Annotated in this window: 79 protein-coding genes, 1 tRNA gene and 1 pseudogene (1 of these 81 running past the window's edge); 36 read left to right on the top strand and 45 right to left on the bottom strand. The window is 72.7% G+C overall.

Annotated elements, in window-relative coordinates; translation table 11 throughout:
* Window positions 1-87 precede the first annotated feature (87 nt).
* On the top strand, window positions 88-492 hold the full coding sequence (locus J8403_RS27890; RefSeq protein ID WP_211125577.1) for a globin: 405 nt from the start codon (window positions 88-90) through the stop codon (window positions 490-492).
* Window positions 493-559: 67 nt separating this feature from the next.
* Here the strand turns inward: J8403_RS27890 and J8403_RS27885 are convergent, their stop codons facing one another.
* From J8403_RS27885 to J8403_RS27855, 7 genes are all read right to left on the bottom strand, one after another.
* Window positions 560-1,411, bottom strand: a complete 852-nt coding sequence (locus tag J8403_RS27885) for a DUF8185 domain-containing protein (RefSeq protein ID WP_211125576.1) — start codon at window positions 1,409-1,411, stop codon at window positions 560-562.
* Window positions 1,408-1,896, bottom strand: a complete 489-nt coding sequence (locus tag J8403_RS27880; RefSeq protein ID WP_211125575.1) for an acyl-CoA thioesterase — start codon at window positions 1,894-1,896, stop codon at window positions 1,408-1,410. Before J8403_RS27880 ends, J8403_RS27885 begins: the two co-directional genes overlap by 4 nt.
* A 4-nt stretch (window positions 1,897-1,900) precedes the next feature.
* Window positions 1,901-3,565 (bottom strand): energy-dependent translational throttle protein EttA, encoded by a 1,665-nt coding sequence (ettA, locus tag J8403_RS27875; protein ID WP_211125574.1) that lies wholly within the window; start codon window positions 3,563-3,565, stop codon window positions 1,901-1,903.
* 326 nt (window positions 3,566-3,891) lie between these two features.
* Entirely contained in the window at window positions 3,892-5,289 is a 1,398-nt protein-coding gene (locus J8403_RS27870) for a Cys-Gln thioester bond-forming surface protein (protein ID WP_211125573.1), read from the bottom strand.
* A 215-nt stretch (window positions 5,290-5,504) separates the two neighbouring features.
* On the bottom strand, window positions 5,505-6,011 hold the full coding sequence (locus J8403_RS27865; RefSeq protein WP_211125572.1) for a single-stranded DNA-binding protein: 507 nt from the start codon (window positions 6,009-6,011) through the stop codon (window positions 5,505-5,507).
* Window positions 6,012-6,148: 137 nt separating this feature from the next.
* Window positions 6,149-8,041 carry a GTPase gene (locus tag J8403_RS27860; RefSeq protein ID WP_211125571.1) on the bottom strand — a complete coding sequence of 631 codons (1,893 nt, stop codon included), beginning with the start codon at window positions 8,039-8,041 and terminating at the stop codon, window positions 6,149-6,151.
* A gap of 6 nt (window positions 8,042-8,047) precedes the next feature.
* The gene (locus J8403_RS27855; RefSeq protein WP_211128453.1) at window positions 8,048-9,658 is read right to left on the bottom strand and encodes a dynamin family protein; all 1,611 of its coding nucleotides are present in this window, start codon (window positions 9,656-9,658) and stop codon (window positions 8,048-8,050) included.
* 382 nt (window positions 9,659-10,040) lie between these two features.
* On the opposite strand from J8403_RS27855, the gene J8403_RS27850 reads away from it, so the two are divergent.
* Window positions 10,041-10,113, top strand: a tRNA-Arg gene (locus J8403_RS27850).
* Between the two features lie 126 nt (window positions 10,114-10,239).
* Here the strand turns inward: J8403_RS27850 and J8403_RS27845 are convergent.
* Both J8403_RS27845 and ctaD read right to left on the bottom strand, forming a co-directional pair.
* A complete protein-coding gene (locus J8403_RS27845) occupies window positions 10,240-10,929 on the bottom strand; it encodes a siderophore-interacting protein (protein ID WP_211125570.1) in 690 nt (229 codons plus the stop codon).
* 177 nt (window positions 10,930-11,106) lie between these two features.
* Window positions 11,107-12,843 carry an aa3-type cytochrome oxidase subunit I gene (ctaD, locus tag J8403_RS27840; RefSeq protein WP_211125569.1) on the bottom strand — a complete coding sequence of 579 codons (1,737 nt, stop codon included), beginning with the start codon at window positions 12,841-12,843 and terminating at the stop codon, window positions 11,107-11,109.
* A gap of 918 nt (window positions 12,844-13,761) precedes the next feature.
* Here ctaD and J8403_RS27835 point away from each other — a divergent pair.
* On the top strand, window positions 13,762-14,874 hold the full coding sequence (locus J8403_RS27835) for a sporulation protein (RefSeq protein WP_211125568.1): 1,113 nt from the start codon (window positions 13,762-13,764) through the stop codon (window positions 14,872-14,874).
* 58 nt (window positions 14,875-14,932) lie between these two features.
* On the opposite strand, the gene J8403_RS27830 is transcribed toward J8403_RS27835, so the two are convergent.
* A complete protein-coding gene (locus J8403_RS27830; RefSeq protein WP_211125567.1) occupies window positions 14,933-16,231 on the bottom strand; it encodes a cation:proton antiporter in 1,299 nt (432 codons plus the stop codon).
* A 4-nt stretch (window positions 16,232-16,235) separates the two neighbouring features.
* Complete coding sequence (locus J8403_RS27825; RefSeq protein ID WP_211125566.1) at window positions 16,236-16,706, bottom strand: cation:proton antiporter regulatory subunit; 471 nt, start codon at window positions 16,704-16,706, stop codon at window positions 16,236-16,238.
* A 179-nt stretch (window positions 16,707-16,885) separates the two neighbouring features.
* Here J8403_RS27825 and J8403_RS27820 point away from each other — a divergent pair, with 179 nt between their 5' ends.
* On the top strand, window positions 16,886-17,308 hold the full coding sequence (locus tag J8403_RS27820; RefSeq protein ID WP_211125565.1) for a hypothetical protein: 423 nt from the start codon (window positions 16,886-16,888) through the stop codon (window positions 17,306-17,308).
* A 235-nt stretch (window positions 17,309-17,543) separates the two neighbouring features.
* On the top strand, window positions 17,544-17,954 hold the full coding sequence (locus J8403_RS27815; RefSeq protein ID WP_211125564.1) for a VOC family protein: 411 nt from the start codon (window positions 17,544-17,546) through the stop codon (window positions 17,952-17,954).
* A 366-nt stretch (window positions 17,955-18,320) separates the two neighbouring features.
* Here the strand turns inward: J8403_RS27815 and J8403_RS27810 are convergent, their stop codons facing one another.
* Together J8403_RS27810 and J8403_RS27805 are read right to left on the bottom strand one after the other, a co-directional pair.
* Window positions 18,321-19,310, bottom strand: a complete 990-nt coding sequence (locus J8403_RS27810) for a zinc-dependent alcohol dehydrogenase family protein (RefSeq protein ID WP_211128452.1) — start codon at window positions 19,308-19,310, stop codon at window positions 18,321-18,323.
* Window positions 19,311-19,459: 149 nt separating this feature from the next.
* Window positions 19,460-19,678, bottom strand: coding sequence for an MbtH family protein (locus J8403_RS27805; protein ID WP_211125563.1), 219 nt, complete (start codon window positions 19,676-19,678; stop codon window positions 19,460-19,462).
* Window positions 19,679-19,846: 168 nt separating this feature from the next.
* Here J8403_RS27805 and J8403_RS27800 point away from each other — a divergent pair, with 168 nt between their 5' ends.
* The 4 genes from J8403_RS27800 (at window position 19,847) to crcB (J8403_RS27785) (ending at window position 22,192) form a co-directional block, all read left to right on the top strand.
* Entirely contained in the window at window positions 19,847-20,878 is a 1,032-nt protein-coding gene (locus J8403_RS27800; RefSeq protein WP_211125562.1) for a polyprenyl synthetase family protein, read from the top strand.
* 80 nt (window positions 20,879-20,958) lie between these two features.
* Window positions 20,959-21,465, top strand: coding sequence for a fluoride efflux transporter CrcB (gene crcB, locus J8403_RS27795; protein ID WP_211125561.1), 507 nt, complete (start codon window positions 20,959-20,961; stop codon window positions 21,463-21,465).
* Window positions 21,466-21,485: 20 nt separating this feature from the next.
* Window positions 21,486-21,821 carry a DUF190 domain-containing protein gene (locus J8403_RS27790; protein ID WP_211128451.1) on the top strand — a complete coding sequence of 112 codons (336 nt, stop codon included), beginning with the start codon at window positions 21,486-21,488 and terminating at the stop codon, window positions 21,819-21,821.
* Window positions 21,818-22,192 carry a fluoride efflux transporter CrcB gene (gene crcB / locus J8403_RS27785; RefSeq protein ID WP_211125560.1) on the top strand — a complete coding sequence of 125 codons (375 nt, stop codon included), beginning with the start codon at window positions 21,818-21,820 and terminating at the stop codon, window positions 22,190-22,192. Before J8403_RS27790 ends, crcB (J8403_RS27785) begins: the two co-directional genes overlap by 4 nt.
* 196 nt (window positions 22,193-22,388) lie before the next feature.
* On the opposite strand, the gene J8403_RS27780 is transcribed toward crcB (J8403_RS27785), so the two are convergent.
* The gene (locus tag J8403_RS27780) at window positions 22,389-23,324 is read right to left on the bottom strand and encodes a LysR family transcriptional regulator (RefSeq protein ID WP_211125559.1); all 936 of its coding nucleotides are present in this window, start codon (window positions 23,322-23,324) and stop codon (window positions 22,389-22,391) included.
* A 173-nt stretch (window positions 23,325-23,497) separates the two neighbouring features.
* Window positions 23,498-24,598 carry a sulfotransferase gene (locus J8403_RS27775; protein WP_246586013.1) on the bottom strand — a complete coding sequence of 367 codons (1,101 nt, stop codon included), beginning with the start codon at window positions 24,596-24,598 and terminating at the stop codon, window positions 23,498-23,500.
* Between the two features lie 581 nt (window positions 24,599-25,179).
* Here J8403_RS27775 and J8403_RS27770 point away from each other — a divergent pair.
* Complete coding sequence (locus J8403_RS27770; RefSeq protein WP_211125557.1) at window positions 25,180-27,990, top strand: helix-turn-helix transcriptional regulator; 2,811 nt, start codon at window positions 25,180-25,182, stop codon at window positions 27,988-27,990.
* Between the two features lie 39 nt (window positions 27,991-28,029).
* Window positions 28,030-29,688, top strand: coding sequence for a flavin monoamine oxidase family protein (locus tag J8403_RS27765; RefSeq protein WP_211125556.1), 1,659 nt, complete (start codon window positions 28,030-28,032; stop codon window positions 29,686-29,688).
* A gap of 69 nt (window positions 29,689-29,757) precedes the next feature.
* Here J8403_RS27765 and J8403_RS27760 read toward each other — a convergent pair whose 3' ends face one another.
* Both J8403_RS27760 and J8403_RS27755 read right to left on the bottom strand, forming a co-directional pair.
* Complete coding sequence (locus J8403_RS27760; protein ID WP_211125555.1) at window positions 29,758-31,167, bottom strand: class I adenylate-forming enzyme family protein; 1,410 nt, start codon at window positions 31,165-31,167, stop codon at window positions 29,758-29,760.
* 70 nt (window positions 31,168-31,237) lie between these two features.
* Window positions 31,238-31,894, bottom strand: coding sequence for a thioesterase II family protein (locus J8403_RS27755; protein WP_059145638.1), 657 nt, complete (start codon window positions 31,892-31,894; stop codon window positions 31,238-31,240).
* 334 nt (window positions 31,895-32,228) lie between these two features.
* Between J8403_RS27755 and J8403_RS27750 the strand changes: the two genes are divergently transcribed.
* From J8403_RS27750 to J8403_RS27740, 3 genes are read left to right on the top strand one after another with little or no spacing between them, the layout of a single operon-like run.
* Window positions 32,229-33,251: an ABC transporter ATP-binding protein gene (locus J8403_RS27750; protein WP_211125554.1), complete on the top strand. Its 1,023-nt coding sequence runs from the start codon at window positions 32,229-32,231 to the stop codon at window positions 33,249-33,251.
* Window positions 33,248-34,678: an ABC transporter permease gene (locus tag J8403_RS43835; RefSeq protein ID WP_246586012.1), complete on the top strand. Its 1,431-nt coding sequence runs from the start codon at window positions 33,248-33,250 to the stop codon at window positions 34,676-34,678. Before J8403_RS27750 ends, J8403_RS43835 begins: the two co-directional genes overlap by 4 nt.
* Before the next feature lie 33 nt (window positions 34,679-34,711).
* A complete protein-coding gene (locus J8403_RS27740; protein ID WP_211125553.1) occupies window positions 34,712-35,650 on the top strand; it encodes an ACP S-malonyltransferase in 939 nt (312 codons plus the stop codon).
* 132 nt (window positions 35,651-35,782) lie between these two features.
* Here the strand turns inward: J8403_RS27740 and J8403_RS27735 are convergent, their stop codons facing one another.
* From J8403_RS27735 to J8403_RS27680, 12 genes and pseudogenes are all read right to left on the bottom strand, one after another.
* Window positions 35,783-47,599: a type I polyketide synthase gene (locus J8403_RS27735; RefSeq protein WP_211125552.1), complete on the bottom strand. Its 11,817-nt coding sequence runs from the start codon at window positions 47,597-47,599 to the stop codon at window positions 35,783-35,785.
* A 62-nt stretch (window positions 47,600-47,661) separates the two neighbouring features.
* Window positions 47,662-64,968 carry a type I polyketide synthase gene (locus J8403_RS27730; RefSeq protein ID WP_211125551.1) on the bottom strand — a complete coding sequence of 5,769 codons (17,307 nt, stop codon included), beginning with the start codon at window positions 64,966-64,968 and terminating at the stop codon, window positions 47,662-47,664.
* 56 nt (window positions 64,969-65,024) lie between these two features.
* Window positions 65,025-74,639: a type I polyketide synthase gene (locus J8403_RS27725; RefSeq protein WP_425519905.1), complete on the bottom strand. Its 9,615-nt coding sequence runs from the start codon at window positions 74,637-74,639 to the stop codon at window positions 65,025-65,027.
* Between the two features lie 59 nt (window positions 74,640-74,698).
* A complete protein-coding gene (locus J8403_RS27720) occupies window positions 74,699-96,307 on the bottom strand; it encodes a type I polyketide synthase (protein WP_211125549.1) in 21,609 nt (7,202 codons plus the stop codon).
* Between the two features lie 51 nt (window positions 96,308-96,358).
* The gene (locus J8403_RS27715; protein ID WP_425519904.1) at window positions 96,359-112,000 is read right to left on the bottom strand and encodes a type I polyketide synthase; all 15,642 of its coding nucleotides are present in this window, start codon (window positions 111,998-112,000) and stop codon (window positions 96,359-96,361) included.
* Window positions 112,001-112,297: 297 nt separating this feature from the next.
* A pseudogene (locus tag J8403_RS27710) lies at window positions 112,298-117,229 on the bottom strand (type I polyketide synthase); the annotation flags it as partial.
* Between the two features lie 109 nt (window positions 117,230-117,338).
* Window positions 117,339-143,138, bottom strand: a complete 25,800-nt coding sequence (locus tag J8403_RS27705) for a type I polyketide synthase (protein WP_211125546.1) — start codon at window positions 143,136-143,138, stop codon at window positions 117,339-117,341.
* A 25-nt stretch (window positions 143,139-143,163) separates the two neighbouring features.
* Window positions 143,164-153,675: a type I polyketide synthase gene (locus J8403_RS27700; protein WP_211125545.1), complete on the bottom strand. Its 10,512-nt coding sequence runs from the start codon at window positions 153,673-153,675 to the stop codon at window positions 143,164-143,166.
* Between the two features lie 47 nt (window positions 153,676-153,722).
* Complete coding sequence (locus J8403_RS27695; RefSeq protein WP_246586011.1) at window positions 153,723-178,382, bottom strand: type I polyketide synthase; 24,660 nt, start codon at window positions 178,380-178,382, stop codon at window positions 153,723-153,725.
* 350 nt (window positions 178,383-178,732) lie between these two features.
* Entirely contained in the window at window positions 178,733-180,280 is a 1,548-nt protein-coding gene (locus J8403_RS27690; RefSeq protein WP_211125543.1) for a PH domain-containing protein, read from the bottom strand.
* The gene (locus J8403_RS27685; protein WP_059142150.1) at window positions 180,277-180,777 is read right to left on the bottom strand and encodes a PH domain-containing protein; all 501 of its coding nucleotides are present in this window, start codon (window positions 180,775-180,777) and stop codon (window positions 180,277-180,279) included. Before J8403_RS27685 ends, J8403_RS27690 begins: the two co-directional genes overlap by 4 nt.
* Window positions 180,778-180,853: 76 nt before the next feature.
* Window positions 180,854-181,399, bottom strand: coding sequence for a hypothetical protein (locus J8403_RS27680; protein ID WP_237515578.1), 546 nt, complete (start codon window positions 181,397-181,399; stop codon window positions 180,854-180,856).
* 191 nt (window positions 181,400-181,590) lie between these two features.
* Between J8403_RS27680 and J8403_RS27675 the strand changes: the two genes are divergently transcribed.
* On the top strand, window positions 181,591-182,835 hold the full coding sequence (locus tag J8403_RS27675) for a sensor histidine kinase (protein ID WP_211125541.1): 1,245 nt from the start codon (window positions 181,591-181,593) through the stop codon (window positions 182,833-182,835).
* A gap of 28 nt (window positions 182,836-182,863) precedes the next feature.
* A complete protein-coding gene (locus J8403_RS27670; protein ID WP_281427996.1) occupies window positions 182,864-183,478 on the top strand; it encodes a response regulator transcription factor in 615 nt (204 codons plus the stop codon).
* Window positions 183,479-183,546: 68 nt separating this feature from the next.
* Here J8403_RS27670 and J8403_RS27665 read toward each other — a convergent pair whose 3' ends face one another.
* From J8403_RS27665 to J8403_RS27655, 3 genes are all read right to left on the bottom strand, one after another.
* The gene (locus J8403_RS27665; protein WP_211125539.1) at window positions 183,547-186,357 is read right to left on the bottom strand and encodes a helix-turn-helix transcriptional regulator; all 2,811 of its coding nucleotides are present in this window, start codon (window positions 186,355-186,357) and stop codon (window positions 183,547-183,549) included.
* A gap of 103 nt (window positions 186,358-186,460) precedes the next feature.
* A complete protein-coding gene (locus tag J8403_RS27660) occupies window positions 186,461-187,222 on the bottom strand; it encodes a thioesterase II family protein (RefSeq protein ID WP_211125538.1) in 762 nt (253 codons plus the stop codon).
* Window positions 187,223-187,361: 139 nt separating this feature from the next.
* Window positions 187,362-189,476 carry an FUSC family protein gene (locus tag J8403_RS27655; protein WP_211125537.1) on the bottom strand — a complete coding sequence of 705 codons (2,115 nt, stop codon included), beginning with the start codon at window positions 189,474-189,476 and terminating at the stop codon, window positions 187,362-187,364.
* Window positions 189,477-189,841: 365 nt separating this feature from the next.
* Here J8403_RS27655 and J8403_RS27650 point away from each other — a divergent pair, with 365 nt between their 5' ends.
* The 3 genes from J8403_RS27650 to J8403_RS27640 all read left to right on the top strand — a co-directional run bounded on the left by J8403_RS27650 (window position 189,842) and on the right by J8403_RS27640 (window position 192,775).
* Window positions 189,842-190,273: a hypothetical protein gene (locus tag J8403_RS27650; protein WP_211125536.1), complete on the top strand. Its 432-nt coding sequence runs from the start codon at window positions 189,842-189,844 to the stop codon at window positions 190,271-190,273.
* Between the two features lie 8 nt (window positions 190,274-190,281).
* Window positions 190,282-192,102, top strand: coding sequence for an alpha/beta hydrolase (locus J8403_RS27645; RefSeq protein WP_211125535.1), 1,821 nt, complete (start codon window positions 190,282-190,284; stop codon window positions 192,100-192,102).
* A gap of 166 nt (window positions 192,103-192,268) precedes the next feature.
* Complete coding sequence (locus tag J8403_RS27640; RefSeq protein WP_211125534.1) at window positions 192,269-192,775, top strand: hypothetical protein; 507 nt, start codon at window positions 192,269-192,271, stop codon at window positions 192,773-192,775.
* 35 nt (window positions 192,776-192,810) lie between these two features.
* On the opposite strand, the gene J8403_RS27635 is transcribed toward J8403_RS27640, so the two are convergent.
* The 6 genes from J8403_RS27635 to iolC all read right to left on the bottom strand — a co-directional run bounded on the left by J8403_RS27635 (window position 192,811) and on the right by iolC (window position 202,130).
* The gene (locus J8403_RS27635) at window positions 192,811-195,564 is read right to left on the bottom strand and encodes a type 1 periplasmic-binding domain-containing protein (protein WP_211125533.1); all 2,754 of its coding nucleotides are present in this window, start codon (window positions 195,562-195,564) and stop codon (window positions 192,811-192,813) included.
* Between the two features lie 238 nt (window positions 195,565-195,802).
* A complete protein-coding gene (locus J8403_RS27630; RefSeq protein WP_211125532.1) occupies window positions 195,803-197,299 on the bottom strand; it encodes a CoA-acylating methylmalonate-semialdehyde dehydrogenase in 1,497 nt (498 codons plus the stop codon).
* A gap of 37 nt (window positions 197,300-197,336) precedes the next feature.
* The gene (gene iolD / locus J8403_RS27625) at window positions 197,337-199,223 is read right to left on the bottom strand and encodes a 3D-(3,5/4)-trihydroxycyclohexane-1,2-dione acylhydrolase (decyclizing) (protein WP_211125531.1); all 1,887 of its coding nucleotides are present in this window, start codon (window positions 199,221-199,223) and stop codon (window positions 197,337-197,339) included.
* Entirely contained in the window at window positions 199,220-200,176 is a 957-nt protein-coding gene (gene iolB / locus J8403_RS27620) for a 5-deoxy-glucuronate isomerase (protein ID WP_211125530.1), read from the bottom strand. The genes iolD and iolB overlap by 4 nt, the downstream gene beginning before the upstream one ends.
* A gap of 29 nt (window positions 200,177-200,205) precedes the next feature.
* Entirely contained in the window at window positions 200,206-201,093 is an 888-nt protein-coding gene (locus tag J8403_RS27615) for a Cgl0159 family (beta/alpha)8-fold protein (protein WP_211125529.1), read from the bottom strand.
* An 89-nt stretch (window positions 201,094-201,182) separates the two neighbouring features.
* Complete coding sequence (gene iolC, locus J8403_RS27610; protein WP_211125528.1) at window positions 201,183-202,130, bottom strand: 5-dehydro-2-deoxygluconokinase; 948 nt, start codon at window positions 202,128-202,130, stop codon at window positions 201,183-201,185.
* A 283-nt stretch (window positions 202,131-202,413) separates the two neighbouring features.
* Here iolC and J8403_RS27605 point away from each other — a divergent pair, with 283 nt between their 5' ends.
* From J8403_RS27605 to J8403_RS27580, 6 genes are all read left to right on the top strand, one after another.
* Window positions 202,414-203,424 carry a sugar ABC transporter substrate-binding protein gene (locus tag J8403_RS27605; protein WP_211125527.1) on the top strand — a complete coding sequence of 337 codons (1,011 nt, stop codon included), beginning with the start codon at window positions 202,414-202,416 and terminating at the stop codon, window positions 203,422-203,424.
* Between the two features lie 7 nt (window positions 203,425-203,431).
* Window positions 203,432-204,502 (top strand): ABC transporter permease, encoded by a 1,071-nt coding sequence (locus tag J8403_RS27600; RefSeq protein ID WP_211125526.1) that lies wholly within the window; start codon window positions 203,432-203,434, stop codon window positions 204,500-204,502.
* Between the two features lie 5 nt (window positions 204,503-204,507).
* Window positions 204,508-205,380, top strand: a complete 873-nt coding sequence (locus tag J8403_RS27595) for an ATP-binding cassette domain-containing protein (RefSeq protein ID WP_211125525.1) — start codon at window positions 204,508-204,510, stop codon at window positions 205,378-205,380.
* A 162-nt stretch (window positions 205,381-205,542) separates the two neighbouring features.
* On the top strand, window positions 205,543-206,463 hold the full coding sequence (locus tag J8403_RS27590; protein WP_211125524.1) for a sugar phosphate isomerase/epimerase family protein: 921 nt from the start codon (window positions 205,543-205,545) through the stop codon (window positions 206,461-206,463).
* Window positions 206,464-206,546: 83 nt separating this feature from the next.
* A complete protein-coding gene (locus tag J8403_RS27585; RefSeq protein ID WP_211125523.1) occupies window positions 206,547-207,566 on the top strand; it encodes a Gfo/Idh/MocA family protein in 1,020 nt (339 codons plus the stop codon).
* 273 nt (window positions 207,567-207,839) lie between these two features.
* Window positions 207,840-208,049 (top strand): helix-turn-helix transcriptional regulator, encoded by a 210-nt coding sequence (locus J8403_RS27580; protein ID WP_014060813.1) that lies wholly within the window; start codon window positions 207,840-207,842, stop codon window positions 208,047-208,049.
* Between the two features lie 31 nt (window positions 208,050-208,080).
* On the opposite strand, the gene J8403_RS27575 is transcribed toward J8403_RS27580, so the two are convergent.
* Window positions 208,081-210,438 (bottom strand): MMPL family transporter, encoded by a 2,358-nt coding sequence (locus J8403_RS27575; protein WP_211125522.1) that lies wholly within the window; start codon window positions 210,436-210,438, stop codon window positions 208,081-208,083.
* A 168-nt stretch (window positions 210,439-210,606) separates the two neighbouring features.
* Here J8403_RS27575 and J8403_RS27570 point away from each other — a divergent pair, with 168 nt between their 5' ends.
* The 3 genes from J8403_RS27570 (at window position 210,607) to J8403_RS27560 (ending at window position 214,120) form a co-directional block, all read left to right on the top strand.
* The gene (locus J8403_RS27570; RefSeq protein ID WP_211125521.1) at window positions 210,607-211,266 is read left to right on the top strand and encodes a TetR/AcrR family transcriptional regulator; all 660 of its coding nucleotides are present in this window, start codon (window positions 210,607-210,609) and stop codon (window positions 211,264-211,266) included.
* A 229-nt stretch (window positions 211,267-211,495) separates the two neighbouring features.
* The gene (locus tag J8403_RS27565; RefSeq protein WP_211125520.1) at window positions 211,496-211,723 is read left to right on the top strand and encodes a heavy-metal-associated domain-containing protein; all 228 of its coding nucleotides are present in this window, start codon (window positions 211,496-211,498) and stop codon (window positions 211,721-211,723) included.
* A gap of 87 nt (window positions 211,724-211,810) precedes the next feature.
* Window positions 211,811-214,120 carry a heavy metal translocating P-type ATPase gene (locus J8403_RS27560; RefSeq protein WP_211125519.1) on the top strand — a complete coding sequence of 770 codons (2,310 nt, stop codon included), beginning with the start codon at window positions 211,811-211,813 and terminating at the stop codon, window positions 214,118-214,120.
* 697 nt (window positions 214,121-214,817) lie between these two features.
* Here the strand turns inward: J8403_RS27560 and J8403_RS27555 are convergent.
* Both J8403_RS27555 and recD2 read right to left on the bottom strand, forming a co-directional pair.
* On the bottom strand, window positions 214,818-216,107 hold the full coding sequence (locus J8403_RS27555) for a citrate synthase (protein WP_059142131.1): 1,290 nt from the start codon (window positions 216,105-216,107) through the stop codon (window positions 214,818-214,820).
* A gap of 151 nt (window positions 216,108-216,258) precedes the next feature.
* A complete protein-coding gene (gene recD2, locus J8403_RS27550; RefSeq protein ID WP_211125518.1) occupies window positions 216,259-218,502 on the bottom strand; it encodes an SF1B family DNA helicase RecD2 in 2,244 nt (747 codons plus the stop codon).
* A gap of 230 nt (window positions 218,503-218,732) precedes the next feature.
* Between recD2 and J8403_RS27545 the strand changes: the two genes are divergently transcribed.
* From J8403_RS27545 to J8403_RS27510, 8 genes are all read left to right on the top strand, one after another.
* Window positions 218,733-219,749, top strand: coding sequence for a LacI family DNA-binding transcriptional regulator (locus J8403_RS27545; protein WP_211125517.1), 1,017 nt, complete (start codon window positions 218,733-218,735; stop codon window positions 219,747-219,749).
* A gap of 221 nt (window positions 219,750-219,970) precedes the next feature.
* Window positions 219,971-221,488 carry a sugar ABC transporter ATP-binding protein gene (locus J8403_RS27540; RefSeq protein ID WP_211128450.1) on the top strand — a complete coding sequence of 506 codons (1,518 nt, stop codon included), beginning with the start codon at window positions 219,971-219,973 and terminating at the stop codon, window positions 221,486-221,488.
* Complete coding sequence (locus J8403_RS27535; RefSeq protein ID WP_211125516.1) at window positions 221,478-223,421, top strand: ABC transporter permease/substrate-binding protein; 1,944 nt, start codon at window positions 221,478-221,480, stop codon at window positions 223,419-223,421. Before J8403_RS27540 ends, J8403_RS27535 begins: the two co-directional genes overlap by 11 nt.
* Before the next feature lie 19 nt (window positions 223,422-223,440).
* Complete coding sequence (gene rbsK / locus J8403_RS27530) at window positions 223,441-224,367, top strand: ribokinase (protein ID WP_211125515.1); 927 nt, start codon at window positions 223,441-223,443, stop codon at window positions 224,365-224,367.
* Window positions 224,364-224,759, top strand: a complete 396-nt coding sequence (gene rbsD / locus J8403_RS27525) for a D-ribose pyranase (protein ID WP_137965848.1) — start codon at window positions 224,364-224,366, stop codon at window positions 224,757-224,759. Before rbsK ends, rbsD begins: the two co-directional genes overlap by 4 nt.
* Before the next feature lie 369 nt (window positions 224,760-225,128).
* Window positions 225,129-225,557 (top strand): hypothetical protein, encoded by a 429-nt coding sequence (locus tag J8403_RS27520; protein WP_211125514.1) that lies wholly within the window; start codon window positions 225,129-225,131, stop codon window positions 225,555-225,557.
* A gap of 70 nt (window positions 225,558-225,627) precedes the next feature.
* The gene (locus J8403_RS27515; RefSeq protein WP_211125513.1) at window positions 225,628-226,260 is read left to right on the top strand and encodes a SigE family RNA polymerase sigma factor; all 633 of its coding nucleotides are present in this window, start codon (window positions 225,628-225,630) and stop codon (window positions 226,258-226,260) included.
* Complete coding sequence (locus J8403_RS27510) at window positions 226,257-226,616, top strand: hypothetical protein (RefSeq protein WP_211125512.1); 360 nt, start codon at window positions 226,257-226,259, stop codon at window positions 226,614-226,616. The genes J8403_RS27515 and J8403_RS27510 overlap by 4 nt, the downstream gene beginning before the upstream one ends.
* A gap of 19 nt (window positions 226,617-226,635) precedes the next feature.
* On the opposite strand, the gene J8403_RS27505 is transcribed toward J8403_RS27510, so the two are convergent.
* The 4 genes from J8403_RS27505 to J8403_RS27490 form a co-directional block, all read right to left on the bottom strand.
* Window positions 226,636-227,466, bottom strand: coding sequence for a sugar phosphate isomerase/epimerase family protein (locus J8403_RS27505; protein ID WP_211125511.1), 831 nt, complete (start codon window positions 227,464-227,466; stop codon window positions 226,636-226,638).
* Window positions 227,463-228,632, bottom strand: a complete 1,170-nt coding sequence (locus tag J8403_RS27500) for a dihydrodipicolinate synthase family protein (RefSeq protein ID WP_211125510.1) — start codon at window positions 228,630-228,632, stop codon at window positions 227,463-227,465. Before J8403_RS27500 ends, J8403_RS27505 begins: the two co-directional genes overlap by 4 nt.
* A complete protein-coding gene (locus J8403_RS27495; RefSeq protein WP_211125509.1) occupies window positions 228,629-229,789 on the bottom strand; it encodes a Gfo/Idh/MocA family protein in 1,161 nt (386 codons plus the stop codon). Before J8403_RS27495 ends, J8403_RS27500 begins: the two co-directional genes overlap by 4 nt.
* Window positions 229,790-229,905: 116 nt before the next feature.
* On the bottom strand, window positions 229,906-230,686 hold the 3' portion of the coding sequence (locus tag J8403_RS27490; protein ID WP_211125508.1) for a hypothetical protein. The gene runs 1,034 nt beyond the window's last position; only the last 781 of its 1,815 coding nucleotides appear in the window; its start codon lies beyond the right edge, outside the window; the stop codon is at window positions 229,906-229,908.

The following is a 230,686-nucleotide window of genomic DNA, read 5'->3' as shown; positions in this document are numbered from 1 at the left end:
TGCCCATGACTCCACTCTCCTGCGCCCGCCCTTCGGCCGCGACCCACGCCCCCTTTTCCAGCCGGGGGTGTCTGAGACCATGGAGGCGTGAAAGAGATTCCGCGAGGCACACTTCAGGAGCAGACCTTCTACGAGCAGGTCGGCGGCGAGCAGACCTTCCGGCGTCTGGTCCACCGCTTCTACCAGGGGGTCGCCGAAGACCCGCTGCTCCGGCCGATGTACCCCGAGGACGACCTGGGACCGGCCGAGGAACGGCTCGTACTCTTCTTGATGCAGTACTGGGGCGGCCCCCGCACCTACAGCGACAACCGCGGCCACCCGCGGCTGCGCATGCGCCACGCCCCCTTCACCGTGAACCGCGCCGCCCATGACGCCTGGCTGCGCCATATGCGCGACGCGGTCGACGAGCTGGAGCTGGCCCCGGAGCTCGAGGGCCAGCTGTGGCACTATCTCACCTACGCCGCCGCCTCCATGATCAACACGGAGGGCTGACCCCGTAAAAGGCCCCGAGGGCCGGCCCGGCGGGCCCAGAGGGCTGATCCGGCGGGCCCAGGCGGCCTCAGGCGGGTGTGACGGACAGGCCGGAGAGGCCCGACGTACGCACCGCGATCGAGCCGTACGGAGTGCGCAGCCGCAGCCAGCCGCCCGCGGCGAGCAGCGCCAGCGGCTCGGCCGCGGTGTCGGGCGCGACCGTGGCCACACCGCCCCCGACACCGGCACCGGCACCGGTGGCGGAGGCGGCCGGCGCCGCCGCCCGGACCGGGCGCAGGAAGCCCAGCGACTGGGCGGCATGCACGGCGCGCAGCGGGAGCCCGGTGTCGCCTAGCGTGCGGGACCAGATCTCATGGCCGATGCGGTCGCGCTCGGCGCGCGTACGGCGCTCCTCGGGGAGTTCCGCGTCGCGGGCCCGGAACTCGGCGACGGCGGCGGCGACCGCCCCACGCACCTCGTCCACGCCCGGCAGGCCGTTCACCCGGCGCCAGCCGCCGCGCGGCGGCAGCAGCCCGGCCCACGGCGGACCGGTGACGGCCTGCGGCACGGTGACCACCAGGCCCCGGTCGCGGTCCTCGGTCCCGTCGGCGGTCCGCCCGGCCCGCGCCGTGTCCAGCGCGTCCCCGAGCTCGCCCGCCGAGACCGTCGTATCCAGCACGCCGGGCCCGCTCGCTCCGGCCTCCCCGGTCCCCCCGGCCGCCTCGGCCGCCTCGGTGCCGATGATCGCCTCGAGCCGCGCCGTACGGATCGCGAGGACCTCGAAGGACGGCGGCCGGCCGAAGACGGCGAGCACACCGCCGCCCGCCTGCAGCCGTACCGCCGCCGCCCGGTCGTAGTGGATCAGCCGGGCCAGGAAGGCGGCGAGATCGGCCGCCTCCCCGGCGTCGGCGAAGTGGAGCTCCTGGCCGGCGGCCGTCATACGGCGACGGCCCCCTCCGACCGCTCGGCCCCACCGGCGGGCTTCGCGGACGCCTTGCCGGAGCCCTTCTTCACCGGGTCCGGCTCCAGGTACTCGGTGAGGAACTTCTCCTCTTCCGGGGAGACCCGGCGCGGACGGCCCTGGTCGAGGTCGTAGGGCACGATGCGGGTGGCGGCACGCACATACAGTGCGTCCTCGTCCTTGATCTCGTAGCGCAGGGTGAGATACGCGGCCTTGATCTCCGTCACCCAGGTCTCGATCGTCACCGGGCTGTGCCGGTGGACGAGGGGCTTCAGATAGTCGATCTCATGCCGGGCCACGACCACGCCGCCGGTGAACGCGTCACTCCCGTTCCCCGGCGCCAGCCGCCACATGAAGTCGACCCGGGCCTCCTCCAGGTAGCGGAGGAAGGTCACGTTGTTGACGTGGCCGAACGCGTCCATGTCGGACCAGCGCAGGGGACAGGGGTAGATATGGCGTGCCATCCACTCAGCCCCGGGTGAGCTTCTTGTAGGTGGCGCGGTGCGGACGGGCCGCGTCCGGGCCGAGCCGCTCGACCTTGTTCTTCTCGTACGACTCGAAGTTGCCCTCGAACCAGAACCACTTGGACTCGCCCTCGTACGCCAGGATGTGCGTGGCGACGCGGTCGAGGAACCAGCGGTCGTGGGAGACGACCACGGCGCAGCCCGGGAAGTCGAGCAGCGCGTTCTCCAGCGAGGACAGGGTCTCGACGTCGAGATCGTTGGTGGGCTCGTCGAGGAGCAGCAGGTTGCCGCCCTGCTTGAGGGTGAGCGCGAGGTTGAGGCGGTTGCGCTCACCGCCCGAGAGCACCCCGGCCGGCTTCTGCTGGTCCGGGCCCTTGAAGCCGAACGCCGAGACATAGGCGCGGGACGGCATCTCGACCTGGCCGACGTTGATGTAGTCGAGCTCGTCGGAGACGACCGCCCACAGCGTCTTCTTGGGGTCGATGTTGGCGCGGCTCTGGTCGACGTAGGAGATCTTGACGGTCTCGCCGACCTTGATGCGGCCCGCGTCGGCGGTCTCCAGGCCCTGGATCATCTTGAAGAGCGTGGTCTTACCGGCGCCGTTGGGGCCGATGACGCCGACGATGCCGTTACGCGGGAGGGTGAAGGAGAGGTCGTCGATGAGGACCTTCTCGCCGAACGCCTTGGAGAGGTTCTCCACCTCGACCACGACGCTGCCCAGGCGCGGGCCCGGCGGGATCTGGATCTCCTCGAAGTCCAGCTTCCGGGTCTTCTCGGCCTCGGCGGCCATCTCCTCGTAACGGGTCAGCCGGGCCCGGGACTTGGCCTGGCGGCCCTTGGCGTTGGAGCGGACCCAGTCCAGCTCCTCCTTGAGGCGCTTGGCGCGCTTGGCGTCCTTCTGGCCCTCGACCTTCAGCCGGGCCTGCTTCTTCTCCAGGTAGGTGGAGTAGTTGCCCTCGTAACCGATGGCGCGGCCGCGGTCGAGCTCCAGGATCCACTCCGCCACGTTGTCCAGGAAGTACCGGTCGTGGGTGATGGCCACGACGGTGCCCGCGTACTTGGCGAGGTGCTGCTCCAGCCAGTTGACGGACTCGGCGTCCAGGTGGTTGGTGGGCTCGTCCAGCAGCAGCAGGTCGGGGGCCTCGAGCAGCAGCTTGCAGAGCGCGACCCGGCGCTTCTCACCACCGGAGAGGGTGGTGACCGGCCAGTCGCCGGGCGGGCAGCCGAGGGCGTCCATGGCCTGCTCGAGCTGGGCGTCCAGGTCCCAGGCGTTGGCGTGGTCCAGGTCCTCCTGGAGCTTGCCCATCTCCTCGAGCAGCTCGTCGCTGTAGTCGGTCGCCATCTGCTCGGCGATCTCGTTGAAGCGGTCCAGCTTGCCCTTGGTCACCGCCACGCCGTCCTGGACGTTCTCCAGCACGGTCTTGGACTCATCCAGCGGGGGCTCCTGGAGCAGGATGCCGACGCTGTAGCCAGGGGAGAGGAAGGCGTCACCATTGGACGGCTGCTCCAGGCCCGCCATGATCTTCAGCACCGTCGACTTACCGGCGCCGTTGGGGCCCACGACACCGATCTTCGCGCCGGGCAGAAAGCTCAGCGTGACGTCGTCGAGGATCACCTTGTCGCCGTGCGCCTTGCGCGTCTTGCGCATGGTGTAGATGAACTCAGCCAAGAGAAACCGTCCGGCAATCTGGTAGGTATCGAGGTGCGGCTCCGCCGCGGGGTCCGTATCCGTGGCAGCTCCACCGCATGAGGGTAGATACAGCCATCTTGCCGTACGCCAAGCCCGAGGCGGAAACCCGTTTGGTCCGGCGTGCGGGGTGAGTCCGGCATCCGCGGCTCCCGCGTACCCCGGCATCCGCCGCCACCGCGACACGAAGGGCCGGAACCTCCGCGAGGCTCCGGCCCTCCATCACCGCGTTTTCGACGGTCACCACACTCGGTGACCTTCGCTTCACTCAGCGATCACAGCTGCCCTGGCGTCGCCGCCCGGGCGTTTCACTGACCCGCGGGCGCCTTCTTCTTGCGGACGAAGAACACCGCGCCACCACCGACGACGACCAGCGCCACGGCGATGCCCGCGATCATCGGGGTGTTGCTGCTGCTACCGGTCTCGGCCAGGTCGCCGCCGGAGGTGTCACCGCCGGTGCTGCCACCGGCCGACGCGGCGCTCGGCTGCGAGGAGGGGGTGTCGCTGCCGCCGCCGCTGCTGGCGGTCTTGCAGTCGAGAACGCCGGAGAAGGTCTTCTCGAAGCCGTTCGGACCGGTGATGCTGAACTTGTAGCTCTGGTCCTCCTTCACCGGGGCGGTGACGGTCTTCGACTGACCCGCCTCGACGGTGTACTTCTGGCCCAGCAGCTCGAAGGTGAACGCCTCGTCGCCCTTGTTGCTGGCGGTGATGTCCACGCCGCCCTTGGCGCAGTCCTTCTCGGCGGAGACCGCCGGGACCGCGCCCTTCTTCGCCCAGTTCGCGGTGGCGGTGGCGGAGACGGTGCTCTCGCTGGACCCGGCCAGGATCTGGGTCTGGCTCTTGGTGGCGCTGGCGAACGCGCGGCCCACCGGAACCTTGGTGGCGGCCTGGGCGGTCAGCGTGGCGGAGCCGTCCGCCGCGCCCTCCGGGACGTCGAAGTACACCTCGCCGCCGTCGGCGGCGCTGGTGATGGTCTTGCCGCTCTTGTCGACGAGCTTGACGCCACTGCCACCGGCCTCGGTGCCCGGGGTCAGGGTGACGCTGTCGGCGTTGGTGTGGACCTTGACCGGGCCGAGACGCTCACCGGCCTTGCCGGAGACGGCCGGCGGGTCCAGGCTCAGCGACGCCTTGGGCTCCTCGAGGTTCTGGGCGCTCTTCTCGAGGTAGTCGGCCAGCTTCTCGGCCTGCGGGTCGACCGCGTCGACCTTCGCATTGTCGGAGAAGCGCCAGATGGCGACCTGCGTACCCGCGGCGGCGGTCTTCTCGGTGAGGGCACCGGTGCCGGCCGTCTTCGCCAGCGCGCCGAGGTCGTTCACCTGCGGGTAGGAGTTCTGCAGAACCCAATTGATCTTGCCCGCGTTGGGGTTGTTCGCCAGCGACGTCTCGGCCCAGGACTTCTCCTCGTACTTGGCCTTGCTCTGCGTCGGGTTGTGCAGATCAATGCAGTACGTCTGGATGGAGCCGCCGTTGTCGACCGACATCTCGAAAAGGCCGGCGCCGACCTGCTGGTCCTTGCCGTTCTCGTGGATGACGGCCTTGTCGAACGTCTTGAGACCGCCCAGCGTGGCGGTGGCGCCGCCCTGGCTCGGGGGCGCGTCATCGGCGGCGGCGGTACCGGCGGTGAACAGCGCACCCGCCGCGACCAGACCGGACGCCAGCACGGCGGCCGCAAGGCGGGCAGCGCCCCGCCTCCTAACAGAAATCATGATTTCCCTCCGGGCGAGCACCAGTCAGTTGGTGCGCCTCGCCAGCGAACTCAAAACTCAGGAACCCCCGTTGGGCACGCACGGATCCTAGGGAGAAAAGCGGGGCCTGTTCCCCGCCAATACCTAGACCCAACCGATCCGAATCGGAATCGTTATCAATCTTCAGATCCCATATGAGCTGGGTTTATCGACAAGTCTCCCGTGCTCGCGGCCGCTCACGGGGAGGTTGTCCCGGTCAGTGTGTTTAGAAGCGGTTTAGCCTGTGAAACCCGGCGAAAAGCGGATGTACCCCGCGTGAGGTCATGGCCGACGGCCATCGCGTCGATCTCCGCGGTGACCCAGCGCCTGGACTGATTCGCGCCGCCGCCGGAATCCGCCCCCGGGGCCGCGGGCGCGGCCGTGCCTCCCCCTTCTCCCTGAACCGGCCGGCCCCTCTCCCGCTCTCGCTCCCGGTCCCATTCGCGCTCCCGCACCCTCAACGTCCCATGGACAACGAGGGGTTCACCGAGCGATACCGACCCGGCGACATTCGCGGCGAGCGTGCGCCACGTCCAGACCGTATAGAAACTCGTGTACGCGTCCGCCCACGCTTCCCGCCCCCGGTCCCACCGGCGCACCGTCACCGCCAGCCGGAACCGGGCCACCGCGACACCCGCCGCCGTCTCCCAGAAGTCCGGCCGCGTCGCGGCATTGCCCACCACGGTCACCCAGCTCTCGTTCACCGGCTGCTCCCCCATCGATTCCCGGCTCTGTCGTGCTGTTCGTGGACCATGCTGCCCGGGATCGCGAGGCCGCGCCGGGCCCTGTGCACGACCCCGCGGTTGTGGACAACTCGGTCACCCGCCCGGGTGACCGCCCGTCACGCGTCGCCCGCCGCGATGACGTACTGCGCCCGTACCTCCCCGTACCGCGCCAGCTCCGCCTCCACCGGCTCCAGCACCCGCCTGGCCCCGCACTCGGCCGCCGCCTCCCGCAGCCGGCCCTCCACCGACCGGCCATGGCGCCGGGCGGGCCCTCGCGCCGCCACCCGGGAGCCCCACGCCAGCGCCGGGCCGACCGCCGCACCGCCCACCAGCAGCGCCGGCATCCACCACTGCGGCCCGCCGAACACCCCGGCGGTGGCTCCCAGCAGCCACAGCACCCCCACCACTTGCAGCACCAGCAAGGTCACCTGAGCCGCCGCCACCATCGACCACCACACGGGCCGGACCGGCTGCCGGTCCACCGCCGCGGCCGCCACCGCCTCGTCGACCGCCTCCGCCAGCCCCCTGCCGCCCCACCCCGCCGCCTCCCGCACGGCCTGCGCCCATGGGCCGGGCAGCCCGGCCGTCGCCTGGTCCCCGAGCGTCCGTACCGCCTCTTCCACCGCGGGGCGCGCCGTGACCGCCTCCGCCGCCACCGTGCGCGCCCGCGCGCCCGGGATCTCCATCCGCTCTCCGGCTCCGGGGGTTCGCGAGGTCCGGGAGCCGCCCGAAGCGCGGGCCTTCCTCGCCCGCATCCGACCCCATGGCGTTCCGCACCGCCACTCCGCGTCCCTCAGCCAGGCGCGCTCCGCCGCCTGTCCGGCCGCGGCCGCGCCCGCCGCCTCGGCCAGCCGGTCCTCGAACTCCGCCCGCGCCCGCTCGGTGAGCCCGACCGGCCCGTTGTCCGCCACATACTGCGGCCGCAGCCGCGTCATCGTGCCGTCCACATCGGCCGACAGCCGGCGCTCGGCCGCCCCGCACTCGGCCGTGAGCCGCCCGAGCGTCTCCCGCAGCTCCCCGACGCCCTCGCCGGTCAGCGCGGACAGCGCCAGCACGGCCGCCCCCGGCTCCCCGTGCTCCCCGAGGGCGAGCCCGTCCTCGTCCAGCAGCCGCCGCAGATCGTCCAGCACCTGGTCGGCGGCCTCGCCCGGGAGCCGGTCCACCTGGTTGAGCACGACGAAGGTCACCTCCGCATAACCGGCGAGCGGCCGCAGATAGCGCTCATGGAGGACCGCGTCCGCGTACTTCTCGGGGTCCACCACCCACACCACCGCGTCGACGAGCCCCAGCAGCCGGTCCACCCGCTCCCGGTGGCCCGGGGCGGCCGAGTCGTGGTCGGGCAGGTCGAGGAGGACGAGACCGCGCAGCGCGGGGTCATACGGATAGCCCGGATTGCGCCGGTCCACCGCCGGGATGCCGAGCCGGTCCAGCAGGCCGTCGGCGTGGTCGGTCCAGGCACAGGCGAGGGGCGTGGCGGTGGTCGGACGGCGGATTCCGGCCTCGGAGAGGGGGGCTCCGGCGAGGGCGTTGAACAGTGTCGACTTACCGCTTCCGGTGGCCCCGGCGACGGCGACCACGGTGTGCCCGTAAGGATGCCGTCCCCGCGCGTCCGCCTCGTCCAGCACCCGCGCGGCCCCGGCGAGCGTGCGCCCCTCGAGCCGGGACCGGGACAGCCCGACCAGCTGGCGCAGGGCCTCGAGACGGGGCCGCAGGGTGCCCGTGGCGAAGCTGCGGACACCCGCCTGGTACACGGCGTAGGGAGGGCCGCCGAAGGACCGCCGGGCGGTCTCCTCCCCCGGGAAGTAGCCCGCCGTGGCGTGGGGAACGCCCGCCGCGGCCTCCTCCGGCCTCCCCTCGTCCACCGCGCGGACTGGGCGGGCCCCGGTGCGGCCTCCGGTCCAGCGGTGCGCGCGCCGGGCGATCAGGCCGTCGTCCCAGGTGTGGCGGCCCCCCGCCGCCCGGTCTCCCCCGCCGCCCTCGTTGCCGCCGTTGCCCTCCGTGGCCGTCACCGTCGGTCACCTCTCCTTCTGCAGTACGGACAGCGCGGCGATCAGCTCGACCTGGTGCTCCGGGGACATGTCCAGGGCGTCCAGCGGAGCCAGCCTGCCGTCGCGCTCCGCCCGCATGGCGCGTGTGACACAGCTGTCGAGCAGCCGTCCGCCGCGGTCGCCCAGGCGCAGCGCCGCATGCGCGCCCAGGGTCTCGGCGAGCTTCTCGCCCGCCTTACGGGCGCGGCGTCCACCCAGCAGGGACGCGGCGAGCAGGGCGGCGATCTCCTCCGGCGCACAGCTGCCCCCGTATTCGGCGATCCGGGCCCGGGCCTCCTCCTCGGCCAGTTCCTCGGCACAGCGCCGCCAGTGCCGTACGGCCACGCCGATCCGCTCGGCGGCGCCGGGCGTGTCGCACGGAGCGAGCCCGGCCTGGGCGACCGGGTCCTGCCTGCCGGCCTCCGCGACCCGCTCGTCCGCGGTGGCGGCCGCACCGCGCAGCAGGGTGGCCAGGGAGTCGGTGAGAGCCGTAAGGAGCTCATCGGGGGTGCTGTCATGCGGCAGGCCGTGCCAGTGGGTCAGCGCACCGCCCGCGAGCGCCGCGCCCTGCGCGATCTCGCGCCGCACCCGCTCCACGGCCTCCCCGTACGCGCCCTCGACCCGCTGGACCAGCCGCACCGCGGCCGCGTGCTGTGCCGCCGCGGCCCCCGCCAGCGCGGGCATCCGGGAGCTCAGCGAGGCGAGCGTCCCGGCGGCCGTGCGGGCGGCGGCGACGGTACGGGCGTACGGATCCTGTGCGTGCTGGGTGAGCCAGGACCGCAGGGCGGCGACGGCGGTGGCCGGCAGCAGGCCACTGCCGCCGCCCGCGGACTCGGGGAGCTCGGGGATGGTGAAGCGCGGGATATCGCCGAGCCCGGCCGCCGTAAGGAGCGCGGCGTACTGCCGGGAGACCTCGGCGGCCACCTGGTGCGGCACCCGGTCCAGGACGGTGACGAGGGTGACGTCATACTCCTTCGCGGTCCGCAGCAGATGCCAGGGGACGGCATCGCCGTAGCGGGTGGCCGTGGTGACGAGCACCCAGATATCCGCGGCGCAGATCAATTCCGCGGCCAGATCGCGATTTCGCGCGACCAGCGAGTCGATGTCGGGCGCGTCGAGCAGTGCGAGCCCCCGCGCCAGCCCCGGGTCGGTCTCCACCCGCAGCGCCGCCGGCCCCTCCTGCGCCCGCCCCTCCTCGTCGTACGCGCTCTCCGCCCGCTCCCCCTGCGCCGGCACCCACACCCGGGTGAGCCGCGGCAGCACCCGCTGCCCGGCGAACCAGGGGTGGTCGTCGGGGTGGCACACCAGCACCGGCGTACGCGTCGTGGGCCGCAACACACCGGCCTCGGTGACCCGTCGGCCGACCAGCGAATTGACGAGGGTCGACTTGCCCGCCCCCGTCGATCCCCCGATTACCGCCAGCAGGGGCGCTTCGGGGGCGCGCAACCGGGGCACGAGGTAGTCGTCCAGTTGAGCGAGCAGCTCGGCTCGGCTGCGGCGAGCGCGGTCGGCGCCGGGAAGGGGGAGCGGAAACCGAGCGGCGTCGACACGGTCGCGCAGTGAGGTCAGCGCGTCGAGCAGCCGGGGCCGTACGTCCAAGATCGCCACGTGGTGAAGAATGCACGCTTTTGGTGCCTTTTTGAAGCGTATGGTCACTCGTGCGCGTCAAAGAGACCCACCCGGATCACCCTAAAAGGGGCATGAGGCGGACGTGACGACAGGGGCGCGGGCATAACGAGTACACAACACCCGTTCCCTGGGGCGTGAAAAACGATGCAAGTTTCGGACCTGCCTGCGATTATCAGACCGCTTCACCGAACCTCCACAACGTGCCACGGAGGTGAAGCAACCGGGGCGAGGCGCAAGGAGCCCTATCCTTGTCCCGGCAAGGTCACGGTCCGTCGAGCCCGGCCACCCGCACCACGGCCGCCCCGGCGGCCCCGCAGGCACCGGGGGCTCAGCAGCTCCGCGACCACCACCGGCCCCCGTAGCTCAGTGGATAGAGCAGGCGCCTTCTAAGCGCTTGGCCGCAGGTTCGAGTCCTGCCGGGGGCGCACTGGACCCTCTTCTCTACGCACGTAGCGAAGGGGGTCTTCTCGCCGTTCGGAGCGGTTTCAACGGCCGGGGCGCCGCCCCGGGCGTGCGCCCCGGCGGCCAGGGGCGGGCGGGGGCCGGCTGTCCTATTCCATGCCTCGCTTGCCCGGCGCCCAGAAGGGCTTGGTGAGGACCGCGCGGCGGTCCCAGCCCGCCTCTCGGACGAGCACCTGGCGCACTCGCTGCACGGTGCGGGCCTCACCGGCGACGTAGGCGATCCCGCCCGGTGCGGGGGCGAGGTGTCGTACCGCGTCCGGGAGTGAAGCCTCTCCTCTGGTCAGCCAGTTGAGGCGGTCCGAGTGGGGCAGCGGGAGGCGGTCCGCGGTCGTTTCGGTCTCCACGCAGCCGGAGACCCGCGCCTCGGGCGGCAGTGCGGCGAGCATCGCGCCGAAGGGGACGGACGCCGTCTCCTCCCCGACGAAGACGTGGTGGGCGGCCTCGGGACGGAGCGTGAAGGATCCCTCGGGTTTGCCCAGCCGCACCCGCTCGCCGACCCGGACGCTCCTGCCCCAGCGCGCCCCCGGCCCCGCTTCGGCGTGGTCCAGCACGCACAACTCGACGGCGCCGGAGGGGTCGTAGCGCCACACGGAGTACGTACGGCGGGTCAGCCCGGAGCCGACCAGGACGCGCACCTGCTGTCCGGGGCGGACGTCGAGCCCGGCGAGGGTGTCGCCCTCGATGCGCAGCCGGCGCATACGGGCGGCTATCGGCTCGGCCTCGGTGACGGTGCCGCGGAGCATCAGCAGGTCAAGGACCGGATCCAGCAGCGTGGGCATGGGGGTGCTCCTCGGGGAACTCAGGTGCGTGCGGGGGAAGTTGCGCAGCCACCGGCGGCCGGACGCGATAGTACGTGTTTCCGGCTGGATGCGATAGTGCGCGACTTTGCCCCGGCCCGGCAATCGAGATGCCCGGGCCGGCAACCGAGATCCTCCGGACCCGGTCCCGAGAGGGGGTCAGTCCTTGTGGGGTCCGGTGCCCGTTTCGGGGCCGGGCTCGCCCTCGCTGCGCCCCGCCCCGGACAGGGGCGGCCTGCTGGACGTGGTCACCTCGTGGGCGATGACCTCGGGGTGGTGGAGGTCGAAGGCCGGGGATTCGGAGCGGATCTTCGGCAGGGTGAGGAAGTTGTGCCGGGGCGGCGGGCATGAGGTGGCCCATTCCAGGGAGCGACCCCATCCCCAGGGGTCGTCGACCCCGACCTGCTTTCCGTACTTCCCGGTTTTCCACACGTTGTAGAGGAACGGCAGGGTGGACAGGCCCAGGAGGAAGGAGCCGATGGTGGAGACCGTGTTCAGCGTGGTGAAGCCGTCGGCGGCCAGATAGTCGGCATAGCGGCGCGGCATGCCGGTGGCGCCCAGCCAGTGGTGCACCAGAAAGGTCGTGTGGAAGCCGATGAACAGGGTCCAGAAGTGGATCTTGCCGAGGCGCTCATCGAGCATCGTGCCGGTGAACTTGGGCCACCAGAAATAGAATCCGGCGAACATCGCGAAGACCACCGTGCCGAAGACCACGTAGTGGAAGTGGGCGACGACGAAGTAGCTGTCGTGGACCTCGAAATCCATCGGGGGCGAGGCGAGGATCACCCCGGTCAGGCCGCCGAAGAGGAAGGTGACCAGGAAGCCGATGGACCACAGCATCGGTGTCTCGAAGGAGAGGGAGCCACGCCACATGGTTCCGATCCAGTTGAAGAACTTCACCCCGGTGGGCACCGCGATGAGGAACGTCATAAAGGAGAAGAACGGCAGCAGCACCGCTCCGGTGGCGAACATATGGTGGGCCCACACCGTCGCGGAGAGGCCGGTGATGGCGATGGTGGCGCCCACCAGACCGATATAGCCGAAGACCACCTTGCGGGAGAACACCGGAATGATTTCGGTGATGATGCCGAAGAACGGCAGTGCGATGATGTAGACCTCGGGGTGGCCGAAGAACCAGAAGAGGTGCTGCCAGAGGATCGGTCCGCCGTTGGCCCCCTCGAAGACGACCGCGCCGAATTTACGGTCCGCCTCCAGCACCAGCAGGGCAGCCGCCAGGACGGGGAAGGCGAGCAGCACCAGGATCGAGGTGAAGAGGATGTTCCAGGTGAAGATGGGCAGGCGGAACATCGTCATTCCCGGGGCGCGCATGCACACGATGGTCGTGATGAAGTTGACGGCGCCCAGGATCGTCCCGAAGCCGGAGAGGGCGAGGCCCATCACCCACATGTCACCGCCCACGCCGGGTGTGCGCGTCTTGCTGCTGAGCGGCGTATAGGCCGTCCAGCCGAAGTCGGCCGCGCCGCTGGGGGTGAGCAGACTACCGATCACGATCAGCCCGCCGAAGGCGAAGAGCCAGTACGAGAACATGTTCAGCCGGGGGAAGGCGACATCCGGGGCGCCGATCTGCAGCGGCATGACCTCGTTGGCGAATCCGGCGAAGACCGGTGTGGCGAAGAACAGCAGCATCAGCGTGCCGTGCAGGGTGAAAGCCTGGTTGTACTGCTCCGGACTGACCAGTTGCAGTCCGGGCCGGGCGAGTTCGGCCCGCATGACCATCGCCAGAAGGCCGCCGATGAGAAAGAAACCGAACGCGGTCACCAAGTACAGGTGTCCGATTTTCTTATGGTCCGTGGTGGTGAGCCAGTCGACCACGATGCTGCCGAGTTTGGTGGTTTCGGGGGGAGCTTCAAATTCGGGCTTGGTTGTCGTCGCCATGTCCGTGTCCGCTCCTCGGCAGGATGCATATGTGGGCAGCCGGCGGCACCGGCCAACGCATACGTTGTATGGATTCGCCCACCATTACCCGAAGCGGGACGGCGATTCGGACCCGACTCGCCGTAGAGGATTTATCTGTGCCGCCCTGATGGCTGTGGCTTTGTCCATGCCGTCTTTCCCGCCTCCAGCCGGGACTTCGCCTCGCGCAGCGCGGTCCCCGTAGCGCTCCAGCGGCTCCGGCAGCGCTTCGGCCCATACGTCCGTGGGCGGCCGGTTGACGGTGACCGTCTGCTATCGGCCGCCGTTCCGGGCCTCGGCCAGCCGGGCCATCCGCGACGGCCTGTGCCGCCATCGCCGGATCCCCGCGCTCACGACGATCGCCGCGGCGCTGAGCAGCGCCGATCTCACCCGACGCACACGTGACATCGGTTCCTCCTGTCTTCCGGCATTGAGGATGAACAGGCGCCCCAGGCGGCCTACACAGCGCCCCACGCAGGCGGCCCCACATCGGGGCACATGCCTCTGCGGACATACTCCGCCCTCCGCACGGCACCCGCCCGTCGTGGGCCCAGGATCGACCCCCGGTTACCCGTGGCCGGAGGCCCCAATCAGATGGCTCTGCGCGGGCGGGCGTTGGTGGAAGCGGACCGTTTTTCCCGCCCGATCCGGGTCACCCGGAAGGGTGGCACCGGGTCCGGCCGAACGGATTCCGAAAAACGTTCGACCGGACGAGAGGCCCGCCGAAGGGCATCTGAGCTGGGCCGTCGCGAACGGCGGCGGTCGGGGCCGCACCATCCCCGGCCGGTTTTGCCAGCCCAGAAGCCATACATGGGAATCCCTTTACCATCCCATTCGTTCCACGCATGCCCCCACGGAACAGAGAACGAACCCAGTGACAGTGAAGGAGTGGACGCCGCGATGGTGTTCAAACGAGTGCTCGGCTCGCTCGGGGTCGGCGGACCCGTCGTGGACACGGTCCTGGACCGGGAGCCGGTGCGCCCCGGTGGGGTGGTGCGGGGGCAAGTGCGCCTCCGGGGCGGCGGCCGGGCCCGCGATATCGAGCACCTCGCACTGGAGCTGGTCGCCTGGGTCGAGGCCGGGCACGGCGGCGAGGAGCGCGCGGGCGGCGTGGTCTTCGACCGCCTCCGGCTCAGCGGGGGGTTCCGGCTCGACACGAGAGAGCACAGAGACGTTCCGTTCACCCTGCACATACCGTGGGAAACCCCGCTCACCGAGCTCTCCGGGCAGCCGCTGGGCATCGTCCTGGGCATCCGGATCGAGCTCGCGTCGGCGGGCGCTACGGACCACGGCGATCCGGAACCGCTGATCGTGCGCCCGCTGCCGGTCCAGGAAGCCGTGCTGGGGGCGCTGGGGCGGCTCGGCTTCGGCCTCATCGCCGCCGATCTGCGGCTCGGCCATATCACCGGCACCGGGCAGACGCTCCCCTTCCACCAGGAGATCGAGCTCACCCCCGGCCCGCGGTACCTCGACGACATGAACGAGCTCGCGCTGACCCTTCTCACCGGCCCCGACGGCATGGGGGTCGTCCTGGAGGCCGGCAAGCGCGGCCGGCCCTTCTCCGGCGCGCCCTCCCCTGGCGAGCCCTCCCCCGCCCGGTCTTCCTCCGGCGAGTCCTCCCCCGCCGGGCCCTTCTCCGGCGGGTCCCTCGCCGGACCGTCCTCCCCCGGCAAGCGCCTCCCCGGTGACCCTGCCGCCCTCGGCCGCCACACCGTGAGCCATGAGGACCTCGATCATCGCGACTGGACCGCCGAGGTCGACTCCTGGATCCAGGCGCTCATCGAGGCGCGCACCGCCCACACGCCCCGCGCCGGGGCGGTCCCCTCGGGCATCACGGCCGGTACGGCGGCCGGGGGCGCGGGCGGCATGGTCGCGGCCGGGCTCGGCGACGCGTTAGGGAACTTAGAGGGCTTAGAGGGCTTAGGGGATTTAGCAGACTTAGACGACTTAGCGGACTTGAGGGACCTCAAAGACGTGAGGGACCCGGGGCGCGGGGAAGCGGACCAGGGCTGAGACGCGCGGAAGGGCCGCGGATCCCCCACGGCCCTTCCGGTGCACCACCCGTAAACGGCTAGGAACGGCGCCCCACGGCATCGGGGTCGTCCACCGTCTCCCGCGGCTCCTCCGCCACGCGATCGCCCCCGTTCTCGGCCCCGGCCACACCCCCACCCTCAGCCGTCGCCGGCGCCGGAGCGGACTCGCGGCGCGCCGCCAGCCGGGCCGTGACCCGCCGGGCGACGGGCTCCGTCCAGCGGGCGGTGAGCGGGCCGAGGACGACCAGGATCAGCACGTACGCCGTGGCCAGCGGTCCCAGCGAGGGTTCGATACCGGCGGTGACGGCGAGTCCCGCGATGACGATCGAGAACTCGCCCCGGGCCACCAGCGTGCCGCCGGCCCGCCAGCGGCCCCGTTCGGAGATGCCGGCCCGCCGCGCCGCCCAGTAGCCGGTGGCGATCTTCGTACTGGCGGTGAGGACGGCCAGCGTCATGGCGGGCAGCAGCACCGGGGGGATGCTGGCCGGATCCGTGTGCAAGCCGAAGAAGACGAAGAAGACGGCGGCGAAGAGATCTCGCAGCGGGCTGAGCAGGTGATGGGTGCCCTCGGCGACCTCCCCGGACAGGGCGATGCCCACCAGGAACGCACCGACGGCCGCCGACACCTGGAGCTGCTGGGCGATCCCCGCCACCAGCAGCGTCAGCCCGAGCACCACCAGCAGCAGCTTCTCGGGGTCGTCACTGGAGACGAAACGGGAGATGTGGCGGCCGTAGCGGACGGCCAGGAACAGCACCAGACCGGCCACACCGAGGGCGATGGCCAGGGTGACGCTGCCCGCCGCCAGGCCCGCACCGGCCAGCAGGGCGGTGACGATCGGCAGATAGACGGCCATCGCCAGGTCCTCGAGGACCAGGATGCTCAGGATCACCGGGGTCTCGCGGTTGCCGAGCCGGCCCAGATCGCCGAGGACCTTGGCGATGACGCCGGAGGAGGAGATCCAGGTGACGCCGGCCAGCACCACGGCGGCCACCAGCCCCCATCCCAGCAGCAGGGCCATGACGGCGCCCGGCAGCGCGTTGAGCACCGCGTCGACGAGCCCGGCCCGGTACTGGGTCTTGAGATTGCTGACCAGATCGCTGGCGGTGTACTCCAGGCCGAGCATCAGCAGCAGGAGGATGACGCCGATCTCGGCGCCGGTCGCGACGAACTCCTCGCTGGTCCCCAGCGGCAGCAGCCCGCCCTCGCCGAAGGCCAGTCCGGCCAGCAGATACAGCGGGATCGGGGAGAACTGAAGCCGTCCGGCCAGCCGCCCCAGCAGCCCCAGGCCCAGGATGACCGCGCCGAACTCGATCAGAAAGACGGCAGACGAATGCATGGGCCTACACCCGCCCGAGTATCGCCGCGGCCGACTCCACGCCCTCGCGGGTACCGATCACGATCAGCTCGTCCCCACCGGCCAGCCGGAAGTCGGGGGTCGGGGAGGGGATCGCCTCTGCCCTGCGCAGCACGGCCACGATCGAGACGCCGGTCTCGGTCCGCATCCGCGTCTCGCCCAGCACCCGCCCGTTCCAGTACGACGTGGACGCGAGCTCGATCCGCTCGGCCACCAGCCCCAGCTCGGTGGTGGAAAGCAGGTTCGGGCTGTGATGGCTTGGCATCAGGACCCCGACCAGCGCTTCCGCTTCCCCCGCGGTCAGCCTGGTGGACAGGGCACACTCATCGGGATCCTCCTTCCGGTACGCACTCAGCGTCCGGTCTCCGTCGCGGTGCGCGATAACCGACAGCAGCCGGTTTTCTCGTGTCGTCAGGTCGTAGCGAACCCCGATGCCGGGCAATGGCGTACTGCTCATCCGCGGAGCGCCCACAATCATCCCTCTCGTCGCTCGAGTCTCGTGCCACCCTAACGAATGGCAAAGAATTGGTAATGAGGGCCGGTGGGTGAGGGTGTGATGGGACGATGCCGACCGCATGAGGGTGGGGCGGCCATCGACAGGCGAGGAGGATGGTTGCCCGGAGGAGGATGGTGCCCATGATTGAGTGGAGGCGGCTCAGCACAGGCATCAGACCGGTTCCCGATCCGGTCGCCACTCCCGTCATCTGGGGCGGGGCCTTCCTCGGTGCGCTGGTGCTGGTCGCAACCCTGAACTTCCTCGGCGGCCACGGCCGCCCGGTGTTCGCCCTGATCGGGCTCTCGCTGCTGGCCGCCCTGCTGGGGCTGTGCGCACGTTTTGTCGCGGCGCCCGGTACGGCGGCGCTGTGCTGGCTGTTCCTCAACGGCTTCGCCATTCCGCCCGCGGGCCATCTCTCCTGGGCGGTCGATCGCGACGCCCGCTGGCTCGCCTGCCTCCTGGCGGCGGCCGTCGCGGGCACCGCGCTCGCCCGAATCGTCAACGCCCGGGCGGGGTACCGCCGCATCTCCCCGCTCGGCCGCCGGCCGGGGCCGCCGGATTGAGCGAGGGCCGGTCCGACTGCCGGCCCGAACGGCCGGCCCGACGTCCGGTCCGACGTCCGGTCCGATGTCCGGCCCGACGGCCGGTCCGACGTCCGGCTCATGGTCGTAGGTCCCACGGCCGTGGGACAGCCCGGCGAAAGGCCGATGCTCCGGGGGCGGGCCCGTCCCTACGCTGTGGGGCGCTGCCCGGCGGTCACGGTGCCGTCGATGTGTTCCTCACGACGTAGGAGACCCCATGCCCGCCGACGGTCAGAGCCACATTCGTATCGCCCGCCCCTCGCGCGACCTCGCGGCGGCGGAGCGCTTCTGGTGCGGTGGGCTGGGGTTGAGCGTGGTGTACCGGATCGAGGGCGGCGACCGGGCCGGGGAACACGACCTGCTGATGGTGGGCTGGCCGGACGCCTCCTGGCACCTGGAGCTCGTCCACGAGGCGGCCCACCCGGTCGAACCCCGGCCGACCGAGGAGGATCTCCTGGTGATCTACCTCGACGAACCGGTCCCGGAGGACCTGGTGGCCCGCCTCACCGAGTACGGCGGCACCCGCGTGCTCTCCCCCAACCCGTACTGGAACGAATGGGGCGTCACCATCGAGGATCCCGACGGCTACCGCCTGGTGCTCTGTCGGCGGGGCTGGTCGAATTCCTGACGACGCCGGGGCCGCTCACCGAGGTGCGGGGGCCACGCGCCCAGGTGCCGGGGCCACTAGCCCAGGTACTCGCCGAGCTGCCGGGTACGCGCCAAGCTGCCGGGTACGCGCAAGCTGCCGGGGCTACCCGCCGAGCCGCCGGGGGGCCGCTTCGCCAGGCGTCAGCGCCATGTCGCGGCGCGCCGGGCCCCTCGCGCTGAGCGGCCTCGATGAAGTCCGGTGCGGTTCGGGTGCGCCGCGAAGGGGCGCGGGGCTGTGCTGATATGCGGCTCCGCCGCGGCTGGTTCGACTGCGGCTCCGCCGCGTGCCGGCCACGACACAGCCGCGGATGCACGACCGCACCTCGCGGCACTTCCCGCGGAGCGCTCAGCGCGGCATCGTCAGGACCGCCACCCCGTTGACGCGGTCGGCGGCGAGGTCGTCGAGGGCGGCGTCCGCCCGGTCGAAGGGGTACGGGGTGATCGTGGCGCTGATGCGGTCCTCGGCGGCCGCGGCGAGGAATTCGCGCCCGTCCTCGCGGGTGTTGGCGGTGACGCTGCGCATGGTGCGTTCGCGGAAGAGGTGGCGGTCGTAGTCAAGGGACGGGATGTCCGAGAGGTAGATCCCGGCGATGCTCAGCGTGCCGCCGGCGTCCAGGGCCTCCAGGGCGACCGGGACCAGTTGGCCCACCGGGGCGAAGAGGATGGCGGCGTCCAGGGGCTCGGGCGGGCGGTCGTACGAGTCCTTCGCGGAGGCGGCGCCGAGCTCCAGGGCGAGGGTCTGGGCGGCGGGTGAGCGGGTCAGGACGTGGACGACGGCGCCCTGGGCGATGGCGACCTGGGCGGTGAGGTGGGCGGAGCCGCCGAAGCCGTAGATGCCGAGCCGGCCGCCCGGTGGGAGGTCGGCGCGGCGCAGGGCGCGGTAGCCGATGATGCCGGCGCACAGCAGCGGGGCGAGCTCCTCGTCGGTGTAGCCGGAGGGCAGCTCATAGGCATAGGCCGCCGGTACGGTGACGTACTCGGCATAGCCGCCGTCCGCGTCCCAGCCGGTGTACTCCGAGGACGGGCACAGGTTCTCCTGGCCCCGGAGGCAGTAGCGGCAGCGGCCGCAGGTGCGCCGCAGCCAGGGGACGCCGAGCCGGGTTCCGGGGCCGGGGCCGTGCGCCCGCGAGCCCGCCGCGACGACCTCGCCGACGGCCTCGTGGCCGGGGACGACGGGGCTGCGGTGCGGGGGCAGGTCGCCGTCGCGGACATGCAGATCGGTGCGGCACACTCCGCAGGCCCGGACCCGGATCAGCAGTTCGTCCTCCGCCGGCCGTGGCACCGGCAGCTCCACCTGCTCGATCCGGCCCGGGGCGGGGACCACCCATGCCCGCATGGTCGCCGGGAGGTCGGCGTTCGCGTCCGTCGTCACACCGTCAACGTAACGCCGTGGGGCCCGCGGCGACCGTAAGGCACGCGTTCAGGCCATGCGGCGCCAAAAGGGAAGAGATATGGCCGGAAACTGCCAACCGCGTGCGGATGCGGTCAGGCCGAGGTGTCGTCCATCGCGGTGATCAGGCTCTTGGGCCGCATATCGGTCCAGTGCTCGTTGACGTAGTCCAGGCACGCCTGGCGGTCGGCCTCGCCGTGGGCGACCGTCCAGCCCGCGGGGACCTCGGCGAAGGCCGGCCACAGGGAGTGCTGCCCCTCCTCGTTGACGAGCACGAAATAGCGGCCGTCGGGGTTCTCGAAGGGGTTGCTCATCGCTGTTCTCCTCGCTCGCGGTCGGCATCGACAGGCTTGACGGTACCGGCCGGAGCGGGCACCCGCCGAGGGGTCCCCGGGGGCCTGGGAAAAAGCCTGGGACAAGGAAATGGCACCTTCCTGACGGAATTCTGTGTTCCGGTATGTCCCTCGCCTACGGTCCACCCCATGGTCGCGTCCGCCACAACCGAGCCCAAGGGCTCCATGGCCATGGAACTCACCACCGGCGACCCCGCGCTCACGGCCCGTCTGGAACGCGGGATGGATTCCTCGGAGGAGCAGCTGCGCGCTCTCGCCACCGAGGCCCGGGACCCTTGTGTCGCGGAAGTCGCCGGACATCTCTTCGGCCCCGGCGGAAAACGGCTGCGCCCGCTTCTGGCGCTGGTCGGCGCGGAGTTCGGGGAGCGCGACCCTTCCGCCGCCGTGCAGGCCGCCACCCTGGCCGAGCTGGTGCACGTCGCCTCGCTCTACCACGACGACGTCATGGACCAGGCCCGCACCCGGCGCGGAGTGCCCAGCGTCAACGCCCGCTGGGGCAACACCACCGCCGTGCTCGCGGGCAATTGGCTGCTGTCGAAGGCGGCCCAGCTCGCCGCGGAACTCGGCCCGGAAGCCATTCGACTGCAGTCCAAGGTCACCAATCGGCTGATCATGGGCCAGATACGGGAACTCGTCGGCCCCTCGGACGACGACGATCCGCTCTCCCACTACTTCACCGTGGTGGCGGGGAAGTCGGCCTCGCTCATCGCCATGGCGCTGCAGCTCGGGGCGGTCCGGACGGGCGCCCCGGAGCCTGTCGTCCAGGCGCTCGCCGAATACGGGGAACATCTGGGAATCGCCTTCCAGATATCCGACGACATCCTCGACATCACCTCCACCTCCGAGGTCTCCGGGAAGGAACAGGGCAAGGATCTGACGATCGGCGTCGCCAGCCTCCCGGTGCTGCTGGCGCTGGCCGACGAGCGGCCGGAGGCGGGCGAGTTGCGCACCCTGCTGACCGCCGCCACCGCGGGCCCGGAGGGCACCGGGCTGCCCAGGGCCGTCGCGCTGCTGCACCGCTGCGGGGCGCTGGCGGAGGCGCGGACGGTGATGCACGCCCGGCTGCTGCGCGCCCGGACCGCGGTGAACGGGCTGCCGGACGGGCCGGCGACGCGGGTTCTGCACGCGCTGTGCGACTTCGTGGCACGCCGGGATCACTGACCGGCTCGCGTGGGCTCCCGTACATCCTCGCCGTCCTCCCAGGTCGGCCGGTGGCGGCGTCACGACGTAGCCTGATCCCTATGGGCAGCTCACGGTCGGATGTGGTGGACGAGCCCATCGACCCCGACACCGGCCCGACGCCGCCCGCCCGGCACCACCCCTGGCGGGGGCAGGGCCCCGTGGTGGGCGTGGTGGCGGTGGGCGGCGCGCTCGGGGCGACGGCACGCTACGGGGCGTCGCTGCTGTGGCCGACCCCGTCCAGCGCCTTCCCCTGGACGATCCTGCTGGTCAACGCCGTGGGCTGCGCGGTCATCGGCGTCTTCCTGGTGCTGATCACCGAGATGTGGACGGCCCATCGGCTGGTGCGGCCCTTCTTCGGCACCGGTGTGCTCGGCGGCTTCACCACCTTCTCGACGTATGCCGTGGACTTCACCCGGCTGGTCCAGGACGACCGTTTCGCGATCGCGTTCGCCTATCTGGCGGGGACGCTCGTGCTGGCGATGGCGGCCGTATGGGCGGCCGTGGCGGCGACCCGGCACGTCCTGGGCTCGTACGGCGGCGGACCCGGCGGGAGGGCGGTCCGGTGACCGGCGAGCCCGCGGGTCCGGTGACCGGCGAGCCCGCGCTGCGGCTGACCGTCTTCATCGGCGAGAACGACACCTGGCATCGCAGGCCGCTGTCCGCCGAGATCGTGCACCGCGCCCATCGCGCGGGGCTCGCGGGTGCGAGCGTGTTCCGCGGCGTCGAGGGGTACGGCTCCTCGTCCCTGATCCACACCTCGCGGCTGCTGTCGCTCGGCGAGGATCTGCCCATGGCCATCGTGGTGATCGATACGGAGGAGCGGGTGCGGTCCTTCCTGCCCGAGCTGGAGGAGATCGTGGGGGACGGCCTCGTGGTCGTCGACCCGGTCGAGATCGTGCACCCCCGGGGCAGGGCCCGGTGAACTGGCTGCTGGTGATCGCGGGCGGGATGGTCGGTGCCCCGCTGCGCTATCTGACCGACCGCGCGGTCCAGGCACGGCACGACTCGGTGTTCCCCTGGGGCACGTTCCTGGTCAATGTGGTGGGCTGTCTGGTGCTGGGCCTGCTGACCGGCGCGGCGGCGGAGGGGGCGGCCTCCCAGCGGGTGCAACTGCTGCTGGGCACGGGGCTGTGCGGGGCGCTGACGACGTACTCGACGTTCTCGTACGAGACGCTGCGGCTGACCGAGGAGGGCGCCCGGCTCTTGGCCGTGGCGAATGTGGTGCTGAGTGTGGTGGCCGGGGTGGGCGCCGCCTTCGCGGGTGCGGCGCTGGCCCACGCGATCTGGGGCTGACGGCACGGCCCTCGCGGCGGCCTTACGGTCGTCCCGCCCCCTCCCGGCACACACCTCGCGGCGGCCTTACGGTGCGCACCACTCCCGGCACACACCTCGCGACGGCCTTACGGTTCGCACCGCACCAGGCACACGCCTCGCGGCGGCCTTACGGTGCGCACCGGCCCTACCGTCCACAAGCCCCGCACCCTCACAGCTACGGCAGCAGTCGCGTCGCGCTCGGCGGCAGACCGAACTCCCCCGCGGCCGCCGTCCGCAGATGCTCCAGCATCACCCGGCGCAGCTCACGCGCGGCCCGGGGCGGCGCGACGTCCTTACGGTGGGCGACGGCGATGGTGCGCTGCATATCGTGGCCGGCGAACGGCGTGATCCGCAGCCCGGACCGGGCCGCCACCATCCCCGGCAGTACGGCGATGCCGAGCCCGGCCCGTACGAAGCCCAGCACCGCGTCCATCTCGCCGCCCTCCACCGTGAAGGACGGCTCGAACCCGGCCGCCCGGCAGACCGCCGTGGTGAACTCGCGCAGGTCGTAGCCGCGCCGGAACATCACCATCGGCCGGTCCCGCAGATCCTCGACCAGGATCCGCCGACGCCGGGTGGGCGGCGGGGCCGCGGGCGAGGAGGCCACCACCAGCTCCTCCCGCAGCAGCTCGGTGGCGGCGAGGGCGGAGGCCTGGCCGGGCAGCGGGGTGATGATCAGCGCGAGGTCCAGCTCGCCCGCGGAGAGCGTGCGGACCAGGTCCTGGGAGCCGCCCTCGTCCACGATCAGCTCGATGCCCGGGAACTCGTCATGGAAGCGGCGCAGCACATCGGGGACGAAGCTGGCGCACAGGCTAGGCGTGGCCCCCAGCCGCACCCGGCCGCGCCGCAGCTGGGCGACCTCCTGGACCTCGCGGTGCGCGGTCTCGGCGTCGGCGAGGATCTGGCGGGCCAGCGGGAGCAGGGCCTCTCCCGCGTCGGTGAGGGCGATATTGCCGCGCGCCCGGTGGAAGAGATCGGCTCCCAGCTCCCGCTCCAGGGTGCGGATCTGCTGGGACAGCGAGGGCTGGGCGACATGCAGGAGCTCCGCGGCGCGGGTGAAGTGCCGGGTCTCCGCGACGGTGGCGAAATAACGCAGCTGATGCAACTGCACACCACGATGATAGGCACCGACTATGGACGGGCTGCGGACACCTGGTCACAGCGGGCCCACGACATAGGGGCCAGGCCGGGTAGCCGTCCCCGGGGAACCAGGACACGGCGGCAGGGCGCCACCCGGCGATCGGCCTCGGGGTGGGCGGCCGTCGCCGGGTGACGACGCGCGCCCTACTGGTGGGCGGCCAGCGCCCGCGTGCCCGGGCTACAGGATTCGAGCAGCGGGGTGAGCTCCGCCTCGGGCAGCTTCCGCGCCGCGCCGGGCCGGCCGCCGTCGAGGTGGGCGATGGACGCGTCCAGCCAGGTGCGGTGCGGTTCCACCCCGATGAACTCGGCGAGCCGGATCAGCTCCTTCTCCGGCTCCTCCAGCAGCGTCTCGTACGACAGCGCGGCGCGCTGCTCCGCCGGGACGTCGTCCAGCTTCCGCAGACCGTCGACGATCGTCTCGGACCACAGGGTGCCGAACGCGCTGAGCGGGATGGGACGCTCCATCACCAGCGCCGGGTCGTAGCGGTCGCTCAGCAGCGGCGCCAGGTCGGGCGGGAGCTGGGCCGCGTGCTCCGGCGTCAGGTGCTGCGGGGTCTCCAGACCGAGGTGCACGGCCATCTCCCACAGCATCGGGATCATCCGGAAGCTGAAGTGGCGGCTCATGGAGACGGCGCAGTCGGGGCCCTCGCGGTAGAGGTGCACAAAGCGCGCCTCGGGGAAGGCGCGGTGCATCTCCGGCACGCGGCCGATGGACAGGCCGGTCCGCTCGACGACGGCATCGGGGTTGCCGAACCGTGCGCCGAGGAAGGCGAAAAGGGCCGTCCAGTGATCTGCCGGACGGCGGGTGGGCCAGGAGGTGACCTCGGACTCCAACTCGTCGAAGAGCGCGTCGGGATCGTCGGTCAGATGGGGCAGCACCATGACGCTGATGGCCGGAATACCGGTGGTCTCCGCGTCGAACCGCCGCTTGGGCAGCTTGTGGTAGAGGAACTCGGGCGGGGTGGCGCCATTTTTGATCATGCTATTGGTGATCGCATTGGGCCGGGACAGATATCCCCAGAACTCCGGACCGCTCAGCGGGGCCTCGTCCAGCATCTCCGCATCGGGAATGCTGGCGAACAATTCATTGATGCTGAGAACATCCGGATGAATATTGATGACCTGAGACAGAGCCGTCGAACCGCACCGGCCGGTGCCGACGACAAATGTCAACTTCTGGTTGACCACGCGCACTTCCTCCCGTTTTCTCGGACAACTAGTTGTTTCCCTAGTAGCCGTTCCCATAGTGGTCCATGACACACCGCAGCCCATTCGGCGGCCGCGGCGATGCTAATGGATGCCCTGGGCGACGATGGCTACGACCATGGAACAGGGGAAACACACACAACGGGATGCGAGGGGACGAACTCAAGGTTCAGTAGTTTCCGACACTTTTGCGCAACTTTCACATCCGACAGGGGTGTTACCTCCGGCAACCCCACAGCCACCAGCGTCGAAGCGCGATCTGAGAGTCGACGCCCAGCTTCACAACTCGGTTACGGGGCCGAAACCATAATCGAACAGTTTCTCCCGTGACGAGACGGTCATCTTTTCCTACCAACAGCACTGCTAGAGTGCGCATCCGCCCCATACCCCCGAACCAGGGCTGGCATGCCCAACCCGGCCGGGAGGGGCGGAAGAAGACGCGACATGACACAGAGCAGCCATGCCGCCGCACAGGGTGTCAGCTACGGAAGGGATCTGAGGGCACAACAGCGGCGCAGTAATTTCGACTCGGGGGACGATGCATTACCAGGTGCGCCATGCACGGTGATTCGCTTTCAAGACCCCTGCGCATACGTTAAATCGGGGAAGGTGTTTCGTACGTGTTGGTGGAGCGCGATCAGGAGATAGCCCGGCTCAATCGGCTCCTCTTCGAGGGCGCCCGCGAGGGAAGCCGGCTCGCCGTGATCAGCGGCGCCGTTACGTCGGGAAAGACCGCACTACTGCACACCGTGGCGGACACGGCGGGTGGACGCGGCGTCCGGGTACTGCCCGCGGTCGCCTCCGCCTCGGAGCAGAAGTTCCCCTATGCCGTGCTCGAGCAGCTCTACCAGGGCATGCCGGGCCATCTGCAGCACTCCGGGCCGCGGCCCGGCCTCGAGGCGCTCCGCGACCCGCACGGCCCGGTCGAGGCCGAACTCCCGCTGCTCCAGGACTTCCACCGCATGCTCGACGAGCTGACCGGTGACGCCCCCCTGCTGATCGCCATCGACGACGTCCAGTTCGCCGACCTCCCGTCGCTGCGCTGCCTGGCGTACGGCATCCGCCGCTGCCGCTCGGAGGCGCTGTCCGTCGTGGTCAGCCGCGGGTCGCTGACCGGCCCCGCCGCCACCGCCCTGGACGAGCTGCTGCACGAGCCGAAGGTGTGCCATGTGCGGCTCGCCCCGCTCACCGTCGCGGGCGTCTCCACGCTGCTGACCCAGGAGTTGGGCACCGAGGAGGCCGGGCGCCACGCCGCCGCGTACCACGAGATGACCGGCGGCAATTTGCTGCTGCTGCGCGGCCTGCTGGACGACCGGTTCTCCCGCCTCACCCGCGGCCCCCTCGACCCCGCGCCCGGCACGGACGCCCCGGTGGCCGGGGAGCTGTTCCGGCAGGCGGCACTGTCCTGCGTGTACCGCGGCGGCCCGGCCCACCGCCGGGTGGCCCACGGGGTCGCGCTGCTGGGTGACGCCACGTCCGTTCCCCTGCTGAGCCAGCTGATCGAGGTCGAGGAGCGGCTGGTCCGGCAGTCCGTCGGGCTGCTCACCGAGGTGGGCATCCTGCACGGCGGGCGGTTCCGCAGCGACGCGGTGCGCACCGTGCTGCAGGACGATCTGGAGCTGCACGAGCTCGGCCCGCTGCATCTGCGGGCCGCCCGGCTGCTGTACGAGGAGGGCGCCGACCCGATCGACGTGGCCCGCCATCTGCTCAGCCACGAGGCGCCGGGGCCGGTCGAGGAGTGGATCTCGCAGGCGCTGTGCGACGCGGCGGTGCACGCCATCGCCGCGGACCGCAGGGAACTCGCCATGAACTGCCTGCAGATGGCCGACCGGTACAGCACCGACGAGCGCGAGGCGCTGCAGCTCCAGGCGACGATGGTGCAGGCCATGTGGCCGTTCAACCCGCTGTCCCAGATGCGGCGGCTGCAGGCGCTGGCCGGTCCGGCCGGCAGCGGGCTGCTGCCCGCGCCGCAGACCATCCCGGTCGTCATCGGGCTGCTGGGGCTGGGCCGGATGGGCGAGGCGGCCACCGCGCTGGAGCAGGTCAGCCGGGCCGCCGACGAGCACCCGGGCACCGATCTGGACATCGCGCTGCGCGCCATCCGGCTCGCGCTGTCGTCCACCTACCCCGACCACCCCGAACTACGGCCCTTCCTGGACCTGGAGGAGTGCGACGGCCCGTGGGACATCGGGCCGCTGTCGCCCGGCCAGTCCCCGGAGTCGCCCCAGCTGACCGCGTTCCGGGCGCTGCGGACGGTGCTGAGCCGCGGTGTCGACGAGCGCGCGGTGCGCGCCGCGGAGCGGGTGCTGGAGACCGTCCGGCTCTCCGACCGGACGATGCTGACGGTGCACGCCGCGCTGCAGACGCTGGTGTACGCGGACCGCCACGCCACCGCCACCAGCTGGTGCGACCGGCTGATCGAGGAGACCTCTGAGCGCGGCGCCAAGGCGCTGCTGGCCTACTTCTGTGTGCTGCGGGCCCAGATCGCGCTGCGCGTCGGGCGGCTGCGGGACACGGTCCGGTACGCGGAGCGGGCGCTGGAGGAGCTTCCGGCGCGCGGCTGGGGGGTCACCGTCGGCATGCCGCTCGGGATGCTCATCAACGCGCACACCGCGATGGGCAACCACGACGCGGCGGCCGAACTGCTCGCCCGCCCGGTGCCGGAGGAGATGTACCGGAACCGCTTCGGGCTGCACTACCTCTACGCACGGGCCCGGCACCAGCTGGCCACCGGCCGGCAGCACGCGGCCCTGACCGACTTCCGCGCCTGTGGCGAGAAGATGGCCGCCTGGGGCCTGGACTCGCCCGCCACCCTGACCTGGAGGCTCGGCGCCGCCGAGACCTGGCTGACGCTGGGCGGCCAGGAGCGGGCGGCGCGGCTGGCGGAGGAGCAGCTGGAGCTGGCCGGGGAGTCCTCGTCCCGCACCCGGGGCGCCGCGCTGCGGGTGCTGGCCGCCACCCGGCCGCTGAACGAGCGGATCGCGCTGCTGCAGCAGGCGGTGGGGGTGCTCCAGGCGAGCGGCGGCTGGTACGAGATGGCGCGGGCGCTGGCGGATCTCGCGGAGGCGCACAAGCAGCTCGGCGATCTGGACACCAGCCGGCTGATGACCCGCCGGGCGCTGCGGCTCGCGGACAGCTGCGGCGCGGAGGAGCTGTCGCGTTCGCTGCAGCGCACTCCGGCCCGTTCGGCCCTGTCGGAAGCGACCCGTACCGGCGAGGATACGGCCGCCTTTTCCGAACTCTCCGACGCCGAGAGCCGGGTCGCAGCACTAGCAGCTTCCGGCTACACCAACCGGGAAATCGCCGCTAAGCTCTACATCACGATCTCCACGGTGGAACAACACTTGACCCGTGTCTACCGGAAGATCAACATCAGCCAGCGCCGAGAACTGCCCGCGAGCCTGGATTTCGATGTCGCTTACACCGCCTGATATCCCCGCGATGCCACTCGGCCCCAAGAGGTTGATGCCATGACGTGCGCTACCGCGTCCGCCACGACCATGCTCGTGCCGGATTTCCCCTATTCCTATGACAGGTGGCTGTCCCATCCGGCCGGTCTGGGCGCCCTGCCCGCCGCGGTGCACGGGACCGAAGTCGCCGTCATCGGCGGCGGGATGTCCGGATTGACGGCGGCCTATGAGCTTCTACGACTAGGGCTTTCCCCAGTTCTTTATGAAGCGGAGCAACTGGGCGGCCGGATGCGGTCCACGCCGTTCCCTGGGAATCCGGAATACAAGGCGGAGATGGGCGCCATGCGCTTTCCCGTCTCCGCCCGTTCGCTGTTCCATTACATCGATCTGCTGGGCCTGTCCACTCGTCCTTTCCCTAATCCTTTGGCACCGGCCACCGCGAGCACGCTGATCGACCTGAACGGCGGTCAGGACCGGGCGCGCACCGCCGGTGAGCTCCCGGACGTCTACCAGGAGGTCGCCGACGCCTGGGACAAGGCGCTCCAGGAGCGGGCCGACCTGGCCACGCTGCGGGACGCCATCCAGCGGCGGGACGTCGGCACGCTGAAGACCGTATGGAACTCGCTGGTCAAGGAGTTCGACGACCAGTCCTTCTACGGCTTCCTCGCCACCTCTTCCGCCTTCCAGTCGTTCCGCCACCGGGAGATCTTCGGCCAGGTGGGCTTCGGTACCGGCGGCTGGGACACCGACTTCCCCAACTCGGTGCTGGAGATCCTGCGGGTCGTGGTCACCGAGGCCGACGACAACCAGGTGGGCATAGTCGACGGCTCCTCCCAGGTGCCGAACGGGCTGTGGGAGCACCAGCCGGAGACGCTCGCCCACTGGCCGCGGGGCACGTCGCTCGCGTCGCTGCACGGCGGCCGGCCCCGCCCCGCGGTCACCCGGCTGCGGCGGACCGCCGACGGCGTCCGGGTGACGGACGAGAGCGGCGAGGAGCGCGAATTCCCCGCGGTGGTCTACAGCCCGCATGTGTGGACCCTGCTGAACCGGGTCGACTGCGATCCGTCGCTGCTGTCCACTCCGCTGTGGACGGCGGTGGAGCGCACCCACTACATGGGCGCGTCCAAGCTGTTCGTCCTGGTCGACCGGCCGTTCTGGCGGGACGCCGACCCGGCGACCGGCCACGACATGATGAGCATGACGCTCACCGACCGGATGCCGCGCGGGGTCTATCTCTTCGACGACGGGCCCGACCGGCCCGGGGTCATGTGCCTGTCGTACACCTGGAACGACGACTCGCTGAAGGTCGCCACGCTCTCGGCCGAGGAGCGGCTGGAGACGCTGCTGACCAAGCTGGCCGCGATCTACCCGGATGTGGACATCCGGTCGCACATCATCGCGGGGCCGCTCACCGTCACCTGGGAGACCGAGCCCCGCTTCATGGGGGCCTTCAAGAACAACCTGCCCGGCCACTACCGCTATCAGCGGCGGCTGTTCACCCAGTTCATGCAGGACGGGATGGATCCGGCGCAGCAGGGCTTCTTCCTGTGCGGGGACGATGTCTCCTGGACGGCCGGGTTCGCGGAGGGTGCGGTGACCACGGCGCTGAACGCGGTGTGGGGAGTCCTCCACCACCTCGGCGGCACCACGCATCCGGACAACCCCGGCCCCGGTGATCTCTTCGACACCTTCGCGCCGCTGGAGCTTCCGTACGACTGACGGCCACTGCCGTACCCATCCAGCACCCAGGGGGAGCCGACGCGCGTCGTCGGCTCCCCCTGTCGGGTCTCAGCCCTGGGCCATCTGCTCGAGCCGGCGCTTGTCCGGCTTGCCGTTGCGGTTGAGCGGGAAGCTCTCCAGCACCTCGACCCGGTTGGGCTGTTCGTAGACCGGGAGCACCTGGCACAGCCGCTCGCGCCAGTGCTTGGCGTCCCGCAGCTCGTGGTCCTCCACGAAGAAGACCAGCTGGGTGTCGCCGGCCCGGCGCTCGTCGGGGAGCGGCACGATCCGGGTGGAGATCTCGGCCAGGGCGGCCTTCCGCTCGATCAGCTCGGGGTGGAGCGTGTAGCCGGAGCGGTGCACCGCGAACTTCCGGCCCAGGACGAAGAGGTTGTCGTCTCCGTCGAGGTAGCCGAGGTCGCCGGTGGTCTGCCAGCCGGTGGGCACGGCGTCGATGGTGCCGTCCTCGGCGAGATGGCCCTCGAGCGCGTCCGGGGTGTCGACCTCGATCTCACCGGCCTGGCCGGGGGCGGCCGGGTGGCCGTCCTCGTCGACGACGCGCAGCTTGATGCCCTCCATGGCCCGGCCGCAGGAGACCGGGTTCTCCAGGGTGGCGAAGGCGATGTTGCCCAGCTCGGTGCTGCCGTAGCTGTCCAGCAGCGGCAGGCCGAACTCGGCCACATAGCGCTCGGAGAGCGCGCCGTCGAGCGGCGCGGCGCCCGAGCAGAACATCCGGACGCCGTCCAACTGCGCCCGCAGCGAGGGCTTGCGGCCGACCAGGTTGAGCATGGTGCGGTAGCTCGACGGGGTGGCGTCGATCACCGTGGCGCCGGTCCGGCCGGCCATCTGCACGGCCCGGTCCAGGCGCTTGTACGGGGCGATCACCAGCGAGCAGCGGGTGAGCCAGGCGATGAGCACCATGGACAGCCCGTACTGGTGGGCGAAGGGCAGCAGCGGCAGCAGCACGTCGTCCGGCCGGTGCCCGACCTGGGCGGCGTTGCGCTCCAGGTTGGTGAGGAATTTACGGCCGGACTTGACGGCGCCCTTGGGCTCGCCGGTGGAGCCGGAGGTCCACATGATCAGGCCGTCGCGGCGGTCGGCCCAGGCGTCGAAGGACAGCTCCCGGGTGTTGAGCGGGCGTCCGGCGGCCGGGGCGATCAGTTCGTAGAGGTTCACCGCATGGATGTCGGCGTGGATCGGGGCGTCGTCGTCCACGAAGGCGATCGCGGCGCCGGTGCGCTGGGCGATCCGCCGGGTCTCGTCCGGGTGCTCCTGCTGGTCGATCAGCACGATGGAGGCTCCCACGTGCATCAGCGCGAACAGCACACTCACATAGGCGGCGGAGTTGCCCGCCTTGAAGATGACGCGGTCGCCGTGGGTCACCCCGTGCTCGCGGATCACATCGGCGACGCGCAGCGCGTCCAGCTCGAAGTCGGTCAGGGTCTGCACCGAGTCGAGCGCGTAGATCTTCGCGGTCATCGAAACGTACTCTTTTCCTATTCGCTCAGGGGTTCGCTCAGGAGATACAGGCAGCCCTGGGCGAGTCCCCCTAGGCTCCCTGGTCTTCGAAGCCGGTCTCCCACTCGGCATCGACGGGGACGTGCGAGAGCAACTGGTCGTGCACCAGGTTGACGACCTCTCTCCGGCTCGAGTCGAGGTAGTAACGGGCGCCGGGAAACACCTCGAGGTCGAATCGTCCGCTCGTACGCCGCCGCCAGGCCCGTACGCCGCGCAGCGGGGTCTTGGGATCGCCCTCACCGGCGAGGGCGACGATCCGGCAGCCGAGCTCCGGGGGCCCCAGGGACATGCCCCAGTGCGCGGTGCGGCCGGATACGAACAGGGTCAGCAGCGCCGTCCCGGTCTCCCGTTCCAGGCGCTCGGCGACGCGGTAGGCGAGGTCGGCGCCGGCCCGGTGGCCGAAGAAGGCGAGCGGGCGGTCCATCCACTCCCCCAGCGCACCGAAGATCCGGTCCGCGAGGTCGGCCGAATCGGTCAGCCGCTCGTCGTCGTCGATGCCCACGTACAGGGGGTACTGGATCGCCAACACCTCGACGGTGGGCAGCAGCAGCTCGGACAGCGAGAGGTAGTACGCGGTGGAGTGGGCGGATTCCGGGAAACAGATCAGCCGGAAACTACTCGGAGTTTCCGTTTGCAATATCCGAATAAGGCCCACATCATCGGGCTTGATCTGGCTCAAGGAGTACATCCCCGCGATTGCACTGAGGGGCCGGGCACGAGTGCGATGGTGGGGCGCGTCGACCACGCTCGTCCGAGATGCTGACTCCGTGAGGCTATGAGCCCTTCTCCCGGCCCACAACCCCTAGTAACCGCTATTCGAGGTACGCGCTATATGCGGGTACCGCGCCATCCCGGCGTGGCCCGGGACACAGCGGGACACAGCAGGCGCCCCCTAAGGCCCCCTCACCCGTGCCACCACCCCCTAATCTGCAGGCAGTTAGGGGTCAGGAGTCAAGCGGCCGTGTTAAACAAGGGGAAAGTAATGTTCTCCTCAAGCCAATTAAATCGGTGCGACGACAGCGATGAACACAACACGCCCTATTGACTTCGCCGTCGTTGTCGACGGCTTGATCAAGAAGTATCCCGGCCGGCCCGTTCCGGCTGTCGACAATCTCAGCTTCACCGTCCGGCACGGTGAGGTCTTCGGCTTCCTCGGACCCAACGGAGCGGGCAAGACCACCACCATCGGCATCCTGACCACCCGGGTCGCGCCCAGTGGCGGGCGCGCCTTCGTGCAGGGTGTCGATGTGGTGCGCAGGCCGGCGGTGGCGCGGCAGTCGTTCGCCATCGTGCCGCAGCGCAACAACCTGGACCGGTCACTGACGATCCGCCAGAACCTCACCTTCCACGCCGGCTACCACGGTCTCCCCCGCTCGGAGCGCAACCGCCTGGCGGACGAGAGCCTGGAGTGGGTCGGCCTCGGCGACCACGCCAAGGCCCGGGCGGACCAGGTCTCCGGTGGTCAGGCACAGCGCGTGATGATCGCGCGGGCGCTGATGCACCGCCCCCGGGTGCTGTTCCTGGACGAGCCGGCCACCGGCCTCGACCCGCAGTCACAGATCTTCGTACGCGACCGGGTCGCCGAACTGAAGACCCGTGGCGTCACGGTGGTGATCACCACCCACGACATGGAGGAAGCCTCCAAGCTGTGTGACCGGATCGGCATCGTCGACCACGGCAAGCTGCTCGCCCTGGACACCCCCGAGGCACTGACCAGCCGGATGAGCAACACCGCGCTGACCGTCTCGGTGCGCCCGCCGCACAGCGGGATGAACGGTGTGGTCCACATGGTGCAGGGTCTCGGGGTCGCCGAGCGGGTCGAGGTGCTCAGCGCCGAGGACGAGATGGCCGCAGCCATGGGCGGGGCCGGGGCCGGCGACGGCACCTTCCGGATGAAGGTCTACAGCAACGCGTCGTCCTCCGTACTTCTGCCCACGGTCATCAAGGCCCTGACCGACACCGGCTGCGAAATCAAGGACCTGAATGTGAGCAAGGCGAGCCTGGAAGACGTCTTTGTCGACCTGACGGGGAAGGAGATGCGATGAGCTCCTCCTCTCGACCCACGTCATCGACGGACGGGACCACGGGTGGCAAGGCCGCGGAGGAGAAGCCCGCGGCCGGCGCCGGGGCACCCGCGTCGCACCAGGGTGGCGCCGCCAGGGGCGGTGAGCACCGGCCCGCCGACCCCAGGACCCCCGCCGCCCGGCCGGACGCGAAGGGCACCACCGACCCGCGGGCCGCGGAGCCCAAGTCCCCCGAGGACGACGGCTTCGAGGACACCCGGACCGTGCTCGTCCGGTCCAAGCCGTCGGCCCCGCGTCCGGGCGCCGAGGTGCAGAAGGCCACTCCGAACGCACCGGTCAAGCACGAGGGCAAGGCGCCGGACGTCCGGCAGCCCGACCCCCGGCAGCAGCAGAGCCGGCCGCAGGAGCACCGGCACCACGAGGCCAGGGGCATGGGCGCCCCGCACGGCGGCGGCGACATCGGGGACACCCTGACGCTCGTCATCAAGCCGATACCGGCCCCGTCGGCGACCCAGGCCGCACAGGACGCGAAGGCCGCGCTGAACGCCATCATCGCGGCGGCGGACGCCCGTTCGCCGCTCGTGGAGCCCGAGCCCCAGCCGCAGCCCGAACTCGAACTCGAACTGCCCGACGCCAAGCGCCGCGCCGGGCGCCACCGGCGCCGCGCCAACCGGTGGCGGACGTTCTTCTTCATCCTGTGGCGCGACATCTTCGTCACCGGCCGCGAGATGGGCCCGTTCCTGGGCCAGGTCATCGTGGAACCGTTCTTCATGCTGTTCGTCTTCGGCAAGGTGCTGGGTGAGATCGGCTTCACCCAGCCCGGCTTCCAGCAGGTGCTGCTGCCCGGTGTGGTGGCGCTCAACAGCTTCCTGGTCGCCCTGCAGAACACCGCGCTGCCGCTGGCCATCGACTTCTCCTGGACCAAGGAGATCGAGGACCGATTGCTCGCCCCCATCCCGGTCTCCCTGGTGGCCGTGGAGAAGGCGATCTTCGGCGCGATGCGCGGTCTGATCGGCTCGCTGGTCATGATCCCGATCGGTCTGGCGCTGCTGGACGACGTCTCCTGGCCGCTGGAGAAGATGCCGGTCACGCTGGGCATCCTGAGCCTGGGCGGACTGGTCGGCGGCTGCGTCGGCCTCACCCTGGGCACCCTGGCGCCCGCGCGCCACATCTCCATCGTCTTCGCCATGACGCTCACCCCGATCATGTTCACCGGGGCCACGCAGTTCCCGTGGCGGAGCCTGGAGACCGTCCGCTGGTTCCAGATCCTCTGCAGCTTCAACCCGTTGACCTACGTCACCGAGGCGATGCGCGGACTGCTGCTGGAACCCGGGCCCAAGGTGCCGGAATCGATCCCGCTGTGGATCTGCTTCTCCGCCATCGGAGCGGCGATCCTGCTCTTCGGGACCATCGGCATCCGCGGCTTCAACCGCCGGGCGCAGGACTGAGCGACGGCAGGATCGAGAGTAAGGCACCACACCATGACGGCATCCGAGCAGACGAAGACAGCCATCGTCTTCCCCGGTATGGGGCCCTCCGGCTTCTCCGAGGTGGGCAGGTTCCTCACGCTCGACCCGTTCGCCCGCAAGCGGCTCGCCGAGGCCGACGAGGCGCTGGGCTACTCGGTCTTCGACCGGCTCCGCGACTCCGAGGACGACTACTCCGAGGCCACCCAGATCGCCTTCCTGGTGAACTCGATGGCCTCGGCGGACCGCGCGGAGCAGGAGCACGGACTGGTCCCGGACCTGTGCGTGGGCCCCAGCTTCGGGCAGAAGGCGGCGGCGGCGTACGTCAGTTCGCTGCCGTTCCCCGAGGTGGTACGGCTCACCGCGGAGCTGGCCCGCTGTGAGCACGCGTACTTCGCCGAGGAGCACCAGGACGCGGTCACCCACACCTTCGTCCGCACTCCGCAGGAGAAGCTGACGGAGATCCTCACCGAGCTCGGCGAGCGCGGCGAGTGGTACGACTACTCCGGCTATCTCGACGACGGCTTCTTCATGGTCTCGCTGCGCGAGAAGGAGCTGGAAGGCTTCAAGAAGGCGATCAGCCAGGCCGGCGGCTACTCCATGTACACCATGGTCCCGGCGGTGCACGCGCCCGCGTTCGCGGAGCTGCGGCGCCGGGCCGCCGAGGAGATCCTGCCGAAGTACGACATCCTCGACCCCAAGCTGCCCGTGGTCACCGACCAGGACGGCACCATCGTGACCTCGGCCGACGCGCTGCGCACGATGCTTCTGGACACCTTCGACCTGCCGATCCACTGGCCGAAGGTGGTGGACACGCTCAAGGGTGAGGGGGTGTCGAAGATGTACATCACCGGGCCGGACAACCTCTTCCACCGGCTGGACCGCACCAAGTCCAACTTCGAGGTGGTGACGGTGGGTCCGGGCAAGCGCTCGCGCCCCGCCCGTAAGCGCTGATCCCCCACCACGCATCACGCACCACGCACCACGCACCACGCCAAAGGGCCGGGCCCCGCTCCCCTCCTCGGATGGGGCGGGGCCCGGCCCTTTGGCGGTTCGGGCCCGTGTGGGGGTGCGGGCCCGAACCCGTCAGTCCGCCAGCCAGTCGGCCACGGCCCGCGCCGTCGTCCCGGCGTGCTCCTCCATCATGGTGAAGTGGTTCCCCGGCACATCGAGCGCGGTGTGCGGCAGCTGCCAGTACGACCGCCAGTCGCCGTCGCGGGACCAGTCGAAGAGCCGCTCCCCGGCCCGGACCAGCAGCGTCGGCGTCTTGACCTCCTTGGGCCGCCACTGGCCGAACAGCCGGAAGTAGGCGCCCATGGCCAGCAGCCGGGTGTCGTCCACCGGCACCTGGCCGGCGCTGCGCTCGTCCATCCCGGCGCTCAGCCCGGGCTGGAGGGCCACGGCCGCGTCCCGGTCGTGCGAGTAGATGTCGAGCAGGACGACCGCGTCCGGGAAGACCCCGGTGCTCTCCAGCCGCGCGGCCACCTCATGGGCGAGCAACCCGCCCGAGGAGTGGCCCAGCAGCACGAACGGCGCCCCGTCGGTCTCCCGCAGCACCGCCTCGGCCTGCGCCTCGATCACCGCCTCCGGGTTGGCCGGGAGCCGCTCCCCGGCGACGAAGCCGGGGTTGCCCAGCGCGAGGACGTCCCGGTGGCCGCGGAATCCGGCGGCGAACCGGGCGTACTGGTGCGGGCCGCCGATCGACAGGATCGAGGAGAAGCACACCAGCGCGGGCCCGGTCTCCCCGCGCGACAGCCGCACCAGCGCGGGCGCCTTGTCCAGCTCGGCGGCGCTCGCGAACGAGGGCCGGAACCGCGAGACGTCCATCAGCAGCCGGGTGAACTCCTCCTGCTCGCCCAGCTGTCCGGCCTCCCGCATCATCGCGCCGAACACGGCCGACGGCTCCGCGCCCGCCGCCTCCGCACGCGCCGCGTCCGAGACCGCGCCGCCCTCGGCGGCCACCGAACCGGCCAGCTGCGCGAGCAGCTGCCGGGCGACCAGCTCGGGCGTCGGGTGGTCGAACAGCAGCGTCGGGGCCAGCCGCAGCCCGCTCGCGGCGTTCAGCCGGTTGCGCAGCTCGACGGCGGTCAGCGAGTCGAAGCCCTGCTCCAGGAAGCCACGCGTGGCCCCCACCGCCTCCGCGTCCGGGAAACCGAGGACCGCGGCGGCCTGGCCGCGGACCAGGTCCAGCACGGCCTTCTCGCGCTCCGCCTCGGCCAGCCCGGCCAGCTTCCGCGCCAGCGAGGGGCCGCCCGCGTCGGCCGCCCCGGCGGCGACGGTACGCCGCCGGGCCGGAGCCCGGACCAGCCCGCGGAACACGGCGGGCAGCCCGCCCTCGGCGGCCTGCTCGCGCAGCGGCGCGATGTCCAGGCGCAGCGGTACGAGCACCGCCTCACCGCCGACCGCGCACGCCGTGTCGAACAGCTCCAGACCGTCCCGCGAGGACAGCGGCGCCATCCCGGAGCGCTCCATACGGGCCACATCCGCGTCCGCCATACCGCCGGTCATCGCGCTGCGCTGCTCCCACAGACCCCATGCCAGCGAGAGCGCGGGCAGTCCGGCGGAGCGGCGCTGCGCGGCCAGGGCGTCCAGGAAGGTGTTGGCCGCCGCGTAGTTGGCCTGGCCCGGCGCGCCGAAGGTACCGGCGGCGGACGAGAACAGCACGAAGGCGGACAGGTCCAGATCGCGGGTCAGCTCGTGCAGGTTGTGCGCCGCGGCCACCTTCGGCCGGAAGACCGTGTCGATCCGGTCCGGGGTGAGCGTGGGCAGCAGCCCGTCGTCCAGCACACCGGCGGTGTGCACGACGGCGGTGAGCGGATGCTCCGCATCCACCTCGGCCAGCAGCATCGACAGCGCCTCGCGGTCGGCCACATCGCAGGCCGCGACGCTCACCCGGGCGCCCAGCGCGGTCAGTTCGTCGACCAGCTCGGACATCCCCGGGGCGCGCTGTCCGCGGCGGCTGTTGAGCAGCAGATGCCGCACGCCGCGCTCGGCCACCAGATGGCGGGCGAGCTGTCCGCCGAGAACGCCGGTGGCGCCGGTGATCAGGACCGTGCCGTCGGGGTCGAACTCCGGGAGCTTCTGCGGCGCGACGTCCTGGTTCTGCTCCTGGGTGGCGACCCGGGCCAGCCGGGGCGCGTGGAGGGCGCCCGCGCGGACGGCGAGCTGCGGCTCCCCGCCGGTCACGGCCGCCGTGAGCAGCTCGGCCGAGGTCTCGTCACCGTCCAGGTCGAGCAACAGGAAACGGTCCGGGTTCTCGGTCTGGGCGGTGCGGATCAAACCCCATACGGCCGACCGCGGCAGGTCCTGCACTTCGGCGTCCGGGGACGTGGCGACGGCGCGCCGGGTGACGAACGCGAGCCGCGCCCCGGCCAGGCCCTCCTCCCCGAGCCACGACTGCGCGCTGTCCAGCGCGGCATGAGTGGCCAGCCTGGCCCCCTCCGCCACATCGCCGCCCCCGGCGGGGCCGGTGTACGGGAGGAGGACGACGTCCGGGCGGGGGCTGCCCGAGGCCACCACGGCCGCGAGCTCGGCCAGGTCGGCGAAGACGGCGCAGTCGGCACCGGCGGACTCCAGCGCGGCGACGAGCCCGAAGGCGTCCGTGCCGCCCGTGCCGTGCGTGGCGTCCTGGCCGGCGCCGTTCGCAGTGTCCTGACCGGTGCTGTTCGCAGTGTCCTGACCGGCGCTGTTCGCCGCGTCCTGGCCGATCAGGGCCCAGCGGAGGGTCCCGGGGGCCGCCGAGGGCGCCGGCACCGGCGCCCACTCCAGCCGGAACAGCGAGTCGTGGTAGGTCACCTGGGCCGCGCGCAGCTGCTCCGGGGCGATGCGCCGCAGCACCAGGGAGTCCACCGACGCGACCGCGCCGCCGTTCTCGTCCGCGACGGTGAGGGCCACCGTGTCCGGCCCGGCCGGGGCGATCCGTACGCGCAGCGCCGTGGCGCCCGCCGCGTGGAGCGTGACCCCGGTCCAGGAGAACGGCAGCCGGATCCCGTCGGCCTCGCCGCCCAGGAAGTCGCCGAGCGCGACCCCGTGCAGCGCGGCGTCCAGCAGTGCCGGGTGCAGTCCGAACAGCGCGGCGTCGGCGTGCTGCCGCTGCTCCAGGCGCAGTTCGGCGAAGACCTCCTCGCCGCGCCGCCAGGCGGCGCCCAGCCCCTGGAACGCCGGGCCGTAGCCGAAGCCGCCCGCCGCGAACCGCTCGTAGAGGTCGGCCACGTCGAGGGCGACGGCCTCGGCGGGCGGCCATACGGACAGGTCGGCGCCGCCGTCCGTGGCCTCACCGGAGGCCAGGACACCGCTGGCGTGACGGACCCACGGCTGGTCCGAGGCGTCGCCCCGGTCCGCGTCCGGCTCCGGGCGGGAGTAGACCTCCAGCGCCCGGCGGCCGCTCGCGTCGGGCGCGCCGACCGTCAGCCGCAGCTGGATCCCGCCCCGGCCGGGCAGGATCAGCGGCGCCTCGAGGGTCAGCTCCTCCAGCAGATCGCAGCCGACCTGGTCACCGGCACGGATCGCCAGCTCCACGAAGGCCGTCCCCGGCAGCAGCGCGGTGCCGGACACGGCGTGGTCGGCGAGCCAGGGGTGGGTCTGGAGGGAGAGCCGCCCGGTGAGCAGGAAGCCGTCGGAGTCGGGCAGTTCGACGGCGGCGCCCAGCAGCGGATGCCCGGCGGCGCCGAGCCCGGCGGAGGCGACATCGCCCACCGCGAGCGGGACCTCGATCCAGTAGCGCTCGTGCTGGAAGGCGTACGTGGGCAGCTCGACGCGCTCGGCGCCCGTCCCCTCGTACACCGCGTCCCAGTCCACGCTCACGCCACGGGTCCATGCTTCGCCGAGCGAGACCCAGAAGCGGTCCAGACCGCCCTCGTCACGGCGCAGCGACCCGATCGCGGCGGCCTCACGGCCCGCGCTCTCGGCGGTCTCCTGCACACCCATCGTCAGGACGGGGTGGGCGCTGGACTCGATGAAGGCGCCAAAGCCCTCGTCCAGCAGACGGCGCACCGCACCCTCCAGTTCGACGGTGCGACGCAGGTTGGTGAACCAGTACTCGGCGTCCAGCTCCGGACCCTCGACCCACTCCCCCGTCACCGTGGACAGGAACGGCACCTGGGCGTTCCTCGGCTGTACGGGGGCGAGCAGTTCGAGAAGTTCCTCGCGGAGCAGTTCGACCTGCGCGGAGTGCGAGGCGTAGTCCACCGGCACCCGGCGCGCCCGCACCTCATCGGCCTCGCAGGACGCCAGCAGCTCGTCCAGCGCCTCGGGCTCACCCGAAACCACGGCCGACGAGGGGCCGTTGACGGCGGCGACGGAGATCCGCTCCTCGCCCCACGCCGCGATCCGCTCCCGGACCTCCGCCACCGGCAGCGCCACGGACACCATGCCGCCCTTGCCCGCCAGCACCCGGCCGATCGCCTGACTCCGCAGCGCCACCACGCGGGCAGCGTCCTGAAGCGTCAGGATTCCGGCCACGCAGGCGGCCGCGATCTCGCCCTGGGAGTGGCCGACCACGGCGGACGGCCGGACGCCCAGCGAACGCCACAGTTCGGCGAGAGACACCATCACGGCGAACAGCACCGGCTGGACCACGTCCACGCGCTCCAGCGACGGTGCGCCCTCGGCGCCGCGCAGCACCTCGACCAACGACCAGTCGGTGAACTCCGCCAACGCCGCGGCGCATTCGTGGATACGGGCCGCGAAGACGGGCGAGGCGTCCATCAGCCCCACCGCCATACCGGCCCACTGCGACCCCTGCCCCGGGAACACGAACGCCGTCTTGCCGGCCGTCCCGGTGCCCTGGACCAGCTGGGCCTCCGCCTCGCCCCGGGCGAGCGCCGTCAGGGCGCGGACGAAGTCGTCGCGGTCCGTGCCGACCAGCACCGCGCGCTGGTCGTGGACGGCGCGGGTGGTGACCAGGGAGTAGCCGACGTCGGCCGGGCGCAGGCCCGGGGCCGTGTCGAGGTGTGCCAGCAGCCGCTCCGCCTGGGCGCCCAGCGCCGCCTCGCTCCGGCCGGACAGGATCCAGGGCAGCACACCGGGCTCGGGCGCGTCGGCGTCGGCCGTGGGCCGCTCCGCCGGGGCCTGTTCGATGATGGTGTGCGCGTTGGTGCCGCTGATGCCGAACGAGGACACGGCGGCGCGGCGCGGGCGGCCGGTCTCCGGCCACTCCAGCTGCTCGGTGAGCAGCGACACCGCGCCCGCCGTCCAGTCCACGTGCGGCGACGGCTCGTCCACATGCAGGGTCCGGGGCAGGACGCCGTGCTCGATGGCCTTGACCATCTTGATGATTCCGGCGACACCGGCCGCCGCCTGGGTGTGGCCGAAGTTGGACTTCACCGAGCCCAGCCAGAGCGGCTCGTCCTCGGTCCGCTCCTGGCCGTAGGTGGCGAGCAGCGCCTGCGCCTCGATCGGGTCGCCCAGCGTCGTACCGGTGCCGTGTGCCTCGACGACGTCCACCTCGGCGGCGGACAGCCGGGCGTTGGCGAGGGCCTGCCGGATGACGCGCTGCTGGGACGGGCCGTTGGGCGCGGTGAGGCCGTTGGAGGCGCCGTCCTGGTTGATGGCGGAGCCGCGGACGATGGCGAGCACCGGGTGGCCGTTCTTGCGCGCGTCCGACAGCCGCTCGACCAGCAGCATGCCCACGCCCTCGCCCCACGCCGTGCCGTCGGCGGCGGCGGCGAAGGGCTTGCAGCGGCCGTCGGTCGCGAGGCCGCGCTGCTTGCTGAAGGCCACGAAGGTGCCGGGGGTGGCCATCACGGTCACGCCGCCCGCGAGCGCGAGCGAGCATTCGCCGCTGCGCAGCGCCTGAACGGCCATATGCAGGGTGACCAGCGACGACGAGCACGCCGTGTCGACGGTGACCGCCGGGCCCTCCAGACCGAAGGTGTACGACACCCGGCCCGAGGCGACACTGCCGGAGCTGGCCGTGCCCATGTAACCCTCGAGGCCGTCGGGGGCGCGGTGCAGCAGGGTGCCGTAGTCGTTGTACATGACGCCGGTGTAGACACCGGTCCGGCTGCCGCGCACCGCCGCCGGGTCGATCCCGGCCCGCTCGAACGCCTCCCACGTGGTCTCCAGCAGCAGCCGCTGCTGCGGGTCCATGGCGAGCGCCTCACGCGGCGAGATCCCGAAGAAGACGGGGTCGAAGTGGTGGGCGTCGTGCAGGAATCCACCGTTGCGGGCGTAGCTGGTGCCCTGCTGGTCGGGGTCGTCGTCGTAGAGCGACTCGATGTCCCAGCCACGGTCGGTGGGCATGTCGGTGATGGCGTCCGCGCCCTCGACGACCAGCTTCCACAGGTCCTCGGGCGAGGTCACCCCGCCGGGGAAACGGCAGCTCATCGCCACGATGGCGATCGGCTCGTCGTCGCCCGCGGTCGCGGTGGCCACGGGTGCGGCGGCGTCCTCCTGGCTGCCCTGGGCCTCGGCCCGCAGATACGCGGCGAGGGCGGCGGGGGTCGGGTAGTCGAAGATCAGCGTGGCGGGGAGCCGGACGCCGCTCACCGCGGTCAGGCGGTTGCGCAGTTCGACGGCGGTGAGCGAGTCGAAGCCGACCTCGCTGAACGCGCGCTGCGGCTCGACCGCTTCGGACCCGGCGTAGCCGAGCACGGCCGCCACCTGCGTACGGACCACGCCGAGGACGACCGCCTCGGCCTCGGCGTCGGACGCCCCGGCGAGCTGCTGGGCGAGCGCGCCGGACCGCGCCGCGGCGGCGGCCTGGGCCGCGCGGCGGGGCGGGACGCGGACCAGACCGCGGAAGAGCGGCGGCAGCATTCCGGCGCTCGCCTGCGTCCGGAGCGCGGCCAGGTCGAGGGGCATCGGCACGAGGAGGGCCTCGTCGGCGGTGTCCGCGAGGTCGAACAGCTCCAGGCCCTGGGCGGCGGTGATGGCGGCGACGCCACCGCGCCGCAGCCGGTCCAGCTCCGCCTCGTCCAGCTCTCCGGCCATGCCGCCGGACTCGGCCCACAGGCCCCAGGCGAGGGAGGTGGCGGGCAGGCCGCTGGCGCGGCGGTGCTGGGCGAGGGCGTCCAGGAAGGCGTTGGCCGCCGCGTAGTTGCCCTGGCCCGCACCGCCGAAGACACCGGCGGCGGAGGAGAACAGGACGAATGCGGAGAGGTTGCTGTTGCGGGTCAGGTCGTGGAGGTTCCACGCCGCGTCCACCTTCGGGCGCAGTACGTGGGCCATGCGGTCGGGGGTGAGGGAGGCGATGACGCCGTCGTCCAGGACACCTGCCGTGTGGATGACGGCGGTGAGGGGGTGGGCGGTGGGGATCGCCGTCAGTGCGTCGGCGAGGGCTTCTCGGTCCGCTACGTCGCAGGCGGCCCAGTGGGCTTCCGCGCCCAGCGCGGTGAGCTCCGCGGTGAGTTCGGCGGCGCCCGGGGCTTCCGCGCCTCGGCGGCTGAGCAGGAGGAGGTGGCGGGCGCCGCGCTCGGTCACCGCGTGGCGGGCGAAGAGCATGCCCAGTGTGCCGCTGGCACCGGTGATCAGCACCGTGCCGTTCGGGTTCCACGCGCGAGTTTGGTTCTCCGCCGCCACGGTGGCGCGGGCCAGGCGGGGGGTCTTGACCGTGCCTTCGCGTACGGCGAGTTCCTGTTCGCCGGATGCGAGGGCGGTGGGCAGGGCTTCGAGGGAGCCCGGGTGGGTGTCGGTGTCCACCAGGATGATGCGGCCCGGGTTCTCCGACTGGGCGGAGCGGATGAGGCCGTGGGCGGCGGCGTTCGCCAGATCGGTGACCGGTTCGTCCGTGGTGGTGCTCACGGCGCCCGACGTCAGCAGGACGAGACGGGAGTCCGCGAAGCGGTCGTCGGCCAGCCACTGCTGCAGCAGCCCCAGCACCTGAGTGGTGGCCTGGTGCGCCGCCGTGGCGGGCGAGGAGGAGTCCCCCACCCCGCCCCTTCCCGTAACCATGGGCTCCGCCCCTGGACCCCGGTCCTCAAACGCCGGACGGGCTCGAAGTGCCGCATCGGCCGAAGGCTCCGCCTCAAGGCCCCGGTCCTCAAACGCCGGACGGGCTTGATGTGCCGCACCTGGGCCTTCAGGTGCCGCGCTGTCCCCTGTCAGGGAAACCACGACGTGCTCCGGCAGCGCCGTTCCGGCTGCGACCGCTTCGGCGAGCGCACCCAGATCCGCGTACGCCGCGATCTCACCGCCGAGCGTTCCGAGACCGGGAACCTCGGCGCCCACCACCGCCCATCGGTCGGGGGACACCGGCTCGGACAGGGATGGGGCCGGGGTCCAATCGACGCGGAACAGGGCGTCGGAGGCGGTGCCCGGGGCGGTCAGCTGGTCCGGGGAGACCGTGCGCAGGGCGAGGCGTTCCACCTCGGCCACCGGGGCGCCGGTGACGTCGGCGAGTTGCAGGGACACCGTGCCGTTTCCGGCCGACGACAGCCGGACCCGTACGCTGTCCGCGCCCACCGAGTGGACCCGGACGCCGGTCCAGGAGAAGGGCAGTCCGCCCTGGCCCGGGTTCTCGGTCAGGTCGCTGAGGCCGATGGTGTGCAGGACGGCGTCCAGCAGGGCCGGGTGCAGTCCGAAGAAGGCGGCGCCGGGTTCGGCGTCCTCGGGGAGGGCGACCTCGGCGTAGACCTCGCCGTCGCCCCGCCAGGCGGCCCGCAGCCCCTGGAAGACGGGGCCGTAGCCGAAGCCCGCTTCGGCCAGGCCGTCGTAGAGGCCGTCGGTGTCGATGCGCTCGGTGCCCGCGGGCGGCCAGGCGCTCAGGTCGAACGACGGGGTCGCGGGCGTGTTCTGCGCGAGCACACCGGTGGCGTGGCGCAGCCACGGCTCGTCGTCTCCGGCCTCGTCGGGGCGGGAGTGGAGGGCGAGGGTGCGGCGGCCGGTGTCGTCCTGGGCGCCCACGGCGATCTGGAGTCGGACCCCGCCCCGCTCGGGCAGGATCAGCGGGGCCTCCAGGGTGAGTTCCTCGACCAGGTCGCAGCCGGCCTGCTCACCGGCGCGCACCGCCAGTTCCACGAACGCGGTGCCGGGCAGCAGCACCGCGCCCATGACGGCGTGGTCGGCCAGCCACGGGTGGGTGTCCAGCGCGAGCCGCCCGGTGAACAGGAAGCCGTCCGCGTCGGCCAGGGACACGGCCGTGCCGAGCAGCGGATGGTCGGCGGTGCCGAGGCCGAACGAGGTCACGTCGCCGTAGGCGGTGCCCGCGTCCAGCCAGTAGTGCTCGCGCTGGAAGGCGTAGGTGGGCAGTTCGACGCGCTCGGCGCCGGTCCCCGCGTAGTACGCCGCCCAGTCGGGGGCGGTGCCCCGGGTGTGCAGGGTGGCCAGGGCGGTGGTCAGGGTCTCGGCCTCGGGACGGCCGGACCGCAGTGCGGCGGCGAACGCCACGTGCTCGGACTCGCCCGCCAGGCACTCCTGGCCGAGCGCGGACAGCACCCCGTCCGGGCCGAGTTCGAGATAGGTGGTGACGCCCTGCGCCTCCATGGCGCGCATGCCGTCGAGGAAGCGGACGGCCTCGCGGACGTGGCGGACCCAGAAGTCGGCGGTGGCGATCTCGGCGGCGGGCGCGATGCCGCCGGTCAGGTTGGAGACCACCGGGATCTTCGGGGCCTCGTACGTCAGGCTCTCGGCGACCTTGCGGAACGCCTCCAGCATCGGGTCCATCCGCGGCGAGTGGAAGGCGTGGCTGACGGTGAGCCGCTTGGTCTTGCGGCCCTGGGCCTCGAAGCCCTCCGCGATGGCGACGGCGGCGTCCTCGTCACCGGCGATGACGACCGACGTCGGGCCGTTGAGCGCGGCGATCGAGACGCGCTCGGTCAGCAGCGGCGCCACCTCGTCCTCGGACGCCTGGACGGCGATCATCGCGCCGCCGCCCGGCAGCCGCTGCATCAGCCGGCCCCGGGCCGCCACCAGCAGTGCGGCCGCGTCCAGCGAGAACACCCCCGCCACATGCGCGGCGGCGATCTCGCCGATGGAGTGGCCGGAGACCACGTCCGGCTTCAGGCCCCACGACTCCACGAGGCGGAACAGCGCCACCTCGATGGCGAACAGCGCGGGCTGGGTGAAACCGGTCCGGTCCAGCGCGGCGGCGTCGTCGCCGAACAGCACGTCCTTCAGCGGCCGCTCCAGCCGCGGGTCGAGCGCGGCGCACACCGCGTCGAACGCCTCGGCGAACGCCGGGTAGGTCGCGTACAGCTCGCGCCCCATGCCGAGGCGCTGGCTGCCCTGGCCGGTGAAGAGGAACGCCAGCTTGCCCCGGGTCTCCACGCCCTCGACCACCCCGGCGGCGGGCTCACCGGCGGCGAGCGCGGCGAGGCGGTCGAGGAAGGTCGCGCGGTCACCGGCGATGACGGCGGCCCGGTTCTCCAGGGCGGCGCGGGTGGTGGCCAGGGAGTGGCCGAGGGACACCGGGTCCAGCTCGGGGTGTTCGGTCACATAGCTGTGGAGCCGGGCGGCCTGGGCGCGCAGGGCGTCCTCGCCCTTGGCGGAGACCAGCCACGGCAGCAGCGGGAGGGTGCGGGGCTCAGCCGATTCCTCGACGGGGGTCTCCTCGGCCTCCTCGCCGTCGGTCGCCTCCTCCGCCACCGGCGCCTGCTCGATGATCAGGTGGGCGTTGGTGCCGCTGATGCCGAACGAGGACACGGCGGCGCGGCGCGGACGGTCGGTCTCCGGCCACGGCCGGCCCTCGGTCAGCAGCGAGACGGCCCCGGCCGACCAGTCGATATGCGGCGACGGCTCGTCGATGTGCAGGGACTTCGGCACATAGCCGTGTTCGATGGCCTTGACCATCTTGATGATCCCGGCGACACCGGCGGCGGCCTGGGTGTGGCCGACGTTGGACTTGATGGAGCCCAGCAGCAGCGGCCGCTCCGGGCTCTTCTCCTTGCCGTAGGTGGCCAGCAGCGCCTGCGCCTCGATCGGGTCGCCCAGTGTCGTACCGGTGCCGTGTGCCTCGACCACGTCGATCTGGTCGGCGGTCAGCCGGGCGCTGGCCAGCGCCTGGCGGATGACGCGCTGCTGGGACGGGCCGTTGGGCGCGGTCAGTCCGTTGGACGCACCGTCCTGGTTGATCGCCGAGCCCCGCACGACGGCGAGCACCCGGTGGCCGTGTCTGCGGGCGTCCGACAGCCGCTCCACCAGCAGCATGCCCGCGCCCTCGGACCAGCCGGTGCCGTCCGCCGACGCCGCGAAGGACTTGCAGCGTCCGTCGAAGGACAGCCCGCGCTGGCGGCTGAACTCGGTGAAGGTGCCGGGCGTCGACATCACGGTGACACCGCCCGCCAGCGCCAGCGAGCATTCGCCGTTGCGCAGCGCCTGCATGGCCAGGTGCAGGGTCACCAGCGACGAGGAGCACGCGGTGTCGACGGTGAGCGCGGGGCCCTCCAGGCCGAAGGTGTACGCCACCCGGCCCGACGCGATGCTGCTGGAGCCGCCGGTGCCGAGGTAGCCCTCGACACCGGGCGGCACGGCGCGCAGCCGCGAGGCGTAGTCGTGGTACATGACGCCCGCGAAGACACCGGTACGGGTGCCGCGCACGGAGGTGGCGTCGATGCCCGCCCGCTCGAACACCTCCCAGGTGGTCTCCAGCAGCAGCCGCTGCTGGGGGTCCATCGCGAGGGCCTCGCGCGGATTGATGCCGAAGAACGCCGGGTCGAAGTAGTTGGCGTCGTGGAGGAAACCGCCCTCCCGGACATAGCTCGTACCCGCGCCGTCCGGGTTGTCGTCGAAGAGCCGCCCGATGTCCCAGCCGCGGTCGGTGGGGAACTCGGAAATGCCGTCCCCGCCCTCGGACACCAGCCGCCACAGGTCCTCGGGCGACTCGACGCCGCCCGGGTAGCGGCAGCTCATGCCGACGATCGCGATGGGCTCCTGGTCCTCCGACTCCACCTCCTGCAGGCGGCGCCGGGTCTCATGCAGGTCGGCGGTCACCCGCTTGAGAAAGTAGCGGAGCTTTTCCTCATTCATACGTGCGTTTCCCTCTCGAGGAATCCGGAAGACCTTGTCACTTCACGCCGGCCACGGTCATTTCAGGAGATCCCGAATTCCTTGCCGATGAAGTCGAAGAGGTCGTCGTCCGTGGCGGACTCCAGCTCCTCGGCGACTCCGGCGCCGTCTTCCGGTCCTCGGTCGTCATTCCATTGCGCGAGCAGCGCCTGCAGTCGCGCGGTGATCCTGCTCCGGCCCTCGTCGTCCGGGGTGGCCCCGGACAGGGACTTCTCCAGCCCGTCGAGCTCCGCGAGCAGCGAGGTGACCGCCGTCGCGTCGTCCGGCAGGATCTCACCGCGCAGGTACTCGACCAGTGCGTTCGGTGTGGGGTAGTCGAAGACCAGCGTCGCCGGGAGCCGGACTCCGGTGGTCGCGTTCAGGCGGTTGCGCAGCTCCACGGCGGTCAGCGAGTCGAAGCCGACCTCGCTGAACGAGCGGGCCGGGTCGACCGTCTCCGGGCCCGGGTAGCCGAGCACGGCCGCCACCTGGGTGCACACCAGCTCCAGCACCACTTCTTCCCGCTCGGGCTCGGAGAGCCCGCCGAGCCGCTCCCGCAGCGCCTCGGCACCGGCCGCGGCGGCCGCCGCGGACTCGGCGGCGCGGCGGGCGGGGGCCCGGACGAGACCGCGGAAGAGCGCGGGCAGCATGCCGCTTCCGGCCTGTGCCCTGAGGGCGGCCATCTCCAGCGGCAGCGGTACGAGGAGGGCCTCGTCCGAGCCCCGCGCGGCGTCGAACAGCTCCAGGCCGGTCTCGGCCGTGAGCACGCCGACGCCTCCGCGGCGGATGCGGGCGATCTCGGTCTCGTCCAGCTCACCGCCCATGCCGCCGCCGGCCACGGACCACAGGCCCCAGGCGAGGGAGGTGGCGGGCAGGCCGCTGGCGCGGCGGTGCTGGGCGAGGGCGTCCAGGAAGGCGTTGGCCGCCGCGTAGTTGCCCTGGCCAGGGCCGCCGAAGACGCCTGCGGCAGAGCTGAACAGGACGAATGCGGACAGGCCCGCGTCCTGGGTCAGCTCGTGGAGGTTCCACGCCGCGTCGGCCTTCGGGCGCAGTACGTGCGCCATGCGGTCGGGGGTCAGCGAGGCGATCACGCCGTCGTCCAGGACACCTGCCGTGTGGATGACGGCGGTGAGGGGGTGGGCGGTGGGGATCGCCGTCAGTGCGTCGGCGAGGGCTTCTCGGTCGGCCGCGTCGCAGGCGGCCCAGTGGGCTTCCGCGCCCAGCTCGGTGAGTTCCGCGGTGAGTTCGGCCGCGCCGGGGGCTTCCGCGCCACGGCGGCTGAGCAGGAGGAGGTGGCGTACGCCGTGGTGGGTTGCCAGGTGCTTGGCGAACAGGGTGCCCAGGGTGCCGGAGGCACCCGTGATCAGGACCGTGCCGTCCGGGTTCCAGGCGGGGGCCTGGTGCTCCGGTGCCACGGTGGCCCGGGCCAGCCTTGGCGCCCGGATGACGCCGTCGCGGATGACGGTTTGCGGTTCGCCTGTGGCCAGGGCGGCGGCCAGGGTCTTCTGGGTCGCCTCGCCTTGACCGTCGGTGTCCACCAGGACGATGCGGTCCGGGTTTTCCGCTTGTGCGGAGCGGACGAGGCCCCAGGCGGCGGCTTGGGCCGGGTCGGGGGCGGACTCGTCCGTGGCGGTGGTTACGGCTCCCGTGGTCAGCAGGACCAGACGCGAGTCCGCGAAGCGGTCTTCGGTCAGCCACTTCTGGAGGAGGGCCAGGGTGTGGGTGGTGACCTGGTGTGCCGCCCCGGCGGGCGAGGAGCTTTCCCCGACCCCGCCCCTTCCCGCAGCATCGATATGCGGCTCCGCCGCGTGGTGGGGCTCCGCCCCAAGGCCCCGGTCCTCAAGCGCCGGACGGGCTTCAAGTGTCCCGGCCGGTGCCCCGGCACGCCCTTCGGGCGTGTCCTCAATCGCCGGACGGGCTTGATGTGCCGCATCCGGGCCTTCAAGTGCCGCGTCTACATGGGCTTCGTGTGCCAGCGACACCACGATGTACTCCGGGAGCGCCTTGCCCCCTTCCAGCGCCTCTGCCAGCGCCGCCAGGTCCTCGTAGGCCGTCAGGCCCAACGTGTCGGCGCCCACTGCCGCCCAGCGGTCGGGGGCTACCTCGGCGGACGGTGAGGCCGTCACCGGCGCCCAGTCCAGGCGGAACAGGGAGTCGGACGCGCCGCCCGGGCGGGCCGCACCCAGCTGGTCCGGGGAGACCGTGCGCAGGGCCAGGCCCTCGACCGATGCCACCGGGGCGCCCGTTGTGTCGGCCAGTTCCAGGGTCACCGTGCCGGTGGCCGTACCGGCGAGGCGTACGCGTAGCGCCGAGGCGCCCACCGCGTGGAGGGAGACGCCGGTCCAGGAGAAGGGCAGGCGGCCCTGGCCGGTGCCCTCCTCGGTCGTCTGGAGGCCCAGCGCGTGCAGGGCGGCGTCCAGCAGCGCCGGGTGCAGGCCGAACGCGGCGGCGTCGGACTTGCGGTCCTCCGGCAGCCGTACCTCGGCGAACACCTCGTCGTCGCGGCGCCAGGCGGCCGTCAGGCCCTGGAAGACCGGGCCGTAGTCGAAGCCCGATCCGGCCAGGCCCTCGTAGAGGCCCGCCACCTCGATCTTCTCGGCGTCGGCGGGGGGCCAGGCCGTCAGGTCGAACGACGGGGCCGTGGTGTCCGACTCCACCAGCGCGCCCGTGGCGTGGCGCAGCCACGGCTCGTCGGCCGGGGCGCCCTCGGTGCGGGAGTGCAGGGTGAGCGCGCGGCGGCCGGTGTCGTCGGGCGCGGCGAGCGCGAGCCGCAGCTGGACGGCGCCCTGGTCGGGCACGATCAGCGGGGCTTCCAGGGTGAGTTCGTCCAGGCGGTCGCAGCCCGCGTGGTCCCCGGCGCGCAGCGCCAGCTCCACGAACGCGGTGCCGGGCAGCAGCACCGTGCCCATCACGGCGTGGTCGGCCAGCCAGGGCTGGGTCTGCGGGGAGAGCCGTCCGGTGAAGGCGATGCCGTCCGAGTCGGGCAGCTCCACGGCGGCGCCCAGCAGCGGGTGACCGGCCGCGTGCAGGCCGATCGCGGTGGCGTCGCCGCCGACCGGCCCGGCGTTCAGCCAGAACGAGCGGCGCTGGAAGGCGTACGTCGGCAGGTCGACCTGGTGCGGGCCGTGCGGCGCGTACAGCGCGGTGAAGTCCACGGCGGCGCCCCGGACCTGGGCGGTGCCGACCGCCGTGAGCAGCGTCTCGGTCTCCGGCCGGCCGCCCCGCAGGGCGGTGGCGAAGGAGCCGCCGTCCTCGGTGACGCAGTCCTGCGCCATCGCGGTCAGCACCCCGTCGGGGCCGAGTTCGAGGTAGGTGGTGACGCCCTGGGCCTCCAGGGTGCGGACGCCGTCCAGGAAGCGGACCGCTTCGCGGACGTGACGCACCCAGAAGTCGGCCGTCATGATCTCCTCGGCGGGGACCACGGCACCGGTCAGGTTGGACACGATCGGGATGCGCGGGGCCTGGTACGTCAGCTCGTGCGCCACCTCGCGGAAGGCGTCCAGCATGCCGTCCATGTGGGGCGAGTGGAACGCGTGGCTGACGGTGAGCCGCTTGGTCTTGCGGCCCTCCGCCTCGAAGGCCGCCGCGATCTCCAGTGCCGCGTCCTCGTCGCCCGCGACCACGACCGAGGTCGGGCCGTTGACGGCCGCGATGCTCACCCGCTTGCCGAGCTGCGGGGTCACCTCGTCCTCGGACGCCTGAATGGCGATCATCGCGCCACCGGCCGGGAGCCGCTGCATCAACCGCCCACGAGCGGCCACCAGCTTCGCCGCGTCGGCGAGCGAGAGCACACCGGACACATGCGCGGCGGCCAGTTCTCCGATCGAGTGGCCGGACAAATAGTCCGGCTTCACGCCCCAGGTCTCGACCAGGCGGAACAGCGCCACCTCGATGGCGAAGAGTGCGGGCTGGGTGAAGCCGGTCTGGTCCAGCACCTCGGCGTCGTCCCCGAACAGCACGTCACGGAGGGGCCGTTCGAGATGGGCGTCCAGCGCGTCGCAGACCGCGTCCAGCGCCTCGGCGAACGCCGGATAGGCGTCGTAGAGCTCGCGGCCCATGCCGAGCCGCTGGCTGCCCTGGCCGGTGAACAGGACGGCCAGCTTGCCGCCCTCGGCCACCGCGCCCTCGACGAGACCGGTCGCGGTGCGGCCCTCGGCGAGGGCGTCGAGACCGGCCAGGAAGCCGTCCCGGCCCGCGGCGACGAGCGTCGCCCGGTGCTCGAAGGACACCCGGGAGGTGGCCAGCGAGTGGCCGATGTCGGCGAGGGACAGCTCGGGGTGGTCGGCCACATGGGCCCGGAGCCGGGCTCCCTGGGCGCGCAGCGCCTCGGGGGTCTTGGCGGACATCGCCCACGGCAGCGCGGACGGCTCCACGGACGGCTCGCCGGCCGGAAGCGCGGGCACCTCCGCCGGTTCGGGCTCCGGCACCTGCTCGATGATGGCGTGCGCGTTGGTGCCGCTCATGCCGAAGGAGGAGATACCGGCCCGGCGCGGACGCCCGGTCTCCGGCCACTCCCGCGCCTCGCTCAGCAGCGAGACCGCACCCGACTCCCAGTCCACGTGCGGCGACGGCTCATCGATGTGCAGCGACTTCGGCAGGACGCCATGCCGCATCGCCAGCACCATCTTGATGATGCCCGCGACACCCGCGGCCGCCTGCGTGTGACCGAAGTTGGACTTGATCGAGCCCAGCCACAGCGGCTGGTCCTCGGTCTTCTCCTTGCCGTAGGTGGCCAGCAGCGCCTGCGCCTCGATCGGGTCACCCAGCGTCGTCCCCGTGCCGTGCGCCTCGACCGCGTCCACCTCACGAGCCGACAGACCGGCGTTGGCCAGCGCCTGGCGGATCACCCGCTGCTGGGACGGGCCGTTGGGCGCCGTCAGACCGTTGGACGCACCGTCCTGGTTGACCGCCGTGCCCCGCACCACCGCCAGCACCTTGTGGCCGTTCTTCTTCGCGTCCGACAGCCGCTCCACCAGCAGCATGCCCACGCCCTCACCCCAGGCCGTGCCGTCGGCGGCGGCGGCGAACGGCTTGCAGCGGCCGTTCCTGGCCAGTCCGCGCTGACGGCTGAACTCGGTGAACACATCGGGGGTGGTGATGATGGTGACACCGCCCGCGAGCGCCATGGTGCACTCGCCGTTGCGCAGCGCCTGCGCCGCGAGGTGCAGCGCCACCAGCGACGACGAGCACGCCGTGTCGACGGTGACGGCCGGGCCCTCGAAGCCGAAGGTGTACGACACCCGGCCGGACGCGATGCTGCTGGAGCCGCCGGTGCCGAGGTAGCCCTCGACGCCCTCCGGGACGGTGTGCAACCGCGACACATAGTCGTTGTGCATCTGGCCGACGAACACGCCGACCTGCTTGCCGCGCACGGCGCCCGGGTCCAGGCCCGCCCGCTCGAAGGACTCCCAGGAGGTCTCCAGCAGCAGCCGCTGCTGGGGGTCCATGGCGAGCGCCTCGCGCGGGTTGATGCCGAAGAAGGCCGGGTCGAAGTGGTGGGCGTCGTAGTAGAAGCCGCCCTCGCGGGCGTACGAGGTGCCGGGCCGGTCCGGGTCCGGGTCGTAGAACGCGTCGAGGTCCCAGCCGCGGTCCTCCGGCAGCCGGGCGATGCCGTCCCGGCCCTCGGCCAGCAGCTCCCACAGCTCCTCGGGGGTGCGCACATCCCCGGGGAAGCGGCAGCTCATCGCGATGATCGCGATCGGGTCGTCCTCGTCGGCCACGCCACCCGCCGGGCCTTCCGCCCGGGCGGGGACGGCCGCGGCCGCCTCGGAGCCCAGCAGCTCCTCCAGAAGATATCCGGCGAGCGCGGTCGGCGTCGGGTAGTCGAAGACCAGTGTGGCGGGCAGCCGCAGCCCGGCGGCGCCACCGAGGCGGTTGCGGAACTCCACCGCGGTCAGCGAGTCGAAGCCGAGGTCCTTGAAGGCCCGGCTCGCCTCGACCGCGTCGGGCGAGTCGTGGCCGAGCACCACGGCGACCTGGGCGCGCACCAGGTCGAGCAGGGTCTGCTCGCGTTCGGCCGCGTCCAGCCGGACCAGCCGCTCCACCAGCGAGGAGCCGTCCTGGGCCGCGCCCGATTCGGCGGTGCGGCGGGTCGTACCGCCGCGCACCAGACCGCGCAGCAGCGGCGGCACCATCTCGATGGGGGCGCCGGTGAGCGGCGCCAGGTCGAGCTGCATGGGCACCAGGAAGGCGTCGCCCACCTGCTGGGCGGCGTCGAACAGCGCCAGGCCCTCGTCGGAGGAGAGGCCGAGCACACCGGAGCGGGTCATCCGGGATTTGTCGGTGGCCTCCAGCTCACCGGTCATCCCGCTGGCCTCGGCCCACAGGCCCCAGGCCAGCGAGGTGGCGGCGAGGCCCTGGGCCTGGCGGTGGCGGGCCAGGGCGTCCAGGAAGGAGTTGGCCGCCGCGTAGTTGGCCTGCCCGGGGCCGCCGAACGTACCGGCGGCGGAGGAGAACAGGACGAACGCGGCGAGGTCCTGGTCGCGGGTCAGCTCGTGCAGGTTCACGGCCGCGTCCACCTTGGGGCGCAGCACCTTCTCCAGCCGCTCCGGTGTCAGCGAGTCGATCACGCTGTCGTCCAGCACACCGGCGGTGTGCACGACGGCGGTCAGCGGATGCCCGGCGGGGATGTCGGCCAGGACGGCGGCGAGCGCGTCCCGGTCGGCGGCGTCGCAGGCGGCGATGGTGACCTCGGCACCCAACTCACGTAGCTCAGCGGCGAGTTCGGCCGCGCCCGCGGCCTGCTCACCGCGCCGGCTGGTGAGCACCAGACGGCGGGCGCCGCGCTCGGTCACCGCGTGCCGGGCGACCAGGCCGCCCAGGGTGCCGGTGCCACCGGTGATCAGCACCGTGCCGTCCGGGTTCCACGGGGCGGGCACGGTGAGCACGACCTTGCCGATGTGGCGGGCCTGGCTGAGGTAGCGGAACGCGTCCGGGGCCTGCCGCAGATCCCATGCGGTGATCGGCAGCGCCCGCAGCGCGCCCCGCCGGAACAGCTCCAGCAGCTCGCACAGCATCTCCTGGATGCGGTCCAGGCCCGCCTCGGTGAGGTCGAACGCCTGGTAGGAGACGCCGGGGTAGGCGGCGGCGACCTCTTCCGGCGCCCGGACGTCGGTCTTGCCCATCTCGACGAACCGGCCGCCGCGCGGCAGCAGCCGCAGCGAGGCGTCCACGAACTCCCGGGCCAGCGAGTCCAGCACCACATCGACGCCGCGACCGCCGCTGGCCTCGCGGAACGTGTCCTCGAAGGCCAGGTCGCGGGAGGAGGCGATGCGGTCGTCGGCCAGCCCCAGCGAGCGCAGGGTGTCCCACTTGCCCTGGCTGGCGGTGGCGTAGACGTCCACGCCCCAGTGGCGGGCCAGCTGCACGGCGGCCATGCCGACACCACCGGCGGCGGCGTGCACCAGCAGCGACTCGCCGCCCTGGAGGTCGGCCAGGTCGCGCAGCGCGTAGTAGGCCGTCATGAAGACGATCGGCACGGACGCGGCCTGGGCGAACGACCAGCCCTCGGGCATCGGCGCGATCATGCGGCGGTCCACGACCACCAGCGGGCCGAAGCCACCGGGCAGCATGCCCATCACCCGGTCGCCGGGCGCCAGATCGGTGACGCCCGGTCCGGTCTCGAGGACGACACCGGCGCCCTCGCTGCCCATCAGGCCCGCGTCGCCGGGGTACATGCCGAGCGCGTTGAGCACATCGCGGAAGTTCACACCGGCGGCCCGGACCGCGACCCGCACCTGGCCCGTCTCCAGCGGCGCGGCGGCCTCCGGGCTGGGCAGCAGGGTGAGGTTCTCCAGGGTGCCCTTGTCCTGGATGTCCAGGCGCCAGGCCGGCTCGCCGGGCGGCGGCACCATGGGCCCACTGGCGGCGGTGCGCGCCAGCCGGGGGGCGTGTACGGCGCCCCGGCGCAGCACGAACTGCGGCTCGCCGGAGGCGATCGCGGTGCCCAGCGCCTCGTAGGAGGCGTCGGTGCCGTCGAGGTCCACCAGCACCAGCCGGTCGGGGTTCTCCGACTGCGCCGAGCGCACCAGGCCCCACGCGGGGGCGTGGGCCAGGTCGTGGGTACCGGCGTCGCCCGCGGTGGCCACCGCGCCCCGGGTGACCAGCACCAGCTGGGACGCCGCGAACCGGTCGTCGGCCAGCCACGCCCGTACGAGCGCCAGCGTCCGCTGGGTGGCGGTGTGGACGGCGGCGGTCACCTCGTCATCGGTGGCGCCGCGCGGGTCGAGGTAGGTCAGGACGTACGCGGGCGCCTCCCCGGCCGCGGCCAGCGCGTCCAGATCGGCGTGGACCGCGGCACCCGAGGTCAGCGCGTCGGGCGCGCCCTCGCCGAGGACCGCCCACGCCGCGGTGGCCGCGCCTTCGGTGGCCATCGGCACGGTGGCCCAGTCCAGCCGGTACAGCGACTCGTGGTACGCGGCGGACCGGCCGTCCGCGAGCTGTCCGGCCGAGACGGGGCGCAGCGCGAGCTGCTCGACCGAGGCGACCGGGGCACCGGTGCCGTCGGCCAGCTCCAGCGCCACCCCGTCGGCCCCGGCCGGGGTCAGCCGGACCCGGAGCGCGTCGGCGCCGACCGCGTGCAGTGACACCCCGCTCCAGGAGAACGGCAGCCGCCCCTGCTCATCGCCGCCCGCGCGGGCGAACGTGCCGTGCAGCGCGGCGTCCAGCAGCGCCGGGTGCAGCCCGAACGCGGTGGCCTCGGACTTCCGGTCCTCCGGCAGCCGCACCTCGGCGAACACCTCGTCGCCGCGCAGCCAGGCCGCGCTCAGCCCCTGGAACATCGGCCCGTACGCGAAGCCACCCTGCGCCAGGTGCTCGTAGAGCCCCTCGATCTCGGCGGGTTCGGCGCCCGGCGGCGGCCATGCCGTCAGGTCGAACGAGGGCCGCGGGGCACCGGCCACCAGCACACCGCTGGCGTGGCGGATCCACGGCAGCTCGGCGGGCGCGTCCTGCGCCCGCGAGTACAGCTCCAGCGTGCGGTGCCCGGCCTGCTGCGGGGCGCCCACGACGATCTGCAGCTGGACCGCGCCACGCTCGGGCAGGACCAGCGGCGCCTCGATGGTCAGCTCGTCCAGCCGGTCGCAGCCCACCTGGTCACCGGCGCGGATGGCCAGCTCGACGAAGGCGGTGCCGGGCAGCAGCACGGTGCCCATGACGGCGTGGTCGGCCAGCCACGGGTGGCTTTCGAGGGAGAGCCGGCCGGTGAACAGGAAGCCGTCGGAGTCCGCCAGCGGCACCGCGGCGCCCAGCAGCGGATGGTCGGCCCGGTCCAGGCCCGCCGACTCCACGTCGCCCACGAAGCCCGCGGGGGAGGTCAGCCAGAAGCGGCGGTGCTGGAAGGCGTAGGTCGGCAGGTCGACGCGGTGGGCGCCGGTCCCGGCGAAGTACGCGGACCAGTCCGGCGTCACCCCGCGGACCTGGAGGGCGGCGAGGGCGGTGGCGACGGTCTCGGCCTCGGGGCGGCCGCCGCGCAGCGCGGCGGCGAAACCGGCCGCTTCGGCGTCGTCGAGGCAGTCCTGGCCCATGGCGGACAGCACACCGTCGGGGCCCAGTTCGAGATAGGTGGTGACGCCCTGGGCCTCCAGTGTCCGTACGCCGTCGAGGAAGCGCACGGCCTCCCGGACGTGGCGCACCCAGAAGTCCGGGCTGGTGATCTCCTCGGCGGAGACGACGGTCCCGGTGAGGTTGGAGACGATCGGGATGCGCGGGGCCTCGTAGGTGAGCCCCTCGGCCACCTCGCGGAACGCCTCCAGCATCTCGTCCATGCGCGGCGAGTGGAACGCGTGGCTGACGGTGAGCCGCTTGGTCTTGCGGCCCCGCTCCTCGAAGGCCGCCGCGATCTCCAGTGCCGCGTCCTCGTCGCCCGCGACCACGACCGAGGCCGGGCCGTTGAGGGCGGCGATGCTCACACGGTCGGTGAGCAGCGGCAGCACCTCGTCCTCGGACGCCTGGACGGCGATCATCGCGCCACCGGCGGGCAGCGCCTGCATCAGGCGGCCACGTGCGGCCACCAGCTTCGCCGCGTCGGCGAGCGAGAGCACACCGGCCACATGCGCGGCGGCCAGCTCGCCGATGGAGTGGCCGGAGAGGAAGTCGGGCCGCAGGCCCCACGCCTCGGCCAGGTGGAACAGCGCGACCTCGATGGCGAACAGCGCGGGCTGGGTGAACCCGGTCTGGTCCAGCTCCTCCGCGTCGTTCCCGAACATCACCGTCTTCAGCGGCCGTTCGAGGTACCGGTCCAGCTCGTCGCAGACCGCGTCCAGCGCCTCCGCGAACGCCGGGTAGGCGTCGTACAGCTCACGGCCCATGCCGAGCCGCTGGCTCCCCTGCCCGGTGAACAGGAACGCCGCCTTGCCGTCCGCCACCGAGCCCTGCACCAGCCCCGGCGCCGACTCGCCACGCGCCAGCGCCTCCAGGCCCGAGACCAGCGCGGCGCGGTCCTGGCCGACCACGACGGCACGGTGGTCCAGCGCGGCACGGGTGGTGGCGAGCGAATACGCCAGATCGGTCGGCGACAGCTCCGGCCGCCGCCGAAGGTCGGCGAGCAACCGCTCGGCCTGCGCCCGCAGCGCCTCCGCGCTCTTGCCGGACACCGGCCAGGGCAGCACGGACGGGCGGGCGGCCGGAAGCGCGGACACCTCGGCCGGTACCGGCTCCGGCGCCTGCTCGATGATGGCGTGCGCGTTGGTGCCGCTGACGCCGAAGGAGGAGATACCGGCCCGGCGCGGACGCCCGGTCTCCGGCCACTCCCGCGCCTCGGTCAGCAGCGAGACCGCGCCCGACTCCCAGTCCACATGCGGCGACGGCTCGTTGATGTGCAGCGACTGGGGCAGCACGCCGTGGTCCATCGCCTGCACCATCTTGATGATGCCCGCGACACCGGCGGCCGCCTGGGTGTGGCCGAAGTTGGACTTGATGGAGCCCAGCCACAGCGGCTGGTCCTCGGTCTTCTCCTTGCCGTAGGTGGCCAGCAGCGCCTGCGCCTCGATCGGGTCACCCAGCGTCGTCCCCGTGCCGTGCGCCTCGACCGCGTCGACCTCGGCGGGGGTCAGTCGGGCGTTGGCGAGCGCCTGACGGATCACCCGCTGCTGCGAGGGACCGTTCGGCGCCGTCAGACCGTTGGACGCACCGTCCTGATTGACCGCCGTGCCCCGCACCACCGCCAGCACCTTGTGGCCGTTCTTCTTCGCGTCCGACAGCCGCTCCACCAGCAGCATGCCGACACCCTCGGCCCAGCCGGTGCCGTCCGCGTCGCCCGAGAAGGCCTTGCAGCGGCCGCTGGTCGACAGCCCGCCCTGGCGGCTGAAGTCGATGAAGGTGTCCGGGGTGGACATGACGGTGACACCGCCCGCGAGGGCCATGGTGCACTCGCCGCTGCGCAGCGCCTGCGCGGCCAGGTGCAGCGCCACCAGCGACGACGAGCACGCCGTGTCGATGGTGACCGCGGGGCCTTCGAGACCGAAGGTGTACGCCACCCGGCCGGAGGCGACACTGCCCGCCGTACCGGTGCCGAGGTAGCCCTCCAGGCCCTCCGGCAGGGCGGTCAGCCGGGAGAGGTAGTCGTGGTACATGACGCCCGCGAAGACACCGGTCTTGCTGCCGCGTACGGTCGCCGGGTCGATCCCGGCCCGCTCGAACGCCTCCCAGGAGCTCTCCAGCAGCAGCCGCTGGTGCGGGTCCATGGCCAGGGCCTCGCGCGGGTTGATCCCGAAGAAGTCGGGGTCGAACTCGCCCGCGTCGTAGAGGAATCCGCCCTCGATGGTGGCGCTGGTGCCGGTCTGCTCGGGGTCCTCGCCCAGCAGTCCGTCCAGCTGCCAGCCGCGGTCGGTCGGGAAGCCGGAGATGGCGTCCACCGAGCCGGTGACCAGCTGCCACAGCTCCTCGGGGCTGGAGACCCCGCCCGGGTAGCGGCAGCTCATGCCGACGATGGCGATGGGCTCGTCGTCGCCGACGGCCACGGTGGCGGCCGGGGCCGCGGCCGCCTCGTCGGCCTGGTCGCCGAGGATCTCGGTGCGCAGGAAACCGGCGAGCGAGGTGGGCGTCGGGTAGTCGAAGACAAGGGTGGCCGGGAGCCGTACGCCGGTGACGGCGCCGAGGCGGTTGCGCAGCTCGACGGCGGTGAGCGAGTCGAAGCCCAGCTCCTTGAAGGCGCGCCCGGCGCCGACGGCCTCGGGGCCCGCGTAGCCGAGGACGGCGGCCACCTGACCGCAGACGATCTCCAGCAGCAGCCGGTCCCGCTCGGGGACGGACAGCCCGAGCAGCCGCTCCGCGAGCCCGCCGGGGGCCGCGCCGCCGCCCGACTCCACCACGCGGCGGCCGGGGGCCCGCACCAGGCCGCGCAGCAGCGCGGGCACCATGGTGGCGTCGGCGTGCCGCAGCGGCGCCAGGTCCAGGTGCATGGGGACGAGCGTGGGGTCGCCCACCGCGAGGGCGGTGTCCAGGAGGGCCAGGCCCTCCTCGGAGGAGAGGGCGGCCACTCCGGCGCGGGTGATGCGCTGGATGTCGGTGTCGTCCAGGTCGCCGGTCATGCCGCTGCGCTCGGCCCACAGGCCCCAGGCGAGGGCGGTGGCGGGCAGTCCCTGGGCGCGGCGCCGGTGGGCGAGGCCGTCCAGGAAGGCGTTGGCGGCCGCGTAGTTGGCCTGGCCGGGGCCGCCGAGGGTGCCGGCGGCGGCGGAGAACAGCACGAACGCCGATAGATCCGGGTTGTCGCGGGTCAGCTCGTGCAGATTCCACGCGGCGTCGACCTTGGGCGGCAGGACGCGGTCGACGCGCTCGGCGGTCAGCGAGCCGATCACACCGTCGTCCAGCACACCGGCGGTGTGCACCACGGCGGTCAGCGGATGCTCGGCCGGGATGGCGGCCAGCGTCGCGGCGAGGGCGTCGCGGTCGGCCACGTCGCAGGCGGTGAGAGTGACGTCGGCGCCCGACGCGCGCAGTTCGGCGACGAGTTCGGCGGCGCCGTGGGCGTCGGCCCCGCGCCTGCTGAGCAGCAGGAGGTGGCGTACGCCGTGCTCGCTGACCAGATGGCGGGCGACGAGCCCGCCCAGGGTGCCGGTGGCGCCGGTGACCAGGGCGGTGCCCTCGGGGTCGAGCGCGGGGACGGTCTGCTCGGGGTCGGAGGCGACCTTGGCCAGCCGCGGGACCACCACGGTCCCGGCGCGGACCGCGAGCTGCGATTCGCCGGTGGCCAGGGCGGAGGCGAAGCCACGGTAGGACTCGTCCGTCCCGACAGCGCTATCGAAGTCCATCAGCACGAAACGGTCCGGGTTCTCCGACTGCGCGGAGCGCAGCAGACCCCACAGCGGGGCGTGGACCAGGTCCTCGGTGTCCGCGTCGACGGAGGTGGCGACCGCGCCACGGGTGGCGATGACCAGCCGGGAGCCCTCGAAGCGGGCGTCGGCGAGCCAGCTTTGGACCAGCTCCAGCGCGCGGTGCAGCGCCTCGCGTACGGCTTCCTCGACGGGACGGTCCGCCTCGTCCGCGAAGAACGGGGCGACGACGGCCTGCGGCAGCGGGGTCCCGGCGTCCACGGCCTCGCCGAGCGCGGCCAGGTCGGCGTAGCCGGCGGCGGTGGGCAGGGCGGCGGCGAGCTCGGGGTCCTCGGCGCCGAGGACCGCCCACTGCCCGGCCACGACGGTGGTGGCGGCGGGCACCGGGGCGGGGGTCCACTCGACGCGGAACAGCGCCTCGTGGAAGGCGGCGCGCGCGGCGTGCACCTGGTCGGGCGAGACGGGGCGCAGCAGCAGCGAGTCGACGGAGGCGACGGGCGCGCCGCTCTCGTCCGTGACCAGCACGGCCACGGCGTCCTGCCCGGCGGGCGAGAGCCGGACGCGCAGCGTGGCGGCGCCGACGGCGTGGAGCCGGACACCGCTCCAGGAGAAGGGGAGGCGGCCGTGTTCGGTGTCCTCCAGGAGGGAGCCGATGCCGACCGCGTGCAGGGCCGCGTCCAGCAGCGCGGGGTGCAGTCCGAACAGCTCGGCCTCGGCGCGGGCGCTCTCGGGCAGCCGCACCTCGGCGTACACCTGGTCCTCGTGCTGCCAGGCGCCCTGGAGGCCCTGGAAGACGGGGCCGTAGGCGAATCCGGTCTCGGCGAGCCAGTCGTAGAGGCCGTCGACGGGGACCTCGGTGGCGCGGGCCGGCGGCCAGGCGGCGAGGTTGTCCTCCGGGGTGGTGGCGCCGGTGCCGAGCACACCGGTGGCGTGGCGGGTCCACTCGCCCTCGCCCCAGGTGCCGTCGGCGGCGTCCTCCAGGCGCGAGTGCAGGGTCAGCGAGCGGCGGCCGGTCTCGTCCGGCGCGCCCACGGACACCTGGAGCTGGACGCCGCCCTGCGGAGGCAGGACCAGCGGGGCTTCGAGGGTCAGCTCCTCCAGGACGTCCGCGCCGACGTGGTCACCGGCGCGGATGGCCAGCTCCACGAAGGCGGTGCCGGGCAGCAGCACGGTGTCCATGACGGCGTGATCGGCCAGCCAGGGGTGGGTCTGGAGGGACAGCCGGCCGGTGAAGAGGAATCCGGCGGCGTCGGCGAGCGACACGGCGGCGCCGAGCAGCGGATGGTCGGCGGAGCCGAGTCCGGCGGCGGTGACGTCGCCGGTCCAGGGGCCGGGCGGCTCGGGCCAGTACAGCTCGCGCTGGAAGGCGTAGGTGGGCAGTTCGACGCGGCGGGCGCCGGAGCCCTCGAAGACCGCGGCCCAGTCGACGGCCACGCCGTGGACGTGGGCGCGGGCGAGCGCACCGGCCAGGGCGGTGGCCTCGGGGCGGTCGCCGCGCAGCACGGGGACGAACACGGCGCCGTCGGAGGTGACGCAGTCCTGCGCCATGGCGGAGAGCACCCCGTCGGGGCCCAGCTCCACGTAGGCGCCGACGTCGTATTCCTCCAGCCGGCGGATGCCGTCGGTGAAGCGGACCGCCTCGCGGACGTGCCGGACCCAGTAGTCGGGCGAGCAGATCTCGTCGGCGGAGACCGAGCCGCCGGTCAGGTTGGAGATGATGGGGATGACCGGCGGGGCGTAGGTCACCTGCCGGGCGACCTCGCGGAAGGGCTCCAGCATCCCGTCCATGCGGGGCGAGTGGAACGCGTGGCTGACGGTGAGCCGCTTGGTCTTGCGGCCCTGCGCCTGGAACGACTCCGCGATGGCGACGGCCGTGTCCTCGTCACCGGCGATGACCACCGAGGTGGGCCCGTTGATGGCGGCGATCGAGACCCGCTCGGTGAGCAGCGGCGCCACCTCGTCCTCGGACGCCTGGATCGCGATCATCGCGCCACCGGCGGGCAGTTCCTCCATCAGCCGGCCGCGGGCGGCCACCAGCTTCGCCGCGTCCGCGAGCGAGAGCACACCGGCCACATGCGCGGCGGCCAGTTCGCCGATGGAGTGGCCGACGAGGAAGTCGGGCTTGACGCCCCAGGTTTCCAGCAGCCGGAACAGCGCCACTTCGAGGGCGAACAGCGCGGGCTGGGTGTAGCCGGTGCGGTCCAGCAGTCCGCTGTCGTCGCCGAACATCACCTCGCGCAGCGGCCGCTGGAGGTGCTGGTCGAGCTCGGCGCACACCTCATCCAGGGCGCGCGCGAAGGCCGGCACGGCCGCGTACAGCTCACGGCCCATTCCGGTGCGCTGGCTGCCCTGGCCGGTGAAGAGGAACGCGACCTTGCCCTCGCCGACCTCGCCGCGCACCGCACCACCGGCGGGGGCGTCCTCGGCGAGCTCGGCCAGTCCGCGCAGCAGGTCCTCGCGGCCGCCCTCGCCCGCGAGGACCACGGCCCGGTGGTCCAGCGCGGCGCGGGTGGTGGCCAGCGAGTGGGCCAGGTCGACCAGGCCGAGGCCCGGCTCGTCCTGTACATGGGCGGTGAGCCGCTCGGCCTGGGCGCGCAGGGCCGCCGCGCTCTGCGCGGACACCAGCACCGGCACCAGACCGCCGACACCGGTCCACTCCGAGGGCGTGGCGTCGTCGCCGGGGGTCTCGCGGTCCTCGGCGGGCGCCTGCTCGATGACGGTGTGCGCGTTCGTGCCGCTCACACCGAAGGAGGAGATGCCCGCGCGGCGCGGCTGGCCGGTCTCCGGCCACGGGGTGTTCTCGGTGAGCAGGGAGACGGCGCCGGCCGTCCAGTCCACGTCCCGGGAGGGCGCGTCGACGTGCAGGGTCCTGGGCAGCACGCCGTGCTCGATGGCCTTGACCATCTTGATGATGCCCGCGACACCGGCGGCGGCCTGGGTGTGGCCGAAGTTGGACTTGATCGAGCCGAGCCACAGCGGACGGCCCTCGGCCCGGTTCTGCCCGTACGTGGCGAGCAGCGCCTGTGCCTCGATGGGGTCGCCGAGGCTGGTGCCGGTGCCGTGTGCCTCGACGGCGTCCACCTGGGCGGGGGTGAGCCGGGCGTCGGTGAGCGCCTGGCGGATGACGCGCTGCTGGGACGGGCCGTTGGGCGCCGTCAGACCGTTGGACGCGCCGTCCTGGTTGATGGCGCTTCCGCGGACGATGGCCAGCACCGGGTGGCCGTTCTTGCGGGCGTCCGACAGCCGCTCGACGAGCAGCATGCCGACGCCCTCGCCCCAGCCGGTGCCGTCCGCGCCGTCGGCGAACGCCTTGCAGCGGCCGTCGGGCGCCAGGCCCCGCTGGCGGCTGAAGTTGATGAACGCCCGCGGGCTGTTCATCACCGTGACACCACCGGTGAGCGCCATCGAGCACTCGCCGTTACGCAGCGCCTGGATGGCCAGGTGCAGCGCCACCAGCGACGCCGAGCAGGCGGTGTCGACGGTGAGCGCCGGGCCCTCCAGACCGAAGGTGTAGGAGATCCGGCCGGAGATGACGCTGGCCGCGTTGCCGGTGAGCAGATACTGCTCCACGCCCTGCGGCAGCGTGTGCATCAGCTCGGGGTAGTCCTGGCCGTTGGTGCCGACGAAGACACCGGCCTTGCTGCCGCGGAGCGTGGCCGGGTCGATCCCGGCCCGCTCGAACGCCTCCCAGGACGTCTCCAGCAGCAGCCGCTGCTGCGGGTCCATGCCGAGGGTCTCGCGCGGGCTGATCCCGAAGAACGCGGCGTCGAACTCGCCCGCGCCCTCCAGGAATCCGCCCTTGTCGGTGTAGCTGGTCCCCTGCTGGTCGGGATCGTCGGCGAAGAGCGCGTCGGTGTCCCAGCCACGGTCCGTGGGGAAGTCCGCGATGGCGTCGCCGCCCGCGGCCACGAGCTCCCACAGCTGCTCCGGAGACGTGACGCCTCCGGGGAACCGGCAGCTCATGCCGACGATCGCGATCGGCTCAGGCTCCTGCGACTCGACCTCGCGAAGACGCTGCCGCGTCTGGTGCAGATCGGCAGTTACCCGCTTGAGGTAGTCGAGGATCTTGTCCTGATCCGCCATTGGAGTCTCACCCATGCTTCTCGTCACAAACCTTGCGCCCGGGGACCTTCAGATCCTCAGATTCCGAGTTCTTTGTCGATGAAGGCGAAGACCTCGTCGGGCGTCGCCTCCTGCAACTTCTCCGTCACGGTCCCGCCCTCGCCGTCGGCCTCCTCGGCCTCGGCCGTACGGGGCTCCGCCCACTTCGCCGCGAGGTCCCGCAGCCGGGCCGCGATGTCGTCCCGTGCCGCGCTGTCGGGGTCGAGGACGGACAGCGCGGACTCCAGCGCGTCGAGCTCCGCCAGCCCGGGGGCGGCGGCCGTACCGCCGTCGCCCACGATCCGGCCGCACAGGAACTCGGCGAGGACCGCCGGGGTCGGGTAGTCGAAGACCAGCGTGGCGGGCAGCTTCTGCCCGGTGGCGGCGGTCAGCCGGTTGCGCAGCTCCAGCGCGATGAGCGAGTCGAAGCCGAGCTCCTTGAACGCCCGCCCGGCGCCGACCTCGTCGGTCGAGGGGTGGCCGAGCGCGGCGGCCGCGTTGGTGCGCACGACCTCCAGGACGACCACGGACTGCTCGGCCCGGGAGATCCCGGCCAGCCGCTTGCGCAGCGCCTCCGCCGGGGATCCGTCCGCGGCCGTACCGGGCTCACCGGCCGCGGCGCCGGGCTCCCGCAGCCGCCGGACCTCGGGCAGTTCGCCGATGAGGGGGCTGGGGCGGACCGCCGTGTAGCCGTAGGCGAAGCGGTCCCACTGGATGTCGGCCACGGCCACGACCGTGTCGGCGTGGTCCAGGGCCCGCTGCAGCGCGGTGATGGCCGCGTGCGGAGCCATCGCCGGGACACCGCCCCGGTCCAGCCGCTCGCCGATGGCGCCGTCGGCGGCCAGACCCGTCTCGCCCCAGCGGCCCCAGGCCACCGAGGTGGCGGGCAGGCCCTGGGCGCGGCGCTGTTCGGCCAGCGCGTCGAGATAGGCGTTGGCCGCCGCGTAGTTGCCCTGTCCGGCGTCGCCGAGGGTGCCCGCGATACCGGAGAACAGCACGAACGCGGACAGGTCGAGGTCGCGGGTCAGCTCGTGCAGATGGCGCGCCGCGTCGGCCTTGGGGCCGAGGACGGTCGCGAACCGCTCCGGAGTGAGCGCGTCCAGGACACCGTCGTCCAGGACGCCCGCGGCGTGCATGACCGCCGTGAGCGGCTGGTCGGCCGGGATGGCGGCCAGCAGCGTCTCGACGGCCTTGCGGTCGGCCACATCGCACGCGGCGACGGTCACCTTGGTGCCCAGTTCGGTCAGCTCGTCCCGCAGCTCGGCCGCGCCCGGCGCCTCCAGGCCACGGCGGCTGGTGAGCACCAGATGCTCGGCCCCGTTGGTGGCGAGCCAGCGCGCCACATGGGCGCCCAGGGCGCCCGTACCGCCGGTGACCAGCGTCGTACCGGCCGGCTTCCACGTCCGTGCGGCGGGGGCACCGGCCAGCGGGGCGTGCGCGAGCCTGCGGGCGAACACCCCGGCCGCGCGCACCGCGAGCTGGTCCTCGCCGTCGGTCCCGGCGAGCACCCCGGCGAGCCGGGCCAGCGCCCGCTCGTCGGGCGATCCGGGCAGGTCGACCAGTCCGCCCCAGCGCTCCGGGTACTCCAGCGCCGCGGTCCGGCCCAGGCCCCAGACGAGCGCCTGCTCGGGCGAGTCCACGGTGTCCGTCTGGCCGACGGCGACCGCGCCCCGGGTGGCGCACCACAGCGGCGCGTCCACCCCGGCGTCGCCCAGCGCCTGGATCAGTACGGCGGTGCCGGTCAGCCCGGCGTTGACACCGTCGGTGCCGGGCGCGGTGCCCTGGTCGAAGGCGAGCAGGGACAGCACACCCGAGACGGTCGCGGTGTCGGCCAGCTCCTCGCGTACCAGGCGGGTCAGCGACGCCCGGTCCGACTCCACGGCGGTCGGGGTGATCTGCCGTACCTCGGCGCCGCGTTCGGTGAGCATCCGGACCGCGCCGAGCGTCCAGTCGTCGATGGCGGCCGACTCGGGCACGGCCAGCAGCCAGGTCCCGGACAGCCGCGGGGCCTGCGCCTCGGTCAGCGAGGTCCAGGTCACGCGGTAGCGCCAGCCGTCCACCGTGGACCGCTCACGGGCCTGCTTGCGCCAGGTGGCCAGGGCGGGCAGGACGGCGCCGAGCGAGGACCGCTCGTCGCCGTCCGCGAACGCGAGGGTGTCGGCCAGCGACGCCAGGTCCTCGCGCTCGACGGCCTCCCAGAAGCGGGCGTCGACGGCGTGGGACGGCGCGCCCGACTCGTCGGCCGGGGTGTCGGCCGGCTGCGGCCAGTAGCTCTGGTGCTGGAAGGCGTACGTGGGCAGCTCGACGCGCTCCGCGCCGGTCCCCTCGTACACGGCGTCCCAGTCCACGCTCACGCCCCGGGTCCACGCCTCACCGACGGAGATCCAGAAGCGGTCCAGACCGCCCTCGTCACGGCGCAGCGACCCGATCGCGGCGGCCTCACGGCCCGCGTCCTCGGCGGTCTCCTGCACACCCATCGTCAGCACGGGGTGCGCGCTGGACTCGATGAACACACCGAAGCCCTCGTCCAGCAGACGGCGCACGGCACCCTCCAACTCGACGGTGCGGCGCAGGTTGGTGAACCAGTACTCGGCGTCCAGCTCCGGACCCTCGACCCACTCCCCCGTCACGGTCGACAGGAACGGCACCTCGGCCGCCTTGGGCTCCACGGGGGCCAGCAGCTCCAGCAGCTCCTCGCGGAGCAGTTCGACCTGCGCGGAGTGCGAGGCGTAGTCCACCGGCACCCGGCGGGCCCGCACCTCATCGGCCTCACACGCGGCGACCAGCTCATCGAGGGCGGTCGGCTCACCGGAGACGACCACCGAGGACGGCCCGTTGACGGCCGCCACCGAGATGCGCTCCTCGCCCCACGGCGCGATCCGCTCCCGTACGTCCGCCACCGGCAGCGCCACGGACACCATGCCGCCCTTGCCCGCCAGCACCCGGCCGATCGCCTGGCTGCGCAGCGCCACCACACGCGCCGCGTCCTTCAGTGACAGGGCTCCGGCCACACACGCGGCGGCGATCTCACCCTGCGAGTGGCCGACCACGGCCGAGGGCCGAACGCCCAGCGAACGCCACAGCTCCGCGAGCGAAACCATCACGGAGAACAACACCGGCTGAACAACGTCCACCCGCTCCAGTGACGGTGCGCCCTCCGCCTCGCGCAGCACATCCACCAACGACCAGTCGGTGAACTCTGCGAGCGCGGCGGCACACTCATCAATACGGGCAGCGAACACCGGTGAAGCATCCAACAGCTCCACGGCCATGCCTACCCATTGTGACCCCTGTCCTGGGAACACGAATGCGGCCTTGCCCCCGATTGAGGCCCCCTGCACCAGGTTGGGCAGGACCTGCCCCCTAGCGAGGGCGTCCAAACCACCGGCGAATTCGTCCCGGTCCGTGCCCACCAGCACCGCGCGCTGCTCGAAGGCGGCACGGGTGGTGGCCAGCGAGTGGCCGATGTCCAGCGGGCGCAGGGCCGGGTCGGCGTCGAGGTGGGCCAGCAGCTTGGCGGCCTGGGCGCGCAGCGCGGCCTCGCTCTTGCCGGACACCGTCCACGGCAGCGCGCCCGGCCGCCGGGTCGCCGGCTCGGTCTCGTCCGGCTCCTCGGCCGGGGCCTGCTCGATGATGGCGTGCGCGTTGGTGCCGCTGAAGCCGAACGAGGACACCGCGGCCCGGCGCGGGCGGCCGGTCTCCGGCCACGCGCGCGCCTCGGTCAGCAACTCGACCTCGCCCGCCGACCAGTCCACGTGCGGGGTGGGCTCGACGATGTGCAGCGACTCCGGCAGCACGCCGTGGCGCAGCGCGAGCACGAGCTTCATCACACCCGCGACACCGGCGGCCGCCTGGGCGTGGCCGATGTTGGACTTGATGGAGCCGAGCAGCAGCGGCTGCCCCTCGGGCCGCTCCTGGCCGTAGGTGGCCAGCAGCGCCTGCGCCTCGATCGGGTCACCGAGCGTCGTACCGGTGCCGTGCGCCTCGACCACGTCCACCTCGGCGGGCGAGAGCCGGGCGTTGGCGAGCGCCTGCCGGATCACGCGCTGCTGGGACGGCCCGTTGGGCGCCGTCAGACCGTTGGACGCGCCGTCCTGGTTGATGGCCGAGCCCCGCACCACCGCCAGCACCGGGTGGCCGTTCTTGCGCGCGTCCGACAGCCGCTCGACCAGCAGCATGCCCACGCCCTCGGCCGGGCTGAAGCCGTCCGCGTCCGAGGAGAACGCCTTGCTGCGGCCGTCGGAGGACAGCCCGCGCTGGCGGCTGAACTCGATGAAGGTGCCCGGGGTGGCCATCACGGTCACCCCGCCCGCGAGCGCGATCGTGCACTCGCCCTGGCGCAGCGACTGGACGGCCAGGTGCAGCGCCACCAGCGACGCCGAGCACGCGGTGTCGACGGTGACCGCCGGGCCCTCCAGACCGAAGGTGTACGAGAGGCGGCCGGAGACGACGCTCGCGGCGCTGCCGGTGGCCAGGTGGCCCTCGTAGCCCTCGGTGTTGTTGCGCATGACGATGGAGTAGTCGGAGCCGTTGGTGCCGACGAAGACACCGGACGGGGTGCCGTGCAGCGTGGCCGGGTCGATGCCCGCCCGCTCGAACGCCTCCCAGGACGTCTCCAGCAGCAGCCGCTGCTGCGGGTCCATCGCCATGGCCTCACGGGGCGAGATCCCGAAGAAGGTGGGGTCGAAGTCGGCGGCCCCGGTGAGGAATCCGCCCTCGCGGGTGTAGCTGGTGCCCTGGGCGTCCGGGTCCGGGTTGTACAGCGACTCGATGTCCCAGCCGCGGTCGCCCGGGAACTCCGACAGCGCGTCGCCACCGGAGGTGAGCAGCTGCCACAGCTCCTCGGGGGTGCGCACACCGCCCGGGAAGCGGCAGCTCATGGAGACGATGGCGATGGGCTCGTCGTCGGCGAGCGCCGCCGCGGTCGGCAGCGCGGCCACGGCCGCCCGCTGCCCGCCCGCGATCTCGGTGCGCAGATGGCGCGCGAGCACCGTGGGGGTGGGGTAGTCGAAGATCAGGGTCGGCGGCAGCTTCAGCCCGCTGGCGGCGCTGAGCCGGTTGCGCAGTTCGACGGCGGTGAGCGAGTCGAAGCCCAGCTCCTTGAAGGCCCGGCCCGCCTCGACGTCGTCCGCGCCCGCGTAGCCGAGGACGGCCGCGACGGCGGTGCGGACCAGCTCCAGCACCAGCCGCTCCCGCTCGGCCTCCGGCACCCCGGCCAGCTGCTGCGCCAGCGCGACCGCGCCCGCGCCGTCCGCCTCGGCGTCCCCGGCCATGTCCTGGATGACGTCCCGCGCCTCGGGCAGGTCGTGCAGCAGCGGACGGGAGCGGCCGGAGGTGAAGGCGAGAACGAAGCGCTTCCACTCCATGTCGACCACGGTCAGCACCGACTCGTCGCGGTCCAGCGCGTGCTGGAGCGCGGTGACGGCCGACCGCGGCGCCATCTCGATGACGCCGTGGCGGCGCATCCGGTCGCCGACGCCGCCCTCGGCCATCCCGCCCTCGCCCCACGGGCCCCAGGCCAGCGAGGTGGCGGGCAGCCCCTGGGCGCGCCGGTGCTCGGCGAAGGCGTCCAGGAAGGCGTTGCCCGGCGCGTAGTTGCCCTGGCCGGGCGCGCCGAAGGTGGCCGCGAAGGACGAGAACAGCACGAACGCGGAGAGGTCCAGCTCCCGGGTCAGCTCGTGCAGATGGCGGGTGGCGTCGACCTTGACCTTCAGCACCCGGTCCACCTGGTCCGGGGTCAGGCCCTCGATCACCCCGTCGTCCAGCACGGCGGCCGTGTGGACGACGGCCGTCAGCGGGTGCTCGGCGGGGATGTCGGCGAGCAGCGCCTCGACCTGGGCGCGGTCGGCCACATCGCATGCGGCGATGGTCACCTTCGCGCCGAGCTCGGTCAGTTCGGACCGCAGATCCGCCGCGCCCGGGGCCTCCAGACCACGGCGGCTGGTGAGCACCAGATGCTCGGCCCCGCCCGCGGCCAGCCAGCGCGCCACATGGGCGCCCAGCGCGCCCGTACCGCCGGTGACCAGCGTCGTACCGGCCGGCTCCCAGGACCGTACGGCGGGCGTGGCGGCCAGCGGGGCGCGCACCAGACGGCGGACGAGCAGCCCGGTGGCGCGGATCGCGACCTGGTCCTCCTCCTCGGCCCCGGCGAGCACGGTCACCAGCCGGGCCAGCGCCTTCTCGTCGGGCGCCCCGGGCAGGTCGACCAGACCGCCCCAGCGCTCGCCGTGCTCCAGCGCGGCCACCCGGCCGAGCCCCCAGACCAGCGCCTGCTCGGGGGATTCGAGGGTGTCCGTACGGCCCACGGAGACCGCCCCACGGGTGGCGGACCACAGCGGCGCGCCGATCTCGGCGTCGCCCAGGGCCTGGACGAGCGCGAGCTGCGCCGCCACTCCGGCGGGGACGGAGGGGTGGTGGGGGTGCGGGTGGCCGTCGAGGGCCAGCAGCGACAGCACTCCGGCGAACGGGATGCCGTCGGTTTCGGTGAGCGCGGCCCGCAGCCGCTCGATCAGCTCGTCGCGGCCGTCGGCGTCGGTGTCCACGGCGATCCGCCGTACGTCGGCGCCGCGTTCGGCGAGCACACCGGCCGCCGCGTCGGTCCAGGTGTCCTCGGTGGCCGGGGCGACGACGAGCCAGGCGCCGGACAGCCGCGCGGGCTGCCCGTCGGCGAGCGGCTTCCAGGTGACGCGGTAGCGCCAGCCGTCCACCGTGGACTGCTCACGGCTCTGCTTGCGCCAGGTGGCCAGGGCGGGCAGCAGCGCGCTGACCCGCTCGTCGCCGTCGACGTCCAGCTCGGCGGCGAGCGCCTGCCAGTCCTCGCGCTCCACGGCCTCCCAGAAGCGGGCCTCCACGGGGTCGGCGGCGGTGGCGGCAGCGGCGGGGGTGCCCGCCTCCAGCCAGTAGTGCTGGTGCTGGAAGGCGTACGTGGGCAGCCCGACGCGCTCGGCGCCCGTACCGTCGAACACCGCCTCCCAGTCGACGCTGACACCGCGCGTCCATGCCTCGCCGACGGAGGCCCAGAAGCGGTCCAGGCCGCCCTCGTCACGGCGCAGCGACCCGATCGCGGCGGCCTCACGGCCCGCGTCCTCGGCGGTCTCCTGCACACCCATCGTCAGGACGGGGTGGGCGCTGGACTCGATGAAGGCGCCGAAGCCCTCGTCCAGCAGGCGACGGACCGCGCCCTCCAGCTCCACCGTGCGGCGGAGGTTGGTGAACCAGTACTCGGCGTCCAGCTCCGGACCCTCGACCCACTCCCCCGTCACGGTGGACAGGAAGGGCACCTCGGCCGCCTTGGGCTCTACGGGCGCGAGCAATTCCAGCAGCTCGTCACGGAGCAGTTCGACCTGCGCGGAGTGCGAGGCGTAGTCCACCGGCACCCGGCGGGCCCGCACCTCATCGGCCTCACACGCGGCGATGAGCTCGTCCAGCGCCTCGGGCTCACCCGAAACCACCGCCGACGAGGGGCCGTTGACGGCGGCGACGGAGATCCGCTCCTCGCCCCACGCCGCGATGCGTTCCCGAACCTCCGCCACCGGCAGCGCCACGGACACCATGCCGCCCTTGCCCGCCAGCACCCGGCCGATCGCCTGGCTCCGCAGCGCCACCACACGCGCCGCGTCCTTGAGAGAAAGAATCCCCGCCACGCACGCCGCGGCGATCTCACCCTGCGAGTGGCCGACCACGGCCGCCGGGACGACACCCAGCGAACGCCACAGCTCCGCCAAGGACACCATGACCGCGAACAGCACCGGCTGAACGACGTCCACCCGGTCCAGCGACGGCGCGCCCTCCGCCCCGCGCAGCACCTCCACCAACGACCAGTCGGTGAACTCCGCCAGCGCCGCGGCACACTCCTCGATCCGCGCGGCGAACACCGGCGAGGCGTCCATCAGCCCGACCGCCATACCGGCCCACTGCGACCCCTGCCCGGGGAACACGAACGCCGTCCGGCCGCCGACGACCGAGCCCTGTGCGACGCCCGCCGCCATACCGCCCTCGGCCAGGGCGGTGAGCCCGGCCAGCAGCTCGGCGCGGTCGTGGCCGCGCACCACGGCGCGGTGGTCGAGCTGGGCCCGGGTGGTGGTCAGCGAGAGGCCCACGTCGGCCGGGCTCAGCCCGGGGTCGGCCTCGATGTGGGCCAGCAGCCGCTGTGCCTGGGCGCGCAGCGCCGCCGCGCTCTTGCCGGACACCGCCCACGGCACCACATCCAGCCGCTTGGCCGACGGGGCCGGTCGCTCGGTGGCTTCCTCGGCCTCCTCGATCTCCTCGGCGGGGGCCTGCTCCAGGATGGTGTGCGCGTTGGTGCCGCTGAAGCCGAAGGAGGAGACGGCGGCCCGGCGCGGGTGGTCGGTCTCCGGCCACGGGGTGGTCTCGGCGAGCAGCGACACCGCGCCCGCCGACCAGTCGACATGCGGGGTCGGCTCGTCGATGTGCAGGGTCCTGGGCAGGACGCCGTGGCGGATGGCCATGACCATCTTGATGATGCCGGCGACACCGGCCGCCGCCTGGGTGTGCCCGATGTTGGACTTGATGGAGCCGAGCAGCAGCGGCCGGTCCTCGGTGTGCTCCTGGCCGTAGGTGGCCAGCAGCGCCTGCGCCTCGATCGGGTCGCCCAGCGTGGTACCGGTGCCGTGTGCCTCCACGGCGTCGACGTCGGCCGCGGAGAGGCGGCCGTTGGTGAGCGCCTGGTGGATGACGCGCTGCTGGGACGGCCCGTTGGGCGCGGTGAGCCCGTTGGAGGCGCCGTCCTGGTTGATGGCGCTTCCGCGGACGATCGCCAGCACCGGGTGGCCGTTCTTCCGCGCGTCCGACAGCCGCTCGACCAGCAGCATGCCCACGCCCTCGCCCCAGCCGGTGCCGTCCGCGGCGGCGGCGAAGGGCTTGCAGCGGCCGTCGGCGGCGAGTCCGCGCTGCCGGCTGAACTCGGTGAACGTCGAGGGGGTGGCCATCACCGTGACACCGCCCGCGAGCGCGAGCGAGCATTCGCCGTTGCGCAGCGCCTGGACCGCCATGTGCAGGGTGACCAGCGACGACGAGCACGCGGTGTCGACGGTGACCGCCGGGCCCTCCAGACCGAAGGTGTACGACACCCGGCCGGAGGCGATGGAGCCGGAGCTGCCGGTGCCGAGGAAGCCCTCGACGCCCTCGGGCACGGAGTCGAGCCGCGAGGTGTAGTCGTGGTACATCACGCCCGCGAAGACGCCGGTCCGGCTGCCGCGCAGCCCGGTCGGGTCGACCCCGGCCCGCTCGAACGCCTCCCAGGACGTCTCCAGCAGCAGCCGCTGCTGCGGGTCCATCGCCATGGCCTCGCGCGGCGAGATCCCGAAGAGCGTGGGGTCGAAGCCGCCCGCGTCGTAGAGGAAGCCGCCCTCGTTCACATAGCTGGCGCCCGCCTGGTCGGGGTCGGCGTCATAGAGCGACTCGATGTCCCAGCCACGGTCCGTGGGGAAGCCGGAGATGGCGTCCTCGCCGCCCAGGACGAGCTGCCACAGCTCCTCGGGGGTGCGCACACCGCCCGGGTAGCGGCAGCTCATCGCGACGATCGCGATCGGCTCCTGGTGCCGCTCCTCGACCTCGCGCAGCTGTCGGCGGGCCTGACGCAGGTCGGCGGTGGCCCGCTTGAGGTAATCCCGGAGCTTGTCCTCGTTATTCACCATTGCGTCGGCTCCTTGCGAAGAGGGAGGGGGTGCTCATGTGTTCAGAACGCTCCCGTTCAGGAGGAGCCGAGTTCGTCGTCGAGCAGGTCGAAGAGCTCATCGTCGGTCGCGGATTCGAGGTCGTGGTCGTCGGTGTCGCCGTCTCCGGTCGCTTCCTGGGCGTCGTTCCACTTCGCCAGGAGCGCCTGGAGGCGCATGGTGATCCTGGAGCGGGTCACGCTGTCGTCGGCGGCCACCGCCAGGGCGGCTTCCAGGCGGTCGAGTTCGCCGAACACCGACGGGCCGCCGCCGTCCCCGTGCGGGAGTTCCGCGCGCAGATGGTCGGTGAGGGCGTCGGGGGTCGGGTAGTCGAAGATCAGCGTGGCGGGCAGCCGGAGCCCGGTGGCCGCGCCGAGCCGGTTGCGGAGTTCGACGGCGGTGAGCGAGTCGAAGCCCAGCTCCTTGAAGGCCGCGCCGGGTTCGATCGCGGCCGCGCTGCCGTAGCCGAGCACGGTGGCCACCTGGCCGCAGACCAGGTTGAGCAGGAAGCGGTCCCGCTCGGCCGCGGACATGCCCGCGAGCCGCTCGGCGAGGCCCGCCGCCTCGTCCGCCCCGCCGCCACCGGCCGCGGCCCGCCGTACGGGGGTACGGATCAGCCCGCGCAGCAGCGGGGCGACCCCGCCCGTGGACTGGGCGCGCAGGGCGGCTATGTCCAGGGCGGCGGGGATCAGCACCGCGTGTCCGGCGAGGGCGGACACGTCGAACAGCGCCAGGCCCTCGGCGGTGCTCAGCGCGCCCATGCTGCCGCGGCTCATCCGCTGCCGGTCGGCGTCGGCGAGGGTCGCGGCCATGCCGCCGTCGTCCTCCCACAGGCCGAAGGCCAGGGAGGTGGCGGGCAGGCCCTGGGCGCGGCGGTGCTGGGCGAGGGCGTCCAGGAAGGTGTTGGCCGCCGCGTAGTTGCCCTGTCCCGGGTTGCCGAAGACACCGGCCGCCGAGGAGAACAGCACGAAGGCGGAGAGGTCGCTGTCGCGGGTCAGCTCGTGGAGGTTCCACGCCGCGTCCACCTTGGGCCGCAGCACCCGCTCGACCCGCTCCGGGGTGAGGGATTCGATGATCCCGTCGTCCAGCACGCCCGCCGCGTGGATCACGGCGGTGAGCGGGTGGTCGGCGGGGATGTCCGCCAGGAGGCCGGCGAGCGCGTCCCGGTCGGCCGCGTCGCACGCCGCCCAGGTGGCCTCGGCGCCCAACGCGCCCAGCTCGGCGGCCAGTTCGGCGGCGCCCGTCGCCTCCGCGCCACGGCGGCTGGTCAGCAGCAGGTGGCGGGCGCCGCGCTCGGTCACCAGATGGCGGGCGAGCTGCCCGCCCAGGGTGCCGGACGCGCCGGTGATCAGCACGGTGCCGTTCGGGTCGAGACCGGGCACGGCCGTCTCGTCCAGGGCCGCCACCCGCGCGAGGCGCGGTGCGTGGACGGTCCCGGCACGGACGGCGAGCTGCGGCTCGTCCGTGCGCAGCCCTGTGACCAGGGCGGGGAGCCAGCCGTTGGCGGTGCCGTCGGCCGGGTCACCGTGGACATCCACCAGGACGAAGCGGCCCGGGTGCTCGGCCTGCGCCGACCGCACCAGACCCCAGGCGGCGGCGTGGGTCAGGTCGTCCACACCTTCGGCCCCTTCGGCCCCTGTCTCGTCGGAGGTGGTCACGGCCACCGCGCCACGGGTGAGGAGCACCAGCCGGGAGTCGGCGAACCGCTCGTCCGCGATCCACTCCTGGACCAGCGCCAGCGTCCGCCGGACGACGGTGTGCGCGGCGCCCGCGGTGTCCCCGGGCGTGCCCAGGTCGGGCAGGCACGGCACGAGGACCACGTCGGGCGCGATCCCCTCGGTCTCGACCGCCTCGGCGAGCGCGGAGAGCCCCGCGTAGGTCTCGGCCTCGATACCGGTGTCCGCGTCCGTCAGCGCGGCCGTGATCTTCAGATCGCCGCCGGTGCCGTCCAGGACGGCCCACAGGGCGGTGTCCTCCGACCGCTGCGGCTCGGCGGGCGCGGGCAGCGCGGCCCAGTCGAGCCGGAACAGCGCCTCGTGGTGTGCGGTACGGGCGGCCGCGAACTGCTCGGCGTCCAGCGGCCGCAGCGCCAGGGAGCCGACCGACACGACCGGGTTACCGGCCTCGTCAGTGATCTCCAGCGCCACCGCGCCCTGCCCGGACGGGGAGACCCGCACCCGCAGCGCGGTCGCGCCGACCGCGTGCAGCCGTACGGCGTCCCACGAGAACGGCAGCCGGGCCCGGCCCGCCTCCTCGGCCGGGAAGAACCCGCCGAGCGCCACCGTGTGCAGCGCGGCGTCCAGCAGCGCCGGGTGCAGCCCGTACGCACGGGCCTCGCCCTGCCGGTCCTCGTCGAGCGCCACCTCGGCGAACACCTCGTCGCCGCGCCGCCAGGCGGCCCGCAGCCCCTGGAACACCGGCCCGTAGGCGAGGCCGAGCGCGGCGAAGCCGTCGTACAGCCCGTCCACGTCGAGCGGTTCGAGGTCGGTGGCCGTGGTGGCGGCCGGGGGCCATTCCGCGGTGGCGGTGTTCACGGTGGCGGAGCCGGAGACCGTGAGCACACCGGAGGCGTGCCGGATCCACGGCTCGTCGGCGGCGTCCTCCAGCCGCGAGTAGACGGTCAGCGCGCGCCGCCCCTCGGGGCCGTCGGGCTCGTCCACGGCGACCCGCAGCTGCACCCCGCCACGCTCCGGAAGGATCAGCGGCGCTTCGAGGGTCAGCTCGTCCAGCAGATCGCAGCCGACCTGGTCACCGGCGCGCACCGCCAGCTCGACCAGGGCCGTACCGGGCAGCATCACGGTGTCCATGACGGCGTGGTCCGCCAGCCACGGGTGCGTACGGAGCGAGAGCCGGCCCGTGAAGAGGAAGCCCTCGGAGTCGGGCAGATCCACCGCCGCGCCCAGCAGCGGGTGATCGGCCGAGCCGAGACCGGCCGAGACCACGTCGCCCACGGCTCCGGCGGGAGCCTCCAGCCAGTAGCGCTCGCGCTGGAAGGGGTACGTCGGCAGCTCGGTGCGCCGGGCGCCGGTCCCCCCGAAGAACGCCTCCCAGTCGACTGCCACACCACGGACGTGCGCCCGGGCGATGGCGGCCGTCAGCGTCTCGGCCTCGGTGCGGTCCTTGCGCAGCGCGGCGGCGAAGGCGGCGTCGGCCTCGGCGTCGGTGACGCACTCCTGGGCCATGGCGGTGAGGACACCGTCGGGGCCGAGTTCGAGGTAGGTGGTGACGCCCTGGGCTTCGAGGGTGCGGACACCGTCGAGGAAGCGGACGGCTTCGCGGACGTGGCGCACCCAGAAGTCGGGCGTCGTGATCTCCTCGGCGGAGACCACGGTCCCGGTGAGGTTGGAGACGATCGGGATGCGCGGGGCTTCGTACGTCAGGCCCTGCGCGACCTCGCGGAACGCGTCCAGCATCCCGTCCATGCGCGGGGAGTGGAACGCATGGCTGACCGTGAGCCGCTTGGTCTTCCGACCCTGCGTCTCGAAGCCCGCCGCGATCCGCTCGGCAGCGTCCTCGTCGCCCGCGATGACGACGGATGTGGGCCCGTTGAGGGCGGCGACGCTCACACGGTCGGTGAGCAGTGGCAGCACCTCGTCCTCGGACGCCTGGATGGCGATCATCGCGCCACCGGCGGGCAGTTCCTGCATCAGGCGGCCACGTGCGGCCACCAGCTTCGCCGCGTCCGCGAGAGAGAGGACACCCGCCACATGGGCGGCGGCCAGCTCGCCGATGGAGTGGCCGGACAGGAAGTCGGCCTTCAGACCCCAGGTCGCGACCAGCCGGAACAGCGCCACCTCGATGGCGAACAGTGCGGGCTGGGTGAACCCGGTCTGGTCCAGCGCCTCGGCGTCATCCCCGAACAGCACCGTCTTCAGGGGCCGTTCGAGGTGGGTGTCCAGCTCGTCGCAGACCGCGTCGAACGCCTCGGCGAACGCCGGGTAGGCGTCGTACAGCTCACGGCCCATATCGAGCCGCTGGCTCCCCTGCCCGGTGAACAGGAACGCCACCTTGCCGTCCGCCACCGCGCCTTCGGTGAGCCCGGCCGCCGACTCGCCATGTGCCAGTGCCTCCAGGCCCGAGACCAGCCCGGCCCGGTCCCCGCCGACGACCACCGCACGGTGGTCCAGCGCGGCGCGCGTGGTCGCGAGCGAGTACGCCAGGTCGGTCAGCGACAGCTCCGGCCGCCGCTCGACATCGGCCAGCAACCGCCCGGCCTGGGCGCGCAGCGCGTCGGTGTTCTTGCCGGAGAGCATCCACGGCAGCACGGACGGCTGGACGACCGGGGCGGTGGGAGCCTCCGCCGGTTCGGGCTCAGGGGCCTGCTCGATGATCGTGTGCGCGTTGGTGCCACTGAAGCCGAACGAGGAGACAGCCGCCCGCCGGGGACGACCCGACTCCGGCCACTCCACCGACTCCTGCAACAACGACACCGCACCCGCCGACCAGTCAATATGCGGCGACGGCTCCTGGGCATGCAGCGTCCGCGGCAACACACCATGCCGCATCGCCATCACGATCTTGATGATCCCCGCAACACCGGCAGCAGCCTGCGTATGACCCATGTTCGACTTGATCGAACCGAGCAGGAGCGGCTTGTCCGCCTCCCGCTCCTGGCCATACGTGGCCATCAGCGCCTGCGCCTCGATCGGGTCACCCAGCGACGTGCCCGTGCCATGCGCCTCGACCGCATCCACATCACCAGTCGACAGACCCGCATTCGCCAACGCCTGACGAATCACCCGCTGCTGCGACGGACCATTCGGCGCCGTCAGACCATTCGACGCACCGTCCTGGTTGATCGCGGAACCCCGCACGACCGCCAGCACCGGATGCCCGTTCTTCCGCGCGTCCGACAGCCGCTCCACCAGCAGCATGCCCGCACCCTCGGACCAGCCCGTGCCATCCGCATCAGCAGAGAACGCCTTGCACCGGCCATCCCCCGCAAGCCCACGCTGACGACTGAACTCCACAAACGGCGCCGGAGTCGCCATCACCGTCACACCACCCGCGAGCGCCAGCGAACACTCACCGTTCCGCAGCGCCTGAACCGCCAGATGCAACGCCACCAACGACGACGAACACGCCGTATCCACCGTAATCGTCGGCCCCTCAAGACCAAACGTGTACGCCAACCGCCCCGAAATCACACTTCCCGCGTTGCCCGTACCGACGAATCCCTCCACGCCTTCCGGAAGCGCCGGCACCGAGGAGGCGTAGTCGTGGTACATCACACCGGCGAAGACACCCGTCCGGCTGCCGCGCAGCGCACCCGGGGCGATTCCGGCCCGCTCGAACGCCTCCCAGGAGGTCTCCAGCAGCAACCGCTGCTGCGGGTCCATCGCAAGGGCCTCACGCGGCGAGATACCGAAGAACGCCGGATCGAAGTGGCCCGCCCGGTCGACGAAGCCGCCCTCGCGGGAGTACGAGGTGCCCGGGTGGTCGGGGTCCGGGTGGTAGAGCCCATCCAGATCCCAGCCGCGGTCGGTGGGGAACTCGGAGATCGCGTCGCGGCCCTCCATGACCAGCCGCCACAGATCCTCCGGGGTCTCCACCCCGCCCGGATAACGGCAACCCAGCCCCACGATCGCGATCGGCTCATCGTCCGCGGCAGCCACCACAACCGGCCCGGACACCGCGGCAGCCGCACCCACCACCTCGGCGCGCAGGAACTCCGCCAACACCATCGGCGTCGGGTAGTCGAAGACCAGCGTCGCGGGCAGCCGCAGCTCACTCACCGCACCCAGCGCGTTCCGCAGCTCCACCGCCGTGAGCGAGTCAAAGCCCAGCTCACGGAAGGAGCGATGCGGTTCGACGGTGTCCAGCGAGTCATGGCCGAGTACGCCGGCGACCTGCGTACGGACCAGCTCCAGCAGCGCGTCGAGCTGCTCGGCCTCGCTCAGCCCGGCGAGCCGCCCCGCCAGCGCACCCGACGCCGCCGCACCTTCCGCCGCACGGCGCGCCGGAACCCGCACCAGCCCCCGCAGCAGCGGCGCGACCACACCGGCCGACGCCGCCTCGGCGCGCAGCACGGCCAGGTCCAGCCGGACGGGCACGAGCAGCGCCTCGTCCGTGCGGTACGCGGCGTCGAACAGCTCCAGGCCCTCGGTGGCGGTCAGCGCGGCGACGCCGCCCCGGCTCATCCGGGACACATCGGCCTCGTCCAACTCACCGGTCATCGCGCTGGAGTCGGCCCACAGGCCCCAGGCCAGCGAGGTGCCGGCCAGACCGTGCGCCCGGCGGTGCTGGGCGAGGGCGTCCAGGTAGGCGTTGGCGGCGGCGTAGTTGCCCTGCCCCGCATTGCCGAAGACACCAGCGGCGGAGGAGAAGAGCACGAACGCGGAGAGGTCGAGGTCGCGGGTCAGCTCATGCAGATTCCAGGCCGCGTCCACCTTCGGACGCAGCACCCGCTCCAACCGCTCCGGCGTCAGCGAACCGACCACCCCGTCATCCAGTACACCGGCCGTGTGCACGACCGCCGTCAGCGGATGCTCGGCGGGGACGTCCGCGAGGGTCGCGGCCAGCGCGTCCCGGTCCGCCACATCGCACGCCGCCCAGCGCACGCTCGCGCCCAACTCGGAGAGCTCAGAGCTGAGTTCGGCCGCGCCCGGCGCCTGATCGCCACGACGGCTCACCAGCAGCAGCTGCCGTACGCCACGCTCCACCACCAGGTGGCGGGCCAGCAGACCACCCAGCGTGCCACTCGCACCGGTGACCAGCACCGTGCCCTCGGCATCGACCTCGATCGGCTGTTCGGTGTCCACGGCGGCCCGCGCCAGACGCGGCGCCCGCAGCACCCCGTCCCGTACCGCCACCTGCGGTTCACCGGACCCCAGTGCGCCCGCGACCGCCGACAGCGAACCGGCCGCGCCGTCGACATCGACCAGGACGAACCGGCCCGGGTTCTCCGACTCGGCCGAGCGCACCAGGCCCCAGACGGCGGCATGGACCAGATCGGCCACCGGCTCGTCGGTACCGGCCGCCACGGCACCCGAGGTCAGCAGGACCAGCCGCGAGTTCGTGAAACGGTCGTCATTCAGCCACCGTTGCAGCAGGCTCAGCGCCTGGACGGTGGCGCGGTGCACCGCGTCGGCGGCAACCTGGGGCTCCGCCCCAGGACCCCGGTCCTCAATCGCCGGACGGGCTGAAATTGCCGAACCGTTCGAGGGCAGGGCGACCACCACGTCATCCGGCAGCGTCACACCGGACTCGACCGCCGCAGCCAGCGCGTCCAGGTCGGCATAGGTGTCGAACCGCTGCCCGGCCGACGCCAGATCGAGCACATCCGACCCCAGCAACGCCCAACGCCCCGCCAAACCCTGAGCCGACACCTCGACCCAGTCAAGCCGGAACAACGACTCCTGACGGCCACCCCGCGCACCCTGGATCTGCTCGACGGACACCGGCCGCAACACCAGCGAATCCACCGACAACACCGCACGCCCAGCACCATCAGCCACCGCCAACGACACCGCATCCGCACCCGCCGACGACAACCGCACCCGCAGCACCGAAGCACCCACCGCATGCAACGACACACCAGCCCACGCAAACGGCAACCGCGCCCCGTCCGCACCCTCGACCAGACCGCCAAGCCCGACCGCGTGCAGCGCGGAGTCCAGCAGCGCGGGATGCAGCCCGAACAGCCCCGCGTCGGACTGTCCGTCCTCCGGCAGCTCCAGCTCGGCGTAGACCTCGCCGTCGAGCCGCCACGCGGACGTCAGCCCCTGGAACACCGGGCCATAGGCGAGACCGAGACCCGCCATGCCCTCATACAGACCATCGAGCTCGACCGGCGTCGCACCGGCCGGCGGCCATGCGCTCAGGTCGAACGACGGCGTCGGGGCGCCCGCCACGAGCGCACCGGAGGCGTGGCGCAGCCACGGCTCATCGGCGGCCGCGTCCTCGAACCGCGAGTACACCTCGAACGCACGGCGGCCAGAATCGTCCGGCGCACCCACCGACAGCTGAAGCTGAACGCCGCCCACCTCCGGAAGCACCAGCGGCGCCTCCAGCGTCAACTCCTCCACCTGGTCACAACCCACCTGGTCACCGGCACGAACCGCCAGCTCCACAAAGGCCGTTCCCGGCAGCAACACCGAACCCATCACCGCGTGGTCGAGCAGCCACGGATGCGTCTGCACCGAGATCCGCCCGGTCAGCAGCAGCCCATCGCCACCCGCGAGCGGTACGACGGCACCCACGAGCGGGTGGTCGGCGGCGGCGAGGCCGAGTCCCGCCGTACCGCCGACGCCGTACGCCGACGCCTGCGGCCAGTACCGGCGGCGCTGGAAGGCGTACGTCGGCAGGTCGGTCAGCTCGACCCGAGCCGCACCCGTACCGGCGAAGAACGCCTCCCAGTCGACTGCCACACCACGGACGTGCGCCCGGGCGATGGCGGCGTGGACCGACCGCGCCTCGGGTCGCCCGGCCCGCAATACGGCGGCGAAGGCGGCGTCGGCCTCGGCGTCGGTGACGCACTCCTGGGCCATGGCGGTGAGGACACCGTCGGGGCCGAGTTCGAGGTAGGTGGTGACGCCCTGGGCTTCCATCGTCCGGACACCGTCGAGGAAGCGCACGGCTTCGCGGACGTGGCGCACCCAGAAGTCGGGGGTCGTGATCTCCTCGGCGGAGACCACGGTCCCGGTCAGGTTGGAGACGATCGGGATGCGCGGGGCTTCGTACGTCAGGCCCTGCGCGACCTCGCGGAACGCGTCCAGCATCCCGTCCATGCGCGGGGAGTGGAACGCGTGGCTGACCGTGAGCCGCTTGGTCTTCCGGCCCTGCGCCTCGAACGACGCCGCGATCTCCTGAGCCACGTCCTCATCACCGGCGATGACCACGGAGGTCGGGCCGTTGAGCGCGGCAATGCTGACCCGCTCGGTCAGCAGCGGCAGTACCTCGTCTTCCGACGCCTGGATGGCGATCATCGCGCCACCGGCCGGAAGCTCCTGCATCAGCCGCCCACGCGCGGCCACCAGCTTCGCCGCGTCCGCCAGGGAGAGGACACCCGCCACATGGGCGGCGGCCAGCTCGCCGATGGAGTGGCCGGAGAGGAAGTCGGCCTTCAGACCCCAGGTCGCGACCAGCCGGAACAGCGCCACCTCGATGGCGAACAGTGCGGGCTGGGTGAACCCGGTCTGGTCCAGCGCCTCGGCGTCATCCCCGAACAGCACTGTCTTCAGCGGCTGCTCAAGATGCGCGTCCAGCGCATCGCAGACCGCGTCGAACACCTCGGCGAACACCGGGTAGGCGTCGTACAGCTCACGGCCCATGCCGAGCCGCTGGCTCCCCTGCCCCGTGAACAGGAACGCCACCTTGCCACCGGCGGCCGATCCCTGGATCACCTCCGCACCGGACTCGCCGCGCGCCAAGGCGTCCAGACCGCGCAGGAAACCCTCGCGGTCGTCGGCCACCAGCACCGCGCGGTGGTCCAGCGCGGCGCGCGTGGTCGCGAGTGAGTAGCCGAGGTCGGCCGGTGCGATCTCCGGCCGCTCGTCCAGATAGGAACGGAGCCGCACGGCCTGCGCACGCAGCGCGTCGGCGGTCTTCGCCGACAGCGGCCACGACGTCACGCCAGGTGCGGTCGCCACCTCACCCGAGGCCTCGTCCTCGATGGCTGCCGGGGCCTGCTCGATGATCGTGTGCGCGTTGGTGCCACTGAAGCCGAACGAGGAGACAGCCGCCCGCCGGGGACGACCCGACTCCGGCCACTCCACCGACTCCTGCAACAACGACACCGCACCCGCCGACCAGTCAATATGCGGCGACGGCTCCTGAGCATGCAGCGTCCGCGGCAACACACCATGCCGCATCGCCATCACCATCTTGATGATCCCCGCAACACCGGCAGCAGCCTGCGTATGACCCATGTTCGACTTGATCGAACCGAGCAGGAGCGGCTTGTCCGCCTCCCGCTCCTGGCCATACGTGGCCATCAGCGCCTGCGCCTCGATCGGGTCACCCAGCGACGTGCCCGTGCCATGCGCCTCGACCGCATCCACATCACCAGTCGACAGACCCGCATTCGCCAACGCCTGACGAATCACCCGCTGCTGCGACGGACCATTCGGCGCCGTCAGACCATTCGACGCACCGTCCTGGTTGATCGCGGAACCCCGCACGACCGCCAGCACCGGATGCCCGTTCTTCCGCGCGTCCGACAGCCGCTCCACCAGCAGCATGCCCGCACCCTCGGACCAGCCCGTGCCATCCGCATCAGCAGAGAACGCCTTGCACCGGCCATCCCCCGCAAGCCCACGCTGACGACTGAACTCCACAAACGGCGCCGGAGTCGCCATCACCGTCACACCACCGGCCAACGCCAGCGAACACTCACCGTTCCGCAGCGCCTGAACCGCCAGATGCAACGCCACCAACGACGACGAACACGCCGTATCCACCGTAATCGTCGGCCCCTCAAGACCAAACGTGTACGCCAACCGCCCCGAAATCACACTCGCCGCATTGCCCGTACCGAGGAAGCCTTCGACTCCCTCCGGCACCCGCTCCAGCAGCGAGGCGTAGTCGTGGTACATGACGCCCGCGAACACACCGGTACGGCTGCCGCGCAGCACACCCGGATCAATCCCGGCGCGCTCGAACGCCTCCCACGACGTCTCCAGCAGCAACCGCTGCTGCGGATCCATCGCGAGGGCCTCACGCGGCGAGATACCGAAGAACGCCGGGTCGAAGTGGCCGGCCTCCTCCACGAAGCCGCCCTCGCGGGCGTAGCTCGTACCGCTGTGGTCCGGGTCCTCGTGGTAGAGCGCCCCGAGGTCCCAGCCGCGGTCGGTCGGGAATTCCGAGATGGCGTCCCGGCCCTCCATGACCAGCCGCCACAGATCCTCCGGGGTCTCCACCCCGCCCGGATAACGGCAACCCAGCCCCACGATCGCGATCGGCTCATCATCCGCGGCAGCCACCACAACCGGGCCCGCCACGGCAGCCGCCGCACCGACCACCTCGGCGCGCAGGAACTCCGCCAACACCATCGGCGTCGGGTAGTCGAAGACCAGCGTCGCGGGCAGCCGCAGCTCACTCACCGCACCCAGCGCATTCCGCAGCTCCACCGCCGTGAGCGAGTCAAAGCCCAGCTCACGGAAGGAGCGGTCGGGGTCAACCGTCTCCGGTCCGGCATATCCGAGCACCGTCGCGACGTTCGTCCGCACCAGGTCCAGCAGCACATCGAGCTGCTCGGCCGCGTCCAGCCCGGCGAGCCGCCCCGCCAGCGCACCCGACGCCGCCGCACCCTCTGCCGCACGCCGCGCCGGAACCCGCACCAGCCCACGGAACAGCGGCGCCAGCGCACCGCCGGCCGCCTGCGCCCGGAGCGCGGCCATGTCCAGCGCCATCGGCACCAGCAGCGCCTCGCCGAGGCGGCCCGCGGCGTCGAACAGCTCCAGACCCTCGGTCGCGGACAGCGCGAGGACACCGCCCCGGCTCATCCGGGACACATCCGCGTCGTCCAACTCACCGGTCATCGCGCTGGAGTCGGCCCACAGACCCCAGGCCAGCGAGGTGCCGGGCAGGCCACGCGCCGCACGATGCTGAGCCAGCGCGTCCAGGAAGGCGTTGGCGGCGGCGTAGTTGCCCTGCCCCGCATTGCCGAAGACACCGGCGGCGGAGGAGAAGAGCACGAACGCGGAGAGGTCGAGGTCGCGGGTCAGCTCATGCAGATTCCAGGCCGCGTCCACCTTCGGACGCAGCACCCGCTCCAACCGCTCCGACGTCAGCGAACCGAACACGCCGTCATCCAGCACACCGGCCGTATGCACCACGGCCGTCAGCGGATGCTCCGCCGGAATCGCCCTGAGCACCTCTGCCAACTGGTCACGATCGGCGACATCACACGCCGCCCATCGCACCGCAGCGCCCAGCTCAGTCAGTTCAGCGCTGAGTTCGGCCGCGCCCGGAGCCTCGCCACCACGGCGGCTCACCAGCAGCAGCCGCCGTACGCCACGCTCCACCACCAAGTGGCGGGCCAGCAGACCGCCCAGTGTGCCACTCGCACCGGTCACCAGGACCGTGCCGTCGGCGTCGAACTCCGGCGCGTCCTCCCCGGAACCCGAGCCCGCGGCGGCGGCCCGCGCCAGGCGCGGTGCCCGCAGCACCCCGTCCCGTACGGCCACCTGCGGCTCGCCCGACGCCAACGCGTCCGGCACCGCCCTCAGCGAATCGGCCGCGCCGTCGACGTCGACCAGGACGAACCGGCCCGGGTTCTCCGACTCGGCGGAGCGGGCCAGGCCCCAGACGGCGGCATGGACCAGATCGGCCACCGGCTCGTCCGCACCGGCCGCCACGGCACCCGAGGTCAGCAGGACCAGCCGCGAGTTCGTGAAACGGTCGTCATTCAGCCACCGTTGCAGCAGGTCAAGCGCCTGGGCGGTGGCGTGGTGCACGGCGTCGGCGGCAACCTGGGGCTCCGCCCCAGGACCCCGGTCCTCAATCGCCGGACGGGCTGGAATTGCCGCACCGTTCGAGGGCAGGGCGACCACCACGTCGTCCGGCAGCGCAGCACCGGACTCGACCGCCGCAGCCAGCGCGTCCAGGTCGGCATAGGTGTCGAACCGCTGCCCGGCCGACGCCAGATCGAGCACATCCGACCCCAGCAACGCCCAACGCCCCGCCGGACCCTGAGCCGACACCTCGACCCAGTCAAGCCGGAACAACGACTCCTGACGGCCACCCCGCGCACCCTGGATCTGCTCGACGGACACCGGCCGCAACACCAGCGAATCCACCGACAACACCGCACGCCCAGCACCATCAGCCACCGCCAACGACACCGCATCCGCACCCGCCGACGACAACCGCACCCGCAGCACCGAAGCACCCACCGCATGCAACGACACACCAGCCCACGCAAACGGCAACCGCGCCCCGTCCGCACCCTCGACCAGACCGCCAAGCCCGACCGCGTGCAGCGCGGAGTCCAGCAGCGCCGGATGCAGACCGAACGCGCCCGCCTCGGACCGCGCGTCCTCCGGCAGCTCCAGCTCCGCGAAGACCTCGTCACCCAGCCGCCACGCGGACGTCAGCCCCTGGAACACCGGGCCGTAAGCGAGCCCCAGACCCGCCATGCCCTCATACAGACCATCGAGCTCGACCGGCGTCGCACCCGCCGGAGGCCATGCGCTCAGGTCGAACGACGGCGCCGAAGCGCCCTCCACCAGCGCACCGGAGGCATGGCGCAGCCACGGCTCATCGGCGGCCGCGTCCTCGAACCGCGAGTACACCTCGAACGCACGACGACCGGAATCGTCAGCCGCGCCCACCGACAGCTGAAGCTGAACGCCGCCCACCTCCGGAAGCACCAGCGGCGCCTCCAGCGTCAACTCCTCCACCTGGTCACAACCCACCTGGTCACCGGCACGAACCGCCAGCTCCACAAAGGCCGTTCCCGGCAGCAACACCGAACCCATCACCGCGTGGTCGAGCAGCCACGGATGCGTGTCGACGCCCAGTCGGCCCGTGAGCAGCAACCCCTCGCCACCGGCCAGCGGCACGGCGGCCCCGACCAGCGGATGGTCGACGGTCGCCAGCCCCAGCCCGGCCGTACCGCCCAGGGCAGCGGCCGGGAGCTCGGGCCAGTAGCGCGCGTACTGGAAGGCGTACGTGGGCAGGTCGACCCGAGCCGCACCCGTACCGGCGAAGACGGCGTCCCAGTCGACCGCCACACCACGGACATGCGCCCGGGCGATGGCGGTGGTCAGCGTCCTGGCCTCGGGACGGCCCTTGCGCAGCACGGCGGCGAACGCGGCGTCCTCGCCGGTCACACACTGCTGGGCCATGGCGGTGAGCACACCGTCCGGACCCAGCTCGACGAACGTGGAGACGCCCTGCGTCTCAAGGGTCCGCACCCCATCGAGGAAGCGCACGGCCTCGCGCACGTGGCGCACCCAGAAGTCCGGGCTGGTGATCTCCTCGGCGGACACCACGCCACCGGTCAGATTCGACACGATCGGGATGCGCGGAGCCTCGTACGTCAGCCCCTCGGCCACCGCACGGAAGGCGTCCAGCATCCCGTCCATACGCGGCGAGTGGAACGCGTGGCTGACCGTCAGCCGCTTGGTCTTCCGACCCTGTGCCTCAAAGCCCGCCGCGATCTCAAGCGCCGCGTCCTCATCACCGGCGATCACGACCGACGTCGGCCCGTTCAGCGCGGCAATGCTGACCCGCTCGGTCAGCAGCGGCGCCACCTCGGCCTCCGACGCCTGCACCGCGATCATCGCGCCACCGGTCGGAAGCTCCTGCATCAAACGGCCACGCGCCGCCACCAACTTCGCCGCATCCGCCAGCGACAGCACACCCGCCACATGCGCGGCGGCCAACTCACCAATCGAGTGGCCCGACAGGAAGTCCGCACGCAGACCCCACGCCTCCACCAGCCGGAACAACGCCACCTCAACCGCGAACAACGCAGGCTGAGTGACCCCCGTCTGATCCAGCGCCTCGGCATCATCCCCGAACAGGACGCCCTTCAGTGGCCGTTCAAGGTGCGCGTCCAACTCACCGCACACCGCGTCCAGCGCCTCGGCGAACACCGGATAGGCGTCATACAGCTCACGCCCCATCCCCAGCCGCTGACTCCCCTGCCCCGTGAACAGGAACGCCACCTTGCCGCCGGCCACCGAACCCTGGACGAGCGCCGCGGCGCGACGTCCCTCGGCCAGCGCCCCCAGAGCCTTCAGCAGCCCGTCCCGGTCCTCGGCCACCACCACCGCACGGTGGTCGAAGGCCGATCGGCCGGTGGCCAGCGAGTAGCCCAGGTCGACCGCGTCCAGCTCAGGCCGGTCCGTCGCATGGGCGACCAGCCGCTCGGCCTGGGCCCGCAGCGCGGCCTCACTGCGCCCCGACAGCACCCACGGCACCACGGCGGGCGGGGCGGCGGGGGCCGCCGGAGGCTCCTCCGCCGCCGCCTCCGGCGCCTGCTCGATGATGGTGTGCACATTGGTACCGCTGATGCCGAACGACGACACGCCCGCGCGGCGCGGGCGACCGGTCTCCGGCCATGCCACCTGATCCGTCAGCAGCGCGACCGCGCCCGCCGACCAGTCGACATGCGGCGACGGCTCGTCCGCGTGCAGGGTCTTCGGAAGCACCCCGTGCCGCATGGCGAGGATCATCTTCATCACACCCGCGACACCAGCTGCGGCCTGGGTGTGGCCCATGTTGGACTTGATGGAGCCGAGCAGCAACGGCCGCTCCGCGTCCCGCTCCTGGCCGTACGTGGCGAGCAGGGCCTGGGCCTCGATCGGGTCGCCCAGCGTGGTGCCCGTACCGTGGGCCTCCACCACGTCCACATCGCCGACCGACAGCCCGGCGGCGGCCAGCGCCTGCCGGATGACGCGCTGCTGCGACGGGCCGTTCGGCGCCGTCAGACCGTTGGACGCACCGTCCTGGTTCACCGCGCTGCCACGCACCACGGCCAGCACCGGGTGACCGTTCTTGCGCGCGTCCGACAGCCGCTCGACCAGCAGCATGCCCGCGCCCTCGGCCCAGCCCGTGCCGTCCGCGTCCGCCGAGAACGCCTTGCAGCGGCCGTCGGCGGACAGGCCGCCCTGGCGGCTGAAGCCGACGAACGTGCCGGGGGTCGCCATCACCGTGACACCACCGGCCAGCGCCATCGTGCACTCGCCCGAGCGCAGCGCCTGCATCGCCCAGTGCAGCGCCACCAGCGACGACGAGCACGCCGTGTCGACGGTGACCGCCGGGCCTTCCAGGCCGAGGGCGTAGGCGACGCGGCCGGAGGCGATGGAGCCCGTGCTGCCGGAGCCGATCGCGCCCTCGCCGCCGCCGTCCGGGGCCTGCTCCACGAGCGTGGCGTAGTCGTGATACATGACGCCCGCGAAGACACCGGTACGGCTGCCGCGCAGCGTGGCCGGGTCGATGCCCGCGCGCTCGAACGCCTCCCAGGACGTCTCCAGCAGCAGCCGCTGCTGCGGGTCCGTCGCCAGCGCCTCACGGGGCGAGATGCCGAAGAAGGTGGGGTCGAAGTCGGCGGCGTCGTGGAGGAAACCGCCCTCGCGGGTGTACGAGGTGCCGGGGTGCTCCGGGTCCGGGTGGTAGAGCGCGTCCAGGTCCCAGCCACGGTCGACGGGGAAGCCGGAGATCGCGTCCTGGCCTGCGGACAGCAGCCGCCACAGGTCCTCGGGGGTGCGCACCCCGCCCGGGAAGCGGCAGCTCATCGCCACGATGGCGATCGGCTCGTCGTCGATCGCGCCCACGGCCTGGACGGGCAGGCCCGACCGGGCGCCGGTGCCCGCCAGTTCGTCCCGGAGGTGTTCGGCCAGGACGAGGGAGGTCGGGTAGTCGAAGACCAGGGTGGCGGGGAGCCGCATCCCGCTGACCGCGTTCAGGCGGTTGCGCAGTTCGACGGCGGTCAGCGAGTCGAAGCCCAGGTCGCGGAAGGCGCGGTCGGGGTCGACGGAGTCGGCGGTGCCATAGCCCAGGACGGCGGCGACCTGGGTACGGACCAGCTCCAGCAGCGTCTCCAGTTGCTCGGTCCCGTTCAGGCGGGCCAGCCGCTGCGCCAGGGCGCCCGTTCCGGCGGAGCCCTCCGCCGTACGCCGCGCCGGCACCCGCACCAGCCCGGACATCAGCGGGGCCACCACCCCGGTGGACGCCGCCTCGGCCCGTGCCGCCGCCAGGTCCAGCCGGACCGGGACGAGCAGGGCCTCGCCGGCCCGTCCGGCCGCGTCGAACAGCTCCTTGCCCTCGTCGGTGGCGAGCGCGGCGACGCCGCCCCGGCTCATCCGGGACACATCGGTCTGGTCCAGCTCACCGGCCATACCACCGGATTCGGCGGCCCACAGGCCCCAGGCCAGGGACGTTCCGGGCAGACCGAGCGCCGTACGGTGCTGGGCGAGCGCGTCCAGGTAGGCGTTGGCGGCGGCGTAGTTGCCCTGTCCGGCGGCGCCGAAGACACCGGCGGCGGAGGAGAAGAGCACGAACGCGGAGAGGTCGAGGTCGCGGGTCAGCTCGTGCAGGTTCCAGGCCGCGTCCACCTTCGGACGCAGCACCCGCTCCAACCGCTCCGGCGTCAGCGAACCGATCACCCCGTCATCCAGCACACCGGCCGTGTGCACCACGGCCGTCAGCGGATGCTCGGCGGGGACGTCCGCGAGGGTCGCGGCCAGCGCGTCCCGGTCCGCCACATCGCACGCCGCCCAGCGCACGCTCGCGCCCAACTCGGAGAGCTCAGAGCTGAGTTCGGCCGCGCCCGGCGCCTGATCGCCACGACGGCTCACCAGCAGCAACTGCCGTACGCCACGCTCCACCACCAGGTGGCGGGCGAACAGAGCGCCCAGCGTGCCACTCGCACCGGTGACCAGCACCGTGCCGTCGGCGTCGAACTCCGGCGCGTCCTCCCCGGAACCCGAGCCCGCGGCGGCAGCCCGCGCCAGGCGCGGTGCCCGCAGCACCCCGTCCCGTACGGCCACCTGCGGTTCGCCCGACGCCAGCGCGTCCGGCACCGCCCTCAGCGAATCGGCCGCGCCGTCGACATCGACCAGGACGAACCGGCCCGGGTTCTCCGACTCGGCGGAGCGCACCAAGCCCCAGACCGCGGCATGGGTCAGATCGGCCACCGGCTCGTCGGTACCGGCCGCCACGGCACCCGAGGTCAACAGGACCAGCCGCGAGTTCGTGAAGCGGTCGTCATTCAGCCACCGTTGCAGCAGGTCAAGCGCCTGGGCGGTGGCGTGGTGCACGGCGTCGGCGGCAACCTGGGGCTCCGCCCCAGGACCCCGGTCCTCAATCGCCGGACGGGCTGGAATTGCCGCACCGTTCGAGGGCAGGGCGACCACCACGTCGTCCGGCAGCGCAGCACCGGACTCGACCGCCGCAGCCAGCGCGTCCAGGTCGGCATAGGTGTCGAACCGCTGCCCGGTCGACGCCAGGTCGAGCGGGTCGGACCCCAGCAGCACCCAGCGTCCCGCCGGGCCCTGGGCGGACACCTCGGGCCAGTCGAGCCGGAACAGCGACTCCTGACGGCCACCCCGCGCACCCTGGATCTGCTCGACGGACACCGGCCGCAGCACCAGCGAATCCACCGACAGCACGGCACGCCCGGCGCCATCGGCCACCGCCAGCGACACCGCGTCCGCACCAGCCGCCGACAACCGCACCCGCAGCACCGAAGCACCCACCGCGTGCAGCGACACACCAGCCCACGCGAACGGCAGCCGGGCGCCCTCGCCCTCGACCAGACCACCCAGACCCACCGCATGCAGCGCCGAATCCAGCAGCGCCGGATGCAAACCGAACGCGCCCGCCTCGGACCGCGCGTCCTCCGGCAGCTCCAGCTCCGCGTAGACCTCGTCACCCAGCCGCCAGGCGGACGTCAGCCCCTGGAACACCGGGCCGTACGTCAGCCCCGCCTCGGCCAGGCCCTCGTACAGGTCCTCGACGGGCAGCGCCGACGCCCCCGCCGGAGGCCACGCCGCCAGGTCGAACGACGCCGCGGGCGCGCCCGTACCCAGCACACCCGAGGCATGCCGCGTCCACGGTTCGTCGACCGCCGCGTCCTCGTGCCGCGAGTACACCGTCAGCGCGCGGCGTCCCGAAGCGTCGGGCGCGCCCACCGACAGCTGGAGCTGGACGCCGCCCACCTCGGGAAGCACCAGCGGCGCCTCCAGCGTCAGCTCCTCCAGCAGCTCGCAACCGACCTGGTCACCGGCGCGGATCGCCAGCTCCACGAAGGCCGTGCCGGGGAGCAGCACCGAGCCCGCCACCGCGTGATCGGCCAACCACGGATGGGTGTCCAGGGCGAGACGGCCGGTGTAGAGGAAACCGTCGGAGTCGGCGAGCGCCACCGCGGCACCCAGCAGCGGGTGGTCGGCCGCGCCGAGCCCGGCGGACACCATGTCGCCCGCCCAGTAGCCGGTGTCGAGCCAGTAGGTGTCGCGCTGGAAGGGGTAGAGCGGAAGGTCCGTACGGGCCGTGTCCGTCCCGGCGAACACCGCGGCCCAGTCCGGGGAGACACCGTGGACATGCGCCCCGGCGACGGCTGCGGCCAGGCTCTGGAGCTCCGGACGGCCGGAGCGCAGCGCGGCCACAAGGGTGGCGTCGTCGCGGGTCAGGCAGTCCTGGGCCATGGCGGTGAGCACACCGTCCGGGCCCAGTTCCACGAACTTCGTGACGTTGCGCTCCTCCAGCGTCCGTACGCCGTCGAGGAAGCGGACGGCCTCGCGGACGTGGCGCACCCAGAAGTCAGCGGTCGTGATCTCGTCGGCGGACACCACGCCACCGGTCAGATTCGACACGATCGGGATCTTCGGCGCCTCGTACGACAGCCCCTGCGCCACCCGCCGGAACGCCTCCAGCATCCCGTCCATACGCGGCGAGTGGAACGCGTGGCTCACCGTGAGCCGCTTCGTCTTCCGGCCCTGCGCCTGGAACGACGCCGCGATCTCAAGCGCCGCGTCCTCATCGCCGGCGATCACGACCGACGTCGGCCCGTTCAGCGCGGCAATGCTGACCCGCTCGGTCAGCAGCGGCGCCACCTCGTCCTCCGACGCCTGCACCGCGATCATCGCGCCGCCCGCCGGAAGCTCCTGCATCAACCGGCCCCGCGCCGCCACCAACTTCGACGCGTCCGCCAGCGACAGCACACCCGCCACATGCGCGGCGGCCAGCTCACCAATGGAATGCCCGGAGAGGAAGTCGGGCCGCAGCCCCCACGCCTCCACCAGCCGGAACAACGCCACCTCAACCGCGAACAACGCAGGCTGGGTGAAACCGGTCCGGTCCAGCGCCTCCGCGTCGTCCCCGAACAGGACGTCCTTCACAGGCCGTTCAAGGTGCGGGTCCAGCTCCGCACACACCGCGTCCAGCGCCTCGGCGAACACCGGATAGGCGTCATACAGCTCACGCCCCATCCCCAGCCGCTGGCTGCCCTGCCCGGTGAACAGGAAGGCCACCTTGCCGCCGGTGACCTTGCCCTCGACCAGCCCGGTCGCGGGCTCCTCGCGGGAGAGTGCGTCGAGGGCGCGTATCAGGCCCTCGCGGTCGTCGGCGACGATCGCCGCCCGGTGGTCGAAGGCGGCCCGGCCGATGGCCAGCGAGAAGCCGACGTCGGTGAGGCGCAGTTCGGGGTGGGCCTCGAGGTGGGCGCGCAGGTTCGCGGCCTGGGCGCGCAGCGCGGGGCGGCTCTTGGCCGCCACGGTCCACAGCGGCAGCGCGGTGGCGGTGCGGGTCTCGGCGGGGGCGCCGTCGTCGGCCGTCTTCGCGGTCCGCGGCTCCTCGGCGTCCGGCTCGGGCGCCTGCTCCAGGATGGTGTGCGCGTTGGTGCCGCTGATGCCGAACGAGGACACCGCGGCCCGGCGCGGCTGGTCGGTGTCGGGCCAGGCGCGCCCCTCGGTCAGCAGCGAGACGGCGCCGGCCGACCAGTCGACGTTGGGGGTGGGCTGGTCGACGTGCAGGGTCGCCGGAAGCGTCCCGTGGCGCATCGCCATGACCATCTTGATGATGCCCGCGACACCGGCGGCGGCCTGGGTGTGGCCGATGTTGGACTTGATGGAGCCCAGCCACAGCGGCTGGTCCTCGGTGTGGTTGCGCCCGTACGTGGCGAGCAGGGCCTGCGCCTCGATGGGGTCGCCGAGGGTGGTGCCCGTGCCGTGGGCCTCGACCACGTCGATCTGCCCGGCGGAGAGCCGGGCGGAGGCCAGGGCCTGGCGGATGACGCGCTGCTGCGAGGGGCCGTTCGGGGCGGTCAGGCCGCTGCTGGCGCCGTCCTGGTTGATGGCGCTGCCGCGGACGAGGGCGAGCACCTGGTGGCCGTTGGCGCGGGCGTCGGAGAGCCGCTCCAGCAGCAGCATGCCGGCGCCTTCGCCCCAGCCGGTGCCGTCCGCGGCCGCCGCGAAGGACTTGCAGCGGCCGTCGGCGGCGAGGCCGCGCTGGCGGCTGAACTCGGTGAAGGTGCCGGGGGTGGACATCACCGTGACACCGCCGGCCAGGGCCAGCGAGCACTCCCGGCGGCGCAGCGCCTGGGCGGCGAAGTGCAGGGCGACCAGGGAGGAGGAGCAGGCCGTGTCGATGGTGACGGCCGGCCCCTCCAGGCCGAAGGTGTAGGCGACGCGGCCGGAGGCGATGGAGCCGGAGCTGCCGTTGCCGAGGAAGCCCTCGACGTCCTCGGGCGCGGAGAACAGCCGGGAGGCGTAGTCGTGGTACATCACGCCCGCGAACACACCGGTCTGGCTGCCCTGGAGCGAGGTCGGGTCGATGCCCGCGCGCTCGAACGCCTCCCAGGAGGTTTCCAGCAGCAGCCGCTGCTGCGGGTCCATGGCGAGGGCCTCGCGCGGCGAGATGCCGAAGAACGCGGGGTCGAAGTCGGCCGCGTCGTGCAGGAAGCCGCCCTCGTGGACGTACGGCTCCTGGCCGCTGTCCGGGTCCGGCTCGAAGAGGACGTCGGTGGCCCAGCCGCGGTTGGTGGGGTACGGCGTGGCCGCGTCACCGCCGCGGGCGACGAGCTCCCACAGCTCCTCGGGGGTGGTGACCCCGCCGGGGTAGCGGCAGCTCATCGCCACGATGGCGATCGGCTCCTGCTCACGCTCCTCGACCTCGCGCAGCCGCCGCCGCGCCTCGCGCAGGTCGGTGGTGGCCCGCTTGAGGTAGTCGAGGTACTTCTCTTCGTTCGCCGTCGCCATTACGCCGTCCCCGCGGTGCTGAGATGAGTCGATGAGCTCTTGTGGAGCAGGTCAGGAGAGCCCGAGCTCGTCGTCGAGGAGATCGAAGATCTCGTCTGCCGTAGCGGACTGGATTTCACGGTCTTCTGCGGTGCTGTCCGTAGCACTTTGCGTTTCATTCCACTTCGACAGGAGGTCGCGCAGGCGGGTGGTGATGCCGGGGCGCTCGATGTCGTCCGGGGCGATCGTGGCGAGGATCGCCTCGAGCTTGTCGAGCTCCGCGTGTACGGGCGGGTGTCCGGCCGCACCGGCGGCGCCGGTCGCGCCATGCAAGCCCAACTCCTCGCGCAGATATCCGGCGAGCGCGGTGGGCGTCGGGTAGTCGAAGATCAGCGTGACCGGCAGGCGCAGCCCGGCGGCGGCGCCCAGTCGGTTGCGCAGATCCACGGCGGTGAGCGAGTCGAAGCCGAGGTCGAGGAAGCCGCGGCCGGCGTCCACGTCATCCGGGGTGGCGTAGCCGAGAACGGCGGCCACATGGCTCCGGACGACCTCCAGCAGCTCCCGGTCGCGTTCGGTCTCCGAGAGCCCGGAGAGCCGTTCGGCGAGCGAGCCCGCGCCCGAGTCGGCCAGGGTCCCGGCACCGGTGGCCCCGGTGTCGGCGGAGCGCCGTACGGGGGTGCGGACCAGGCCGCGCAGCAGCGGCGGCAGCAGCCCGGCGGCGGCCTGGCCGCGCAGCGCGCCGGTGTCGATGCGGATCGGGACGAGCACGGCCTCGGGCAGGGTGCCCGACAGGTCGAACAGGGCCAGGCCCTCGTCCTGCGGGAGCGCCGCGAAGCCACCGCGCGAGATGCGGGTCACGTCGGAGGCGTCGAGGCTTCCGGCCATGCCGTCGGCCGCCGCCCACAGGCCCCAGGCCAGCGAGCTCGCGGGCAGGCCCTGGGCGTGGCGGTGCTGGGCGAGCGCGTCCAGGAAGGTGTTGGCCGCGGCGTAGTTGCCCTGTCCCGAGCTGCCGAAGGCACCGGCGGCCGAGGAGAAGAGCACGAAGGCGGCCAGGTCCAGCTCGCGGGTCAGCTCGTGGAGGTTCCACGCCGCGTCCACCTTGGGGCGCAGCACGGTGTCGATCCGTTCACCGGTCAGTGAGCTGATCACGCCGTCGTCCAGGACGCCCGCGGTGTGCACCACGGCGGTCAGCGGATGCTCCGCCGGGATCGCCGAGAGGGTGGCGGCCAGGGCGTCCCGGTCGGCGGTGTCACAGGCCGCCCAGGTGGCCTCGGCGCCCATCTCGCCCAGTTCGGCGGCGAGTTCGGCCGCGCCCGGTGCCTCGCCGCCACGGCGGCTCACCAGCAGCAGACGCCGCACTCCGCGCTCGGCCACCAGGTGGCGGGCGAAGAGTCCGCCGAGCGCGCCGGTGGCGCCGCTGAGCAGCACGGTGCCCTCCGGGTCGCCCAGTGTGGTCGGCTCGGGGGTGTCCGGCCGGACCGGGACGCGGGCGAGCCGGTAGGCGTGCCCGGTGCCGGAGCGCAGGGCGAGCTGCGGTTCGTCGGTGGCGAGGACCGACGGCAGGGCCCGCTGGGAGGCGTCGGTGCCGTCGAGGTCGACCAGGACGAAGCGGCCGGGGTTCTCCGACTGCGCGGACTTCACCAGGCCCCAGGCGGTGGTGTGGGCCAGGTCGGCGATGTCCTCGCCGGGGGCCGCCGCGACCGCGCCACGGGTGACGAGGACGAGGCGGGTGTCGGCGAACCGCTGGTCGCCCAGCCAGTTCTGGACCAGGTCCAGGGTGTTCCGGGCGACGGCCCGCGCGGTGTCGGGCAGGGCCGCCGCGCCGCCGGTGACGGCGAGGGGTGCCACGACCACGTCGGGGGCGGAGGCGCCACCGTCGAGCGCGGTGGCGAGCGCCGCGAGGTCCGCGTAGTCGTCCAGCCGCTCGCCCGCGACGGTGAAGCCGGTGGCCGGGAAGCCGGTGGCCGTGGAGCCGGTGGCCGGGAAGCCGGTGGCGGCGCCGAGGGTCACCCAGCGCTCGCCGAGCGGGATGTCGGTGGCGGACGTGGTGAGGGCGGTCAGCGCTGTCCAGTCAGGACGGAACAGCGACTCGTGGTGTGCGGAGCGCGAGGCGTCGAGCTGCTCGGTCGAGAGCGGCCGCAGCACCAGGCCGTCGATGGTGGCGACGGCGGCGCCGGTGCCGTCGGCGAGGTGCAGCGACACCCCGTCGGCGCCCGGCCGCAGCCGTACCCGCAGCGATGCGGCGCCCCCGGCGTACAGCCGTACGCCGGTCCAGGCGAACGGGAGTCGCGCCCCTTCGTTCTCCTCGCCCTCCGGGTCGAGGCCGAGGGTGTGCAGGGCGGCGTCCAGCAGCGCCGGATGCACCCCGTACGCGGCGGCCTCGGGCTCGGAGCCCTGGGGCAGCCGGATCTCGGCGAACAGTTCGTCGCCGCGCCGCCAGGCGGTGTGCAGCCCCTGGAAGACCGGGCCGTAGCCGAGTCCGGCGGCGGCCGCGCCCTCGTAGAACTCCTCGGTGGCCAGGGCCGTGGCGTCGGCCGGGGGCCATACGCCCAGGTCCACCCGCTCGGCGTCGGCCGCCTGCTCGCCCGGGGCGAGGAAGCCGGTGGCGTGGCGGATCCACGGCTCGTCGGCGGGCACGTCCTCCCGGCGGGAGTGCAGGGTGAGCGAACGGCGCCCGGTCTCGTCGGCCGCCGCGAGCTCCAGCCGCAGCTGGACGGCGCCCTGTTCGGGCAGGACCAGCGGCGCCTGGAGGGTCAGCTCCTCGACCGTGTCGCAGCCCGCCTCATGGCCGGCCCGCAGCGCGAGTTCCACGAAGGCGGTGCCGGGCAGCAGCACGGTGTCCATGACGGCGTGGTCGGCCAGCCACGGGTGGGTCAGCAGCGACAGCCGCCCGGTGAACACGAAGCCACCGGTGTCGGGGAGTTCCACCGCCGCGCCCAGCAGCGGGTGGTCGGCCGTGTCGAGGCCCGCGGAGATCACGTCCTCGACGGAGATGCCCACATCGAGCCAGTAGCGCTGACGCTGGAAGGCGTAGGTGGGCAGCTCCACGCGGCGGGCGCCGCGCCCGGCGTAGACCGCGGCCCAGTCCGGGGCCGCGCCGCGGACATGGGCGTGGGCGAGGGCGGTGGCGAGGGCCTGGGCCTCGGGGCGGCCGCCGCGCAGGGTGGGGACGAACACCGCGTCGGTGCCGGCCTCCCCTTCGGCCCCGGCCCCAGTCGCGGTCCCGGCCCCGGTCTCGGTCTCGGCGAGGCAGTCCTCGCCCATCGCGGAGAGCACCCCGTCCGGGCCGAGCTCCACGAAGGTGGTCACGCCCTGCTCGCGCAGGGTGCGGACGCCGTCGGCGAAGCGCACGGACTCCCGGACATGGCGCACCCAGAACTCCGGCAGGCGGATCTCGTCGGCGGAGACCACGGTGCCGGTGAGGCAGGACACCAGCGGGATCTTCGGGGCGTTGTAGGTCAGGCACGCGGCCAGCTTGCGGAAGTCCGCGAGCATCGGGTCCATGTGGGGCGAGTGGAAGGCGTGGCTGACGGTGAGCCGCTTGGTCTTGCGACCCCGCGCCTCGAAGTCCGCCGCGATCCGCGTCGCCACGTCCTCGTCACCCGCGATGACCACGGAGTTCGGGCCGTTGAGGGCGGCGATGCTCACGCGGTCGGTGAGCAGCGGCGTCACCTCGTCCTCGGACGCCTGGAGAGCGATCATCGCGCCACCGGCGGGCAGCTCCTGCATGAGCCGGCCGCGGGCCGCGACCAGCACGGAGGCGTCGGCGAGCGAGAACACACCGGCCACATGCGCGGCGGCCAGCTCACCGATGGAGTGGCCGGACACGTAGTCGGCCTTCAGACCCCACGCCTCGACCAGCCGGAACAGCGCCACCTCGATGGCGAACAGCGCGGGCTGGGTGAAGCCGGTCCGGTCGAGAGCCTCGGCGTCGTCCCCGAACAGCACGTCCTTCAGCGGGCGTTCGAGATGCCCGTCCAGATGCGCGCACACCTCGTCCAGCGCCTGTGCGAAGCGCGGGAACGTCCGGTACAGCTCACGGCCCATGCCGAGCCGCTGGCTGCCCTGGCCGGTGAACAGGAACGCCACCTTGCCCTCGGTGGCCACACCGCGCAGCGCCTGCGCCGGGTGGTCACCGCGGGCCAGCGCGTCCAGCGCGCCCAGGGCGTCGTCGTGGCCCTCGGCGACCAGGGCGACGCGGTGTTCGAGCGCGGCGCGGGTGGTCGCGAGCGAGAAGCCCAGGTCGGTGAGGGCGGCCCGGGGTTCGGCGGCGATCCGCGACCGCAGCCGCCGCGCCTGCGCCCGCACACCGTCCTCGGTGCGGGCCGACAGCAGCACGGGCACATAGGGCAGGGCTTCGGGCTCCGCCGCGGGCTCGCTCGCCTCGACGGCGGGCGGCTGCTCGATAATGGCGTGGGCGTTGGTGCCGCTGATGCCGAACGAGGACACCGCGGCGCGGCGCGGACGGCCGGTCTCCGGCCATGCCATTTGCTCGGTGAGCAGCGACACCGCGCCCGCCGACCAGTCCACGTGCGGCGACGGCTCGTCCACGTGCAGGGTCCGCGGCAGCACACCGTGCCGCATCGAAAGCACCATCTTGATGATGCCGGCGACACCGGAGGCCGCCTGGGTGTGGCCCAGGTTGGACTTGACGGAGCCCAGCCACAGCGGCCGGTCCGCGTCCCGCTCCTGGCCGTACGTCGCCAGCAGCGCCTGCGCCTCGATCGGGTCGCCCAGCGTCGTGCCCGTGCCGTGCGCCTCGACCACGTCCACCTCACCGGTGGTCAGACGGGCGTTGGCCAGGGCCTGGCGGATGACGCGCTGCTGGGACGGGCCGTTGGGCGCGGTCAGACCGTTGGACGCGCCGTCCTGGTTGACGGCCGAGCCGCGCACGATCGCCAGCACCTCATGGCCGTTGCGGCGGGCGTCCGAGAGCCGCTCCAGCAGCAGCATGCCCGCGCCCTCGCCCCAGCCGGTGCCGTCGGCGGCCGCCGCGAAGGACTTGCAGCGGCCGTCCCTGGCCAGTCCGCGCTGGCGGCTGAAGTCGATGAACGTACCCGGGGTGAACATCACCGTGACACCGCCGGCCAGCGCCAGGGAGCATTCGCCCTGCCGCAGCGCCTGCGCCGCGAGGTGCAGCGCGACCAGCGACGACGAGCAGGCCGTGTCGACCGTGACGGCCGGGCCCTCCAGACCGAAGGTGTACGCCACCCGGCCGGACACCACACTGCTGGAGCTGCCGGTGCCGAGATAGCCCTCGACCTCGTTCGGGACGGCGTGCAGCCGGGACCCGTAGTCGTGGTACATGACGCCCGCGAACACACCGGTCCTGCTGCCGCGCACGGACAGCGGGTCGATACCGGCGCGCTCGAACGCCTCCCAGGACGTCTCCAGCAGCAGCCGCTGCTGCGGGTCCATCGCCAGGGCCTCGCGCGGCGAGATCCCGAAGAACGCCGGGTCGAACTCGGCGGCGTCGTGCAGGAATCCGCCCTCGCGGGCGTAGGAGGTGCCCTGGGTCTCCGGGTCCGGGTCGTAGAGCGCCTCGAGGTCCCAGCCGCGGTTGTCGGGGAAGCGGGAGATGCCGTCCTCGCCCGCCGCGAGCAGCTGCCACAGCTCCTCGGGGGTGGTGGCCCCGCCGGGGTAGCGGCAGCTCATCGCCACGATGGCGATCGGCTCGTCGTCGGTGGCGGCCACGACCGGCACCGGGGTGTGCACCGCCGGGGTCCGCGTGCCGACGAGCTCGGTGCGCAGATGGCGGGCCAGGACCTGCGGGTCCGGGTAGTCGAAGATGAGCGTGGCGGGCAGCCGCAGCCCGGTGACCGTGTTGAGCTGGTTGCGCAGCTCGACGGCGGTCAGCGAGTCGAAGCCCAGCTCCTTGAACGCCCGGCCCGATCCGATGGTCTCCGCACCGGCGTAGCCGAGCACGGTGGCCACCTGGCCACGGACCAGGTCCAGCAGCAGCCGTTCCTGCTCGGGTTCGGACAGCCCGGCGAGCCGCCCGGCAAGACCGGTCTCACCGGCCGCCGCGACCGCGTCCACCGCGCGCCGCGCCGGGATCCGCACCAGACCGCGGAACAGGGGCGAGACGGCGCCACTCGTGGCCAGGGTGCTCAGGGCCGCGATGTCCACCCGCATCGGCACCAGCGACGCCTCGCGGACGGTCAGCGCGGTGTCGAGCAGCGCGAGGCCCTCCGCCACCGGCAGCGGCGGCAGTCCGGCCCGCCGCATCCGGGCGATGTCGGCCTCGTCCAGGGTGCTGCCCATACCGGCCCCGGACCACAGACCCCACGCCAGCGCGGTGGCCGGCAGGCCCTGGGCTGCGCGGTGCTGGGCGAGGGCGTCCAGGAAGACGTTGGAAGCGGCGTAGTTGCCCTGGCCCGGGCCGCCGAAAACACCGGAGGAAGACGAGAAGAGCACGAAGGCCGTCAGGTCCAGGTCGCGGGTCAGCTCGTGGAGGTTCCAGGCCGCGTCCACCTTCGGGCGCATGACGTGGTCGACGCGCTCGGGGGTGAGGGAGCCGATGACACCGTCGTCCAGCACACCGGCGGTGTGCACCACGGCGGTCAGCGGATGCTCTGCGGGGACGTCGGCGAGGGCCGCGGCGAGCGCGTCCCGGTCCGCCACATCGCAGGCGGCCCAGCGCACGCTCGCGCCCAACTCGACTAGCTGTTCGGCGAGTTCGGCCGCACCTGGCGCCTGGTCGCCACGACGGCTCACCAGCAGCAGCTGCCGTACGCCACGCTCCGCCACCAGATGCCGGGCCACCAGACCGCCCAGCGAACCGGAGGCGCCGGTGACCAGCACCGTGCCCTCGGGGTCGAGACCCCGGGCGTCCTCGGCTTCCGGCTCCACGGCCACCCGCGCCAGCCGCGGCACGGACACCGCGCCCGCGCGGATCGCCAGCTGCGGCTCGTCCGAGGCCAGGGCGGCGGGCAGGGCCCGCAGCGACTCGTCGCGGCCGTCGGTGTCCACCAGCACGAACCGGCCCGGGTTCTCCGACTGCGCCGAGCGCAGCAGACCCCACACGGCCGCACCGGCCAGATCCGCCACCGGCTCGTCGGCCTCGACGGCCACCGCGCCACGGGTCACCACGACCAGCGGGGCGTCCCCGAACCGCTCCTCCTCCAGCCACCGCTGGACGACATCGAGCGCCACGGCGGCGGCGCGGTGCGCCGCACGGGCCACCCGCTCACCGGTCTCGGCGGACGGCGACACGACGACGTACTCGGGCGCGGGCGCCGCGCCCGCGGCGACCGCGTCGGCCAGCGTCGTGAGATCCCCGTACGCCGTGGCCCCGAGCCCGAGCGGATCGGCGCCCAGCACCGCCCACCGGCCGTCGGCCGGCACCTCGGCCCCGGCCGCGTCGGCGAGCCCGGTCGGCGACGTCCACTCCAGGTGGAACAGCGACTCGTGGTAGGACGTGCGCGCGCTCCGCAGCTGCTCGGCCGAGACCGGGCGCAGCCCGAGCGTCTCGACGGCCGCGACCGGCGCACCGGTGGTGTCGGCGATCTCCAGCCGGACGCCCTCGGCGCCCGCGGGGGCCAGCCGCACGCGCAGCGCCGAGGCGCCGCTCGCGTAGAGCGACACGCCAGTCCAGGCGAACGGCAGCCGCCCTTCCCCGCCCGTGTTGCCAAGACCGGCCAGGCCGATGGCGTGCAGGGCGGAGTCCAGCAGCGCCGGGTGCAGCCCGAACGCGGCGGCCTCCTCGGCCGTGTCCTCGTCCAGCGCCACCTCGGCGAACACCTCGCCACCGCGCTGCCACGCCCTGCGCAGCCCCTGGAACGCGGGGCCGTACGCGAAACCGATGTCCAGCAGGCCCTCGTAGCGGCCGTCCAGCTCCACCTCGGCCGCGTCCGCCGGGGGCCATGCGCTCAGCTCGAACGACGCCTCCGGACGGCCGCCGGACGCCAGCACACCGGCGGCGTGCCGGGTCCACGGCTCCTCGGCGGGCAGGCTCTCCAGCCGGGAGTGCAGCGACAGCGGACGGCGGCCCGTCTCGTCGGCCGCGCCGACCGACAGCCGCAGCTGGACACCGCCCTGCGCGGGCAGCACCAGCGGCGCTTCGAGGGTCAGCTCTTCGAGGTAGTCGCAGCCGACCTGGTCACCGGCGCGGATCGCCAGTTCCACGAAAGCGGTGCCGGGCAGCAGCACGGTGTCCAGGATGGTGTGGCCCGCGAGCCACGGATGGGTCGAGAGCGCCAGCCGCCCGGTGAACAGCATCCCGTCGGCGTCCGGCAGTTCGGCGCTGGCGCCGAGCAGCGGATGCCCGGCCTCGCCCAGCCCGACCGCGGCCACGTCACCCAGGAACAGCGAGGAGACCTTCGGCCAGTAGCGCTGCCGCTGGAAGGCATAGGTGGGCAGCTCGACCTGTGCGGCGCCGGTTCGGGCGTAATACGCCGCCCAGTCCACCGCCACCCCACGCACATGCGCCCGCGCGACGGCCGACAGCAGCGCCTCGGCCTCGGAACGGTCCTTGCGCAGCACGGCGGCGAAGGCGGCGTTCTCGTCGGTGACGCACTCCTGGGCCATGGCGGTGAGGACACCGTCGGGGCCGAGTTCGAGGTAGGTGGTGACGCCCTGGGCCTCCAACGTGCGGACGCCGTCGAGGAAGCGGACGGCTTCGCGGACGTGGCGCACCCAGAAGTCGGGGCTGGTGATCTCCTCGGTGGAGACGACGTTCCCGGTGAGGTTGGAGACGATCGGGATGCGCGGGGCCTCGTACGTCAGCCCCTGCGCGACCTCGCGGAACGCGTCCAACATGCCGTCCATGCGCGGCGAGTGGAACGCGTGGCTGACCGTGAGCCGCTTGGTCTTACGGCCCCGCGCCTCGAAACCATCGGCAATCGCGACGGCCTCGTCCTCGTCACCCGCGATGACGACCGACGTCGGCCCGTTGAGCGCGGCGATCGAGACGCGCTCGGTGAGCAGCGGCGTGACCTCGTCCTCCGACGCCTGCACCGCGATCATCGCGCCACCGGCCGGAAGCTCCTGCATCAGGCGGCCACGGGCGGCCACCAGCGTGCACGCGTCCGCGAGCGAGAACACACCCGCCACATGCGCGGCGGCCAGCTCACCGATCGAGTGCCCGGAGAGGAGGTCCGCCTTCAGACCCCAGGCCTCGACCAGCCGGAACAGCGCCACCTCGATGGCGAACAGCGCGGGCTGGGTGAAACCGGTCCGGTCCAGTGCCTCGGCGTCCTCGCCGAACAGCACCTCCCGCAGCGGCCGCTCCAGCTGCGTGTCCAGGTGGGCGCACACCTCGTCCAGCGCGTCCGCGAACGTCGGGAAGGTGTCGTACAGCTCACGGCCCATGCCGATCCGCTGGCTGCCCTGTCCGGTGAAGAGGAAGGCCAGCTTGCCGCCGACCACCGCGTCCTGAACGAGCCCGGCGGCCGTACGTCCCTCGGCGAGCGCCGCCAGGCCGGACAGCAGCCCGTCCCGGTCCTCGGCGACGAGCGCCGCGCGCTCCTCGAAGGCGGTACGGCGCGTGGCGAGGGTGAACGCCACGTCGGTGAGGTCCAGTTCGGGGCGCTCGTCCAGGTGGGCGCGCAGCCGTACGGCCTGGTCGCGCAGGCCCTCGGGGGACTTGGCGGAGAGCACCCAGGCGGCCGGGACGCCGGACCGGGGCGCGGCGGCGGGCGCCGGGGCCTCGGTCTCGTCCGCGTACGCGGGGGCCTGCTCGATGATGGTGTGCGCGTTGGTGCCGCTGATGCCGAACGAGGACACGGCGGCCCGGCGCGGACGGCCGGTCTCGGGCCACTCCCGCGCCTCGGTCAGCAGCGACACCGCACCGGTCGACCAGTCCACATGCGGGGTGGGCTCATCGACGTTGAGGGTCTGCGGCAGCATGCCGTGCTGGATGGCCAGCACCATCTTCATCACACCGGCGACACCGGCCGCGGCCTGGGTGTGGCCGAAGTTGGACTTGATGGAGCCGAGCCACAGCGGCTGGTCGGCGTCGCGCTCCTGGCCGTAGGTGGCCAGCAGGGCCTGCGCCTCGATCGGGTCGCCCAGCTTGGTGCCGGTGCCGTGCGCCTCGACCGCGTCCACCTCGGACGCGGACAGACCCGCACCCGCCAGCGCCTGCCGGATCACCCGCTGCTGCGAGGGACCGTTCGGCGCCGTCAGACCGTTGGACGCACCGTCCTGGTTGATCGCGCTGCCACGGACGACCGCCAGCACCGGGTGGCCGTTCTTCCGGGCCTCGGACAGCCGCTCGACGAGCAGCATGCCGACACCTTCGCCCCAGCCGGTGCCATCCGCACCAGCGGCGAACGCCTTGATCCGGCCGTCCTCCGCCAGCCCACGCTGACGACTGAAGTCCACGAACGAACCCGGCGTCGACATCACCGTCACACCACCGGCCAGCGCCAACGAGCACTCACCCGCCCGCAACGCCTGAATCGCCCAGTGCAACGCCACCAACGACGACGAACAGGCCGTGTCCACCGTCACCGCGGGGCCTTCGAGCCCCAGCGCGTAGGACACCCGGCCCGACATCACACTGGCCGCGTTGCCCGTCCCCATGAAGCCTTCGGAGCCATCGGGGGCGGAGAGGATGACGGGCAGATAGTCCTGGCCGTTGGTACCGGCGAAGACGCCGACCTGCTGGCCGCGCAGCGTGGTCGGGTCGATCCCGGCCCGCTCGAACGCCTCCCACGAGGTCTCCAGCAGCAACCGCTGCTGCGGGTCCATGGCAAGCGCCTCACGCGGCGAGATGCCGAAGAAGACGGGGTCGAACTCGGCGGCGTCGGCGAGGAAGCCGCCCTCGCGGACGTAGCTGGTGTGCTCGCCCGTGCCCTCCGGGTCGTACAGCCTCTCCAGGTCCCAGCCGCGGTCGGCGGGGAAGTCGACCACCGCGTCCTGCCCGGACGCCAGCAGCCGCCACAGCTCCTCGGGCGAGCGCACACCACCGGGGAAGCGGCAGCTCATGCCGACGATCGCGATGGGGTCGTCGTCCAGGGCCACGCCCATCGACGACGCGCCGGTCACCGCCGGGCGCGAGCCGATGAGTTCGGCCTGCAGATGGTCGGCGAGGGCGATCGGGGTGGGGTAGTCGAAGATGATGGTGGCGGGCAGCTTCAGCCCGGTGAGGGTGGAGAGCAGGTTGCGGATCTCGACGGCGGTCAGCGAGTCGAAGCCGAGGTCGCGGAAGGCGCGGCTGGGCTCCACCGAGTCCGGTCCGGGGTGGCCGAGGACGACGGCCACCTGGGTGCGGACGAAGTCCAGGGCGATCTGGTCGCGTTCCTCGTCGGTCCCGGCGTCGGTCAGCCGCTGGGCCAGCGAGGTGGGCTGGCCGGGGATGGCGGGGCCGCCGGTGGCGGTGCGCGCCGCCTCGATCGCGCGGCGCGCCTCGGAGAGCTCGGCGAGCAGCGGGTTCGGGCGGTGGCCGGAGAGTCCGGGCGCGAAGCGGTCCCATTCGATGTCGACGACGAGGGAGAACGTCTCGCCGAGGTCGAGCGCGGCGCCCAGGGCGGCGGTGGCCGGTTCGGGGGCGAGGGCGGGCAGCCCGGACTGCCGGAGCCGCTCGGCCACCAGCTCGTCGGTGGCCATGCCGCCGTCGGCCCAGGCGCCCCAGGCCATGGAGGTGGCGGGCAGGCCCTCGGCGCGGCGCTGTTCGGCGAGCGCATCGAGGTAGGCGTTGGCGGCCACGTAGTTGGCCTGGCCCGCGGCGCCGAAGGTGGCGCCCATGGAGGAGAAGAGCACGAAGGCGGACAGATCGAGGCCGCGGGTGAGCTCGTGCAGATGGCGGGCGGCGTCGGCCTTGGCGCGCAGCACATCGGCCATCCGCCGCGGGGTCTGGGCGTCGAGGACCCCGTCGTCCAGCACTCCGGCGGCGTGCACGACCGTGGTCAGCGGAAGGTCCGCGGGGATGGTCGCCAGCAGCCCGGCGAGGGCGTCGCGGTCGGCGACGTCGCAGGCGGCGATGGTCACCTGGGCGCCGAGGGCGGTGAGTTCGTCGCGCAGTTCGGCGGCGCCGGGGGCGTCGGGGCCGCGGCGGCTGGTGAGCAGGATGTGCTGGGCGCCGTGGGCGACGAGCCAGCGGCCGACGTGGCCGCCGAGGGCGCCGGTGCCGCCGGTGATCAGCGCGGTGCCGTGGGTGCTCCAGCCGTCGCCGGTGGTCTCGTGGTGCGGTGCGCGGGCCAGCCGGCGGACGTGGATGCCCTGCGGGCGGATCGCGAGGTGGTCCTCGCCGCTGATGCCCTCGGGGCCGGCGAGGATGTCGGCGAGCCGCCCGAGGGCGCGGTCGTCGGCGGTCCCGGGCAGGTCGATCAGACCGCCCCAGCGCTCGGGGTGTTCGAGTGCCGCGGTGCGGCCCAGGCCCCAGATCTGGGCCTGGTCGGGGCTGCTGAGGTGGTCGGAGCGGCCGACGGAGACGGCGCCGCGGGTGGCGGCCCACAGCGGGGCGTCGACCTCGGCGTCACCGAGGGCCTGGACGAGGGTGAGGGTCCCCGCGAGCCCGGCGGTGAGGGAGGGGTGCCGGTCGTGCGGGCGCTCGTCCAGGCCGAGCAGGGAGAGCACACCGTCGGCGTGCGGGGCCCCGCCGGTCTCCCGCGCCGGGTCCGGGGTCAGGGCCGTGCGGATGCGCTCGGCGAGGGCGGTGCGGTCGGCGGTGGTGCCGTCGACCGCGATCTCGTGGACCGTGACGCCGCGTTCGGCCAGCAGCCGCAGCGACGCGGCCACCCAGGGGTCCTCCGTGCGGCCCTCGGGGGTGACCACGAGCCAGGCGCCGGTGAGCGGCTTGGCCTGGGTCTGCGGCAGCGGTGTCCAGGTGATGCGGTAGCGCCAGCCGTCGACGGTGGTGTCGACGTGGCTGCGCCTGCGCCACGCGGACAGGACGGGCAGCACCTCGCTGAGGGGCTGGTCGCCGTCGAGACCGAGGGTGTCGACCAGGGCGGCCAGGTCCTCGCTGTGCACGACCTCCCAGAACCGGGCGTCGGCCACGGCCGGGGCGGCGGCTTCGGCTTCGGCGGGGTCGGGGCCGTACGAGAAGGGGTTGGCGGGCCAGTAGCGCTGCCGCTGGAAGGCGTAGGTGGGCAGTTCGACGCGGCGGGCGCCGGTGCCCGCGTAGTACGTGGCCCAGTCCACGGGCACGCCGCGGACCTGGGCCTGGGCGAGCGCGTGGCCGAGGGTGCGGGCCTCGGGGCGGCCGGAGCGCAGGGCGGGCAGGAACGCGAACGTGCGGTTCCGGCCGCCGGTCACGCACTCCTGGGCCATCGCGGAGAGCACCCCGTCGGGGCCCAGTTCGACGAAGGTGGTCACGCCGTGGTCCTCGAGGCGGCGGACGCCGTCGAGGAAGCGGACGGCCTCGCGGACGTGGCGCACCCAGAAGTCGGGCGTGGTGATCTCGTCGGCGGAGACGATGGCACCGGTGAGGTTGGAGACGATCGGGATTCTCGGAGCCTCGTAGGTCAGCCGCTCGGCGACCTGACGGAAGTTCTCCAGCATCCCGTCCATGTGCGGGGAGTGGAAGGCGTGGCTGACGGTGAGCCGCTTGGTCTTCCGACCCCGCTCCTCGAACGACGCGGCGATCGCGAGCGCCGCGTCCTCGTCACCCGCGATGACGACCGAGGTGGGCCCGTTGAGGGCGGCGATGGAGACCCGCTCGGTGAGCAGCGGCGTCACCTCGTCCTCCGACGCCTGCACCGCGATCATCGCGCCACCGGCGGGGAGTTGCTGCATCAGCTGGCTGCGCGCGGCCACCAGGGCACAGGCGTGGGTGAGCGAGAGCACCCCGGCGACATGGGCGGCGGTGAGCTCGCCGATGGAGTGACCGGCCAGGAAGTCGGGGCGCAGTCCCCAGGATTCGACGAGGCGGAAGAGGGCCACCTCGACCGCGAACAGCGCGGGCTGGGTGAAGCCGGTCCGGTCGAGCGTGGCGGCGTCGTCGCCGAACAGCACGTCCTTCAGCGGCCGGTCGAGGAAGCGGTCGAGCTGGACGCAGACCGCGTCCAGCGCCTCCGCGAACACCGGGTAGGTCTCGTACAGCTCACGGCCCATGCCGAGCCGCTGGCTGCCCTGGCCGGTGAAGAGGAACGCGACCTTGCCCTCGGCCGCCAGCCCCTCGGCCAGCTCGGGGTGGTGGCGGCCTTCGGCGAGCGCGTCGAGGCCCGCGAGGAGTTCGTCGTGATCGGCCGCGAGGACCACGGCGCGGCGGTCGAGGGCGGCGCGGGTGACGGCCTGGGAGTAGCCGAGGTCGGCGAGGCGGTGGCCGGGGTTGGCGGTCAGATGGGTCCGCAGCCGGAGGGCCTGGGCGCGCAGCGCCTGCTCGTCCTTGCCGGAGAGCACGACCGGGACGAGGGGCACCTCGGCCCGCTCCGGCTCGGCCTCGCCGCTCTCGGCGGGGGCGGCGAGGGCAGGGGGCTCCTCGAGGATGGTGTGCACATTGGTGCCGCTCATGCCGAACGACGAGACGCCCGCGCGGCGCGGGGTCGCGCCCTCGGGGTCCCGGGGCCACTCGGTGGTGGCGGTGAGCAGTTCGACGTCCCCGGCCGTCCAGTCGACGTGCGGGGTGGGCTCGGTGAGGTGGAGGGTCTTGGGCAGCACCCCGTGCCGCATCGCCATGACCATCTTGATGACGCCGCCGACACCGGCGCCCGCCTGGGCGTGGCCGATGTTGGACTTGATGGAGCCGATGAGCAGCGGTTTGCCCTCGGGCCGGTCCTGGCCGTAGGTGGCGAGCAGCGCCTGGGCCTCGATGGGGTCGCCGAGGGCGGTGCCGGTGCCGTGGGCCTCGACGGCGTCGACCTGGTCGGGGCTGAGGCGGGCGTTGGCCAGCGCCTGGAGGATGACGCGCTGCTGCGAGGGGCCGTTGGGCGAGGTGAGGCCGTTGGACGCGCCGTCCTGGTTGACGGCGGAGCCGCGGACCACGGCGAGGACCGGGTGGCCCTTGCGCTGGGCGTCCGACAGCCGCTCGACGAGCAGCATGCCGACGCCCTCGCCCAGGCAGAAGCCGTCGGCTTCCGGGGCGAAGGGCTTGGAGCGGCCGTCGAGGGCCAGTCCGCGCATCTTGCTGTAGTCGACGAAGACGCCGGGCGCGCACATGAGGGTGGCGCCGCCGGCGAGCGCGAGCGAGCATTCGCCGTTGCGCAGCGCCTGGACGGCGAGGTGGAGGGCCACCAGCGAGGAGGAGCAGGCGGTGTCGACGGTGACGGCCGGGCCCTCGAAACCGAAGGTGTAGGAAAGGCGGCCGGAGGCGACGCTCGCGGCGTTACCGGTCCCGAAATAGCCCTCGAAGTTCTCGTTGGAACTGAGGATCGCGCCCAGGTAATCGTGATTGCTGGTGCCGACGAAGACGCCGATCTGCCGGCCGCGCACCGCGACCGGGTCGATTCCGGCCCGCTCGAACGCCTCCCAGGACGTCTCCAGCAGCATCCGCTGCTGCGGGTCCATGCCGAGCGCTTCTCGCGGGCTGATGCCGAACAGCGACGGGTCGAAATCGGCTATGCCGTCGACGAATCCGCCCTCGTGCACATAGCTGGTGCCGGGGTGGTCCGGGTCCGGGTGGTACATCGTGTCGACATTCCACCCGCGGTCCAGCGGGAACTCGCTGACCGCGTCGACGCCCTCGCTGACGATGCGCCACAGGTCCTCGGGCGACGAGACGCCCCCGGGGTAACGGCAGCCGATCCCCACGATCGCGATGGGGTCGTGGTTCTTCGCCTCGGCCTCTTGCAGGCGGAGGCGAGTCTGGTGCAGATCCGCCGTTACCAGCTTGAGGTAGTCCCGCAGCGTCTCTTCATTCGCCATTTACGCAATCCAATTACGGCAGACGGCATCGGAAATGCTCCACAGATCCTCGACAGGGGAGCCGGTAACCAACAACCAAATCAGTCGACTTCTCGCTGAGAGGCTATGCGCGAACTAACCCTCACAACAACCCCTAGATGCCCCCTATGACCCCCTGGAGACCCAGGGAGCGATAGGGGGCAACCGGTATTCAGCAACTCTATTGAAGGGTATGGAAAATCCTGGCCGACATCGGATACGACGTCAATAGCAGAATTCCTGTTACGCCCTTCCGAGACCCTTGTTGATGAATGCGAAGAGCTCTTCGTCGCTGGCCGACTGGAGCTGCTCGGCGTCGACCGTGTCCTTCGCCGGGCGCTCCGGCGCCGCCGTGGTGGCGGGTTCGGCGGTGACCGCCGTGCCGTCCGACTCGTTCCACTTCGCCATCAGCGACTGCAGGCGCATGGTGATCCGGGCCCGGGTGATGTTGTCGGGCGCGGTGCCGGTGAGCGCGGTCTCCAGCTTGTCGAGCTCTTCGAGCACCGCGGTGCCGTCGGCCGCCTCGTCGGGCGCGATCCCGGCCCGCAGATAGGCGGCCACGGCGGCCGGAGTCGGGTGGTCGAAGATCAGGCTCGGGGGCAGCTTCAGCCCGCTCGCGGCGCCGAGCCGGTTGCGGAGCTCGACGGCGGTCAGCGAGTCGAAGCCCAGCTCCTTGAAGGCCCGGCCCGCCTCGATCGCCTGGGCGCCGGAGTGGCCCAGCACGGCGGCCACCGCGCTGCGCACCAGATCCAGCAGCACCCGCTCCCGCTCGGTCTCCGGCAGCGCCGCGAGCTGTCCGGCCAGGGCCGCCCCGGCGGCCGCGCCGCCGCCGTCGGCCTCGGCGGTGGCCATCTCCTCCACGACCTCGCGGGCCTCGGGCAGGTCGTGCAGCAGCGGACGCGACCGGTCGGCGGTGAAGGCGAGGGTGAAGCGCCGCCAGTCCATGTCGATGACGGTCAGCGCGGTCTCGTCCCGGTCCAGCGCGTGCTGGAGGGTGGTGGTGGCCGGTTCCGGCGCCATCTCGTTGATGCCGTGGCGGCGCATCCGGTCGCCGACCGCGCCGTCCACCGTGCCGCCGTCGCCCCACGGGCCGAAGGTCAGCGTGGTGGCGGGCAGCCCGTCCGCGCGGCGCTGTTCGGCGAAGGAGTGCAGGAAGGCGTTGCCGGGCGCCTGGTTGCCCTGGCCGGGCGCGCCGAAGGTGGCGGAGAAGTGCGAGCACAGCACGAACGCGGTCAGGTCCAGGTCCCGGGTGAGCTCGTGCAGATGGAACGTGGCGTCCACCTTGAGCCGCAGCACCCGCTCGACCTGATCCGGGGTCAGCCCCTCGATCACCCCGTCCTCGATGACCGCGGCGGTGTGCACGACGGCGGTCAGCGGCTGGTCGGCCGGGATGGCCGCGAGGGTTTCGGCGAGCGCGGCGCGGTCGGTCACATCGCAGGCGGCGAGGGTGACCTTGGCGCCGAGTTCGGTGAGCTCGGCCTCCAGCTCGACGGCCCCGGGGGCGTCCGGGCCCCGGAGGCTCGCCAGCACCAGGTGGTCGGCGCCGTTACGGGCCAGCCACCGGGCGACCTGCCCGCCGAGCCGTCCCGTACCGCCGGTGACCAGCGTGGTGCCGGTCGGCTTCCAGGACCGTACGGCGGAGGTCTCGGCCAGCGGGGCGCGCACCAGGCGGGGCCCGAAGACGCCGGTGGCGCGGATCGCGGCCTGGTCGTCGTCGCCGTCGGAGGCGAGGAGGCCCACCAGCCGGGCCAGGGCGCGCTCGTCGGGGGTGGCGGGCAGGTCGATCAGACCGCCCCAGCGCTCCAGGTGCTCCAGCGCGGCCACCCGGCCGAGACCCCAGACGAGCGCCTGCTCGGGGGCGTCCGGCCGGTCCGAAGCGCCGACGGAGACGGCGCCGCGGGTCAGGCACCACAGCGGGGCGCCGATTCCGGCGTCGCCCAGCGCCTGGATCAGCGCGAGCTGGGCGGCGGTTCCGGCGGGCAGCGAGGCGTGCCCGGGGTGTGCGCCCTCGGCCGGGGCCAGCAGCGAGACGACTCCGGCGAAGGAGCCGCCGTCGGCTTCGGCGAGCGCGGTGCGCAGCCGCTCGGCCAGCTTCTCGCGGCCGTCGGTGCCGGTGTCCACGGCGATCCGCCGTACGTCGGCGCCGCGTTCGGCGAGCACACCGGCCACCGCGTCGGCCCAGGTGTCCTCGGTGGCCGGGGCGACGACGAGCCAGCCGCCGGACAGCCGCGCGGACCGCTCCTCCGCGAGGGGCTTCCAGGTGACGCGGTAGCGCCAGCCGTCCACCGTGGACTGTTCACGGGCCTGCTTGCGCCAGGTGGCCAGGGCGGGCAGGACGGCGCTCATCGGCTGGTCGGCGTCGACGGTCAGCTCGGCGGCGAGGGTCTGCCAGTCCTCGGCCTCCACGGCGGCCCAGAACTTGGCCTCCACGGGGTCGTGCCCGGTCTTCCCGGCGGCGCGCGCGGGCGCGGCCTCGGGCCAGTAGCGCTGCTGCTGGAAGGCGTAGGTGGGCAGCTCGATGCGGCGGGCGCCGGTGCCGTCGAACACGGCCTCCCAGTCGACGCTCACCCCCCGCGACCACGCCTCGCCGACCGAGGCCCAGAAGCGGTCCTGGCCGCCCTCGTCACGGCGCAGCGATCCGATCGCGGCCGCGTCCACACCGGCGTCCTCGGCGGTCTCCTGCACACCCATCGTCAGCACGGGGTGGGCGCTGGACTCGATGAACACCCCGAAGCCCTCGTCCAGCAGCCGCCGCACCGCGCCCTCCAGCTCAACGGTGCGGCGCAGGTTGGTGAACCAGTACTCGGCGTCCAGCTCGGCGCCCTCGGCCCACTCCCCCGTCACCGTGGACTGGAACGGCACCTGGGCACTCTTCGGCTGTACGGGCGCCAGCAGCTCCAGCAGCTCCTCGCGGAGCAGTTCGACCTGCGCGGAGTGCGAGGCGTAGTCCACCGGCACCCGGCGCGCCCGCACCTCATCGGCCTCGCAGGACGCCAGCAGCTCGTCCAGCGCGGTCGGCTCACCGGAGACGACCACCGAGGACGGCCCGTTGACCGCCGCGATGGAGATGCGCTCCTCTCCCCAGGGCTCGATGCGCTCGCGTACGTCCGCCACCGGCAGCGCCACCGACACCATGCCGCCCTTGCCCGCCAGCACCCGGCCAATGGCCTGGCTGCGCAGCGCCACCACGCGCGCCGCGTCCTTCAGCGACAGGACCCCGGCCACGTACGCGGCGGCGATCTCGCCCTGCGAGTGGCCGATCACCGCGGACGGGACGACACCCAGGGAACGCCATAGCTCGGCGAGGGAGACCATCACCGCGAACAGCACCGGCTGGACCACGTCCACCCGGTCCAGCGACGGCGCGCCCTCGGCGCCGCGCAGCACATCCACCAGCGACCAGTCGGTGAACTCCGCCAGCGCCGCGGCGCATTCCTCGATGTGGGCCGCGAAGACGGGCGAGGCGTCCATCAGCCCCACGCCCATCCGCACCCACTGGGACCCCTGTCCGGGGAAGATGAACGCCGTCTGCCCGGCGACCACCGTGCCCCGCTCCACACCGGCCGCCATGCCGCCGTCGGCGAGCGCGTTCAGCCCGGCCATCAGCTCCTCGCGGTCCCGGCCCTGGACCACACCGCGGTGGTCCAGCGCGGAGCGGGTGGTGGCCAGCGACAGGCCGATGTCCACCGGGCGCAGCGCCGGTTCGTCGTGGAGCCGGTCCAGCAGCCGCCGCGCCTGGGCGCGCAGCGCCGCCTCGCTCTTGCCGGAGAGCACCCACGGCAGCACACCCGGCTGCTTGGACACCAGCTCGACCGGGCCCGGCTCCTCGGCGGGGGCCTGCTCGACGATGGTGTGCGCGTTGGTGCCGCTGAAGCCGAAGGAGGAGATGCCGGCGCGGCGCGGGCGGCCGGTCTCGGGCCACGGCGTGGCCGACCTGACCAGCGCGACCTTGCCCGCCGCCCAGTCGATGTGCGGGGACGGCTCGGCGATGTGCAGCGACTCGGGCACCACCCCGTGCTCCATCGCCAGCACCATCTTCATCACCCCGGCGATGCCCGCGGCGCCCTGGGTGTGGCCGATGTTGGACTTCACCGATCCGAGCAGCAGGGGCAGTTCCTCGGGCCGGTCCTGGCCGTAGGTGGCCAGCAGCGCCTGGGCCTCGATCGGGTCGCCCAGCGAGGTGCCCGTGCCGTGGGCCTCGACGACGTCCACATCGCCGCCGGACAGCCGGGCGTTGGCCAGCGCCTGCTGGATGACGCGCCGCTGGGACGGGCCGTTGGGCGCGGTCAGGCCGTTGGACGCGCCGTCCTGGTTGACGGCGGAGCCGCGCACCACGGCCAGCACCTTGTGGCCCCGGCGACGGGCCTCCGAGAGCCGCTCCAGCAGCAGGACGCCCACGCCCTCGGCCGGGCCGAAGCCGTCGGCGTCCGCCGCGAACGCCTTGCACCGGCCGTCCCGCGACAGCCCGCGCTGGCGGCTGAACTCGATGAACAGACCGGGGGTGGACATCACATGGACGCCGCCCGCCAGGGCCAGCGAGCATTCGCCCAGCCGCAGCGACTGGACGGCCAGGTGCAGCGCCACCAGCGACGCCGAGCAGGCCGTGTCCACCGTGACGGCCGGGCCCTCGAGACCGAAGACGTAGGAGAGCCGGCCGGAGACGACACTGCCGGCGTTGCCGGTGCCGAGGTGGCCGCCGAAGTCGTCCTCGGCGTCGAGCGCCACCGACAGATAGTCGGAGGCGTTCATGCCCGCGAAGACACCGGTACGGCTGCCGCGCAGGGACGCCGGGTCGATCCCGGCCCGCTCGAACGCCTCCCAGGACGTCTCCAGCAGCAGCCGCTGCTGCGGGTCCATCGCCATGGCCTCACGCGGCGAGATCCCGAAGAACGCCGCGTCGAACCGGGTGGCGTCGCCCAGGAACCCGCCCTCGCGGGTGTAGGTGGTGTCCGGGGTGTCCGGGTCCGGGTCGAACAGGTTCTGCAGGTCCCAGCCGCGGTCGGCCGGGAACTCCGTCTGCGCCTCGCCACCGGAGGCCATCAGCTCCCACAGCTCCTCGGGGGTGCTGACCCCGCCGGGGAAGCGACAGCTCATGCCCACGATGGCGATCGGCTCGTGGGCCTGGTCGTCGACCTCCTGCAGCCGCCGGTGGGCGGCGGTCAGGTCGGTGGTGACCTTCTTCAGATATTCGCGGAGCTTGGCTTCGTTCGCAGTCGCCATGGACGTTCACCTATTCGCAATGCTCTGGTTCGTCGGGGGGTTCGGGTGGGTGTGCTGCCGCGCTTCAGCCGTTGCCGAACCTCTTGTCGATGAAGTCGAAGAGGTCGTCGTCACTGACCTCTTCGAACGCGTCCGCCTCGGCGTCCGCCCCGGCGTCGTCCGCGGTGCGACGCACGTCGTTCCACTTCGCGAGCAGCGTCTGGAGGCGCACCGCGATGTTCGCATGCGCGGCCTCGTCCTCCGTCACCGATGCCAGATCCTCCGGCGTCAGCGAGGACAGGCTGTTCTCCAGCCGCTCCAGTTCCTCCAGTACGGACACTCCGGGGCCGTCGGCCTCCGGCGCCACTTCCTGACGCAGATGCCGCGCGAGCGCCACCGGTGTCGGGTAGTCGTAGACCAGCGTCGCCGTCAGCCGCAGCCCGGTGGCCGCGTTCAGCCGGTTCCGCAGTTCCACGGCCGTCAGCGAGTCGAAGCCCAGATCCTTGAACGCCTGCTCGGCGCCCACCTGGTCCTTCGAGGCATAGCCCAGCACGGCCGCCACCTGGCGGCGGACCAGGTCCAGCGCGGTCAGCTGCTGCTGGGCCTCCGACTGTCCGGCCAGCCGCTGGGCCAGCGTGCCGTCCCCGGTGTCCGCCACCGCCTCCGGGGCGGCGGGGCCGCCCGTCGCGGCGCGGCGCACGGGCGTGCGCACCAGGCCGCGGTAGAGCGGCAGCAGTTCCCCGGTGGCCGCGGCGGCGCGCAGCGTCGCCATCTCCAGCCGTACGGGCACCAGTACCGCCTCGTCGGCCACGGCGTGGGCCGCGTCGAACAGGGCGAGCCCCTCCTCCGCGGACAGCGGCAGCACCCCGCCGCGCGCCGCCCGCTGCTGGTCGGCCTCGCCGAGCCGGCCGCCCATGCCCCGCTCCTCGGCCCACATGCCCCACACCAGGGACAGTGCGGTACGGCCGGTGGCGCGGCGGTGGCCGGCGAGGGCGTCGAGGAAGACGTTGGCCGCCGCGTAGCCGCCCTGGCCCGCGCCGCCCAGCGTGCCGGCCGCGGCCGAGAAGAGCACGAAGGCCGACAGGTCCAGATCGCGGGTCAGCTCGTGCAGGTTGACCGCCGCGTCGACCTTGGGCCGCAGCGCCGTGTCCACCCGCTCGGGCGTCAGCATGTCGATGACACCGTCGTCCAGGACGCCCGCGGTGTGCACCACGGCCGTCAGCGGACGGCCGGCCGGAATCGTGGCCAGCAGCCCGGCCAGCGCCTCCCGGTCGGCCGCGTCGCATGCGGCGACGGTGGCCTGAGCGCCCAACTCGGCCAGCTCCGCCACCAGTTCGGCCATGCCGTCGGCGGCGGGGCCGCTGCGGCTGGTGAGCAGCAGATGGCGGGCGCCGTGTGCGGTGGCCAGATGGCGGGCGAACAGCCTGCCCAGACCGCCGGTGGCGCCGGTGATCAGCACCGTGCCGTCCGGGTCGATGGCCTTGCCGGTGGGCTCGGTGGCCTTCTCCTCCGGCGTCTCCGCTGCCCGGGCCGTCTCGACCCTGGCCAGGCGCGGCGCGTACGCCGCCCCGGCGCGCAGCGCCAGCTCGGGCTCGCCCGAGTCCAGCGCCGCCGCGATCGCCGGGTAGGACACCTCGCCGTCCACGTCCAGCAGCACGAACTGGCCCGGGTTCTCCGTCTGCGCCGAGCGCAGCAGACCCCACACCGGTGCGTGCGCCAGGTCCGCCACCGCCGGGTCGGCGGCCGTGGCGACCGCGCCACGGGTGACCACGACCAGCCGGGCCGATCCGGGCCGGCCGCCGTTCAGCCACTCCTGGAGCAGGCCCAGGACGCGGTGGGTGGCCGTGTGCGCACCGGCGGCGAGGCCGCCCTCGGCGACCGGCTCCGGCGGGAACGGCACCAGTACGGTGTCCGGCACGGCCTCGCCCGCCTCGACCGCCGCGTTCAGCGAGCCGAGGTCGTCGTGGACCGCGGCGCGGAACCCGGCCGTCTCCAGGGCCACGCTGAGCTTGAGCTCATCGCCGCCGATGACGGCGAAGCCCGCCGCCCCGGTCCGCGAAGGCCCCTGCGAGGTGGCCGTTGAGAGCTCCTTCGAGGGTGCCGCCACCGGCGCCCAGTCGATGCGGAACAGCGACTCATGGCGGTCGGAGGCGGTCGCACCGGCGATCCGGTCCACCTCCAGCGCCCCGGTCTCCAGCGCGTCCACCGACGCGACGAGCGCACCCGTCTCATCGGCCGCCACCATCGACACCGCGCCGTCCTCGGTCAGCGCCAGCCGCACGCGCAGCGCCTCCGCGCCGACCGCGTACAGGCTCACCCCACGCCAGGAGCGCGCCACCGCGGCACCGCCCGCGCCCAGCGCGAGCGGCTGCAGCGCACCGTCCAGCAGGGCCGGGTGCAGGGCGAAGCGGGCGGCCTCGGGCTGCCGCTCCGCCGCGACGCGGACCTCCGCGAACAGCTCCTCGCCACGCTGCCAGACGCGGCGCAGGCCCTGGAACGCGGGACCGTGCAGCAGTCCGGCGCGCGCCATGCTCGCGTACAGCTCATCGGTGTCGACCGCTTCCGCGTCGGCGGGCGGCCACACGGACAGCGACTCGACGCCGCCACCCGCCGGGGCCACGCCCGCCAGGGCGTCACCCGCCAGGGCCTCGCCGGAAGCGAGCACACCGGCGGCGTGCCGGGTCCACGGCCGGTCCGCCTCCGCGCGCTCGTCCCGCGCGTACACACCCAGCGGGCGACGGCCATCGGCATCCGGCTCACCGACCGACACCCGCAGCCGCACCCCGCCGCGCTCCGGCAGGATCAGCGGCTCGTCCAGGGTCAGCTCTTCCAGCAGCCCACAGCCCACATGGTCCCCGGCGCGCACCGCCAGCTCCACGAACGCGGAGCCGGGCAGCACGGCCGTGTCCGCGACCGTGTGGTCCGCCAGCCATGTGTGCGAGGCGAGCGACAGCCGCCCGGAGAACACATACGCGTCCGCGTCGGGCAGCTCCACCGCCGCGCCCAGCAGCGGGTGACCGGCCGAGCCGAGCCCCGCCGAGGCGACCTCGTCCAGGCTCAGCTGGGCGTCGACCCAGTAGCGGCTGCGCTGGAAGGCGTACGTCGGCAGCGCGACCTTCCGCGCACCCGTACCGGCGAAGAACGCCTCCCAGTCGGGTGCCAGGCCACGGACGTACAGCCGGGCCAGCGCGCCGGTCAGCGCCTCGGCCTCCGGCCTGCCCTTGCGCAGCGCGGGCAGCAGCTCGGCCGCGTCGGGCCCGGCCAGGCAGTCCTGGGCCATGGCGGTGAGGACACCGTCGGGGCCCAGCTCCACGAAGGTGGTCACGCCCCGGGTTTCGAGGGTGCGGACGCCGTCGAGGAAGCGCACGGCCTCCCGGACGTGGCGCACCCAGAAGCCGGGGCCGGCGATCTCCTCGGCGGAGACCAGCTCGCCGGTCAGGTTGGACACGATGGGGATGCGCGGGGCCTCGTACGTCAGCCCCTCCGCGATGTCGCGGAACGCGTCCAACATGCCGTCCATACGCGGCGAGTGGAACGCGTGGCTCACGGTGAGGCGCTTGGTCTTACGGCCCTGCGCCTCGAACGCCGCGGCGATCGCGACAGCCTCGTCCTCATCACCCGCGACCACGACCGACGTCGGCCCGTTGAGCGCGGCGATCGACACCCGCTCGGTGAGCAGCGGCGCCACCTCGTCCTCGGACGCCTGGAGAGCGATCATCGCGCCACCGGCGGGCAGCTCCTGCATCAACCGGCCACGCGCCGCCACCAGCTTCGCCGCGTCCGCGAGCGAGAACACACCCGCCACATGCGCGGCGGCCAGCTCACCGATCGAGTGGCCGGACAGGAAGTCCGCCTTCAGACCCCAGGCCTCCACCAGTCGGAACAGCGCCACCTCGACCGCGAACAGCGCGGGCTGGGTGAACCCCGTCTGGTCCAGTGCGGTGGCGTCGTCGCCGAACAGCACCTCCCGCAGCGGCCGCTCCAGATGCGCGTCCAGGTGGGCGCACACCTCGTCCAGCGCGTCCGCGAACACCGGGAAGGTGTCGTACAGCTCACGGCCCATGCCGAGCCGCTGGCTGCCCTGTCCGGTGAAGAGGAACGCCACCTTGCCACCGGCCACCGAGCCCTCGACCAGGCCCGGCACCTCGGACTCGCCCCGCGCCAGCGCCGCGAGACCGGCCGGCAGCCCGTCCCCGCCGTCCGCGGTGAGCACGGCCCGGTGGTCCAGGGCGGCGCGGGTCGTGGCGAGCGAGTAGGCCACATCGGTGGCGGCCGGTGCGGTCCCGCCGCCGAGGTGGGCCAGGAGCCGTTCGGCCTGGCCGCGAACGGCGGCCGGGGACTTGCCCGACAGCACCCACGGCACCGTCGGCAGCTCCACCGCCGGAGCGACGGCGGGCTTCTCCTCCGCCTCCGGGGCCTGCTCCAGCAGGGTGTGCGCGTTGGTGCCGCTGATGCCGAACGCGGAGACCGCGGCCCGGCGCGGACGGCCGGTCTCCGGCCACTCCCGCGCCTCGGTCAGCAGCTCCAACTCCCCGGCGGACCAGTCGACATGCGGCGTCGGCTCGTCCACGTGCAGGGTCGGCGGCAGCACACCGTGCCGCAGCGCCAGCACCATCTTCATCACCCCGGCGACACCGGCCGCGGCCTGCGTGTGCCCGATGTTGGACTTGATGGAGCCGAGCAGCAGGGGCCGCTCGGGGTCCCGCTCCCGGCCGTAGGTGGCCAGCAGGGCCTGCGCCTCGATCGGGTCGCCCAGCGTCGTACCGGTGCCGTGCGCCTCGACCGCGTCCACCTCGGACGCGGACAGACCCGCACCCGCCAGCGCCTGCCGGATCACCCGCTGCTGCGAGGGACCGTTCGGCGCCGTCAGACCATTGGACGCACCGTCCTGGTTGATCGCGGAGCCGCGCACGACCGCCAGCACCTCATGGCCATGGCGCCGGGCGTCCGACAGCCGCTCGACGAGCAGCATGCCCACACCCTCGCCCCAGCCCGTGCCATCCGCACCCGCCGCGAACGCCTTGATCCGACCGTCCTCCGCCAGCCCACGCTGACGACTGAAGTCCACGAACGAACCCGGCGTCGACATCACCGTCACACCACCGGCCAGCGCCAACGAGCACTCACCCGCCCGCAACGCCTGAATCGCCCAGTGCAACGCCACCAACGACGACGAACAGGCCGTATCCACCGTCACCGCGGGGCCTTCGAGCCCCAGCGCGTACGACACCCGGCCCGACATCACACTGGCCGCGTTGCCCGTCCCCATGAAGCCATCGCCGCCGTCCGGCGAGTGGAGGACGAGCGACATGTAGTCCTGGCCGTTGGTACCGGCGAACACACCGACCTGCTGGCCGCGCAGCGTCGTCGGGTCGATCCCGGCCCGCTCGAACGCCTCCCACGACGTCTCCAGCAGCAACCGCTGCTGCGGGTCCATCGCCAAGGCCTCACGCGGCGAGATACCGAAGAACGCCGCGTCGAAGTCCCCGGCGTCGGCCAGGAATCCGCCTTCGCGGACATAGCTGGTGTTCTCGGTGGCGGAGTCCGGGTCGTACAGCGCCTCCAGGTCCCAGCCGCGGTCGGCCGGGAAGCCCGTCACGGCGTCCTGCCCGGAGACCAGCAGCCGCCACAGCTCCTCCGGCGACCGCACACCGCCCGGGAAGCGGCAGCTCATCCCGACGATCGCGATCGGATCATCGGCGACGGCCACCGTCGTGGACGGCACACCCGCGACCGCCCCGGCCGCGCTCTCCTCGCCCAGGATCTCCGTGCGGAGGTGGGCGGCGAGCGCCGAGGACGACGGGTAGTCGTACACCAGCGTGGGCGGCAGCCGCAGCCCGGTCACGGTGTTCATGCGGTTGCGCAGCTCGACGGCGGTCAGCGAGTCGAAGCCCAGATCCCGGAACGCCCGGTCGGCCTCCACCGCCTCCGCGTCGGAGTGGCCCAGCACATCGGCCACGGCCGAGCGCACCAGGTCCAGCAGCATCCGCTCGCGCTCGGCCGCCGGGACCGCCGCGAGCCGCTGGGCCAGCGAGGACTCGTCCGCGCCGCCACCGGCGGTACGGGCCGTCCGCCCGCCGTCGGCCTCCAGCGCGGTACGCACCTCGGGCAGCTCCAGCAGCAGCGGGCTCGGCCGGGAGGCGGTGAAGCCGGGGGCCAGCCGCTCCCAGTCGATGTCCGCGACCGTCACCGCGGTCTCGTCCAGGTCCAGCGCCCGCTGCAGCGCGGCGATGGCCAGGTCCGCCGCCATCGGCGGCACACCGGCGCGGCGCATGCGCTGCTCCAGCGCGTCGTCCGCGGCCATCCCGCCCTCGGCCCACGGGCCCCAGGCCACCGAAGTGGCGGGCAGGCCCTCGGCCCGGCGGCGCTCGGCGAGCGCGTCCAGGAAGGCGTTCGCGGCCGCGTAGTTGGCCTGACCCGCGGCGCCGATCGAGCCCGCGAACGAGGAGAACAGGACGAAGGCCGTCAGGTCCAGGTCCCGCGTCAGCTCGTGCAGATTGGCGGCGGCATCGGCCTTGGCGCGCAGGACGGAGGCGAAGCGCTCGGGGGTCAGCGACTCCAGAACGCCGTCGTCCAGCACCCCGGCCGCGTGCACCACCGCCGTCAGCGGCAGCTCGGCCGGAAGCCCGGCCACCAGTGCGGCCAGCGCCTCGCGGTCGGCGGCGTCGCAGGCCGCGACGGTGACCCTGGCGCCCGAGGCGGTGAGTTCGTCCCGCAGTTCGGCCGCGCCGGGGGCGTCGAGGCCACGGCGGCTGGTGAGCACGACGTGTTCGGCGCCCTTGTCGATCAGCCAGCGGGCCACATGCGCGCCCAGCGCGCCCGTCCCGCCGGTCACCAGGACCGAGCCCGCGCCCGGCCGCCAGTCGCGGCCACCCCCGGCGTTGGCGGACCGGGTCAGCCGGCGGCCGAAGACGCCGGAGGCGCGCACCGCCACCTGGTCCTCGCCCTGGCCACCGGCCAGCACGCCCGCCAGTCGCGACAGCGCCCGGTCGTCCACCGTCTCCGGCAGATCGACCAGACCGCCCCAGCGCTCGGCCAGTTCCAGGGCCGCGACCCGGCCCAGGCCCCAGACCCGGGCCTGCGACGGGTCCACCGGACCGTCCGCGCGGCCGGTCGAGACCGCGCCGCGGGTGGCGACCCACAGCGGCGCGTCCACGCCCAGATCGCCCAGCGCCTGCGCCAGGGCGGCCGTGCTGACCAGCCCGTCGGCGCCCTCGGCCAGGGCCGGGAGCGCGAACACCCCGGCCGGCGGAGCGTCGGCGACCGCCTCGGCCAGCCGCTCGGCCATGCCTGTACGGTCCGTGGCCGCCAGCTCGACCCGCTGGACCTCGGCGCCGCGTGCGGACAGCGTCCGTACGACACCCTCGGCCAGCGCGCCGTCCGCCTCTTCAGCGGTGGTGACGACCAGCCAGCGGCCGGTCGGCGCCGCCTCGGCGCGGGCGGCCACCGGCTTCCAGGTCACCTGGTAGCGCCACGCGTCCACGGTGGACCGCTCGCCCTGGCGGCGCCGCCACGAGGACAGCACCGGCAGCACGGCGCCCAGCGAGGAGAGCGCGTCGGCGTCCTCGGACTGGAGTGTCCCGGCCAGGGCCTCCAAGTCCTCGCGCTCGACGGCCTCCCAGAATCGCGCGTCCACGGAATCCATGGCGGCGACGGCCTCGCGGGCCTCTTCCGGGTTCTCCACCCAGAAGCGCTGCCGCTGGAAGGCGTAGGTCGGCAGCTCGATGGCGCGGGCTCCCGTACCGGCGAAGAACGCCGACCAGTCCAGGGCGAGCCCCCGGGTGTGCAAGGTGGCGAGGGCAGTGGTCATCGCCCCCGGTTCGTTACGTCCCTTGCGGAGCGCCGAGACGAAGGCGGCGGCATCGCCGGTGACGCACTCCTGGGCCATGGCGGTGAGGACACCGTCGGGGCCCAACTCGACGTAGGTGGTCACGCCCTGGGCTTCGAGCGTCCGTACGCCGTCGAGGAAGCGGACCGCCTCGCGGACGTGGCGCACCCAGAAGTCGGGGCTGGTGATCTCCTCGGCGGAGACGACGTTGCCGGTCAGGTTGGAGACGATCGGGATGCGCGGAGCCTCGTACGAGAGGCTTTGTGCCACCTCCCGGAACGCCTCCAGCATCCCGTCCATGCGCGGCGAGTGGAACGCATGGCTCACCGTCAGCCGCTTGGTCTTACGACCCTGGGCCTCGAAGCCCGCCGCGATCTGCAGCGCCTCGTCCTCATCACCCGCGATGACGACCGACGTCGGCCCGTTGAGCGCGGCCATCGACACACGGTCGGTCAGCAGCGGCGTGACCTCGTCCTCCGACGCCTGGACGGCGATCATCGCGCCACCGGCCGGAAGCTCCTGCATCAACCGGCCACGCGCCGCCACCAACTTCGCCGCATCGGCGAGCGACAACACACCCGCCACATGCGCGGCGGCCAGCTCACCAATGGAATGCCCGGAGAGGAAGTCGGGCCGCAGCCCCCATGCCTCCACCAGCCGGAACAACGCCACCTCAACCGCGAACAACGCAGGCTGGGTGAACCCCGTCCGGTCCAGCGCTTCCGCGTCCTCCCCGAACAGCACGGTCTTCAGCGGGCGTTCCAGATGCGCGTCCAGCTCATCGCAGACCGCGTCCAGCGCCTCCGCGAACACCGGATAGGCGTCGTACAGCTCACGCCCCATCCCCAGCCGCTGGCTGCCCTGCCCGGTGAACAGGAACGCCACCTTGCCGCCCTCGGCCACCGTCCCCTGGACCAGCCCCGCGGCCGACTCGCCGCGCGCCAGCGCCTCCAGGCCGGACAGCAGCCCGTCCCGGTCCTCGCCGGCGACGACCGCGCGCCGCTCCAGCGCCGCCCGGCCCGTCGCCAGTGTGTAGCCGACGTCGGTGATGTCCAGGCCGGAGTGGGTGCCGAGGTGGGCGAGGAGCCGTTCGGCCTGGCCGCGCAGGGCGGCCTCGGACTTGCCCGAGAGCACCCACGGCACCGTCGGCAGCTCCGCCACCGGAGCGGTCGCGGGGATCTCCTCGGGGGCCGGGGGCTGCTCGATGATCGTGTGCGCGTTCGTGCCGCTCACGCCGAACGACGAGATGGCCGCCCGGCGCGGCCGGCCGAGCTCCGGCCACGGCCGGGCCTCGGTCAGCAGCTCCAGGTCCCCCGCCGACCAGTCAACATGCGGGGTGGGCTCGTCGATGTGCAGCGTCCGCGGAAGCACGCCGTGCCGCATCGCCATGATCATCTTGATGATGCCCGCGACACCCGCGGCGGCCTGGGTGTGGCCGATGTTGGACTTCAGCGAGCCCAGCCACAGCGGCTGCCCCTCCGGCCGGCCGCGGCCGTAGGTGGCGAGCAGCGCCTGGGCCTCGATCGGGTCGCCCAGCGTCGTGCCGGTGCCGTGCGCCTCCACCACGTCGACATCGGCGGTGGTGAGGCGGGCGCTGGTCAGCGCGTCGCGGATGACGCGCTGCTGGGACGGGCCGTTGGGCGCCGTCAGGCCGTTGGACGCACCGTCCTGGTTGATGGCCGAGCCCCGCACGATCGCCAGGACGCGGTGGCCGTTGCGCCGCGCGTCCGACAACCGCTCCACGAGCAGCATGCCCGCGCCCTCGGCCCAGCCGGTGCCGTCCGCCGACGCCGCGAAGGACTTGCAGCGGCCGTCGGTGGACAGCCCCTGCTGGCGGCTGAAGTCGATGAACGTGTCCGGGGTGGCCATGACGGTCACACCACCGGCCAGCGCCAGCGAGCACTCGCCGTTGCGCAGCGCCTGAGCGGCCAGGTGCAGTGCCACCAGCGACGACGAGCACGCCGTGTCGATGGTGACGGCCGGGCCTTCGAGCCCGAAGGTGTACGCCACCCGGCCCGAGGCGATGGAACCCGCGCCGCCCGTGCCGAGGTAGCCCTCCAGCCCCTCGGGGACGGCGGTCAGCCGGGTCAGGTAGTCGTGGTACATGACGCCCGCGAAGACACCGGTCTTGCTGCCGCGTACGGCCGCCGGGTCGATGCCCGCGCGCTCGAACGCCTCCCACGACGTCTCCAGCAGCAGCCGCTGCTGCGGATCCATCGCCATGGCCTCGCGCGGGTTGATCCCGAAGAAGTCCGGGTCGAAGTCGGCGGCGTCGTGCAGGAAGCCGCCCTCGCGGGTGTAGCTGGTGCCCACCTGGTCGGGGTCGTCGCTGTAGAGCGCGTCGAGGTCCCAGCCACGGTCGACGGGGAAGTCGGAGATGGCGTCGGTGGCGCCGATGACGAGCTGCCACAGCTCCTCGGGGGTGGTGACCCCGCCCGGGTAGCGGCAGCTCATCCCGACGATGGCGATCGGCTCGTCCTCGGTGACGGCCGTCACCGGGACCGGGGTGTGCACCTCCGCCGACTCCTCGCCCACCAGCTCGGTCCGCAGGTGGCGGGCCAGGACCTGCGGGTCCGGATAGTCGAAGATGAGCGTCGCGGGCAGCCGCAGCCCGGTGACCGCGTTGAGCTGATTGCGCAGCTCAACGGCTGTCAGGGAGTCGAAGCCCAGATCCTTGAACGCCCGCCCGGAGCCGATGGTCTCCGCACCCGCGTAGCCGAGTACGGTCGCCACCTGCGCCCGGACCAGGTCCAGCAGCAGCCGCTCCTGCTCCGCCGTGCTCAGCCCGGCGAGCCGCCCGGCCAGGCCGGTCTCGCCGCCCGCCGCGACCGCGTCCACCGCGCGCCGCGCCGGGACCCGCACCAGGCCGCGCAGCAGCGGCGAGATGGCGGGCTGGTTGCGCAGCGCCGTGAGGTCCAGGCGCATCGGCACCAGCGACGCCTCGTCGACGGTCAGCGCCGCGTCGAAGAGCCGCAGTCCCTCCGCCACCGGCAGCGGGGGCACTCCGGCCCGCCGCATCCGCGTGATGTCGGCCTCGTCGAGGGTCTCGCCCATGCCGCCACCGGCCCACAGGCCCCACGCCAGCGCGGTGGCCGGCAGGCCCTGCGCGGCGCGGTGCTGGGCGAGGGCGTCCAGGAAGACGTTGGCGGCCGCGTAGTTGCCCTGGCCGGGGCCGCCGAAGACACCGGCGGCCGAGGAGAAGAGTACGAACGCCGAGAGGTCCTGGTCGCGGGTCAGCTCGTGCAGGTTCCAGGCCGCGTCCGCCTTCGGGCGCATGACGGTTTCGACGCGCTCGGGGGTGAGGGAGCCGATCACGCCGTCGTCCAGCACGCCTGCCGTGTGCACGACGGCGGTGAGCGGATGCTCGGCGGGGATGGTGGCGAGGGCCGCGGCGAGCGCGTCCCGGTCCGCCACATCGCAGGCGGCCCAGCGCACGTTCGCGCCCAACTCGGTGAGCTCGGCCGTGAGTTCGGTCGCGCCTGGTGCTCGGTCGCCACGGCGGCTGAGCAGCAGGAGCTGCCGTACGCCGCGCTCCGCCACGAGGTGGCGGGCGAACAGGCCGCCCAGCGAACCGGAGGCGCCGGTGACCAGCACCGTGCCGTCCGGGTTCCACTCCGTCGTCTCGCTGTCGGCCGTTGACGCGGCGCGGGCCAGGCGTGGGGTCTTGAGGACGCCTTGCCGCACTGCGACCTCGGGCTCCCCGCTTGCGAGGGCTGTGGGCAGCGCGGATCGTGCGGCCCGTGTGTCGTGGTGGCTGTCGAGGTCGATCAGGACGAGGCGGTCCGGGTTCTCGGACTGTGCCGAGCGCACGAGACCGTGGACCGCCGCGCCTGCCGGGTCCGTCACCGGCTCACCGGGCTCGGTGGCCACGGTGCCCGAGGTCAGCAGGACCAGGCGTGAGTCCGTGAAGCGGTCGTCGGCCAGCCACTGCTGCAGCAGGTCCAGCACCTGAGTGGTGGCCTGGTGCGCCGTGGTGGCGGGCGAGGGGGATTCCCCGACCCCGCCCCTTCCCGCAGCATCAATATGCGGCTCCGCCGCGTGGTGGGGCTCCGCCCCAAGGCCCCGGCCCTCAAACGCCGGACGGGCTTCAAGTGTCCCGGCCGGTGCCCCGGCACGCCCTTCGGGCGTGTCCTCAATCGCCGGACGGGCTTGATGTGCCCCACCTGGGCCTTCAAGTGCCGCGTCCACATGGGCTTCGTGTGCCAGGGACACCACTAGGTACTCCGGCAGCGCCACGCCGGAATCGACGGCCTCGCCCAGTGCCGCCAAGTCCGCGTACGCCGGGGCGCCCAGCCCCAACGTGTCCGTGCCCAGCGCCGCCCAGCGGCCGTCGGTCGCAACGTCCGCCCCGGTGGCGTCCACCAGCCCGGCCGTCGTCCACTCCACGCGGTACAGCGACTCGTGGTACGCCGTCCGCGCGCTCCGCAGCTGCTCGGCCGCGACCGGGCGCAGCACCAGCGAGTCCACGGCCGCGACCGGGGCGCCCGTGGCGTCCGCGATCTCCAGCCGGACGCCGTCGCCGCCCACGGCGGCCATCCGCACCCGCAGCGTGGCCGCGCCGCTCGCGTACAGCGACACCCCGGTCCAGGCGAACGGCAGCCGCCCCTCGGTCTCGGTGCCGCCGAGCCCGGCCAGGCCGAGCGCGTGCAACGCGGCGTCCAGCAGCGCCGGGTGCAGCCCGAACGCGGCGGCCTCCTCGGCCGTGTCCTCGTCCAGCGCCACCTCGGCGAACACCTCGCCACCGCGCCGCCATGCCTTGCGCAGCCCCTGGAACGCGGGGCCGTACGCGAAACCGACGTCCCGCAGCTCGGCGTAACGGTCGCCGACCTCCACCTCGGCGGCGTCCGCCGGAGGCCATGCGGTCAGCTCGAAGGACGCCTCCGGCGCATCGCCGGACGCCAGGACACCGGACGCATGCCGGGTCCACGGCTCCTCGGCCGACAGGTGTTCGGCCCGGGAGTGCAGCTCCAGCGGGCGGCGGCCGGTGTCATCGGCCGCGCCGACCCACAGCCGCAGCTGGACGCCCCCGTCCTCGGCCAGGACCAGCGGCGCTTCGAGGGTCAGCTCCTCCAGCACCTCGCAGCCGACCTGGTCACCGGCCCGGACCGCCAGCTCCACGAACGCGGTGCCCGGCAGCAGCACGGTGTCCATGATCGTGTGATCGGCCAGCCACGGGTGCGTGGACAGCGCCAGCCGTCCGGTGAACAACATCCCGTCCGCGCTGGGCAGTTCGGCGCTGGCACCGAGCAGCGGATGCTCGGCCTCGCCCAGCCCGACCGCGGCCACGTCACCGAGGAACAGCGACGAGACCTTCGGCCAGTAGCGCTGCCGCTGGAAGGCGTACGTGGGCAGCTCGGCCAGCTCGTCCGGCGCCAGTCGGGTGGCTCCGGTCCCGGCGTAGAAGGCCGACCAGTCCACGGCCACACCGCGCACATGCGCCCGTGCCACGGCCATGGTCAGCGCCTCGGGCTCGGGACGGTCCTTGCGCAGCACGGAGACGAACGCGGCGTCCGGCCCGGCGTCGGTCACACACTCCTGCGCCATCGCGGTCAGGACTCCGTCGGGGCCCAGCTCGATGAACGTGGTGACGTTGCGCGCTTCGAGGGTCCGGACGCCATCCAGGAAGCGGACCGCTTCGCGGACGTGGCGCACCCAGAAGTCAGCGGTCGTGATCTCCTCGGCGGACACCACGCCACCGGTCAGATTCGACACGATCGGGATCTTCGGCGCCTCGTACGTCAGCCCCTCGGCCACCTCACGGAACGCCTCCAGCATCCCGTCCATACGCGGCGAGTGGAACGCGTGGCTCACCGTCAGCCGCTTGGTCTTCCGGCCCTGCGCCTCGAACGACGCCGCGATCTCCACCGCCGCGTCTTCATCACCCGCGATGACCACGGAGGTCGGGCCGTTGAGCGCGGCGATCGACACACGCTCACCGAGCAGCGGCGCCACCTCGTCCTCCGACGCCTGCACCGCGATCATCGCGCCACCGGCCGGAAGCTCCTGCATCAAACGGCCACGCGCCGCCACCAACTTCGCCGCATCCGCGAGCGACAACACACCCGCCACATGCGCGGCGGCCAACTCACCGATCGAATGCCCGGAGAGGAAGTCGGGCCGCAGACCCCACGCCTCCACCAGCCGGAACAACGCCACCTCAACCGCGAACAACGCGGGTTGAGTGAACCCCGTCTGATCCAGCGCCTCAGCGTCCTCCCCGAACAGCACCGTCTTCAACGGCCGTTCCAGATGCGCGTCCAGCTCATCGCAGACCGCGTCCAGCGCCTCCGCGAACACCGGGTACGCGTAGTACAGCTCACGGCCCATGCCGAGCCGCTGGCTGCCCTGCCCCGTGAACAGGAACGCCACCCGGCCCCCGGCCACCGAGCCCTGCGCCAGCCCGGCCGCCGTACGCCCCTCGGCAAGCGCCTCCAGGCCGGACAGCAGCCCGTTCCGGTCCTCGGCGATCAGCGCCGCGCGCTCCTCGAACGCCGAGCGGCCCACGGCGAGCGCGTAGCCGAGGTCGGCGGTCCGCAGCCCGGTCCGCTCGGTCAGGTGGCCGTGCAGCTGCTGGGCCTGCTCGCGCAGCCCTTCCGCCGTCCGGGCCGAGAGCAGCACCGGCAGGGCCGCCCCGCCCTCATCAGCGGACTCGACGGTCTGAACGACGTCAGCCGCCGGGGCCTCTTCCACCACGGCGTGGGCATTGGTGCCGCTGAAGCCGAAGGAGGAGATGCCCGCGCGGCGCGGATGACCGGTCTCCGGCCACGCCACCTGCTCCGTCAGGAGGCTGATGTCGCCCGCCGACCAGTCGACATGCGGGGTGGGCTCGTCCACGTGCAGCGTCCGCGGCAGCACTCCGTGCCGCATGGCGAGGACCATCTTCATCACACCGGCGACACCGGCCGCGGCCTGCGTGTGGCCGATGTTGGACTTGATGGAGCCGAGCAGCAGCGGCTGCCCCTCCGCCCGGTCCTGGCCGTACGTGGCGAGCAGCGCCTGTGCCTCGATCGGGTCGCCCAGCCGGGTGCCCGTGCCGTGGGCCTCGACCGCGTCCACCTCGGACGCCGACAGACCCGCACCGGCGAGCGCCTGGCGGATGACGCGCTGCTGCGACGGACCGTTCGGCGCCGTCAGACCGTTGCTCGCACCGTCCTGGTTGACGGCCGTGCCGCGCACCAGCGCGAGCACCGGGTGGCCATTGCGGCGCGCGTCCGACAGCCGCTCGACGAGCAGCATGCCGACGCCCTCGCCCCAGCCCGTGCCGTCCGCCTCGGCCGCGAACGCCTTGATCCGGCCGTCCTCCGCCAGCCCGCGCTGACGGCTGAAGTCCACGAACACACCGGGCGTCGACATCACGGTCACACCGCCCGCGAGCGCGATCGAGCACTCGCCGCCGCGCAGCGCCTGGATCGCCGAGTGGAGGGCGACCAGCGAGGAGGAGCAGGCGGTGTCGATGGTGACCGCCGGGCCTTCGAGGCCGAAGGTGTAGGCGAGCCGGCCCGAGATCACGCTGGCCGCGTTGCCCGTGCCCATATGGCCTTCGAGGCCCTGCGAGTCGCCCAGCAGCAGGGACAGATAGTCCTGGCCGTTGGTGCCGACGAAGACACCGGCCGTGGAGCCGCGCAGCGTCGCCGGGTCGATCCCGGCCCGCTCGAACGCCTCCCAGGAGGTCTCCAGCAGCAGCCGCTGCTGCGGGTCCATGGCCAGGGCCTCGCGCGGCGAGATGCCGAAGAACGCCGGGTCGAAGTCGGCCGCGTCGCTCAGGAAGCCGCCCTCGCGGGCGTATGAGGTGCCCTCGACGTCCGGGTCCGGGTTGTAGAGCGTGCGGAGGTCCCAGCCGCGGTCGGCGGGCATGTCCACGATGGCGTCCGTGCCGGACACCAGCAGCTGCCACAGCTCCTCGGGGGTGCGGACACCGCCCGGGAAACGGCAGCTCATCGCGACGATCGCGATCGGATCGTCGTCGGCCGCCGCGCCCGCCACCGGCGACGCGCCGCCGGTGACCGCCACCTGCCCGCCGAGCAGTTCGGCGAAGAGGTGGTCGGCGAGGGCGAGCGGTGTCGGGTAGTCGTAGATGAGGGTGGCGGGGAGCCGCAGATCGGTGGCGGCGTTGAGGCCGTTGCGCAGTTCGACGGCGGTGAGGGAGTCGAAGCCGATCTCGCGGAAGGCCCGTTCGGCGCTGATGTCGGACGCATCGGCGTGGCCGAGGACCTCCGCCACATGGGTCCGTACGAGATCCAGCAGCGCCCGGTGGCGCTCCGCCTCGGGCAGGCCGAGGAGCCGGCGCGCGAGCGCGGAGGCCGTCTCGGCGGGCGCGGTCTCGCCGGTCGCGGCGGCGGCGCCGCGCGTGGTGGCCTGGCGCACCTCGGGCAGGTCGGCCAGCAGGGGGCTGGGGCGGCTCGCGGTGAAGCCGGGGGCGAACCGGTCCCAGTCGACATCGGCCACGGTCACGGCCGCGTCGCCCAGGTCGAGGGCGCGCTGCAGGGCGTCGATCGCGAGATCGGCGTCCATGGGCGGCATCCCGGCGCGGCGCATGCGCTGCTCCAGCGCCTCGTCGGCGGCCATCCCGCCCGCGGCCCACGGGCCCCAGGCGATCGAGGTGGCGGGCAGACCCTCGGCGCGCCGCCGCTGGGCGAGCGCGTCCAGGAAGGCGTTCGCGGCGGCGTAGTTGGCCTGGCCCGCGGCGCCCACGGTGCCGCTGGTCGAGGAGAACAGCACGAACGCGGACAGGTCCAGCTCGCGCGTCAGCTCGTCCAGCGCGAGCGCGGCGTCGGCCTTCGCACGCAGCACGGAGGCGAAGCGCTCGGGGGTCAGCGACTCCAGAATGCCGTCGTCCAGCACTCCGGCCGCGTGCACCACGGCCGTCAGCGGCAGTTCGGCGGGGAGGTCGGCCAGCAGCCCCGCCAGGGCCTCCCGGTCGGCCACATCGCAGGCGGCGACGGTGATCCGGGCGCCGGTGGCGGCGAGTTCATCGCGCAACTCCACGGCGCCGGGGGCGTCGATGCCCCGGCGGCTGGTGAGCACCACGTGTTCGGCGCCCTTGTCGATCAGCCAACGGGCCACCTGGCCGCCCAGCGCGCCCGTACCGCCCGTCACCAGCACCGTGCCGCGAGCGCTCCAGCCCTCGGCCTCCGCCACCTGCCGAGCGGTCGCCCGCGCCAGCCGGCGGCCGAACACCCCGGAGGCGCGGACGGCGATCTGGTCCTCGTCCCCGGCCCCGGCGAGCACCACCGCGAGCCGCGACAGCACCCGGTCGGTCATGGTCCCGGGGAGGTCGATGAGACCGCCCCAGCGGTCGGGCAGCTCCAGGGCCGCCACCCGGCCAAGGCCCCACACCTGGGCGCGGGCCGGGTCCACCAGCTCGCCCTGACGCCCCGTGGAGACCGCGCCCCGGGTGGCACACCACAGCGGCGCGTCGATCGCGGCGTCGCCCATGGCCTGCACGAGGGCGGCCGTGGGCAGGAGGGCATCGGTGTCCCCGGTGGCCAGCAGCGAGAGCACACCGGCCACGGCCTCGCCATCGGCCGCCGTACGCAGCCGCTCGGCGATGACCGCGCGGTCCTCGGCGGCCAGGTCGAGCCGCCGCACCTCGGCGCCCCGCTCGGTCAGCGTACGGACGACACCGTCCGTCCACGCGTCGGCGGCGGCGTCCTCGGCGGGGGCGGCGACGAGCCACACCCCGGACAGCCGGGCCGCGGAGCCCAGCGACAGCGGCTTCCACGCCACCTGGTAGCGCCAGCCGTCGACACCGGCGGCGGCCAGGCTCGCCACCGGCTCCTCGGGCCAGTAGCGGCGGTGCTGGAAGGCGTACGTCGGCAGGTCGACGCGGTGGGCGCCGGTCCCGGCGAAGTACGCGGCCCAGTCCGGCGCCACGCCACGGACGTGGGCCCGCGCGATGGCCGTGGTCAGCGCCTCGGTTTCGGGACGGTCCTTGCGCAGCGCGGAGACGAACGCGGCGTTGCCACCGGTCACACACTCCTGCGCCATCGCCGTCAGGACGCCATCGGGGCCCAGCTCGACGAAGGTGGTGACGCCTTGAGCTTCCAACGTCCGTACGCCGTCGAGGAAGCGGACGGCCTCGCGGACGTGGCGCACCCAGAAGTCGGGGCCGGCGATCTCCTCGGCGGAGACGATGGTGCCGGTGAGGTTGGAGACGATCGGGGTGCGCGGGGCCTCGTACGACAGGCCCTCGGCCACCTCGCGGAACGCGTCCAACATGCCGTCCATACGCGGGGAGTGGAAGGCGTGGCTGACCGTGAGCCGCTTGGTCTTCCGACCCCGCGCCTCGAAACCATCGGCAATCGCGACGGCCTCGTCCTCGTCACCCGCGATGACGACCGACGTCGGCCCGTTGAGCGCGGCGATCGAGACGCGCTCGGTGAGCAGCGGCGTGACCTCGTCCTCCGACGCCTGCACCGCGATCATCGCGCCACCCGCCGGAAGCTCCTGCATCAGACGGCCACGCGCCGCCACCAACTTCGCCGCATCCGCGAGCGACAGCACACCCGCCACATGCGCGGCGGCCAGCTCACCGATCGAATGCCCGGAGAGGAAGTCGGGCCGCAGCCCCCACGCCTCGACGAGACGGAACAACGCCACCTCGACCGCGAACAACGCAGGCTGGGTGAACCCCGTCTGATCCAGCGCCTCCGCGTCCTCCCCGAACAGCACCGTCTTCAACGGCCGTTCGAGATGCGCGTCCAACTCATCGCAGACCGCGTCCAGCGCCTCCGCGAACACCGGATACGCCTGGTAGAGCTCACGCCCCATCCCCAGCCGCTGGCTCCCCTGCCCCGTGAACAGGAACGCCAGCTCACCCTCGGCGACCGCACCCTCGACCAGCCCCGGCGCGGACTCACCCCGCGCCAGCGCGTCGAGGCCGCGCAGCAGGTCGTCCCTGCCGTCCGCGACCAGCACCGCGCGGTGGTCGAGCGCGGCGCGGCCGGTGACCAGGGTGTGGGCGACGTCGGCCGGTGCGAGGTCGGAGTGCGCGGTCAGATGGGCGTACAGCCGCTCGGCCTGGGCCCGTAGCGCGTCGGTGCCCTTGGCCGAGAGCGCGTACGGCAGCACACCGGCGCCGCCCCGCTCGGGCTCCTCCGCCACCGGTTCGGCCGTCATGGCCGGGGCCTGCTCGACGATGGTGTGGGCGTTGGTGCCGCTGATGCCGAACGAGGACACGGCGGCGCGGCGCGCGCGGCCGGTCTCGGGCCACTCCTGCGCCCGCGTCAGCAGCGCGATGTCCCCGGCCGTCCAGTCGACGTGCGGCGAGGGCTCGTCCACGTGCAGCGTCTGCGGCAGCACACCGTGCCGCATCGCCATCACCATCTTGATGATGCCCGCGACACCGGCCGCCGCCTGGGAGTGGCCGATGTTGGACTTGATGGAGCCGAGCCACAGCGGCCGCTCCGCGTCGCGGTCCTGACCGTAGGTGGCCAGCAGCGCCTGCGCCTCGATCGGGTCGCCCAGCGTCGTACCGGTGCCGTGGGCCTCCACGACGTCCACATCGCCGCTGGTCAGCCCGGCGCTGGTCAGCGCCTTGCGGATGACGCGCTGCTGGGACGGGCCGTTCGGCGCCGTCAGACCGTTCGACGCACCGTCCTGGTTGACGGCCGAGCCGCGCACGACGGCCAGCACCTGGTGGCCGTTGCGCCGTGCGTCGGACAGCCGCTCCACGAGCAGCATGCCGACGCCCTCGCCCCAGCCGGTGCCGTCCGCACCGGCCGCGAACGCCTTGCAGCGGCCGTCGGCGGCCAGGCCGCCCTGGCGGCCGAACTCGGTGAAGTGGCCGGGCGTCGTCATCACGGTGACACCGCCCGCGAGCGCCATCGTGCACTCGCCCTGGCGCAGCGCCTGGATCGCCCAGTGCAGCGCCACCAGCGACGAAGAGCAGGCCGTGTCGACGGTGACCGCCGGGCCCTCAAGACCGAGGGCGTAGGCGATACGGCCGGACATGACGCTGCCCGCGTTGCCCGTCATCACATGGCCCGCGACCTCCGTGCCGGCCTGCTCCAGGCCCGCGTCGTAGCCGCTGTAGGCCGCGCCCACGAACACGCCGACGGAGCGGCCACGGAGCGAGTCCGGGTCGATCCCGGCGCGCTCGAAGACCTCCCAGGACGTCTCCAGCAGCAGCCGCTGCTGCGGGTCCATGGCCAGGGCCTCGCGCGGCGAGATGCCGAAGAAGGCCGCGTCGAAGAGGTCCGCGTCGTGCAGGAAGCCACCGGCGCGGGCGTAGTCGGACGGGGCCGCGTCGGCCTCGTCGCCGTCCGCCGCCCACTGGCTCTCCCAGTTGCGGTTGACGGGGAATCCGGTGATGGCGTCCGAGCCGGTGGCCACGAGCTGCCACAGGTCCTCGGGCGAGCGCACGTCGCCGGGGTAGCGGCAGCCCATCGCGACGATGGCGATCGGGTCGTCGGCGAGGGAGGCGGCGGTGGCGGGGAACGCCGGGTCCGTCTGCTCGGCCTCGACCTCGGTCCCTTCGACGTCCAGGCCGATGAGTTCGGCGCGCAGATGGTCGGCGAGGACGGTGGGGTTCGGGTGGTCGAAGACGATCGTGGACGGCAGCTTGAGCCCGGTGGCGGCGGAGAGCCGGTTGCGCAGTTCGACGGCGGTGAGCGAGTCGAAGCCCAGCTCCTTGAAGGCGCGGCGGGCCTCGATGGCGTCGGCGGAGGCGTGGCCGAGGGCCGTGGCCACATGGCCGCGCACGAGGTCGAGCAGCGTCCGGCGGCGCTCGTTCGGGGAGAGCGCGCGCAACCGCTGGGCCAGGGACGAACCGGCGGCGAGCGCGCCCGCGGCGGTGCGCCGGCCGGTCGTGCGGATCAGCCCGCGCAGCAGCGCCGGGACCGGGCCGGATCCGGCGGCGGAGCGCAGCGCCGCGAGGTCGAGCCGGGCCGGGATCAGCAGGGTCCGGCCGGTGCGGCGGGCGGCGTCGAAGAGCGCCATGCCCTCGTCGTCGGTGAGGGCGCCCATCCCGCTGCGGGCCAGCCGCAGCAGATCGGTCTCGGTCAGATCGCCGGTGATACCGCCGGACTGGGCCCACAGGCCCCACACCAGCGAGGTGGCGGGCAGCCCCGCCGCGTGCCGGTGGGCGGCGAGCGCATCGAGGAAGACGTTGGCCGCGGCGTAGTTGGCCTGGCCCGCGCCGCCCAGCGTGCCCGCGATGGCGGAGAACAGCACGAACGCGGACAGGTCGAGGTCGCGGGTCAGCTCGTGCAGGTTCCAGGCCGCGTCCACCTTCGGGCGCAGCACCCTCTCCAGCTGCTCGGGCGTCAGGGCGGCGGCCGTGCCGTCGTCCAGCACACCGGCGGTGTGCACGACGGCCGTCAGCGGATGCCCGGCCGGGATGGCGGCCAGGGTCGCGGCGAGCGCGTCGCGGTCCGCGGCGTCGCAGGCGGCGAGGGTGACCTCGGCGCCGCGCTCGCGGAGTTCGGCGACCAGCTCGGTGGCGCCGTCGGCGTCCGCGCCACGGCGGCTGGTCAGCAGGAGGTGGCGTACGCCGTGCTCGGCGACCAGGTGGCGGGCGAGCAGCCGCCCCAGGGCGCCGGTGCCGCCGGTGATGAGCACGGTGCCGTCGGCGTCGAACGCCGGGGCGGCGGTCGCGGAACCGGTTTCCCCGGCCTGGGCCGAGCCCGGGGCCGAACCGGAACCCGGCGTCAGGACCGAGCCCGAGGCCGGGACCGAGGCAAGGGCCGGTGCCGAGGCACGGGCCAGCCTGGGCGCGAGGGCACGGCCCGCGCGCAGGGCGAGCTCCGGCTCCCCGGTGGCCAGGGCGTCGGAGAGCGCGTCGGCGAAGGTGCCGGGGACGTCGGCGGCGCCAGCCGTCCCAGCGGCTTCAGCCGTCCCGGCGACCCCGGCGACGCCAGCCGCCTCGTCGGACCCAGCGGCGCCAGCCGCCTCGTCGGACCCAGCGGCGCCAGCCGTCCAGACGACCTCGGCGGTCCCGGCGGTCTCGGCGGTCCCGGCGACGCCAGCCGCCCCAGCGGTCTCATCGACGTCCACGAGGACGAAGCGGCCGGGGTTCTCGGTCTCGGCGGAGCGCACCAGACCCCACAGGGGCGCGTGCACCAGGTCGGTGACGCCCTCCTCGGCGTCGGCGGCCATCGCGCCCCGGGTGACGACCACCAGGCGCGCGTCGGCGAACCGCTCATCGGCCAGCCAGCCCTGCACCAGGGCCAGCGCACGCCGCGCCTCCCGGTGCGCGGCCTCGGCCACGTCCTCGTCCGGGCCGCCGGGGGCGGGCGCGAAGGACGCGAGGACCAGCTCCGGGGCGGCGGTGTCGCCCGCCTCGACGGACGCGCCCAGCGCGGCCAGGTCGGGGGCGGAGGCGGCGGCCACTCCGGCCGGGACAAGGCCGAACGGGTCCTCGCCCAGGACGATACGGCGGGTGGCGGCGTCCGGACCGGCGGAGGCGGTCTGCGGAGCCACCCAGTCGAGCCGGAACAGGCTCTGCCGCGCCACGTCCGTGTCGCCGGTGAGGTCGTCGGGGAGCGGACGGCAGCGCAGCGCGTCAACGGCGGCGACCGGCTCGCCCGTGGCGTCGGCGAGCGCCAGGGTCACGGTGTCGGCTCCGGCGGGCGCGATCCGTACGCGCAGCGCGGACGCGCCCTCCGCGTACAGCCGGACGCCCTGCCAGACATCGGTCAGCTGGGCGCCCTCGCGGCCGTGGAGGGCGTGCAGGGCGGCGTCCAGCAGCGCCGGGTGTACGGCGAACTCCTCGGCGCCGGGCTTGACGTCGTCGTCCAGCCGGACCTCGGCGAAGAGGTCGTCCCCGCGCCGCCAGGCGGCCGTGAGCCCCTGGAACCCCGGGCCGTGCCGCAGCCCGGCCTCGGCCAGCCGGGCGTAGAGCGCGTCGGGCTCGATCGCCTCTGCGGCGGTCGGCGGCCACTGGGCCAGGTCGAACGACGGGCCGGGGGCGCCGGTGGCGAGCACACCGCTCGCGTTCCGCACCCACGCCGTGTCGGCGGCGGCGTCCTCCGGGCGCGAGGAGACGGTGAACGAACGACGCCCGGCGTCGTCCGGCGCACCGGCGGTGACCTGCAGCCGGACGCCACCGCGGACGGGCAGCACCAGCGGGGCGTGCAGGGTCAGCTCGTCGACCAGGTCGCAACCGACCTGGTCACCGGCCCGGACGGCAAGCTCCACGAACGCCGAGCCGGGGACCACCACCGCATCCCGGACCGTGTGATCGGCCAGCCACGGATGGGTGTCGAGGCCAAGCCGCCCCGTGAAGACGAGTCCATCGGACTCCGCCAGCGGCACCGCCGCGCCCAGCAGCGGGTGTCCGGCCAACTCCAGCCCGACGGAGGCCACATCACCCACGGACGCCGCACCCGGCTCCAGCCAGAACCGCTCATGCTGGAAGGCGTACGTCGGCAGGTCGACGCGCACCGCGCCGGTTCCGGCGAAGTAGGCGGCCCAGTCCGGCGCCACGCCGCGGACGTGGGCCCGGGCGACGGCCGTGGTCAGCGCCTCGGCCTCGGGACGGTCCTTGCGCAGCGCGGAGAGGAACGCGGCGTCCTCGCCGGTCGCGCAGTCCTGGGCCATGGCGGTGAGCACACCGTCGGGGCCCAGCTCGATGAAGGTGGAGACGTTCTGCGCCTCAAGCGTCCGTATGCCATCGAGGAAACGGACGGCCTCGCGGACGTGGCGCACCCAGAAGTCCGGGCTGGTGATCTCCTCGGCGGAGACCACGTTCCCGGTCAGGTTGGAGACGATCGGGATCCGCGGGGTCTCGTACGTCAGACCCTCCGCCACCTCGCGGAACGCATCCAGCATGCCGTCCATACGCGGCGAGTGGAACGCGTGGCTGACCGTGAGCCGCTTGGCCTTACGGCCCTGCGCCTCGAAGCCCGCCGCAATCGCGACAGCTTCGTCCTCGTCACCCGCGATGACCACCGACGTCGGGCCATTGAGCGCGGCGATCGACACCCGCTCGGTCAGCAGCGGCGCCACCTCGTCCTCCGACGCCTGCACCGCGATCATCGCGCCACCGGCCGGAAGCTCCTGCATCAAACGGCCACGCGCCGCCACCAACTTCGCCGCGTCGCCCAGCGACAGCACGCCCGCCACATGCGCGGCGGCCAGCTCACCGATCGAATGCCCCGACAGGAAGTCCGGCTTCAGACCCCACGCCTCGACGAGACGGAACAGCGCCACCTCAACCGCGAACAGCGCAGGCTGAGTGAACCCCGTCTGATCCAGCGCCTGAGCGTCATCCCCGAACAACACATCCCGCAGCGGCCGCTCAAGGTGCGCGTCCAGCGCCGCACACACCGCGTCCAGCGCCTGCGCGAACACCGGATACGCCTGGTAGAGCTCACGCCCCATGCCCAGCCGCTGGCTGCCCTGCCCCGTGAACAGGAACGCCACCTTGCCACCGGCCACCGAGCCCTCGACCACACCCGGCGCGCCACGGCCCTCGACCAGCGCACCGAGACCAGCCAGCAGCCCATCCCGGTCCTCGGCCACCACCACCGCACGGTGTTCAAAGGCGGAGCGCCCGGTCGCCAGCGAGAACCCCACATCCACCGGACGCAGCTCGCCACCCGCCTCCACGTGCGCGACCAGCCGCTCGGCCTGGTCCCGCAGCGCGGCCGCGCCCCGCCCCGAGAGCACCCACGGCACCACGGCCGGAGTCACCTCAGGAGCCGCAGCGGCCTCCGCCGCTTCGGTTTCCGGCGCCTGCTCGATGATGGTGTGGACGTTGGTCCCGCTCACACCGAAGGACGAGACGCCCGCCCGGCGCGGCCCGCCGGTCTCGGGCCACGGCCGCGCCTCGGTCAGCAGGGACACCTCGCCCGCCGACCAGTCGACATGCGGGGTGGGCTCGTCCACGTGCAGCGTCCGCGGCAGCACCCCGTGCCGCATCGCCATGACCATCTTGATGACGCCGCCGATACCGGCGACGTTCTGGGTGTGGCCGATGTTCGACTTCAGCGAGCCGAGCCACAGCGGCCGCCCGTCGGGCCGCTCCTTGCCGTAGGTGGAGAGGAGGGCCTGTGCCTCGATGGGGTCGCCCAGCGTGGTGCCCGTGCCATGGGCCTCCACCGCGTCCACGTCGGCGGGGGTGAGGCGGGCGTTCTCCAGGGCCTGCCGGATGACGCGTCGCTGCGAGGGGCCGTTCGGCGCGGTCAGACCGTTGGACGCGCCGTCCTGGTTCACGGCGCTGCCGCGCACCACCGCGAGCACCGGGTGGCCGTTGCGCCGCGCGTCCGACAGCCGCTCGACCAGCAGCACGGCGACACCCTCGGACCAGCCGGTGCCGTCCGCCGAGGCCGCGAAGGACTTGCAGCGGCCGTCGGCGGACAGGCCGCGCTGCCGGCTGAACTCCACGAACACATCCGGGGAGGACAGCACGGTCGCGCCCGCCGCCAGCGCCAGCGAGCACTCGCTCTGCCGCAGCGCCTGGACGGCCAGGTGCAGGGCGACCGAGGAGGACGAGCAGGCGGTGTCGATGGTGGCCGCCGGGCCCTCGAGCCCGAAGGCGTAGGAGAGCCGACCGGACGCGACGCTGGAGGCGGTGCCGGTGAGCAGATGGCCCTCGACACCCTCCGGGAGGTCGTACTCCCCCGCCCCGTACGCCTGCGTGGACGCGCCGACGAACACGCCGGTGCGCGAGCCCCGCATCGTGTCCGGGTCGATCCCGGCCCGCTCGAACGCCTCCCAGGAGGTCTCCAGCAGCAGCCGCTGCTGCGGGTCCATGGCCAGCGCCTCACGCGGCGAGATGCCGAAGAAACCCGGGTCGAACCGGCTCGCGTCGTACAGGAAGCCGCCCCCGCGGGCGTAGAACGTGCCCTCGCGCTCCGGGTCCGGGTCGTACAGCGACTCGATGTCCCAGCCGCGGTCGGTGGGGAAGCCGGAGATGGCGTCCCGGCCGTCCGCGACGAGCCGCCACAGCTCCTCGGGGCTGCCGACGCCACCGGGGAACCGGCAGCTCATGCCGACGATCGCGATCGGTTCCCGGGACGCGTCGGTGAGCTGCTGGTTCTGCTTCCGCAGCCGCTCGGTTTCCTTCAGCGAGGCCCGCAGCGCGTCAACGAGCTTTTCGTTGGGGGTTGTCATCGTGTACTCCGTGCTTGGGCCCGCGTCAGGAATCGTTGCCGTCGAGGCTGTCGAGGTCGAGCGCCATGTCGATGAGGTGCTGGACGTCCATCTCGTCGATGGACTCCGCCTCGTCCTCGACGCGGCTGGGATCGGAAGTGGCTGCTTGTGGATCGGCCAGCCGGAGCAGCGTGTCCAGCAGCCCCGCCTCCCGGATCCGCCCCATCGGGATGGTGGCCAGGGTGCGGCGCAGCTCGGCGTCCTGCGGATCGGTGTCCACATGGGCGGGGGCGTTGCCGGGGCCGTGGCCGGGTCCGTCCGGGATCAGCTCGGTCAGCAGATGCTCGGCGAGCGCGGCCGGTGTCGGGTAGTCGTAGACCAGGCTCGCGGGCAGCTTGAGGCCGGTGGTGGCGCCGAGCCGGGTGCGCAGTTCGACCGCGGTGAGCGAGTCGAAGCCCAGCTCGCTGAAGGCGCGTCCGGCCCCGACCTCGTCGGCGGAGGCGTGGCCGAGGGCGGTGGCCACATGGCTGCGGACCACCTCCAGCACCGCGTCCTTACGGTCGGCCACGGCCAGTTGGGCGAGCCGCTCGCGCAGCGCGGAGGCGCCGTCGGCCGCCGCCGTGTCGGCCGATTCGGCCTCGCCGCCGCCCCGCAGGGCCTTGGCGACCTGCGGCAGATCGTCGATCAGCGGGCGGGGGCGGGCGGCGGTGAAGGCCGGGGCGAACCGCTCCCAGTCGACATCGGCCACCGTCACGGCCGTCTCCTCGCGGGAGAGCACCCGCTGGAAGGCGACCATGTTCAGCTCCGGTGCCATCGGCGGCAGTCCACGGCGGCGCAGCTGCTCCTCCGCGTCGCCCTCGGCGGCCATCCCGCCCTCCGCCCACGGGCCCCAGGCCACGGAGGTGGCGGTGAGCCCGCGGGCCCGGCGCTGTTCGGCCAGCGCGTCGAGGAAGGCGTTTCCGGCCGCGTACGCGCCCTGGCCACCGCTGCCCCACACCCCGGCGATCGAGGAGAAGAGCACGAAGGCGTCCAGCTCGGCGTCCTCGCCGAAGAGGGCGTCGAGGTGGACCGCCCCGGTGGTCTTGGCCGCCACGATCCGGGCGAACTCGGGGAGTTCGGTGCCGGTGCCGGGCTCCTGGGAGATCCCGGCCGAGTGCACCACGGCACGCACCGGGGTGCCGTTGGCGGCCAGCTTCTCCACGAGCGCGGCGAGCGCGTCGCGGTCGGCCACATCGCATGCCTCGACGGTCACGGCGGTGTCGGTGCCGGAGAGTTCGGCCACGATCTCGGCCGCGCCCGGCGCGTCGGGGCCCCGGCGGCTGAGCAGCACCAGCCGCTCCGCGCCGTGGTGGGCCAGCCAGCGGGCGACATGCCGCCCCAGGGCGCCGGTGCCGCCGGTCACCAGCACGGTGCCGCGCGGCGTCCAGGGCTCGGCGGCGGCGGTGGCCGCGTCGCGCGGGGCCGGGACGAGGCGGCGTACGAAGACCCCGGTGGCGCGGATCGCCACCTGGTCCTCGTCGTCGGCCCCGGCGAGCACGGCCGCGAGCCGGTCCAGCGCCCGCTCGTCCAGGGTCTCCGGCAGATCGACCAGACCGCCCCAGCGCTCGGGCTGCTCCAGGGCCACGACCCGGCCGTAGCCCCAGACCTGGGCCTGGGTCGCGCTGTCCAGCCGGTCGGCGCCGCCGGTCGCGACCGCGCCCCGGGTGGCGCACCACAGCCGCGCCGGGGCGTCCTCGCCCCGCGGCGCCGGAGACCCGGGCAGCGCCAGCGCCTCGGCCAGCGCACCGGTCAGCGCGAGGCCGACCGGCACCGCCGGATGCTCCGGGTGCGGCCGCTCGTCCAGCGCCAGCAGGGAGAGCACTCCGGCCACCGGGCCGTCGGCCGACGCCTGGGCGAGGCGGGCGGCCACGGCCGCGGGGTCGGTGTCCGTGGCGTCCAGTTCGACGCGGACGATCCGCACCCCGCGCCGCGTCAGGTCCTCGGCCACGGCGGTGATCCGCGGGTCGTCGGCGTGGTGTGCGGGGACGACGGTCAGCCAGGTGCCGGCCGGGGCCGGGGAGCCCGACGGACCCTGCGAACGGGGCTTCCACACCACGTTGTAGAGGTGGCCGTCGGCGGCGGACCGCTCGCGCTGGGTGCGGCGCCACGTCGACAGGGCGGGCAGCACCGCGCTGAGCGGCTGGTCGCCCTCGACCCGCAGCTCGGTGGCGAGCGATTCCCAGTCCTCGCGCTCCACGGCCTCCCAGAACCGCGCGTCCACCGCGTCCACCGCGCCCTCGGCCGGGGTTCCGGTCTCCAGGGCGAACTCCGGCCAGTAGCGGCGGCGCTGGAACGCGTACGTCGGCAGGTCGACGCGGTGGGCGCCGGTCCCGGCGAAGTACCCGGCCCAGTCCACCTCGGCGCCCCGGACATACGCCTGGGCGAGCGCGGCGGTGAGGGTCTCGGCCTCGGGGCGGTCCTTGCGCAGCGCGGCGGCGAAGCCCGCCACCTCGGCGTCGGCGACGCACTCCTGGGCCATGGCGGTCAGGACGCCGTCGGGGCCCAGCTCCACGAAGGTGGTGACGCCGTGGGTTTCCAACGCCCGTACGCCATCGAGGAAGCGGACCGCCTCGCGGACGTGGCGCACCCAGAAGTCCGGGCTGGTGATCTCCTCGGCGGAGACGATGGCACCGGTGAGGTTGGAGACGATCGGGATGCGCGGAGCCTCGTACGACAGCCCCTGCGCCACCTCACGGAACGCGTCCAACATGCCGTCCATGCGGGGCGAGTGGAAGGCGTGGCTGACGGTGAGCCGCTTGGTCTTACGACCCTGCGACTCGAAACCAGCGGCAATCTCCAGAGCCGCGTCCTCGTCACCCGCGATGACCACCGACGCCGGCCCGTTCAGCGCGGCGATCGAGACGCGCTCGCTGAGCAGCGGCGTCACCTCGTCCTCCGACGCCTGGACGGCGATCATCGCGCCACCGGCGGGCAGCTCCTGCATCAGCCGGCCCCGCGCGGCCACCAGCGTGCACGCGTCTGCGAGGGACAGCACACCGGCCACATGCGCGGCGGCCAGCTCACCGATCGAGTGGCCCGACAGGAAGTCCGCCTTCAGCCCCCACGCCTCCACCAGCCGGAACAGCGCCACCTCGACCGCGAACAGCGCGGGCTGGGTGAAGCCGGTCCGGTCCAGCGCCTCGGCGTCGTCCCCGAACAGCACGTCCTGCAAAGGCCGTTCAAGGCGGGTGTCCAGCTCCGCGCAGACCGCGTCCAGCGCGTCCGCGAACGCCGGGTAGGCGTCGTACAGCTCACGCCCCATCCCCAGCCGCTGGCTGCCCTGCCCGGTGAAGAGGAAGGCGAGCTTGCCACCGGTCACCGAGCCCTCGATGAGCCCCGTGGCGCCGCGCCCGTCGGCCAGTGCCGCGAGCTGCTCGCCGAGGATGCCGCCGTCCCGGCCGAGCGCCACGGCCCGGTGTTCCAGGGCGGCACGGGAGGTGGCCAGGGAGTAGGCGAGGTCGAGCGGGCGCGGCCCGTCGGCGCCGGTGTCCCCGGAGGCGCCCACGAAGGCGTCCACGGAGGGGCGCAGCCGTGCGGCCTGGGCCCGTAGCGCGTCCTCGGTACGGCCCGAGACCGGCCAGGCGAGGACGGGCAGGGACCGCTCCGGAGCGGGCGCGGCGACCGTGTCCATGGCCGGGGCCTGCTCGATGATCGCGTGCGAGTTGGTGCCGCTGAAGCCGAACGACGACACCCCCGCGCGGCGCGGACGGCCGGTCTCCGGCCAGGGCCGGGCCTCGGTCAGCAGCTCGATGTCGCCCGCCGACCAGTCGACGTGCGGGGTCGGCTCGCTGACGTGCAGGGTCCGCGGCAGCACACCGTGGCGCATCGCCATGACCATCTTCATGATGCCGGCGGCGCCCGCCACGGCCTGGGTGTGGCCGATGTTGGACTTCACCGAGCCCAGCCACAGCGGCCGGTCCTCGGGCCGGTCCTGGCCGTAGGTGGCCAGCAGCGCCTGCGCCTCGATCGGGTCGCCCAGCGTCGTGCCGGTGCCGTGGGCCTCCACGACGTCGATGTCGGTGGCCGACAGACCGGCGTTGGCGAGGGCCTGGCGGATGACGCGCTGCTGGGACGGGCCGTTGGGCGCGGTCAGACCGTTCGACGCACCGTCCTGGTTGATGGCGGTGGAGCGCAGGACGGCGAGCACCGGATGGCCGTTCTTGCGCGCGTCGGAGAGCCGCTCCACCAGGAAGAGGCCCACGCCTTCGGCCCAGTTGGTGCCGTCCGCGTCACCGGAGAACGCCTTGATCCGGCCGTCGGCGGCCAATCCGCGCTGCCGGCTGAACTCCAGGAAGGCGCCCGGTGTCGACATGACCGTGACGGCTCCGGCCAGCGCCATCGAGCATTCGCCGTTGCGCAGCGCCTGCGCGGCCAGGTGCAGCGCCACCACCGACGACGAGCACGCCGTGTCGATGGTGACCGCCGGGCCTTCGAGCCCGAAGGCGTAGGAGAGCCGGCCGGAGGCCACGCTGGAGGAGTTGCCGGTGCCGAGGTGGCCTTCGAGGCCCTGCGGCTCGTTCAGCCACAGCGTCAGATAGTCCTGGTCGTTGGAGCCGATGTAGACGCCGGTACGGCTCCCGCGCAGGGACGCGGGGTCGACCCCGGCCCGCTCGAACGCCTCCCAGGTGGTCTCCAGCAGCAGCCGCTGCTGCGGGTCCATGGCCAGGGCCTCGCGCGGCGAGATGCCGAAGAACGAGGCGTCGAAGTCGGCCACGTCGTGCAGGAAGCCGCCCTCGCGGGTGTAGCTGGTGCCCTCGAGGTCGGGGTCGTCGCTGTAGAGGGTGGCGAGGTCCCAGCCGCGGTCGGCGGGGAACGGGGTGATGGCGTCGTCACCGTCGACCAGCAGCTGCCACAGCTCCTCGGGCGACCGCACACCGCCGGGGAAGCGGCAGCTCATCGCGACGATCGCGATCGGGTCGTCGCGGTCCACCGCGCTGATCACCCGGTCGGGGACGATCGCGTCGGCCGCCTCCCCGACGATCTCCTCGCGCAGATGGCCCGCCAGGCTGGTCGAGGTGGGGTAGTCGAAGACGAGCGTGGGCGGCAGCCGCAGCCCGGTCGCCTCGCGCAGCAGATTGCGCAGTTCGACGGCGGTCAGGGAGTCGAAGCCCAGGTCCTTGAAGGCCCGGCCCTCCTCCACGGCCTGCGGGCCCGCATAGCCGAGGACGGCCGCCACCTGCGTACGGACCAGGTCCAGCAGCAGCCGGTCCTGCTCGGCCGCGCTCAGCCCGGCCAGCCGCTCCGCCAGCGCGGAACCGCCGCCCGCGGCCGCGTCCACCGCGCGGCGCACCGGGACCCGCACCAGCCCGCGCAGCAGCGGCGCGAGCGCGCCCGCCGCGGCCTGGGCGCGCAGCGCCACGGCGTCCACGCGCATCGGGACCGGCACCGCCTCGTCCGTGGCGAGCGCGGCGTCCAGGAGCGCCAGGCCCTCGGCCGGGGACAGCGGCGGCAGTCCGGCGCGCCGCATCCGGCTGATGTCGGCCTCGTCCAGGCCACCGGCCATACCGGCGCCCGCCCAGGGGCCCCAGGCCGGCGAGACGGCCGGAAGGCCCTCGGCGCGGCGGTGTGCGGCGAGGGCGTCCAGGAAGGCGTTGGCGGCCGCGTAGTTGCCCTGGCCGGGGGTGCCGAAGACACCCGAGGCGGAGGAGAACAGGACGAAGGCCGTCAGATCGAGGCCGCGGGTGAGCTCGTGGAGGTTCCAGGCCGCGTCCACCTTCGGACGCATGACGTGGTCGACGCGCTCGGGGGTGAGGGAGCCGATCACACCGTCGTCCAGCACACCGGCGGTGTGCACCACGGCGGTCAGCGGATGCTCTGCGGGGACGGTGGCGAGGGCCGCGGCGAGCGCGTCCCGGTCCGCCACATCGCAGGCCGCCCACGCCACGTGGGCACCCAACTCGGCCAGCTCAGCGGCGAGTTCGGCCGCACCCGGGGCCTCGCCACCACGGCGGCTGACCAGCAGGAGGTGCCGCACGCCACGCTCGGCCACCAGATGCCGGGCCACGAGCCCGCCCAGCGAACCGGAGGCGCCGGTGACCAGCACCGTGCCCTCGGAGTCGAAGGCGTCCTTGGTGGCCGCCGTCTCCTCCGCGACCGGCACCCTGGCCAGCCGCGGGATACGGGCCACGCCCGCACGGACGGCGAGCTGTTCCTCGCCCGCCGCCAGCGCGGCCGGAAGCACGGCGAACGACGCGTCCTGGCCGTCGGTGTCCAGCAGGACGAAGCGGTCCGGGTTCTCGGCCTGCGCCGTGCGCAGCAGCCCCTGGACGGCGGCGCCCGCGAGGTCCACCACCGGCTCACCGGCCTCGATGGCCACGGCCCCCGAGGTCAGCAGGACCAGACGTGAGTCCGTGAAGCGGCCGTCGGCCAGCCACTGCTGGAGCAGCCCCAGCACCTGGGTGGTGGCCTGATGCGCCGTGGTGGCGGGCGAGGGGCTTTCCCCCACCCCGCCCCTTCCCGAAACAATGGGCTCCGCCCCTTGGCCCCGGTCCTCAAAACGCGCTGGAGATGCCGCACCCCGGCATTCGAGTGCCGCGCCGTCCGCGTGCGGGTGGGTACGCCCTTCGGGCGTGTCCTCAATCGCCGGACGGGCTTGAATTGCCGCACCCGGGCCTTCAGATGCCGCGCCGTCCGCATGCACGCCCGGACGGGCTTGATGTGCCGGGCACACCACTACGTACTCCGGCAGCGCCGTGCCGGAATCGAGGGCCTCGCCCAGCTCCGCGAGGTCCGCGTATGCCGTAGCACCCAACCCGAACGGATCCGTGCCCAGCACCGCCCACCGGCTGCCGCCGGGCGCGCCGGCGCCCGCTGCGGCCGGGAGTTCGGTCCACTCCACGCGGAACAGCGACTCGTGGTACGCCGCCCGCGCGGCCCGCACCTGCTCCGCCGACACGGCGCGCAGGACCAGCGAGTCCACGGCGGCGACCGGCGCACCGGCCGAGTCCGCGATCTCCAGCCGGACCCCGTCCGCGCCCCGCAGCACCAGCCGCACCCGCAGCGCCGAGGCGCCGCTCGCGTACAGCGACACACCGCTCCAGGCGAACGGCAGCCGCCCGCCCTGGCTCTCGCCGTCGCCCGGGCCGTCCATGCCGAGCGCGTGGAGCGCCGAGTCGAGCAGCGCCGGGTGCAGTCCGTACGCCTGCGCGTCGGAGGCGGCGGACTCCTCCAGCCGTACCTCCGCGAAGAGTTCGTCCCCGCGCCGCCAGGCGGCCGTGAGCCCCTGGAACACCGGGCCGTACCGCAGACCACCGTCCGCGAGGGCCGCGTACAGCTCCTCGGTACGGGCCGCCTCGGCGTCCTGCGGCGGCCACGCGGTCAGCGCGAACGACGGCCGGGGCGCGCCCGAGGCGAGCACACCGTCGGCGTGCCGCGTCCACGGCTCCTCGGCCGGGGCGTCCTCCGCGCGGGACAGCACGGTCAGGGACCGCCGTCCGGCGCCGTCGGGCGCGCCCACCGTGAGCTGCAGCCGGACGCCACCGCGTGCGGGCAGCACCAGCGGGGCGTGCAGGGTCAGCTCGTCGAGCAGGTCACAGCCGACCTGGTCACCGGCGCGCACGGCGAGCTCCACGAACGCGGTGCCGGGCAGCACCACCGTGTCCCGCACCACATGGTCGGCCAGCCACGGATGCGTATCCACACCCAGCCGACCCGTGAAGACCAGCCCATCGGTCTCGGCCAGCGGCACCGCCGCACCCAGCAACGGGTGTCCGGCCAACTCCAGCCCCACAGAGGCCACATCGCCCACCGAGCCGGCACCCGGCTCCAGCCAGAACCGCTCGTGCTGGAAGGCGTACGTCGGCAGATCCACCTGCTCCGCGCCCCGACCGGCGAAGAACCCGGCCCAGTCCACCGTCACACCGCGCACCTGCGCGCGGGCGATGGCGGTGGTCAGCGCCTCGGCCTCGGGACGGTCCTTGCGCAGCGCGGAGAGGAACGCGGCGTCCGACGCGGAGTCGGTCACACACTCCTGCGCCATCGCGGTGAGCACACCGTCCGGGCCCAGCTCGATGAAGGTGGTGACACCCTTGGCCTCAAGGGTGCGGACGCCGTCGAGGAAGCGGACGGCCTCGCGGACGTGGCGCACCCAGAAGTCAGCGGTCGTGATCTCGTCGGCGGACACCACGCCACCGGTCAGATTCGACACGATCGGGATCTTCGGAGCCTCGTACGACAGCCCCTGCGCCACCTGCCGGAACGCCTCCAGCATCCCGTCCATACGCGGCGAGTGGAAGGCGTGGCTGACCGTGAGCCGCTTGGTCTTCCGACCCCGCGCCTCAAAGCCCGCCGCGATCTCAAGCGCCGCGTCCTCATCGCCTGCGATGACGATGGAAGTGGGCCCGTTGAGGGCGGCGATGCCGACCCGCTCGGCCAGCAGCGGCGTCACCTCGTCCTCCGACGCCTGCACCGCGATCATCGCGCCACCGGCCGGAAGCTCCTCCATCAAACGGCCACGCGCCGCCACCAGCTTCGCCGCATCCGCCAGCGACAGCACACCCGCCACATGCGCGGCGGCCAGCTCACCGATCGAATGCCCCGACAGATAGTCGGGCTTGAGACCCCACGCCTCAACGAGACGGAACAGCGCCACCTCGACCGCGAACAACGCGGGCTGGGTGAAACCGGTCCGGTCCAGCGCCTCGGCATCGTCCCCGAACAGGACGTCCTTCACAGGCCGTTCAAGGTGCGGGTCCAGCTCCGCACACACCGCGTCCAGCGCCTCCGCGAACACCGGATAGGCGTCGTACAGCTCACGCCCCATCCCCAGCCGCTGGCTGCCCTGCCCCGTGAACAGGAACGCCAGCTCGCCCTCGGCGACAACACCCTGGACCAGCCCCGGCGCGGACTCCCCCCGCGCCAGCGCCTCCAGCCCGGACAGCAGCCCGGCGCGGTCCTCGCCCACGACCACCGCACGACGCTCCAGCGCCGCCCGGCCGGTGGCCAGCGAATAGGCCACATCGGTGGCGCCGAGGGCGGGGTGGCGGTCGAGGTGGGAGGCGAGGCGGCGGGCGTTGTCGCGCAGCGCCGCCGCGTTTCCGGCGGACAGGGCCCACGGCAGCACGGTGGCGGTGACGACCGGGGCCGGGGTGGCGTCCCCGTCCGTGGCCGACGGCTCCTCGGCCTCCGGCTCGGGGGCCTGCTCCAGGATGGTGTGGGCGTTGGTGCCGCTCACGCCGAAGGCCGAGATGCCGGCCCGGCGCGGCCTGCCGGTCTCGTCCCAGGGGCGGGCCTCGGTCAGCAGGGACACTTCGCCCGCCGACCAGTCGACGGTCGGGGACGGCTGGTCGACGTGGAGGGTCTTGGGCAGGATGCCGTGGCGTATCGCCATGACCATCTTGATGACGCCCGCGACACCCGCCGCCGCCTGGGCGTGGCCCAGGTTGGACTTGAGCGAGCCCAGCCACAGCGGCCGGCCCTCGGGCCGCTCCTGGCCGTAGGTGGCCAGCAGCGCCTGCGCCTCGATCGGGTCACCCAGGGTCGTACCCGTGCCATGCGCCTCGACGACGTCGATCTCGGCGGCGGACAGCCGGGCGTTCTCCAGGGCCTGGCGGATGACGCGGCGCTGCGACGGGCCGTTCGGCGCCGTCAGACCATTCGACGCGCCGTCCTGGTTCACCGCGCTGCCACGCACGACCGCGAGTACCGGGTGACCGTTCTTGCGGGCGTCCGACAGCCGCTCGACCAGCAGCACACCGACGCCCTCGGACCAGCCGGTGCCGTCCGCCGAGGCGGCGAAGGACTTGCAGCGGCCGTCGGGGGCGAGGCCGCGCTGGCGGCTGAACTCCACGAAGACGTCCGGGTTGGGCATCACGGTGACGCCGCCGACGAGGGCGAGCGAGCATTCGCGCTGCCGCAGCGCCTGGGCCGCCCAGTGCAGGGCGACCAGCGACGACGAGCAGGCCGTGTCGATGGTGGCGGCCGGGCCCTCCAGGCCGAAGGTGTAGGCGATACGGCCGGACAGCACGCTGGTGGCGCCGCCGGTGAGCAGCAGCCCCTCCAGCTCCTCCGGCGCGCCCGAAACGTCCGAGCCGTAACCCATCGCCGAGGCGCCCACATAGACGCCGGTGCGGCTGCCCTTGACGGAGGTCGGGTCGATTCCCGCGCGTTCGAAAACCTCCCAGGAGGTTTCCAGCAGCAGCCGCTGCTGCGGGTCCATGGCCAGGGCCTCGCGCGGCGAAATGCCGAAGAACGCGGGGTCGAATTCGGCGGCGCCGTCGAGGAATCCGCCGCCGCTGTTGTAGAAGGTGCCCTTGCGGTCGGGGTCCGGATCGGCCAGCCCCTCGATGTCCCAGCCGCGGTCGGCGGGGAATCCGGAAATGGCGTCACCGCCCTCCGCGACCAAGTGCCACAGGTCCTCGGGCGAACCGACGCCACCGGGGAACCGGCAGCTCATCGCGGTGATCGCGATCGGTTCCTGCGCGTCCGCCTCCACCTCGGTCAGGCGGCGACGGGCCCGGCGCAGCTCAGTGGTCATCCACTTCAGATTGTCGAGAAGCTTCTCTTCGTTCGCGCTAGCCACGGAAACGTCACCTCCTGAGGTCAGTTGAATTGTGGGCGGTCATCACGTCAGGACCTTCCGAATTCATTGTTGATGATGTCGAAGATGTCTTCGGCGGAGGCGGCGTCGAGGGCGAGTTCATCGTCCTCGCCGCCGTCGGCGCCCGCCGCGCTCTCGGTCTCGTTCCATGTCCGCAGCAGCGCTTCGAGTCGTGCGGTGACCCGTTCGCGTTCCGTCGCGTCGTCGGAGACGTGGGAAAGGGTGAATTCCAGCTTGTCGATTTCGGCGAGGGCCGGGAGTTCGGGGGTGGTGTCCTCGCCGAGGAGGTCGGCGCGCAGCACATCGGCGAGCGCGCCGGGGGTCGGGTGGTCGAAGACCAGGGTGGCGGTGAGCTGGAGCCCGGTGGCCGCGTTGAGCCGGTTGCGGAGTTCGACGGCGGTGAGGGAGTCGAAGCCCAGCTCCTTGAAGGCCCGGCCCGCCTGGACGGCCGTGGTGTCGTCGTGTCCGAGGACGGCGGCGACCTCCGTACGGACGAGGTCGAGCAGGACCTTGTCGGCCTCGGACCCGGTGAGCCCGGTGAGCCGCTGCCGCAGGGACTCCGCCGATGCCTCGGCCGTGCCGCCGTCCGCGCCCTCCGCCGGGTCCGGTGCCAGGGCGGCGCGGACCTCGGGCAGCTCGGCGATGAGCGGGCTGGGGCGGGCCGCCGTGAAGGTGGGGGCGAAGCGGTCCCAGTCGACGTCGGCGACCGTCACCACGGTCTCGTTCCGGTCCAGCGCCTGCTGGAGTGCGGCGATGGCGGAGTGCGGGGCCATCACCGGCAGGCCGCGGCGGCGCAGGTGCTCGGCCGCCTCGTCGTCGGTGACGAGTCCGCCGTCCGCCCACGGGCCCCAGGCCACGGAGGTGGCGGTGAGACCGCGGGCCCGGCGCTGTTCGGCCAGCGCGTCGAGGAAGGCGTTTCCGGCCGCGTAGGCGCTCTGGCCGCCACTGCCCCACACCGCGGCGATGGAGGAGAAGAGCACGAAGGCGTCCAGCTCGGTGTCGCCGAGCAGCGCGTCCAGATGGGCCGCGCCCGCGACCTTGGCGGCGACCACATCGGCGACATCGGCCGGGGTGGTCTCCGCGAGCGGTGCGAACTGCCCGGCGCCCGCCGTGTGGACGACGGCGGTGAGCGGGTGGACCGGGTGTTCGTCACGGATCCGGGCCAGCAGTCCGGCGACCGCGTCCCGGTCGGTGACGTCGCAGGCGGCGACGGTCACCCGGGCGCCGACGGCGGCGAGTTCTTCGCGCAGCTCGGTGGCGCCGGGGGCGTCGGGGCCCCGGCGGCTGGTGAGCACCAGATGCTCGGCGCCGTTCTCCGCCAGCCAGCGGGCCACATGGGCGCCCAGCGCGCCGGTGCCGCCGGTGACCAGGACCGTGCCCCGCGGCCGCCAGGGGGTGCCGGTGGCCGGGGTGGACTCGGCGTGGGCGAGGCGGCGGGCCAGGATTCCTGCCGTACGGATCGCCAGCTGGTCCTCGTGGTCGTCGCCGTGTCCGCCGAGCACACCGGCCAGGCGGTCGGCGGCCCGTTCGTCGAGCGTCGCGGGCAGGTCGATCAGACCGCCCCAGCGCTCCGGGTGCTCCAGCGCCACCACCCGGCCCAGGCCCCAGAGCTGCGCCTGTGCGGCGCTGCCGACCGGTTCCGAGGCGGCGGTGGAGACGGCGCCGGTGGTGGCGCACCACAGCGGGGCGGCCAGGCCCGCGTCCCCGAGCGCCTGCACCAGCACTCCGGTGCGCAGCAGCCCGGTGGCCACGGCGGGGTGGTCGGGGTGCGGGCGCTCGTCCAGCGCGAGCAGCGACAGCACGCCGTGCACGGGTTCGTCGGCCGCCGCCTTGCGGATCCGGTCGGCCAGCGCGTCCCGGTCGAGGTCCCCGCCGTCGGCCGGGGTGACGCCGATACGCCGGATGTCGGCGCCCCGGTCGGCCAGCGCGGCCACGACGCTCCGTACGGTCTCGGCGCGGCCCGCGGCCGCGGCCGGTTCGGCGACCAGCCAGACGCCGGGGGCGGCGGCGAGCCGCGGCTCCTCCAGCGGCTTCCAGGTGACGCGGTAGCGCCGGCCGTCGAGCGCGGACTGCTCGCGTTCGCGGCGCCGCCACGCGGACAGCGCCGGGAGCAGCGCGCTGAGCGGCTGGTCCACGTCGATGCCCACGGCGTCCGACAGCGAGGCGAGGTCGTCGCTCTCGACGGCCTCCCAGAACCGGGCACCGGCCGTGTCGACGGCCGTGGCCGCCTCGCCGGACACCTGGCGCGGAGTGCCGTCCAGCCAGTAACGCCGCCGCTGGAAGGCGTACGTGGGCAGTTCGACGCGGTGGGCGCCGGTCCCGGCGAACAGCGCCTCCCAGTCCACGGCCGCGCCCCGCACATGCAGCGTGGCGAGGGCGGCGGTCAGCGTCTCCGTCTCGGGGCGCCCGGCGCGCAGCACGGGCACGAAGGCCACCTCGTGGGCGCCGTCGCCTCCGGCCGTGACGCAGTCCTGCGCCATCGCGGACAGCACCCCGTCCGGGCCGAGTTCGACGTAGGTGGTGACGCCCTGGGCCTCCAGGGCGCGCACACCGTCGAGGAAGCGGACGGCATGGCGGACATGGCGCACCCAGTAGTCGGCGGCCATGCCCAGCTCGTCGGCGACCGGCTGCCCGGTGACCGTGGAGACGATCGGGATGCGCGGCGCGCGGTACGTCAGCCCCTCGGCGACCTTGCGGAAGTCGGCGAGCATGCCGTCCATCAGCGGGGAGTGGAAGGCGTGGCTCACGGTGAGCCGCTTGGTCTTGCGGCCGCGCGCCTCGAACGACGCCGCGATCTCCAGCGCCGCGTCCTCGTCACCCGCGATGACCACCGAGGTCGGCCCGTTGAGCGCGGCGATGCCGACGCGCTCGGTCAGCAGCGGCTCGACCTCGTCCTCCGCCGCCTGCAGCGCGATCATCGCGCCACCGGCGGGCAGTCGCTGCATCAGCCGGCCGCGCGCGGCCACCAGTGCGGCGGCGTCCTCCAGCGACAGCACCCCGGCCACGTGCGCCGCGGCCAGCTCGCCGATGGAGTGCCCGGCCAGGACCTCCGGCCGCAGCCCGGCGGCCTCGGCCAGCCGGAACAGCGCAACCTCGATCGCGAACAGTGCGGGCTGGGTGAAGCCGGTCCGGTCCAGCGACTCCTTGTCGTCCCCGAACAGCACGTCGTACAGCGGCCGTTCGAGGTGCCGGTCCAGTTCGGCGCAGACCGCGTCCAGCGCCTCCGCGAAGACCGGGCTGGCCTCGTACAGCTCACGGCCCATACCCAGCCGCTGGCTGCCCTGCCCGGTGAAGAGCACGGCGGTGCGGCCCTCGGCGGGCACGCCCCGGATCAGCTGGGCGGCGGACTCGCCGCGCGCCAGGGCGGTGAGGCCCGCGAGCAGCCGGTCCCGGTCCGGGCCGAGGACCACCGCACGGTGCTCCAGGGCGGACCTGGTGGTGGCCAGGGAGTACGCCACGTCCACCGCGCCGAGCGCCGTGTCGGCCTCGAGGTGGGCGCGCAGCCGCTCGGCCTGGGCCCGCAGCGCGTCCTCGCCCTTGGCCGACAGCGGCCAGGCCACCACATCGGGCCGGACGAGGGGGCTTCGCGGTGTGCTGTCGACCGGCTCGTCGTGGACCGGGGCCTGCTCCAGAACCGTATGGGCGTTGGTGCCGCTGAAGCCGAACGAGGAGACGCCCGCACGGCGCGGACGGCCGGTCTCCGGCCACTCCACCTGCTCGGTGAGCAGCGACACCGCGCCCGCCGACCAGTCCACGTGCGGCGACGGCTCGTCCACGTGCAGGGTGCGCGGCAGCACACCGTGCCGCATCGCCAGCACCATCTTGATGATGCCCGCGACACCGGCGGCGGCCTGGGTGTGACCGATGTTGGACTTGATGGCGCCCAGCCACAGCGGCCGGTCCGCGTCCCGCTCCTGGCCGTAGGTGGCCAGCAGCGCCTGGGCCTCGATCGGGTCGCCGAGCCGGGTGCCGGTGCCATGGGCCTCGACCGCGTCCACCTCGGCGGCGGTCAGGCCCGCGGCGGCCAGGGCCTGGCGGATGACGCGCTGCTGGGCGGGGCCGTTGGGCGCGGTGAGACCGTTGGAGGCGCCGTCCTGGTTGATGGCGGAGCCACGGACGATCGCCAGCACCGGATGGCCGTTGCGCCGCGCGTCCGACAGCCGCTCCACCAGGAGCATGCCCACGCCCTCGCCCCAGCCGGTGCCGTCCGCACCGGCCGCGAACGCCTTGCAGCGGCCGTCCGGAGCCAGCCCGCGCTGCCGGCTGAACTCGATGTACGCGCCGGGGCTGGACATGACCGTCACACCGCCCGCGAGCGCGAGCGAGCACTCGCCCTGGCGCAGCGCCTGGATCGCCCAGTGCAGCGCCACCAGCGACGACGAGCAGGCCGTGTCGACGGTGACCGCGGGACCCTCCAGACCGAAGGTGTACGCGAGCCGGCCGGAGACCACGCTGGCCGCGTTGCCCGTGCCCAGGTAGCCCTCGACCTCCTCGGGGACGGTGTGCAGCGAGGCGTCGTAGTCCTGTCCGTTGGAGCCGACGAAGACACCGGCGGAGGTGCCGCGCAGCGTCGCCGGGTCGATGCCCGCGCGCTCGAACGCCTCCCACGAGGTCTCCAGCAGCAGCCGCTGCTGCGGGTCCATGGCCAGGGCCTCACGGGGCGAGATCCCGAAGAACGGGGCGTCGAAGTGGCCCGCGTCGTAGAGGAAACCGCCCTCGCGTGCGTAGAAGGTCCCCCGCCGGTCGGGGTCCGGGTCGTACAGCGCGTCCAGGTCCCAGCCGCGGTCGGCCGGGAACTCGGCGATCGCGTCCCCGCCCGCGGTGAGCAGCTGCCACAGCTCCTCGGGGGTGCGGACACCACCCGGGAAGCGGCAGCTCATCGCGACGATCGCGATCGGGTCGTCATCGACCGGCGCCGTCATGGCCGCGGGCCGCAAGGCCCCGGCGGTGGTGGTGTCCGTCGTGATGAGCTCGCCGCGCAGATAGTCCGCGAGGGCGGCGGCCGTCGGGTAGTCGAAGACCAGGGTCGCGGGGAGCTGGACACCGCTGGCGGCGCCGAGCCGGTTGCGCAGCTCGACGGCGGTCAGCGAGTCGAAGCCCAGCTCACCGAAGGCGCGGTCGGCGGCGATGGACTCCGAACCGTCGTGTCCGAGCACCGCGGCCACCTGCGTACGGACCAGGTCCAGCAGCAGCCGGTCCCGCTCCGCCTCGCCCAGCCCGGCCAGCCGGGCGGCGAGCGAGGAGCCGTCGGCCGCGCTCTCGGTGGCGGTGTCCTCCGCCGTCGCGCGGGTCTCCGGGAGCTCCGTGAACAGGCGGCTGGGCCGGGCGGCGGTGAAGTCCGGTGCGAACCGGTCCCAGTCGATGTCCGCGACGGTGACCACGGTGTCGTCGAGGTCGAGGGCCCGCTGGAGCGCGCCCATCGCCAACTCGGCGTCCATCGGCGGCAGTCCGCCCCGGCGCAGACGCTGCTCCAGCGCCCCGTCCGTCGCCATGCCGCCCTCGGCCCACGGGCCCCAGGCGATCGAGGTGGCGGGCAGGCCCTCGGCGCGGCGCCGCTCGGCCAGCGCGTCCAGATAGGCGTTGGCGGCGGCGTAGTTGCCCTGGCCAGCGGCGCCGAACGTGCCGCTGATCGAGGAGAACAGCACGAAGGCCGACAGCTCCCGGTCGCGCGTCAGCTCATCCAGATGAGCCGCGGCGGCCGCCTTGGCGCGCAGGACGGAGGTGAAGCGCTCGGGGGTGAGCGAGTCCAGTACGCCGTCGTCCAGGACGCCCGCCGTGTGCACCACGGCGGTCAGCGGCAGCTCGGCCGGGATGTCGGCGAGGAGCCGCGCGAGCGCGTCCCGGTCGGATACGTCGCACGCGGCGACGGTCACCCGGGCGCCGGAGGCGGCCAGTTCATCGCGCAGCTCCACGGCGCCGGGGGCGTCGGTACCACGGCGGCTGGTGAGCAGCACATGCTCGGCGCCGCCCGCGACCAGCCAGCGGGCCACCTGCGCGCCCAGCGCGCCCGTACCGCCGGTGACCAGGGTCGTTCCGGCGCCCGGCGTCCATGGGTCGCCGGAGGAGGCGGTGGCGCGTACGAGCCGGCGTCCGAACACGCCCGACGCCCGCACCGCGACCTGGTCCTCGCCACCGGCACCGGCACCGACACCGCCACCGGAACCGGCACCGGCCAGCACCTCGGCCAGGCGCCCCAGCGCACGCTCGTCGGCGGTCTCCGGGAGGTCGACCAGACCGCCCCAGCGCCCGGGCAGCTCCAGCGCGGCCACTCGGCCCAGACCCCACAGCCGCGCCGCCTCGGGGCTGACCGCACCGTCCGAACGGCCCACGGCCACCGCGCCCCGCGTGGCCACCCACAGCGGCGCGCCGATGCCCGCGTCGCCCAGGGCCTGCGTCAGCGCGACCGTCCGCAGCAGCGCGTCGCCGTCGGCGGAAGCCGGACCGTCCGCAAGAGCCGGACCGTCCGCGAGGCCCAGCAGGGACAGCACGCCACCGGTCACGGGCTCGTCGCCGACGACCCCGGTCAGCCGCTCGGCCACCGCGGCGCGGTCGAAGTCGTCGGCGGTCAGCTCGACGCGGCGTACGTCGGCACCGCGCTCGTTCAGCATCCGTACGGCACCCGCGACCCAGGCGTCCTCGGCCGCCTCGGCCGGTACCACCACGAGCCAACGGCCGCTCGGGGACGCGGCGGAGCGGTCGGTGACCGGCTTCCACGACACCCGGTAGCGCCAGCCGTCCACCGTCGAACGCTCCGACCGCTGCCGCCGCCACGACGACAGCGAGGGCAGCAGGGCCTCCAGCGCGCCGTTGTCCTCGGTGCCGAGATTCAGGGTCTCGGCGAGCGAGGCCAGATCCGCGCGCTCGACGGCCTCCCAGAAGCGGGCGTCGACCGCGTCCTGAGCCGTGGCGTCGGGGGTGGCGGCGGAGGTCCGCACGTCCAGCCAGTAGCGCCGCCGCTGGAACGCGTACGTCGGCAACTCCACGCGCCGCGCACCGGTTCCGGCGTAGAACGCCTCCCAGTCCGGGGCCACGCCCCGGACCTGCAGCGCGGCGAGAGCGGTGGTGACGGTCTCGGCCTCGGAGCGGCCACCGCGCAGGGCGGCGACGAAGGCCGCAGCCGCGTCGCCCTCGGCGAGGCAGTCCTGGCCCATGGCGGACAGCACACCGTCGGGGCCGAGTTCGAGGTAGGTGGTGACGCCGTGGGTTTCGAGGGTGCGGATGCCATCGAGGAAACGGACGGCCTCGCGGACGTGGCGCACCCAGAAGTCGGGGCTCGTGATCTCCTCGGCGGAGACGACGGCACCGGTGAGGTTGGAGACGATCGGAATGCGCGGGGCCTCGTAGGTCAGCCCCTCCGCGACCTCGCGGAACGCGTCCAACATGCCGTCCATACGCGGCGAGTGGAACGCGTGGCTGACGGTAAGGCGCTTGGTCTTACGGCCCTGGGCCTCGAAGGTCGCCGCGATCGAGACAGCCGCGTCCTCATCACCCGCGATGACGACCGAAGTGGGCCCGTTGAGCGCGGCGATCGACACGCGCTCGTTGAGCAGCGGTGTGACCTCGTCCTCGGACGCCTGGACGGCGATCATCGCGCCACCGGCAGGCAGCTCCTGCATCAGACGGCCACGCGCGGCCACCAGCTTCGCCGCGTCCGCGAGGGACAGCACACCCGCCACATGCGCGGCGGCCAGCTCACCGATCGAATGCCCGGAGAGGAAGTCGGGCCGCAGCCCCCACGCCTCGACCAGCCGGAACAGCGCCACCTCGACCGCGAACAGCGCGGGCTGGGTGAAACCGGTCCGGTCCAGAGTCGTGGCGTCGTCGCCGAACAGCACCTCCCGCAGCGGCCGCTCCAGATGCGCGTCCAGGTGGGCACACACCTCGTCCAGCGCCTCCGCGAACACCGGATAGGCGTCGTACAGCTCACGCCCCATCCCCAGCCGCTGGCTCCCCTGCCCCGTGAACAGGAAGGCCAGCTTCCCGGCCACCGGCGAGCCCTGCACCAGGCCCGTGGCCGGTTCGCCGGAGGCCAGGGCCTCCAGGGCGCGCAGGAAGCCCTCGTGGCCGTCGGCCACCAGCACCGCGCGGTTCTCGAAGGTGGTGCGCCCGGCGGCCAGGGTGTAGCCGATGGCGGCCAGGTCCACGTCCTCGTCAGCGGAGTCGGCCGAACGCAGCCGGTCGCGTAGCAGGCGGGCCTGGTCGCGCAGGGCGTCCCGGCCCACGGCCGACAGCGGCCACGGCAGCACCGGCGGTACGGCGGCGGGCAGCGCCGCCCCCGCCTCATGGTCCTCGGTGGCCGGCGGCTGCTCGATGATGGTGTGCGCGTTGGTGCCGCTGATGCCGAACGACGACACACCGGCGCGGCGCGGACGGCCGGTCTCCGGCCACTCCATCCGCTCGGTGAGCAGCGCGACCGCGCCGTCCTCCCAGTCGACGTTGGCCGAGGGCGCGTCCACGTGCAGTGTCTGCGGTAGCACACCGTGGCGCATCGCCAGCACCATCTTGATGATGCCCGCGACACCGGCGGCGGCCTGCGTATGACCGATGTTGGACTTGATGGAGCCCAGCCACAACGGCCGGTTCCCATCCCGCTCCTGGCCGTACGTGGCCAGCAGCGCCTGCGCCTCGATCGGGTCACCCAGCGTCGTACCCGTGCCATGTGCCTCGACGACGTCCACATCGCCGGTCGACAGCCCGGCGGCGGCCAGCGCCTGCCGGATGACGCGCTGCTGAGACGGACCGTTGGGCGCCGTCAGACCGTTCGACGCACCGTCCTGGTTGATCGCCGAGCCTCGCACGACGGCCAGCACCGGGTGGCCGTTGCGGCGAGCGTCCGACAGGCGCTCCACGAGCAGCATGCCCGCGCCCTCGGCCCAGCCCGTGCCGTCCGCCGACGCCGCGAACGATTTGCACCGGCCGTCCGTGGCCAGGCCGCGCTGACGGCTGAAGTCGATGAACGTCTCGGGGGTGGCCATGACCGCCACACCACCGGCCAGCGCCATGGTGCACTCGCCCGCGCGCAGCGCCTGGATCGCCCAGTGCAGGGCCACCAGCGACGACGAACACGCCGTGTCGACCGTGACCGCCGGGCCCTCCAGACCGAAGGTGTAGGCCACCCGGCCCGAGGCGATGGAGCCCGCGTTGCCGGTGCCGATGTAGCCCTCGACACCGTCGGGGATGCCATCCAGCCCCGTCACGTAGTCGTGGTACATGACGCCCGCGAACACGCCGGTCTTGCTGCCCCGCACGGTCGCCGGGTCGATGCCCGCGCGCTCGAACGCCTCCCACGACGTCTCCAGCAGCAGCCGCTGCTGCGGGTCCATCGCCAGTGCCTCACGCGGCGAGATGCCGAAGAAGTCCGGGTCGAAGTCGGCCGCGTCGTGCAGGAAGCCGCCCTCGCGGGTGTACGAGGTGCCCGCGTGGTCGGGGTCCGGGTGGTACAGACCGTCGAGATCCCAGCCACGGTCCACGGGGAAGCCGGAGATGCCGTCGCCACCGGTGGCGACCAGCTCCCACAGCTCCTCCGGGGTGCGCACCCCGCCGGGGAAACGGCAGCTCATGCCGACGATGACGATCGGGTCGTCGTCGACCGCCGGGGCCGCGCCGGTCCGCACGGGGACGAGCGGCGCCGTGGTCTCCTCGGCGCCCAGCAGCTCCTCGCGCAGATGACCGGCCAGGGCGGTGGGGGTCGGGTAGTCGAAGACGAGCGTGGCCGGGAGCCGCAGCCCGGTGACGGTCTTGAGGTCGTTGCGGAGTTCGACGGCGGTGAGCGAGTCGAAGCCCAGCTCCTTGAACGCCCGCCCGGCCTCGACCGCGTCCGGGCCCGCGTAACCGAGCACCGCGGCGACCCGGCCGCACACCAACTCCAGCAGCTCACGCTCCTGTTCGGGCCGGGCGAGCCCGGCCAGCCGCCGGGCGAGCGAGGAGCCGTCGGCGGTGACGGTCGCGGCGGCGGCCCGCCGGACCGGGGTCCGCACCAGGCCGCGGAACAGCGCCGGGACGGTGCCGGTCGCCGTGGCCTCGGTGCGCAGCCCCGCGTAGTCGAGCCGCATCGGGAAGAGCACGGCGGCGCCGTCGGCGCGGGCCGCGTCGAAGAGCGCGAGCCCCTCGTCGGCGGCGATCGGGGCGACCCCACCGCGCGCGATGCGCCGCAGATCGACCTCGTCGAGACCGCTGCCCATGCCCGCACCGCCCCACAGGCCCCAGGCCAGCGCGGTGGCCGGAAGCCCCTGGGCCACGCGGTGCTGGGCCAGCGCCTCCAGGAAGGAGTTGGCGGCGGCGTAGCTCGCCTGTCCGGGCGCGCCGAACACGGCGGCGGCACCGGAGAACAGCACGAACGCGGACAGCTCGTGGTCACGGGTCAGCTCGTGCAGGTTGAGCGCCGCGTCCACCTTCGGGCGCATGACGCGGGTTATGCGCTCGGGCGTCAGCGAGCCCAGGATGCCGTCGTCCAGGACACCCGCCGTGTGCACCACGGCGGTCAGCGGATGCTCGGCCGGGAGGGCGGCCAGGGTCGCGGCGAGCGCGTCGCGGTCGGCCACATCGCAGGCCGCCCAGGTCACGGTGGCACCGGCCGCCGTGAGGTCGGCTGCCAGCTCCCCGGCGCCGTCGGCATCGGCGCCACGCCGGCTGACCAGCAGGAGCCGCCGTACGCCGTGGGCGGAGACGAGGTGGCGGGCGAAGAGACCGCCGAGGGTCCCGGTGGCGCCGGTGATCAGTACGGTGCCGTCGGGGTCGTACGACGGGGCGGCGGCGGTACCCGTGTCGGTGGCGGTACCCGCGTCGGTGGCGGTACCCGCGTCGGTGGCAGCGGTGACAGCGGTGTTCTCGGTGACCGGCACCCGGGCCAGCCGGGGCGCGAGCGCCACGCCCGCGCGCAGCGCCAGCTCCGCCTCGTCCACGCCGAGCGCGGCGGGCACCGTACGGTACGAGCCCTCCTCGCCGTCCACGTCCAACAGCACCAGGCGGCCGGGGTTCTCCGACTGCGCGGAGCGGAACAGCCCGCGCACGGCGGCGTACGGCAGATCCGCCACGCCCGCCCCCGGCGCGGTCTCCACCGCGCCCCGGGTCAGCAGCACCAGCCGCGACGCGGCGAACCGCTCATCGGCCAGCCACTCCTGGAGCAGGGCGAGGGTGGTCTGCGTGGCCTCGTACACGGCCGCCGCGCCCTCACCCACAGCGGCACCGGCCAGCAGGACGGTGTCGGGCGCGGACGCCCCGGCGTCCACCGCCGCCCGCAGCACCGACAGATCGCGGTACGCGGCGAGCCGGATCCCCGGCCCGAACGCGCCCTCCAACGCAGCCAATTGACCGGCATCGGCGCCGAGCACCGCCCAGTCGCCCGTGGCCGCGCCGGTCGCGGGCGCCGGAACCGCCGTCCAGTCCAGCCGGAACAGCGACTCGTGCAGCCCGCCGCGCGCCGCGCGGACCTGGTCGGCGGAGGCCGCCCGCAGCGCCACCGACTCGACCGTGGCCACCGGACGGCCCGTGCCGTCGGCCACCAGCAGCGAGACCGCGTTCGACGGCCGCTCGGACAGCCGCACCCGGAGCGCACCGGCCCCGGCCGCGTGCAGCTGCACGCCGTTCCAGGCGAACGGCAGCAGCGCGCCCTCGGCCAGCGCCGCCTCGCGGTCGGCGCTGTCGAGGCCGATGACGTGCAGCGCGGCATCCAGCAGGGCCGGGTGCAGCCCGAACCGCTCGGCCTCGGCGCCCGACGTCAGCGGCGCGTCCTCGGGGAAGCCCACCTCGGCGTAGAGGTTCTCGCCGAGCCGCCAGGCGCCCTTGAGCCCCTGGAACACCGGCCCGTAGCCGAGACCCGCCCCGGCCAGCTCCTCGTACAGCCCCTCGACCGCGATCGGGGTCGCATCCTGCGGCGGCCATACGGCCAGCTCATCGGGCTCGCCGGACGCGGCGATCCGGGCGCCGGGCGCGAGCACACCGGTGGCGTGGCGCGTCCACGGCTCGGTCCCCAGCGCGTCCTGCCGACGCGAATGCAGGCTGAAGGAACGGCGGCCGGACTCATCCGGCCCGTCCACCACGAGCTGCACCCGCACCCCGGTGTGCTCGGGCAGCACGAGCGGGGCTTCCAGGGTCAGTTCGTCCAGCCGCTCGCAGCCGACCTGGGCGCCCGCGGCGCCGGCCAGCTCGACGAAGGCCGTACCGGGCAGCAGCACGGTGCCCATGACCGCGTGGTCGGCCAGCCAGGGGTGCGTACGGATGGAGAGCACACCCGTGAGCAGGAGTCCATCGGCGTCGGCGAGCGCGACGGCCGCGCCGAGGAGCGGATGGTCGATGTCACCCAGCCCGATCGACTCGGGGTCGCCCGCCGCGAGGGCGGCGGCGCTGGGCCAGTAGCGCTGTCGATGGAAGGGATAGGTGGGCAACACAGCCAGCTCGGCCGGGTCCACGGGGGCGGCGCCCGCACCGGCGAAGACGGCCGCCCAGTCCGGCGTCACCCCACGGACATGCGCCCGCGCGACGGCCGAGAGCAGCGCCTCGGCCTCGGGGCGGTCCTTGCGCAGCGCGGCGGCGAAGGCGGTGTCCTCGCCGGTCACGCACTCCTGCGCCATCGCGGAGAGCACGCCGTCGGGGCCGAGTTCGACGAAGGTCGTCACACCCTGGGCTTCCAACGTGCGGACGCCATCGAGGAAGCGGACCGCCTCGCGGACGTGGCGCACCCAGAAGTCCGGGCTGGTGATCTCCTCGGCGGAGACGACGGCACCGGTGAGGTTGGAGACGATCGGGATGCGCGGGGCCTCGTACGACAGCCCCTCGGCCACCGCACGGAACGCGTCCAACATCCCATCCATACGCGGCGAGTGGAACGCGTGGCTGACGGTGAGCCGCTTGGTCTTCCGGCCCTGCGCCTCGAACGACGCGGCAATCTCCAGAGCCGCGTCCTCGTCACCCGCGATGACCACGGAGGTCGGCCCGTTGAGCGCGGCGATGCCGACGCGCTCGGTCAGCAGCGGCTCGACCTCGTCCTCCGCCGCCTGCACCGCGATCATCGCGCCACCGGCCGGAAGCTCCTGCATCAGACGACCACGCGCAGCAACCAGCTTCGCCGCATCCGCGAGCGAGAGCACACCCGCCACATGCGCGGCGGCCAGCTCACCGATCGAATGCCCGGAGAGGAAGTCCGGCGTCAGACCCCATGCCTCGACCAGCCGGAACAGCGCCACCTCGACCGCGAACAAGGCGGGCTGAGTGAACCCGGTCTGGTCCAGTACGTCCGCGTCATCCCCGAACAGCACATCCCGCAGCGGCCGCTCCAGATACAGATCCAGATGCGCACACACCTCATCCAGCGCATCCGCGAACACCGGATAGGCGTCGTACAACTCACGGCCCATACCGAGCCGCTGACTCCCCTGCCCCGTGAACAGGAACGCCACCTTGCCCTCGGCCACCGCCCCCTCGACCACACCCGAGGCGGACTCACCCTGGGCCAGGGCGTCGAGCGACCGCAGCAACTCGTCCCGGTCGCCGACGGTCAGCACCGCACGCCGCTCCAGGGCGGCGCGGCCGACGGCCAGGGCGTGGGCGATGTCGAGCGGCGCCGAATCCGGCCGCGACGCGAGGTGGGTGTGCAGCCGCGCGGCCTGCTCCCGCAGCGCCTCGGCGTTCTTGGCCGACAGGACGAACGGCAGGAGGCCGTCGAGGCCGTTCCGCTCGGGCGCCTCGGCCGCCGGTGCGGTCGGAAGAGCCGGAACCGGGTCCGGCGCCTGCTCGATGATGGTGTGCGCGTTGGTGCCACTGATGCCGAACGAGGAGATACCGGCACGGCGCGGACGACCGACCTCCGGCCACTCCACCTGCTCCGTCAGCAGCGAGACGGCCCCCGCCGACCAGTCCACATGCGGCGACGGCGCGTCCACGTGCAACGTCTGCGGCAGCACACCGTGCCGCATCGCCAGCACCATCTTGATGATGCCCGCGACACCGGCGGCGGCCTGCGTATGACCGATGTTGGACTTGATGGAGCCGAGCCACAACGGCCGGTCCCCATCTCGCTCCTGGCCGTACGTGGCCAGCAGCGCCTGCGCCTCGATCGGGTCACCCAGCGTCGTCCCGGTGCCGTGCGCCTCGACGACGTCCACATCGCCGGTCGACAGCCCGGCGCTGGTCAGCGCCTGCCGGATGACCCGCTGCTGCGACGGACCGTTCGGCGCCGTCAGACCGTTCGACGCACCGTCCTGGTTGATCGCGCTGCCCCGCACCACCGCAAGCACCGGGTGGCCGTTGCGCCGTGCGTCCGACAGCCGCTCCACGAGCAGCATGCCCGCGCCCTCGCCCCAGCCGGTGCCATCGGCCCCGGCCGCGAACGCCTTGATCCGGCCGTCGGCGGCCAGTCCGCGCTGACGGCTGAAGTCGATGAAGTTCTCGGGGGTGGACATCACCGTGACGCCGCCCGCGAGCGCCATCGTGCACTCGCCCTGCCGCAGCGCCTGCACCGCCAGATGCAGCGCCACGAGCGACGACGAACAGGCCGTGTCGACCGTGACGGCCGGGCCCTCGAGACCGAAGGTGTACGCCACCCGCCCCGACACCACGCTCGCCGCGTTGCCCGTGCCCAGATGGCCCTCCAGGCCCTCGGGCGCCTGCATCAGCAGCGACAGATAGTCCTGGCCGTTGGTCCCGGCGAAGACACCGATCTGCTGACCGCGCAGCGCGCCCGGGTCGATGCCCGCGCGCTCGAACGCCTCCCAGGAGGTCTCCAGCAGCAGCCGCTGCTGCGGATCCATCGCCAGGGCCTCACGCGGCGAGATCCCGAAGAACGAGGCGTCGAAGTCGGCGACGTCGTAGAGGAAACCGCCCTCACGCGCGTACGACGTGCCCGGACGGTCCGGGTCCGGGTCGTACAGCCCCGCCAGATCCCAACCACGGTCCGACGGGAACTCCGCAATCGCGTCGCCACCGGCCGTCAGCAGCTCCCACAGCTCCTCGGGCGAGCGCACCCCACCCGGGAAACGGCAGCTCATCGCCACGATCGCGATCGGGTCATCGGCCACCGCGACCGCAGGCGCGGCCACGCCATCGGTCACCGCAGCATCCGCCCCCAGCAGCTCCGTACGGAGGTGGTCGGCCAGGGCGGTGGCGTTCGGGTAGTCGTAGACGAGCGTGGCGGGCAGCCGCAGCGCGGTGGCCGCGTTCAGCCGGTTGCGGAGTTCGACGGCGGTGAGCGAGTCGAAGCCCAGCTCCTTGAAGGCACGTCCGGCCTCGACCGCCTCGGCCCCGTCGTGCCCCAGCACCGACGCGACCTGCGTCCGCACCAGCTCCAGCAGCGTCTGTGCGCGCTCGTTCTCCGTCAGACCGGACAGCCGCTCCGCCAGTGTGCCGCTCCCGGCGGTGGCGGCCGCGCGCGGCGCGCCCTCGGCGGCCGGCGCCGGACGCGCGGCCCGCACCTCGCCGAACAGCGCGCTCGGCCGTACGGCGGTGAACTCGGCCAGGAACCGGTCCCAGTCGATGTCCGCGACCGTCACGGCGGTGTCATCGAGGTCCAGCGCCTGCCGCAGCGCGATGAGCGCCGACTCGGGCGCCATGGGCGGCACGCCGTCGCGGCGCATCCGCCGCTCCAGCGCCTCGTCGGCGGCCATGCCGCCCTCGGCCCACGGGCCCCAGGCGATCGAGGTGGCGGGCAGGCCCTCGGCGCGGCGCAGTTCGGCCAGCGCGTCCAAGTAGGCGTTCGCCGCCGCGTAGTTGCCCTGTCCGGCGGCGCCCACCGATCCGGCGAACGAGGAGAAGAGCACGAACGCCGTAAGGTCCAGGTCGCGTGTCAGCTCGTGGAGGTTCTGCGCGGAGGTGGCCTTGGCGCGCACCACGCGCTCCAGGCGCTCGGCGTCCAGCGTGTCCACAAGGCCGTCGTCCAGCACACCGGCCGCGTGCACGACGGCGGTCAGCGGGAACTCGGCCGGTATAGCCGCCAGCAGCTCCGCGAGCGCGTCCCGGTCCGCCACATCACACGCGGCAACGGTCACCCGAGCGCCCGACGCCGCCAGCTCATCCCGCAGCTCCACCGCACCCGGGGCCTCCAGCCCCCGGCGGCTGGTGAGCACCACATGCTCGGCGCCGTTCGCCACCAGCCAGCGGGCCAGCTGCCCACCCAGCGCGCCCGTACCACCCGTGACCAGCACCGAACCCGAGGGCCGCCAGCCCTCGTCGTCCGACGTCCGGGCCCCGGAAGCCTCCGTCAGCCGGCGTCCGAAGACGCCCGAGCCACGCACCGCGACCTGGTCCTCGCCGCCGAGCCCGGCCAGCACACCCGCCAGCCGCCCGAGCGCACGCTCGTCGGCCGTCTCGGGAAGGTCGACCAGACCGCCCCAGCGCTCGGGCAGCTCCAACGCCGCCACCCGGCCGAGCCCCCACACCAGGGCCTGGTGCGGGCTCACCACACCGTCCGAACGCCCCACCGACACCGCACCCCGCGTCGCCACCCACAGCGGCGCACCCACACCCGCATCACCCAACGCCTGCACCAACGCGGCCGTCCGCAACAGACCCGTCGCATCGTCGACCGCCGCCAGCAGGGAGAACACCCCCGCCACCGAACCGCCCACGACCGCCGTACGCAGCTCATCCGCGATCCCGGCGCGGTCCGCCGCAGCCGACTCGACCACGCGCACATCCACACCACGCCCGGCCAGCATCCGCACCACACCCGTGGCCCACACGCCCCCGGCCTCGCCGGCCGGCACCACGACCACCCAACAGCCGCCCAGCACCCCGACCGGCGACCGCTCCGTCACCGGCTTCCACGCCACCCGGTAACGCCAGCCGTCCACCGTCGAACGCACCGACTCCTGCCGCCGCCACGACGACAAGGCAGGCAGCACATCACCCAGCGACACCCCCGGATCCACCGCGAGCTCCGCCGCCAGCGCGGCCACATCCCCGCGCTCCACCGCAGCCCAGAACCGCCCGTCGACGGCACTGCCCGACGCGGCGGCCTCCGCCGCCGGGGTCTCCTCCCACCAGTACCGCGTGCGCTGGAAGGCGTACGTCGGCAGCTCGACCCGTCGGGCACCGGTGCCCGCGAAGTAGCCGCCCCAGTCCAGGGACCGGCCCCGGACGTGCAGCAGGGCGAGGGCGGCGGTCAGCGACTCGGCCTCCGCACGCCCCTTCCGCAGCGCGGTCGCGAACGCGGCCTCGTCGCCGGTCACGCACTCCTGCGCCATCGCGGAGAGCACGCCATCGGGGCCGAGCTCGACGAAGGTCGTCACGCCCTCCGCTTCCAACGTCCGCACACCATCGAGGAAACGGACGGCTTCGCGGACGTGGCGCACCCAGAAGTCAGCGGTCGTGATCTCCTCGGCGGAGACGACGGCACCGGTGAGGTTGGAGACGATCGGGATCCGCGGGGCCTCGTACGACAGTCCCTCGGCCACCGCACGGAACGCGTCCAACATCCCATCCATACGCGGCGAGTGGAACGCGTGGCTGACGGTGAGGCGCTTGGTCTTCCGGCCCTGCGCCTCGAAACCGGCCGCAATCGCGACAGCCTCGTCCTCGTCACCGGCGATCACGACCGACGTCGGCCCGTTCAGCGCGGCGATGCCGACGCGCTCGGTCAGCAGCGGCTCGACCTCGTCCTCCGCCGCCTGCACCGCGATCATCGCGCCACCGGCCGGAAGCTCCTGCATCAAACGGCCACGCGCAGCAACCAGCTTCGCCGCGTCCGCGAGCGACAACACACCCGCCACATGCGCGGCGGCCAGCTCACCGATCGAATGCCCGGAGAGGAAGTCCGGCGTCAGACCCCACGCCTCCACCAGCCGGAACAACGCCACCTCGACCGCGAACAACGCAGGCTGAGTGAACCCGGTCTGGTCCAGTACGTCCGCGTCATCCCCGAACAGCACATCCCGCAGCGGCCGCTCCAGATACAGATCCAGATGCGCACACACCTCATCCAGCGCATCCGCGAACACCGGATAGGCGTCGTACAACTCACGCCCCATCCCCAGCCACTGACTCCCCTGCCCCGTGAACAGGAACGCCACCTTGCCCTCGGCCACCGCCCCCTCGACCACACCCGAGGCGGACTCGCCCCGAGCCACGGCATCCAGGCCCGCGAGGAACGTCTCGCGGTCGGTGGTGATGAGCGCCGCGCGCCGCTCCAGCGCGGTGCGGCTGGTGGCGAGCGAGAAGGCGACGTCCGTCGCGCTCAGTTCGGGGTGGGTGCGGAGATGGGTGGCCAGCTGTGCGGCCTGGGCGTGCAGCGCCTGCCCGTCCTTCGCCGACAGCAGCCACGGCAGCGCGGGCAGTTCACGCGGCGCGGGCTCCACGGCCGCGGCCGGAAGGACCGGGGCCGGGGCCTGCTCGATGATGGTGTGCGCGTTGGTGCCACTGAGCCCGAAGGACGACACACCCGCGCGGCGCGGGCGGCCGGTCTCCGGCCACTCCACCTGCTCCGTCAGCAGCGAGACGGCCCCCGCCGACCAGTCCACATGCGGCGACGGCGCGTCCACGTGCAACGTCTGCGGCAGCACACCGTGCCGCATCGCCAGCACCATCTTGATGATGCCCGCGACACCGGCAGCCGCCTGCGTATGACCGATGTTGGACTTGATGGAGCCGAGCCACAACGGCCGCTCCCCATCCCGCTCCTGGCCGTACGTAGCCAGCAGCGCCTGCGCCTCGATCGGGTCGCCCAGCGTCGTCCCCGTACCGTGCGCCTCGACCACATCCACATCACCGGCCGACAGCCCCGCACCGGCCAGCGCCTGCCGGATGACCCGCTGCTGCGACGGACCGTTCGGCGCCGTCAGACCGTTCGACGCACCGTCCTGGTTGATCGCGCTGCCCCGCACGACCGCAAGCACCGGGTGGCCGTTCTTCTCCGCGTCCGACAGCCGCTCGACTAGCAGCATGCCGACGCCCTCGCCCCAGCCGGTGCCGTCCGCACCCGCCGCGAACGCCTTGATCCGGCCGTCCTCCGCCAGCCCGCGCTGACGGCTGAAGTCGACGAACGCCTCCGGCGTGGACATCACCGTGACGCCACCGGCGAGCGCCATCGTGCACTCGCCGCCGCGCAGCGCCTGAACGGCCATGTGCAGGGCCACCAGCGACGATGAACACGCCGTGTCCACCGTCACCGCCGGGCCCTCGAGACCGAAGGTGTACGCCACCCGCCCCGACACCACGCTCGCCGCGTTGCCCGTGCCCAGGTGGCCCTCCAGGCCCTCGGGCGGGGTGGAGACGAGGGCGGCGTAGTCCTGGCCGTTGGTGCCCGCGAAGACACCGGTACGGCTGCCGCGCAGCGTGGCCGGGTCGATGCCCGCGCGCTCGAACGCCTCCCAGGAGGTCTCCAGCAGCAGCCGCTGCTGCGGATCCATCGCGAGCGCCTCACGCGGCGAGATCCCGAAGAACGAGGCGTCGAAGTCGGCGACGTCGTAGAGGAAACCACCCTCACGCGCGTACGACGTGCCCGGACGGTCCGGGTCCGGGTCGTACAGCCCCGCCAGATCCCAACCACGGTCCGACGGGAACTCCGCAATCGCGTCCCCGCCCGCCGTCAGCAGCTCCCACAGCTCCTCGGGCGAGCGCACCCCACCCGGGAAACGGCAGCTCATCGCCACGATCGCGATCGGGTCATCGGCCACCGCGACCGCAGGCGCGGCCACGCCACCGGTCACCGCAGCATCCGCGCCCAGCAGCTCCATGCGGAGGTGGTCCGCGAGGGCGGTGGCGTTCGGGTAGTCGTAGATGAGCGTGGCGGCCAGCCGCAGGCCGGTCGCCGCGTTCAGCCGGTTGCGCAGCTCGATGGCGGCCAGCGAGTCGAAGCCCAGCTCCTTGAAGGCACGTCCGGCCTCGACCGCCTCGGCCCCGCCGTGCCCCAGCACCGACGCGACCTGCGTCCGCACCAACTCCAGCAGCGCACGGTCCTGTTCGGCCTTGGGAAGGCCGCGCAGGCGCTCGCCGAGCGGGGTGGCGGAGTCGGCGTCGGTGACGACCTGTCCGGTGTCGGCGCCGGTCGCGGCGCGCGGCCCGGCTTCCGCCGCCGCCAGCTCGGCGATCAGCGGGCTCGGCCGTACGGCGGTGAGGGTGCGGGCGAAGTTCTCCCAGTCGATGTCCGCGACCGTCACGGCGGTGTCATCGAGGTCCAGCGCCTGCCGCAGCGCGGCGACGGCGGATTCGGGCGCCATCGGCGGCATACCCTCGCGGCGCATCCGCCGCTCCATGGCGTCGTCACCGGCCATACCGGAGTCGGCCCACGGGCCCCAGGCGATCGAGGTGGCGGGCAGGCCCTCGGCGCGGCGCAGCTCGGCCAGCGCGTCCAAGTAGGCATTCGCCGCCGCGTAGTTGCCCTGCCCGGCGGCGCCCACCGACCCGGTGATCGAGGAGAAGAGGACGAACGCCGAAAGGTCCAGGCCGCGCGTCAGCTCGTCCAGATGGCGGGCGGCGTCGGCCTTCGCCCGGAGCACCGAGGCGAACCGCTCGGGCGTGAGCGAGTCCAGTACGCCGTCGTCGAGCACACCGGCCGCATGGACGACGGCGGTCAGCGGAAGGTCTTCCGGCAGCCCGGCCAGCAGCTCCGCGAGCGCGTCCCGGTCCGCCACATCACACGCGGCAACGGTCACCCGAGCGCCCGACGCCGCCAGCTCATCCCGCAGCTCCACCGCACCCGGGGCATCCAGCCCCCGACGACTGGTGAGCACCACATGCTCGGCGCCGTTCGCCACCAGCCAGCGGGCCAGCTGCCCACCCAGCGCGCCCGTACCACCCGTGACCAGCACCGACCCGGCGCCCGGTGTCCACGAGCCCTCGGAGGCCGAACCGGTGGCCGAACCGGTGGCCGAACCCGTTGCGGACCCCGACGCCGCCGCCCGCACCAGCCGGCGTCCGAAGACGCCCGAGCCACGCACCGCGACCTGATCCTCGCCACCGGCCCCGGCCAGCACACCCGCCAGCCGCCCCAGCACCCGCTCGTCCACCGACTCCGGCAGATCGACCAGACCGCCCCACCGCTCCGGCAGCTCCAACGCCGCCACCCGGCCGAGCCCCCACACCAACGCCTGACCCGGACGCACCCCACCATCCGAACGCCCCACCGACACCGCACCCCGCGTCGCCACCCACAGCGGCGCCGCGCCCACACCCGCATCACCCAACGCCTGCACCAACGCGGCCGTCCGCAGCAGATCCGCCTCGCCCGCGGCCTCGCCCACGGCCAGAAGCGACACCACACCCGTCACCGGGGCGTCGCCCACGGCCGTACGCAGCTCATCCGCGATCCCGGCGCGGTCCGCCGCAGCCGACTCGACCACGCGCACATCCACACCACGCCCGGCCAGCGTCCGCACCACACCCGTGGCCCAGACACCCTCGGCCCCGTCCACCGGGACCACGACCACCCAGCAGCCACCCAGCACCCCGGCCGAAGACCGCTCCGTCACCGGCTTCCACGCCACCCGGTAACGCCAGCCGTCCACCGTCGAACGCACCGACTCCAGCCGCCGCCACGACGACAACGCAGGCAGCACATCACCCAGCGACACCCCCGGATCCACCGCGAGCTCCGCCGCCAGCGCGGCCACATCCCCGCGCTCCACCACATCCCAGAACCGACCATCGACCGCCGAGCCCGACGCGGCGGCCTCCGCCGGTCCGGCCAGGGCCGGGGCCGGGGCGTTGAGCCAGTACCGCTGGCGCTGGAAGGCGTAGGTGGGCAGGTCGATCGTGCGGGCGCCGGTGGTGGCGTACGGGGCGGCCCAGTCGGCCTTCTTGCCCCGGACGTAGGCCAGCGCCACGGCCGCGGTCAGGGTTTCGGCCTCGGGGCGCCCGCCGCGCAGCGTGGCGGCGTAGGCGGTGCCGTCGGCGTCGGGCAGGCAGTCCTGGGCCATGGCGGTGAGCACGGCGTCGGGGCCGAGCTCCAGGAAGGTGGTGGCGCCCTTGTCGGCCAGCGTCCGCACACCGTCCAGGAAGCGGACGGCCTCGCGGACATGGCGCACCCAGTACTCGGGCGAGCACAGCTCCTCGGCGGTGGCGACGCGCCCGGTGACGGTGGAGACCACGGGGATGCGCGGCGGTGCGTAGTCCAGCACCTGGGCGACGCGCCGGAATTCGGCGAGCATGCCGTCCATCAGCGGGGAGTGGAAGGCGTGGCTGACGGTGAGCCGCTTGGTCTTGCGGCCGCGCTCCTCGAAGGCCGCCGCGATCTCCAGCGCCGCGTCCTCCTCGCCGGAGACGACGACGGAGTGGGGGCCGTTGACGGCGGCGATGCCGATCCGGTCCTCGCATCCGGCGAGCAGCGGCAGCACCTCGTCCTCCGACGCCTGCACCGCGATCATCGCGCCACCGGCCGGAAGCTCCTGCATCAGCCGGCCGCGCGCGGCCACCAGCGCGGCGGCGTCCTCCAGGGACAGCACACCCGCCACATGGGCGGCGGCGAGTTCGCCGATGGAGTGTCCGGCGAGCAGTTCGGGGCGCAGTCCCCAGGACTCGACGAGGCGGTAGAGCGCGACCTCGACGGCGAACAGGGCGGGCTGGGTGTAGTCGGTGCGGTCCAGGAGGGCGGCCTCGGGGCTGCCCTCCTCGGCGAAGAGCACGTCGAGCAGCGGGTGTTCGAGCTGTTCCTCGAGGTACCAGCAGGCGTCGTCGAGGGCTTCGGCGAAGACGGGGTAGGCGTCGTAGAGCTCGCGGCCCATGGCGAGGCGCTGGCTGCCCTGTCCGGTGAAGAGCAGGGCGAGCTTTCCGGCGGCGGGGGCGCCGCGGACGACGGTCGGTCCGTCGCCGTCCTCGGCGAGGGTGCGCAGGGCGGAGAGGAAGCCGTCGCGGTCGCCGGCCAGGAGCACGGCGCGCTGTTCGAAGGTGGCGCGGGTGGTGGCCAGGGAGTGGCCGATGTCGGTGAGGGCGAGCCCGGGGTCGGCCTCCAGCAGCGTGTGCAGCCGCTCGGCCTGGCCGCGGAGGGCGTCGGTGGTCTTCGCGGACAGGGTCCAGGGCAGGACGGAGGGTTCCGCGGAGCCCTCACCGTCGGGGTCCTCGGTCTCGTTCCGCTCTTCGCCGTCGGCCGGGGGCTGTTCGATGATGGCGTGGGCGTTGGTGCCGCTCATGCCGAACGAGGAGATGCCCGCGCGGCGCGGGCGGTCGTTCTCCGGCCACGTCCGTGCCTCGGTCAGCAGCTCGATGTCACCGGTGGTCCAGTCGACATGCGGGGTCGGCTCGTCGATGTGCAGGGTGCGCGGCAGGACGCCGTGGCGCATCGCCATGACCATCTTGATGATGCCGCCGACACCGGCCGCGGACTGGGTGTGGCCGATGTTGGACTTGAGCGATCCGAGCCACAGCGGCCGGTCGGCCGCACGCTCCTGGCCGTAGGTGGCGAGCAGCGCCTGGGCCTCGATGGGGTCGCCCAGCGTCGTACCGGTGCCGTGGGCCTCCACGACGTCGACGTCACCGGACGACAGTCCGGCGTTGGCGAGGGCCTGGCGGATGACGCGTTGCTGGGCGGGACCGCTGGGGGCCGTGAGGCCGTTGGAGGCGCCGTCCTGGTTGATGGCGGTGCCGCGGACGACGGCGAGGACCCGGTGGCCGTTCTTCCGGGCGTCCGAGAGCCGTTCGACGAGCAGCATGCCGACGCCCTCGCCCCAGGCGGTGCCGTCGGCGGCGGCGGCGAACGGCTTGCAGCGGCCGTCGGCGGCGAGGCCGCGCTGGCGGCTGAAGGCGATGAACGAGCCGGGGTTGGCCATGACGGCCGCACCACCGGCGAGCGCCATGGTGCACTCGCCCGCGCGCAGCGCCTGGACGGCGAGGTGGAGCGCGACCAGGGAGGAGGAGCACGCGGTGTCGACGGTGACGGTGGGGCCTTCGAAGCCGAAGGTGTAGGCGATCCGGCCGGAGGCGACGCTGGCGGCGTTGCCGGTGACGAGATAGCCCTCGAAGCCCTGCTCGGCCTCGTGCAGCCGGGGGCCGTAGTCCTGGGTCTCGGCGCCGACGAACACACCGGCCCGGCCGCCGCGGAGGGTCGCGGGGTCGATTCCGGCGCGTTCGAAGACCTCCCAGGAGGTCTCCATCAGCAGCCGCTGCTGCGGGTCCATCGCCAGGGCCTCGCGCGGCGAAATGCCGAAGAACGCCGGATCGAACTCATCGGCGTCGTGCAGGAATCCGCCTTCGCGGGTATAGCTGCTGCCCGCCCTGTCGGGGTCGGGGTCGTAAAGCCCGGCGAGATCCCAGCCCCGGGTCTCCGGGAATTCGGAGATGACATCCTTTCCGCCCGCGACGATTTCCCAGAGTTCTTCGGGAGAGCCGACCGAACCGGGGAATCGGCAGCTCATTCCGACAATGGCGATGGGCTCGTCGGCGGCGATCGGGCCCCTTGTGGCGTCGGCCGGGGACGCGTCGGAGCCGTCGTTCTCGCCCAGCAGTTCGGCGCGCACATGGCGGGCGAGGTCGGCGGGGGTGGGGTGGTCGAAGGCGAGGGTCACCGGCAGCCGCAATCCGGTGGCGGCGGTCAGCCGGGCGTGCAGATCAACGGTGGCGAGGGAGTCGAAGCCCAGGTCGAGGAAGGGGCGCTCGGGGTCGAGGACATCCGGCGCCTTGTCCTTGAGGGCCTGCTCGACGATCTCGCCGACCCAGGCGGTGAGGGCCTCGGCGCGCTCGGCCTCGGGAATCCCAGCGAGCCGGTCCCGCCACGGGGACGCTCCTCGGGGGCTCGCGCCCCCCATTTCGGTGTGCTCGGGCGTGAAATCCACGGACTCACTCACCATCGCGCGCCCCATTACCCTCGCAGACATAACACCAAGACCGTACGTCAGCTTTACACAGGGCAGGGCGGCTAGAAACCCCTTCAAACCCCCTATGGACCCCTATCATCCCTTTGGGGTCCCGTATCCGAGGGGCATCGCGCAATGGCCACGCTTAATTCACCAGAGTGCATGAGAATTCCGGTGGCGACAAGGATCTCGAGCAAATAATGCGCCCAGTATTCAATTTTTTCGGCGGTGGCGGGGCTCAGCGGTGGAGCGGTTCAGAGGTGGAGGGGCGGCCTTTCGGTCCGCCCCTCCACCTCTCGGGGGATCGCCAGTTGGTCTCGGGGTGGGTGTCAGCCGCGGTCGGGGGCTCTCTCGATGAACGGAGCGAGCAGCCCCGGTACCGCGGTCTCTGCGAGGGCGATTCCCTGGCCTTCGGTCAGGTCGTACACGTGGTAGACGCCTTCACCGGCGGCGGTGGTGGCGCCGAGGGTGATCAGCCCGACCCGGCGCTGGAACGGCGTCCGGGAGAACTTCCAGCCGATGATCGCCTCACGCTGATGGGCGACGGTGCGGCGGGCGAACGCGCCGGAGCACATCACCAGGAAGCGGCCGCGCAGGATATGGCCGAGGCTGTGGTAGGCGTTGAAGGCGAACGCCACCAGGACCGGCACCAGCACCACACCGGTGATCACGCCGGTGATGACGAGCCAGGAGCCGAGCCACAGACCCAGGCCCACCGGGACGGCCGCGATCAGGACCGACCAGAGCAGGGCGCGGTTGATCCGGCGCCGCAGGGCCTCCCTGGGGTGCGGGAGCATTCCCTTGCGCTCGATCAGGCCGGGGCCGGTCGGCAGCGCGTCGGCGGCGACCCGCATGGCCTCGCCGCGCGGGGTGGGCGGGGTCAGGGCGCGGCGCCTGCGGTTGTCCTCCTGGTTGCCCAGGCCGCTGGCGACGGCGTTGAGCTTGGCACCCTTGGCCCAGCGCAGCGGGATGGGCTCGACGAGTTCGAGGCCGCGCAGATGGCGTTCCTCGATGCTCACGGAGCGGGTGGCCAGCAGTCCGCGGCGGATGCGGAGGATTCCGCCGTCCTCGCGGCGCAGTTCGTAACCGGCCCAGTTCTCGATGAAGGTGGCGGTGGAGCCGATCATGCCGAGGACGACGATGAGGACGGCGGCCAGCAGGGCTCCGTACCAGAGCGGAATGGTGCCGAACCGGTCCTCGAGGTCCTTGATGATGCCGAGGTCGAGCGGGTTGACCTGGAGTTCGCTCAGGGTGCGGTACGCACTGGCCGCGGCGATGAAGACACCGCCCACGCCCCACAGGGTCAGCGGGCCGTAGCGCAGCCAGGACCAGTCCAGCCGGCTGAGCACCCCGTCGCTGTCGGCCACCGGCCGGGCCTGGCCGGCGTCGCGCAGGGCGATGATGCGGCCGCGCAGCTCCAGGGCCTCGGCCTTGGTGATGCCGTCGAGGGCGAGCCTGCGCGCGGCGGCGTCGCTCTGGTCCCCGCTGTCGATGCGCAGCGTGGTGAGGCCGAAGATCCGGTGGACCGGGTTGGCGGTGAGGTCGACACCGCGGATGCGGCCGATCGGGACCGAGCGCTCGCTGCGGAAGAGCAGACCGGTGTGGAGCTCGAAGCGGTCCTCGGTGAGTCGGTAGCGGGTGGTGAACAGCCGCATCAGCCCGATGCCGCTGATGACCAGGAAGGTCACGAACAGCGAGCCGAGGGTGATGATGACCTGGAGGTTGGTGTCGCCACCGGTGACCGCGAGGCTGGCCAGGAACATGGCCACCGGTGCGGCCAGGATGGACAGGTTGACCAGGAGCAGCCGGCTGTTGAGCCGCCCCCAGTCCTGGCCGGGCGCGTGGGAGGGCGGCCGCACCGTGGTGTCCGACGTCATGTGGCGTCTCCCGGGACGGCCTGGGTGGACTTGGCCAGGTACTCGACCAGGTCCGACGCCATCTTCTGGTCGATGCCCTTGATCTTCACCGCGCCCGCGGCGGAGGCGGTGGTCACGGTGACACCGGAGAGCCCGAACATCTGCTGGATCGGGCCGCGCAGGGTGTCCACGGTCTGGACGCGGGAGAGCGGAACGACCCGCCACTGCTGCCAGAGCCAGCCGGAGGCCGCGTAGACCGCCTCGTTGGTGGCCTCCCAGCGGTGGACCCGGTAGCGCCAGGCCGGCATGACGGCCATGTAGAGCAGCCCGGGGACCAGCGAGATCAGCGTGGCCCACATGAAGAACTCACGCGTGGGGGGGATGGAGGCCCACAGGATCCCGAAGACGAGCGGCAGAGGCAGGGCGAAGACCGCGGACTGCACGGTCCACCAGCCGATCGCACGGCGGTCGACCCGGTGCCGAGGCGGTCGGAGCCTCAGGTTGTCATGGCGTTCCACTGCTTCACCCTGCTCTTGCGTCTGACGGGTGCCGGGGCGGGCCCGGCGGGGTTGGTGGACTATGAAATCAGGCCGTTCAGACCGAAGCGCCGGTGGTGGTCTGCTGCGGCAGCTGACCGCTCGCGGTGTCCTGGCCCTTGAGCTTGCGCATCTTGGCCAGCAGCACGGCGGTTCGGGTCAGCACCATGGCCAGCGACATGAACACGAAGGCGTTGGCGTAGGTGTCCTGACCGCTGATCTTGTAGTCGATGGAGAACTTGACCAGGTCCATGGTGAACCAGTGCTCGGCGCCGTAGGCGAAGAGGATGCGTCCGCTGGAGAGGACGATCCACACCAGGGCGTAGCCGATGCCACCGATGGTGTAAAGGTCGCCGGAGGTGGCGTCCTTGTAGGCGGGCAGCAGCACTCCGGCGATCAGACCGCAGATGACGCCGGTGCCGACACCCACGAGCTGCAGGGAGAGGTCGTTGCCCTTGGTCGGGAAGGACTCGACGAAGATCGCGATGACGATGGCCACGGCGATGACCGAGCGCACCATCCGCATCGTGGTGATGCGGCGGCGGCCGATGTCGGTCGCCAGGATGATGATGAGGATCGTGCCACTGGCGATCAGTGCGGACATGAACTGGCTCATCTGTGGCATACGGGACGTTCTCCAAGCCAAAAAGGGTGATGTGCAGGCGGTGTGACGACTCTCCGTCCCACCTGGCTCAACGCTAGAAGCGGACCGGCCGCCGCGAGACGACTGAACGGTGGGTTCTGGCTGTCAACCGTCCGGTGGACACGGTGGACACGCGTGGTAGTACTGAGCCCGTGCGCAATCACTCTCCGGGGGAGGGCTCGCAGACCGGGGCGTACTACGGTCCCGAGTCCGGCACCCGCTGGTTCGGCCTGTGGGACGGCTTCTTCGCCGTCTCCTATCTCGTCACCGCGATCCTGCTCTTCCTCTCCAGTGGCTCCCAGTCCAGCCACTCCATCCCCATCGCCGCGCTGACGCTGTGCGTGCCGTGGTACGCGGCGGTCGGCCGGACGCTGATGATCGAGGACACCTACGGCCCGCGGAACCTGGTGTTCGCGGTGGGTCTGGTGACGCTGTTCTGCGTCACCACGGCGTTCAACCTCGTCGGCGCGTTCGCGCTGTTCGCCGTCATCCCGATGCTGATCATGAGCCTGCCGATGATCTCGGCGGTGGTGCTGGCCACGGTGGCCAATCTCTGCCCCGTGCTGGTGGTGGCGTTCATCGGGGAGGACCTTGGGCTGAGTGTCCTGGGCGTCCTGCCCATCTCGCTGCTGAGCATCGCGCTGTCGATGCTGCTGGGGCTGTGGATCAAGCGGGTGGTGCGGCAGAGCAAGGGGCGCGGGCAGCTCATCGAGGAGTTGCAGCGCAGCCGGGAGCGGGTGGCGCGGCTCTCCCACGAGGCCGGTATCTCGGCCGAGCGCGAGCGGCTGGCCCGGGAGATCCACGACACCCTGGCGCAGGGTCTGACCAGCATCATCAGCCTGGTGCAGGCGGCCGAGTCGGAGGTGCGCGACGCCCCGGACCAGGCGGTGAACCATCTGTCGCTGGCCGGGCGGGTGGCCAAGGAGTCGCTCGCCGAGGCCCGTGACTTCGTGGCCGCCCTCACCCCGCCCGCGCTGCGCGGCGGTTCGCTCTCCCAGGCGGTGCGCCGGCAGGCCGAGGGGCTGATCGCCGAGACCGGCCTGGAGGTGCGCTGTTCGGTGATGGGCGAGGAGAAGTCGCTGCCGATGGCGGTGAGCGTGGTGCTGCTGCGCACGGTGCAGGAGGCCATCGCCAATGTGCGCAAACACGCCAAACAGGCCCGTACGGTGGATGTGATCGTGCTCTTCGACCAGGGCGGCGTCCGGCTGCTGGTCCGTGACGACGGCGAGGGCTTCACCCCGGACGGCACGCAGGAAGGCTACGGGCTGCGCGGGATGCAGGCCCGGGTGGAGGAGATCGACGGGGTCGCGTCCGTCACCAGCAGCCCCGGACGGGGCACCACCGTGGAGGTGAGCGTGCCGGTGACGGCGCTGACCGGGGAGGCAGTCAGTGGTTGAGGCTACGCCGGGCAATCCGAGCGGCGCTATCAGGGTCTTGCTGGCCGATGACCATCCGGTGGTGCGGGAGGGGCTGAGCGCCATGCTGGAGTCCGCCGAGGGGATCACGGTGGTCGGGCAGGCCGGTTCCGGCGAGGAGGCGGTGGTCCAGGCGGTCGCGCTGCGGCCGGACATCACCCTGCTGGATCTGCGCATGGGCGGGATGGACGGGGTCGAGGCCACCGGGCAGATCCTGCGGCAGGTGCCGGCCTGCAAGGTGGTCATCGTGACCACGTACGAGGACGACTCGGACATCCTGCGCGCGGTGGAGGCGGGCGCCGCGGGCTATCTGCTGAAGGGCAGTTCACGCCAGGAGCTGATCGACGCGGTGCAGACCGCGGCGCGTGGCGAGACGGTGCTCACCCCGTCCCTGGCGGGCAAGCTCTTCCGCTCCCGGGCGGTCGAGCCGTCGCCGCTCTCCGGCCGTGAGCGCGAGGTGCTGCGGCTGGTCGGCCGGGGGCTGACCAACGCCGAGATCGGCGCCGAGCTGTTCGTCAGCGAGGCCACGGTCAAGACACATCTGCTGCGCTCGTATCGGAAGCTGGGCGTCTCCGACCGCACGGCCGCGGTGATGAAGGCCATGGAGCACGGGTTGCTGAGCTAGCGCGGCCGTTGGGGGGGGCACGACCGCGGGTTTACGGTCGCGGGCTCACGACCGCGGGTAGCCCCCCTCTACACCGTCCCGGTCAAGCTGCTGTCCGAGAGCTTCGCGGGCAGGTCACGGCGGCGCTTGACGTTCAGCTTGCGGTAGATGCGGGTCAGGTGCTGCTCCACCGTGCTGACGGTGACGAACAGCTTGGAGGCGATCTCCCGGTTGGTGTTGCCGTGCGCGGCCAGCACCGCGATCCGCACCTCCGCCTCGGTCAGCGCCTCCACATCGCGCTGCTGCTCGGCGCCCTGGCCCGGCTGGGCGGCGGCCGCCGCGAACTCACCGGCGTCCGCGTGGCGGGGCATCAGCTCACGGCACAGCGGATCGGCGCCGCAGGTCTTGGCCACGTGCCACGCCTTGCGGACGAACACCCGGCCCCGGTTGAAGTCGCCCAGCGAGCGGTAGGCGCGACCGAGTTCACCGAGGGCGATGGCCAGCTGGATGCGGTCGTCGCCGCCCTCCAGGATCTCGACGGCCTCCTTGAGCCGGGGCACCCGGCGCTTGAGCTCGTCGGTGCGGGCCAGGACCACCAGCAGGGCGCCGCGCAGCCGGGGGTCCTCCGGGCCCAGCCGCAGCTGCTCCTCGGCCAGTGCGCGGGCGCGCTTGGGGTCGCCGAGGGCCAGCCAGGTCTCGGCGGCGTCCACCCGCCAGGGGGTCAGCAGGGGCATCTCCATCCGCCAGGCGTCCATCAGCTCACCGGCGGCCGTGAAGTCGCCGAGCGCGGCGTGGTAGCGGCCGGTGGCCAGATGGCAGCGGCCCCTGGCCCGCAGGTAGAGCAGGCCGGGGAGGGTCTGGAAGAGCTCGTCGGGCAGGGGCTGTTCGAGCAGCGCCATGGCCTCGTCGTAGTGGCCCATCCCGGTCTCGGCCTGGATCAGGGTGGACAGCAGCAGGCCGATGCCCACGCCCCAGCCCTGGACCGAGATCCGTGACATCGCGCTGCGCGCCTGGTGCGCGGCGACCTGCAGATCGCCCTGGCGCAGGGCTATCTCGGCCCGTACGGCGGACAGCAGCGCCTGCCAGGTGGGAACGCGGCGGGCGGAGCATTCGCCCAGCAGCCGCTCGCACCAGGACAGGGCCAGGTCGAGCCGGCCGGCCAGGACCAGCGCCAGCAGCGCGACGACCAGCGGCTGGAGGGTGCTGTCGCTCAGGTGGTGGCGCTGCAGGACCCGCTCGGCCTCGATGACGGCCCGGTCGGCCTGGCCCTCGGTGAGCGCGGCGGACATGGTGGCGGCGGCGTGGGCGTAGGCCAGGTAGGCCATGTCGCGGGGGGCGCCGGTGGCCGCCGTGACGCCGGTCCCGACGGTGGGGAGGCGGTCGCGCAGCGGGGGGCTGAGCATCGTCAGCCACTGGGCGGAGGCGGAGACGGCGGCGGTCATCGCGGGGTCGTCGCCGGTGCCGGCCGAGCGGGCCAGCGCGGCGACGGCGCCGGCCGCCGCGTCCAGCCGCCCGGACCAGACGAGGTAGGAGGTGATCGGGGCGACGTCGCGCGGGGCGAGCCGGCCCCGCTCGGCGTCGGCGAGGAGTTCCGGCAGATGGCTCTCGGCGGCGGCCGGGCCGATCCGCCAGGCGATGCCGACCAGCCGGGCCTTGAGCGCGGTGCGCTCGGGGCCGGGCCCACAGGCGTGGTGGGCGTGTTCGAGGCAGCGGAGCGCGAACTCCAACTCCTCCTCGACCAGCGCGAATTCGGCGGCCTCGCGCAGGACGGGGACGGTCCAGCGCTCGGCGTCCTGCGGCGCGGAGACCAGTTGGCGGGCGACGTCGAGGGCGGAGGCGCCGTCGGCGTGCAGCAGCCGGGCGGCGCGGGCGTGCAGGGCGCCGCGGTCGGTCGCGGGGGTCGCGTCGAGCACGGCGGTGCGGGCCACTTCGTCGCGGAAGGCGTTGTGTTCCAGGATGGCGCACTGGTGCAGGTCCTGGACGCCCTGCTGGACCGTGCTGACGCTCAGGTCGAGGAGCTGGCCGAGCAGCCGCGGCGAGCGGGCGTCGCCGAGGACGGCGACCCCGCGGGCGACCTCCAGCACCTCGGGCTCGCCGCGGTGCAGACAGCCGAGGACGGCGTGCGCGAACGCCTCACCGGGCGCGGGGCGCTGCTGGGCCTCGCCGTGTTCGCCGACGGTCCGCCAGTCCTCCAGCAGGGCGCGCAGCAGCATCGGGTTGCCGCCGGAGACGCGGTGGCATTCGGGGGCGAGGCGGGCGGCGACGGTTGGGGACAGGGAGCCGGACAGCGCCTCGGCGACGCCGGGCTCGGTGAGCATGTGCAGCCGCATGCGGACGCAGTTGGGCTGGCGGAGCAGTTCGGCGTGGAAGGTGAATTGTTCCTGACGAAGCCGGGGGGATTCGGTGAGGACGATGAGAACCTTCGCCTGACGCACCCGGCGGGCCAGGTGGAGCAGGAATTGCAGGGACTGGTCGTCGCCGCAGTGCACATCGTCGACGAGGACGACAAGAGTGCGATCGTCGACCATCCGCAGCAGTACCGAGGAAATCTGGGACATCACGTGCATGCGTCCCGCGGCGGTGCTTTCCAGCCCGTTTCCGTCAAGCAGTGCGGTCACTTCGGATCGCACATCGGAGGGCATCGCGCCGTTGTCGAAAATCTTCCGGATAATCCCGAACGGGAGATCTCTCTCGGCTCTCGAACCGGTCGCTTCCAGGAGCAACGCGCCGCTTTCGATGGCCTGTTCGGCAAAGGTGTTCAGCAGCGTGGTCTTGCCACTGGCCACCGCACCGCTGACCAAGGCCAGCCGGCCTCTGCCCTGTGTCGCGCCGCGCAGCATTTCGCGCAGGGCGGAGAGGTGGTTCTCCCATTCGAAGAGGTTCGCAGGCAAAGAATTCATCCCCCGATGAACGTCACCTGATACCCCCAACGGACCGCCGGGGGCAACAAGCGTGACGAGTGGTTTTTTCCAGTGCGTCGGCCAGGTTCCTGAAGCGCCCGGGTCAGGGTCTCGACCCCGAAAGCTTCTCCGCGACGAGACTCATAATCGGCTCTTGATGCCCGGCCAAGAAGAAGTGACCTCCCGGGAACACCCGGATGTCGAACGCGCCGGTGGTGTGCGACCGCCACGCCTCCGCCTCTTCGAGGCTGGTCCTGGGGTCGTTGTCGCCGGTCAGCACGGTGATCGGCGAGCGGACGGCGGCGCCGGGCACCGAGCGGTAGGTCTCGATCGCCTTGTAGTCACCGCGGATCGCCGGCATCGCCATGCGCAGAATCTCCTCATTTCCGAGGACGCGCGCATCGGTGCCGCTCAGCAGTTTCATCTCGCGTACGACGCCGTCGTCATCACGCCGGTGCACATTCTCGTCGCGGTAACGGGAGGGCGCCCGGCGGCCCGAGGCGAAGAGGGCGAGCGCGGAGAACTCCGCGTCGGCCTCCTCCAGCCGCCGGGTCACCTCGAACGCGAGAACGGCGCCCATGCTGTGCCCGAAGAAGACGACCGGGAGATCGAGCCACGGCTTCAACTCCGCGGCGATGGCGTCCGCGTACGCACCGATGTTCTCGATCAGCGGGTCCTGCCGCCGGTCCTGACGCCCCGGATACTGCACGCACAGCACATCCGCGGACGACGAAAGCGTTTGCGACATCGGGAAGAAGAACGACGCCGAACCACCGGCGTGCGGCAGACAGATCAGACGGGCGCGACTCTCGGGCGCCGGATGGAATCGTCGTATCCAGACGCTGTCGTCTCGCTGTGCACCCATGCGTAGGGAAGTTCTTTCACTCGTCAGGCAATCCGTGCGGACAGACGGCAGAGCCTACCGGGCGTGCATCCAGGGCACCTCGGCACAGCACTGCCCCTTCATGATTAACACGCCCATTGATGTAGGGGGCACCCCTAGTCTAGGGGGATTCTCCTTGACTGGGCCCCCGGGGCGTGCGTGACTGTCGCCCACTCCTGGTGAGCGCCTCCGCCAGATCGTCCAGGGCGTCGACGAGTTGCTCGGCGTCCCGCAGCGCCACCCCCGGGCGGTCCCCCGCCTTCTGCCGCCACCGCTCCAGCGACCGGTGCACCGCCTCCCAGTTCAGTGGCCGCCGCTCCCGTACCGCCTCGACCGCCTTCGGCATCGCCTCCCGCAGTGCCTCGGCGAAGTCCCGGGCCCCTTCGGACGGCGCCGCGTCGCGCTCCGGCAGATGCGCCTCCAGCAGCATGACGACTCGTCCCATCGTGGACAGCGCCGTCTGCGCCGCCCGCGCCGCGCGCCGCGACAGTCCGCGGTGGCGCACCGGTTCCCGGTGCGCCTGTGACTCGCTCTGCTCCCAGGCCGCCCGCGCCGCGCGGGCGTCCAGCAGGGCGTCCCGCACCTGGCGGGGGCGGCGGTCGGCGGGGCGGGCGTAGGCGTCGAAGACGGCGGTGGCGAAGGAGCCGTTCGCGGCCAGCCAGTCCGCGAGCCGGTCCCGCAGCCGCGGTGTCTCCCAGGCCGGGAAGACCGCGTACGCCACCATCGCCAGCACCCCGCCGAGCAGGGTCAGCGCCACCCGCGCCTGCACGGTCTGACCCCATGCCTCGCCCGCGATGCTGAGCAGGAAGACCACATACGCGCTCACGCACGCGGAGGTCACGATGAACCCGGTGCGCAGCAGCAGGTACATCGCCAGGACACACACCACGGCCAGCCCGGCGCTCAGATAGGAGCCGGGGTGGACCAGTGCCACCACCCCGCCGCCGACCAGCACCCCCGCCAGGGTGCCCAGGAAGCGGGCGACGCCGCGGGAGTACGTCTGGGCGAAGTCCGGCCGCAGCACCATCGTGGCGGTCAGCGGGGCCCAGTACGAGTGCCCCAGCGGCAGGGCCGTGCTCAGCAGATAGCCGCTGACGTCGACCGCGCACAGGCGCACCGCGTGGCGCAGCACCGGCGAGGACCAGCGGGCCTCGCGGCGGACGGCGCGCAGCGCCATGGCCACGGCGCCCGTGATACCGGGGCGGGGCCGGAAGCGGTGGACCGTGCGGCCTTCGGGGGACACCTCCTCCACCGGCTCATCGGACGCCTCCACCACGTCCGCCACCAGCGAGAAGAGCCGCAGCGCGGCACGGCGGGCGGCGCCGCTCAGCTTCGGCCCGTCCTCCGGCATCCGCAGGACGGACATGGCGTCGGAGGGCACCCGCACCGGTGTGCCGTGGCGGATGGCGTGGGCCACCGCGTCCAGCACGGTGCCCGTGGCGGCCAGCAGTTCCCGCACCCGGTCGCGCTCGGGCCCCTCCTCGGGGGCGCCGACCACCGGGTCGGCGAGCGAGGCGAGCACCGGGCGGATCCGCTCGGCCAGCAGCCGATAGCCGCGCAGCTGCCGAGGCCGCCGCCGGGCCTGACGCGGGGTGAGGGCGGCGGCGCTACGGGCCTCCATCAGCGGCTTGGGGTCGAAGTGCGCCACCGGCTCGTAGCGCAGTTTGCGGGCGTAGTCCGCGACGGCGGCGAGCGCGTCCGCGAGGGCGTCGCGCTGCACGCCCCACGGGCGGACCGGGAAGAGCACGATCAGCGCGGCCTGCACCACGCCGCCGAGCCCGACCAGCAGGGCGTGCCCCAGGGCGCCCAGGGTCGAGGTCGGGAGGGTGACCGTGATCAGCATGACGGCCACCATCTGGGTGGAGACCAGCCCCGAAACCGGGCCGACCGCCCATGCCATGCCCGTCATCAGCGTCCAGACGGCGAGCATGATGACGAAGGTGAAGGTGTGGGCGGCGGCCAGATAGCCGAGGAAGGTGCTCACCGCGAGACCGGTCGCGGCGGCCAGCGCCAGCCAGGGGCGGGGTCGCCAACTGCGCTGGAAGGTGGCGACCCCGGCGGAGAAGGCGCCGAAGGCCGCCGAGACGGCGAGCGTCGGCGAGCCGAGCCACAGCGCCATCCCGATGACGAGCGCGACCCCGCCCGCGGCACGGATCGCGACCAGCGGCTCCGTCCTGGTGCGCTCGATCGCAAGGCCGGTCCGGGCGGTCTCCTTCAATGCGTGCGACCAGGTCATACGGCGAGACTACGGGGTGGCCCCGGGAGAACTGAACCAACCGTTCCGGTCCCCGAGCGCCGCCTCCCGAGAGCCCCACCACCTCCATACCGCCCCTCACCTGCCGAGAGCCGCCCCTTCCGCAACGGGTCAATCTGCCGATGCGCCGCCGCGGCAAGTGCGGCGATGCCCCGAACGACATCGCCGAGGACCCCACGGCGGCCCAGGCGGACGGCTGGTCCTTCATCTTTGGACCACGACGAGCCGGGGTCTGGACATGCGGCCCGGCTTCTGAGTACGTGTACTCACGAGCCGCCGCATTGTTCCCTCTAGCCTGGCAGCGGCTGATACGGGTCATGCGCGGCTGAAGCGTAATGGAGGGGGACATGGGTTCGTTCGAGGAGGAGTGGGCGCGTCTCAAGGGCGCCGCTGCGGGCGGGCCCGGGATGCGGCTGGCGAGCGCCGGGGGCGGCGGCGGCGAGGGGGGCGTGAAGTCCAGCAAGGCCGCGTGGACGGCGGCGGGCAGCGCCGTCGGGGGCCTCAGCAGCAACGCGAAGAAGGTGCTGACCTCCCTCGAAACCGGCCAGCACGGTCTGGCCACCGGCGGAGAGGTGGAGACCGCGGCGGCACAATCCGAGGTCTACCAGAGCTGGAAGACGTACCTGGACAAGCTGTCCGGGCGGTGCACCACGCTGCAGGGCAACCTGGAGCGGGCGGGCAAGGACCTGCTCCTCACCGACGAGAACGTCAAGAGCCTTTTCGTGGAGATGGGGAAGCAGTACCGCGACACCCCGGCCGTCGGCGGCGAGGGAAAGTGACCTGAGCCATGGACATCGAGGCGCTGAAGACGCTCAAGCTGCACGAGTTCGAGGAAGCGGCGACCGGCTACCGCTCGGTCAGCGACATGGCGAGCCAGGCAAAGGACGCGCTGGAGCAGCGGATCACCACCCAGATGCGGAAGGCGCTGAAGGGTGAGGCGGTCGATGCCGCGGTCGTCCAACTGCGCGAGGTGGCGAAGGACTTCCATTACGTGCAGGTCGAGTGCGGCCTGGTCGGCACAGCCCTGAACGCCTTCGCGGCGGACACGCGCCCGGCGCAGGACAAACTGAAGCGGGCGCTGTCGGAGGCGGCCGAGCACACATTCACGGTGGACGCCGATGGCTCGGTGGCCTATCCGGCGGCCGGTGAGGACCCGGGCGGTTCCCCGCCGCAGCCCGGTTCGGCCAGCGGCAGCCTGTCCGAGCAGGTCCGGGCGATCCAGCGCCAAGCGGGCAACTTCGACCCGAACCCGAACTACGCGATAGCCCAGGGCATCGCCAACCGCATCGCGGAGGCCCTGAAGGAGGCCACAGACGCGGACCAGAAGTGGGCGCCGCAGCTGCGCAAGCTCAAGGCGGACGACGACCTGATCGTGTCCGCCGGGGACTGGGCGGACGCGGGGAAGGACACGGAGGGCGTCCGCGGGGCGGGCAAGGACTATCTGGACTCCCTGCCGCAGCCCCCGAAGGAGGGCAGCCCAAAGGCCAACGCGGACTGGTGGAAGGGTCTCGACCCCGAACAGCAGGCGGCCTGGACCGCGCTCCAGCCGAACACCGTCGGCGGGCTCGATGGCCTGCCCGCCACGGCTCGGGACGAGGCCAACCGTATCGTCCTCGACGAGAAGCGGGGCCAGTACCAGACGGAGCTGAACGGGATCCCCAAGCCGCCCGCGAACGAGTGGACGTGGATCACCTCCGGGATGTACCCCTCCAAGGTCCACACCGACGAGTGGATGGAGTGGGACAAGAAGTACGGCGACCAGTACCGGCACCTGGAATCGTCCCTCAAGGGCATGAACGCCATCCAGACCCGGTTCGACCAGACCGGCGAGGGCGGCTTGCCCGAGGCGTATCTGCTCGGCTTCAGTCCGGAGGGCAACGGACGGGCCATCGTGGCCAACGGCAACCCGGACACCGCTCGGCACCAGGCCGTGTACGTGCCCGGCACGACGTCGAACCTGAGCAGCATCGAGGGCAACGTCGACCGGATGACCGAGCTGTGGCGCCAGACACAGCAGGCGACACCGGACGCGTCTGTGTCGACCATCACCTGGCTCGGCTACGACGCCCCGCAGAGCATCGTCAAAGACGCCCCGTTCGAGCACTACGCCTATGACGGAGCGCCCGCTTACCGGAAGTTCATGGACGGTCTCGACGCCTCGCACAGTGGTTCCGGCGAGCCGCACCGCACGGCCATCGGGCACTCCTACGGCACCACCCTCATCGGAGCGGCGGCCCAGACAGGCGACCTCAACGCAGATGATGTGATCTTCGCCGGGAGCCCGGGGGTAAAGGTAGGTTCGGCCGATGAGATGGACGCTCCGAAGGGGCACGTGTGGAACGAGGAAGCAGACGGGGACAAAGTCCCGGACATCGGCCGCTGGGGTCATGGCGGCAGTCAGTGGAAGATGGGCGGCGGCGTATTCCTCATCCCCAGCGACGATGCCTTCGGCGCCCACCAGATGAACACGCACGCTGAGGGCAGTGGCCCCCAAGCGACCACGGGATCGGAAGGCCACAGTGAGTACTGGAACAAGGGCACGACCGCGCTGAAGAACCAAGCGCTGGTCGTGGTCGGCGAGTACGGCGACGTCACCGCTGCCCGGTAACGAATCCCCTCCAGGCGTGCAAACACCCACCGGACCACCACCGACCTGCCGAACAACACCAAGGACTCGCATGCTCCGCGCACTGCTCCCCACCTCTCATCGGCGTCGCCCGGGCAGTGCCCTGTTCCCTCTCGTGTTGACCGGCCTTCTTCTTAGTGGATGCGGCATGACCAACGACGACACCTCGGAATCCCCCGCCACCAACACCAGCGAGTCGGGCGACTCGGCCTCGGGGATTCCCCACGCGGGCACGGCCAGCACCGACGAGGCGGTTGCCGCCGTGAAAGCGGTCTCCAGCCAGATCTACGACTTCATCGGGGTACCCGGCACAGCATCCCAACCCGGGCCCGGTGTCAAGGCGTGTTCCGGCAAGGATCCGGACAAGTACTTCCAGGTCTACCACCCGTGGAACTTCAAGCCCGAGTCCGGCGCGGACAACGACGTCGCCATGAAGAACCTCAAGGAGAAACTCGGCACGGGCGATTGGGTGATCAAGAGCTCTCACCGCGACAACAGCGCGAACAAGAACCTCAATATCGTCGCCGACAACGACTCCAAGAAGATGAGTGTCTGGATCGTCGGGTACAGCAAGCGTGACACCCCGAGTATCGGCATCGAAGTCACCTCAGGCTGCTACCGAGTCCCTGAAGGAAAGACGATCGAGCACTCCTAGCCTGACGCCCCGGAGGAGGCTCGAATGGTGGTGCCTCAACTGTCCCTGGGACATGAGAACTTCCCCCGCGGCCCCCAGTGCGTGGCCCGCCCGGCCGGATTCTGGGTGAACGCGCCGCAGTACAGCACCGGCTCCGAGCCCCGGTCGGTGTGGTGCAGGATCACCAGCGGCTTGTCCCGGGGCACCGAGCGGCCCCGCCCGACGTCCAGATAGCCGCTGGCGCCCTGCTTCCGGATGCCGTTGTCGAGGCCGATCTGCACATTGGAGCGCTCCACGTTGTCGGTGCTGCGGAAGGCCCGGTTGGCCGCCTCGGCCATCAGCTGCATCGCGTCGTACGCCAGGGCGGCCCGCCCGTCGTCGCGCCACAGGTCATGGGCTCCGAAGTCCCTGGCGTAGTCGGCGTTGAACTTCTTGGCGATATCGCTCAGCCGCGGATGGCCCGCGGGCAGCACATGGACGGTGTGGTAGAGCCGCAGCCAGGGCCGGTCCGCGTACGCACCGGCGAGGGCGGCGGTGGTGAGGTCATTGCCGCCGAGCACCGTCAGCTTTCTGCCCTCGCACGCGGTGTTGTCCCCGAAGTCGTCGAGGAACGCGCTGAACTGGAGGGCGCGGGAGGCCCAGTAGACGACCGTACGGGGGTCGGCGATGACCCGCTCGCACACCGCGTCGGCAAGCTCGCCGATGCTGTCCTTACGGGCGACACGGTCCTGCCCCGGCCCCTGGGCGGCACCGCCGGACCGGCCGCCGGGGGTGTACTCCAAGGTGAACGGCCGGGCGCCGAACCGCTCGGCGAACAGCGTCCCTATCTCATCGCTGTACAGATCCCGGGGGTCCTTGACGACCACGGCGGCGCGGGCCGGGGAGCAGCTCCCGGTGCCGTCGTCCATGATGTTGCCCCGGTGGGCGAAGTCGGCCTCGATCGCGGCCTCACGGCTGTCGGTGGGCGCGACCCTGCGGTAGTACCCGTCCACCTGCATCAGATCCGCCGTGGCCGTGGTGCCGATGACCGGGATCCGCGCGCCGCCCAGGATCCGCACGGCCTCCTGGGTCTGCTTCAGGCTCTTGGAGAAGCCCACCACCCCGATGATCCCCGAGCCCTTCCTCCGGGCGTCCTCGGCGACCTGGCGGGCGATGCGCGGCGCGTTGGCGAAGTCGTCCCCCGCGTTACGGCTGTCGATGCGCAGCCACACCTTCTGGGAGTCGTTGCGCGCCTCGTCGTTCAGCGCGCGCTGGGCCAGTGCGATACCGCGCAGCTCGGGCACCGCCGCGTTGTACCGCTGCCCCTGCGGGTCGGCGGCCACGTCCGAGCCGATGTGCACCACCGTACGGGCGGTGCCGTCGCCGTCCCCGACCTCGCGGTCCACCCGTGCGTTCTCCTCGCGGATCAGCCGCCGGGCGTCCTCGTACTGCTTCCGGGGCGAGTCCGCGCTCAGCTGGGGCCGGCCCGCGACGACCTCGCTGGACGCCCCGCCCAGACAGCCGCGGTCCGGCTCGTCCGTGACCCGGTCCAGCAGCCATACACCCGGGGCGCTGAGCAGGGCCGCCACCACCACCCCGGTCAGGGTCAGCTCGGCGGCCGGGCCGAGCCGGAAGGTGCGCGGCGAGACGGGATCGAGGTCCAGCCCCTCCGACTCCGGCACGGGCGCGGGCAGCACGGCCCGCAGCGGCCGGGGCGCCCGCGACGGCGTCCCGCTCGCACCGCGCAGCCTGGCCGCCGCACGGCCCAGCCCGCCGCTCTCCCCCGCGGACGCCCCGCCCGCCGGAGATGAGGCCGCCCCGTCCGCCGGGGACACGCCCGCCCCGTCCGCCCCATCCGCCCGGGATACGCCCGCAACGCCCGCCGGGGAGACGGCCACCACCACGGCCGCCGCGCACCGGGTGTCCCGGGCGGCCTCCGCGTACCGCTCCAGGAAGCGCTCCCCGGCCGCCGCACCGGCGGCGTCCTCCGGCAGCTCCAGCAGAAAGACGCACCGGGTGCGCCGCCGGCGCCGCCAGGGCGAGATCCGGCCCGGCCGGGCCGCGCGCCGCAGATCCGCCAGCAGCGCGTGCAGCAGCAGCTCCTCCCACCGGCCGATCGCCGCCTCCGGGTCGCGTCCGCGCTCGGCGCGCAGCAGCCGCGCGGCGTTCTCGAAGAAGTCCTCGGCGGTGCGGCCGTGGCTGATGCGCCGCCAGTCGGCGTACCAGCCGCGCCGGGTGGAGCGCAGCAGCAGGCGGGTGCGGCGCCGCCCCCACCACCAGCGCGGCAGCAGCTGGAAGAGGGGGCGCATCAGCAGGCGGCGCAGCTCCGCGACCCAGCCCGGGCCCGCCGTGCCGCCCTCGGCGCTTTCGCCGCCGAGTGTCCATAAGGCCCGCAGCAGCGGCCCGCGGGCGATCCGCCGGGCGTAGCAGTGGTCGCGCAGCGCGCGGCCATCCGGCTCGGGGGCGCGCGGGTCCAGCGCCTGCTCGACGATGTCCCGCGTCAGGAAGAAGTCGGTGAGCCGCAGGCGGCCGGTGCGGCGGGGCACATCGACGCACAGCTCCCGGCCGAGGTCGAGCGTCAGCGGCCGCCGCCCGGCGGCGTCGCGGATCTCATCGGGGCCGAGCGCCGCGTACGGCACCCGCTTGGCGCCGTCAGGATAGAGCATCCGGCTCAGCCCCCGCATCGCCTGATGCGCGTGGGCCACCGCCCGCTCGCCCTCGGCGAGCAGCAGCACGGGCGGCAGCAGATCCCGCCCCTTGGCCTTACGGTCCCGAGGCACCACGGCGCCCTTGAGCGCCTCGATGAACTCCTCGGTCCCTTCCCCCTCCATGAACCCAGGCATGCCGCCCCCCGATGTCCCCCGTTTTCTCCGTGGGCCTGGGATCCCCGGCCCTCACGACGGCGAAACCCCCTGCCGGACCGGGTCCGGCAGGGGGCGGGGGAAACCACTCAAACGTGCGAATCACACGTCACATACGCCTCAGTGGTTCTGCGCATACGCCTCAGCGATTCGTCATATGCGCCTCGGTAGTTCGTCACATAGGCCTCAGTGGTTCGTCCCATACGCCTCAGTGGTTCTTCGGGAACCCGAGGTTGATGCCGACCTCCTCCGACGGCTCCGGCCAGCGGGTGGTGACGACCTTGCCGCGGGTGTAGAAGTGCACCCCGTCGTTGCCGTAGATGTGGTGGTCGCCGAAGAGCGAGTCCTTCCAGCCGCCGAAGGAGTGGTAGCCCACCGGCACCGGAATCGGCACATTGACGCCGACCATGCCCGCCTCCACCTCCAGCTGGAAGCGGCGGGCGGCGCCGCCGTCGCGGGTGAAGATGGCCGTGCCATTGCCCCACTTGGAGCTGTTGATCAGCTCGATGGCCTCGTCGTAGGTCTCGGCGCGCACCACGCACAGCACCGGGCCGAAGATCTCGTCACGGTAGGCGTCGGCCGTCGGCGGGACCTTGTCCAGCAGCGAGACGCCGATGAAGAAGCCGTCCTCATGGCCGTCCACGGTGTACCCCGTGCCGTCCACGACCACCTCGGCGCCCTGGGCCGCCGCCCCGTGCACATAGCCGGCGACCTTGTCGCGGTGCTCCTTGGTGATCAGCGGGCCCATCTCGGAGGCCGGGTCGTTCCCGGGGCCGATGCGGAGCTTGGCGGCCCGGTCGGCGATCTTCTTCACCAGGTCGTCGCCGATGTCGCCGACCGCGACCACGACGGAGACCGCCATGCAGCGCTCACCGGCCGAGCCGTAGGCCGCGTTGATGGCGTTGTCCGCGGCGAAGTCCAGGTCGGCGTCGGGCAGCACCAGCATGTGGTTCTTGGCGCCGCCGAGCGCCTGCACCCGCTTGCCGTGCTCGATGGCCCTGGACTGGATGTACTTGGCGATCGGCGTGGAGCCGACGAAGCTGACGGCCGCGATGTCCGGGTGCTCCAGCAGCCGGTCGACGGCCACCTTGTCGCCATGGACGACATTGAGCACCCCGTCCGGCAGCCCCGCCTCGGTGGCCAGCTCGGCCAGCCGGAGGGAGGCCGACGGGTCCTTCTCGCTGGGCTTGAGGACGAAGGTGTTGCCGCAGGCGATGGCCACCGGGAACATCCACAGCGGCACCATCGCCGGGAAGTTGAACGGCGTGATGCCCGCGACCACCCCGAGCGGCTGGCGGATCGAGGACACATCGACCCCGGTGGAGACCTGGGTGGACAGCTCGCCCTTCAGCTTCTCGGCGATCCCGCAGGCCAGCTCCACGATCTCCAGACCACGGGCCACCTCACCCAGCGCGTCCGAGTGGACCTTGCCGTGCTCGGCGGTGATCAGCTCGGCGATCTCGTCGCGGTGGGCGTCCAGCAGCTCGCGGTACTTGTAGAGGATCGCGGTGCGCTTGGACAGCGACACCGTGCCCCAGGAGCGGAACGCCTCCTTGGCCGCGGCCACGGCCGCGTCGACCTCTTCCACGGAGGCCAGGGCGACCTGGGTGTCCTGAGCGCCGGTGGCGGGGTTGTAGACCGGGCCGTACGCGCCGGTCGCGCCCTCGACGGTCTTTCCGCCGATCCAGTGGTTGACGGTCTTCATGGGTGCGGAGCCTTTCTCTCGAACAACGTCAGAAACGTCAGAGGTGGCGGCGGCGTGCGGCGGCCTGCCGGTCGTAGTCCTCGCGGGCCTTCACGGCGGCCGGACGGGTCGCGGTCTGGGCGACAGGCACATCCCACCACGCCTGTGCCTCGGGTGCGCCGGACACTGTGTCGGCCGTTTCGGTCTCCACATAGACACATGTGGGCCGGTCCGAGGCGCGCGCCGCGGCCAGCGCCTCGCGCAGCTCGCCCACGCTCCCGGCACGCAGCACGTCCATGCCCAGCGAGGCGGCGTTGGCGGCCAGATCGACCGGGAGCGGATCGCCGGTGTACTGCCCGTCGGCGGCCCGGTAGCGGTAGGCGGTGCCGAAGCGCTCGCCGCCGGTGGTCTCCGAAAGACCGCCGATCGAGGCGTAGCCGTGGTTCTGGAACAGCACGATGTTGATGTTGATGCCCTCCTGGACCGCGGTGACGATCTCGGTGGGCATCATCAGATACGTACCGTCGCCGACCAGCGCCCAGACCGGGGTGGCGGGCGCCGCGAGCCGTACGCCGATGGCGCCGGGGATCTCGTAGCCCATGCAGGAGTAGCCGTATTCGAGGTGGTACTGGCGCGGGGAGCGGGCGCGCCACAGCTTGTGGAGATCGCCCGGCAGCGACCCCGCCGCGTTGATCACCACGTCCTCGTCGCCGACGACCGCGTCCAGCGCGCCCAGCACCTGGGTCTGGGACGGCCGGGCGGTCTCGTCCCCGGCGGCGTACGCGGCGTCCACCCGGCGCTCCCACACGGCCTTCCCGGTGCGGTACTCGGCCTCGTACGTCTCGTCGACCCGGTCGCCTGCCAGCTCGGCGGTGAGCGCTTCCAGCGCGGCGCGGGCGTCGGCGACCACGGTGGTGGCGCCCAGCTTGTGGGCGTCGAACGGCGTGATGTTGAGGTTGAGGAAGCGCACGGCCGGGTCCGCGAACAGGGTCGCGGAGGCGGTGGTGAAGTCGCTGTAGCGGGTGCCCACGCCGATGACCAGGTCGGCGGTGCGGGCGAGATCGTCGGCGACGGCGGTGCCGGTGTGGCCGATCCCGCCGATGTCGGCGGGGTGGTCGTAGCGCAGCGAGCCCTTGCCGGCCTGGGTGGAGGCCACCGGGATGCCGGTCGCGTCCACGAGCGCGCGCAGGGCGTCCTCGGCCTCGCTGTGGTGGACCCCGCCGCCCGCGACGATCAGCGGCCGGCGGGCGGCGCGGATCGTCCGCGCGGCGGCGGCCACCTCGGTCGTCTCGGGGGCGGGGCGGCGGACGTGCCAGACCCGGTCGGCGAAGAACTCCTCGGGCCAGTCGAACGCCTCGGCCTGGACGTCCTGCGGAAGGGCGAGGGTGACGGCGCCGGTCTCGGCCGGGTCGGCCAGCACCCGCATGGCCTGCAGCGCGGCCGGGATCAGCGCCTCGGGGCGCATCACCCGGTCGAAGTAGCGGGAGACCGGGCGCAGCGCGTCGTTCACCGAGAGGTCGCCCGCGTACGGGACTTCGAGCTGCTGCAGCACCGGGTCGGCGGTCCGGGTGGCGAAGATGTCGCCGGGCAGCAGCAGCACCGGCAGCCGGTTGACGGTGGCGAGCGCCGCGCCGGTGACGAGGTTGGTGGCGCCGGGGCCGATGGAGGTGGTGACGGCCTGGGCGGCGAGCCGGTTGTTCTGGCGGGCGTAGCCGACCGCGGCGTGCACCATCGCCTGCTCGTTACGGCCCTGGAGATACGGCATGGTGTCCGGCCCGGACTCCAGCAGCGCCTGGCCGAGCCCGGCCACATTGCCGTGGCCGAAGATGCCCCAGGTGGCGTTGATCAGACGATGCCGCCGCCCGTCGCGCTCGGTGTACTGGTGGGCGAGGAATTCCACCAGCGCCTGGGCGACGGTCAGGCGGCGCACTGCCGAAGCGGTCATCGTGGGTCTCCAGCGGGTGCGGCGGAATCGGGTGCTTGATCGGGTGCTTGATCAGGGGCTTGATCGGGTGCTTGGTACAGGGGCAGCCGGGGATCGACGGGCTGGTCCGGCCAGGTCGAGCGGATCCAGGCGTGGTCCGGGTGGTCGCAGATGAGCCAGGCGCGCTCCTCCTCCGGGCCCGCCATGACGTTGAGGTAGTACATGTCATGGCCGGGGGCGGCGATGGAGGGGCCGTGCCAGCCGTCGGGGATCAGCACGGTGTCCCCGGAGCGGACCTCGGCGAGGACGTCGGTGCCGCGGCCGTGGCCCGACGGGGAGACCCGCTGGTAGCCGATGCCCTCGTTGCCGTGGGCCTCGGCGATCTCGAAGTAGTAGATCTCCTCCAGCTCGCTCTCCTCGCCGGGGCGGCACTGGTCGTGCTTGTGCGGCGGGTACGAGGACCAGTTGCCGCCCGGGGTGAGCACCTCGACGGCGATGAGCTTGTCGCAGGCGAAGACGCCTGCCGCGCCGAAGTTGTTCACCTGGCGCGAGCAGTTGCCGCTGCCGCGCAGCTCGACGGGGACGGCGGAGGCCGGTCCGTAGCGCGCGGGCAGCCGCCGCTCGCAGCGGGCGCCGGTGAGCGCGAAGCGGCCTCCCGCCCCGCTGGCGATCTGGGCATGGGAGTCGCGCGGCAGGTAGACGAAATCGCTCACCCCGCTGAACACGCTCTCCCGGCCGTGCAGTTCGAAGGCCTCGCCCTCGGCGATCACGGTGCAGCCGCCGCTCAGCGGCAGCACGATCCACTCGCTGTCACCGGTGGCCAGGGAGTGCGAACCGCCGGGCGGCAGCTCGAGGACCCGCAGGCTGGAGTAGCCCCAGCCGGCCCGCTCGGGGGTGATGTCCACGGCGTAGGGGCCGTCGGCGGCCTTGCCGGCCTGCATATGGAAGCCGGGGAACGGATCGTTGGTGGTCATGGCGTGAACCCTCTGCCTTTCTTACAGCGTCACAACAGGCCGACGGCGGTGTCCACGGCGGTCTCGACGCTGCCCTCCGCCGGATAGAGCAGCGACCGCCCGACGACCAGCCCCTGCACGGTGGGCAGCCCCAGCGCCTTGCGCCACTTCTCGTACGCCTCCTCCTGGTCCTGCGGAGACTTGCCCACGTCGCCGCCGAGCAACACCGCCGGCAGGGTGCTCGTCTCCATCACCGCCGCCATCTCGTCGGCGTCGTCGGTGACCGGCACCTTCAGCCAGGTGTAGGCGGAGGTTCCGGCGAGGCCGGAGGCGATGGCTATGGACTTGGTGACGGCCTCGGCGCTCAGGTCGTTGACGACCTTTCCGCCCGTGCGCCGGGAGATGAACGGCTCGACGAAGACCGGCAGCCGCCGCTCGGCCATCTCGTCGATGGCGCGGGCCGTGCTGACCATGGTGGTCAGCGAACCGGCGTCGTCGTAGTCGATGCGCAGCAGCAGCTTGCCGGCGTCGAAACGCAGCCGGGTCAGGTCCTGGGGGCGGTGCCCGGTGAACCGGTCGTCGAGCTCGAACGAGGCCCCGGCGAGGCCGCCACGGTTCATCGAGCCCATGACGACCTTGCCCTCGAGGGCGCCGAGCAGCAGCAGGTCCTCGAGGATGTCGGCGGTGGCGAGCACCCCGTCGACCCCGGGACGGGACAGCGCCACGCACAACCGCTCCAGCAGCTCGACCCGGTTGGCCATGGCCAGCTTGTGGCCACCGACGGCGAGGGCGCCGCGCGCCGGGTGATCGGCGGCCACGATCATCAGACGGCCGCTGTCACCGATGAGGGGGCGGCGGACCCGGCGGGCGGCCGCCTCCGCGATGGCCTCCGGATGGCGGCTGCGCACCGTCACGAGGTCCGAAATGCTGATGCTCAAGGGTTTTTCCTCGCATTCGCGATTCTTGAAAGGGCACACGGAGCGCGGGGACCGCGTGACCGGACGAGGGAAGGGCCTGGTGCCCTGGGTCAGCCCCCACCCAGCAGGGCCTCGACCTCCGCTTCCGTGGGCATCGCGGAGGAGCAGGCGAGGCGGGACGCGACGATGGCGCCCGACGCGTTGGCGTACCGCATGACGCGCTCCAGGGGCCAGCCGGAGAGCAGCCCGTGGCACAGGGCGCCGCCGAACGCGTCGCCCGCGCCGAGTCCGTTGACCACCTCGACCGGGACGGGCGGGACCTCCGCGGTGGTGCCGTCGCGGTGCACGGCGAGCACCCCGCGCGGGCCCTGTTTGACGACGGCGAGCTCCACGCCCGCGTCCAGCAGCGCCTGCGCGCACGCCTTGGGCTCGCGCGCACCGGTGGCGATCTCGCATTCATCCACATTGCCGACGGCGACGGTCGCATGGCGCAGCGCCTCGGCGTAGAAGGGCCGGGCGGTGTCCGGGTCGGCCCAGAACATCGGCCGCCAGTCGAGGTCGAAGACGGTGGTGCCGCTCTTGGCGCGGGCGGCGAGCGCGGCGAGGGTGCTGGTGCGGCTGGGCTCCTCGCTGAGCCCGGTGCCGGTCATCCAGAAGATCCGGGTGGCGCGGATGGCGTCCAGGTCCAGCTCGGCGGAGTGGATCTCCAGATCGGGTGCCTTGGGGCGGCGGTAGAAGTACAGCGGGAAGTCGTCGGGCGGGAAGATCTCGCAGAAGGTGACCGGGGTGGGGTACTGCTCGACGGGGGTGACGAAGCGGTCGTCCACTCCGAAGGCCCGCAGCTCCTGATGGATGTAGTCGCCGAACGGATCCGCCCCGGTGCGGCTGATCACCGCGGAGCGGCGGCCGAAGCGGGCCGCGGAGACCGCGACATTGGTCGCCGAGCCGCCCAGAAACTTACCGAACGATTCGACCTGCGGCAGTGGCACACCGGTCTGCAGCGGATACAGGTCCACTCCGATGCGGCCCATCGTGATCAGGTCGTACGGCTCACTCATGCCTGCCCCTTCGGGAAAGACGCAGCTCAGGGTCTGGTGCACAGAACTCCGGGAGGTGTGCCCCGGCCCTTCAGGTCTAGACGTGTCCCCCGGCCACTGTCAAGACTTTGTCCTTACATACTGACGTCATCATGCGGAGCCATGGGGGATGTTATCGCGTCGTTACGTCCAGATGAAATGTTGTCATGACAAAGCCTTGACAGAGGGCAGCCGCGGGGAGTTGGCTCCCGTTCTGCACGGCCGTGCCAACTCGACGGACCTGCCTTGAGAGGTGCTGGAACGGATGGACCTCAGACTCAATCGACACCGCAGAGCGGGCCTCGCCGCACTCGCCACCGCAGCCGTCCTCCTGGCCGCGGGCTGCAGCAGCCAGGGCGGCAAGAAGGCTCAGGAAGCCGACTCCGGCATCGCGGCCGGCAAGGCCGACACCCCGCGACTGAAGATCGCGATGATCACTCACGCGGCGCCCGGCGACACCTTCTGGGACACCGTGCGCAAGGGCGCCAAGTCCGCGGCGGCCAAGGACAATGTCGACCTCGTCTACTCCAGCAACCCCAGCGGAGCCGACCAGGCCAACCTGATCCAGAACGCGATCAACCAGAAGGTCGACGGCATCGCCGTCACCCTCGCCAAGCCCGACGCCATGAAGGGCGCGATAGCCAAGGCGAAGAAGGCCGGGATCCCGGTCGTCGCCTTCAACGCCGGACTCGAGCAGTGGAAGAGCATGGGTCTGCTGGAGTACTTCGGCCAGGACGAGAACATCGCGGGCCAGGCATTCGGCAAACATCTCAACGAGATCGGCGCCAAGCACAACATCTGTGTGATCCAGGAACAGGGCCATGTCGCCCTCGAAGCCCGCTGTGCGGGTGTGAAGAAGACCTTCAAGGGCAAGACGGACACCCTCTACGTCAACGGCACCGATATGCCGTCCGTCAAGTCGACCATCGCCGCCAAGCTCAAGCAGGATTCGAGCATCGACTACGTCGTCACCCTGGGCGCCCCGTTCGCCCTGACCGCCGTCCAGTCCGCCAAGGACGCGGGCGGCAAGGCCAAGGTCGCCACCTTCGACCTCAACAAGGACCTCGTCTCCGCCGTCCAGAGCGGCGACGTCCAGTTCGCCGTCGACCAGCAGCCCTATCTCCAGGGCTATCTGTCCATCGACTCCCTGTGGCTCTTCAAGAACAACGGCAACTTCAGCGGCGGCGGGGAGAAGCCCGTGCTGACCGGGCCCGCGTTCGTCACCAAGGAGAACGTGGACACCATCGCCGGGTTCGCCAAGAACGGAACGCGGTGACCCGGCCATGACCCATACCGCCACCCCGGCGGCCGCCACCCCGCCCGCCTCCCCCGCGGCCCCGCCGAAGAGCCGCACGACCGAGCGCTCGCTGGCCCGGCGGGCGCTGGCCCGGCCCGAGATCGGGGCGCTGGTCGCGGCCATCGGCGTCTATCTCTTCTTCTTCGTCGCCGCCCCCACCTTCCGCCAGGCCGACTCCTTCGCCACCGTCCTCTACCAGGCCTCCACCATGGGGATCATGGCGCTCGCCGTCTCCCTGCTGATGATCGGCGGCGAGTTCGACCTCTCGGCCGGGGTCGCGGTCACCTCCTCGGCGCTGACCGCGAGCATGCTCAGCTTCCAGCTCACCGCCAATGTCTGGGTGGGCGTGATCGTCGCCCTGCTGGTCTCGCTCGCCGTGGGGCTGATCAACGGACTGCTGCTGATCAAGACCGGGCTGCCCAGCTTCCTGGTCACCCTCGCCAGCTTCCTGATGCTGCAGGGCGCCAACCTGGCCATCACCAAGCTGCTGACCGACAACGTCGCCACCGACTCCATCACCGACATGGACGGTTTCGACCAGGCCAAGTCGCTCTTCGCCTCCGAGATCGGCGTCTTCGGCGTCAATGTGAAGATCACCGTGCTGTGGTGGCTGATCTTCGCCGCCATCGCCACCTGGGTGCTGCTGCGCACCAAGTTCGGCAACTGGATCTTCGCGGCCGGTGGTTCGAAGGAGAGCGCGCGGGCCGTGGGCGTACCGGTGAACCTCACCAAGATCGCCCTCTTTATGACGGTGGGCTTCGCGGCCTGGTTCGTCGGCATGCATCTGCTCTTCGAGTACAACACCGTGCAGGCCGGCGAGGGCGTCGGCAACGAGTTCTACTACATCATCGCGGCCGTGATCGGCGGCTGCCTGCTCACCGGCGGCTATGGCTCGGCGATCGGCGCGGTCCTCGGCGCCTTCATCTTCGGCATGGTCAACCAGGGCATCGTCTACGCCAACTGGAACCCCGACTGGTTCAAGTTCTTCGTCGGCGTGATGCTGCTGCTCGCGACCCTCGTCAATCTGTGGGTGCGCCGTCAGGCCGCCAGGAGGTGACCGTCATGGCAACGAAGGAATCCAAGAACGGCCCCGCCGACGCCGCACCGGCCGATGAGCCGGTGGTCCGGCTGCGGGGCGTGGGCAAGCTCTACGGGAACGTACGCGCCCTGGAGGGCATCGACCTGGCCGTCCGGCCGGGCCGGGTGACGTGTGTGCTCGGCGACAACGGAGCGGGAAAGTCCACCCTGATCAAAATCATCTCGGGGCTGCACCAGCACGACGAGGGCGAATACCTCGTCGACGGCGAGCCGGTGCGGCTGAACAACCCGCGCGACGCCCTGAACCTGGGCATCGCCACCGTCTACCAGGACCTGGCCACCGTGCCCCTGCTGCCGGTGTGGCGGAACTTCTTCCTCGGCTCCGAGCTGACCCGCGGCCCCTGGCCGGTGCGCCGGCTGGACATCCAGCGGATGAAGAAGATCACCGACGAGGAGCTGTCCGCCATGGGCATCCACCTCGACAACCTGGAACAGCCCATCGGCACCCTCTCCGGCGGCCAGCGGCAGTCCGTGGCGATCGCCCGGGCGGTCCACTTCGGCGCCCGGGTGCTGATCCTGGACGAGCCGACCGCGGCGCTCGGCGTCAAGCAGTCCGGTGTGGTGCTCAAGTACATCGCGGCGGCGCGCGAGCGCGGGCTCGGCGTCATCTTCATCACCCACAACCCCCACCACGCCTATATGGTCGGCGATCACTTCGCGGTGCTGCGGCTCGGCGCCCTGGAGCTGAACGCGGCGCGCGAGGACGTCAGCCTCGAAGAGCTGACCAACCATATGGCCGGCGGCACCGAACTGGCCGCACTCAAGCATGAGCTGGCCCAGGTCCGCGGGGTCGACGTGGACGAGCTGCCCGAGGAGGTGACCGCCCCTTCCGCCTGACCCCACACCTTCCCCTTGACAGGACGCCATCCTCCGGATGCCTTTCTCCTGACAAGACGTCCGAATGTCCTGACGAACTCTTGACGGCCGCCCGCCCGGCCGGTGAAGCTGCCCAAAACAGTACGACGCGGGCACCCCAGCACACCGAGGAGACCCTCTGCCATGACTGCCGACGCCTCCCCCGCACCCGCCCTGGACCGCATCCGGGTCGGCTCGGCCCCCGACTCCTGGGGGGTCTGGTTCCCCGACGACGACCAGCAGGTCCCCTGGCAGCGCTTCCTCGACGAGGTCACACAGGCCGGCTACCAGTGGATCGAGCTGGGTCCGTACGGCTATCTGCCGACCGACCCGGCCCGGCTCACCGAGGAGACCGGCCGGCGCGGCCTCACCGTATCGGCGGGCACCATCTTCACCTCGCTGCACCGGGGCCCCGAGGTCTGGGACGCCACCTGGGAGCACGTCTCCCAGGTGGCCGAGCTGACCCGGGCGATGAACGCCAAGCACCTCGTGGTCATCCCCTCCTTCTGGCGGGACGACAAGACCGCCGAGCTGATCGAGCCCCCGACGCTCACCGCCGGGCAGTGGCGCCATCTGTCCACCGGGATGGAGCGGCTCGGCCGTGAGGTGCGGGAGCGCTTCGGGCTCGACATCGTCGTCCACCCGCATGCCGACACCCATATCGACACCGAGGAGAACGTGGCCCGCTTCCTGGACGCCACCGACTCCGACCTGGTCAACCTCTGCCTGGACACCGGGCACTACGCCTACTGCGGCGGCGACAGCGTCAAGCTGATCGAGACCTACGGCGAGCGCATCGGCTATCTCCACCTCAAGCAGGTCGACCCGGAGATCCTGGCCGATGTGGTCAAGAACGAGGTGCCGTTCGGCCCCGCCGTCCAGCGCGGCGTCATGTGCGAACCGCCGAACGGCGTTCCGGAGCTGGGACCGGTCCTGACCGCGGCCCAGAACCTCGATGTGGACCTGTTCGCCATCGTCGAGCAGGACATGTATCCCTGCCCGCCCGACCAGCCCTTCCCCATCGCCGAGCGCACCCGGCGCTTCCTGCGCTCCTGCGGCGCCTGACCTCCCTTTCGCCCCCACGGGCCGCTTCGCCCCCACGGGCCGTCGAACCGTCCAGAGAGCAGAGAGAGAAGAGAGATCAGCCAATGACGCAGCAGGGAACGCTCGGGGTCGCCGTCATCGGGACCGGCAAGATGGGCGCCGACCATGTCCGCCGCATCAACGAGGTGATCAGCGGCGCCCGGGTGGCCGCCGTGGTCGACATCGACGAGGCGCGGGCCAAGGCCGTCGCCGACACCGCCGACGGCTGTCAGGCGTTCACCGACCCGGCCGCCGCGATGGCCGCCCCCGGCGTGGACGCGGTGCTGATCGCCTCGCCGGGACCCGCGCACGAGGCCGCGCTGCTCAGCGCGTTCGAGCGCGATCTGCCGGTGCTGTGCGAGAAGCCGCTCACCCCGGACTCCGCGTCCGCGCTGCGGGTGCTGGAGGCCGAGCAGAAGCTGGGCCACCGCCGGGTCCAGGTGGGCTTCATGCGCCGCTACGACACCGAGTTCATGAAGCTCAAGGCGCTGCTGGCCGGTGGTGAGCTGGGCCGCCCGCTGCTGCTGCACTGCCGCCACCGCAACGCCTCGGTCCACTCGTACTTCACCAACGAGATGATGATCACTGACTCGGTGGTGCATGAGATGGACCAGTCGCGCTGGCTGCTGGAGCAGGAGATCGCCGCGGTCACCGTGCTCAAGCCGACCCCCAGCTCGCTGTCGCCGGAGCCGCTCAGCGACCCCCAGCTGGTGGTCTTCGAGACCACCGGTGGGGCGATCGTCAATGTGGAGATCTTCGCCACCTGCGGCTTCGGCTACCAGGTGCAGGCGGAGGCGGTCTGCGAACGGGGCACCGCCCGCGTCGGCGACGCCCACGGCATGCTGGTCAACCGGCCCGGCGCCTGGGGCGGGGAGATCGCCCCCGACTTCGTGGCCCGCTTCGAGGAGGCGTACGACCGGGAGGTGCAGGCGTGGGTCAACGCCACCCGGCGCGGGGAGGTCGAGGGGCCCAGCACCTGGGACGGCTATGCCGCGACCGCCGTCAGCGAGGCGGGGGTCCGGGCCCAGGCCACGGGCGAGCGCACGATCGTCGAGATGATCGAGCGCCCCGCCTTCTACGGCTGACGCCTCACCAACTGCCCCACAGCGGACCGGCCGTCTCCCCACGGCCGGTCCGCTGTCGCCATGGCAGAGGACCGATCGTCCGGTGCGTCACTCGTGCGTCACAGCCGTCACATCTCCACACGTCTACGTCACAGGTGCTCAACAGCCCCTGGCCGCCCGTCACTCAGCGTCGTTGACCCGGGCACAGGCTGATGGAGCGTGAGCAGGCGCGCCGCGGCTCCCCCGACGGCCCCACTGGCCGTGGCCGCGACGACCTGCGGAAGGGCATACGAGATGACCGACCGGAGGCTGTGGTCCTACAAGGAGATCGCGGCGCATATCGGTGTGCAGACCGACACCGTGCGGTCCTACCGCAAGCACGGCCTGCTGCCGCCCCCCGATCTGGTGGAGGGCGGCAAGCCGTACTGGTACGCGGATACGATCCGCTCCTGGGTGGCCCGCAGACCCGGCAACCGCCGCGCCCGGCGGGACGCCAAGGATTAGCGGCGCCGCGGTGCCGTACCCCCGTGATCCGTCAGCGGCGGCCCGTGCTCACCCGGTCCCGCGCCGTCTCCCCGTCCCCGGACAGCCCGTCCTCCTCACACTGGCCGTCCGCCTCGCTGCCACTGGCGGCGGCAGCTGTGCCGGTCCCGGCGTCCGTGCGGCTTCCGGCGGGAGCGGACTCCCCCTCGCTCAGCCCGAACCGGGTGTGCAGCCGACGCAGCGGGCCAGGGGCCCACCAGGTGGCCCGGCCGGTCAGCTTCATCACCGCCGGCACCAGCAGACCGCGCACCACCATCGCATCCATGAGCACGGCCAGGGCGATGCCCAGCCCCAGCATCTTGGTGTTGGTGACCCGCGAGGTGCCGATGCCCACCATCACCACGGCGAGGATCAGCGCCGCCGCCGTGATCAGACCGCCGGTGCGCCGCAGTCCGAACTCGACCGCCGCCTGATGGTCCCCGCTGCGGTCGTACTCCTCCTTGATCCGGGAGAGCAGAAAGACCCCGTAGTCCATGGAGAGCCCGAAGGCGACGCAGAACATCAGGACGGGCAGGGTGGTCTCGATATCGCCGGAGGTGGTGAAGGAGAGCGGACCGGACAGATGCCCCTCCTGGAAGACCCACACCACCGCGCCGAACATCGCGGTCAGACTCAGCGCGTTGAGCAGCACCGCCTGAAGCGGTATCAGCACGCTGCCGGTGAGCAGGAAGACCAGCAGCAGGGTGACGGCGACGATGATGGCGGCGGCCCAGGGCAGCCGGTCGCCTATGGAGTCCTTGGTGTCCACCAGGACGGCGGCGGTGCCGGTGACCGAGGTGGTGAAGGGCGACTCCTGGGCGCGGATCGTCCGCACCAGGTCCTGGCTGGCCGCATCCACGGCCTCGCCCTTGGGCAGCACGGTGATGTCGGCCGAGCCACCGGCCAGCCGCGCGGCCTCCGCCGGCCCCGGCTCGGCCACCCGCCGCCCGTCCGCGAACCGGCCCGCCGGGCCGTCCACCCGCAGCACCTGGGGGAGGGCGGAGACCTTGGCGCTGTAGTCGGCGAGGGCCTTGGTGCCGGTGTCGCCCTCGGCGAGGACCTCCACCGCGCCCCCGGGACCGCCGGGGAACCCCTCCCGGATGTGCTGCTGCACCACATGGGACTCGGCGCTCGACGGCAGCTGGCGGTCGTCCGCGGTGCCGAACTCCACCCTCAGGAACGGCAGCCCCAGGGCGACCAGACCGGCGACGGTGGCCAGCGCGAACAGCGGGGCGCGCCGCATCACCAGCCGGGCGAGCCGCGCCCAGCCCGCTCCGGACTCACCCTTGCTGGCCGGGCGGCCGCGGCGCAGCAGCCGGGTGAGGTCCAGTGCGTTGACCCGGTCGCCCAGAAGAATGAGCGCCGCGGGCAGGACCACCAGGGCGGCGGTGGCGGCGATCAGCACCACCGCGATCCCCGCATAGGCGAAGGAGCGCAGGAAGTACTGCGGGAAGACGAGCATCGCGGCGAGCGAGGCGGCGACGGTCAGCGCCGAGAAGAGCACGGTGCGCCCGGCGGTGCGCAGCGTGGTCGCGACGGCGGGCAGCTTCTCCGCGCCCTGGGCCAGCTCCTCCCGGAAGCGGCGCACGATGAACAGGGCGTAGTCGATGGCGAGTCCGAGGCCGAGCGCGGTGGTCAGGTTCTGCGCGAAGACCGAGACGTCGGTGAACTCGGTGAGCCCGCGCAGCACCGCGTCGGTGCCGAGGATGGCGATGATGCCGACGCCGAGCGGAAGCAGGGCGGCCACGGCGCTGCCGAAGACCATCACGAGCAGCACCAGGGTGATGGGCAGGGCGATCATCTCGGCCCGCAGCAGATCCTCCTGGATGGTGGTCTGCAGCTCATGGCGGACCGCGACCATCCCGCCGATCGACACCTCGACCGGGCCATGGGCGCCCCGGTAATGGGGCGCTATGCGCTCCAGCGTCTTGCCGGCGGCGGACTCGTCGCCCACGATCCGCGCGGCGATGATCGCCTCGCCCCGGTCGCGGGCCCGCAGCGAGGGCGCGCCGGTGGCCCAGTACGAGGTGACACCGGTGACCGCCCGCTCGTCCGAGAGCTTTTTGGCCAGGGCCCGGGCCTCGGCGGCGACGGCCGGATCGTCCACGGTCCCGCCGCCGCTGTCGACGAGCAGGATCAGATTGGGCTGGGAGGCGGGGAAGCGCTTCTCCAATGCCTTGGTGGCATACGAGGACTCGGCCGCCGGGTCCTCCCAGCCGCCGCTTCCCAGCCGGTCGGCGACCCCGCTCCCGGCCACGACGGCCAGCGCCGTGAAGAGCAGAGCGATCAGGAGGGACAGCCGCGGCCGCGCGGTGACCAGGCGCGTCCACCCTCCGATTCGGTCCCCGGGTGGGCGGTTGACATCGGTCATGGTGCGGTGTCCCCTTCACCTGTGCCCCATGCCGCCACCCACACGTCCGTAGGCAGCATGGGTCGCTGATTACCATGGGTGGTAAACACGAGCGACCGCTCGCGTTTCTCAAGAATGCGAGCGGGCGCTCGTGTTTGTCAATCGAACACGGAGAGCCGGGGAAAACAGGTGAGCGAGAGCAAGGCGGACCAGCGCGACGAGACGGCGAAGCCGCGCCGCAGACAGGCGCGCGGTGAGCGCCGGATCCAGCAGCTGCTCGACGCCGCCGCCCATGTCTTCTGCCGCGCCGGCTACACCTCGGCGAGCACCAACGCCATCGCCCGCGAGGCCGGGGTCTCCCCCGGCACGCTGTACCAGTTCTTCCCGAACAAGGAGGCCATCGCCGTCGAGCTCGGCGAGCGCCTCAACCGCCGGATGGTGGAGACCCACGGGACGGTGCTCACACCCGAGAACGCGGGGCTGCCCCTCGGCGAGCTGCTCGACACGGTCCTCGACCCGATGATCGAGTTCAACTGCGCGAATCCGGTCTTCCTGGCTCTGATCCAGTCCTCCGACGCACCGGGCCAACTCCTCGAAGAACACGCCGAACTGCACGATTCGATCCAGGCCCGCATCAGCGAGCTGATCGGCCTCCGCAACCCCGACCTCTCCCCCGAGCGCCGCGCCCACACCACCACCATGACGTTCGCCCTGTTCAAGGCCGGACTGACGCTGATCCTCGGCCATGAGGGCGCCGAACGGGAGGCGTACGTCGCGGAGTTGAAGGCCGCCCTGTACGGCTATCTCGCCCCGGTGCTCGGCACCGAGGGAGTCGCCGCCCGCCCCTGACCCCGCACCACACCCCCTCCCCCCGGCCCCTCGTACGCCCCGGACCGGGGAGGAGTGCGCGCGGGCGCGACCCATCCGTCACGGACCGGCGCACCACCGGCTTCCATCGATACCCCCTAGGGGTATAAAGTGGGGATCGTCAGGAGACGCTGAGGCATTCCGGTGCCTCCTGCGCACCGACCGTCACGCTCACCCCGCACACACGCTCACCCCACACAGGAGAAACCCCATGAGCTCCGAGGCTGTCACCACCGTCTACCAGGTGACCGGTATGACCTGCGGCCACTGCGAAGGCGCCGTCGCCGAGGAGATCGGCGCCCTCGACGGCGTCACCTCCGTCAAGGCCGTGGCGTCCACCGGGCAGGTCACCGTGATCTCGGCCGCTCCGCTGGACGACGACACCGTCCGCGCCGCCGTGGACGAGGCGGGCTACGAGCTCACCGGCCGGGCGGCCTGAGCGAGCCCCCACCAAACCTCCGCCGGACCGTACCGCCCTGCTCATACAGTCGCCGTACGGCCCGGCCCTCCTCCCAGGAGACCAGACATGACCAGCACGGCACCCCCCGCCGGAGCCGCCGCCGACACCACGGCGACGACCGGCGGGCCCTCGCAGGTCCAGCTCGCCATCGGCGGGATGACCTGCGCGTCCTGCGCCGCGCGCATCGAGAAGAAGCTCAACCGCCTCGACGGCGTCACCGCCACGGTGAACTTCGCGACCGAGAAGGCCAAGGTGTCCTACGGCGCGGGGATCGAGGTCGCCGACCTGATCGCCACCGTCGTCAAGACCGGGTACACCGCCGAGGAACCGCGCCCCGTCGTGCCCGAGCCCCGCACCCCCGCGGACACCGGCGCACCGGAGGCCGACCGGGGCGGCGAGGCCGGGCCGGACCCGCTGCGCCACCGCATGCTCGTCTCGCTCGCCCTGTCCCTGCCCGTCGTGGTGCTGGCGATGGTGCCGTCGCTGCAGTTCGACAACTGGCAGTGGCTCTCGCTGACCCTCGCCGCGCCGGTCGTCGTCTGGGGCGGCGCGCCCTTCCACAAGGCCGCCTGGACGGGCGTCCGGCACGGCGCGGCCACGATGGACACCCTGGTCTCCATCGGCACTCTGGCGGCCCTTGGCTGGTCCCTGTGGGCCCTGTTCTTCGGCGACGCGGGCATGCAGGGAATGCGCCACGGCTTCGACCTCACCGTCTCCCGGGCCGACGGATCGTCCTCGATCTACCTGGAGGCGGCCGCCGGGGTGACCACCCTCATCCTGCTGGGCCGCTTCCTGGAGGCGAAGTCCAAGCGGCGGGCGGGCGCGGCGCTACGGGCGCTGCTGGAGCTCGGCGCCAAGGACGTGGCCGTGCTGCGCGGGGGCCAGGAGGTGCGGGTCCCCGTCGGCGAGCTGGCGGTCGGCGACCGCTTCGTGGTGCGCCCCGGCGAGAAGATCGCCACCGACGGCACGGTGGTCGAGGGCTCCTCCGCCGTGGACGTCTCGATGCTGACCGGCGAATCGGTGCCGGTGGACGTGGTGGCCGGCGACACGGTGGCGGGCGCGACCGTCAACACGGCGGGCCGGATCGTGGTCGAGGCCACCCGCGTGGGCGCGGACACCCAGCTCTCCCGCATGGCCAAGCTGGTCGAGGACGCGCAGAACGGCAAGGCCGAGGTGCAGCGGCTCGCCGACCGGGTCTCGGGGATCTTCGTGCCGATCGTGCTGCTGATCGCCCTCGGCACCCTGCTGGGCTGGCTGCTCACCACCGGCGAGACGGCCGCCGCCTTCACCGCGGCCGTGGCCGTCCTGATCATCGCCTGCCCCTGCGCCCTGGGCCTGGCCACCCCGACCGCGCTCATGGTCGGCACCGGCCGCGGCGCCCAGCTGGGCATCCTGATCAAGGGGCCCGAGGTGCTGGAGTCGACCCGCCGGGTGGACACCGTCGTCCTGGACAAAACCGGCACGGTGACGGCCGGGCAGATGCGGCTGCGCGGGGCCGTCACGGCGCCCGGCGTGGACGAGGAAGAGCTGCTGCGGCTCGCGGGCGCCCTGGAGCACGCCTCGGAGCACCCGATCGCGCGCGCCATCGCGGACGGCGCGGCCGAGCGGCTCGGCGACCTCCCGACGCCCGCGGAGTTCCGGTCCGAGCCCGGCCTCGGCGTCCAGGGCACGGTGGACGGTCACGCGGTCCTGGTCGGCCGCGAGAAGCTGCTCGGCGCATGGGCCGTCGAACTGCCCGAGGAGCTGGCCGCCGCCAAGGCGGCGGCCGAGTCGGAGGGCCAGACGGCGGTCGCGGTGGCCTGGGACGGCAAGGCGCGCGGCGTCCTCCTGGTGGCCGACGCCATCAAGGAGACCAGCGCCGAGGCGGTCGCCCAGCTGCGCGCGCTCGGCCTCACCCCGATACTGCTGACCGGAGACAACAAGCTCGTCGCCGAGGCGGTGGCCCGCGAGGTCGGCATCGACGACGTCATCGCCGAGGTGCTGCCCCAGGACAAGGTGGACGTCGTGAAGCGGCTGCAGGGCGAGGGCCGTACGGTCGCCATGGTCGGCGACGGGGTCAACGACGCGGCCGCCCTCGCCACCGCCGACCTCGGGCTCGCGATGGGCACCGGCACGGACGCGGCCATCGAGTCCGGGGATCTGACACTGGTCCGGGGCGACCTGCGGGTGGCGGCGGACGCGATCCGGCTGGCGCGCCGGACGCTCGGCACCATCAAGGGCAACCTCTTCTGGGCCTTCGGCTACAACGTCGCCGCGCTCCCGCTCGCGGCCGCCGGACTGCTGAACCCTATGATCGCGGGAGCGGCCATGGCGTTCTCGTCCGTGTTCGTGGTGACGAACAGTCTGCGACTGCGGACCTTCACAGCGTCCACATAGATTCACCAAGTCCCCATAAGCCGCACAACACCCATACGGCAGAGCCTCGATCTTCAAATCGAGGCTCTTGCCCTTTTATGGCCCCTATGGCAAGAGACGCAGATCACAGACAACCCAACGTAACCATCGAGGGGGGTCGCGAGTCTAATGGGACGGTGGGGATTCGTCTTGGGGGACGCATCCCGCTACGCGTAGCCGGGACGACGTACTCGGGGAGCTTTGAGCGGCCCTCCCGTAGGTACGCGTCCCGGCGGATCGCGTCACCATACGGCCCGCAAGGGCCCGTGGACACCCGGCCGGATCCCGTGGGGGGAATCCGCTCCGGGGCAAGGGAAGCGCCCCGCTCCGACCCGTGGGGGGATCGGAAGCGGGGCGCTTCTGCATTTTTTTGAGGCTCGGTTCGCCTCCGGGGCGCAAAAGCCTGTGCCGACGGTCGACGTGCTCGGTCGCCCACACGGCGGAGCCGCATATCGAACGCGGCCCTCGCTCCCTGCGCGCGTCTCCCTTTCGACACAGGCGCGCCCCTTCGGCTCGCCCCCAGCTACCGCTGGGAGGTGCCCCCGGCCGGAAGACCCAAGCACCCGGAGACCCGAAGGCACCCCGCTGGTCCCCCGGCGGGTGCCTTCGAACCTCAGGAGAACGCGAAGTGCCCCCGACCGGCCAGTCAGCCAGGACGGGGGCACCGGAGAAGCGAAGGTCAGCGCTCCTCGACCGGGACGAAGTCGCGCTCGACGACGCCCGTGTAGATCTGGCGCGGGCGGCCGATGCGGGAGCCCGGCTCCTTGATCATTTCGTGCCACTGGGCGATCCAGCCCGGCAGCCGGCCGAGCGCGAACAGCACGGTGAACATCTCGGTCGGGAAGCCCATCGCCCGGTAGATCAGACCGGTGTAGAAGTCCACGTTCGGGTAGAGCTTGCGCTCGACGAAGTAGTCGTCCGCGAGGGCGTGCTCCTCCAGCTTGAGCGCGATGTCGAGCAGCTCGTCGGACTTGCCGAGCGCGGAGAGGACATCGTGCGCCGCCGACTTGATGATCTTCGCCCGGGGGTCGAAGTTCTTGTAGACGCGGTGCCCGAAGCCCATGAGCTTCACGCCGTCTTCCTTGTTCTTCACCTTGCGGATGAAGGTGTCGACGTCGCCGCCCGAGGCCTGGATGCCCTCGAGCATCTCCAGCACGGACTGGTTGGCGCCGCCGTGCAGGGGGCCCCACAGCGCGTTGATGCCCGCCGAGATGGAGGCGAACATATTGGCCTGCGAGGAGCCGACCAGCCGGACCGTGGAGGTCGAACAGTTCTGCTCGTGGTCGGCGTGCAGAATCAGCAGCTTGTCGAGCGCGGAGACCACGGTCGGGTCGAGCTCGTACTCCTGCGCGGGGACCGAGAAGGTCATCCGGAGGAAGTTCTCGACATAGCCCAGGTCATTGCGCGGATAGACAAAGGGGTGGCCGACCGACTTCTTGTACGCGTAAGCGGCAATGGTCGGCAGCTTGGCCAGCAGCCGGATCGTCGAGAGGTTGCGCTGCTTCTCGTCGAAGGGGTTGTGGCTGTCCTGGTAGAAGGTCGACAGCGCGCTGACCACGGAGGACAGCATCGCCATCGGGTGGGCGTCCCGCGGGAAACCGTCGTAGAACCGCTTGACGTCTTCATGCAGGAGCGTGTGGCGGGTGATCTCCCCACGGAAGGCCGCCAGTTCATCGACGGTCGGCAGCTCCCCGTTGATCAGCAGGAAGGCGGTCTCCAGGAAGGAGGCACGCTCCGCCAGCTGCTCGATGGGGTAGCCGCGGTATCGCAGGATGCCCTGCTCACCGTCCAGATAGGTGATCGCGGATTTGTACGCGGCGGTGTTGCCGTAACCGGAATCCAGGGTCACCAGACCGGTCTGGGCACGCAGCTTGCCGATATCGAAGCCCTTGTCGCCGACGGTGCTGTCGACCACCGGGTAGGTGTACTCGCCGTCCCCGTACCGCAGTACTACAGAGTTGTCGCTCACGTCATCCCTCACCGACGTCTGGTTCTCTTCTTCGAGGTGCCCTGACTCCCCCCACCTTCCCCTACTCGGGTAGAGAACGTGCACTCGGGGTCGGCTGAAGAGCCTTTTGGCGGCACTCAGTGCCGCCTTCACGGCCATCCTGCCCCGTTCGTCATCGTTCGGAAACCCTCTTGACACGCTCGACTGTCACATCGCCGCCGAGTCGGTGATCCAGCGCGGTACAGCGCCTCCCCGCCGAGACGGTGCGCACCGCCTGCCCCAGCGCGCGGCGCGAGCCGACCAGCACGACAAGGCGCTTGGCACGGGTCACCGCCGTGTACAGGAGGTTGCGCTGCAACATCATCCAGGCCCCGGTGGTCACCGGAATCACGACGGCCGGGTACTCACTGCCCTGTGACCGGTGGATGGTCACCGCATAGGCATGAGCCAGCTCGTCCAGCTCGTCGAAGTCGTACGGTACCTCCTCGTCCTCGTCCGTCCGCACGGTCAGCCGCTGCTCATCGGTGTCGAGTGAGGTGACGACGCCAACCGTGCCGTTGAAGACCCCGTTGGCCCCTTTCTCATAATTGTTACGGATCTGGGTCACCTTGTCGCCGACGCGGAAGACCCGGCCGCCGAAGCGGCGCTCCGCGAGGTCCGGCCGGGCCGGGGTGATGGCCTGCTGAAGCAGTCCGTTGAGCGTGCCCGCGCCCGCCGGGCCGCGGTGCATCGGGGCCAGAACCTGCACGTCACGGCGGGGGTCGAGGCCGAACTTGGCGGGGATGCGGCGGGCCGCGACATCGACCGTGAGCCGCCCGGCCTCCTCGGTGTCGTCCTCGACGAAGAGAAAGAAATCCGAGAGGCCCTGGGTGACCGGCGGCACCCCCTCGTTGATCCGGTGGGCGTTGGTGACCACACCGGACTGCTGGGCCTGGCGGAAGATCCGGGTGAGCCGCACCGCCGGGACGGGGCTGCCGGGGGCCAGCAGATCGCGCAGCACCTCCCCGGCGCCCACGCTGGGCAGCTGGTCCACATCCCCGACGAAGAGCAGATGGGCACCGGGCGGGACCGCCTTGACCAGCTTGTTGGCCAGCAGCAGATCGAGCATCGACGCCTCGTCGACCACCACCAGATCCGCGTCGAGCGGGCGGTCCCTGTCATAGGCCGCGTCCCCGCCGGGCTTGAGCTCCAGCAGCCGGTGGACGGTGGACGCCTCGGCGCCGGTCAGCTCGGACAGCCGCTTGGCGGCCCGGCCGGTGGGCGCCGCGAGCACCACCTTCGCCTTCTTGGCGCGGGCCAGCTCCACCACGGACCGCACGGTGAAGGACTTGCCGCAGCCCGGCCCGCCGGTGAGCACCGCGACCTTCTCGGTCAGCGCGAGCCGCACCGCCTGGCTCTGCTCGGGCGCCAGATCGGCGCCGGTGCGGCGGGCCAGCCAGCCCAGCGCCTTGTCCCAGTCCACCTCCCCGAAGGCGGGCAGCCGGTCCTGCTCGGTGCGCAGCAGCCGCAGCACCTGGCCGGCGAGGGAGATCTCGGCGCGGTGGAAGGGCACCAGATAGACGGCGGAGACCGGCTCGCCGCCCTCCGGGCCCGGAACCGGCTCGCGCACCACGCCCTCGTCCTCGGCCGCGAGCTCCCCCAGGCAGTCGATGACCAGACCGGTGTCCACCTGGAGCAATTTCACGGCGTCCGCGATGAGTTGCTCCTCGGGGAGATAGCAGTGCCCCTGGTCGGCGGACTGGGACAGCGCGTACTGCAGACCGGCCTTCACCCGATCGGGGCTGTCATGCGGAATGCCCACCGACTGGGCGATCTTGTCGGCGGTGAGGAAGCCGATGCCCCAGACGTCGGACGCCAGCCGGTACGGCTCGTTCTTCACGACCGAAATCGACGCGTCGCCGTACTTCTTGTAGATCCGCACCGCGATGGAGGTGGAGACGCCCACCCCCTGGAGGAAGACCATCACCTCCTTGATGGCCTTCTGCTCCTCCCAGGCCGCTGCGATCATCTTGGTGCGCTTGGGGCCGAGGCCCGGGACCTCGACCAGCCGCTTGGGCTCCTGCTCGATGACATCGAGGGTGTCGACGCCGAAGTGCTCGGTGATCCGGTCGGCGATCCGGGGGCCGATGCCCTTGATCAGCCCCGAGCCGAGATAGCGCCGGATGCCCTGGACGGTGGCGGGGAGGACGGTCTGGTAGTTCTCGACGGTGAACTGTTTGCCATATTGCGGATGGGAACCCCAGCGGCCCTCCATTCGCAGCGACTCGCCCGGCTGGGCGCCCAGCAGCGAGCCGACCACGGTCAGCAGATCGCCGGAGCCCCGGCCGGTGTCGACCCGCGCGACCGTATAGCCGTTCTCCTCATTGGCGTAGGTGATCCGCTCCAGGACCCCTTCGACCACCGCGAGTTTGAGCATGCCCCGACCGTACCGCCGGGAGGCGACAGGCGGTTCGGGCCTGTGGACAACGCCTGTGGACAACCCGGGAACAACCCGTGGAGACCTCGGGGGCAACGCCCGCGGGGAAGAGCGGGGCCCTCGGCCCCGCGGCGGAATATCACGATCCGGTTTCACCGGCGACCGACCCCTTGTCTCCGTCGATGTAATCGATTCCAATCCATGTAATCGATTCCACAAGGAGGTGGACGATGCCGGCCATCAAGGACGTGGCGCGGCGTGCCGGGGTCTCCGTCGCGACGGTCTCACGGGTGCTCAATGACCACCCCTCCGTTCGCCTGGACACCCGTGAACGGGTGCTCGCCGCGGTCGCCGACCTCGGCTACCGCCCCAACGCGGTGGCCCGCTCGCTGCGCACCGATCAGACCCGGACCCTGGGGCTGGTCATCAGCGATGTGCTGAATCCCTTCTTCACCGAGCTGGCCCGCTCGGTCGAGGACGCCGCCCGCGAGCTGGACTACAGCGTGATCATCGGCAACGCCGACGAGCGGCCCGAACTCCAGGACCACCATGTGCGCACCCTGATGGACCGCCGCATAGACGGCCTGCTGGTCAGCCCCACCGACGGCGGCTCCCCGATGATGCTGGCCGCCGCCCGCGCCGGCACCCCCATGGTCTTCGTCGACCGCTGGATCGAGGGCGAGGGCCTGGACGCGGTGCCGGTGATCCGCACCGACGGGCGGGGGGCCATCCGCGATCTGGTGGACCACCTGTGCGGCCTGGGGCACCGCCGGCTCGCGATCATCGCGGGCCCGGCGGCCACCACGACCGGCCGCGAACGGGTGGACGCCTTCCGCTCCGCGCTGCGCGAGTTCGGTCTGGCGCTGTCCGAGGACCACATCGGCCAGGGGGACTTCCAGGCCGACAGCGGCCGCCGGGTGACCGCCCGCTTCCTCGATCTGCCGCACCCCCCGGACGCGATCTTCGCCGCGGACAACCTGATGGCTCTCGGCGCGATGGACGAGATCCGCGCGCGGGGGCTGCGGGTGCCGGACGACGTGGCGCTCGCCGCGTTCGACGACATCCCCTGGTTCGTCCACACCGATCCGCCGATCACCGCCGTCGCGCAGCCGACCGGAGCGCTCGGCCATGCCGCCGTACGCGCGCTGATCGACCTCGTCGAGGGGCGGCCCGCCGAATCGGTGACCCTGTCCGCCCGTCTGGTCACCCGCCGCTCGTGCGGCGAGCCCGAAGGGAGCAAGCAATGAGTTCCGAATCCGAGCCGTCCTCCCCCCGCGCCGCCGACGCGGTCGCGTCGGGGGCATCGAACCCGGGCCCCACGCCCCCGGACGACCAGTCCCTCACGTCCCTGCCCTCCCCCGGCAGCGCCTCGGCTCCGGGAGCCGAGGCTCCGGGAGCGGGCACGGGCGCCGAGTACGCGGGCGCCAGGGCCGGGGGCACGGGTGGCGCCGGGGCGGAACTGCTGCGCATGGAGGGCGTCCGTAAGACCTTCCCCGGGGTGATCGCCCTGGACGGGGTGGACTTCGATCTGCGCCGGGGCGAAGTGCACGTCCTCCTGGGCGAGAACGGCGCTGGCAAGTCCACGCTGATCAAGATGCTCTCCGGCGCGCACCGCCCCGACGGGGGCCGGATCCTGGTCGACGGCGGCCCGGTGCGCATCCACAGCGCGCAGGACGCCGAGCGGCTCGGGATCGCCACCATCTACCAGGAGTTCAACCTCGTCCCGGACCTCACCGTGGCCGAGAACATCTTCCTGGGCCGCCAGCCGCGCCGCTTCGGCATGATCGACCGCAAGACCATGGACGAGCGCGCCGCCGAGCTGCTGGCCCGGGTCGGGGTGGACGTCGCGCCCCGGACCCGCGTCCGGGACCTCGGTATCGCCCGGCTGCAGATGGTGGAGATCGCCAAGGCGCTGAGCCTGGACGCCCGCGTCCTGATCATGGACGAGCCGACCGCCGTGCTCACCACCGAGGAGGTCGACAAGCTCTTCCGGATCGTGCGCACGCTGCGCGCGGACGGGGTGGGCGTCGTCTTCATCACCCATCACCTGGAGGAGATCGCCGCCCTGGGCGACCGCGTCACCGTGCTGCGCGACGGCCGCAGCGTCACCCAGGTCCCGGCCACCACCGAGCAGGACGAGCTGGTGCGGCTGATGGTGGGCCGCTCCATCGAGCAGCAGTACCCACGGGAGCGCACGGACGCCGGTGACCCCCTGCTGAAGGTCCGGGGGCTCACCCGGAACGGCAGCTTCCAGGACATCGGCTTCGAGGTGCGCGCCGGGGAGGTGGTGGGCCTGGCCGGGCTGGTCGGCGCGGGCCGTACGGAGGTCGTCCGGGCGCTGTTCGGCGCCGACCCGTACGACTCCGGCTCCGTCGAGGTGCTCGGCCGCCCGCTGGCCCGGCATGACGTGGTGGCCGCCATGCGGGCCGGGATCGGTCTCGTTCCCGAGGACCGTAAGGGCCAGGGCCTGGTCCTGGACGGCAGCGTCCAGGAGAACCTGGGCCTGGTCACCCTGCGCGCCGCCACCCGCGCGGGGCTGGTCGACCGGGCCGCCCAGCGGAGCGCGGCGGCCGGTGTCGCCGAGCGGCTGGCCGTCCGGATGGCCGGGCTGGACCAGCGGGTGCGCACCCTCTCCGGCGGCAACCAGCAGAAGGTCGTCATCGGCAAGTGGCTGCTCGCCGACAGCAAGGTGCTGATCCTCGACGAGCCGACCCGCGGTATCGACGTGGGCGCCAAGGTCGAGATCTACCAGCTCATCAACGAACTCACCGCCTCCGGCCACGCCGTTTTGATGATCTCCAGCGATCTGCCCGAGGTGCTGGGGATGAGCGACCGGGTCCTGGTCATGGCCCAGGGCCGGATCTCGGGCGAGCTGACCGCGCGGGAAGCGACCCAGGACGCCGTGATGGCCCTGGCAGTGAAGGACGTCAAGGGCGCCGACGAAGGAGTCGGCGGCAACGAAAAGGAGGGCTCCCGTGGCCACTGACACGCTTACGAAGGACCCCGGGGGCTCGGCGGTGCTGCGCCGCGTGCTGCTCGACAACGGCGCCCTGAGCGCCCTGGTGCTGCTGGTGGCGGCCATGTCGCTGCTCTCCGGCGACTTCCTCACCACCGGCAATCTCCTCAACGTCGGCGTCCAGGCGGCGGTCACCGCGATCCTCGCCTTCGGCGTCACCTTCGTCATCGTCGCCGCGGGGATCGACCTGTCGGTCGGCTCGGTGGCCGCGCTGTCGGCCACCGTGCTCGCCTGGTCGGCGACCTCACAGGGGCTGCCGGTGTGGATCGCCGCGCTCCTGGCCGTCGTCACCGGTGTCGCCTGCGGTCTGGTCAGCGGGGCGCTGGTCGCCTTCGGGAAGCTGCCGCCGTTCATCGCCACGCTGGCGATGCTGTCGATCGGCCGCGGCCTGGCCCTGGTGATCTCCCAGGGCAGCCCGATAGCCATCCCCGACTCGATGTCCGGCCTCGGCGACACCATCGGCGGCTGGCTGCCCATCCCGGTGCTCGTGATGATCGGCATGGGGCTGATCACCGCGGGTGTGCTGGGCCGTACGTACGCGGGCCGCGCGATGTACGCGATCGGCGGCAACGAGGAGGCCGCCCGGCTCTCCGGAATCCGGGTGACCCGCCAGAAGCTGGTCATCTACGCGCTCTCCGGCGGCTTCGCGGCCGTCGCGGGCATCGTGCTCGCCTCCCGGCTGTCCTCCGCGCAGCCGCAGGCGGCCGTCGGCTACGAACTCGACGCGATCGCCGCGGTCGTCATCGGCGGCGCGAGCCTGTCCGGTGGCGTCGGTAAGGCGTCCGGCACGCTCATCGGCGCGCTGATCCTCGCGGTGCTGCGCAATGGGCTCAACCTGCTGGAGGTCTCCCCCTTCTGGCAGCAGGTCGTCATCGGTGTCGTCATCGCGCTCGCGGTGCTGCTGGACACGCTGCGCAGGCGGGCCGGGGCGAGCCCGGGCGCGCCGGGGGCCGCGGCGGGCGGATCGTCCGGTGGCGGCCGTAAGAAGGCCGTCAACGCGGGCAAGTTCGCGCTGGCCGCCGTGGTCGTCGCCGCCATCGCCGTCGGTGCCTCCGTCTGGCGCTCCGGCTCCTCCGGGGGCGCGTCCACCAAGGTCGGGCTCTCGGTCTCCACCCTCAACAACCCCTTCTTCGTGCAGCTGAAGGCGGGCGCCCAGGAGGAGGCCAAGCGGGCCGGGGTCAGCCTCACGGTCACCGACGCCCAGAACGACGCCTCCCAGCAGGCCAATCAGATCCAGAACTTCACCAGCCAGAACATGAAGTCGATCATCATCAACCCGGTCGACTCCGATGCCGCGGGCCCCTCCGTCCGGGCCGCCGACAAGGCGGGCATCCCGGTGCTGGCCGCCGACCGTGGCGTCAACAAGGCGAAGATCGCGACCCTGGTGGCCTCGGACAACATCACGGGCGGCAAGCTGGCCGCCAAGACGCTCGCCGAGCGGCTCGGAAAGAAGGGCACGATCCTGGTGCTGCAGGGCACCCCCGGCACCTCCGCCTCCCGTGAGCGCGGTAAGGGCTTCGCGGAGGGCCTGAAGGCGTACCCGGACATCAAGGTCGTCGGCAAGCAGACCGCCGACTTCGACCGGGCCAAGGGGCTGGATGTGACCACCAATCTGCTCCAGGGCCACCCGGGCATCGACGGGATCTTCGCCGAGAACGACGAGATGGCGCTCGGCGCGGTCAAGGCGCTCGGCTCCAAGGCGGGCAAGTCCGTCGACGTCGTCGGCTTCGACGGCACCCCGGACGGGCTCAAGGCCGTCGAGAACGGCACCCTCGCCGCGACCGTCGCCCAGCAGCCGAAGGAGTTGGGCCGGATGGTGGTGCGAAACGCCGTCAAGGCGGCCAAGGGGCAGAAGATCGACGGCACGGTGAAGGTGCCGGTGAAGGTCGTCACGTCGAAGTGACAAACGAAAGGACGTGCGGATGCACGACTACGACCTGCTGGTCGTGGGGTCGGCCAACGCCGATCTGGTGATCGGAGTCGACCGCCGCCCCGGGGCCGGCGAGACCGTCCTCGGGTCGGACCTCGCGGTCCACCCGGGCGGCAAGGGGGCCAACCAGGCCGTCGCCGCCGCCCGGCTGGGGGCCCGGACGGCGCTGCTGGCCCGGGTCGGCGACGACGACTACGGCCGGCTGCTGCTGGATTCGCAGGCGAAGGCCGGGGTCGACACCGTCGGCGTCCTCGTCGGCGGCGCGCCCACCGGGGTCGCGCTGATCACGGTGGACCCCTCGGGAGACAACAGCATCGTGGTCTCCCAGGGGGCCAACGCCCGGCTGACCCCCGGGGACGTCCGGGCCGCGGCGAGCCTGCTGGCCGCGGCGCGGGTGGTCTCGCTGCAGTTGGAGATCCCCCTGGAGACGGTCGCCGAGGTGGTCCGCGCTGCGTCCGCGGGCTTCGGCGGCCGGCCCGGGCCGCGGGTGGTGCTCAACCCCTCGCCGACCGCGCCGCTGCCCACCGATGTGCTGGCCGCCTGTGATCCGCTGGTGGTCAACGAGCACGAGGCGCGGTTCCTGCTGAGCGACGCCCCGGTGGGGTCCTCGGACGACCCCGAGGAGTGGGCCGACGCCCTGCTGTCGCGCGGTCCGCGCTCGGTCGTGGTGACCCTGGGTGCCGAGGGCGCGCTGGTCGCCGACGGCGACCGTACGGTGCTGGTGCCCAGCCCCGCGGTGACGGCCGTGGACACCACGGGCGCCGGGGACGCCTTCACCGGTGCGCTCGCCTGGCGCCTCGGCGTCGGCGACGACCTGCCGACCGCGGTGCGGTTCGCGGTGCGCGTGGGCTCGGCCGCGGTGACCCGGGCCGGGGCGCAGGCGTCCTTCCCGAACGCCGAGGAGGTGGCGGCGCTGTGAAGCGGTCCGGGATTCTCAACCGCCATCTGAGCGCGGGCATCGCCCTGTTGGGCCACACCGACACGGTGATGGTGTGCGACGCGGGCCTTCCGATACCGGACGGGCCGTTCGTGGTGGACCTCGCCTTCACGGCCGGGGTGCCGTCGTTCGAGCGGGTGCTCACCGGGCTGCTGGACGAGCTGGTGGTCGAGGCGGCCACGGCGGCGCGGGAGGTACGCGACCACAACCCCGGGGCGACCGCCCTGCTCGACCGTCTCTTCCCGGCTCCCGCGCTGGACCTGGTCCCGCATGAGGAGCTGAAGACGATGACGGGACGGGCGAGGCTGGTGGTGCGTACGGGGGAGGCGCGGCCGTACGCGAATGTGCTGCTGCGGTGCGGGGTGCCGTTCTGAGACCCGCGAACGCGCCGCCGAGGCGTGCGAACTGAGCCGCTGAGGCGTACGACGCGCCGCTGAGCCGCGGGCCCGGCGGGGCGCGGGACATTTCGAGGGGCCCGGCCGTGGTCCGGGCCCCTCGTTTTCCCCTCCCAGGGCTTCCTCTCGATCCCCCCCGGATCCCCCCGGAAGCCCGATGCCAGATACGACCCGCCAAGGGCCGGAACGGTTGCACGGCGATCGGCGAAAGATTTTTCCGGGGCGCGACAACCTCGGGTGGGGCCGGACGTCTGGTGGGATGAAGGCGGGTTCCGGAACGGGTCCTTCGGGCCCTCGGTGCGCGCCTCCCCATCAGCGTTCGCTCAATCCTTCCGGGAGTCGTTCCGTATGCAGCACGACCGCGCCAAGAAGCCCAACCGCCGTCTGCGCCCCTGGATCCTGGGGTCGGCCGCCGGTATCGCCCTGATCGTGGGCGGGGGCATCGCCGCCCAGGCGGCCACCGGCGACCACGCCGGCCCGGCCAAGCCGGCCCCGGCGGCAACCTCGAAGCCCGCGCCCACCAAGCCGGCGCCCACCGAGCCGCCCACCAGCAAGCCCGCGCCCACCAAGCCGGCGCCCACCGAGCCGCCCACCAGCAAGCCCGCGCCCACCAAGCCCGCGCCCACCGAGCCGCCCACCAGCAAGCCCGCGCCCACCAAGCCCGCGCCGACGGAGCCGCCGACCAGCGCGCCCGAGCCCACGAAGCCCGCGCCCACCGAGCCGCCCACCAGCAAGCCCGAGCCCACCGAGCCCGCCCCCGCCAAGGCCGGTCGCTAGCCACAACCACGGATGGGGCGGGGCCGGTTCCGGAGCCGGCCCCGCCCCACCGATGAGGTGAACGAGGACGATGCAGCTCACTCTTGTCCTGCCCTGGTGGACCCGGCTGCTCCGCCGCGCCCGGACGACCGCCTCGACACCGCCGGTGGAGACGGGGCGCGCCGGGCGGCGGCTGCGGGCGCTGAGGCCGGTGGGCGGCCGGGGCGACGGGGAGCCCGGCCCCACGCTGGCCGATCTGTACCAGGCCCGGCGGCTGGACATGATCCGGCTGGCGGTCTTCCTGGTGGACGATCTGCACACCGCCGAGGACGTCGTCCAGGACGCCTTCGCCGCCGTCTGCCGCCGGCACGGCTCACGGCTGGACAGCCTCCAGGACGCGCACGCCTACCTGCACACCGCCGTGGTCAACGCGGCCCGCTCGGTGCTGCGCCGACGGCGTACGGCGCGCGCCTACACCCCGCCGTACCAGGGGCCGGGAGCGCCGGTGGACGAGCCGCTGCTGCTCGCCGAGGAACACCGGCAGGTCCTCGACGCGCTGGCCCGGCTCACCGCGCGGCAGCGCGAGGTGCTGGTGCTGCGCTACTGGTCGGAGCTGACCGAGGCCCAGATAGCCGAAACGCTGGGCGTCTCCCGAGGCACCGTGAAGTCGACCGCGAGCCGTGCGCTCGTCACTCTGGAAAAGCTGCTGGAGGCGGCCCGATGAGCACTCCCCCACCCGTCGAGGAACGGTTGCGCGCCGCGCTCGACGCCCGTGCGCGGCTCATCGACGCCCATGAGCTGTCCCCGTACCGGCCGCCCACCGGCCCGGCCTGGGGCACCCGGCGGATCCGGCGGGTCGCGTCCACCGTCGCCGTGGCGGCGGCAGCGGCGGCGGCCGTGGCCTTCCTGCTGCTGTCCGGCTCCCCGGAGGACCACCGCCCGACCCCGCCCGCCCGCGACCCCCGCACCTCGCCTCCGGCCACCTCGGTCCCCTCGTCCCACACGGGGACGCCGACCCGGCCCTCCCCCACCTCACCGCCCGGAACCCCGACCTCGACCTCCGCCGCCACCCAGGGCTGACGCGATCCCGGACGCCCCCTCAGAGCACCAGCGCCCGATAGCGGTCGGCGACCTCGGCCAGGACCTCCGCGCCGTCCCGGGCCCACAGGTCCGGGTTGAAGATCTCCACCTCGATCGGGCCGGTGTAGCCCGTGGCGTCGACCTGTTCGCGGAACCAGCGGAAGTCGACCGAGCCGTCGCCGAGTTGGCCCCGGCCCAGCAGGACGCCCTCGGGGAGGGGCGTGATCCAGTCGGCGAGCTGGAAGGCGGCGATGCGGCCGCCCGCGCCCGCGCGGGCGATCTGGTCCGCCACGGTGTCGTCCCACCACAGGTGGTAGGTGTCCACGATCACGCCCACCTGGTCCGCCGGGAAGCGCTCGGCCAGGTCGAGGGCCTGGGCGAGGGTGGAGACCACACAGCGGTCGGAGGCGAACATGGGGTGCAGGGGCTCGATGGCCAGGCGGACGCCGTGGTCGGCGGCGTACGGGGCCAGCTCGCCCAGTGCGTCGGCGATGCGCTCGCGGGCGGCGAAGAGGTCGCGGCTGCCGGGCGGGAGGCCGCCGGAGACCAGGACCAGGGTGTCGGTGCCCAGGGTGGCGGCCTCCTCGATGGCCCGGCGGTTGTCGGCCAGGGCCGTGGCGCGCGCCTCGGGCTCGCTCGCGGTGAAGAAGCCGCCCCGGCACAGGCTGGTGACGGTCAGGCCCGCGTTCCGCACCAGCTCGGCGGCCTCCTCCACGCCGTACTTCTGGACCGGCTCGCGCCACAGGCCCACGCCCGTGACGCCCGCCTTGACGCAGCCCTCGGCCAGCTCGGGCAGCGACCACTGTTTGATCGTTTCCTGGTTGAGGCTCAGCCGGGACAAGGCGCTCATCGGGTGACTCCGTACACGGACAGCAGGTCCTTCATCCGGGACTCGGCCAGCCCCGGATCCGGGAACAGGCCGAGGCCGTCGGCGAGTTCGTACGCCCGCGCCAGATGCGGCAGCGAACGGGCCGACTGCAGGCCGCCGACCATCGTGAAGTGCGACTGGTGGCCCGCCAGCCAGGCCAGCAGCACCACGCCCGTCTTGTAGTAGCGGGTCGGGGTCTGGAAGAGGTGGCGGGAGAGTTCCACCGTCGGGTCCAGCAGCGCCCGGAAGGCGGTGGCGTCACCGGTGTCCAGCCTGCGCACGGCCTCGGCCGCCAGCGGGCCCAGCGGGTCGAAGATGCCGAGCAGGGCGTGGCTGAAGCCCCGGTCGTCGCCCTCGATCAGCTCGGGGTAGTGGAAGTCGTCGCCCGTGTAGCAGCGCACCCCGTCCGGCAGTTTGCGCCGCAGGTCGATCTCGCGCTGGGCGTCCAGCAGGGAGACCTTGATGCCGTCGACCTTGTCGGGGTGGGCGGCGATCACATCGAGGAAGGTGCGGGTGGCGGCGTCCAGGTCGGTGCTGCCCCAGTAGCCCTCCAGGGCCGGGTCGAACATCGGGCCCAGCCAGTGCAGGATCACCGGCTCGGCGGACTGGCGCAGCAGATGGCCGTAGACCTCGAGATAGTCCTCGGGGCCCTTGGCCACGGCGCACAGGGCGCGCGAGGCCATCAGGATGGCCTGGGCGCCGGACTCCTCGCAGACGGCGAGCTGTTCCTCGTAGGCGGCCCGGACCTCGGCCACGCTGTAGGGGTAGCCGATCTCGGTGGCGGGGAGCTGGTCGGTGCCGACGCCGCAGGCGATCCGGCCGCCGACCGCCTTCGCCTCGGCCGCCGAGCGGCGGATCAGCTCGGCGGCGCCCGCCCAGTCCAGGCCCATGCCGCGCTGGGCGGTGTCCATGGCCTCGGCCACGCCCAGTCCGTGCGACCACAGATGGCGGCGGAAGGCCAGGGTGGCGTCCCAGTCGACGGCGGCCGGGCTGTCGGGGGTCACATCGGCGTACGGGTCGGCCACCACATGGGCGGCCGAGAAGACGACGCGGGAGGTGAAGGGGGCCCCGGGGGTGAGCGACAGCGGTTCGGTGCGGGGTTCGTAGGGCCGGGTCGTGCCGCCCGGCGCGGGGAGGTGGACGGTCACAGGCTCAGCTCCGGTACGTCGAGCCGGCGGCCCTCGGCCGACGACTTCAGGCCCAGCTCGGCGAGCTGGACGCCGCGCGCCCCGGCCAGCAGGTCCCAGCGCCAGGGCTCGTCGAGCGCGACATGGCGCAGGAAGAGCTCCCACTGCGTCTTGAAGCCGTTGTCGAACTCCTCGTTGTCCGGCACCTCCTGCCACTGCTCGCGGAAGGACTCGGTGGCGGGCAGATCGGGGTTCCAGACCGGCTTGGGGGTGTGCGAGCGGTGCTGGACGCGGCAGTTGCGCAGCCCCGCGACGGCCGAGCCCTCGGTGCCGTCGACCTGGAACTCGACCAGCTCGTCACGGTTGACCCGGACCGCCCAGGAGGAGTTGATCTGGGCGATGGCGCCGCCCTCGAGCTGGAAGACGCCGTAGGCCGCGTCGTCGGCGGTGGCCTCGTACGGCTTGCCCCGCTCGTCCCAGCGCGTCGGGATGTGGGTGGTGGCCTGCGCCTGGACGGTGCGCACGGCGCCGAACAGCTCGTGCAGCACGTACTCCCAGTGCGGGAACATGTCGACGACGATGCCGCCGCCGTCCTCGGACCGGTAGTTCCAGGAGGGCCGCTGGGCGCTCTGCCAGTCGCCCTCGAAGACCCAGTAGCCGAACTCCCCGCGCACGGAAAGGATTCTGCCGAAGAAGCCGCCGTCGATGAGCCGCTTGAGCTTCAGCAGCCCCGGCAGGAAGATCTTGTCCTGGACGACCCCGTGCTTGACGCCCGCCGCCTCGGCGAGCCGGGCCAGCTCCAGGGCGCCTTCCAGACCGGTGGCGGTCGGCTTCTCGGTGTAGATGTGCTTGCCCGCCGCGACGGCCTTCTTGATGGCCTCCTCGCGGGCGGCGGTGACCTGGGCGTCGAAGTAGATGTCGACGCGCTCGTCCGCGAGCACGGCCTCCAGGTCGGTCGAGACGTCCGCGACCGGGTCGAGGCCGTGGCGCTCGGCCATCTCCTTGAGCGCGTGTTCCCGGCGGCCGACGAGCAGCGGCTCGGGCCACAGCACGGTGCCGTCGCCGAGGTCCAGGCCGCCCTGTTCGCGGATGGCGAGGAGAGAGCGGACGAGGTGCTGGCGGTAGCCCATCCGGCCGGTCACACCGTTCATGGCGATCCGCACTGTCTTGCGTGTCACGTGGGTTCTTCTCCTCACCGCGAGTAACAGTAAGCGCTTTCTAGAATCAACGCTAACCGCCCCGCCCCGCCCCTGTACAGAGCGAACACGGGGGCGAACGCGGGACAGTCAGCGCTTTAGCGCAGCGTCAGCCGATAGCGCAGGGGCGAACGCCCGGTGATCAGGACCCGCTGTCCCGCCGGGGTCAGATCGCCGGCCATCCAGCTGTAGCGCTCACCGGAGTCCACGACGGCGGGCTGGCGCGGACCGCTGCCGTTACCGGGCCCGAAGGTGATCACGTCATCGCCCGCCGTATAGGTCCCGTACCCCTTGACCAGCTGATACGTGTCCTTCTGGCCGGTCACGGGAGCGACCCCGGTCAGCTTTCCGCCGGAGCGGAAGCACAGTTCGAGGGCGAACGGGACCTCGGACTCGCCGATCTCGACGTCCAGGTTCCAGCCGCCGTCGGCCTCCGCGATCCGTATCTCGGTGCGCAGGGTGCGCCACTCCTTGGGGCGGTGCGGGAAGTCCATCGCGGACCAGAACCGGCCGTCGTCGGTGAGCGGATACCGCCCGTCGGGGCGGCGGTGCTGGGGCGGCAGCGGCAGATGGTATCCGGCCCGCACCTCGGCCCACAGCCGCCAGCCGTCCGCCGTGCGCTCCACGTCCTCGGCACGGAAGTGGCCGAGCGAGAAGAACTGCGGGGACAGCCGGAGCGAGTCCAGGACGGCCGCGCCCTTGCGCCATTTGAAGAACGTCGGGTTGGTGGACAGCCCCGAGGAGATCGCGTGGACGTCGGGGAAGTCGGTGCCGCCGAAGACGGTGGTCCTCCTGTCCCCCTTCGCGATCCGCACCAGCCCGCAGTCCCGGTCGTGGAAGGTGAACTCCCCGGGCGCCCCGGTGGCCTCGGGCAGCGGC

This window comes from Streptomyces yatensis (assembly GCF_018069625.1).
GTDB lineage: Bacteria > Actinomycetota > Actinomycetes > Streptomycetales > Streptomycetaceae > Streptomyces > Streptomyces yatensis.
The sequence above is the reverse complement of the archived record's forward strand: the minus strand, read 5'-3'. Positions and strand labels throughout refer to the sequence as shown.

Bases quoted from the DNA above. Each gene is read 5' to 3' on its own strand.
- J8403_RS27885 (WP_211125576.1), bottom strand. From the start codon at position 1,411: ATGACGGCCGCCGGCCAGGAGCTCCACTTCGCCGACGCCGGGGAGGCG.
- J8403_RS27880 (WP_211125575.1), bottom strand. From the start codon at position 1,896: ATGGCACGCCATATCTACCCCTGTCCCCTGCGCTGGTCCGACATGGAC.
- J8403_RS27870 (WP_211125573.1), bottom strand. From the start codon at position 5,289: ATGATTTCTGTTAGGAGGCGGGGCGCTGCCCGCCTTGCGGCCGCCGTG.
- J8403_RS27845 (WP_211125570.1), bottom strand. From the start codon at position 10,929: ATGCCCACGCTGCTGGATCCGGTCCTTGACCTGCTGATGCTCCGCGGC.
- ctaD (WP_211125569.1), bottom strand. From the start codon at position 12,843: ATGGCGACGACAACCAAGCCCGAATTTGAAGCTCCCCCCGAAACCACC.
- J8403_RS27835 (WP_211125568.1), top strand. From the start codon at position 13,762: ATGGTGTTCAAACGAGTGCTCGGCTCGCTCGGGGTCGGCGGACCCGTC.
- J8403_RS27830 (WP_211125567.1), bottom strand. From the start codon at position 16,231: ATGCATTCGTCTGCCGTCTTTCTGATCGAGTTCGGCGCGGTCATCCTG.
- J8403_RS27825 (WP_211125566.1), bottom strand. From the start codon at position 16,706: ATGAGCAGTACGCCATTGCCCGGCATCGGGGTTCGCTACGACCTGACG.
- J8403_RS27820 (WP_211125565.1), top strand. From the start codon at position 16,886: ATGATTGAGTGGAGGCGGCTCAGCACAGGCATCAGACCGGTTCCCGAT.
- J8403_RS27815 (WP_211125564.1), top strand. From the start codon at position 17,544: ATGCCCGCCGACGGTCAGAGCCACATTCGTATCGCCCGCCCCTCGCGC.
- J8403_RS27810 (WP_211128452.1), bottom strand. From the start codon at position 19,310: ATGCGGGCATGGGTGGTCCCCGCCCCGGGCCGGATCGAGCAGGTGGAG.
- J8403_RS27805 (WP_211125563.1), bottom strand. From the start codon at position 19,678: ATGAGCAACCCCTTCGAGAACCCCGACGGCCGCTATTTCGTGCTCGTC.
- J8403_RS27800 (WP_211125562.1), top strand. From the start codon at position 19,847: ATGGTCGCGTCCGCCACAACCGAGCCCAAGGGCTCCATGGCCATGGAA.
- crcB (WP_211125561.1), top strand. From the start codon at position 20,959: ATGGGCAGCTCACGGTCGGATGTGGTGGACGAGCCCATCGACCCCGAC.
- J8403_RS27775 (WP_246586013.1), bottom strand. From the start codon at position 24,598: ATGGGAACGGCTACTAGGGAAACAACTAGTTGTCCGAGAAAACGGGAG.
- J8403_RS27765 (WP_211125556.1), top strand. From the start codon at position 28,030: ATGACGTGCGCTACCGCGTCCGCCACGACCATGCTCGTGCCGGATTTC.
- J8403_RS27760 (WP_211125555.1), bottom strand. From the start codon at position 31,167: ATGACCGCGAAGATCTACGCGCTCGACTCGGTGCAGACCCTGACCGAC.
- J8403_RS27755 (WP_059145638.1), bottom strand. From the start codon at position 31,894: ATGTACTCCTTGAGCCAGATCAAGCCCGATGATGTGGGCCTTATTCGG.
- J8403_RS27750 (WP_211125554.1), top strand. From the start codon at position 32,229: ATGAACACAACACGCCCTATTGACTTCGCCGTCGTTGTCGACGGCTTG.
- J8403_RS43835 (WP_246586012.1), top strand. From the start codon at position 33,248: ATGAGCTCCTCCTCTCGACCCACGTCATCGACGGACGGGACCACGGGT.
- J8403_RS27740 (WP_211125553.1), top strand. From the start codon at position 34,712: ATGACGGCATCCGAGCAGACGAAGACAGCCATCGTCTTCCCCGGTATG.
- J8403_RS27735 (WP_211125552.1), bottom strand. From the start codon at position 47,599: ATGAATGAGGAAAAGCTCCGCTACTTTCTCAAGCGGGTGACCGCCGAC.
- J8403_RS27730 (WP_211125551.1), bottom strand. From the start codon at position 64,968: ATGGCGGATCAGGACAAGATCCTCGACTACCTCAAGCGGGTAACTGCC.
- J8403_RS27720 (WP_211125549.1), bottom strand. From the start codon at position 96,307: ATGGCGACGGCGAACGAAGAGAAGTACCTCGACTACCTCAAGCGGGCC.
- J8403_RS27705 (WP_211125546.1), bottom strand. From the start codon at position 143,138: ATGACAACCCCCAACGAAAAGCTCGTTGACGCGCTGCGGGCCTCGCTG.
- J8403_RS27690 (WP_211125543.1), bottom strand. From the start codon at position 180,280: ATGACGTCGGACACCACGGTGCGGCCGCCCTCCCACGCGCCCGGCCAG.
- J8403_RS27680 (WP_237515578.1), bottom strand. From the start codon at position 181,399: ATGTCCGCACTGATCGCCAGTGGCACGATCCTCATCATCATCCTGGCG.
- J8403_RS27665 (WP_211125539.1), bottom strand. From the start codon at position 186,357: ATGAATTCTTTGCCTGCGAACCTCTTCGAATGGGAGAACCACCTCTCC.
- J8403_RS27660 (WP_211125538.1), bottom strand. From the start codon at position 187,222: ATGGGTGCACAGCGAGACGACAGCGTCTGGATACGACGATTCCATCCG.
- J8403_RS27655 (WP_211125537.1), bottom strand. From the start codon at position 189,476: ATGACCTGGTCGCACGCATTGAAGGAGACCGCCCGGACCGGCCTTGCG.
- J8403_RS27650 (WP_211125536.1), top strand. From the start codon at position 189,842: ATGGGTTCGTTCGAGGAGGAGTGGGCGCGTCTCAAGGGCGCCGCTGCG.
- J8403_RS27645 (WP_211125535.1), top strand. From the start codon at position 190,282: ATGGACATCGAGGCGCTGAAGACGCTCAAGCTGCACGAGTTCGAGGAA.
- J8403_RS27640 (WP_211125534.1), top strand. From the start codon at position 192,269: ATGACCAACGACGACACCTCGGAATCCCCCGCCACCAACACCAGCGAG.
- J8403_RS27635 (WP_211125533.1), bottom strand. From the start codon at position 195,564: ATGGAGGGGGAAGGGACCGAGGAGTTCATCGAGGCGCTCAAGGGCGCC.
- J8403_RS27630 (WP_211125532.1), bottom strand. From the start codon at position 197,299: ATGAAGACCGTCAACCACTGGATCGGCGGAAAGACCGTCGAGGGCGCG.
- iolD (WP_211125531.1), bottom strand. From the start codon at position 199,223: ATGACCGCTTCGGCAGTGCGCCGCCTGACCGTCGCCCAGGCGCTGGTG.
- iolB (WP_211125530.1), bottom strand. From the start codon at position 200,176: ATGACCACCAACGATCCGTTCCCCGGCTTCCATATGCAGGCCGGCAAG.
- iolC (WP_211125528.1), bottom strand. From the start codon at position 202,130: ATGAGTGAGCCGTACGACCTGATCACGATGGGCCGCATCGGAGTGGAC.
- J8403_RS27605 (WP_211125527.1), top strand. From the start codon at position 202,414: ATGGACCTCAGACTCAATCGACACCGCAGAGCGGGCCTCGCCGCACTC.
- J8403_RS27600 (WP_211125526.1), top strand. From the start codon at position 203,432: ATGACCCATACCGCCACCCCGGCGGCCGCCACCCCGCCCGCCTCCCCC.
- J8403_RS27595 (WP_211125525.1), top strand. From the start codon at position 204,508: ATGGCAACGAAGGAATCCAAGAACGGCCCCGCCGACGCCGCACCGGCC.
- J8403_RS27590 (WP_211125524.1), top strand. From the start codon at position 205,543: ATGACTGCCGACGCCTCCCCCGCACCCGCCCTGGACCGCATCCGGGTC.
- J8403_RS27585 (WP_211125523.1), top strand. From the start codon at position 206,547: ATGACGCAGCAGGGAACGCTCGGGGTCGCCGTCATCGGGACCGGCAAG.
- J8403_RS27580 (WP_014060813.1), top strand. From the start codon at position 207,840: ATGACCGACCGGAGGCTGTGGTCCTACAAGGAGATCGCGGCGCATATC.
- J8403_RS27575 (WP_211125522.1), bottom strand. From the start codon at position 210,438: ATGACCGATGTCAACCGCCCACCCGGGGACCGAATCGGAGGGTGGACG.
- J8403_RS27565 (WP_211125520.1), top strand. From the start codon at position 211,496: ATGAGCTCCGAGGCTGTCACCACCGTCTACCAGGTGACCGGTATGACC.
- J8403_RS27560 (WP_211125519.1), top strand. From the start codon at position 211,811: ATGACCAGCACGGCACCCCCCGCCGGAGCCGCCGCCGACACCACGGCG.
- recD2 (WP_211125518.1), bottom strand. From the start codon at position 218,502: ATGCTCAAACTCGCGGTGGTCGAAGGGGTCCTGGAGCGGATCACCTAC.
- J8403_RS27545 (WP_211125517.1), top strand. From the start codon at position 218,733: ATGCCGGCCATCAAGGACGTGGCGCGGCGTGCCGGGGTCTCCGTCGCG.
- J8403_RS27540 (WP_211128450.1), top strand. From the start codon at position 219,971: ATGGAGGGCGTCCGTAAGACCTTCCCCGGGGTGATCGCCCTGGACGGG.
- rbsK (WP_211125515.1), top strand. From the start codon at position 223,441: ATGCACGACTACGACCTGCTGGTCGTGGGGTCGGCCAACGCCGATCTG.
- J8403_RS27520 (WP_211125514.1), top strand. From the start codon at position 225,129: ATGCAGCACGACCGCGCCAAGAAGCCCAACCGCCGTCTGCGCCCCTGG.
- J8403_RS27515 (WP_211125513.1), top strand. From the start codon at position 225,628: ATGCAGCTCACTCTTGTCCTGCCCTGGTGGACCCGGCTGCTCCGCCGC.
- J8403_RS27510 (WP_211125512.1), top strand. From the start codon at position 226,257: ATGAGCACTCCCCCACCCGTCGAGGAACGGTTGCGCGCCGCGCTCGAC.
- J8403_RS27505 (WP_211125511.1), bottom strand. From the start codon at position 227,466: ATGAGCGCCTTGTCCCGGCTGAGCCTCAACCAGGAAACGATCAAACAG.